The organism is Thioclava arctica, from assembly GCF_040892615.1.
Lineage (GTDB): Bacteria > Pseudomonadota > Alphaproteobacteria > Rhodobacterales > Rhodobacteraceae > Thioclava > Thioclava arctica.
The window spans coordinates 399,762-564,111 of sequence record NZ_JBFRYC010000002.1; the positions used below are offsets into that span (position 1 = coordinate 399,762).

Below are 164,350 nucleotides of genomic sequence, written 5' to 3' on the forward strand. Positions count from 1 at the left end.
CCCGGTTGGAAACACCCCTATGATTTGATGCCCGGCAATCCGTCTGACCGGGCGTGAGGAGGAACCATGACAGACGCCTATATTTATGACGCAGCACGCACCCCGCGTGGCAAGGGCCGCAAGGATGGATCGCTGCACGAGGTCACCTCGGTGGCGCTTTCGGCGCGGTTGCTGAACGCCATCAAAGAGCGCAACGGCCTTGAGGGCCACGCGGTCGAAGACGTGATCTGGGGCAATGCCACGCAGGTCATGGAACAGGGCGGTTGTCTTGCGCGCTCGGCAGTCTTGCTGAGCGATCTTGATGAACGCATCCCCGGCCTGTCGATCAACCGCTTTTGCGCTTCGGCGATGGAGGCCGTGAACCTCGCTGCCAACCAGATCAAGGGCGGCGCTGGCAATGGCTATATCGCGGGCGGCGTCGAGATGATGAGCCGCGTTGCGATGGGCTCGGACGGGGCGGCGATCGCCGTTGACCCGCAGCTGGCGATGAAAACCTATTTCGTCCCGCAGGGTATTTCGGCTGACATTATCGCCACCGAATACGGATTTAGCCGCGAAGACGTAGACGCGCTGGGTGTTGAAAGCCAGCGTCGCGCCATTGAGGCGATCAAGGACAACCGTTTTGCCAAATCGATCGTGCCAGTTCTCGATCAGAACGGCTTGGTCATTCTTGATCACGACGAATTCCCGCGTCCGGGCACCACGATGGAAACCTTGGGCGCGCTGAAACCGAGCTTCAAGGATATGGGCGAGGTAATGCCGGGCTTCGATAAAATCGCGATGCTGAAATACCCACATCTCGATCACATCAACCACGTCCACCATGCGGGCAACTCCTCGGGCATCGTGGATGGTGCCTCGGCGATCCTGATTGGCAACAAGGAATTCGGCGAGGCGCATGGCCTCAAGCCGCGCGCCCGCATCCGCGCCACCGCCAAGATCGGCACCGATCCCACGATCATGCTGACTGGCCCCGTGCCAGTCACCGAGAAGATCCTGAAAGACAGCGGCATGTCGATTTCCGACATCGACCTGTTCGAGGTCAACGAGGCCTTCGCCGCCGTCGTGCTGCGCTTCATGCAGTTCTTCAATGTCGATGCGAGCAAGGTGAACGTGAACGGCGGCGCGATCGCGCTGGGTCACCCGCTGGGCGCGACAGGCGCAATCATCATCGGCACGCTTCTGGATGAACTGGAACGGCGCGACCTGAGCACTGGTCTGGCAACGCTTTGCGTGGCCTCCGGCATGGGTGCGGCCACCATCATCGAGCGCGTGTGAGGGAGGGACAAATGGCTGATTTCAAATACGAACTGGGCAGCGACGGCGTTGCCATCATCACTTGGGACGTGCCCGAGAAATCGATGAACGTGATGAGCATGGAGGGGTTCAAACTCCTCGATAGCTTCATCGACACCGCGCTGGCCGATGACGCCTGCAAGGGCGTGGTCATCACCTCGGGCAAGCCCGATTTTGCGGGCGGGATGGATCTCAATGTCATCGCGCAGATGCGCGAAGGCGGCGCGCAGGCGATCTTTGATGGCGTGATGAGCATGCACCACGTCCTGCGTAAGATTGAGCGCGCCGGGATGGACCCGAAGACCAACAAAGGCGGCAAGCCGATTGCAGCCGCCCTACCCGGCACTGCGCTCGGGATCGGGCTGGAGCTGCCGCTCTCGACCCATCGCATCTTTGCCGCCGACAATCCCAAGGCCAAGATCGGCCTGCCCGAAATCATGGTCGGTATCTTCCCCGGCGGTGGCGGCACGACCCGTCTCGCGCGCAAGCTTGGTGCGATGGTCGCGGCCCCCTTCCTGCTGGAAGGCAAGCTGTCTGACCCGAAAAAGGCCAAAGCTGCTGGCCTGATCGACGAAGTGGTCGATGATCCGGTCGCGGCTGCGAAAGACTGGGTCTTGAATGCCAAGGACGCCGATCTGGTGAAACCTTGGGATGCCAAGGGCTACAAAATGCCCGGCGGCGCGCCCTATCACCCGGCGGGTTTCATGACCTTTGTCGGGGCTTCCGCGATGGTGCATGGCAAGACCGCAGGCGTCTACCCTGCCGCCAAGGCGCTGTTGTCCGCGGTTTACGAGGGCGCGCTGGTGCCCTTTGATCAGGCCATCAAGATTGAGGCGCGCTGGTTCACCAATGTGCTGCTTAACCCGTCCTCGACGGCGATGATCCGGTCGCTCTTCATCAACAAGGGCGCGCTGGAAAAAGGCGCGAACCGTCCTGACGCCCCCGATCAGACCGTGAAAAAGGTCGGCATTCTGGGTGCGGGCATGATGGGGGCAGGGATTGCCTATGTCAGCGCCGTGGCCGGTATCGAAGTCGTGCTGATCGACAACGCCCAAGAGGCCGCCGATCGCGGGAAATCCTATTCCGAGGGCATTCTCGACAAGGGGATTTCGCGCAAGAAGGTCACCGAAGAGAAGAAAGCCCAAGTGCTGGGCCGCATCACCGCGACCACGGATTACGCCGCCCTTGAGGGCTGCGATCTGATCGTCGAGGCGGTGTTCGAGGATATGGGCGTCAAGGCCGAGGTCACCAAGAAGACCGAAGCCGTGATCCCGTCGGATGCGATCTTCGCTACCAACACCTCGACCCTGCCGATCACCGAGCTGGCCAAGGCCAGCGCACGTCCCGAGCAGTTCATCGGCATTCACTTCTTCTCGCCGGTGGACAAAATGCTGCTGGTCGAGATCATCAAGGGGGCGAAAACCGGGCCGGTGGCCGTGGCCAAGGCGCTCGATTTCGTGCGCCAGATCCGCAAGACGCCGATCGTCGTGAACGATGCGCGCTTCTTCTATGCCAACCGCTGCATCATTCCCTATATCAACGAAGGTATTCGGATGCTGGCAGAGGGCGTGAACCCGACGCTGGTTGAACATGCCGCGACACAGGTGGGTCTGCCGCTGGGGCCGCTGCAACTGGTGGATGAGACCTCGATTGATCTGGGCGTCAAAATCGCCAAGGCGACCAAAGCAGCGATGGGCGATGCCTACCCGGATGGGGCCGTCGATGATGTGCTGTTCTGGATGGCCGATCAGGGCCGGATGGGGCGCAAATCCAATGCGGGCTTTTACGAGTATGACGACAAGGGCAAGCGTCAGGGCCTTTGGTCCGGGCTCGATGCCAAATTCCCGCGCGCCGATGAGCAGCCTGATGTGCATCACGTCCAGCACCGCTTGCTGATGGCGCAGGTTCTCGAGGCCGTGCGCGCGTTTGAACAAGGCGTGCTGGAAGATATCCGCGAGGGAGACGTGGGCGCGATCCTTGGCTGGGGCTTTGCGCCATGGTCGGGTGGCCCGTTCTCTTGGCTCGATATCCTTGGCGCGGGGAAAGCGGTCGAGATTTGCGACGCGCTGACCGCCCAATACGGTGCGCGCTTTGAGGCTCCGGCCCTGCTGCGCGACATCGCCGCCAAGGGCGACACGTTCTATGGCCGCTTTGGCAAAGGTCAGGCTGCGAAAGCCGCCTGATCGCGACACGACAGACCGGGGCAAGGCGCGGTTCCCTGCTATTGCCCGGGTCAATATGAAGCGCCGGGGTCTGCAAAGGCCCCGGCGTTTTCATGCCGCCAAACCCGCAAACGCAAACCGCCGCGCCCATTTCAGGGCGCGGCGGCTTTGACTATCGGAAAAGCGGAGCGTTTATTCAGCGGCGTAAGCGTAGCTTTGGGCAATCATATCTTCGGCGATCATCTCCGCCACGATCGAGCGCGCCATTTCCAACGGCAGAGCCTCATACATTGCGGGGGTCGGCGCGATCATCGCATTCAAGCTCCCCGCATCAACCGAGCTGCAATGGATCATGCTGGTGCCATTGGCGTAGATCACCTCGTCGCGGGCAAATTCCAGCACGACAATTTCAACCTTTTGGTGCGGCGTGATGCGGTCAATTCCGCGATAGCCCTCAAGGGCGGCCGCCTGGACTAGTGCAAAGGGGTCGCCAAACACCGCCTCGGCCATATCGCTTTCGACAAGAACGGTTTGCTCGGGCAGCAAAAGCATCGCGGAGGCATTGCCCAACGCGCCGACGGGAACGGCGAGCGGTTGCAAATGACGCGGGCAGGAATTCGAACCAAGCCAAAACTGCGTGCGCTTGACGGCCACCACCGGGCGCGCGCCGTGATCGAAGGTCATCACCATGTCGCCCGCCACGATCCCCTCGACCGGGCGCCAGCCCATCTCGGTCGCAATCCGCGTGCCCGCCACAATCCCCCCGCTCTGGTTCACACCCGAGGCATGGCCCGAGGCGTTCGAAAAAATCTCGTCGAATTCGACAGCGTCGTTCCAAGCACTAGCGGCAGATGCGAACATATCCGTCTTCCTTCTGAAAAACCCCGAAGGGGGCGTTTGCCGATGCGTTCAGTCCAAGCGATTCCCGAGATGTTTCGTGGGCGAGAAAACGGCGCAACAAAGGCATTGCGGCGAAGATCTGAACAGTTCAGGCAACATTCGCGTGATTGCTGCTTTAGAGGGTGCAATCAGCCACTTATTCGCTAACGGATTAAAAAGAATACCCAAAGCGCGCGATGTCAGGTGCGCAAAGCCGAGCGACGAGCGCATGATCGGCGTCGCTGTAATAGCGCCGCCAGTCGCGTACCCGGCTTGATTCATTGGCCCTTGCAAAGGGGGTAATGGCGAAACCCAGATGCGCCTCTAGGGGCGCGGCGTCTTGTTCGACATGCTCAAGGCGAAGGAACAGATCGCATCGCTCGGCCCCGTCCGGCCCGCGCATATAGCTACCATAGGGCGCCGCCGCGATCGACGTCTGCATCTGCGGAGCCGCCAAAAACCCCGAGAAATCCTGCGCCTTGGCCAGCGTCACCGCCGGGTGGTCAAAGCTTTGCACGCGCAGCCAGTGATAATAGCTCACCAACCGATCCCACGGATTGCGCACCAGCGTGAAGGTGAAATAGCTGTGTGCCTCAGACGCGTCATACAGCCCGATCCCATCCGCCAGCGTGCTGTGCTTCCACAACCGCCCCGCCGTTTGCGCCCCCGCCAGCCGCCCCTTGCGGCGGCGCGCCTTGGGCGTATCCCCGATCAGGATATCGTCGGCCATGGCGCGCGCCTCCAGCGCCAGCGCCAGCGCCGTGCCCCCCGTCTTGGGGATATGAACAAAGATATAGCGGCGGCCATGCGAGACGATCATAGGCGCAACTCTAGTGGCAAGTGTGATCGACGAAAAGCGCCACGCCCCCTTCACATTCCTGCGCGAGAGGCAATAAATGCGCAAGGATATTACCGGAGGAGGATTGCATGGGCTGGCTTGCCGACGAAACAGGGCTGGAGAAATGCGCGGCGAACTATGTTGCGCTGACGCCCTTGTCCCATCTGAACCGCGCCCTCGAGGTCTTTCCCGAACGCACCGCGCTGATCTACGGGACACGCCAGCTGTCTTACGTCGATTACCACGCGCGCGTCAGCCAGCTTGCCTCGGCGCTCAGGGCGCGCGGGATTGAGCCGGGCGATGTGGTGGCCACGCTGCTGCCAAACACCCTGCCCCAGGTCGAGGCCCATTTCGGCGTGCCCGCCTGCGGGGCGATCCTGAATGCGATCAACACCCGGCTCGATGTGGCAACCATCGCCTATATCTTTGAACATGGCGGCGCGAAAATCGTGCTGTGCGACACCGCGTTTTTGCCGCTTGCCGAAGAGGCGCTCAAGGCGATGTCCGGTCCCGCACCCCAGATCATTGAGGTCGCCGACCCCGAGCACGGATTCGAGCCGACCGACCATTATCTGGAATACGAGGATCTGCTGGCCAAAGGCGACCCGCTATTTGACTGGATCATGCCGCAGGATGAATGGGAGAGCATCGCGCTCAACTATACTTCAGGCACGACGGGGCGCCCCAAGGGCGTTGTCTATCACCATCGCGGCGCGCATCTGTCCACCATTGGCAATATGATCGCGTGGCGGATGCAGCTTTACCCGGTGCTGCTGACCATCGTGCCGCTGTTTCACTGCAATAGCTGGACCCATGCCTGGATGGTGCCGATGCTGGGGGGCACGGTGGTGTGCTGTCGCGATGTCACCGCAAAAGCGATCTATGACGCGATCGCCGATCATGGCGTGAGCCATTTCGGCGGCGCGCCGATCGTTCTCAACACCATCGTCAACGCCAAAGAATCCGACCGCCGCGCCTTTGATCATACCGTCGAGGTGTTCACCGCAGGCGCACCGCCCCCTGCCTCGACCCTCGCCGCGGTCGAACCGCTCGGCTTCAACGTCACGCAAACCTACGGGCTGACGGAAACCTACGGCCCCTCGGTCGAATGCACCTGGAAACCCGCATGGGAGAGCGCAGAGGCCGAGGAACGCGCCAGTCTCAAGGCGCGCACCGGCATGATGATGGCGATGATGGAGACGGTGACCGTGCATGATCACGGCAGTGAGGTGGCGCGCGATGCCTCGCATTTGGGCGAGATCGTGATGCGCGGCAATATGGTGATGAAGGGCTATTACAAAAATCCGCAAGCCACCCGCGAAGCGTTTGAGGGCGGCGTGTTCCATTCCGGCGATATCGCGTTTCTGCACGAAGACGGCTACATCAAGATCACGGATCGCGCGAAGGACATCATCATTTCGGGGGGCGAAAACGTCTCGTCGGTTGAGGTCGAGGGCGTGATCGCCGCCCATCCGGCCGTGTCGCTGGCCTCAGTCGTGGCCAAGCCGGACGAGAAATGGGGCGAGGTGCCCTGCGCGTTTGTCGAGCTCAAAGACGGGGCCGAGGCCACCGAGGCCGAGATCATCCAGTTCTGCCGCGAACGCCTTGCGGGTTTCAAGACACCCAAGCGCGTGATGTTTGCCGATCTGCCCAAGACATCGACCGGCAAGATTCAGAAATTCGAACTGCGCGCCGTGGCCAAATTGCTGGATCAGGACCAAGGCTGAGCTTGGGCGCGGCGCGGAGTGGTCTGCGCCGCCAAACCCGACATCTGGCCAAACCCGGCATCTGATTGACGCATCGGCAGGATCGGCTATCCTGCACGTTAACAAGAGCAGTAACAGGTCCCAATGACCGCCCTAAGCGAATATGACCGTCTTGAAGCCGTGGGGCTTTGGCGCGCCGATCCTGAGGCGCAGCGCCGCGAGGTGATTGTATCGCTGGGCGATGCAAGCCTCGTGATTTCTGAAACCAAGGCGGGCGCGGCCCTGGCCCATTGGTCACTGCCCGCGATGATCCGGCGCAACCCGGGCGCGCACCCTGCGATTTACGCGCCATCTGAGGAGCCGGGCGAAAGCTTGGAGCTTGAAGATGAGGTGATGATCGCCGCGATCGAAAAGGTCCATGTGATCATCGAGTCCCATCGCCCCCATCCGGGCCGTTTGCGCTCATTCCTGATCGGCGGCGTTGTGCTGTGCGTTGGCGCAGCGGCGCTGTTCTGGCTGCCCGGCGCGCTGGTCGATCATGCCGCGCGCATCACCCCAATGGCCAAGCGGATCGAGATCGGGCGCAAACTTTTGGCGGAGCTCTCCACGATGACGGGCCAGCCCTGCGCGAGCCCACCCGGCGAACAGGCCCTCGCTGTCCTGTCCAAGCGCCTGCCCGGCCATGACACAATCGTCGTGCTGCCCGAGGCATTAAAGGGCGCGCGGTTACTACCCGGCAAGCTGGCCGTGATCGGGCGCAATACCATCGAGGGCCCCGACACCCCCGAGGTCGTTGCTGGCTATCTGATCTCGACAGAAGACGGGGCTGCCGGGCAATCGCCGCTCAAACAGATGCTGGGCGCGCTGGGACCGGCGGCGGCGTTGCGCCTGCTGACCACGGGCAATCTGCCCGATAGCGGCATCACCTCTTACGCTGAACAATTGCTGCGCGAGCAACCGATGCCGCCTGCCACCGACGGCTTGTTGCGCGCCTTTCGTACGGCCGGAGTTAGCTCTACCCCGTATGCCTACGCGCTTGATCCGACAGGAGAAACCGTTCTGGGCCTGATCGAGGCTGACCCGTTCAAGGGGGAGCCCTCACCGCGTCCCGTTCTGCCTGATGCACAATGGGTCGCGTTGCAAGACATCTGCACGGGGCGCTAACCCACGCATCCCGGTTACAAAAAAGGCGGCCCGCTTGGACCGCCGTTTTCATTTGTGTTGATGCCTGAGCCTAGCGCAGCAGCGCATCCCGAAACCCAGCGCTGCGCGCCGAGTTTAGTGCGTTTTGCAGGGCAGAGGGCGCGCTGAAGGGGCCTGCGTAAACCACCGTCAAACGGCCCGCACGCCCTGTCGCCACCGGAAGCCCAAGCGCGCGCAGCCGTGCCTTTGCAGCCGCAGCATTGCTGGGCACGCCAAAGCTGCCCACCTGCACGAACCGCTTGCCAGACCCTGCCGGCTGGCGCGTCGCGCTGGACGCGGGGGCCACCGTTTCCGCGGACATCCGCGCGCTGGCCACGGGCACATAGATCACCCGCTGCTGGGGCACGGCAACCATGCCCATCGGCGTCTTGGTATTCCAACGCTGCGCCATTTGCGCATCGCCCGACTGCGTGCGCGGCCCGCGATATGGGTTCAGACGCCCGTCTTCGAATGCGGGTTTCCAGCCACCCGGAGGTTCAGGCGAGGTCGTCACGACAGGCGCCACGCCCCCGACGCTGACCTCACGCGGGATTTTTTGCACCACAGGTTGCACCATGGCGACCTGTATACGCGTCGCACGCGTTTGCCCCCGAGCCGAGGCGGGTTGCGCCACCGCGCGCGGGGCTAGCGTCTTCACCGGGGAATAGGGCGGGTTTGGCGAGCGCGCCTCGGGCACCATATTCGAGGCAATCGTAGCTATCGGTGCCTTCACGGAGCGCCGACTGACCGTATTGCTGCGCATCACGGGCGCCGCCATTTTCGGCGCCGGGGCTGCTTTTGCAATCACGGTTTTGGGGGCTACAACCTTCGCAGGGGCCGCAACAGCGACCTTTTCGGCAGGCAAGCTGGGTTTAAAGCCGCAAATCGCCGTGCGATCGCGGTTGATCCGCGGCACCCACTTAGTGGCATCGCCATAGCCCGCGCGCACGAATACGCAGCCCGCGCTATCGACATATTGACGCCCTTTGAACGAAGCGGGTGGCGTTTCTTCGGGCGCATAGCTTTGCGCCATTGCCCCGCTTGCGCCCATCACCGCCCCAAAAAGCGCAGCCGTCAAAACCCCACCAAACCGCATGCATGCCCCCATGTCTAATAAGGCTGGAGGATGGCGGAGTCTTGACGGTGAGTAAAGGAAAAATGGCTTATTTTGTGCCAAACATCCGGTCACCCGCATCCCCTAGACCGGGCACGATATAGGCCTGATCATTCAGCTTTTCGTCAAGCGAGGCGGTGACGATCGGCACATCGGGGTGGGCCTCACGCATCCGCGCAACACCTTCGGGGGCGGCCAGCAGGCACAGGAAGCGGATATTCTTGGCCCCCTTCGCCTTGATCAGATCAATCGCCGCGACAGAGCTATTGCCCGTCGCCAGCATCGGATCGACCACAATCGTCAGGCGGTTTTCCAACTCATTGGGCAGCTTGCAGTAATATTCGACCGGTTGCAGCGTCTCGGGGTCGCGATACAGCCCGACAAAGCCCACCCGCGCCGCCGGGATCAGCTCCAGCACACCATCGAGCAACCCGTTACCTGCGCGCAAGATCGACACCAGCGCCAACTTTTTGCCCTCAAGAATGGGGGCCTCCATTTCGCACAAAGGCGTCTGGATCGTGCGGGTCGTCATCTCCAGCTCGCGGGTGATCTCATAGGCCAGCAGCAGGCTGATTTCGCGCAGCAATTGGCGAAAGGAATTGGTCGAAGTATCCTTGTCGCGCATCAAGGTCAGCTTGTGTTGCACTAGCGGGTGGTTCACCACGGTCAGATGATCAGTCATGTCTTGTCCCTCACGAAAAACGATTTGCCCGGACCTTGAGCCGGGATGTTGAGATGATCCGCGATCGACGCGGCGATATCGGTGAAAGCGATCTGGCCAATGCCGCGCGCGTCCTGCCCGGGCGCGCAAGCCAGAACCGGGACGCGTTCACGGGTGTGATCGTTGCCAGTCCAGGTCGGGTCATTGCCATGATCGGCGGTAAAGATCGCCAGATCGCCGGGGCGTAGCCGCGCCATGAACGCGTCTGCCACACCATCGAACCACTCCAGCGCGCGCGCATAGCCCGCCACGTCACGGCGATGGCCGAAAAGGCTGTCGAATTCAACGAAATTGGCGAAGGTCAGGCTGCCCTCTTCGGCCGTTTCGGCCAAGGTAATCAGGTGCTTGGCCAGATCGGCATCGCCCTTGCCCTTGTGCAGGTGGGTGACGCCGCGATGGCTGAAAATATCGCCGATCTTGCCAATCGCATGGGTCACCCGGCCCGCGTCATAAGCCCAGTCCAGCAGCGTCGGCGCAGGCGCAGCCATGGCAAAATCGCGCCGGTTCGGCGTGCGCGTGAACACACCGTTTTCGCCGATAAAGGGGCGCGCGATTACGCGGCCCACCTTCATACCATGCAGCGTCGGCGCTAGCCCCTCGCACAGCGCCAGAAGCCGGTCGAGACCGAAATGCTCTTCATGGGCGGCGATCTGAAACACGCTATCGGCCGAGGTGTAGCAGATCGGCCAGCCCGTGCGGATATGTTCGTCACCGAGTTCTTCGATGATATTGGTGCCCGAGGCGTGGCAATTGCCCAAGACCCCCTTGGTTCCCGCAATCTCGCAGGCCTTGGCCACCAATTCGGGCGGAAAGCTGTTGGTCTTGTCAGGGAAATAATGCCAGTCCCATGGCACTGGAACGCCCGCCATTTCCCAATGCCCCGAGGGCGTATCCTTGCCCGACGAGACCTCGGTTGCCGCGCCCCAAAGCCCCTGCGGCGCAGCATCCAGACCGGGTGCCGCCACGCCAGATGCCAGCGTGATCGCAGCCCCCAGGCCCAGCGCATCCAGATGAGGCAGCTTCAGCGCCCCTTCTCGGCCCTGATCGGCGCGGCCCTGCGCGCAGGCCTGCGCGATGTGGCCCACGGTATTGGCACCGGTATCGGGCGTGCCGTCATTGAAAAATCGATCCGCATCGGGTGCGCCGCCAATGCCGACGCTGTCCATGACGATCAAAAACGCCCGGCTCATGCCCCGATCCTTTCGTGAATTAGCGGAGGCTCTTCTGGGGGCTCGTCGCTGAAGTGATAGGCGGCGCGCAGGGCGGCTTCGGCGGCATCGGCATGCGCAGCGTCGCTGGCATGGATCAGCATCAGCGGATCGCCCTTCCCCATCGCCTCGCCAATCATGCGGATCTCTGACAGCCCCACCGAGGGGTTGATCTTGTCGCCCCCGACCAGCCGTCCGCCGCCCAGATGCACCACTGCCTCGCCCAGCGCGCGGGTGTCGATGCGCGCGATAAACCCATCCCGCGGCGCGTCCAGCGCGCGCACAACCGGGGCAGAGGGCAACCGGTCGGGGTAGCGCTCCACGAAATCTACGGGGCCCCCAAGGGCGGCCACCATTTTGCCGAAGATTTCCGCCGCGCGCCCCGTCTCAAGCGCATCGTCGATCCGCTCCGATCCTTCCTCGGCATCTGCCGCCAAGCCCGCCAGCACCAACGCCTCACCGCCCAGCGCCGCCGTGACATCCCATAACGCGCCGCTGACAGCCGTGCCGGTCAGCGTCTCCATCACCTCGATCACCTCAAGCGCATTGCCCGCGCACAGGCCAAGCGGCTGATTCATATCGGTGATCAGCGCAGTGGTCTTGCAGCCCGCGCCATTGGCGGTCTCAACCAGACTTTTCGCCAAGGCGCGCGCCTCATCTGCCGTGGCCATGAACGCGCCAGAGCCGACTTTGACATCGAGGATCAGCCCCTCCAGCCCGGCGGCGAGTTTTTTCGACAGGATAGAGGCAGTGATCAGATCAATGCTTTCGACCGTGCCCGAGATATCGCGAATGCCGTAAAGGCGCTTGTCGGCGGGCGCGATTTCCTCGGTCGCGCCGACAATAGCGCAGCCGACTTCGCCCACCACTTTGCGCAAAACCTCGATGCCGGGCAGCGCGCGATAGCCGGGGATCGTTTCCATCTTGTCCAATGTGCCGCCGGTATGGCCCAGCCCGCGCCCCGAGATCATCGGAACGTAGCAGCCACACGCCGCCAGCGCCGGAGCGAGTAGCAGCGATACGCTATCGCCCACTCCGCCGGTCGAATGCTTGTCGATCACCGGGCCGGGCATGTCCCATTGCAGAACTGAACCGCTGTCGCGCATCGCTTGCGTCAGCGCCACGCGGCCGGACGACCCGATCCCCTTGAGCAGCACGGCCATCGCAAAGGCCCCCGCCTGCGCATCCGACACCGCACCATCCGCAAGCCCACGCGCGAACCATGCCGCGCCCTCAGCCGATAGCCCATTCCCATCGCGCACCGCGCGGATGACCGAACGCGCATCCATCAGACGTTATCCATATGGCTCATGTCGAAACGCCCCGGCAGCAGCGCGCCCACCGAGGTATCCAGCCGCTCACCCGCAGTTGTCGCCAGCGTCACCGGCGTGTCATGGCGCGCAAATTCCGCCAGTTTCTGGCGACACCCGCCACAGGGCGGCACTGGACTCGGGCAATCGGCAATCACGGCCACTTCGATAATCTCGGTTTCCCCCGCCGCAATCATCGCGGCAATCGCCCCCGCCTCGGCGCAGGTGCCCTCGGGATAGGCCACATTCTCAACATTGACGCCGCGATAGATCGTGCCCGAGGCGCCGCGCACAGCCGCCCCCACCTTGAATTTGGAATAGGGGGCATAGGCGTTTTCGCGCACCTGACGCGCGGCATCGAGAAGCGACATGGCCGTCTCCGGACTGGGCTGGACGGGCAAATTTGTCCAGCTGGTTGAGTTTTGCCGATCCTGCGCCGGGCGCGCGGATGATGCAAGCGGTGACGCCAGATCAGCCCCCGCTCTCGATCAGTTCATGCCCCTAGGTCAGCGAGAGGCTTGCATTTGTAGCCCTTGTGCTATCTAGAACGAAAGTATGAATCGCGATCAGACGAGATAGTTTAGCACTAAACCAGTTCCGGGAGAGGCACATGGAAGAGGTTCGTCAGGACAATCACCGGCAATCGGCATTGGACTATCACGCCTATCCAAAGCCCGGCAAACTGGAGATTCGCGCCACCAAGCCGCTGGCCAATGGCCGCGATTTGGCGCGCGCCTATTCACCCGGCGTGGCCGAGGCCAGCCTTGAGATAAAGGCCAACCCCGACACCGCACGCGACTACACCGCGCGGGGCAATCTGGTCGGCGTCGTAACCAATGGCACCGCCGTGCTGGGGCTGGGCAATATCGGCGCGCTTGCCGCCAAACCGGTGATGGAAGGCAAGGCGGTTCTGTTCAAGAAATTCGCCGATATCGACGCGTTCGATATCGAACTGAACGAAAGCGACCCCGAGAAACTGGCCGAGATCGTCTGCGCTCTAGAGCCGACCTTTGGCGCGATCAATCTTGAAGACATCAAGGCGCCTGAATGCTTCATCGTTGAGAAAATCTGTCGTGAGCGGATGAATATCCCGGTCTTTCATGACGATCAGCACGGCACCGCGATTGTCGTGGGGGCGGCTGCCACCAATGCGCTTCATCTGAGCCACAAGAAATTCGAAGACATCAAGATTGTGTCCACCGGCGGCGGGGCGGCGGGGATTGCCTGCCTTAACATGCTGCTCAAGCTTGGCGTGAAGCGTGAAAATGTGTGGCTGTGCGACATTGCCGGGCTGGTTTACAAGGGCCGAGAGGCCGAGATGACGCCGCAAAAGGCCAATTATGCACAAGACAGCGATCTGCGCAGCTTGGACGACGTTATCGACGGAGCGGATATGTTCCTTGGGCTCTCTGGCCCCGGCGTTCTGACGCCCGAAATGGTCGCCAAGATGGCCGATAAGCCGATCATTTTTGCGCTGGCCAACCCGACCCCAGAAATCCTGCCCGATCTGGCGCGCGCGGTCGCGCCTGGTGCAATCATCGCCACGGGGCGCAGCGATTTCCCCAATCAAGTCAATAACGTGCTATGTTTCCCCTTCATCTTTCGCGGCGCGCTGGATGTGGGGGCCACCACGATCAACGACGAGATGCAGATCGCCTGTATCGAAGGCATCGCCAAGCTCGCGCGTCAGACCACCAGCGCCGAGGCCGCCGCCGCCTATCGCGGCGAAAAGCTGACCTTTGGCACCGAATATCTGATCCCGAAACCGTTTGATCCGCGTTTGATGGGCGTCGTAGCCAGCGCCGTGGCCAAGGCCGCGATGGAGACCGGAGTGGCGACCCGTCCGCTGGAAGATCCCGCGGCTTATAAGCTCAAACTTGATGGTTCGGTGTTCAAATCGGCGCTGCTGATGCGCCCGGTCTTCGAGGCTGCCGCCACCGCCTCGCGCCGCATCGTGTTCGCCGAGGGCGAGGATGAACGCGTGCTGCGCGCCGCCAATGCGATGATCGAGGAAACCACCGATACGCCGATTCTGATCGGGCGCCCCGAGGTGATCGAGATGCGCTGCGAGCGCGCCGGTCTGCCGCTGCGCCTGTCAGATCTGGAAATCGTGAACCCGCAAGACGACCCGCGCTATCGCGATTACTGGGGCACCTATCACGAGCTGATGGCGCGCCGTGGCATCACGCCTGATCTGGCGCGCGCGATCATGCGCACCAACACCACCGCGATTGCCGCCATCATGGTGCATCGCGAAGAGGCGGATTCCATGATCTGCGGCACCTTCGGGCAGTATTTGTGGCACCTGAAATATGTTCGCGAGATTCTTGCGCGCGGCAAGTTGCGTCCCGTTGGCGCGTTGTCCCTGATGATCCTTGAGGATGAACCGCTGTTCGTCGCGGACACGCAGGTGCATCACACTCCGACCGCCGAGCAGCTTGTAGAAACCGTGATCGGGGCGGCGCGTCATGTTTGTCGCTTTGGGTTGCGACCCAAAATCGCACTATGCTCGCATAGTCAGTTCGGCAATCTCGACACCGATAGCGGCGAGCGGATGCGCGAGGCGATGAACCTGCTGTTGCTGCGCGAGGTCGATTTCGATTTCGAGGGCGAGATGCATGTCGATGCCGCCCTCGACTCCGAAACGCGCGCCCGCCTGATGCCCGAGAGCCGCTTTGAGGGGCCCGCCAATGTACTGGTCTTCGCCAATACCGATGCGGCCTCGGGGGTGCGCAACATCCTCAAGATGAAGGCTGGCGGGCTGGAAGTCGGGCCGATCCTGATGGGGATGGGCAACAAGGTGCATATCGTGACGCCCTCGATCACCTCGCGCGGCTTGCTCAATATGTCCGCGATCGCGGGCACTCCGGTTTCGCATTACAGCTGAGTCGCGCGCGGGTTTGCAAAGCCCGCCCGCCCGTCGCAAAGCATGAACAATCCCGCAGAGTTTGCAAAACTTTGCGGGGCCATTTCCGCAGATTCTGCAAAATCCCTCCCCCATCCCTGCAATGTGCGCGGTAACATTCTTGCGCCAATGCCCCCTGCGGCTTAACACAATCTTCATATTCCTGAGGAGGAGGCATTCGCATGGGCTATAAAGAGGTCTATTCCGCGTGGCAGGCAGATCCTGACAAATTTTGGATGCAGGCGGCTGAGAAAATCGATTGGGACAGCAAGCCTTCAAAGGCGCTGTTTGACGGCGATGCCCCTTTCTTTGAGTGGTTCTCGGACGGGATGGTCAACACCTGCTGGAACGCGGTGGACCGCCATGTCGAGGCGGGGCGCGGCGATCAGATCGCGATCATGCATGAAAGCCCGATCACCCATTCGACCAAGGGCATCACCTACCGCGAGTTGCAAACGCGCGTGGCCAGCCTCGCCGGGGCGCTGAAAATGCGCGGCGTCGAAAAGGGCGACCGCGTCATCATCTACATGCCGATGATCCCCGAAGCCTTGGAGGCGATGCTGGCCTGCGCGCGCATCGGTGCGATCCATTCGGTCGTGTTTGGCGGATTTGCCGCCAATGAGCTTGCCGTGCGGATCGATGATTGCACCCCCAAGGCGATCATCGCGGCGAGTTGCGGGCTCGAACCGGGGCGGGTGGTGCATTATAAGCCGCTGCTCGACGAGGCGATTGAACTGGCCACGAATAAGCCTGAATTCTGCGTTATCTTCCAACGCGAACAGGAAGTCGCCAAGCTGATCGAGGGGCGCGATTTCAGCTGGCACGGCTTCCAATATGGCGTGAAACCTGCGGAATGCGTGCCCGTTGAGGGCAACCACCCCGCCTATATATTGTATACCTCCGGCACGACCGGCCAGCCCAAGGGCGTGGTGCGCCATACCGGCGGCCATCTGGTCGCGCTGCAATGGTCGATGAACAATATTTACAAGATTGAGGAGGGCGACCGGTTCTGGGCGGCCTCGGATGTCGGCTGGGTCGTGGGCCACAGCTATATCTGTTACGGCCCGTTGATTGCCGGTGCCACCACCGTCGTGTTTGAGGGTAAGCCGATTGGCACGCCCCATCCCGGCGTGTTCTGGCGCATCATCCAGAACAACCGGATCAAGTCCTTCTTCACCGCCCCCACCGCCCTGCGCGCCATCAAGCGTGAGGATCCGACCGGCGAATGGATCAAGCGCTACAAGCTGCACGATCTACAGGCGCTGTTTCTGGCGGGTGAGAGGGCCGACCCCGACACCGTGGAATGGGCGCAAAAGCATCTGAACGTGCCAGTCGTCGATCACTGGTGGCAGACCGAAACCGGCTGGGCGATTGCCGCCAACCCGATCGGGATCGAGGAATTGCCAACCAAGGTGGGCAGCCCGTCCGTGCCGATGCCCGGCTATGATGTGCAAGTTCTGGATGAAGGCGGCCACCCGCTTCCCCCCGGCGAATTGGGCGCAATCACGATCAAGCTGCCGCTGCCTCCGGGCACCTTGCCGACGCTGTGGAATGCCGAAGACCGGTTCAAGAAAAGCTATCTCGAACATTTCCCCGGCTATTACGAAACAGGCGATGCGGGCTACATTGACGAGGACGGCTATCTTTACATCATGGCGCGCACCGATGACGTGATCAACGTCGCCGGCCACCGCCTGTCCACGGGCGCGATGGAAGAGGTCTTGGCGGGTCATCCAGATGTTGCGGAATGCGCTGTGATCGGGGTGGCAGATGACCTGAAGGGACAAAGCCCGATGGGATTCTTGTGCCTCAATTCCGGCTGCAACCGCCCCGAGGCCGAAATCGTCCAGGAATGCGTCAAGCGCGTGCGCGACAAGATCGGTCCGGTCGCGGCGTTCAAGCTGGCCTGCATTGTCGACCGCCTGCCCAAGACCCGCTCGGGCAAGATTTTGCGCGCAACGATGGTCAAGATCGCCGACGGGCAAGACTGGAAAATGCCCGCCACGATCGACGACCCGGCGATTCTGGATGAGATCGCGCAAGCGTTGAAAGCACTGGGCTATCCCAAAGCCTGACCCACAAACGTCAGGCGCGCCCTGCAAAAAGGCGCGCCTGCATCGAAATTGCGACAGTTTCTAAAGTTTTATTTGCCCTGTCACCTCGCTGATCCTGCTCTGACAAAAAGCGTTACTTGATTTACGTGCACGTCACGCCGATGATCCGTGCAGGGTATTAAACATGAAAACGCCGAGTATATTTCGGAATACAGATCAAGCCTCGTATGAGGACGCCGCCAGACTCGAGCGAATTTCGATGCACGGTCATGATGCGCGCACCGCACTTGCCGACACTCTCGGCAGGCTGAGTTTGATACCCGACACCTCACTTGATCCCCAAACAAGCCTGCAGCTTGATCGCATTCCAAAAGCCAGAAAGTATCTCGCGCAGTTCTTCCAACAGGGTTTAGAACGCACTATGCCCAACGTCGCGCCAGTTGCGGCGGCACGGCTGCAACCGATCGGATCGGGGCGCGAAGACAGCACTTCGTCCCATCACGTCACCACCGATCTGCGATTGATCGCAAGCGCGTTCGAGCAATTCGGCTACGCTCAGATCATGCGCCAATGTCACAAGCGCATCGCGGTGGCCGGGGCCATTGGTAAGAGCATGCCGGTCCGCCAGATCGGTTCCCAACAATGCGCCCTCAATCGTGGGAGCTATATTGAGATTCACGACCTCGCGCGCGAAGCTCTTGATAGAATGGACAGATTGTTCCATCAGATAATAGTCAATTTTCAATTAAAGAATTTTATCGCTCATGAATAATTCACAGCCCAACTCCGAGCGCAGCCTCGAAGCAGACATCCGCACAGGACGTGCAACCCCCGCTGGAAGCCCCCCGTCCGAGCGCATTCTGGTGGTTGAAAACGGGGCCTCGATATCCGCGAGTTATAAAACACATCTGGGCAATGTCGGGTTTAAGGTGCACACCGCCGCCACGGCAAGCGATGCCATGAGTTTGTTTCGCACCCACTCAATTGAAATCGTGCTGCTGGAACTGATGTTGCCCGACCGTGACGGCGATGATCTGATCCCAGAAATGCTGGCGTTGCGGGCGGGCACCGCGATTGTGGTGCTTACGGCAGACCGCTCGGTTGATCGCGCGGTCAATGCGATGCGCGCCGGAGCGAAGGACGTGCTGATCAAACCGGTGAACGAGCCACGCCTGAGCAGCGCAATCGAGAACGCACGCAGCAGCTATGCGCCGCAAGCCAAGCCACACTACATTGCAAGCGATGCCCTGCCCAGCGGCTCGTTTATTGGCCAATCGTCACGCATGCAAAAAGTCTATGCTCAGATCCGCTCGGCGGCGCTGTCCGTCGCCCCACTTTTCATCTGGGGTGAAAGCGGCACGGGCAAGGAACTGTGTGCGCAGGCGATTCACGCGATGGGCGCGCGTGCCAGTGCACCATTCGTCACCCTTGATTGCGGCGCCTTGCCGGCAGATCGCCTTGATAGCGAATTATTTGGCCATAAACGGGGCGCCTTCCCCGGTGCGCTTTCGGACAAACCCGGCGCCTTGATGAGCGCCAATGGCGGGTCCCTGCTGCTTGACAATGTGTGCGAACTGGCCCCTGCGGTGCAGACCAAATTGCTGCGGTTTCTGCAAAGCAGTCAGATCAGACCCGTTGGTGCGGAAGAGACAATGCATGTCGATGTGCGCGTCCTAAGTGCCGCGGCACTGCCCCCGATGGAGGCCGTAAAGCTAGGCCGAATACGCGAAGATCTGGTCTATCGCCTACATGTTTTGTCCATCGAAATGCCGCCATTGCGAGAGCATCCAGAAGACATCCCAATGATTGCGCGCGCGGTTCTCACGCGGTTCTCGTCTGAAGAGCAGCGCAGTTTCAAAGATATTAGCGCGGCAGCGCTGGACTGGCTCAAGGCGCATCATTGGCCCGGAAATGTGCGTCAGTTGATGAATGTATTGCGCGCTGCGGTGGTGATGCATGATGGTGCAGAATTGCACGTCGATATGCTGCCCAATGGGACCGGCCAATACGCCAAACACACTGAGACGGTGGCTCGCACACCGCGCGACAATGACCGTCCCGCGATGCGAACCCTTGCCGAAATCGAACGCAACGCAATCGAATCTGCCATCGCACGCCATGACGGCTCGATCCCGCGCGCGGCGCAGGAATTGGGCGTGGCCCCTTCAACGATTTATCGCAAGCGTGACAACTGGCTTAGCAAAAATACGCTTTAGGACAGTCAGGCGAACTGCTCGCGCATCAGGCGTTCTTCGAGCCCGTGCCCCGGGTCGAACAGAATGTGATGCGCGATCTCGGGCTCGGAGCGGATCTCGACCCATTTCACCGGCTTGACCGAGCGTGAGTCCGCATCCGCCATGACCGGGCGTTTGTCAGATTCCAGCACGTCAAAGCGCACCAAGGCAGACGAGGGCAGGATCGCACCTTGCCAGCGCCGGGGCCGGAAACTGGCGATGCCCGTCAACGCCAGCACATCCGAGCCAATCGGCAGGATCGGCCCGTGCGCCGAGAAATTATACGCGGTCGATCCTGCAGGCGTCGAGACGATCGCCCCGTCGCAAACCAGCTCCTCCAGCCGTACCTTGCCATTGATCGAGATCCGCAGCTTGGCCGCTTGCGGACCCGCGCGCAGCAGCGAGACCTCGTTGATCGCAAGCGCCTCGTGCAGCACGCCATCCTCAGTTTCGGCCTTCATCGAGAGCGGATTGATCACGGCCTCTTCGGCAGCGGCCAGCCGTTCAGGCAGGTCGCTGGGCACATAATCGTTCATCAAGAACCCGACCGTGCCGCGATTCATCCCGTAAACCGGCAGGCCCGTGCCCTCATGCAGGCATTGCAGCATGAACCCATCACCCCCAAGCGCCACGATCACATCGGCCGCATAGCGCGGCACTTGCCCGTAGCGATCGCTCAGATCAGCAAGCGCGGCTTGCGCCGACTCACTAGATGAAGCGGCAAAATGGATATGCGTCAAAGGGCTCACAGCGCACCGTTTCCTCTCAGTCTTACAAGGTGTTGCAAGCGTATGGGCGAAAGACAAGCACCAATCACCCGGCAAAAAAGCCGATTTGCGCGTTTGCCCGCTTCCGGCTCAACAAAAACTGCGTTAAACGAGCGCCAACACCGGATATTTGCGAGGAGTTCCCTATGACCGAGCAACGCGACGCTGGCTTTTTCACCGAAAGCCTCGCCACCCGTGACCCCGAGCTTTACGCTTCGATCACCGACGAGCTGGGTCGCCAGCGCGACGAGATCGAGCTGATCGCCTCTGAAAACATCGTCTCCGCGGCGGTGATGGAGGCCCAAGGTTCGGTGTTGACCAATAAATATGCCGAAGGCTATCCGGGTCGTCGTTATTACGGCGGCTGCCAATATGTCGACGTGGCGGAAAATCTGGCGATCGATCGGGCCAAGGCGCTGTTCGACTGTGAGTTCGCCAATGTGCAGCCCAATTCGGGATCGCAGGCCAACCAGGGCGTGTTCACCGCCCTTCTCAAACCCGGCGACACCATTTTGGGCATGAGCCTTGATGCAGGTGGTCACCTGACCCACGGTGCCAAGCCCAACCAATCGGGCAAATGGTTCAACGCGATCCAATACGGTGTGCGCAAGCAAGACAGCCTGCTCGATTACGAACAGGTGCGCGAGTTGGCGCTGGAACATAAGCCCAAGCTGATCATCGCTGGCGGCTCTGCCATCCCGCGCCAGATCGATTTCGCCAAATTCCGCGAAATCGCGGATGAGGTGGGCGCCTATCTGATGGTCGACATGGCGCATTTCGCAGGGCTCGTGGCGGGCGGTCAGCACCCCTCGCCCTTCCCCTATGCTGATGTCGCGACCACCACGACGCATAAAACCCTGCGCGGTCCGCGCGGCGGCATGATCCTGACCAATAACGAGGACATCGCCAAGAAAGTGAACTCGGCGATCTTCCCCGGCATTCAGGGCGGTCCCTTGATGCATGTGATCGCGGCCAAAGCCGTCGCCTTTGGCGAGGCGCAGCGCCCCGAGTTCAAGGTCTATGCCGATCAGGTCGTCAAAAACGCCAAGGCACTGGCCGATGAGCTGATGAAGGGCGGTCTTGATATCGTCACCGGCGGCACGGACACCCATGTGATGCTGGTCGATCTGCGCCCCAAAGGCGTCAAAGGCAACGCCACCGAAAAAGCCCTCGGGCGCGCCCATATCACCTGCAACAAGAACGGCATCCCGTTTGATCCCGAGAAGCCGATGGTCACCTCGGGCGTGCGGCTGGGCACCCCGGCAGGCACCACGCGCGGCTTTGCCGAAGACGAGTTCCGCGAAATCGGGCGTTTGATCGTTGAAGTGGTCGATGGTCTGGCTGCCAACGGTGAAGACGGCAACACCGAAGTCGAAGCCGAGGTGCGCGCCAAGGTCGCCACACTTTGCGCGCGCTTCCCGCTTTATCCCAATCTGTGATCTGATCCAGATCGCGCAGAAGGCCCCCGGTTTCGGGGGCCTTTTTGTTTGGCCCTAGCTGGCGAGCAACCACATCGCGCCAAAGATCATCCCGCCCACCACGATCACAATGAAGGCGACCGAACTACCAAAGGTCAGGGCGGCGGCGCGAAGCCGCTCGCCCGCGCCCAAGGGCTCCAGATAGCGGATGCAGGTCTCAAACGCCGCCTCAAGCGCGCGCGCATCCAGTTGACGCGCCTGCTTGGGGGATTGCGCCAAACGTTCCGCCTGCGCCAGCTCTAGCGCGGCACGGCGCACCTTACGCGGCAGCGCGCGGGCCCGATGCGCCACCCGCGCCTCAAGCCCCGCCCCCTTCGCGCCCAATCGCAGCGCCAGCAGGCGTGACACCTGCGCGGCCCTGTGGGTGATCTGCTCTGGCCCCATACCCATCCCTCACACTTGCCCGCGCACGCTATCCACGCAGAAAGCACCGCGCAAGCCACCCGCCGCGCAAGATTTTCACATTTCCGCACTGGTCGCCCGCCTCTGCGCGCCCTAGGTTAATCAGCATGTTGAACACTCTCATTCATGGCGCTCAAACCGATGCGCCCCCGCTGATCATCGCGCCCGGCCTCTTCGGATCGGCGCGCAACTGGACTGCAATTGCCAAACAGCTTGGCCGGCAGCGCCAAGTCATCGCGCTGGACATGCGCAATCATGGCGACAGCTTCTGGGATGACGATCACAGCTACCCGGCAATGGCTGACGATATTGCCGAGGTGATCAACGCCCATGGCGGGAAAGCCGATGTGCTGGGTCACTCGATGGGGGGCAAGACGGCGATGATGCTGGCGCTCAACCACCCTGATCGGGTGCGCCGCCTGATCGTGGCCGATATCGCCCCGAAATCCTACGAACATGGCGACAGCCATGGCGCGCTGATCGAGGCAATGCAGGCACTGCCTCTCGACGAGCTCGACACACGCTCCGAGGCGGACAGACAACTGGGCGTGCAAATCCAAGACCCTGGCACCCGGGCGTTTTTGCTGCAATCGCTAAGCCTGCGCGACGGCCCTGTGCATTGGAAATTCAACCTGCGCGCCCTGAAAGACAACCTGCCTGCAATCCTGAACTGGCCGGAGACAGCGCTTGGCGCTACGTTCGACGGCCCTGCGCTGTTCCTGTCTGGGGCGAACTCGCATTATGTTGCCCCAAGCGATCATGAACTGATCCGCGCGCTCTTTCCGCAAGCGGAGTTTGTGGAGCTTGAAAACGCGGGCCACTGGCTTCATGCCGAGCGCCCGCGCGAAGTTGAGGCAGAGGTGGCGCAGTTTCTGAGCTAAGCCGGAAACTGCGCCGCACACGCATCAGTCGACCGACTTCATCATCCGGCGCAGCAGGTGATCTTTCAGGTAATACTGGTGATACAGCGCCGCCACGACATGCAATCCCGCGATGATCAAAAGCCCGGTCGTCAGCGCCGAATGCACCTCTGCCATCCAGCGGAGTGTGTAGTAATACGCAATCCCCCCTGTGATCGGCAGCAAGAACAGCGTCGCATAAAGCAGCCAATGGATCGCCTTGGCCCCGAACCGCATCAGCTCAGGGTCGTCATGCGGCGGCTCGGGCGCACCATGCGTCGCGCGCAAGACCAGCCGCCACGCTGCGAGGATGAGAATCACGACCCCGATCACGATATGCAGATAGGTCAGGAAATCGGTGGAAACCGGCACCCCCTTCACTTGCGAATAGAACGTGTGCCCCATCCCGTCATTGAGTAAGAATTGCGGGATGAGCAACAAAACGACCAGCCAGTGCAGGCCGATTTGCGTTCTGGAGTAACCGGGTGCGTTGGACATAAAACCTCTCGCGGATGAGTCAGACAAAGCGCGGCGCGCTAAACGTTACAATGAACGAATAGCCGCTGCAGTTCCGTCTGTCACTTTCGCAAGTGAGCGATCACATGTTCTCGTCGATCTGTTTGGACACAAACCAAGCAATTGGCAGCGCTACGATAAAACCAATCACCGCCGAGGCAATAATGGCGCGCGATGTGAACATATTCATGGTCAGCGCGGCGATGATCAAGATCCCTGCAAGAGTCGGTCCAGCGAGCGAATAGATGATGGCGAACAGACGCATGTCGTTTCTCCGTGAGCGATACATTTCATCGCAGACATGACCACGTTCACAGAGTCGTTACCTTGATCCGAGTCAAGTTCCGGGTGCGTTTTCTGTGTCAGGGCGACGCATCAACAACTCAGCTGAAAGCGCGCCTCGCCGGTGTCGCCCGGCAAGGAAGGCGAGCGATGGAGCCCCCCTGCTGGCCCGGCCACCTTGCACCCCGATGCCGTTTCCGCCGCGCGGATCATCAGCGGCGGCACCCGGTCACGCTCGGAGCGCGACAGATAGCCCAGCCGGATCACCTCAGCCTTGTCGGCCTTGACGAAAACGGTGAAATCGATCCCGTCCAGCGTCAGATCGTGGCGGATCGCGCCGAAAAATTGCGGCGCAGGCGAGGCACCACAACCGATCAACAAGAGGCAGCTCAGAAGAAGATGTCTTGACATAAAAAGGCTCCGGGGAGGGACAACCCGGAGCCTTTCAGAGCTTGGTTAACATAGGGTTAACCTACTCGGGTAGTGTCGCGCGCTTCCCACGGGGACGACGCAGGATCACGCGGGGCTTCTGACATCCCTAAACGTGAGAGGGGGGCCAGAATGGATCGGATCTTTTGATGGCGCGCTCTGTCCACGTTCCCGCAGGACCGCCCAGAACCACACCGGCAAGCACCGCCAGCGCGAAACCCTGCCAAACAAAGATCCCAAAGCTCAGCGCCGCTATGATCACCACGCCGGCAATGCAAATCCCCCAGATCAGGGACAACAGAATGCGCAGCGGAGTCGTCATCACGTGCCTCTTGAGCTTGTGTTCACCCGCTAAACGTCGATTAATGAATTCGGTTCCGGGGAACCGTAATTTTTTTCGCACGTTCGGCTGTATAGCCTTCAAAGGAGAGCACTATGATGAGTTCGGTTAAACTGTCTGGCGTGATGCTGCTGGCGCTTCTGGGTCTTGCGGCCTGCAACACCGTGCAGGGCGCTGGTCAAGACCTGTCGGTCGCAGGCAATACCATTGCCAGCGAAGCACAGCAGGCGAAGTAACGCCCCAGAAGGCCCCGGGCATACCGGGGCCTTTTTCCATCTGCCGTTATTTCTTTTTGACGAATTCGGTCAGGATCACGATGCGCTGACCCTCGACCCGGCCCTCGATATGGCCCGCATTATCGGCCACCAACGAGATCCCCCGCACCGCCGTGCCGCGCTTGGCCGTAAAGCCCGCGCCCTTGACCGGCAGATCCTTGATCAGCACGACCGTATCGCCACGCGCCAGCAACGCCCCGTTGGAATCGCGATGCTCCAGCGTGGTTTCCACATTGTCGACCCAAGCGCGCGTCTCGTCATCGAGATACATCTGATCGGCAAGATCATTCGCCCAAACCTCATCAATCCGCCCCAGCATCCGTGCCGCGAGCACCTGCACGGCAGGCTCTTCTGACCAGATCGCCCCCGCCAAGCCCCGCCAATGGGCCGGATCGGGCGTGCCCTCGATCTGCTCGGCGCAGGTGGCGCAAATCGCCGCCGTTGCGCCCTCGGGGCCGCCGGAGACGGGATAGTCTTGGAGCGGGGCGTCAGAGGCGCAAAGCGGGCAGGTCATGGGCGGTCCTTTGGAGTTGGTTTGGGGCTTGGACCTGTCTTAACGGGTGGGGAGAAGGTTGAGCAATGGGGATGCGGCATCGCCAATGCAATTTTCGGATTCACGGCAGAAGCCAAATCGCAAACGGCTTTCCACTTTTGAATATTTGAGCTAAGGTTTTCGAAGATATCGACCTTTATGAGAAACAAATGGCATTTCCTGAACCTCCAGCATCAAAATCTGCCGTTCGACGAGCAGGCAAAGCCATTGCAGACAGAGCCGCAACTTCTGAAGATATTGAACTGGTGGATCAGTGGCGCGCTGCGCACGGTTATGTCCTGAATACTTTCAAGGTTTGGCTTAGAGATAAAATCAAGAAGCAGTCACCTACAGCCGAATTTGCGCAACGCTTAAAACGCCGAAACACAGTTATCGACAAGCTCCGTCGTTCTACACCAAGTGGGACGCCACTAATCAGGGACGTCACGTCCATGCAGGACTTTGCTGGCTGTCGTTTAATTTTTGACTCAGTGGCTGATCTCGAAGGATTCCAGAACTTTTTTCTATCGAAGGATAGTTTTATCAAACGTCACACATAGACCCAAGCATGAAGATCCAAACAAATATAATTACATGATCTCCCCGAAAGTATCTGGATACCGCGGCGTTCATCATGTCTTCCATCATGTGCCACGCTCCCACCGCGCAACGTCTGCTAACTCTGAACCATGGCATAATTTAATGGTTGAAATTCAACTGCGAACGCGGGCCCAACATGCGTGGGCAACTGCGCTTGAGATTGCAGACCTTGTTAGCGGAACCAGAACAAAATTTGAGTTTGGCGAAAATGACCGTGGAAAACTTTTTGCAGTTTCGAGTGAAATAATCGCTCGAGAAGAAGAAAATATGCGCAATGCATTTTGTGACATCGGAACGCCGGAACTAATCGAGGAATTCAAACACCTTGAGCAGCGCCTTGGTGTCATCAGCATGCTGAAAACTCTCAGAGAGTTTGATGGCTCGAATCGTCTAAAAAAACACAATGTTCTAAACATTTATGATGATAATGGGCATCCGACGCTGGAGGTAATACCATTCTCGAATGCTCAAGCGGCTTTGGAGCGCGCAAATGAACTAGAGGCAGATGATAAAAGTTATAACGCCGTATACGTAACTGCTGACAACCCAAACCAACTTCGAAGTGCCTATCGCAACTATTTCAACGACCCAGTGGCGTTCGTAGAACTTCTTGAAAGCAGTATTGAAAAGGCCGAAGGCTAAGGTCTAGCCCAGCCCTCGGCATAGCCTCGGGCGTTCGACACTCAATTCTTTCCACTGGAAAGAATTGACCCCGCCAGGGGCGGGGTCGTGTCTCACTCATCCATCTTCAACGCTGCAATAAACGCGGACTGCGGGATTTCCACTTTCCCGAACTGGCGCATCTTTTTCTTACCCGCTTTCTGCTTTTCCAGCAGCTTTTTCTTACGGGTCGCGTCGCCGCCGTAGCATTTGGCGGTCACGTCCTTGCGCATTGCAGACAGGGTCTCGCGTGCGATGACGCGGCCACCGATGGCGGCTTGGATCGGGATTTTGAACATGTGGCGCGGGATCAGGTCCTTAAGCTTTTCGACCATCGCGCGGCCGCGTGCATCGGCGCGGTCCCGGTGCACCATGATCGACAGCGCATCGACCGGCTCATCGTTCACAAGGATCGACATTTTCACAAGGAAATCCTCGCGATAGCCGGTGATCTGATAGTCAAAGCTGGCATAGCCCTTGGTCACTGATTTCAGGCGGTCGTAGAAATCAAACACCACTTCAGCCAGCGGCAGGTCATAGACCACCATCGCGCGCGAACCCGCATAGGTCAGGTCCATCTGGATGCCGCGCCGGTCTTGGCACAGTTTCAGAACATCGCCCAAGTATTCGTCAGGCACGAGGATCGTCGCCTTGATGCGCGGCTCTTCGATATGATCGACAAGGGTCAGGTCGGGCATGTCGGCGGGGTTGTGCAGGTCCAGCACCTCACCGCTTTTCATGTGCAGCTTGAACACCACGCTCGGTGCGGTGGTGATCAGATCAAGGTCATATTCGCGCTCCAGCCGGTCGCGGATCACCTCAAGGTGCAACAGCCCGAGGAAGCCGCAGCGAAAGCCAAAGCCCAGCGCCGCAGAGGTTTCCATTTCCGAACTGAACGATGCGTCGTTCAGTTGCAGCTTTTCAATGGCGTCGCGCAAAGCATCAAAGTCATTGGCATCGACCGGGAAGAGGCCGCAGAACACCACCGGAATCGAGGGTTTAAAGCCCGGCAAGGCGGTGGCGCAGGGCCGTTTCTCATGCGTGATCGTGTCGCCGACCTTGGTGTCGCGCACCTGCTTGATCGAGGCGGTGAACACCCCAATCTCGCCCGGCCCCAGTTCGGCAATCTCGACCATCTGCGGTTTCAGCACGGCCAGACGGTCCAGCTTATAGGCAGCCCCCGTCCGCATCATCTTGATCTGGTCGCCTTTCTTGATCACGCCATCCATGACGCGGATCAAAACGACAACACCGAGATAACTGTCATACCAGCTATCAACCAGCATCGCCTTGAGCGGCGCATCGCGATCACCCTTGGGCGCGGGCAGACGGGTGACGATGGCTTCCAGCACTTCGGGAATACCAAGCCCCGTCTTGGCCGAGATCATCACCGAGTTCGACGCGTCGATCCCGATCACATCTTCGATCTGCTCTTTCACCCGCTCGGGTTCGGCAGCGGGCAGGTCGATCTTGTTGAGAACCGGCACGATCTCATGATCGGCATCAATCGCCTGATAGACATTGGCGAGCGTCTGCGCCTCGACCCCTTGGGAGGCATCCACAACCAACAAAGACCCCTCGACCGCCTGCATCGAGCGGCTGACCTCATAGGCGAAGTCGACATGGCCGGGGGTGTCGATCAGGTTCAACACATAGGTGTTGCCGTCCTTGGCCGGATAATCGATGCGCACCGAGTTGGCCTTGATCGTGATGCCACGCTCGCGCTCGATATCCATCGCATCGAGCATTTGCGCCTTCATATCACGTTCGGCCACCGTCCCGGTCAGCTGGATCAGCCGGTCGGCAAGAGTGGATTTACCGTGGTCGATATGGGCCACGATGGAGAAGTTGCGGATGTGCTTGATATCGGTCATGGCGCGCGTATATCGCGGAAAATGGGGGCCGGGAAGAGGGATTGCACGCCCTTTAGGGTAAAGCCCGCCCGACAAGGCACACACCAGCCTTGACCTTCGCTCGCCCCCGCCCCACAGCAAGAGCAGGATAAGGAGAAACGCCATGATCTATTCCGTTCCCAATATGACCTGCGCGCACTGCAAAGCCGCGATCGAGGCTGCCATCGAAGAGGTGGGCGGGCGCGCCGATGTCTATCTTGAAGATCGCGAGGTCGAGGTGTCCGGCCTGCCGCCCGCCACGGTTCTCAGTGCGCTCAAAGCCGCAGGCTATGAGGCGACGCCGTCAGACTAGCCCCCTTTGGCTGCGTCCCAAGCGCTTGTACAGACCACATCTAGGGGCACAAACGAGCGCGCCCCCGACAGGTGGAAAACAGGGTCCATCGGATCGGCTAAATTGATGCAATTCGGCCATCTACATTGCCTTCGCTTTGATTTTCCGTTAGCTTCAAAGCCAATTAAAAAAAGAAGATCGAGCAAAAAATCAGCCGGTCAAAATATGAGGGCAGTGCAAATGAACATCAAAACGACGCTCGGACTCTGTGCATTCGGGGCCACTATCGGCTTTGCCTCAATCGCTGCGGCGGGGCCGATCGACAGCGCCTGCATGAAAGCCGGGCGCACCGATAGCGCGGCCACCTGTGGCTGCATCCAGCAAGTCGCAGACATGACGCTGAGCAACCGCGACCAGCGCCGTGCGGCCAGCTTCTTCAAAGATCCCGACCGCGCACAAAGCGTTCGGATGTCTGACAGCAAATCTGACAATGATTTCTGGGACCGCTACAAAAACTTCGCCTCGACTGCCGAGGGCTATTGCAGCCAGTGAACCGCCGGGCGGCTTACTTTGCCTGATCGGCCAGCAGGTCTGCCACCAACGCTTCGGCGCCCGCCTCGATCAGGTCGAGCGATGTTTCGAAATCGCGCGTAAAATAGGGATCTGGCACGTCTTGCGGGCCTGCCGGACCCTCTAGAAACATCTGCACCTGCGCTTGCATGTCGCGCGGCGCTTGATCGAGCACATCGCGCAAATTGTTTTCATCCATCGCCAGAATCAGATCAAAGCCCGCATAATCTTGTGGGCCGATTTGACGTGCGCGCAGCGTGCTGAGATCATAGCCGCGCGCGCTCGCCGCCTCGATCATCGGGGCGTAGGGCGGCTCTCCAAGATGCCAAGAGCCCGTTCCCGCGCTATCAAAGGTTACATCAAGCCCCGCAGCCACAGCTTTGGCACGGGTGATCGCCTCGGCGGCGGGTGAGCGGCAGATATTGCCAAGACAGAGAAACAGGATACGCATGAGGGCTGTTGTAACGAAAGGAGCGCACATGTCCAGAATCGTGATTTTGACCGGCGCCGGAATTTCAGCCGAAAGCGGGATTCGCACGTTTCGCGCCTCGGATGGGCTGTGGGAGGATCATCGCATCGAAGAGGTCGCCACGCCCGAAGGCTTCCTGCGCGACTCCGCCTTGGTGCATCAATTCTACAACGCCCGACGCGCCGCAGCACGCGCCGCCCAGCCCAATGCCGCCCACCTTGCCTTGGCCGAGCTGGAGGCCGATCCGCACCACACCGTGCTGATCGTCACCCAAAACGTCGACGACCTGCACGAACGGGCCGGATCGCAGAACGTGATCCACATGCACGGCACGCTGGTAGGCGCGCTGTGCCATGACTGCGGGCATCGCTGGCCCGCCCCCGAGGTGATGACACAAGGTGATCTGTGCCCCGCCTGCGCGCGCGCTGCGACCCGCCCCGATATCGTCTGGTTTGGCGAAATGCCCTATCAGATGGATCAAATCGTGCGCGCGCTTGAGGCCGCGGATCTGTTTGTCTCGATCGGCACCTCGGGCAATGTCTACCCGGCGGCAGGGTTCGTACGCGATGCCGCGATGGCGGGGGTGCAAACGCTGGAACTGAACCTGGAGCCGTCGGCAGGCACAGACATGTTTGATACCGCCCGTCACGGCCCCGCCACGCAAGTCGTGCCAGCCTGGGTGCGTGCGCAACTGGCCCAGAGGCGCTAAGGGCTGAAAAGATTCGTGCAAAGCGCGCCGAAATCCGGGCGAAAACCTGTCTCACCCGCTTGACGCGGCCCCCCATTCCTCGTATCTCCCGCCAACAGATTTCTGGGCGCTGCCTAACGCGGCGCCTTTCTATGTTGGGGCCAAAGCGCGATTCGTTGCGTGGGCCAGGTAAGAAACGAAGGATGAATGCCATGTCGCGCGTTTGCGAACTGACCGGCAAGGGGCCCATCACGGGCAACAAAGTGAGCCACGCGAAGAACAGAACGCGTCGTCGCTTCCTGCCGAACCTCAACGATGTCACCCTGATCTCGGATGCTCTGGGTCAGAGCTTCAAACTGCGCGTGTCGGCCGCTGGCCTGCGCTCGGTTGACCACCGTGGTGGCCTCGATACCTATCTCGCCAAGGCGAAGGACGTTGAACTGTCCACCAAGGCGCTGAAAATCAAAAAAGCGATTGCCAAGTCTCAGGCTGCTGTCTGAACTTTGCCGCGCTGATGCAGTTTAAACCCCGTGCCTTTGGTGCGGGGTTTTTGCACGTCGCCGCATCGGGTGATTGGCTTTTCATCACCCCCCGTGGGCGCTAGGATGCGCGAAACGCACCAGATACACGCTCCAAAGGAGACCGCATGTTTCGCCAGATCTTGATGGCCACCGCGCTGACCGCACTGGCCCTGCCCGCTTTCGCCGATGAGATCGAGATCGTGGATCCCTATATGCGCGTCTCGACCCCGATGTCGAAATCGGGGGCTGCCTTCATGCAAATCAAGAACGTAACCGATCGCGATGACCGTCTGGTCTCGGCCAGTTCGGATGTCGCGGTGCGGGTGGAGCTGCACACCCACAAGGATCTGGGCGGCGGCAAAATGCAGATGGCCAAGGTCGAGGGTGGTTTTGCGATCCCCGCCCATGGCGAGCATGATCTCAAACGTGGCGGCGATCATGTGATGTTCATGGGGCTCAATCACGGGCTCAACCAAGGCGATCTGGTGCGCGTGACCCTGCATTTTGAGAAGGCCGGCGATATGACCATCGAGATTCCCGTCGACCTCAAGCGCGGTCAGGGCATGGAGATGCCGGCGAACGCAGATCCGGTGACCCATGGCCAGATTGTTCATGGCACCATGAGCCACGGCACGATGACCCATGGCGAGCCCAAGCTGAACAAAACCGAAAGCGATATGTAAACCGGGGCGGCGCGCCTAGCTGCGCAGCCGCTTGAGCATCTCGCTCGCAGCGACGGAGGGGGGCGTTTCGCCCGCCGCGACCGCTGCCCCAAACTGCGCCATCATCGCGCGCATGTCCGGGTCTTCGCGCAGGCGTGCCAAAAGCCCCTCGCGCACCTCTGCCTCAAACCAATGGCGCGCCTGTTCCGCTCGGCGGCGTTCCAGATGGCCCGTCTCGCGACGCCAATCGGCGAGCGTGGTCATCTCCTCCCACGCTTTGATCAAGCCCTCATCCGCCAGCGCCGACACCGGCAGCGCCTTGGGAAAGCCCGGCGGGTCTTGGGGGCGCTTGCGCAGCAAATGCAACGCACCGGCATAATCGGCCACGGTGCGCATCGCGGCGGGTTTCAGGTCACCATCGGCCTTATTGACCAAAATCAGATCGGCCATCTCCATGATGCCGCGCTTCACGCCTTGCAACTCATCCCCGCCCGCCGGGGCCATCAGCAACACGAACAGATCGACCATTTCAGCCACCAGAGTTTCCGACTGGCCCACGCCCACGGTCTCGATCAGGACCACGTCGAAATTGGCCGCCTCGCACAGCGCCACCGCCTCGCGGGTGCGCCGGGCCACGCCACCAAGATGGGTTTGCGAGGGAGAGGGGCGAATGAACGCGTTAGGATCACGCGACAGCCGCTCCATCCGGGTTTTGTCGCCCAGAATCGAGCCCCCCGAACGCGACGAACTGGGATCGACCGCCAGCACCGCCACCTTGAGCCCCTGTGCCGTAAGCATCAGGCCGAACGCCTCGATAAAGGTCGATTTGCCCACACCGGGCGTGCCCGACAGCCCGATCCGCAACGCCTGCCGTCCCGATTTCGCCAGCACCTCAAGCAGCGCGCTTGCCTGTGCGCGATGATCGGCGCGCCCCGATTCCACCAACGTAATCGCGCGCGCCAAGGCACGGCGGTCGCCTTGCAAAAGGCGCGGGGCAAGTTTGGCGGGTGTTCTGTCAGTCATCGGCGGGCTTTCGCTGATTTTCGCGATCGTGTCAGGTTTGATACGAAAGGTGAAGGCTTTGCGGTTACTTGCCCGCTCTGCGCAGGCTATGTCCAGCCTCTAAAGAGTGTCTGCCCCATGAGGAGCGCTATGATCTCCACTTTCCTTCGCGCCCGCCGTGCGACCCTGTTCGCGCTGCTCGCATCACTTGGCGTATTGCAACCCACCCTGCCCGCGCGGGCCGATCAAAGCGATCAGATCGTGTTTGACGTCGTCCTCAAGGGGATTCGCGCCGGCGAATTGGTGATCAATGGCAAGATCGTCGGAACGTCTTACGGGGCAAACGGGGTGCTGCAAACCGCCGGGCTGATCGGGCTACTGCGCAAGATCCGTCACGATGCGACCGTCTCGGGCGGCTATCGCAATGGGCGCTTCACTCCGATGCGGTTTTCTGAGAAATCCGATACGCCCCGAGGCAAGTCCACCCATGAAATCGTGTATAAGAACGGCACGCCCATCGCGGTCAGCCAAGTCCCGCCGCGCAAGCCGCGTGACACCGATGTGGACCCAGCCAAACAAGGCGGCACAATCGACCCGCTCACAGCGCTTTATGCCGTGTTGCGCGATGTTGACCGCGATCAAGCCTGCCAGCTTGATGTGAAGATGTATGACGGCGCGAAACGCTCGCAGGTGCGCCTGTTTGATCCGCGACCGGAGGGCAAGGGCGTTGTCTGTTCGGGCGAATACCGCCGTCTCGCCGGGTTTTCCGCCAAGGATATGGCCGAAAAAAGTCGCTTTGCCTTTACGCTGCATTACGACCCGACCACGAATGGCCGCCTGCAAGTCGATGAGATCGAAACCGACACGATCTATGGCAAAGGCCGTTTGAAACGGCAATAAGGAGGGGTGAGCCCGCCGAATGCCCCTCTTCCAATTGACGCGGTGCTGCCCGATCTGCGGGCGGCCTTGAGCGCGCATGGCCGCGCTGTTCTGATGGCCCCGCCCGGTGCGGGCAAAACCACGCGGGTGCCGCTTGCGTTGCTCGACCAGATCAGCGGTCGCATCGTGATGCTGGAACCGCGTCGTCTGGCCGCGCGTGCCGCTGCCGAGCGCATGGCGCAAAGCCTTGGCGAGAGCGTCGGGCAGCGTGTGGGCTACCGAATCCGGGGCGAAACCAAGACTTCGAACGCCACCCGGATCGAGGTGGTGACCGAGGGCATTCTTACCCGCATGCTGCAATCTGATCCCGAATTGGCGGGCGTCGGTTGCGTGATTTTCGACGAGTTTCACGAACGTTCGCTGAATGCCGATCTGGGCCTTGCGCTGCTCTGGGAGATGCGCACCGCTTTGCGCCCCGATCTCGCGCTGGTGGTGATGTCGGCTACTTTGGATGCAGACCCCGTAGCCACCCTGCTTGATGATGCGCCTATCATCATCTCGCAGGGGCGCGCCTATCCGGTCGAGACCCGCTGGCTCGCACGCCCGGTGGATCGCACGATGCGCTTTGAGGGCGCGATGGCGGGGCTGATCGAACAGGCGGCGGCGGAAACCGAGGGCTCGCTGCTGGCCTTTTTGCCCGGCGAGGGCGAGATTCGCCGCGTCGAGGGGCTGCTCAAGGGGCGCTTGCCCGCTGACGTTGCGATTCGCCCGCTGTTTGGCGCGATGGAGTTTGCCGCCCAGCGCGCTGCGATTGCGCCCTGCACGTCGGGGCGCAAACTGGTGCTGGCGACCTCGATCGCGGAGACCTCGCTCACGATCGAAGATATCCGAGTGGTGATTGATGGCGGGCGCTCGCGCCGGGCGCGGTTTGATTCCGGCTCGGGCATGGCGCGTCTTGTCACCGAACCCGTCAGCCGCGCCGAGGCCGAGCAACGCCGGGGACGTGCGGGCCGTGTGGCCCAGGGCATTTGCTATCGGCTCTGGACCAAAGGGGCCGAGGGCGCGCTGCCCGCCTTTGCGCCCGCAGAGATCGAGGTGGCCGACCTGACGGGCTTGGCGCTGGAGCTTGCGCTTTGGGGCAGCGATGGCAGCGATCTGGCCTTTCTGACGCCGCCCCCCGCCCCTGCCTTGGCCGAAGCGCGCGCGCTACTCGCTGAGCTGGGCGCGATGGACGGGCTGGGGCTGACAGAACATGGTCGTGCCTTGGCCGCGCTGCCGCTGCATCCGCGCCTTGGCCATATGCTGCTGCGCGCCGGGCCCGAGGCCGCGCCGCTGGCCGCGTTGCTGGCAGAACGTGACCCGCTGCGCGGCGCCCCTGCCGACCTGAGCCTGCGATTGGCCGCGATCCGCAGCCCCGGCCCCGAGGCCCATCGCGCCACCATCGAACGCATCCGCACCGAGGCCAAACGTCTGGCGCGCCTTGCGCCCCCCACTCAGCAACGCCTTGCCCCCGAAGCGATGGCGGCGCTGGCCTATCCCGACCGCATCGGGCTGCGGCGCAAAGGCGATGCACCCCGCTATGTGCTGTCGGGCGGCAAAGGGGCCGTGGTGGCCGAGGGCGACCCGCTGGGTGCAGAGCGTCTGATCGTGGCAACCGATCTGGATGGCGACCCGCGTGAGGCCCGCGTGCGTCAGGGCATCGCGATATCCGAGGCGCAGATCCGCGCGCTATTCGCCGACCAGATCGGCTGGCACGATGTTTGCGAATGGTCGCGCCGCGAGGGCCGCGTGCTCGCGCGCAAGCAGGAACGCCTTGGCGCGCTGGTTCTGGACGACCGGATCTGGAAAGACGCCCCGCGTGAGGCGATCGCCTTGGGCGCGCTGGACGGGCTGCGCCAGATCGGGTTGCCGATGACGCCTGCGGCCCAGCGCCTGCAAGCGCGCGTCGAGCTGCTGCGCGGGCAAGGCGCGGATCTGCCCGACTTCACCGACGCGGCCCTTCTGGCGCGCGCCGAGCACTGGCTACTACCCTATCTGAAGGGCAAGCGATCCGAGGCCGACCTGCGCAAGCTCGACGTCACCGAGGCCCTGCGCGCCAGCCTTGATTGGGAGCAGATGCAGCTGATCGACCGTCTCGCGCCGGGCCATTTCGAAACGCCTTTGGGGCGACGCGTGCCGATTGATTACGCTGGCGACGCGCCCGGCATCGAGATTCGCCTGCAAGAAATGTTTGGCGTCACCACCCACCCCACGGTCGGCCCGAAACGCCTGCCGCTGCGCGTGACGCTGCTGTCGCCGGGGCACAAACCGATTCAGGTCACGATGGATCTGCCGGGGTTTTGGGACGGCTCCTATAGCGATGTGCGCAAGGACATGCGCGGGCGCTATCCCAGGCACCCTTGGCCCGAAGACCCACGCGAGGCCGACCCGACCCTGCGCGCCAAACCGCGCGGCACCTAGACGCCCGCCATCACCCGCGGATAGTCGATTTTCGGGCAGCGATTCATCACCACCCGGACCCCCTTGGCGCGCGCCTGCTCGGCCGCGCCCTCATGCACCACGCCCAACTGCATCCAGATCGTACGCAGCCCCGGCAAATGGGCCAAAGCGTCTTCGACCACCTCGGGCACCGCCTCGGAGTGGCGGAAGACATCCACCATATCAACGCTCAAATCGGCCGGAACCGCACCCAGATCGGCATAGACCGTCTCGCCCAGCAGCGTCTGGCCCGCCAAACCCGGATTGACCGGCACGATGCGATAGCCCTTGGTTTGCAAATACTGCGCAACCTCGTGCGATGGGCGTGTGGGTTTGTTCGATATGCCGACCACCGCAATCACGCGGGTCTCGCTAAGGATGTCACGCAGGTCAGAATCGGTCATCAAAGCCTCCGGGTCAGAAAAAAGCGCCCAAACCATAAATGGTCGGGGCGCTGAAGTGGCGGAACGAGGGACAGTGAACTTGAAGCGCGAAGGTTCCGAAATCGCGCTTCCGGTTAGAAACATGGGTATCAATCTGCGCCGTTAAAGAGGCACACCCGTCCGCTCGCATTTTTGTGATCACATCCGGCTTGCAGCGGCATAGAGCGACACCGCCGCCGCGTTGGAAACGTTGAGCGAGCCGAATTCGCCAGAAAACGGAATTCTGACGAGGCGGTCGCAGGTCTCTTGGGTCTTTTCGCGCATCCCCGGCCCTTCGGCCCCAAGCACCAGCGCAATCGGATCGGCCCCTGCCTCGGCCAGCCCATCGGCCAGAGTCATCTCGGCCTCACCGGCAAGGCCCAGCAGGCGGAAGCCCATGCCGCGCAACTCTTCCATCGCGTCCGACAGGTTTTTGACGCGCATATAGGGCTGACGCTCCAGCGCACCGCTCGCGGTTTTCGCCAAGGCCCCGGTTTCGGGCGCGGAATGACGATGGGGCGCGATCACAGCCGCCGCCCCGAACACCTCGGCCGAGCGTAGCACCGCGCCCACATTATGCGGGTCGGTGACGCGATCCAGCACCACCACAAGGCGCGCATGCGAGCACGCATCGCGCAGCTTGCCCCAATCCAGCGGCTTGACCTCGAGTGCGACGCCTTGATGCACAGAATCAGCCGCGATTGGCACGAGCGAGGCGAATTTGCGCACATCGACGATCTCGGGCTCCATGCCCGAAATCCCGATCGCCTCAGCCAGCTTATCGGCGGCATTCTTGCCACAGACCAGCCGCAGCCGCTCGCGCATCGGGTTTTGCAGCGCGTCGCGCACCGCATGCAGCCCGAAAAGCCACACCGTTTCCGAGGCAGACGCGCGCCGCGCACGTTCTTTATCAATCACCCAGGTCGGTTTTTTCATCGCAGCTCTCCTTTTGCCCTGCAATGGCCGCTCAAAGCCCGCTTTGCAAGCCCGGCGCGCCTTGCGTGGATGCAATCAGGGGATTTTTCGTCAATCTCTCTCTTGACGCCCCCGGCCCCCTTTTGTATCTCCCGCCCAGCGTCGGGTGACGTGCTGCAAGGTGCGGCAGCGGACTGTAACTCCGCCGGGGCGACCCACGCCTGGTTCGATTCCAGGGTCACCCACCATTCCCCCCCTCAGGATTGGTGATTACTGCATCAAGATGGCATCGCGCGCAAAGCGGGCTTCTTCGTGGCTGCCATCGTCATAAATCAGCTGCACCTCCACCTCGCTTACCGAACCTTTCGGCTGCGAAAGATACACGTCATCGCCCGAAAGCGCATTGGGCTGGGCGGTGCCCTCGTGGCAGGGCTCCATTTTGAATAGGATGTTGGGGGCGGCCCCGTTCAGGCCATAGCGAATTTCGCTCAAGCCACAGCGCCACGCCAAAAGATGCGTGAAATATATCAAATCTTTTCCACCATACTCGCGGATCGCCACCCAAGATCCCCGCGTCATATCCAGGATCGGGCGCACTTCTCCGGCGGTGGTAAAATTCTGCGCGCACACTGGGGTTGAGCAGGAAAACGCCAGTATCGTCAATAGTTTGCGTATCATACGCCCTCACCCACTTTCGCCCCTAAACATTCGCGCTATACTGCGTGAAATTAGAACCGGGGACAGGTCAATTATGGCCGCGAAACGCGCGCAACCACAACCCTTCAACGTCGTCTGTATCGCACAGAGCGGTCGGCTGGAATACGAGGCTATCCCCTTTATTCTAAGCTTTGTTGCCGCAAATCCCAAGTTCGAAGGCCGCTTGATGATTGCCGAGCCCCAACCCGGCCCGCTTTGGAAAGGCCAGACGCGAATTTCCGACCCGGTGCGCGCGATCCTCGAAGGCGCAGGCGCACAGATCGTGCCGTTCGAGAGCAAAGTGTTTGGCCAATCCTACCCCTATGGCAACAAGATCGAGGCGCTTGCCGCCCTGCCCGCAAGCGAGCCTTTCGTGTTTTTCGACACGGATACCCTGTTCACTGCGCCGCTCTCGCAGGTCGGGTTCGATTTTGATTGCCCCTCGGCCTCGATGCAGCGCGAAGGCACTTGGCCCATCCCGCCCCTTTACGGTCCCGGCTACACGGCGATCTGGAAATCGCTCTATGACAGGTTCGGGCTGAAAGGCTTCGAAGATACGCTCGATCTGAGCCAGCCCGATGAATACTGGCGTCGCTACATGTATTTCAACGCCGGTTGGTTCTTTGGGGCCGATCCGGCAGAATTCGGCGCGCGTTTCCTACGCTTTGCGCGTGAAATCCGCGACGATCCGCCCGATGAACTGGCCAGTCAGGTGTTCGATCCCTGGCTCGATCAGATTGCGCTGCCGCTGGTGATTCATTCCTTTGGCGGCGGGCGTCCGGGGCCAAAGCTGGAGGGGCTGGATGGCGATGTGTCATGCCATTACCGCGCCTTGCCGCTGCTTTATGCGCGCGAAAGCGATGCGGTGATCGACACGCTCGAGGCGTTGGTCGCCCCCAATCCGATCAAGAAGGTTCTGAAGGTTTACGAACCGGCGAAAAAGCTGATCTTTCAGGGCAAGGGGCGCAAGCTGCGCGCGATCTTCACCTCTGAAGGCCTGCCGCGCACCGAAAAAATGCTGCGCAACCGGATCCGGCGTGAAGGCATGTGGATGCGCTGAATATGCGCGTGAATGAATGTGTTTGAAGCCCTTTGAGCGTGGCGATAACGTCCGCGCAACGCATTCACCACGGAGACCATGATGTCCGATTACAAATTCGACACGCTGCAAATCCATGCCGGAGCGGCGCCCGATCCTGCGACCGGGGCGGTGCAGACGCCAATCTATCAAACCACCGGCTATGTCTTTAAAGATGCTGATCACGCCGCGCGTTTGTTCAACCTTGAAGAGGTCGGCTACATCTATTCGCGCCTGACCAACCCGACCGTGTCGAAACTGGCCGAGCGGGTGGCAGCCCTTGAGGGCGGCGCGGGCGCGGTATGCTGTTCTTCTGGCCATGCGGCGCAAATCATGGCGCTGTTCCCGCTGATGGGGCCGGGGCTGAACATCGTGGCCTCGACCCGGCTTTACGGCGGCTCGATCACCCAGTTTTCCCACACGATCAAACGCTTTGGCTGGTCCTGCACCTTCGTGGATTTCGATGATCTGGGCGCGTTGGAAGCCGCCATCGACGACAACACCCGCGCGATTTTCTGCGAGTCGATCTCAAACCCCGGCGGCTATATCACCGACATTCCCGCCATCGCGAAACTGGCCGATAAGGTCGGGCTGCCGCTGATCGTGGATAACACGCTGGCCACGCCTTACCTGTGCCGCCCTATTGAGATGGGTGCGACGTTGGTCGTGCATTCACTGACGAAATACATGACCGGGAATGGTACGGTCACGGGTGGGTGCGTCGTGGATAGCGGCAAGTTCGACTGGTCGGCCTCGGGCAAATTCCCTTCGCTCAGCGCCCCCGAACCCGCCTATCACGGGCTGAAATTCCACGAGGCGCTGGGGCCGATGGCCTTTACCTTCCACTCCATCGCGATCGGGCTGCGCGATCTTGGCATGACGATGAATCCGCAAGGCGCCCATTACACCCTGATGGGAATCGAAACCCTGAGTCTGCGCATGGAAAAACACGTCGCCAACGCCAAGGCCGTTGCTGAGTGGCTGGAAAATGACCCGCGGATTGAACTTGTGACCTATGCCGGGCTGCCAAGCTCGCCTTGGCACAAGCGGGTGAAGACCGTTTGCCCGAAAGGCGCAGGCGGGCTGTTCACCGTGGCGGTGAAGGGCGGCTATGAGGCCTGCGTGCAACTGGTGAACAACCTCCAGCTGTTCTCCAATGTCGCCAACCTCGGTGACACGCGCTCGCTGATCATCCACTCCGCCTCGACAACGCATCGCCAGCTTAGCGAAGCACAGCAAATTGCCGCAGGCGCCGCGCCCAATGTGGTACGCCTGTCGATCGGGATCGAGGATGCCAGCGATCTGATCGCCGATCTTGATCAGGCGCTGACGGCCGCAACAGCCTAAGCCTTGCAGCCCCGCGCGCATTCATGGGCGCGCGGGGCACGGCGCATCTACGCTGGGCAAAGACAGCCAGATCGCCGCCAAAGAAAAATAAACCCATCCCAAGAGCGGCAAGAGGTCGCCACCCCCATCCAGAGCGCTTTTCAGGGCGTGGAAAACCCTTTACGAAGATGTGACCACGGCCTCGGCCGCCAAATCGCATCTGTTTGAGTTGCCATGAAACCCGAATTCGCACTGATCCTTTCGCATGACGGCATTAGCCTGGCGCATCGCACGCGCACGGGCTGGGCGCGTCTTGGTGACGTCTCGCTTCAGGCTGCGAATATGGCGGACGACTTGGCAGCGCTGCGTCGGCGTGCGCAAAGCCTTTCCCCCAAAGGGATTTTGGCAAAGCTGGTGATCCCGGCCTCGCAAATTCTCTACACCGCGATCTATGCCCCCGGCCCCAGCCCTGCACAGCGCCGCGCCCAGATTGAAACCGCGCTGCAGGGCATGACACCCTATCAGGTGTCCGATCTGGTTTATGACTGGTCGGGCACGCGCCAGACGGTGCAGGTGGCGGTCGTCGCGCGCGAAACATTGCTCGAGGCCGAGGCATTCGCGCAATCGCATGGTTTTTCCCCGATTTGTTTCGTGGCGATCCCGGTGGAGGGAGATTTCACCGGTGAGCCTTGGTTCGGGCTAAGCGCTGGGGCGGCAAACGTCCTGCCCGAAGGCGCGCAAGTAGAGCGCGACACCATGGCGCTGCCCGATTTCGCGCAAGCCGTGCCGGAGTCTGCGCAGGCGGCCTCGCCCAGCGCGCCCGCGCAAGAACAAACGCCGCAGAGCACGCCTGAAATCGCGCCCGCCCCCTTGGAAACCGCACAAGACGACGGCCCGAGCGAGGCGACGCTAGACCCCTCTCAAGACGATACGCCCCCCGAGGTCGAGCTTGCCTCAGAACTCGCTCCTGCGCCGGAGCCAGAGGCGCTGGTTGAGATCGAGGCTAAGGCTGAGGTTAAACCTGAGGATGAGACGGCGGCTGAAGCGCCCGATGAGCCGGTGCTCCCAGCCTTGGCAGACGCCCGGCTTGACCGGCCCGTCCCAATTGAAGACACCCCAGCCGAGGCTCCCCCCGTTGCGCCCGCGCCGACGGACGTGGCTGCATCCGAAAATAGCCCCGAGCCCGATCTGAGCGATCCGCCCGAGGAAATCAGCCAAGAGGATCTGGCGGATTTGGCCGCACTCGACAGGCCCGCCCCCCCGAGCCAGGATGCCTCAGAGCCGACACCAGAGGCCCCCACCGATCCGGTTGGCGGACCCACCCCAGAGCCAGCCTCCGAAACGGACGCGACCAAGATCGCCGCTGAAGTAGCCCAGCCCGCGGTCAAAAACCTTTCCAGCGAGGCGATTGCCGCCCTCGCCGCTGTCAGTGCGTTTTCCAGCACGCGCGCAGCCAAGGCAAAAGACGCCCCGCCCCCCGACGCGCCTGAATTGGGCGGCGCACATGCGCCCAAACTTGGCGGCGTGGGCCGACTTAGCCCGCCACAACCCGAGCGCAAGAAAATCCTGACAGGTACGGCCGGGATCACGGCCCCGGGGCTTGATCTACCCGACCCAGACCCCGTGCCAGAGACGCCCGCGCTCAAAAAGACAGGCGCGAACGCGTTCAAGAAGGCCGCGAAGAAGGGGCTTATCGGGGGGGCTGCGATTGGCTCTACTGCGCTGTCCGCGACGGCGCGAGCGGCGAAAGCGGGTGCCAGCAGTGCCGCGAAAGCGCAGGCCAAACCGGTGACGCCCGTCGCAGATGAAGCCTCTGCCAAGACTGTTTTCGGGGCGCAAAAGCGGCCCGATATCGGTGGCAAGCCGCGCTATCTGGGCGCAAGTTTGGTCGTGGGGTTGGTGCTGTTTCTCACCATCGTCGGGCTATGGACAAGTTTCTTGGGCAATACCAACACACCTGCGCCCCAAGACCAGATCGCCTCTGCGCCCGAAGGGGCCGCTCCTGATGTCGCACCGCCGCGGGTTACGGCTGCGCCCGAAGCCTCGGCCGTGCTCGCACCGATGCCTGCGACACCGCCCGCCGAAAACACACCCAGTGCCCCATCGGTGACGAGCCAAGTCGCCCCCGACACCCTATCCGCGCCTGAGGCACCAGTCACGAATGAGGCGGTCCCGCCCGAAGCCGATACGCAGACAGCAGCAATTGCGCCGCTGGCACCCAGCAGCCTGCCGCCCTTCACCGCGACGCCTTTGGCACCCCCCAGCGCCCCCGCAGTGGGGAGCAATGTCGCGCCTAAACCAGAATCCGCGCCCTCTGCAACGGCAAGCGTCACCCCGACGCCAGAGGGCGTGCCAATGCCCGGCGGCTTCACGCTGTTTTCCGGCAAGCCAAATCTGGTTCCGGGCACGCGCCCCGAAAGCGTCACGCAAGCTTGGCGCACGACCCAGCCCCCCGCAGCGTTGCGCCCAGAAGACACGCTGGCCGCGTTGCCGGAATTGGCAGGCTTTCGTCCGGCCAATCGCCCCGCCTCGATCGCCTCCCCGATCACGCCAGCCGCGCCCGCATCAGCCCTGCCCACGACGGCCCCGGCCCCATTGCCAAGCGGAAATGACCCGACGCTGGCGGCAGCGCGCCCGGTGCTGCGCCCGGCAGCGATTTCTAGCAAGGTGCAAAACACACCCGCGCAGCCCGCCGCGCAAGATGATGGCGCCACGCTGACGCCCGCACCCGCCACGGCGCAAGACACCCGCCTTGCCGGATTGCGCCCCGAGGCGCGCCCAGCCAGCGTGCAATCCGCCGCCAAGGCCACGAGCCAAGCCCCCGCAGCGCCGCCCGCTAGCAACCCGTTTGCCGATGCCTCTGCGCTGGCGGTGGCCACCTCGGCCCGACCGCCGGGCAAGCCGCGCAACTTCTCCCGCTCGGTCGAAAGCGCATTGGCTGCGGCCATCGCGGCAGAACCCGCGCCCCGCCAAGCGGCTATCGCGCCTGCCCCAAAAGCGGTTGCAGCCGCCCCGAAACCCGAGGAAATTGACGAGCCCGAACCGGTCAAACCCGCGCCCAAACTGCCCACATCCGCCTCGGTTGCACGTCAAGCGACCGAAAAGAATGTGATCAACCTGCGTCAGATCAACTTGATCGGGCTCTATGGGTCGTCCTCAAACCGACGTGCCTTGGTACGACTGAAAAATGGCCGTTTCATCAAGGTCGGGGTTGGGGACAAGCTTGATGGTGGCCAGGTTTCGGCGATCGGCACGACGCAGCTAACCTATAAAAAGGGTGCGCGCAGCTACACGCTCAAGCTTTTGCAAGACGGTTAGTCGCTTCGCACACCGTTTCGCCTATTGCCCCTGTCGATGCGCGAGTTACCCTTGCAGCACGCGCATCAAACACCGCCCATCCCTCTTCCTACAGGGCGCCATACGCGCGCGCATGAAGGACCGCCAAGCCAATGGAAAGCTTTCTCTTTTACGCCACGCTCTATCTGATTGCGATGGTCGTGGCGGTGCCACTGGCGACTCGCGCGGGCTTGGGGTCTGTGCTGGGCTACCTGCTGGCGGGAATTTTGATCGGGCCCGTCACAGGACTGTCGGGAACCGAGATGACCGACCTGCAGCATTTCGCCGAATTTGGCGTTGTGATGATGCTGTTCCTGATCGGGCTGGAACTGGAACCCCGCGCGCTTTGGGCGATGCGCCACAAGCTGATCGGGCTGGGCGGTTTGCAGGTGACGATCACGATGGTGCTGGTCACCGGGATCGTGATGGCCTTGGGCGAAGATTTCCGCGTCGCGCTGGCGCTTGGCATGGTTATGTCGCTCAGCTCGACCGCAATCGTTTTGCAAACGCTCAATGAAAAGCGCCTGATGCAAACGGCGGGCGGGCGGTCCGCCTTTGCGGTGCTGCTGACCCAAGATATCGCGGTGATCCCGATGCTGGCGCTGATGCCGTTGCTGGCACTGCCGGGCGCGCGCGCGGTGGCCAAGGCCGATCACGGCGATCACGTCGTGGGGCGGCTGATCGAGTCGATGCCGGCTTGGGGCGTTACGCTGATCACCTTAGCCGCTGTCGTGCTGACGGTTCTGATGGGGCATTACCTGATCCGCCCTCTGTTCCGGTTCGTGCAAACCGCCAAGCTGCGCGAGATCAACACCGCGATGGCGCTTTTGATCGTCGTGGGCATCGCAAGTTTGATGAACCTCGTGGGGCTTTCGCCCGCTTTGGGCACGTTTTTGGCAGGCGTGGTTCTGGCCGATAGCGAGTTCAAGCATGAGCTTGAAAGCGACATCGAGCCGTTCAAGGGCCTGCTGATGGGGCTGTTTTTCATTACCGTGGGCGCGGGCATCAATTTCGATGTAATCGTCGCTCAGCCGTGGAATATCGCGGCTTTGGTGATCTTGCTCGTGGCGCTGAAATCGGGCGTGTTATATGGCCTGTCGCTGCTGTTCAAACTGCGCGGGCCCGATCGCTCGCTGTTCACGCTCAGCCTCGCACAAGCGGGCGAATTTGGCTTTGTGCTTGTCTCCTTCGCGGTGGTGCAGCGGATATTGCCAAATGCGCTGGCTGAGAAGGTGCTGGTCGTGGTCGCCCTTTCGATGCTGATCACGCCGCTTTTGTTCATCCTGCACGATCGCATCGCGAAATTTGCGCGCATTGATAAGGGCCCCGATCCAGACGACATCGAAGAGCGCCAGCCCGTGATTATTGCGGGCGTGGGCCGCTTTGGGCAGGTGGTCAACCGGATGGTGACGATGTCGGGCTTGAGCACGACGGTGATCGACAATGACCTGCGCACCATCCAGTTGATGCGCACCTTTGGCTTCAAGGGATATTTCGGCGACCCGACCCGGCCAGACCTGTTGGCCGCTGCCGGGATTGCCGATGCGCGGGTGTTGGTCGTGGCGCTGGATGGGCGGGACAAGACGACAGAACTGGTGCGCTATGCCCGCCGTATCCGCCCCGATTTGCACATCGTTGCGCGGGCGCGCGACCGCACCCATGTGTTTGATCTTTATAAGGCGGGGGCCAATGACATCGTGCGCGAGATGTTTGATTCAAGCCTGCGCGCGGGTCGCTATGTGCTGGAAAATTCCGGCCTGTCGGAATTCGAATCTTCGGCGCTGGAAAAGCTGTTCTTCAAGCTTGACCGCGCGGCTGTGCGCGATCTGGCGCAGGTCTGGAAACCCGGTGTTCCGGTCGAGCAAAACCCGGCCTATATTGCGCGCACAAAGGAACTCAACGCCGAGTTGGAAGCCGCGATGATGGAGCAATATCGCCGTCGCGACAAGAAAGACGAGAGCGATCAAGAGCCGCCGGGCACGCTTGAGGGGGGCCCGGATGCCTAAAGGCGCGCACCCCCTTGAGGCCCTGAACCGGGATGCGATTGACGCGCGAAAACGATGGCGGCTCGGGCTACAATAAAAAAACGCGAGGCTCGAAAGCCTCGCGTTTTTAAATTCTAGGATATGCCCAGATCAGGCGGCGCGGCCGACCAGAACCTCGTCAACGGTTCTTGCAGCACCAACCTCGTCAGTGCCCGAAACAGCCGCAACTTCGCGGGTCAGACGCTCAAGCGCGGCTTCATACAGCTGACGCTCGGAATAGGATTGCTCGCGCTGATCGTCGCTGCGGTGCAAATCGCGGACCACTTCGGCAATCGACAACAGGTCGCCAGAGTTGATCTTTTGCTCATATTCCTGAGCGCGGCGCGACCACATCGCGCGCTTGACCTTGGCTTTGCCTTTGAGAGTCTCAAGCGCCTTGGTCACGATATCGGGCGAGGACAGGCCGCGCATGCCCACTTCGGTCGCCTTGTGGGTCGGCACGCGAAGGGTCATCTTGTCCTTCTCGAACGAGATCACGAACAGCTCCAGCTTGAGCCCGGCGATTTCCTGTTCTTCGATGGACATGATTTTGCCCACCCCATGCGCCGGATATACGACGAAATCATCGGGGCGGAATTCAGACTTTTTGGTTTTGGTCATGCGGTTTCGCTTCCTTGCAGCGAGCCTCGAACCCCGGTATCAAGCGAGCATAACACGCCCTCAGCGCCAAAGGCCCTGTGAACGTTTCTGAACGGAGAGATCGGCTTCTACAGGCGAGCAGGCTGAAGTAGAAGTTGGGGTCGACGCTCTTTTCTGAACCTAATATAGCAAGAAAAGCATGCGTTTTAAAGCGTGATGCGCTCTCGCTTTTGTGAAGCCTCCGGATTTCAAAGGCTTACAGGCACAATCAGACCAAAGTGCCGTAGCGTAACAGTCATATGACAGGCCCCGAATCGGCCTGCGCAGACGCATTGTTACAGAATCAGTCGGCAGATCAATCGCCCTCGCCCGGCGCCTCGGAGAAATACTTATCCAGCTTGCCGGTTTCGCCGTCGTATTTCGCGGCTTCAGGCATTGCGTCTTTCTTTTGCGTAATCACGGGCCAGAGTTCCGAATACTTCCGGTTCAACTCCACCCAGCTATCCATGCCCGGCTCGGTATCGGGTCGAATCGCATCCGCGGGGCATTCCGGCTCGCAGACGCCGCAATCGATGCACTCGTCGGGATGGATCACCAAGGTGTTCTCGCCCTCGTAGAAACAGTCCACCGGGCAGACCTCGACGCAGTCGGTATATTTGCAGTTGATGCAGTTATCGATAACGACATAGGTCATGGCGAAACCCCGATTTTACAGCTTCCTGACCTGTCCTATCGGGGCTTGGCGCGCGTTTCAAGAGAGCGACGCGGGTTTTCGCCGCGGCAAGACGCGCGGGCTTCAGGCCTCGGGGGCCAGAGACTCATACAGCGTTTGCGCCTCGGGGGCGGGGCCGCGCCTTGTGCCGCAGTCTAACACCCGCACCAGCCGCACATCTGTCCCGATCCGCAAGGTCAGCACATCGCCCGGACCGACCGCACGGCCCGGTTTGTCCACGCGCAGCCCATTCACCCGCACCCGTTTGCCCTGCACCAGTTCTTGCGCCAGCACGCGGGTTTTACAAAACCGCGCGTGCCAGAGCCATTTATCTAGGCGGATGCGCTCGGGGGCGTCAGGCATGGCCGCGCGCGCTTACTTCTTGTCCTTGAGAGCGGCCAAGATGGCAAAGGGGTTATCCGGATCGATCGGCTTGTCCTTCTTGGGCGGACGCGCCTCAAAGTTGCGCGCTTGCTCGGGTTTGCCACCCTTCTTGCCGCCCTTTTTGTCAAAGGACTTGCCTTGCGGACGGCCGCCTTTGCGTTCACCACGCGGGGCGTCAGATTTCCCACCTTCGCGGCGCGGCGGACGGTTATTGGCCCGCGGGCGTGGCGCCCATGTGAAGGTGTAAAACACCTCAAGCTCATCGCTGGGCACATCCGCAGGCGCGATCATGTCGCCTCCCGCCTCAGCAGCCGCCTCGGCCTCGGGACGGGTCTCGGGGGCAGCCTCGCCGCCACCGGTTTCGGCCTCGGCCTCAACCGCCAGCTCTTCGCTCAACGCCTCGGCGCTCGCGGCCTCTTCGGCCTTTTCCAAAGCCGCAGGTTTGACCTTCGCGCGCTCACCTTTTTCGGCCTTATAGCCCAAGCCACCCATCAGATCGGCGAATTGCTCCAGCGTCATGCCGGTGATCGACAGCATGTCGGGATTGCCCTCAAACCCGCCGCGGCTATCCTTGGCGCGCAACAGATCGGCCAACCGCTCCAGCATATCGATGCGGATCGCGCGCGCACCTGCGGGACGATAGCCCGACAGACGATAGGCCTCGGGCTCAAAGCCTTCGATATTAGGAATCGTGACCAGACCGGGGGGCGGGCTTTCGGGAAACTCGTCGCGCCCATCCCAAAGCGAGGCCAGCACCAGCCGCAGCCGGGTCGGCGCAGGTTTCAGCAGCGCGGGCATGAAGATCGTGTATTGCCCAAAGCGCACGCCATGCTTGCGCAAGGTACCGCGCGAGTCTTGATCAAGCTCTTTGACTTCGGTTGCGACCTGTTCACGCGGCAAAATGCCCAGCGCCTCGACCAGACGGAACGCGAAACCACGCGCCAGACCTGCCAGCGCCTCATCGCGGCTCATCGCGAGAAGCGGCTCGAACAGGGCGGCCACCTTGCGGTCGATGAAGTGCTGCAGACGGCGCGTGACCTTTTCGGCCACATCAGCACCCGCCTCTTCGTCGACGAAAGCCTGCACGCTCGGGCGCATCACATCGCCACCCTTGACCAGCTTGCCCACCGCAGTGGTGCCCCACATCAGGCCCCCCTGCTCGGTGAAATCCATCTCGGTATCGGGCGCGTTGTAGAACCGATCCGCACGCAGATTGAATTCGGGTGCGAGCGCCTCATAGGCCGCACGGGCGAGCATTTTAGCCTCATCGGGTGATCCGGTGTCATCCTGACGGAACCGGAACCCTTCAAGACGGCCGGCGAATTCGCCCTCGACCGTCACTTCGCCCTTGTCGTTCACCTCGGCCACGAGGGTCTCCTTCTGCTTGAGCCGGCGCAGCAACACAGATGTGCGCCGATCCACAAATCGTTGGGTCAGCGCGCCGTGGAGCGCATCTGACAGGCGGTCTTCTACAGCGCGAGTCGCCTCGCGCCAATGGCTTTCGTCATCAACCCAGCCTTTGCGTTGCGCAACATAGGTCCAGGTGCGGATAAAGGCGAGCCTGCGCGAGAGCGTGTCGATATCGCCCCCCGTGCGGTCGATCCGCTCGATCTGGCGCGCGAGCCAGTCAGATGGCACCCCACGCCCAGAATGCAGAAAGCCAAAAATCCGCGTCAAGAGCGTCGCATGCTCGGCCTCGGAAATCGAGCGGAAATCGGGAATTCGGCACACATCCCACAGCAATTGCACATCTTTCGGGCTGGTAATGCGGTCGCGGGTCTCGAGGTCGTCGCCAAGCTGCTTGAGCGCGCGCAGATCATCCGCCTCGCGCCCCTTGGTCAGCCATTCGCCCTCGGGGCGGGCCTCAAGCGAGGAGATCAGGCGGTCCAGCGTGCCAAATTCCAGCCGGGAATTGCGCCATTGCAGCCGTTGCAGCGGGGCGAAACGATGGTTTTCAATTGCATCGACGATTTCAGGATCCAACGGGCGCGCCTCACCGGTCACGCCAAAGGTGCCATCCGTCGTGTGCCGCCCGGCGCGGCCCGCGATCTGCGCCAATTCGTAGGGAAACAGCGCCCGCATCCGGCGGCCGTCGAATTTCGCCGTGGCCGAAAACGCGACATGGTCGATATCAAGGTTCAGCCCCATCCCGATCGCATCGGTGGCCACCAGATAATCGACATCGCCGTTTTGATACATCTCGACCTGCGCGTTGCGGGTGCGCGGGCTAAGCGCCCCCATCACCACCGCGCAGCCGCCCTTTTGCCGCCGGATCAGTTCCGCCATCGCATAGGTATTTTCCACCGAGAACCCGACAATCGCCGAGCGCGGCTTCATCCGCGAGATCTTTTTCGATCCTGAATAGGTCAGCTCGGAAAACCGCTCGCGCTTGGCAAATTGCGCCTTGGGCACAAGCGCCGCAATCGCCCCGCGCATCGTTTCCGAGCCTAAGAATAGCGTCTCATGCAGGCCCCGCGCATTCAGCAAACGGTCGGTGAAGACATGGCCCCGCTCGGGGTCGCCGCAAAGCTGGATCTCGTCAATCGCCAGAAAATCCGCGCCGATATTGGTTGGCATCGCCTCGGTCGTGGCGACCCAATATTGCGTGCGATCGGGCACGATTCGCTCTTCGCCGGTGACCAGCGCCACCACGGACGGCCCGCGCTGCGCCACGATCCGATCATAGACCTCGCGCGCCAGCAGACGCAGCGGCAAGCCGATAACGCCTGTGCGATGCGCCAGCATCCGTTCAATCGCGTAATGGGTTTTACCAGTATTGGTCGGCCCCAAAACGGCCGTGATCCGCCCGGTTTGCATTGCAGCTTCCCTGTCGGCCTTAGAGCGCCGTTCCCCGATGCGCCTTGTCCAGACGCGCAATTGCGTCTTTCACATCCTGTTGATGCGGGTTCAAGGCGAAAGAGGCCTGATAGGCCTCAAGCGCGCGTTTCTCATCGCCCATTTCTTCGAGCATCGCGCCCAGACCCGCCAAGGCCCCCCAATGGCGCGGCTCAAGTTTGAGAACATGGGCGATATCGGATGCCGCAGGGCCGTACAGCCCGGCCATGAAATAGGCGGTCGCGCGCCCGTTCCAGCCTTCGGCGAAATCGGGCGCGTGATCGGTCAGGGCGGTGAAATGCTCGATTGCGGCATCGGTATCGCCCTCGTCCAGCGCGGACTCGCCACGTTTGAGCAGCAAATCCATCGTCGCCGAGCCAGAGCGCGACCACGCCCGGCGGATATCCGCCTCTGCGCGTGACCATCCTTGCTCACTTGGATCTGCCAATTCCTTGAAATAGGGATCAAGCCCCGCTGTTTCGGCCTTAGCGGGGAAAGCCGCCATTGCCCCAAGCGTAGCGCTCAAGCAAAATGCCGTGACGGCATATTTGTATCTGTAGATCGCGTGCCACATAACACTTAGATAATACAAATGCTGGAAAATGCGAGAGCCCGGCGATCAAATCTGGAGGACGATGATGAGCGAAGTTATCAACAAGGCCGTTGAGGCATTGAAAGTGAAGCTGCCCGATGGTTTTTCGTCGACTGCGAAATTCGTGATCGAGGATGAAGGCTCGATCATCGTGGATGAAAACGGCGTGCGCGAAGGCGATGACGACGCCGAAGTCGTGATGATCGCAGATCGCGAGACGTTTGAGGGAATGCTGGGCGGCGATGTAAACCCGACGGCAGCCTTCATGTCGGGCAAGCTGAAAGTGGACGGCTCGATGGGGCTGGCCATGCAACTCGGCGCGGCGCTCGCTTGATGGAACGCGCCCCCCTCAATGAGGCAATCGCACGTGGCCCCGAGGGGGGCGCGGCCTATTGGCTGCACACCGATGACGGTGTGCGCATCCGATTTGGCCATTGGCCCGGCCCCGCCAAACCGCGCGGGACCGTATTTTTGCTATGTGGTCGCACCGAATATATCGAGAAATACGGCCCCGCAGCGGCGGAACTGGCCGCGCGCGGCTATGCGATGCTGGCGGTGGATTGGCGGGGTCAGGGCCTTGCCGACCGTCTGCTGCCCAATGACCCGATGAAGGGACATGTCGGGGGCATCCTGGACTATCAAATCGATCTGAAGGCGGTGATCAAGGCAGCGCATGAGCTTGCTCTGCCCCGCCCGTTCTTTTTCATCGGCCATTCGATGGGCGGCGCGATCGGGCTGCGCGCAATACAGGGCAAGGACCACCCTTTTGCCGCCGCCGCGTTCTCGGCACCGATGTGGGGCATCAAGGTGAACGCCATGCTGCACCCGTTCCGCATCATCTTGGCGCAACTGTTCGGTGGATCCCCCTTTGCCGAGGGCTTCCCGCCGGGCATGAACGCGCAGACCTATGTCTATCGCGACAGCTTCAACGCCAATCGCCTTACCCGCGATCCTGCGATGTGGGCGTGGCTTCTGGACCAAGCGGCCCAAGAGCCTGCGCTGACACTGGGCGGCCCGACGATCCATTGGGTCGCGGAAAGCATTCTGGAATGCGAAGCGCTAAACGCCCTGCCCTCGCCCGATCTGCCCTGCTATTGCGCGCTGGGAGGGGTCGAAAAAATTGTTTACACCCCGTCAGTTCATGACCGGATGGGCCGCTGGCCGGGCGCCAAGTTTGACGTGATGCCCGGCGCCGAGCACGAGATCATGATGGAAGTGCCCGCCACGCGTGCGCGGTTTTACGATGCCTGCGCGGCGCTTTTTGACGCGGCAGGCGCGGCAGCGGCACCTATAGCTGAATCTGCGTGAAGCTGTCGCGCAGCGCAGTTGACCACGCCTCGGACATGCGCGCGAAATCGGGATCGCCCGCTTCAAGACGGCGCTGCATCGTGATTTTGCAGTCATTGTTGGCAATTACTGCCAAATCTAGCGGCATGCCCACCGACAGGTTTGACCGCAATGTCGAATCCATCGACAGCAGCACCGCCTTTTGTGCATCCTCAAGCGTGGTTTCCGAGCGCACCACCCGGTCGAGAATAGGCTTGCCGTATTTGTGCTCGCCGATTTGCAAGAACGGCGTGTCTTCGGTCGCCTCGATGAAATTGCCTTCGGGATAGATCAAAAACATCCGCATCTCGCCGCCCGCGCGCTGGCCCGCAACGATCATCGAGGCCGAGGTCGAGACTCGCTCCATCTCCATCCGGCTCACGATATCCTTGCGCACGCCAGCCATGGTATTGCCGATGATCTCGGCCACCTTCAGCATCGTCGGTGCAAGCATAATCGAGGTCTCGCCAGTGGCATCCGAAGAGTCGATTTCTTCGCGCAACCGCGCCAGCGTGGTTTGCGTCACCGACAGCGAGCCCGCCGTCATGATCGCAACCACCCGCTCACCGGGGTCTTCAAAGGTGAACATCTTGCGATAGGTCGCAATATTATCAAGCCCACCATTGGTGCGCGTATCCGACAGCAGAACCATGCCCGCATTCAAAAGCAAGCCGACACAATAGGTCATAATCTTTCCCTGATCCCCCTGATCAGCGCGACCTTATTGCTGGACTTGCTCAAGAGCAACTGTGACGTCTAGTCGCTCTTCGGAACCGCCTTGGGTGATGCCGCGAATTGGCGCGGCTTCGTGGGCATCCAAACCCGAGCCAAGCCGGATATAGCGATCATCGGGGCAGCAGCTATTGGCGGCATCAAAACCGATCCAGCCGATCCCCTCGATCCAGATTTCGGTCCAGGCATGTGCGGCTTCATGGGGGGCGCCGTCTTCTGTGGCAAATAAATAGCCCGAGACATAGCGTGCCGGCAGATCATGCGCGCGCGCCACGGCGATGAGGGCATGGGCATGATCCTGACACACGCCCTTGCCTTGGGCCAAAGCCTCGGCGGCGGTGGTATGGGCATCGGTGGTGCCGGGTTCGTAGGAAATTGCCTCGGCCACTGCAGCACTTAAGCGATGCGCGCAATCAAGCAACTCGCTGCAATCCGCGACCGCCTCAGAGGCCAGTTTCGCCAATCCGTCGTCGATCCATGTCGCGGTCGTTTCGCGCAGATACGCCATCGGATGCACCAACTCGCGATGGCCGCGCAGCACCCCTGCCGTATCGGTGGTCTCGATCTTGCCACGCACCGTCACGACGACCTCCTCGATGGGCGGGCGGATCGACCAGCTTTCCACCTTATCGCCCGCACCATCGCGAAACTCACCGCCGCGAATGCCGCCTTCGACCGCAACCTGCCATTCAATCTCGCGTTGGCCAGCGAAACGCGACGGGAACAGGCGCAAAGACTGCACCGATGAGCCCATCGGACTGTCGTAGGAATAGGTTGTTACATGATCGACCGTGAGAATCATCGCGCCTCTCCACTCAGGTAGTTGCGCTGCACAAGGCCCGTCAGCCCACCGATATCCTGAATGAAGCGGGTCAGGAATTCATGCAGCCCCTCGTCGAAAATCTCGGGAACACGGGTGGATGACAGCGCGGCGACGAGCGCTTGGGCGCTCTCTTGCGCGGGGCCTGCTGGCTGGTTGTAGAACCGCGCCAGGTTGTCGAGATGGCGCATCACCTTTTGCGTCGATGACAGCAACGAGCGCGGGCTGGCCGGGTTCAAGATCAAGAAATCCACGATTTTGGCCGAGGTGATCTCACCGCCATAGGCCCAGTGAAACGCACGATGGGCTTGCAGCGCGCGCAGCATTACCCGCCATTGGTGATTATCCAGCCCCGTGCCGACCATTTCGACCGAAGGCAGCAGCACGAAATACTTGACGTCAATCAGACGCGCGGTGTTGTCGGCCCGCTCGAGCGCATAACCGAGGTTCATAAAGAAGAACCCGTCATTGCGCAGCATCGTACCATCCATCGAGCCGCGCAGCAGCGCTGATTTGCTGTTCACCCAATCACACAGCTCGCCCAATTCCATCTCAGAGCGTGGCTGGCGTTCCAATTGGCGGATTTGCTGAAACGCGGTGTTGAGCGTGTCCCAGACCTGTCCGGTGATCGCGGTGCGCACGATGCGGGCGTTTTCACGCGCCCGTTCGATACAGGAAATCACCGATGAGGGGTTGTCGCGATCAAAGAACAGGTAGCTTTCGATATTGCGCTGCACCGGATCGCCGTATTTCGCAGCAAAGCCTTCGGCGGTGCCCGAGGCTTGCAGCAAACTCACCCAGTCAGAGCGATAGCCATGCCCCGCTGAGGGCGTCAAAGAGATACGCGCGCCGACCTCTAGCAGGCGCGCCATCGTTTCCGCGCGCTCCATATAGCGCGCGACCCAAAAGAGATTTTCCGCCGTCCGGCTTAGCATGTCATCACTCCGCCAGAACCCAGGTATCTTTTACGCCGCCGCCCTGGCTTGAATTGACCACGAGCGAGCCTTCGGTCAGCGCCACGCGCGTCAACCCGCCCGGCACCAGTTCGATTTTATCCCCGACAAGGCAGTAGGGGCGCAGATCGACATGGCGCGGCGCCACACCCTCTTCGACGAATGTCGGGGTAGTCGACAATGCCAAGGTCGGTTGGGCGATGTAATTGTCAGGATCTTCCATGATTTTGTGACGGAAAATCTCGATCTGTTCCTTGGTGGATTTCGGCCCCACCAACATGCCGTAACCGCCCGAACCGTGGACCTCTTTGACAACCAGATCCCCCAGCTTTTCGAGCACATATTTCAGCTCATCAGGCTTGGCGCATTGCCAAGTCGGCACGTTTTCCAGCAGCGGCTCTTCGCCAAGATAAAAGCGGATCATTTCCGGCACGAACGTATAAATCGCCTTGTCATCGGCCACGCCAGCACCGGGCGCCGAGCAGATCGACACGCCACCCGAGCGATAGACATCCATCAGCCCCGGCACGCCCAGCATGGAATCAGGGCGGAAACACAGCGGATCAAGATAGGCATCATCCAGCCTACGATAGATCACATCCAGCTTCTGCGGCCCCTCGGTCGTGCGCATCCAGCAGAACCCGCCCTCGACGAACAAATCCGCGCCCTCGACCAGATCGACCCCCATCAGATCGGCCAAGAAGGAATGTTCGTAATAGGCCGAGTTGAAATGGCCCGGCGTGAGGATCGCGATCGTGGGATCGCCATTGCATTTTGCCGGTGCGACCGAGGCCAGCGTGCGCCGCAGCGCCTCGGGATAGCCCTCAACGGGTTCAATCCGGTTCTCGCGAAACAGCTGCGGAAACATCCGCATCATGATCTCGCGGTTTTCCAACATATACGACACACCCGACGGCGTGCGGCAGTTGTCTTCAAGAACGTAAAACTGATCGCGCCCGGTGCGCACCAGATCAATGCCTACGATATGGCTGTAGATACCGCGCGGCGGTACAAAGCCGGTGACAGAGCGCTCATAGGCGTCGTTTTGATACACCAGACGGGCGGGGATGCGTCCGGCACGCACGATCTCGCCGCGACCGTAAACATCCAGAAGAAACGCGTTGAGCGCACGCGCGCGCTGCTTGATTCCGCGCTCGAGTTTGCGCCATTCCATCTGCGTGAACACGCGGGGGAACATATCGAACGGAATGAGTCGATCCGGGTCGCCGCCCTCGCCATAAACCGCGAAGGTGATGCCGATGCGGCGAAACATCGCCTCTGCCTCGGCCTGTTTCATGGCGCGGAAATCGGCGGGCATCTCGCGGGTCCAGCCATCCAGCGCGCTATAAGGCGCACGCACCTGATCGCCGTCGAACATCTCGTTGAAATATTCTATCATTTCGATCGCGGTCACTCCTGCTTCTCCCACTATTGCTAAGGCTAGAGTGTCGACAGGAAAAGGCAATCGCCAAGGTTGAGTGGCTGAATTGGCCAACCAACGCGTAATTTACCGCACAATGCCCAAATTTTACGCACCCCTTGCCATTCCCGCCCCAAGCCCCCTATCTCAAGACCAACATGCCAGACCAAGAGGACGCCATGACACCCACGCACCGCCGCCCCGTTTACGACGCCAACGCAAATTCGGGGGCCTTCGGCGCGCTTCCCGACTGGGATCTGAGCGATCTGTATCCAGCACCTGATGCACCCGAACTGGCAAGCGATATGAGCTGGCTTGAGAAAAACTGCGCCGCTTTTGCGCGCGATTATCAAGGCAAGCTGGCCGAGCTGGACGCCTCCGCCATGGCAGACTGCATCGCGCGCTATGAGGCGATCGAAGAAAAAGCGGGCCGCGTGATGTCCTATGTGGGGCTGCGCTATTACCAGAACACCGGCGATGTTGCGCGCGTCAAACAGATGGCGGATGCGCAGGATAAAATCACCACCTTCACTACGCCGCTGGTGTTTTTCAGCCTTGAATTCAACCGCATCGACGATGCCCGCTATGAAGCGGTGTTCGCCGATCCGCAGGTTGCGCGCTACAAGCCTGTCTTTGACCGGATGCGCGCGATGAAACCCTACCAGCTCTCTGATGAGATGGAGAAGTTTCTGCATGATCAATCGGTTGTCGGGGCCTCTGCGTGGAACCGGCTGTTTGACGAAACCACCGCCGCGCTGACATTTGAGGTGCAGGGCGAAACCCTGAGCCTTGAGGCCACGACGACGCTGCTCTCCGATCACGACCGCGCCAAGCGCGAGGCGGCGGCGCAGGCCTTGGCGAAAGTGTTCAGTGAGACGGTCCGCACCTTTTCGCGCATCCACAACACGCTGGCCAAGGAAAAGGAAATCGAGGATCGCTGGCGCAAGATGCCGACCCCCCAGACGGGCCGCCACCTATCCAACGACGTCGAACCCGAGGTCGTCGAGGCCCTGCGCAATGCCGTGGTCGCCGCTTATCCGCGCCTGTCGCATCGCTATTATGCGCTGAAAGCCAAATGGCTCGGCCTTGATAAGCTGCAAATCTGGGACCGCAACGCACCGCTGCCCAATGACGACCCGCGCGAAATCCAATGGGATGAGGCCAAAGCCACCGTGCTTGAGGCCTATGCGGGCTTTGATCCGCGCATGGCCGAGATCGCCCAGCCATTTTTCGAACGCAGCTGGATTGATGCAGGCGTGAAGCCGGGCAAGGCACCGGGCGCGTTTGCCCATCCGACGGTGACCACCGTGCACCCCTATGTGATGCTCAACTACCTTGGCAAGCCGCGCGATGTGATGACGCTGGCACATGAGCTGGGCCATGGCGTGCATCAGGTGCTGGCCGCCAAACAGGGCGAGATGCTGGCCTCAACCCCGCTGACATTGGCCGAAACCGCCAGCGTCTTTGGCGAGATGCTGACCTTCCGCAAGCTGCTGGCGGGTGCCAAAACGCAGGCGGAACGCAAAACCCTGCTGGCGGGCAAGGTCGAGGACATGATCAACACGGTCGTGCGCCAGATCGCGTTCTACGATTTCGAATGCAAACTGCACGCCGCGCGCGCTGAAGGGGAACTAACGCCGGAAGATATCAACGCGCTGTGGATGTCGGTGCAGGGGGAATCCTTGGGTCCGGTGTTTGAATTCATGCCCGGATATGAAACCTTCTGGTCCTACATCCCGCATTTCGTTCACTCGCCCTTCTACGTCTATGCCTATGCGTTTGGCGATGGTCTGGTGAACGCGCTTTATGCCGCTTACGAGGCCGAACCGCAGGGCTTTCAGGACAAGTATTTCGCGATGCTCGAAGCGGGCGGGTCGATGCATCACAAGGCGCTGCTGGCCCCGTTCGGCCTTGATGCGACCGACCCGGCATTCTGGGACAAGGGCCTGTCGATGATCGAAGGCTTCATCGACGAGCTGGAGGCAATGGAGGACTAATCCCTGCCCCTACAAATATGCAAAAGCCGCGCGAGCCCCCAACCCGCGCGGCTTTCTCATACCGGTCTGCTACCCACTCAAACCAGCATGTCTTCAACTTCGTATCGCGTCAGTCGCGGATGGCTCAGGCGACCGAAATCGCGCAGATGCGATATCTGCGGAAAGACACCCGTGAACAGTTCCAACATGCGCGAGTCGATCATCCGCTCGGCGCCCTCGCCGGGATGGTAGCTTTCCACCTCTAGCCCACCGACCTTCAGCGACCCCTGCGTCTCCAGCACCAGATGATAAACGCTGACCGGCGATATCGGCTGCACCTCGACCACGCTGACCCCGTCAATAAACCCCGAGATCGGCACATAGGCCTGCTCGATCCCCATGCGCCCGCGCATGCGCGCATCGCGCAGCCCGATACGCGCATGCGGACCCAGCACCAGATCGGGCATCGGGCGCGCATGACCAAAGGCCTCGGCAGCCACACGGATCAGCTTTGCCCCCGGCTCGCCCCCGGTCGGAAACATCGTCATCGAGCCAATCCAGGTGACCGTTTCGACGCGCCCCTCAGCGGTATGCACGCGCATTCCGGGCACGAGGTCTTCGATCGCCACGGGGCCTTCCTCGGTGGCCAGAACCGAACCGCGCGCCAGTGCCGAAAACGCCTCTTCGAACAGAGGAATCGCCGGAGCGATGCGCGATTCATCTTCAATCATCCCGTCTTCGCCCAGCCACATCGTAGAGTAGCGGCGCGTCAACCCCGACGCCTTGAGCGTGCGCTTGGGACTCGACGGAGTGGCCCGCAGAACCCGTGCGGGTGCCTGTGAGACATGCGTATCAAGAGTCGTGTGAACGGGTGACAGCCCCGCCACCGAACGGTGGGTATTCCTCATGCGAGCAGCCTTTCGGTCTGGTCACATCTGCGGCGGCCCCCACCGGGTGCAGAGAGACGAGATGACCATGACCACTCCGAACGCTCGCGTCAAATTTTTGCGTAAACTGTCGCCTCGGGGGCAGGCAATGCGCCCCTCGATATGCGCATCGTTTCAGACTTGGGGACGCGCCGCCACTGTCTCGACACAATCGGGAAACGAATCACCCCGCGCCCCGGAGCAGGCCGGAACGCGGGGATTTTCGGGGCGAAAGTGGCAGCCTTCACCCCCATTCCTCTCAACGGCGCACACGCGCATCTCTAAATGGCGTGCAGGCCGGAAAGGAAACGCGGGGCTCAGGACGCTGCGACGCGGCGTGCTGGGGCAATGCTATATTCGGCACGCCGATCCGTCAGCGATTTGCGGGCACCACGCGCGAAGGGCATCTGCACCTCAGCTTGGGCGGCTTGACGCAGCACGGATTTGATCCAGCGGTTTTGGGATGCTTTGCGGTTCATGGTTTGCTCCTACCTCAGAATGCGTTTCCGGTTTTCCCGGTTTCATCCTGTATGGCAGGGCTTTACGGCCAGCTTTGGGCGGTTACGAAAAACTTTCAGACAATTTCAGCGGGAAATATGGCAAAGTCGATTGTTTCAATATCCCGCGCAATAAGGGCGTTTTGCCGGGATTGCGCTGCACGCTGCCCCAAGTAAGGCCGATCCATGGCGCGCCATCCCCCATTCGTGCCGCAATCACAGACGAATCGCAGACAACAGCCGACCGTAATCGACCTCACCGGCATGGGTGGTGCGACGATATGAGAAAAACAAGTCGGGCTCGCTATAGGTGCAGCGGTGGATCCATTCTGCCTCCCCCACCCCGGCCGCACGCAAACGGCTTAGGCTAAAGCTGGGCAGGTCGAAATGCGGCTTGCCACCGGGACCACCGGAAAAGAAACGACTATAGGCCGGGTCCTCGATCATGAAGCGTTCCATGAACTCCTCACCCACCTCATAGGCTTGTAACGAGATACAGGGGCCGATCACGGCGGTGATATTGGCACGCTCTGCGCCAAGGCGCTCCATTGCATCCAGCGTGTTTTCCAACACCCCTTCAAGGGCACCGCGCCAGCCCGCATGGGCCGCGCCAATCACCCCCGCCTTGGGGTCGGCAAACAGAACCGGTTGGCAATCTGCCGTCAGGATCGAAATCGCGATGCCCGGCGTGGCGGTCACAAGCGCATCGGCCTCGACCGGGGTCTCAGCGGGCGCATCAATGGTCACGACATTGGGCGAGTGCACCTGATGAACCCTGACCAACGCCTCGGGGGCGACGCCAAGCGCGCTGGCCGCACGCGTACGATTGGTGCGCACCGCCCCGGCTTGATCCGTTGATCCGGGGCCGCAATTAAGCCCCGAGAAAATCCCTGATGACGCCCCGCCCTTGCGCGTAAAGAACCCGTGTTGAAGAGAACCAAGCGCAGGGGCGGTCAGGATTTCAAGCGTCGTTTCCATCGCATCTCCTTGCCTAGCCAATCAGGCCGCATCAAATCCGGGGGGCAGCGCCGCACCTTGTGGCACAATCGCCAGCATTTGGAATAGGTGACCCATTTCCGCGGGATGGGTCAAGCGGCGATGCGCGGCTATGTGGCTTGTAAGCGCGGCCCCTGTCATCTTGCCCGCCAAGGCCTGCGCGCGCGCGGTGATGCCCAACCGCTCCAGCAGCGTCCCCTGAGCCGTCATCGCACTGACCTGCGCCCCCGCTGCACGCGCGCCCTGTGCCAGCGGCTCAAAATCGACATGGGCGGTCAAATCGGCTTCGCCGGGGGTGGCGAAAGGATCGACCGGCTGATGCGCGCGCAAGGCTTGGAACGTATCGCCCAAGCTGTGCCAATTGCCGTAATCGATCAAAATCGCCGCTCCGCCTTGGGCTGCGATCCGCGCCGCCAGATCGCCCACGAACGCCACCGCAGGCGCGCAAGTTTCCACCACATCGCCGGGCTTGGTATCGCCGCGCCGCGTCTCTAGTGCGGCCAGCCATGTCGGCGGTGCAAGACCGGGGATCAGCGCGCCATCTGGCGCAAACCCGACTTGGCGTTCGCACCAGCCCGTATCGGCGCGCTGAAACTGCCGGATCGGCAGCGCATCGAGAAACTCGTTGGCGACCAGAAACACCGATTGATCGGGCAGCGAGACGAGGCTGTCATGCCAAATTACCTGATGCCCCGCCAAAGTCTCGCGCTGAATTTCGCGCAGGGTCGGCGAAGCCTCGATCAGATGGATCTGCGTCGCCGCGAGCAGCCCCGGCACGGCCCGCATCGCGCGCACCATATCGGCCATCAGCGTGCCCCGCCCCGGCCCCGCCTCGGCCAGAGTGAACGGCGTTGGGCGCCCCTGATCGACCCAAGTCTGCGCAAGCGCCAGACCGATCATCTCGCCAAACATCTGTGAAATTTCGGGCGCGGTGATGAAATCGCCGGCGGTGCCAAACGGGTCGCGCGTGGCGTAATAGCCATGCGCCGGGTGCAACAGGCACGTCGCCATATAGCGATCCAGCCGCATCGGCCCCTCAGCGGCGATCTGCGCGCCCAGAAGTCGCCCCAGCGGCGTCATGCTGCCTTGGGCGCCCGCAACGCGCGGATCACGAAAAACAGCCCCACAAGGATCATTGGGATCGACAGCACCTGCCCCATCGTCAGCCCCAGCCCATCGGTGAAGCGGATCACATGGCCATAAGGATTGCCGGGGGTGACAAATTGCGGATCGCCTTGGCGGAACAGCTCGACAAAAGCACGCGCGCAGCCATAGCCCGTCAGGAAGATGCCCAGGCTCAGACCGGGGCGTTTCAGCGAACGCGCAAAGCGCATCATCCCCCACAAGATCAGGCCCAGCACGATCCCCTCCAGCCCTGCCTCATAAAGTTGCGAGGGGTGGCGCGCGCAGATCCCATCCACCTGCCCTGCGATGCCCAGACAGGTTTGGGCGGCTTCACCCGGAAAGATCACCCCCCACGGCACATCGGTCGGACGGCCCCACAGCTCGGGTTTGATGAAGTTGGCGATCCGGCCCAGAAACAGCCCAATCGGCGCGACCAAGGCCATCGCATCAGCGAGTTGCAGCTTGGGCACGTCATGGCGGCGCGCGAACCACCAGCCCGCCACCAGCGTACCCAGAAACCCGCCGTGAAACGACATGCCGCCCTGCCAGACCTTAAGCACATCCAGCGGATGCGCCAGATACCAAGCCGGTTCGTAAAACAGCACGAACCCCAGACGCCCGCCCAGAACCACGCCCAAAATCACCGCCGTGAGCAGGTCTTCGACGCGGCCCGGCGCCATCGGCGCGCGATCGGCAGGCCACAATCCGGGGCGCTTCATCAGCGCCACGATGATGCGCCAGCCCAGCACCAGCCCGGTAATATAGGCCAGCGCATACCAGCGGATCGGCAGCCCCACGAACGGGATGGTCAACGCGACCGGGTCAAATTGCGGAAAGGGAATGGCAAGGGGCAGCAATGCGGTCTCCTCGGGATGATGCGCCGCGAGAAAGCCTTGCTAGGTGCGGGAAGTCAACCTTGCACCCCAGCGCCGCGCGGCCCATATAGTCCTCAACCGATTACGTTCACGCGAGGGGATGCCCATGCAACCGCCCAACAAAATTTTCGACGAAATGTCCAAGCTGATGACCAACGCCATGGGCGTGGCTCAAGGCGCGAAAGACGAGGCCGAAACCGCGATGAAATCGTGGATGGACCGCTGGCTGGCGGATCGTGATTTCGTCACCCGCGAAGAATTCGACGCGGTGCGCGCGATGGCGCAAAAGGCGCGCGAAGAAAACGACGCGCTCAAGGCACGCCTTGATGCGCTGGAAGGCGCCCAAAAGCCCGCCGCGAAAAAAGCCAAACCCGACGCGTGACGGGATCTTTGCGGATCGATTGCGAAAGACCGTCCTTTAATCTGGGCGGTCTTTTTCATGCCCAACCGCGTGCGCCGCGCCTTAGCAGCGCTGAACCGAGACCGTCTGGGTAATCAGATTGGCCGGGGCTTGGGACTCCATGAAGGCGATGTCATAGGCGTCGCGCCCGACGACAACCACCGCCATGCTGTCCGCACCACACATCCCCGTCGCATCGACCAGATGCCAAGCGCCCTCCAGCCAAACCTCGGCGACCGCGTGGAAATCCTGTGGTGCCACATCAGGCCCATAGGCCGAGACGGCACGGGCCGGAATTTGCGCCGCCCGCACCATCGTGCACAGTAGATGCGCATAGTCGCGGCACACGCCTTGCCGCCCTGCGAAGGTCTCAAGAACATTGGTGTCGGAATCCGAACTGCCCGGAACATAGGATAAATTCGACTCGATCCAGTCGCGAATGGCGGCGACCTTGCTGCCCCCTTCCAGATGACCAAACCGCTTGTTCACGAAAGAGATGAACTTGTCGGACTGGCAATAGCGCGAGGGGCGCAGATACGGGGCGGCTTCGGCGGAAATTTCGTGCAGGGGCATCGCGCGCAGATCATTCAGCGGTGCACCGGAGCGCGTAATCTCGACCTGCGCCTGATAATGCAGCCACATCTCATTTCCCGGAACGCGCGCCCAGATCCTGTCCCCGACATCGCTATCGGCTGCGATCCGAAACACCTCGGAGTGACCAAGGTTCAGATTGGCGCTACAGATCGTCTGCCCGCTGGTCTGGGCGACCTCCACTGCCAAGGCGACCGTATTGGGATACGGGAACCAGTAGTGCATCTGAACGTCGATCAAAAAGCGCATGTGATGTCCTGTTCCTTGTTTCGATTTGCGGCTCCGGGCCGAGGTTCCCACGGCTGACCTTGCCCAAGTGGACACAAACGGTGCGACCCGACAACGACGGACCGGATCAATCTGCGCAAACACAAAGACAATGCGGGCGCGAAGGCGCGTCTGGATAAGGTAAAGCTCTCAGGAGATATCAGCAGCCAAACTGTATTTGGGCGGCTACCACCCGTCGTTTCAGTCTCTGCAAGGGCCAGTTTTTCCAGCCCCCTGCCGAGTCGCGCCGTGCATAAACCAACAGCGCTGCAAGGTGCAACCCGATCATCTTGCAACGCATCGTCACACCAAGACGGGACGCGACGCCACTTTGGTCATGGCCTCGGATCGACCCGGTTCTGCAACGGGCAGCTCGGCCCCGCGATTTAGCCAATCACGCCGCGCACACCACCCGTTTGCCCGCGATCCATCAGGAATTGATCAAGGATCACGCAGGCCATCATCGCTTCGGCCACCGGCACGGCGCGGATGCCAACGCAGGGATCGTGGCGGCCCTTGGTGATCACCTCAACCTCTTCGCCGCGCGTGTTGACCGAGCGGCGCGGCGTCAGGATCGAGCTGGTCGGCTTGACCGCAAAGCGCACAGTAATCGGCTGGCCCGTGGTGATCCCGCCCAAGATTCCGCCCGCATGGTTGGACAGGTATTGCACGCCATCCGAGCCCATCACCATCTCATCGGCATTGTCCACGCCGGTCAGCGCGGCAGCGGCCATGCCTTCGCCGATTTCCACGCCTTTGACTGCGTTGATCGACATCATCGCGGCGGCCAGTTCGGTATCCATCTTGGCATAGATCGGCGCGCCAAGACCCGCCGGGCAGCCCTCGGCCACGACCTCGATCGCGGCGCCGACCGAATTTTGGCCCTTGCGGATCGCAGCCAGATAATCGGCCCATTCATCAACCGCGAGCGCATCGGGAATGAAGAACGGGTTTTGCAGGATCTGGTCGCGATCAAAGCGGGCGCGGTTGATGTGTTTGGCCCCCATCTGCACCATGTAGCCATAGATTTTCAGATCGGGCACCAGCTGCGCCAAAGCGGCCTGCGCCACGCCGCCCGCCGCCACCCGCGCTGCGGTTTCACGCGCGCTCGACCGCCCGCCGCCACGATAATCGCGCACGCCGTATTTCTGGTGATAGGTGATATCGGCATGACCGGGGCGGAACTGCTGCGCGATCTCGCCGTAATCCTTGGAACGCTGATTGGTGTTCTCAATCATCAACTGGATCGGCGTGCCGGTCGTGCGCCCCTCGAATGTGCCCGACAAGATACGCACCGCATCGGGCTCCTTGCGCTGGGTGGTTTCCTTGGACTGGCCCGGACGGCGACGATCCAGAAATTGCTGGATAAAGGCTTCGTCGATCGCGATGCCGGGTGGGCAGCCATCCACCGTCGCGCCAAGGGCAGGCCCATGGCTTTCGCCCCAAGTGGTGACGCGGAACAGATGACCGAAGGAATTGAACGACATGGGAACGCGGCCTTTACGGGTTTCACTCCCCCCACGCCTTAGCAAGTTGGCCGCTTTGAGGCAACGTGCGGACTCGATGACCGAAATAGCTTCGAATACGCCGCGCTTTGCACGTAAAGGTTGATCGATACCAAAACTGCGTCATGCTGACGGAAACAAACGGCAGCAGGGAGACGCGTCGATGACAACCACAACACCTCCGCACCCCTCGGGCGGGCGAAAGAAAATTTCACTTACCGCGCAGATCATGCTTGCGATGGTCGCGGGCATCATTGTGGGCGTCATTTTTAACGCCATCGATTCCAGTTTCATCAACACTCAGATCGTAGGCGGGCTGTTTGCGATGGTGGGCAAGATGTTTGTCAACGCGCTCAAGATGCTGGTGGTGCCGCTGGTGTTCTTCTCGCTGATTTGCGGGGTCACAGGGATTGGCGATATCCGCATTCTGGGCCGTGTCGGCGGCAAAAGCTTTGGGCTTTATATGCTGACCACGGCGGTCGCGATTGCGGTTGCCATTCTGATCGCCACGCTGATCGGGCCGGGCAAGGGCTTTGACATGGCGGGGGTCGATACCTCGGGCATCACGGGCAAAGAGGCCCCCTCGGTCTGGGATGTGTTTGCCGGGATTGTGCCGACCAACCCGGTCGCGGCATTCGCCAATGGCGAGATGCTGCAGATCATCTTTTACACGATCATTCTGGGCATTGCGGTGCTGATGCTGGGCCATCAGTCCAAGGGCTTTGTCGAAGCGTCCGAATATATGAACGAGGTGATGATGAAGATCGTCGCCATTGTCATGGCCGCGGCCCCGATCGGGGTATTTGCACTGATTGCCAAGACCTTTACCGAGCAGGGCATTGATCTGTTCGTGCCAGTGCTGGCCTATGTGCTAACGCTGGTTTTTGCGCTGATGCTGCACCTGTTTGGCACATTGATGATCTTTCTCAAGGTGTTCTCGGGCCTGAACCCGATTACCTTCATGCGCAAAATCCGCCCGGCGCAGATCTTTGCCTTCTCGACCGCCTCCTCCAATGCAACCATCCCCGTCACGCTGCGCTGTGTCACCGAAAGAATGGGCGCGAAGAACTCGGTTGCGTCCTTCTGCATCCCGTTCGGAGCGACGATCAACATGGATGGCACCGCGATCATGCAGGGCGTCGCCACCGTGTTTCTGGCCAATGTCTATGGCATCGACCTTGGTCTTGGCGGCTATCTGACGGTGATCGCGATGGCGGTACTGGCCTCTATCGGGACGGCGGGCGTGCCGGGTGTGGGGCTTGTAATGCTGACGATGGTGCTCAGCCAGGTCGGCCTACCGATTGAGGGGATCGCGCTGATCCTTGGCGTGGACCGGCTGATGGATATGATCCGCACCGCAGTCAACATTACAGGTGATGCGGTCGTCACGGCGATTGTCGCCAAGACCGAGGGGCAGTTGGACATGGATGTCTTCAACGACCCCAATGCCGGCACCGCCAGCGACGATCTGGATATCGACGAGGCCGCCGAAGAGGAACTCGCGCGCTATGCCAAGCCGCATTAAACGGCCCGACGGCACCGCGCATAGCGCGCCATAACACAGATCGCGCCGGGAAAGCCCTTGCACCCCGGCGCGGCGCTCTTTAGTTTGTGACCTACCTCGGGGTGCCGGTGCATATCCGGCTGAGATGCGACAATCGCGAACCCGTTGAACCTGAACCGGTTAAGACCGGCGGAGGGAAGGTAGTCGGATCTCCCGGCCCCACTCCGCCCGGCAAGCCCTTGGAGTGAGACATGAAATCCACCCTGATGCTTGCGGGAGCCCTAAGCCTGATCGCCACGATGGCGGTCGCGCAGGACAAGCCCGTACTCACAGTTTACGCACCTGATTATTTCACCAGCGAATGGGGCCCCGGCCCCGCAATCGAAAAGGGCTTTGAGGCGATCTGCGATTGCGACCTCAAATTCGTCGCAGGCGACGTGCTGCCCCGCGTGATGCTCGAAGGCGATAAGACCTCGGCCGATGTGGTGATCGGGCTCAACACCGATGTCACCGCCAAGGCGCGCGCCACCGGCCTGTTTGCGCCCCATAACGAGGACACCTCGAATCTGAGCATGCCGGTGAAATGGGATGATCCGATTTTTCTGCCCTTCGATTGGTCCGATCTGGCCTTTGTCTATGACAAGACCAAGCTGAAAAACCCGCCCCATAGTTTTGCCGAGCTGCTCGACGCTCCGAAAGACGCCTATAAAATCGTGATCGAAGACCCGCGCAGCTCTATCGCAGGGCTGTCGCTGCTGCTTTGGGTCAAGGCGATCTATGGCGATCAGGCCGAGGCCGCGTGGGAAAAGCTTGCGCCGAAAATCCTGACCGTGACGCCGGGCTGGTCCGAGGCTTACGGGATGTTCACCGATGGCGAGGCCGACATGGTGCTGAGCTACGTCACCTCGCCCGCCTATCACATCATGGCCGAAAACGACGACAGCAAACTCGCCGCGATCTTCCCCGAGGGGCATTATTTCACCCCCGAACTGGCCGCCCAGCTCAAATCCTCGAAGCACCCGGAACTGGCGCAGAAATTCATGGATTACATCCTGAGCCCCGCGTTCCAGAAGATGATCGTCACCGCCAACTGGTCATTCCCGGCCAAGCTGCCCCATGACCAACTGCCCAAGGTGTTCCAAGACCTGCCTATGCCCGACAAGACGCTGTATATCGGAGAGGCCGAGGCCGAAAAACTGCGCGGACCCGCGTTGGAAGAATGGCAGCGCGCGCTCGCGAAATAGCCCCGGCGGCGGTTGCGGGCGCGGTTCTGGCCGCGCTCGTGATCGGCACGCTGGCGGCGGTGGCAATCCGCGCGGGCGGGTTGAGCGGGTTGCGCGCCAGTGATCTGGCCGCGATCCGCTTCACGCTATGGCAGGCGGCGCTCTCGGCGCTGATCTCCTGCACGCTGGCGATCCCGGTAGCGCGCGCGCTGCATCGCCGCCGCTTTGCCGGGCGCGATCTGCTGATCTCGCTGATGGGCGCCCCCTTCATTCTGCCGGTGATCGTGGCCGTTTTCGGGTTGATCGCGGTGTTCGGGCGGCGCGGGTTCATCAACGCAGCCCTGGGATATTTCGGGATCGAGCCGCTCTCGATTTATGGCGCGCAAGGCGTGATCGTGGCGCATGTGTTCTTCAACCTGCCGCTGGCGACGCGGATGATCCTGCATGGCTGGCAGGCGATCCCGTCCGAGCGCTTCCGCCTTGCCGCCAGCCTTGGATTTGGTTCCGCCCAAACTGCGCGGCAGCTGGAACGCCCGATGCTGCGAGCGGTGCTGCCCGGAGCGTTTCTCGCAATTTTCCTCGTCTGCCTGACCTCTTTCGCCGTGGCGCTGACGCTGGGCGGCGGGCCGCGCGCGACCACGGTAGAGCTGGCGATTTATCAGGCGTTCCGCTTCGATTTTGACATGGGCCGGGCCGCCTGCCTTGCGCTGGTACAGGTCGCGATTTCGGTCACGGCCCTGCTGATCGCCGCGCGCGTGACGCTGCCCGCCAGCTTTGGCGCGGGCCATGACCGCAATCTCGCGCCGATTGCGCAACTCTCTGGCGGAGCGGCGCATACCGTTCTGGACGGGGCTGCAATCGTGCTGGCCGCCGCTTTTCTACTCATCCCGATTGGCGCCGTTTTCGCCCGAGGCCTGCCCGCGCTGACCAGCCTCCCACCGATGATCTGGGGTGCCACTGCGACCTCGCTCATCATCGCGCTCGCCTCAACATTTGCGACCCTGTGCGTCGCGCTGCCCCTCGCGTTGGCCGCGACCCGTCACCGTTGGGCCGAGATCACGGCGATGCTGCCAATGACCGCCTCGGCACTGGTGATGGGCACGGGGGCCTTCCTGATCGCGCGCCCCTTTGTGAACCCCACCAGCCTTGCCCTGCCGATGGTGCTGCTGACCAATGCCGCGCTGTCGGTGCCCTTCGCCACGCGCATCCTGCTGCCCGAGATCCGTACGCTTCAGGCCGATTACGACCGGCTCGCCGCTTCGCTGGGGCTGCGCGGGATTGCCCGACTGCGTTTGCTGACGCTGCCCCGCCTCGCCCGCCCCTTGGGATTTTCGGCCGGGCTGGCGGCAGCGTTTTCAATGGGTGATCTGGGCGTGATCACGCTGTTTTCCGATGGGCAGACCCGTACCCTGCCGTTGGCGCTGTTCCAACTGATGGGATCCTATCGCATGGATCAGGCAGCGGGCGCGGCAAGCTTGCTGCTGATCCTCACCTTCGCGCTGTTCTGGGCGTTTGACCGATTGGGACATTATGCTGACCCTCGATAAACTATTGATCAAACAAGGCGATTTCCACCTTAGCGCCGACCTGTCGATCCCGGCAGGGGCGCGGGTTGCCGTGATCGGCCCCTCGGGCGCAGGGAAATCCACGCTGCTTTCGGTGATCGCGGGGTTTCTTGCCCCCTCGCAGGGCCGCGTTTTGTGGCACGGCAAGGACATCACCCAAACCGATCCCGGTGCGCGCCCGCTGTCGATCCTGTTTCAAGATCAAAACCTGTTTCCCCATCTCAGCGTAACGCGCAATCTCGCATTGGGGCTGAACCCCGATGGCAAGGTCGATGCGCCCGATCACGCCCGCATTGAAACCGCGCTGATCCGAGCAGGCCTTGAGGGGATGGGCGCGCGCAAGCCCGGCCAACTGTCAGGCGGCCAACAAAGCCGCGCGGCGCTGGCGCGTGCCCTACTGCGCGCGCGTCCGATGCTGCTGCTGGATGAACCCTTCGCCGCGCTTGGCCCGGCACTAAAGGCGGAAATGCTGGCGCTGGTGGCGCAGATTGCGCGGGAACAAGGCACGACGGTTCTAATGGTCAGCCACGACCCCGAGGATGCCCGCGCGCTATGCCCACAAACTGTGCTGGTGGCCGATGGTGTGGCGCTTGCCCCCCAAGACACAGAGACGCTGCTGAACGCGCCGCCGCCTAGCCTGCGCGCGTATTTGGGCGCGTGATCGCGGCCCCAAACTGCGGCGCTTAGTCGGGTTTGTTCTCCAACAAGGCGCGCCGCGACTCCGAGGCGAATTCACGCCGCCACAACATCGCGGTAGTAAACAGGGTCGTCACAATCAGCGCGGCCGGGCCAAGCAACCAAGATAGCGTCGCCAGCGCAAAATACACCGAACGCAGCCCGCGATTGAAGCTTTTGGCGGCATTGATATTGATCTGCGCCGCTTGGGCCGCGCGCGGATACGCCAGCGGATCGTCGGGTTCATTGGGCACCGCCGCCATCGCAATCGCGGCATAGGAAAACAGCCGATGCGACCAGACGAATTTCAAGAACGCATTGGCCCCAAACAGCACCGCCGTGATAATGCGCGCCTCCCATAGCAACGCTGGACCCTGCGCAAACGCAAAATCGCTCGCGATATCGGTCAGCGGTTTGGGATTGGCGATCAGCGCCAGCCCGCCGCCAATCGCGATCAGGGCAGTCGAGGCGAAAAACGTCGTCGATTGCCGCAGCCCATCCACCATCGCACTATCAAAAATGCGCGGCTGGCGCGTCACCAATTGGCGCATCCATTCGCGGCGATAGCTCTCCATCAATTTCCCCATCGAGGGGCGATGTGCGGGCGGATGCTCGGTCAACCAGCCAATCGCAAGCCAGCAGATCACCAGCACGACAAGCGCGATCAAATCGAGCGGTGTAAGCGGGCCAAAGAGACTGTTTTCTGTCATGCTCTCTGTTAGCGTGAGAGGAGCGGGCTTGTCACGCGCCAGAATTGGTTATAATTTCTGACCAAACGGGAGGAGACGCCATGCAAATGCCGATACCCAACGCCGATTTGCTTGCCAATAAGGCGCAGATCGTGGCGCGCCTGCGCGAGGTTCTGCCCCGCGATGCCGTGATTGACGACCCCGCCGAGACGCGCGCCTATGAATGCGATGCGCTTTCGGCCTATCGCTGCCAGCCTCTTGCAGTGATTTTACCGCGCTCCACTGCTGAGGTTTCCGCCGCGCTGAAGCTGCTGCACGAACTTGGCGTGCCGGTGGTGCCGCGCGGAGCGGGCACCTCGCTGGCAGGAGGCTCGATGCCGCAAGCCGATTCGGTGGTGTTGGGGCTGGCGCGGATGAATGGCGTGCTAGAAACCGATTACGACAACCGCTTTATTCGCGTTCAGGCCGGGCGCACCAACCTGTCGGTCACCGGTGCCGTGGAAAGCGATGGCTGGTTTTACGCCCCTGACCCGTCCAGCCAGCTTGCCTGCGCGATCTCGGGCAATATCGCGATGAATTCGGGTGGCGCGCATTGCTTGAAATACGGCGTGACGACGAACAATCTGCTGGGCGTGACGATGGTCAGCATGGCGGGCGAAGTGATCCAGATTGGCGGTGCCTATCTGGATTCTGGCGGGCTTGATCTGCTGGGGTTGATCTGCGGCTCGGAGGGGCAATTGGGCGTCGTCACCGAGGCGACGCTGAAAATCCTGCCCAAGCCCGAGGGCGCGCGCCCCGTGCTGATCGGATTTTCCAGCAATGAAATCGCGGGCGCTTGCGTCGCCGATATCATCCGTGCCGGGATCTTGCCGGTCGCGATCGAATTCATGGACCGCCCCTGCATCCGCGCGACCGAGGCGTTTTGCCATGCCGGCTACCCCGATTGCGAGGCGCTCTTGATCGTGGAATGCGAAGGCTCGGGTGCTGAAATCGACGAGCAGATCGGCATGATCCGCCAGATCGCGACTCGCCATGACCCGGTGGAGTTCCGCGAAGCTGGCTCGGCGGACGAGGCCGCGCGCATTTGGTTGGGACGCAAATCGGCCTTTGGCGCGATGGGACAGATCAACGATTATATGTGTCTCGATGGCACGATTCCGGTCAATGAATTGCCCTTCGTGCTGCGCCGGATCGGGGAATTGTCGAAAGAGTTCGGTCTGGATGTGGCCAACGTGTTCCATGCGGGCGATGGCAATATGCACCCGCTGATCCTGTATAACGCCAACGAGGCAGGCCAGCAGGAGCTGTGCGAACAGTTGGGGGCCGAGATCCTGAAACTCTGCGTCGAGGTGGGCGGCTGTTTGACGGGCGAACATGGTGTCGGCATCGAAAAGCGCGATCTGATGACGGTACAATTCGCCCCTGCCGATCTAGAGGCACAGCTGCGCGTCAAGGATGTGTTCGATCCCAAATGGCTACTCAACCCGGCCAAGGTGTTTCCCCTAAGCGTGACTGAAAGCCGCCGCGTCAGCTAGGGGCGCTGCTCCCGCCAGACACGGCTGTGCCATGTCAGGCTCCCCCGGGATATTTCGAGAATTTGGAAGGCAGGATTTCATGAGAGTTGAGAGCGAGACGCAACTGGCCGAAGCGGTGCGCGATGCAAGCGGCGCGCTGGTGATCCGTGGCGGGGGAACGCGCCCGGTTGGGCGCTGTGTTGGCGAGGCGCTAGAGGTCGCGATTTCGGGGATTTCGCTCTATGAGCCAAGCGCTTTGACGATGGTGGTTGGCGCGGGCACGCCCTTGGCCGAGGTCGAAGCCGCCTTGGCCGCCGAAGGGCAGCGCCTGCCCTTTGAACCGGGCGATTGGGGCAAGGTTCTGGGCACGCCGGGGCATAGCACAATCGGCGGCGTGGTGGCGGCCAACGTGTCAGGACCGCGGCGGGTGCAGGCAGGAGCGTGCCGCGATTCCCTGATCGGTGTGCGGTTTGTCGATGGCCGGGGCGATGTCATCAAGAACGGTGGCCGCGTGATGAAAAACGTCACCGGCTATGATCTGGCCAAGCTGATGGCCGGATCTTGGGGAACTTTGGGGGTTCTCAGCGAAGTGGCGTTCAAGCTGCTGCCCGCAGCCCCGACGCAAGCGACCGTGATCGTGGACATGCCTGCGGGGGCCGCGCAAGTGGCGCTGGCCACGGCGCTTGGCTCGCCCTTTGATGTGTCAGGCGCAGGCTGGGTTCCGGGCGTAGGCGCGGTGGTGCGCGTCGAAGGGTTGGCGCAATCGGTGCAGTATCGTGCCGACAAGCTGGCTACCCTTCTTGCGCCCTTCGGAACAGTGCGGATTGAGCAAGATGGCTCGGGCGCGATCTGGGCGGAACTGCGCGATCTGACGCCGTTTGTGGGCAAGCCGGGCGATTTGTGGCGCTTGTCGGTCAAGCCTTCAGAAGCAGCCGATATCATCGCACGGCTGGGCGGTGAGGTGATGCTGGATTGGGGTGGCGGGCTGATCTGGGCGCTACTGGCCGAGGGGGTCGATGCCCGCGCGCTGGCCGCCCCCTATAGCGGGCACGCCACCTTGATGCGCGGCAGCCGTGCAGACATTTTTCAGCCCGAACCCGCCCCTGTTGCCAAAATTTCGGCGGGTCTGCGCGCGCAATTTGATCCGCGTGGCATTCTGAACCCTGGAAGGATGAGCTGATGCAGACCAATTTCACCGAAGAACAGCTCAAAGATCCGGGTATTGCGCACGCCAATGACATTCTGCGCGCCTGTGTGCATTGCGGCTTTTGCACCGCGACTTGCCCGTCCTATCAGGTGCTGGGCGATGAACTGGACAGCCCGCGCGGGCGCATTTATCTCATCAAGGATATGCTGGAAAGCGGGCGTGCGGCCGATGAAAAGACCGTCAAACATCTGGATCGCTGCCTGAGCTGCCTTGCCTGCATGACCACTTGCCCGTCGGGTGTGAATTACATGCATCTCATTGATCACGCCCGCGTCCATGTCGAGAAAACCTACAAGCGCCCGTTGATGGATCGGATGCTGCGCTGGACGCTGGCCAAGATCGTGCCCTATCCGGGTCGGTTCCGCCTTGCGATGGGCGGGGCAAAACTGGCGCGTCCGTTTGCGCGCTTTCTGCCGGACAAGCGCCTGCGCGCGATGGTGGCGATGGCGCCCAAATCGATCCCGCCAGTCTCGCGCAATGACGACCCACAGGTCTTCGCCCCGATCGGAGCCAAGAAATACCGTGTGGCGTTACAGATCGGCTGCGCGCAACGAGCGCTCAACACCGATATCAACGATGCCACGATCCGTCTGCTGCGCCGGCTTGGCTGCGAAGTGGTGGTGCCCAAGGGCTTGGGGTGTTGCGGCGCGCTGAGCCATCACATGGGCCGTGAAACCGAGGCCCATGCGCAAGCTGCGCGCAACATTCACGCCTATTTGGGCGAGGGCGATCTGGACGCGGTGATCATCAACACCTCGGGCTGCGGCACGACGGTCAAGGATTACGGCCATATGTTTCGCGATGATCCACTGGCCGACAAAGCCGCGAAGGTGGCGGGGCTGGCCTGCGATATTTCTGAATTTCTCGAACGTATCGGAATTCCGGAAGGCACTGGCAATATGCGTGTGGCCTATCATGCCGCCTGCTCGCTGCAACATGGGCAGCAGATCAAATCGGCCCCCAAGGATTTGCTGAAACGAGCCGGATTTCAGGTGGTTGAGCCCACTGACAGCCATCTGTGTTGCGGCTCGGCCGGCACCTATAACCTGCTGCAACCCGAGATTTCCGACGAGCTGAAGCGGCGCAAAGTTGCCACGCTCGAGGCGAAATCACCGCAGGTAATCGCGGCGGGAAATATCGGCTGCATGGTGCAAATTGGCGGCGGCACGGATGTGCCCGTGGTGCATACTGTCGAGCTGCTGGACTGGGCGCTTGGAGGGCCAAAACCCCCGGCACTGGCAGGGTAATTCGCGCCCCGGATGCCACAGTTCAGCCCCATTCGCGCGCTATCTGTGGAGCAAATCACCAGCGGAGCGCCCGATGCGGTTGATCGCCTTTCTCACTGTCCTGATCGCGCTGGCGCTGCCTGCGCTGGCCGATCAACCCTTGCAGAAACTCGACACCGGCGATGCCTCGCGCGGCTGGGAGGCCGTGGGCAAACTTGATCTGGGCCGCGGCAGTTTTTGCACCGGCACCCTGATCGCGCCCGATCTGGTGCTCACGGCGGCGCATTGCCTGTTTGACAAGCGCACAGGCACAATGATTAACGCCGACGGCATGGAATTTCGCGCAGGCTGGCGCAACGGGCGCGCGCTGGCCTACCGCAAGGTGAAGCGCGCGATTGCCCATTCCTCCTATCATTATGACGGGCCCAAACGGCTGTCGCGATCCTCCTTCGATCTGGCGCTGGTGGAACTGGCGCAGCCCGTGCGCCTGCCGCAACTGCGCCTGTTCGAATTGGATCACACCCCACCAACGCGCAACGAAGAGGTCGGCGTTCTCTCCTATGCCAAAGGCCGCTCCGAAGCGCCCTCACTACAACGCGTCTGCAGTGTCATTGCGCGCGAAAGCAGCACTGTGGTGCTGACCTGTTCGGTCGATTTCGGGGCGTCCGGCGCCCCTGTCTTTACTCTTCGCGACGGAGTGCCGCGCATCGTTTCCGTTATTTCGGCCAAGGCCGAGGTCGGGCACGAGCCGGTCTCGGTCGGCGCGTTGATCAGTGGCGTGGCGGATTTGCGCGCCGATCTGTCCTCACGCGAAGTGCCTGACGGTGCGAAAGAAATCCGCATCAAAGGCGCGAAATTCCTGCGCCCCTGACAGGTGACATCCCATGCCCCCGATGAAATGGCTGCGCAATGTTTTACCCTTGGTCCTTGGGGTGACGCTGATCGCGCCGCCGGTACTGGCGCAAAGTGGGCTGGATGCCCTGTCGCGCCGCTCGGATTTGTTTGGCTGGGAGGCGGTGGGCAAGGTCACCATCGACAACACCGGCTATTGCACCGGCGTGCTGATCGCACCCGATCTGGTGCTCACGGCAGGGCATTGCATCTTTGATCGAGACGCCAAGCGGCCGCGCGACCCATTAGAGCTGACATTCGTGGCCGGCCAAACCGGCGACAGCAGCATTGCGACGCGTCCGGTGGCACGTATGATTGCTGATCCGCAATATGCACCCTTTGCACCGCTTTCGGCGCAGACTGTGCGCCATGACGTTGCGCTGCTGCAGCTTGCCGCGCCGATCCCCAGTTCGACCGCAGCGTGGTTTCGCGTCGGCACTGCGGGGGTCAAAGGCGCGCAGGTCAGCGTGGTGTCTTACGCGCGCGGGCGCTCGAGCGAGCTGTCATGGCAGCGCGATTGCACGGTTTTCGGACATGCGCAGGGGGTGATCGGGTTTGATTGCGATGTCGATCACGGCTCTTCTGGCGCACCGGTCTTTGACCGCTCGGGCGTGTCGGCGGGCCAGCGCGCGCAAATCGTCTCACTCGTATCTTCGGGCGGGCGCAAGAATGGTCAGGTACAGGTCTATGGCATGGAGCTGCCTGTGATTGTGGCGCAGCTCAAGTCCAACCTGCGTTCGGGGCGCGGCGTGATTTCGGGGCCAGAAGCGCCCGCGAAAAGCGCTCGCATCCTTGCACCGGACGCGCGGCGCGCATCGGAACCGGGCAAACCACGCATCCTGCGCGGCGGTGGCTCGGGGGCGAAATTCCTGCGCCCCTAGCCAAACGCCCCCCTCTTGAATTGGCAAATCGCCACCCCCAAATCATGCTCATCGGGATGCCATAACGGGTCCCGAAATCGAAATAGTCCGGCCCGCAAGGGCGGGCGTTTTACATCGCTCAAGAGAGGATGATGATATGCGAAACTTTGATCTTTCACCGCTTTACCGCGCCACTGTCGGCTTTGACCGTGTGGCCGATCTGATGGACCGCGCATTGACCAGTGACGTCGCGCAGCCAACCTACCCGCCCTATAACATCGAAAAAATCGACGAGAATGCGTATCGCATTTCGATTGCCGTTGCCGGGTTCGGCTCGGATGAATTGGGCGTCGAAATGAAGGATGGCGGCTTGATCGTGACGGGCCGCAAGTCCGAAGATGACACGCGCAGCTACCTGCATCGTGGCATCGCGACCCGCGCGTTTGAACGCCGCTTTGCGCTGGCCGATCATGTCAAGGTCACCGGGGCCAGCCATGAAAACGGCATGCTGCATATTGATCTGGTGCGCGAGGTGCCCGAGGCACTGAAACCCCGCCGGATTGAGATTGCCGGTTCGGCCCCATCCAAACAGGTCGAAACCGTCGAGGCGTAAGCCCGAAGGACGACGCAGAACACGGGCGCGGGGGGCATCCTCCCGCGCCTTTTTCCTGCGGTGGAGGAGAGCAATAGAAAAACGCCCGAGGTTTCCCCCGGGCGTCTTCCAAACTCTCGACTGCAGGCGATCAGCCCTTTTTCAAACAGCGATTGCCCAGCGTTTCAGCGATCTGGACCGCGTTCAGCGCCGCACCCTTGCGCAGGTTATCAGACACGCACCAAATGTTCAGCCCGTTCTCAATCGTGGAATCCTGACGGATCCGCGAGATGAAGGTCGCATAATCGCCGACGCATTCGATCGGGGTGATATAGCCACCATCCTCGCGCTTATCGATCACCATGATGCCGGGCGCTTCACGCAGGATGTCGCGTGCTTCGTCCTCATCAAGGAACTCTTCGAACTCGATATTTATCGCCTCGGAGTGACCGACAAACACCGGCACACGCACGCAGGTCGCGGTGATCTTGATCGACTTGTCGATGATTTTCTTGGTCTCGGCGACCATTTTCCACTCTTCTTTGGTGGAGCCGTCGTCGAGGAATACATCGATATGCGGGATCACGTTAAACGCGATCTGTTTGGGGTAAACCTTGGGCGCGACCTCTTGGCCGGGCACATACATGCCCTTGGTTTGGTTCCACAATTCGTCAATCGCCTCTTTGCCCGAGCCCGACACCGACTGATAGGTCGACACTACAACGCGCTTGATCTTGGCACGATCATGCAGCGGTTTGAGGGCCACTACCATCTGCGCGGTCGAGCAGTTCGGGTTCGCGATGATGTTTTTCTTCGTGTAGCCGTCGACGGCCTGCGGATTCACTTCCGGCACGACCAGCGGCACGTCCGGGTCATAGCGGTACAGCGACGAGTTATCGATCACCACGCAGCCCGATTTCGCCGCGATCGGGGCATATTGTTTGGTCGCATCCGAACCGATCGCGAACAGCGCAATATCCCAACCGGTGAAATCGAACCCTTCGATATCCTTTGTCTTCAGGGTCTTGTCGCCAAAGCTGACCTCAGTCCCAATCGAGCGGCGCGACGCAAGCGCGACGATCTCATCAACCGGGAACTGGCGTTCGGCCAGAATATTCAGCATTTCGCGGCCCACATTACCCGTGGCGCCCGCAACGACGACTTTATAGCCCATAAGGACCTCCTTGCCCGAAAAGAACAAGGGCGCACATAGCGCCTCGGACGCGGAAATAAAAGGGTTTTGGCGAAGATCAGTTGCGAATGATGCGCGAATCCTGCGCGATCAGATTTCCCACCAGCGCCGCTTCGGCGGCAAAATCATGGGGCACCTTGTCGGCGCTGCGTGAGCCTGAAAGCGACAGCGAGGCGAAGAAATCAAACCCATAAAGATCAAGCCGTGCCAGGGTCGAGCGCGCCAGCATATCAATCAGCATCACCCCCGTTGTGGGCTGCGCGCCAAGGTGGGCCTTGAGCGCCTCATAATCAGCGAGCGGATGCAGATAAAACCCCGGACTTTGCGCGCTTTGCCAGTCAAGCCGCTTGCGTTTATGGCTCATCCACAGGATGCGACCCGGTGAAATCCGCGCCCGTTCCGCAGCCGGTAGCGAAGTCGCCAGCGCCAGCCAATCGGTACGCGTGCCGTGGCTGTGCGCGCTGGGCATCGGGGCGCGGTTGATGCGGATCACCACGTCATGCGCGTCGATCTCGGCCCCCGCTTCGCCTTGGGACAGCGCACGGGCATTGCCCACCAGCGCCACCGATTTTCCCGCCAAATCGCTCAGCAAATCCGATTGCGTGACAGACAGCGCCGCCAACGGGGCCTCACGACGCAAACTGCGCGCGATCAGAAAGCCAAGCCGCGTCATGCCAACATCTCGCGATATATCGCGACCAACGCGGCGGCCTCGCCCTCAATGCGAAAATCCGTCTCGGCGCGCAAACGCGCGGCTCGTTTTGCCGCGGCCAGACGCGCCGGATCATCCAGAAACGGAGCCTCAGCCGTGGCCAGCGCTGCCGGATCGCCGGGATCGACCAGCGCACCGGTCTCATCCGTCACGATTTCCTCAAAGGCGCCGACGCGGGTTGCCACCACGGGCACGCCGCAGGCCATCGCCTCGATCGGGGTCAGGCCAAAGCCTTCCCAGCGCTGCGGCGCGATATAAAGGTCAAGCACGCGATACCAATCGGCCATTTTGTCGACGCTGACCTCGGGCAGAAACAGGATGCGATCCGCTAACCCGGCCTTGGCCACCCGCGCCTTGAGGCCTTCGAGAAACGCGCCATGTTCACCCACCGCGCGCCCCATCACCAAACCCGTAACGCCGGGACGTGTGGGCAGCGCCGCGATCATCGCATCGACGAAGGCATCGGTGCCCTTTTGCGCACGAATACGCCCGTAACAGCCTACCAGCAGCCCCTTGACCGGCAGGTGCAGCTGCGCGCGCAGCGCAGCTTGATCCAGGGGTGGTGTGAAACTTTCGGTGTCGATGCCATGCAAGATCACGGTGCAGTCGCGCTCCAGATAAGACGCCGTGCGCGCCGAAGTCGCCACGACCCGGTCCATCTTGCCGATCAGCCATTTCGTGTAGCCACTGTGCTTGCGCTGGCTGGCCGAGGTGAACAACAGCTTGAGCCGCATCCGCACAACATCTCGCAGAAACAGCCCCAACAACATCTCGGTATTGCGCCGCGCATGCCAAACGCGCGTGCGGCGCGGCAGAAACGGCACCCGCCATAGCGCCACATGCGGCAGATGATCGGGCAGACCTGGCCCGGTTGCCACAATCGCGATTTTGCGCGCCTGCAAGGGGACCAGCCGCACGACGGTGGCGGTCACGCCCGACAGGCGGCGCTTGAGGTTGGGGGCGATAACATCAATCTCTGTCATGGGTCGGTTCTAATTCAGACCATCGCCAGTGTCGCGGGTGAAAACGTAAAAAACCAATCCCATCACCAGCGGCACCAAGAGAAACGCAAACAGCAGCCCATCGGCGGTCGGTGGCGCGAAATGCCCTGAAGCCAGGTCGAACACCGGGCGCGAGGCAAATTGCATCGCCGCCGCCCAGCGCCAGCGTCCGGCCCACCGTGCGACGCGGCCCGATCCGGCCCAGCGCCTCGCCCACCGGAAACTGCACCAGCGCAAAAGCCGCATACCAAAGCCCCAGCAACACCGCCAAATCGCCTACCGTGACGCCAATCTCATCATGCAGAACCGGGGCAACACAGCCAGACAGGTCCGGTAAAACTGGCTGAGCAGGTAGGCTACGACCAGACAGGCAATGGACAGGCGCATGCAGGCTCCGGGGGCGAAAACGCGCGCCAAGCTGCAAGATGGTGCGCATATGCGCAAGGGGCGCTCTTGCCAAGGCGCGCGCAGGCTTTCACGATAGCGCGGACCCACAAGACAGGAGCGATGCGCGATGGAGCTGACCCGATTGATGCTGCGTCTTTATTTCGGCGATGCGATGCTGGGGCCGGGCAAGGCGCGCCTGCTTGAAGCGATCGCCTCGGAGGGCTCGATCTCGGCAGCAGGGCGCGCAATGGGCATGAGCTACAAACGCGCCTGGTCGCTGGTCGAAACGATGAACGGAGCATTTCGCGCGCCCCTCGTGGAAAGCGTGCGCGGCGGCCCCCAAGGCGGCGGCGCGGCGCTGACCGAAACCGGCGAGGCCGTATTGACCGCCTATCGCGCCCTTGAGGCCAAAGTTACGCAAACCGGCGCGGCAGAAATCGCGACGCTGGGCGCGCTGGTGGCCCCGCCCCAGCCCTGATTTGGGCGATCAAACGCGCAAGCTGCCGGGGGCGCGCCAATCCGCCATTGCCTTCGCGCGCGCCCCGGCCCACCCTGATCCCGCTCAAACTGGAGGAAAGCCATGCGTATAACCCTCGTCGCAGCCTTGGTTTTGGGGGCTACCCCCGCCCTTGCCGATACCATCGAAGCCCCCGCCACGATTCGCGCCGTCACCCTGTTCCCCCAAGGGGCGCAGGTAGTGCGCGACATTGAGATTAAAGGCGCGGAGGGCAAGTCCACGCAGGGACCGCATGAGGTTCTGGTGCCGGGGCTGCCGAAAGGCACCGACATCTCGACCCTGCGCGTCAGTGGAGAGGGTGTGCAGATCGGCGCGGTGAGCCTGATCGACGGGCGCGCGCCCGCGCTGTCAGATCAAAGCAGCGCCCAGATCAAGGCCGCGCAGGCCCGTCTGCAACAGGCGCGCGAGGCGCTTGCCAACAGTCAGGATCAGGTCGCCACGATCCGCGCCAAAGCGCAGGCTGCAGAAGATCAGATCACCTTTCTCAAAGGCGCAGGCACGCAGCTCAGTGATCCGGCGCAATTGCAGGCCATGGCGCAGATGGTGGGCGATCAGATCCTTGCCGCCTCTGAACGTGTGATCGCGGCAAAAGCCGATGCGCGCCGCGCCGAAGACGCGCTCAAACCGCTGCAAGAGGCGGTAAAACAGGCGCAAGCAGCGCTGGATGCGCTGCAAAACCCTGCTCAGGATCATGACGTGTTGCGCGCGATGGTCTCGGGCACAGGCACGCTGACAATCACCTCTTTCGTCGGCAATGCGGGCTGGCAGCCAACCTATGATCTGCGCCTTGATCGCGCCGCTGGCCAGTTGGATATGGAGCGATTCGTATCGGTTCATCAGGCGACGGGCGAGGATTGGCGCGGCGTCGATCTGACGCTGTCGACTGCACGTCCGGGTGGGCAATCCGCGCCCACAGCGATTTACCCGCGCCTCGCGCGGATCGGCCCGCCGATGGTTGCCCAACCGCTGTCCAAATCGCTTTCGCGCGCAGCAGGCGCACCCGCGCCGATGAGGACCGAAGCGGCAATGACCGACACGGCTGCGCTGCAAATGCAGGGCGAAACGGTGACCTATCACTACCCGACAGCCGTTGATTTGCGCGATGGGGTGGATGATCTGCGCCTGAAACTGGATGCCAAGACGATCCCCGTCAACGTTCTCGCTGAGGCCGTCCCGCTGTCAGATCCGCAGGCCTATCGCGTCGCGGAGGGCAAGAACGAGACCGGTGAAATTCTGTTGCCCGGGCCTGCGAACCTGTTCGCCGACGGAGCCTTGGTGGGGCAAACGCATCTTCCGATGATCGCGGCGGGCGACAAGCTGCGCCTTGGGTTTGGCGCGATCGAAGGGATTCGCCTGACCCGCACCATGCCCGACACCAGCGAAGGCGATCGCGGGTTTATCTCCAAATCGAACGCGCGTCGTGAAGTGGTGCAGATCGAGGTGAAGAACCTTACCGCGCAGGATTGGCCGATGCGGGTGATTGATCAGGTGCCCTATTCCGAGCAGGACGATCTCAAGATCGAGACCACGGCGACCCCGCCCGCAACCGAGACCGATTACGACCAAAAACGTGGCGTTCTGGCCTGGCAGTTCGATCTGCCAGCAGGGGCGGACAAACAGTTGCGCACCGAAACCACGCTCAGCTGGCCGACGGATCAGGTGTTGCGCTAAGGGCGCTCAGGCGGCGGGGCGCAGCGGCGGCAGCATGAACCGGCGTGAGATCATTGGGGTCTGCGCCGACTCGCTGCGGGACGGGCTCGCGCCCTTCGCCTCGGGTGGTCGCCCCGGAAACGGTGCGCGATAGCGCAGCACCAATTCCCCAAGGCTCGGTCCGATTTCCTCAAGCGCAATCATGAACCGGTCCGAGGGCCATTCGTGCAACCCCAACCGCTGATCCGCGCCACCGGCGCGCAGCACCAACCCCGCGCTGCGTAACCGTATCTGCAAATCGATCCATCCCTGCGCCTGATCCAACGCCTCCTGCAGCGCCCGCATTTCGGGCAGCGCAACGGGGAGCGGATCATCCTCAGGCTCGGCCAGCGGGGTGAGCCCAACACGCAAAGCGTGGCGGATCACCTGCGCCGGAGAGGTGTCACGCGCATGCGCCTCGTGTTCGATCAAAGCGATCAAATCGACGGGCAGGCGAATGGAAACGAGTCGGGTCTGTGTCATGCGACCAATCTGGCCCGCGCCTGCTTAACACCCGGTGAACGCGCGCCAGATTCGCTAACAATCAGATCGTTTCAAACTGGTCTGTCGCTGAATCATACTGCTCCAGCGTGCCCTCGCTGATGTCATGGCGCAGCCCGTGCAGGGTCATGCGGTCATCATCCAGCGCCTCACGCACGAACGGAAACGTCATCAGGTTTTCCAGACTGACCTTGACGGCTTCACGCTCCAATTCGGTCAGCGGATCGGCAGGTTTGCGCTCGATCACGCGCTCATAGCCCGGACGCAACAAATTCAGCCACGCCCCGGTGAATGAGGTCTTCTCTTCCAACTCAGGCGCGTCGCCCGAACACATCGCGTGACAGCCGTGCACCCCCCCGCAATTGGAATGCCCCAGCACAATCATATGCGCGATCCGCAGGCTTTTGACGGCATATTCCACAGCCGCCGACGTGCCATGGTGATCGCCATCCGGGGTGAATTGAGGCACCAGATTCGCGATATTGCGGTGGATGAAAAACTCGCCCTGATCGGCGCCAAACATTGAGGTCACATGCACGCGCGAGTCACAGCACGCGATGATCATCGAACGCGGGCGTTGCCCCTCTTCGGCCAGCCGACGATACCAGGCGCGGTTTTCGGCATAGGCGGTGGCGTGCCAGCCCTGATAGCGGCCCACCAAATAGCTTGGCAGCGGTTTAACGTGTTCTCTCATCGGTCCCTCGCGTGGCTTGCTGTCTCTGTCTAAGCGTCAAATAGCCTGCCCGGCGCATGAATTCGAGTAATTTTCGATATCCCATAACCCTTTCTTGAGACCTCTTTGCCAAACTGCGCGAACTGGTGGGGGCCAGCTGGTCAATTGAGTGAAAGGGGTTTTCGGGGTGGCACAAGTATCGCGATTTACATGTGATGAGGCAAGCGCACTCGATCCGGCACGCATTGTCGTGCTTTATGCGCAGCTTGGGCAAGTGGCGGCAGAGCACGTGATTTCAACCACGATGGAGGATATCGCCCAACATCTTGTCGCGATCGAAAAGTCCGCCAAGGCGCATCAATGGGCCAAGATGATCGCAGACCTGGAGTTGATGATCGCGCTGGCCGAACAGATCGGGCTGAGCTCGATGGTGCTGGTCGCGCAGGATCTGCAAAGCTGTATTGACGCAAACGATCACATTGCGCAGGCCGCTGTTCTCGCGCGGCTGATGCGGCTGGCGGATCGCTCTCTCACCGAGGTGTGGGATCTGGGTGATCTGCGTCTGTGATCTCTTGCAGGCGCGGCTGAGGGCGCTAGGCTGCGCGCGTCAGCCAGCCGCAAGGAGCCACAATGCCTGCCGCCTTTTCCTTCTTCGCCGAGCGTCCCGCAATGCGCTTTGCGCAAAACGCCGAGGGCGCGCGCCCGTTGATAATGGTCGCGCCCGACGGGCTTGAGGCACATCTCGCCACGCTTCCCCCTGCGCAATCCGCATTCGTGCGCGCGCAAGGGTTTGGCGCAGCAGCAGGAACGGTGGCGCTTTTGCCCGGCGCTTTGGGCGTTGAGGGGGCTTTGCTGGGTCTGGGCGATCCGCAAGCCCGCGAGAAGACACGCTTTGCCCTTTCCAGTGCAGCCACGGCATTGCCCGAGGGCGCGTGGAAATTGCATGGCGACCTTGCACAGGATGCCTTGCACGAGGCCGCTTTGGGCTGGCTGCTTGCAGGCTATCGCTTTGCCCGCTACGCGCCCGATGCGCCGCCAAAGGCCCGGCTGGTCTGCCCCGACGGATTGGATCGCGCGCATCTTGAGGCGATGGCCGCGGGCGAAGCCTTCACGCGCGATTTGATCAACACGCCCGCCTCTGACATGGGCCCGGATGAGCTAGAGGGCGCCGCCCGCCTGCTGGCAGAACGCCATGCTGCGCGGGTGACAACCATCTCGGGTGAAGACCTGCTGACGCAGAACTTCCCGATGATCCATGCGGTGGGCCGTGCCTCGCCACGCACGCCGCGCCTGATTGATCTGCGCTGGGGTGACAGCGGGCCTGCGCTGACGCTGGTGGGCAAGGGCGTGTGTTTCGACACGGGCGGGCTGAACCTCAAACCCGGCGCGTCTATGGGGCTGATGAAAAAGGATATGGGCGGCGCGGCCACGGTGCTCGGGCTGGCCCATATGATCATGCAAACCGGGGCAAAGCTGCGCCTGCGCGTGCTGATCCCGGCGGTGGAAAATTCGGTGTCCGGCGACAGTTTCCGCCCCGGCGATATCCTGACTTCGCGCAAGGGGCTAAGCGTTGAGGTCAACAATACCGATGCCGAAGGGCGGCTGGTGCTCGCCGATGCCTTGGCCTTGGCCGATGAGGACCGTCCCGATCTGCTGCTCTGCATGGCCACGCTGACAGGCGCGGCCCGCGTGGCGTTGGGCCCCGATCTGCCACCGTTTTTCACTGATGACGAGGCGCTCGCGGCGGCCCTTTCCCAAGCGGCACATGACAGCGCCGACCCGCTTTGGCGCATGCCGTTCTGGGCCGCCTATGAATCCAAAATCGAACCGGGCATCGCCGATCTCGACAATGCCCCCTCGGGCGGCATGGCGGGCTCGATCACGGCGGCTCTGTTCCTGCGCCGCTTCGTCACGCAAACCCCGCGATTTGCGCATTTCGACATTTATGGCTGGCAACCTGCCTCCGCCCCAGCGCGCCCCAAAGGCGGCGTCGGCCAAGGCGCGCGCGCGATCTTTACCGCCCTGCCCGAGGTCTTGTCATGAGCGATCATCGCCGCCTGCCCTTTTCCGGCACAATCGCCCTTGAATCGCTGCGCGATCACGTTGCAGCGCAACACTACACCCAAGGCACCCCCGCCAGCCTCATCGCCCCGGTCGCGGACCTGTGCCCCGAACCAGACAGCCCGCGCGATCGCCAAGTGCTATTTGGCGCGACGCTCACCTTGATCGAGCAGTGTGAAACCCATGCCTTCGTGCAATCTGACTGGGACGGCTATTGCGGCTGGCTATCCCAATCCGCCCTAGGCGCGAAAACCACACCCAGCCATAGCGTCACCGCCCCGGCCACACATATTTACCGCGAGGCCTCGATCAAGCGCGGCGAGGTCATGGCGCTTTCCATGGGCTCCCGGCTAATGGTCATCGGAGAAACTCCGGACTTCCTGATCACCGCACAGGGCTTTGTGCCCCGCCAACACGCTACACCGCTCACGACACCACTCACCGACCCGGTCGCTGTGGCCGAGGCCCTCTTGGGCACGCCCTATCTGTGGGGGGGCAATTCGCGCAGCGGCATCGACTGTTCGGGGCTGGTGCAAATGGGCCACGCGCTATGCGCACGATCCGTGCCGGGCGATACTGACATGCAATGGCAGGAACTGGGCGAACCCCTGCCCGAAGCCGCCGCTTTACAACGCGGCGATCTGATGTTCTGGAAAGGCCATGTCGCGATGATCTGTGACGCCCAGACCCTGATTCATGCCAATGGCCACACCATGAGCGTCGCCTATGAACCAATCGACGCATCCCGGGATCGAATCGCGGCGTCCGGCGACAGCCCCTATCTGGGCTGCAAACGCCCCACCCCTTTCATCTAGCCTCTAAATACTCCCGCCGGAGGCACCCGCCCTCTCAACGCAGGCCCGCATCCGCTCAATCAATCGGGCGGATCAGCTTGCGTTCCAGAACCCGCAGCACGACCCGCAGATCACCGCCCCGTTTCAGCACCTGACCCTGAGGCCCGATCACCGCATAAATCCCTTGGCGATTGCGCAAAGCGGGGCGTTTCTCGATGCGGTATAGCGGCGTTTCCGCCGCACGGCGAAAAATCGAAAACACCGCCACCTCGCGCAGGAAACTCATCGCGTAGTCGCGCCATTCTCCCGCCGCGACCGCGCGCCCATAAAGCGACAAGATCACGTTCAGCTCGCCACGATCAAAGGCAACCTGCGGGTCGGCAGGGTGTTGCGGGAAGGGTGTGGGCGGTTGCACCGTCATATTGCGATGGTATCGCGTCACGCGCGCAAATCAAGACCATCGCAGTATCGTGCTAGGATCGCTTCACCCTGTCACGGCAGGGTCGCGAAAAGGCCTTGGATTTGCCGCAGATCCCACCCGTTCCCGCCGCCTTTGGGCGCGATACAAGGGATAGCGGAAAACGCTGAAAGTCTCGGCGGTGCGCTTAACAGCCCCCACCCAGTTCGCACCGTCGAGACGCTCCGCGCCGCATCCAAAGCTCCAACCCAAAAGGTTGGAGCTTTCATTTTCGTGATCGATCCGTGATTGCGCTTGGCGCTCGCACATTGCAGGTTGCCCCAAATCACCGGAGCACCCTGATGAACCGCCTCGTCCACACCACCTCTCTCAGCCTGTCGCTTGCGCTGGCGCTGGCCACTTTGACCACGACAGCCCTGGCCAAAGACATTGCCAAAGATCCAATCGCACGCGCGCGCATGGAGCTAATGGATCAGCTTGGCCAAAACCTGAAGATCATTGGCGATATGGCGACCAAGAAAACACCCTTTGATGCAACCGCCGCAGCCGCAGCCACCAGCACTTTGCGTGCCGATGCCGCGAAGGTCACCGATGCGTTTGAGCAAAACACCAGCGACCCGGCTTCCAAGGCGCTGCCCCGACTTTGGGACAATGAAGGCGAGTTCTGGCAAAAGACCCGTCGGCTGCAAAAGGCGGCAGATGCGCTCGATCCCTCCAGCGCGTCAGGGCTGGCCGATGGTCTCAACGCACTCGGCGCATCGTGCAAGGATTGCCACGGTCGTTTTAAGGCCGACTAACCCTCCGCCAGCGCAGAGGGCCGCGCCGCCTTAGCCGCAGTCGATATTGTAAACGTTCCCGCGCGAATCGAGGCGGAACACCACGCGCTGCGGGTTGTAGACCTGATCTTCCACGCCGCGCCATTCCACGATTCGCATCGGCTTGGAGATGCCAAGGCTCTGGATCTGCGCCGCTGGCTGGCCAAGCACCGAGACATAGTTAGCGGCGCCGCATGTGTCGGGCTCGCGCTCTTGCAAGCCGCCTGCGGTCACGGTGGTTTGCGGCGTCAGATAGGGCGTGGGTACCGCCACATCTTGATCTGGCGTTTGCTCAATCGGACCTGCGGGATCGCAAGCTGCAAGCGCCAGCACCGACAACAACACAGCAGGCAAAGCAGAAAATCTGGTCAACATATCGCACCCTTTATTGCATTCACCCGCGCATTCGCGCAGGTTCTTGGCAACTTTTATACCTTGAGGAGACGCCCATGAGAACCCGTGCCGCAGTCGCATTGGAAGCCGGAAAGCCGCTTGAAATCATGGAGGTGGAACTCGACCCACCGAAAGCAGGCGAAGTGCTGATCGAAATCAAGGCCACCGGCATTTGCCACACCGACGAATTCACCCGCTCGGGGGCCGATCCCGAGGGGCTGTTTCCCTGTATCCTCGGCCATGAGGGCGCGGGCGTCGTGCTCGAAGTCGGCGAGGGCGTGACCACGCTCAAGCCCGGCGATCACGTCATCCCGCTTTACACCCCCGAATGCCGCGAATGCCCGTCTTGCCTGTCGGGCAAAACCAACCTTTGCACCGCGATCCGGGGCACACAGGGCCAAGGGCTGATGCCCGATGGCACGACGCGCTTTCACATGCTCGATGGCACGCCGCTGTTTCACTACATGGGCTGCTCGACCTTCGCCAATCACACGGTCATGCCCGAAATCGCGCTGGCCAAAGTACGTGAAGACGCGCCCTTCGACAAAATCTGCTATATCGGCTGCGGCGTGACCACCGGGATCGGTGCGGTGATCAACACCGCAGGAGTCGAGATCGGCTCGACTGCGGCAGTGTTCGGCCTTGGCGGCATCGGGTTGAACGTCATCCAAGGCCTTCGCATGGCCGGGGCCGACATGATCATCGGCGTCGATCTGAACGACGACAAAGAGGAAATGGCGCGCAAATTCGGCCTGACCCATTTCGTGAACCCCACAAAGATCAAGGGCACGGTCGTCGAGGAAATCGTCAACCTGACCAAGAAGGGTGCCGATCAGATTGGTGGCGTCGATTACAGCTTTGACGCGACCGGCAACACCAAGGTGATGCGCGATGCTCTGGAATGCAGCCATCGCGGCTGGGGCGTTTCGGTGATAATCGGCGTCGCCTCGGCGGGCGCGGAAATCTCGACCCGGCCGTTCCAACTGGTGACCGGGCGCGTCTGGAAAGGCACGGCCTTTGGTGGCGCAAAGGGGCGCACCGATGTGCCGAAATTCGTTGACTGGTACATGGATGGCAAGATCGAGATCGACCCGATGATCACCCACACCATGCCGCTGGAGAAGATCAACGAGGCCTTCGATCTGATGCATAGCGGCGAATCGATCCGCTCGGTCGTAATCTACTGATATTGGCGGCGGGCGGCATGGACTTAGGCCATACGCCGCCCCCGCCCCTCGATCATCCAGGCCCCAAGCGTCAGCAGCGCTGCCAACAGCAACCACGCCCATGCGGGTAGAACGGGTTGCACGCGAATGTCTGTCGTGGCGCGCGCCCCGCGCGGCGTGATGCCAATCCAGCCCCGCCCCGATGTTGCACGCCCAACCGCTACTTCGCGGATGCGCGGAATGCCCTCCTCCAGCCGGGTCACAGCCCCACCCGAGGCCGCAATCGCCTTAGCCAATGGCTCACCACTGGCGATGGTTTGTTCAAACTCGCGCGGGCTGGCCGGACCCATCGCGACCACGCGCGCCAGATCACCATCCTTGAGCGTATAGAGACCCGGCCCCGGCGCAGTCCAACGCGCGGTGAACCGCCCCGGCGCGCTTTGGCTTAGCGGCACGTCCTGCACAGTGCCATCGGGCAGCGTCACGCTTGCAGGCGGCACATCATCCTTCATCGAGCGGCGCACGATCGTCATCGACAGCGCGCCCGGGTCGATCTCGGCATACAGCGCCTCTTCTTCCAGCTCAGGTTCCTTCATCTCCCAATGCGCGATCCGGCGCAGCAATTCGAGCTGCGGCCCACCGCCATCATAGCCGCGATCCCACAGCCATGCCTGATCCGAGGCCAGCAGCGCCACGCGCCCCTTGCCCTCGCGCGAGAGCACCAAAAGCGGCTTACCGTCGGCACCCGACATCACGACTTCGCCCTTGGGATCACTCAATTCGACCTGACGCAACCAATGCCCCCAATGGGGCGCTTTCGCGTCATCCTTGGCCTTGTCGGCAGGCGGCGGCGCGCCTTTCAGCCCCGCCGTGACGGGATGGCGCAGACCCAACTCGGTCGGGCGCGGCAGGAAGCTTTCCGACAGCACCCGCCCGGTGGGGCGCGCAGGCATGATCGAGCCAAGGCTGGTTTGATACAGGCTTTCAACGGTCGCATATTCCGGCCCGGCGGCCACCAAGATCGCCCCGCCCCGTTCGACATAATCGCGGATATTATCGAAATAGGACGACGGTAGGATGCCGCGCGCGCCGTAGCGGTCAAAGATGATCAGATCGAACTCGTCGATCTTGTCCACGAACAATTCCTGCGTCGGGAAAGCGATCAGCGACAGTTCCGACACCGGCACACCGTCTTGCTTTTCGGGCGGGCGCAGGATCGTGAAATGCACCAGATCGACGCCCGCATCCGATTTGAGCAGGTTGCGCCACGTACGCTCGCCCGCATGGGGCTGGCCCGAGACCAGCAACACGCGCAAGCGGTCGCGCACGCCGTTGATCTGCACGGTTGCGGTATTGTTGCGCGTGGTCAGCTCGCCCTCAACGGGGGTCAACGTGAACTGCACCACGTTCTGCCCGCCATGATCCAGCGTCAGCGGCAATTCCAGATCGCGCCCGACATTCACGTCATAGGTTTTTGGATTCTTGCCATCGATTGAGATCGTCAGCTTGGCCTTGGTGCCGATACTGGCGGGCACTTTGCCCTGATCCTCGACCTTGAGGCGGATCGAGCTTTCCTCGCCGATAATGCCAAAGGCCGGCGCGGTTTGAATCACCAAACGGCGATCCCAATCCGCCGCGCGCCCGGTCAGCAGCAGTTGCAGCGGCCCGGGCAGATCGGGCGCAAGGGCGGCGTCATGGGCCTGCCCGTCGCTGATCACCACGGCCCCGGCGACACGCGCGCGCGGCTCGCTGGCGAGCGCCTCGGACAGCGCCGCGCCCAACTCGGTCCCGGCATTTTCCGCGCCATCTTTCACCGTGACTCGGCGCGTCTCGACATTGGGCAACGCGTCAAGCTGGGCTTGCACATTGGCGAGTGCCGTATCGGTCTGCGCAGCGCGATCTGATAGCGTCTGCGAGGCAGAGCGGTCATCGATCAGCAGCACGATATCAGACAGCGGCGCGGTCTGTTCGCGTTGCAGCGAAGGCTGCGCAATCGCCGCCAGCAACACCAGCGCCGCCAGCGCCCGCAACGCCCAGCCGCGCAAGCCTCGCCACAGCGCCAGCGCCAGCAGCACCAAAGCCACCCCGCCTGCCGCCCAAATCGCGGGCCACGGCAGCAGCGGCGCAAAGATCACCGACATCCCGCTCATTGCCCCAACCTTTCCAGCAGTGCCGGCACATGGACCTGATCGGATTTATAATTGCCCGTCAGCACATGCATGATCAGATTGACGCCGAACCGATTGGCGATCTCGCGCTGGCGCTCTCCGGTGCGCCCCCGGCCAACCGGGAACATCGGGCGACCGCTGGCATCCACGGCCCACGCCTCGGCCCAATCATTGCCGCCAATCACCACCGGCGTCACCCCGTCATTGAGGTTGCGAAACGGCATCCCGTCGGCGCGCGCGGCGTCGGCGGGCGGGGCCTCGACCCAGATCGTGCCATCATAGCGTCCGGGGAAATCCTGCAACAAATAGAAGGTCCGCGTCAGAACGTGATCCTTGGGGATCGGCGCAAGCGGGGGAATGTCCAGCGGAGCCGCCAGCGCCTGCAGGCGTCGACCGGTCGGCGTAGCCTCACCAAAGCCCGCGACATCGGCATCACGCGTATCAAACAAGATCATCCCGCCGCCGCGCAGATAGCGGTTCAGCTTGGCATATTCCAGCGGGGTGGGGGCGGCTTGATCGGCAGTGATAGGCCAGTAAATAAAGGTGTAAACGGCCAGATCGTCATTTTTCAAATCAACCATCATCGGCGCCGAAGGCTCGACCGTCGTGCGTTGGTTCAACACCGCAGACAGCCCCGTCAGCCCCGCCAGCGAAACCCTGTCAACCTCGGGATCGCCCGAGGGCATCGCCGCCAGCACCACGTTTGACGCCGCCTCGATTGCGCGCGCTTCGCTCATTTCGGCGCGCGCTTGTGGCGGCGTGATACCCGCCAATACCAGCGCAGAAACCAGCGCAGCGGTCTTGATTGCACGCGGCCCCCGCAGTTTGCCCGACAGTGCAAGCGCCGCCAAAATATCAAGCAGCAACGCCCCAAGCGCCAGCGCCAAAAGCCCTCCCTTCAGCGGCGTTTCTTGCGTCTCCGTCGCGCCCTCGACCGCCACAGTGGCAGGCCATGTCGCAGGCGTCAGCACCGCGTCGCGGCCCAGCGCATTCAGCGCAACAGCGCGATCATCGGCGGTGTAAATCCCAGGTTGCAGCTTGGGCCCGGCCACGGCTTTGGCCAGCTCTGCGCCCGGTACACCTGCCGCCGCTCCCGCATCGCGCAGACGCCCAAAGCCATCAAGCAGCTTTTGGGGCACCCAAGTTTGCCCCGCCAAATCCGCCACCTCTGGCGCATTCGGGCGCGCCGAGACCGCCAGCCGCTCTAGCATCTGGGGAAACAGCACCGACAGCGGCAGCGTTGACCATTCGGCATTGGCGCTGACGTGAAACAGCACCAGTGCGCCCTGCCCCAGCTTCGCGCGTGTCACCAGCGGTGTGCCATCGACCAGCGAGGCAATCGTGTGCTTTGCCAGATCCGGAGCTGGCTCGGCCATGACCTGCGCCTTGACGGTTACGTCATCGGGTACCGCAAGACCGGCAAACGGAGAGTCCTCGGGAAAGGGCGCAAGTCCGCGCGGCGCGCCCCAACTCATCGCGCCGCCAATCGAGCGCCCACCCGCCCGCAAACGCACAGGCAACAGCGTATCCGCCGTCAGATCGGCATTGGCCATGCGCGGCCCGGCGAACCGGATCAGCAAACCGCCCTTTTCCACCCAGTCCCGCAGCTTGGATTGCTCGGGCAGATCGGCCATATCGGCAAGGATAATCACGTCGGGATCGGCGGTCAGCACATCATCAAGCGTGCCCTCAATCAGATCCGCCGTTGGCGCAAGCGCCTCGTGCAGGTAATGCGTCGGCGAAAGCAGTTGCAGGCCTTCGCGGTCGCGTGTGCCCGACAAGATCGCAACTTTGCGCCGCTTGACCGCATCATCTGTCAGGCTCACCGCCCCGGCTGACCGCAACCCGCTGATCTCAAACCGGGTGATCCGGTTGCGCAGCTCTGGCGGCAGATCAAAGCGCAGATCGGCGCTCGTTTTGCCCGCGAAATCCAGCGGCACCCGCGCCAATTCGCGCTCAATCCCGGCCGGATCGCGGCCAATCGCTGCGACCTCGCGTGGACTGGGCGGCGGGGCAGAGGCACGCGCGGGCACCACTAGCGCGCCATCCTCAATCCGTGCCGCGCCAAGCGCCAGAACCGGCACCTGCGACTGCCAGACCGTGACCGCCCCGCGCCCCTGCAGAGCACTTAAAATGGCGCTACGATCAGGGCGCGCCAGCCCATCGGACAGCCAAAGCGTATCGAAATTGCCCTGCGGCAGCATCGTGGCTGCATCAAAACTTTGCCCGATCCAAGGGTGCGGCAACACTCCCGGCAAAGCCTGCGTCACGCTTTTTGCGTCGCTAAAGGTGGGCTGCGCGACGGGCGGCTCTGCCAGCGAAATCAGCGCAACACGCCGCCCGGCCTGTTCCGCCGCACTCAGCACGCGTTCCATTCGCTCCGTGCGCACGCGCCAGTTGCCCGCCGAGGCCCAGCTTGCATCGGCGATGATCAACAACGGCCCCGAGCCCGGTTCGGCGCGCTGCGGATTCAGCACCGGGCCCGCAAAGCCGATGATCGCCGCCGCCAACGCCAGCAGGCGCAACGCCAGCAGCCACCACGGTGTGCGCGCGGCTTCGACCTCTGTGTCCTTCAACCCCAGCAGCAGCGCCACGCCCGGAAAACGACGTCGGATCGGCGCCGGCGGCACCGCGCGCAGCAGCAGCCACAGCAGCGGCAGCGCGACAAACCCCAGCAACAGCCAAGGCGCGGTAAAGCCGATCGGGCCAAGCACCATCATCCCTGCCCCCGTCCCAGCGCGCCATATAGCCATAACAACGCGCTTTGGGCCGGATCGCCCGTGTGATGGGTGGAAAACTGCCAACCCGCACTTTGGGCCAGTCGCATCAGCGCATCGCGCCGCTGCGCCAGCCGTTCTTGGTAGCGCCCGCGAAGATCGCTGGCCTTGCGGGTCTCATGCACCAACGCGCCCGACATCGACTGAAAAATCGTGCGCCCGTCATAGGGAAAGGCCTCTTCGTCGGGGTCGAGCACCTGCAACATCACGCCCGTCACACCGCGATCAGCAAGCTGGCCCAAGGCGCTTTCGATGGGCGCAAGATCGCCCAAAAAATCCGATAGGAACACCGCACGAGACTGCGCCGAAATCCCTGCTACCTGCGGCGTGCCGTAATCTTGCTGCCCGCTTGGCGCAGACAAAAGCGCCGCCAGTGCCATCAATTGCGCACGTCCCGGACGCGGCGGGGCGGCAACCCCGGTTAGACCCACGCGCTCTCCACCCCGGATCATCAGCACCGACAGCGCCAGCGCCAAGACCCGCGCGCGTTCCGATTTCGGGGCCCGCGCCGCGCGCCCGGTTTCCGCCCCAGTAAAGTTCATCGAGGCCGCGTCATCGACCCACAGATGCACCGATTGCGCCAATTGCCATTCGCGTTCGCGCACATATTGCGCATCCGAGCGCCCCGAGCGCCGCCAATCCACAAACCGCGCCTCATCGCCGGAATGGGCTGGGCGATATTGCCAGAACTCCTCGCCAGTGCCTGCACGCCTGCGCCCATGCGCGCCCATCTGAACGGTCGCGGCCAAATGCTCGGCGGCCACCAGCAAGGGCGGCAGCGCCGAGGCGGCGGTTTCGGCCTCACGGCGCAGCGCCAAAGCCTGCACGGATGTGTCAGGGGATGCGTTCAAGCCGCGGCCCCTCTGGACCCGGCGGCTACCCCTTCGGCCCCCGTCACCTCAACCAGAACGCGCCCGATCAGCGCATCCAGCGTTTCGCCACGCGCGCGCGCCGCAAAGCTCAGTGCCATGCGATGGATCAGCACCGGACGCGCCATCGCCTGCACATCCTCAAGCGAGGGCGCAAGCCGCCCGTTGATCAGCGCCCGCGCACGCACCGTCAGCATCAAGGCCTGCGCGGCGCGCGGCCCCGGCCCCCAAGCCAGCGCATCGCGTACCAAATCAGACGCCTCGGGCTCATTCGGGCGGCACGCGCGCACCAGATCAAGAATCGCATCGACGATTTTCTCGCCCACCGGCATTTGGCGCACGATGCCCTGCGCCTCGATCAACTCGACGGGCGTAAACACCGCGTGGGCGGCGTCGGCCAAGGTGCCGGTGGTCGCCAGCAAAATATTACGCTCGGTCTCACGGTCGGGATAGTCGACATTGACTTGCACCAAGAACCTGTCGAGCTGCGCCTCGGGCAGCGGATAGGTGCCCTCTTGTTCGATCGGGTTCTGCGTGGCCAGCACATGAAACGGCGGGCCAAGCGGGCGGTGTTGTCCGGCGATCGTGACTTCACGCTCTTGCATCGCCTGCAACAGCGCGGATTGCGTGCGCGGCGAGGCGCGGTTGATTTCATCTGCCATCAGAAGCTGACAAAACACCGGCCCTTCGAGAAAACGAAATGCCCGGCTGCCATCGGGCGCGGTTTCCAGCACCTCCGAGCCCAAAATATCGGCGGGCATCAGATCGGGCGTGAACTGGATGCGATTCGATCCCAGCCCCATCACGGTCGACAGGGTCTCCACCAGCAGCGTCTTGCCCAAGCCCGGCAAGCCCACAAGCAAGGCATGCCCGCCCGACAGCATCGCAGCCAGAACCAGCTCAACCACCTGGTCCTGCCCGATGAAGCGCCGGTCAATGGAGGCGCGCGCATCCGCAAGCTTCCCCCCAAGACGTTCGATATCCTTCATCAGCTGTTCAGGCTCGGCCATGACATTCTCCCTCGAGATCCGTATGCTTCCCAGCAAAGCAGATATCCTGGCCTCAAGGAACGGCAAAACTCACATGACGGATCACAAAGAGACAGATTCCGCCCATATCCCCTCTGCTGAGGGGCTGGCCAATGCCGCGCGAACGGCCTCAAAAAAAGGCCCGCCACCGGTGCATCTGTGGAACCCGCCCTTTTGCGGCGATCTCGACATGGAAATTCGCGCCGACGGGACTTGGTTTTATCTGGGCACGCCGATTGGGCGGGCACCGCTGGTGCGTTTATTTGCCTCGATTCTCAAGCTGGAGGACGGCAAATATTTCCTCGTCACCCCGGTCGAGAAAGTGGGCATTCGGGTGCAGGACGCACCATTTGTGGCGGTCGATTTTGAGGCAGAGGGCACGGGCGACGATCAGACCCTGCGCTTTGAAACCAATGTCGGCGACAGCGTTCTGGCCGATGGCGATCACAAAATCCGGGTGCAGCATAGCGCAGACGGCACGCCGCGCCCTTACCTGCATGTGCGCCGTGGCCTTGAGGCGCTGATCGACCGCAAAAGCTTTTATCGGCTGGTCGATCTGGCGGTGACGCGGCCCCATGAGGGGCAAGATTGGCTGGGCGTGATATCCTGCGGCCAGTTCTTTCCGATCCTGCCCGCCGCGGAGGTCTAAGTGCCAAAATTTGCCGCCAACCTGACCTTCCTGTTCACCGAACTGCCCTTCATGGAGCGCTTCGCCGCCGCCAAAGAGGCCGGGTTTGACGCTGTCGAAGTGCTGTTTCCCTATGAATTCTCGGCCCAGGAAATGCGCCACGAATTGGTGCGCCATGACCTGACCTTCGTACTGATGAACGTGCCGCCCCCCAATTGGACCGGCGGGGATCGCGGTTTCGCCGCCGTGCCGGGCTGCGAGGATCGGTTTCGCCGCGATTTCGACCGCGCGATGCGATTTGCCGATGTGCTGGGACCGCGCCACATTCACATCATGGCGGGCAAGGCGCGGGGCCTCGTCGCGCGTAAAACCTATATCGACAACCTGACATGGGCGGCGGCGCGCGCGCCCAAACGCTCACTGACGATCGAGCCGATCAACCCAATCGACATGCCGGGCTATTTTCTCAATGATTTCGATCAGGCAGCCGAGATACTGGACACAGTCGGCGCGCCAAATCTGAACCTGCAATTTGATGCCTATCACGCCCATGTCCTGACCGAAGACGTGGCCGCGACATGGGACAAGCACAAAGATCGCGCGGTGCATGTGCAATTTGCGAATGCGCCGGGACGTGGCGATCCGCGTAGCGGAGAGATCGACCTGAGCGCTTTTTTCAATCAGCTCGATCTCGGCGGCTATGCGGGGTTCGCCTCGGCCGAATATAGGCCTGTCGGGGAGACGCGCGATGGCTTGGGCTGGTTGCCCACCTAATGGGCAAGATGATCGGCACAGCCCGTTAGCACAGTCTCCGGTTCCAGCGTGGCGTGGTGAATGTCAAAGCGATGCGCGAGCATTTCCTTGGCGCGCGCAATCACCGGGGCGTAATCATCGCCCGCCCCCAGCACCAGATGCGCCTCAACCGAGACCCGCCGCTCGTCGATCTGCCACAGATGCACGTGATGGACGCTCTGCACGCCTGCAATCTCGGCCAGCGCACCGCTCACTTCGGCCGTGTTCGCCTCGGGGGGTGTGCCCAACATCAAGATGCGCAACACCGGCTTCAGATCGCCCACGACATGCCACAGAATGAAGACTGAAATCCCGATTGTCAGCAACGGATCGACCAGCCGCCAATCATAAAGCAGGATCAAAGCGCCTCCGACAATCACCGCCACCGAGGCCCCCGCATCGGCAAGATTGTGCAAGAACGCGGCGCGAATGTTGAGGCTATCCTTAGAGAGCGCATAGGTTAGCGCCGCCGTTGCTAGATCAATGATCAGCGCCAATCCGGCCAACCAAACCACGATCCAGCCATCGACCTGCGGCGGTGCAACAATCCGCCCCAACGCCTCGAAAACCAGCCAGATCGAAATCAGGATCAGCGCAATATAATTCACGAAAGCCGCAACCACCTCGGCGCGCGCCCATCCGAAACTCATCGCAGCATCCGCCCCGCGCCGCGCCAGCCGCCGCGCCCCAAAGGCCAACACCAGCGCTGCCGCATCCGAGAAATTATGTACCCCATCTGCCACCAGCGCCATCGAGCCCGCAATCACCCCGCCCGCAACCTGCGCCACGGTCAAGATCACATTGACCACCACGGCAAAAAGCACCCGATTATCGCCAGCGCCCTCGCTTAGATGATGATGTTGATGGTCATGTGGCATCGCGTTCCTGTCTCTTTCTGGCGGTGTTCTTTTGGTTCTGGCGGTGTTCCTTTGGCGCGCGTGGAACGCTCCGCGGGGAGTATTTAGGGCTAGATGAAACGTGGTGTGGCTTTCATCTAGCCCTAAATACTCCCGCCGGAGGCATCCGCACTATCACTCCACGCCCCGTGTGTCTCAATGCGCCTCAGCCCAGCTTGCCCCTTGCCCGGCATCAACGACCAGCGGCACCGAAAGTTTCATCACCGGTTCCGCCGCACCCACCATCGTGGCGCGCGCAGCAGCAATCAGATCATCAATCGCGCCGTTCTCGACTTCAAAGATCAATTCGTCATGAACCTGCAGCAGCATCGTCGCGGGCAGCCCCGCGATGGCGGCGGGCATTCGGATCATCGCTCGCCGGATAATATCAGCCGCCGCCCCTTGAATCGGCGCGTTGATCGCGGCGCGTTTGGCAAATCCCGCCGACGGGCCTTTAGAGGTGATTTCGGGGGTATGGATTTTGCGGCCAAACAGGGTTTGGACGAATTTATGCTCTTTCGCGAAGGCCACCGTGTCGTCCATGTATTGGCGAATACCCGGGAAGCGTTCGAAATAGCGGTCGATAAAGCCCTGCGCCTCGGCGCGCGGAATGCGCAAATTGCGCGCAAGACCAAAGCCGGAAATCCCATAGATCACGCCGAAATTGATTGCCTTGGCCTTACGGCGAATGTCAGAGGTCATCTGATCGAGCGGCACATCGAACATTTCCGAAGCCGTCATCGCGTGAATATCCAAACCCTCTTTGAAGGCCTGTTTCATCTCGGGCAGATCGGCGACATGGGCGAGGATACGCAGCTCGATCTGGCTATAATCGAGCGAGACGATCTTCATCCCCGGCCCCGCGACAAACGCCTCGCGGATACGGCGACCTTCCTCGGAGCGCACGGGAATATTCTGCAAGTTCGGATCGGTCGAGGCGAGACGACCGGTATTGGCCCCGGCGATGGAGTAGGACGTGTGCACGCGCCCCGTTTCCGGGTTCACATGGGTTTGCAGCGCATCCGTATAGGTCGATTTCAGCTTGGCGATCTGGCGCCAATCCAGCACCCGAGCCGCCAGTTTCGCTGCCTGCGGATTCACATCTTCCAGCGTGGTGACGTCTTCGAGCACGTCTGCGCCGGTACCATAAGCGCCCGTCTTGCCCTTCTTACCGCCCTCGACGCCCATTTTTTCGAACAGGATTTCGCCCAGCTGCTTGGGCGAGCCTACGTTAAACGGCGTGCCTGCGATCTGCGCGATCTCGTCTTCCAGCCCGGCCATTTTCTGCGCGAATGCGTTGGACATGCGCGATAGAACCTGCGCGTCCACCTTGACCCCCGCCATTTCCATATCGGCCAGAACCGGCACCATCGGGCGTTCCAGCGTTTCAAAGACCGTGGTGACCTGTTCGCGATGCAGGCGCGGCTTGAATTGCTGCCAGAGCCGCAAGGTGATATCAGCATCCTCGGCGGCGTAACGCGTGGCGGTGTCGATCGCGACCTTGTCAAAGGTGATCTGGGATTTGCCCGAGCCGATCAGATCCTTAATCGGGATCGGCTGGTGGTTGAGATAGCGATCTGAGAGCGCATCCATACCGTGATTGTGCAGCCCCGAGAACATCGCGTAGCTCATCAGCATCGTGTCATCGATCGGGGCGACGCGAATGCCGTGACGCGCGAAAATCTTGAAGTCATATTTCATGTTCTGCCCGATCTTGAGGATCGAGTCATCCTCCAGCACGGGTTTGAGCAGCGCCAGCGCCGCATCCATATCCATCTGCCCCTCGGCGCGAGCCGTTCCGCCAAACAGATCATCCTCGCCCATGGAGTGGCCCAGCGGAATATAGGCCGCCTGGCCCGCCTTGATGCACAGCGACACACCGACCAGATCAGCCTGCATTTCGTCCAGCGAGGTTGTCTCGGTATCGACCGCAACCCAACCGCGCGCGCGAGCTTGATCGAGCCATTTCTCTAACGTCTTGGCATCGCGGATACAGACGTAGCTTTCCGGCGTGATTGGGGGGGCGTCTTGCGCAGGTGTTGCCGCGTCCGTCGAGGCGGTGATCTCAATCGCGGGCGGTGGCTCGGCGTTGAATTTCTCAGCGACGCGGCGGGTGAGCGTGCGAAATTCCATCCGGTTCAGGAAATCGAGCAGCGTTTCCACCAGCGGTTCGCGGATCTCCAAGTCATCGAGCGTAAAGGTGATCGGCGTTTGCGGGTCCAGCGTTACCAACTGCTTGGACAGCCGGATCTGATCCGCATTATCGACCAGCGATTCACGGCGTTTGGGCTGTTTGATTTCGCTTGCGCGCGCCAACAGCGTTTCCAGATCACCATATTCATTGATCAGTAAGGCCGCCGTTTTCACCCCGATCCCCGGCGCGCCAGGGATGTTGTCGACCGAATCGCCCGCCAGCGCTTGCACGTCGACCACGCGATCCGGGCCCACGCCGAATTTCGCCTCGACCTCTTCGACACCGATGGCGCGATTCTTCATCGCATCGAACATCTCGACGCCGCCACCGACCAGTTGCATCAAATCCTTATCCGAAGAAATGATCGTCACCCGCCCGCCCGCTTCGCGCGCCTGACGCGCCAGCGTGGCGATGATGTCATCTGCCTCATAGCCCTCAAGTTCCTCGCAGGCGATATTGAAGGCGCGCGTGGCCTCTCGGGTCAGCGGCATTTGCGGGCGCAAATCTTGAGGCATCTCATCGCGATTGGCCTTGTATTTGTCATACATGTCGTTGCGAAACGTATGGCTGCCCTTGTCGAAAATCACTGCCGCATGGGTGGGCGCATCAGAGCCTTTGGCGTCCTCGATATATTTCCACAGCATGTTGCAAAACCCGGCCACAGCGCCAATCGGCAAGCCATCGGATTTACGCGTCAGCGGCGGCAGCGCGTGATAGGCGCGAAAGATAAAGGCCGATCCGTCGATCAGATGCAGGTGACAACCTTTGCCGAATGCCATGAAAACAGTTCTCCTTCGCGCGCTTTGGATAGGTTGTGCCACAGCGCGCCACGCAGTGCCAGCACTCGCCCGTCTTCGCGCGAGCCCTTGCGCAAAACCCCGTGATGGCCCATCTGTCTGCAAAGACTGCGTAAAAGGATCAGGTGATGGATTATTCCAAATCAGGAGGTGCCAATATGGCCAAACATGCCCCCGCCCATAGCGAACACAACGCCAAGGGTTCGAAAAAGAACCCCTATGGCAAAGCTGCCCCTAAGGCCGAATTGCTGGCGCGCATGAAGGCCGCCGCCGAAAAGAAAAAGGACGGCTAAACGCCGCCCTTCTGACATAAACACGAACTGCGTTCAGTGATCGTCATGCGCATGTTCGCGGTCGATCACATATTTCTTATCGCAATAACCACATTCCACGAACCCAGTGTCGCGCGGGATCGAAAGCCAGACGCGCGGATGGCCCAACGCGCCCTCGCCGCCATCGCAGGCGACTTTCCAATGCGTGACGATCTCGATCTCGGGGGCCTCAGGGGTCGGGTGCGAAGAGGTGGCAGTCATGGCGGCTCCATCTATATAAGGGCGCAAAGGGGCGCGCCCATCCGTTGGGCGCCATTCTAACTATCACGAAAGGCGGGGCAAGTTGGAACAGCAGGCAATTGAGGTCAAAGGTCTACGCAAGACCTATGCGGGCAGCAAAAAGCAAGAACCGAAAGAGGCGCTGAAAGGGCTGGATCTGTCAATCCCGGCGGGCACGATCTTTGGGCTTTTGGGCCCCAATGGCGCAGGCAAATCGACCCTGATCAATATTCTGGCGGGTCTGGTGAAAAAAACCGATGGGCAAGTTGTGATCTGGGGGTTTGACCAAGATGTGAACCCGCGCCAGTCGCGTGCCGCCATCGGCGTGATGCCGCAAGAAATCAACATGGACCCGTTTTTCACGCCGCGCGCGGCACTGGAAACACAGGCTGGGCTGTATGGTGTGCCTAAATCGGAACGCTGGACCGATGAGATTTTGGAGCTTGTGGGCCTAAGCGACAAGGCCGAGGCCTATGCTCGCGCCCTTTCGGGCGGGATGAAGCGGCGCTTGTTGCTGGCCAAGGCACTGGTGCATCGGCCGCAAATTCTGGTGCTCGATGAGCCCACCGCCGGCGTCGATATCGAATTGCGCGCGATGCTGTGGCGCAATGTGCGCAAGCTGAACGAACGGGGAATGACGATCATCCTGACCACCCATTACCTCGAAGAGGCCGAGGAAATGTGTGACGAAATCGCCATCATCAACCACGGCGAGTTGATCGTGCGCGACACCACCGCCAACCTGCTGGGCCGGATGGATCGCAAGGCGCTGGTTGTTGAACCGCGCAACCCCGCGCCCGATCACATTGCACTGCCCGACGGCGTCAAGATGGACAAGCGCCCCGGCGGGCGGCTCGCCTTTACCTATTCGCGCAGACAGACCGGACCCGAAGATATTCTTGACGCGATCCGCGCGGCAGGCATCGAAATTCGCGATGTGGCGACCGAACAGCCCGGGCTGGAAGAGGTTTTCGTCTCACTGACCTCAAGTCAGTGAGGCAGGACACCTCGCTTGGCGAATAGCGGGCAGCCGCATCGCGATAGCGCGGCCCCCTCTTACAGGTTGTCTTGAACGCCAAACCCTTCAGGAATTGTCGCCTGCCCGTCAAGCACCAGATCGATCATGACCTGCGCCACTTTCGGGGCCATGCCAAAGCCAATTTTGAACCCACCATTGGCGATGAAATGCCCCGGTCGATCGGGCCAAGCCCCCAGCATCGGTGCGCGCGATTTTGCACGCGGGCGCACCCCGGCCCATCGGTCGATCACGCGCGCTTGCGCCAGCGCAGGACACAGGCGGCGGGCGGTGTCGATCAGTGTCTCAAGCTGGGCATCGGTCGTGTCGGGGGTGTCAAATTCACGCTCGGAGGTCGAGCCAATTGCGACCGTGCCATCGGCGTGTGGCACGAGATGCAGGCTGTCGGCATAGATTTGCGGCGCAACGCCCGCGTCATGGCGCAACAACGCGGATTGCCCTTTGACACCGTTGCCCATTGGCCTGCCGAAAGCAGCACTCAGATCGGCCAAGCCGGGGGCACCGGTGGCGTGGATCACCGGGCCGATCTCGGCCCCCTCGCCAATCACGATCTCGACGCCCATCGCCTGCAAAGCCGCAACAAGGGCAGCACCAGCGGCACGCGGCGCGGCACGCGCGCTTAGTGTGTCATGGATCACCAGCCCCGTGGGTGAGGGCGGCGCGAAGGGGGCGAACTGCGCCGCCTCGACCACCTGCCACGTCGCGCGCCCCTGCCATAGATCGGCGGCGCTTGCCGCGCGTTCCTGCGCGCGAGCGATCTGCGCCTCGTCCATCAGCGGCTGGATGCGCCCGATGCGACCATAGCCCGGATCGCGCCCGCCGATCTGCGCGACCTCAGCCCAGAAGGACTCAGCCATCATCAGGCTTTCAAATTGAAATTGCTTCTTGGCGTTCCAGTTTTCGGGCACATGCGGGGCAAGCGCGCCGACATGCCCGCCCGAACTGCCCGCGCCAATCCGCTCGGCCTCGATCAGGCGGACCTTCGCGCCACGCCGCGCGCCTTGATAGGCGATGGCAAGGCCAAAGATACCGCCACCGCGCACTGTCAGATCGGGTCGCCCGCTTGTCATTCGCCGTTCCTTGCTCCAATGCTCGGATCAAAGCAACGGACTATCCCTGATGACCCTGCCTGACCAGAGCAAAGCCGATCTCGATTGGCGCGACGGCGTGTTGCCTGTGTCGCGCCGGTTTGATGACCCCTATTTCAGTCTTGGTGGCGGCTTGGACGAAACGCGCCATGTGTTCTTGGCGGGCAATGACTTGCCCGGGCGTTTGGCGGCGGGGTTTCAGGTGGCCGAGCTGGGCTTTGGCACCGGGTTGAACCTGCTGGCGCTGCGCCTGATCTGCCCGGACGATTGCGCGATCCGGTTCACCTCATTTGAGGCCTATCCGATGAGCGCTGAAGAGATTGCGCGCGCGCTGGACGCATTCCCGCAGGCGCAGGCGATTGCCGCGCCGTTTCTTGACGCGTGGGCGCAGGGCGCGCGGGCGTTTCAGCTCGGCCCGATCGCGGTTGAGGTGATCGAGGGCGATGCGCGTGAAAGTTTGCCGCGCTGGCAGGGGCAGGCGGATGCGTGGTTTCTCGATGGGTTTTCACCCGCCAAAAATCCCGAACTCTGGGGCGATGATTTGATGGCGCAGGTGGGCGCGCATACGGCCAAGGACGGCACCTTCGCCACTTATACCGCCGCCGGGTTCGTGCGCCGCGCCTTGGCGCAAGCCGGGTTCGAGGTCTCCCGCAGCCCCGGTTTCGGCCATAAGCGTCATATGTCGAAAGGGGTGTTTCATGGTTGAGCAGGATAACCGCCGGGGCATCCTGCTGATGGTCATGGTGACCTTCATCTTTGCGATGCAGGACGGGATCTCGCGCCATATCGCCGACACCTACAATGTCTATATGGCGCTGATGGTGCGGTTCTGGTTCTTCGCGGGGTTCGTGCTGGTGATAGCGGCGCGCAGCCCCGGAGGGTTGCGGCGCGCCAGCCGCTCGGGTCTGCCTTGGGCGCAGCTTTTCCGCTCGGTCGTGCTGATCGTCGAAGTAATCGTGATGGTGCAAAGCTTTGTCTATCTGGGGCTGGTGCATAGCCACGCGGTTTTTGCCTGCTATCCGCTTCTGGTGGCGGGGCTGTCCGGGCCTGTTCTGGGCGAGAAAGTCGGCTGGCGCAGGGTGGTGGCGATTGCGATCGGCTTTGTCGGGGTGCTGATCATCCTAGAGCCGGGCTTTGGCGTGTTTTCTCCCTATGCGCTGATCCCGCTGGCGGCGGCGACGCTGTTTGCGCTTTATTCGCTGATGACGCGCTATGTTGGGCGGGTCGATCCGGCCTCGGTGTCGTTTTTCTTTACTGGCGTTGTCGGGGCGCTGATTGTGACCGCTGTCGGCATCTGGCATTGGCAGAACATGACGCTTGCCGATTGGGGCTGGATGGCGGTGTTATGCGTCACTGCGGCGACCGGGCATTTCCTGCTGATCAAGGCCTATGAGGTGGCCGAGGCGTCAGCGATCCAGCCCTTCGCCTATCTGCAACTGGTCTTCGCCGCCACGCTGGGCGTGGTGGTGTTTCACGAACCGCTTGAGATCAACGTGGTGATCGGCGCGGGCGTGGTCGTCTGCGCGGGGCTGTTCACGCTGTGGCGCGCCCGGGTTGCGGCGGCGTCCTAGCGCGACTACCCCGCTGTGCCGCGCAGAATATCGGTAAATTTCAGCTCTGGCTCGCGCAGGCGCGCACGGTAGGGCGGGATCGCTTCGGCTACGCGCATCGTGTAATTGCGGGTCTCGGTGAACGGGATCATCTCGACCCAATCGACCACATCAACCGTGCCCACGCGCGGATCACCCTGCTCTTCGATCCAGCGGCGCGGACGGCCCGGCCCGGCATTATACCCGGTGGTCACCAGAACCGTTGAGGCCCCGAACTCATCGCGCAACTGCGCCAGATAGGCCCCGCCAAGGCGCAGGTTATAGGTGGCGTCACTGGTCAGGCGTGACAGCGAATAACTTAAGCCCGTTTTGGCCGCCATCATCTTGGCCGTGCCCGGCATCAGCTGCATCAAACCTTGCGCCCCCACGCCGCTGGCCACGCCCACCGCGAACTGGCTTTCACGACGCGCGACAGCCAGAACCAGCGCTTCGGGCACGCCCAGATCGTGACTGGTCAGCGCCGGGATCGGCCACAGCGCCTGCGGAATAATCTCACCCTTTGCAGCGGCGCGTTTGCCGACAATCAGCGCCAGATAGGCGTCTTGTTGTTCCAGTGCATATTGCGCCAGCGCACCGAAATTGCCGGGGCCAAGGCTTTCCTCAAGATGCAGAATAAAGCGTGCCGCCAGATCGGTTTCATCGGCCTGATACAGAAGCTGCGCGGCCTTAAAGATATCGCTGTGGCGAAACTTGTATTCGTTCCAATTGGGCAGCGTCGGGGTGGTTGCGAAACTGGCGGGCAGGGATTGCCCCAAGCGTTCCGCCGAGAGCAGCCCGTAATAAGCGCTTTGCTCGCTCGCCCCCTTTTGCCAAGCCGCTTTGGCCGCGTCGGTCTTGCCCATCACCTCCAGCGCGCGGCCCTGCCAGTAGTAAGCGCGTGCCGAGGAAATCGGCCCATCCACCGCGCTTTCTAACGCTGAGAAATGGCGTAGCGCGCTAGACACATCGCCCAGTTTCAGCGCAGCATATCCCGCCACCCATTCCAGATCGGCATAAGCCGATCCCCCCGGCTTGAGCCGATGGGACGCGGCCAGATCATAGGCGCGCTTGGTATTGCCATTGCGCAAGTCCCAGCGCGCCTGTGCGCCACGCAACTCGGCCCAAAGTGCGGGATCTTCCAGATCGCTGGCCGAGGTTGATCTCTCAAGAATCAGTTCGGCCGCGCCATCTTCAAGCCCCTCGCGCCAGCGCCACCACGCGCGATCACGCGCCAGCCCAGCCGAGCGTTTGACCATATACTCGGGCACCGCCGCGACCAGATCATCCACGCCGTTTTCGCGCGCTTGCAAGGCGATGCGGGCGCGAGCAACAGCCTGCGTGCCAGAGCCGACCAGATCCAGCATTCGGCGCGCCTGAGTCAACTCTCCGGCATCCAGCATGTTCTGCATCCGCCCGCCATGATGCGGCGCGATCAAGGCGGAGTATTGCGCCACAAACGCATCTTGTTCCTGCGAGGTCAAAGACAGGTGACGCCACGCCGCCTCGGCCTCATGCGCCGCAGCGGTTTTCTGCCCCAGCGCAAGATGCGCGCCAATCAGCGCCAATGCACCCGTGCCGGTTTGCGGCGCGCCTAGCTGGAAATACGCCAAGACCTGCGTCGGCGGGATCGCCTCAAGCGTTGCCTCGCCTTTTTCGCGCAACAGCGCCATGCCCGGCCAATCCGCGCGCCGGGATGCAAAGGCGAAATAATCCGCGAAAGTACCATCACCCGCGCGCAGCCGTTGCCATTGGATAAGATCACCGCCAAGCGAACCGTCACGGCGCGCCAAGGCCTCGGCGCGGCTCCAATCGCCGGATTTTGCAGCAGCCATTGCCTCGGCCAGCGCGCTGGTTGCAGCGCGCACAATGGCGGGTGCGAGAACGGCGGTCGATGCGGCAAGCGCCGCGAGGAACTGGCGTCGGATCATCATGGCTGCTCTTTTCTTGTGGGGTTTTCCCCTTTGTCCCCAACTCTCATAAATGGGGATGATTCACAAGTTGGCAACGGCGCGGCAAACGCATATAACCCGGCCGATTTCCGCCGCCACGACTCGCGTGAGCGGCACAGACCAAACCAAGTCCAAACCAAGGAGCGTGTCATGTTCAAAGGGTCCCTTCCCGCACTGGTCACGCCGTTTAAGAACGGCGCACTGGATCTGGACGCGCTGAAAAAGCTGGTTGAATGGCATATCGAACAGGGCAGCCACGGGCTGGTGCCTGTGGGCACGACGGGGGAAAGCCCGACGCTGAGCCATGACGAACACATGACCGTGATCACCGAGGTCGTCAAAGCCGCCAAGGGCCGCATTCCCGTAATCGCGGGTGCCGGGTCGAATTCGACCGCCGAAGGTGTGCGCCTGATCCAGCATGCCGCCAAAACCGGCGCGGATGCGGCGCTGGTGGTCACGCCCTATTACAACAAGCCCAGCCAGCGCGGCTTGATCGCGCATTACACCGCGCTGCACGAGGCCTGCGATCTGGCGATCATCATCTACAACATTCCGGGGCGTTCGGTGATCGACATGGCCCCCGAAACGATGGGCGAATTGGCCAAGCTGGAACGGATCGTCGGTGTGAAGGATGCGACCGGCAAGCTGGAACGCGTCTCGATGCAGCGTCTGACTTGCGGGCCAGATTTCATTCAGCTTTCGGGCGAGGATGCGACCGCGCTTGGCTTTAACGCGCATGGCGGGGTGGGCTGTATCTCGGTCACGGCGAACGTTGCGCCCCGGCTTTGTGCGCTGTTCCAAGAGGCGACGCTGGCGGGCGATTACGCCAAGGCGTTGAGCTATCAGGACAAGCTGATGCCACTGCATATGGCGATCTTCCTCGAGCCCGGCGTGGCGGGCGCGAAATACGCGATGTCGAAGCTGGGCCTGATTTCGCCCGAGGTGCGCTTGCCTTTGACCGAATTGCTGGATGACACGAAAGCGGCGATTGATGCTGCGATGGCCTATGCGGATCTGATCTAAGCTATCGCGGGTTTCGCACCGACATCTCTGCCGCGGTCCGATCGACGCGCGCGTTCTTGAACGCCGCGCGAGCGGCCTGCGCGCGCCGGGCGGGGGAATGCGCCCTCAGACCTCGCCCGCGCGCATGATCTCGGCTTGCGAGAGACCGAAGCGTTTGGCAAAGCGCGCCCGTGCGGCGATCAAACGCGGATCATCGGGGCGCAGACCCAAGGTGCGGATAAACTCGATCCGGCTTTGGGTCTTGAGAGCGTCGCGCGAAATCGCGGTGCCCATGATCCGGTCGATCACCTCGCCACCCGCCGTGACATGAAACCATTTCGAGAAATCGCGGAAATGGTGCTGATTGTGCAGGGTGCTGACGCGCCGCTCGACGGCGGTTTTCTTCACAGTCACATGCGCCGTGGTGTGAAACCACTCATAGGTAAGAAAGGTTACCGCCCCGCCCAGCGCCACCACCGCCACCGCGATGTCAAACGCATGGTTCAACCCGAACAGCGCCAGAACACCCCACAAAATAAGCGTATTGCCCAGCAAAACCGGCACGATCACCGAGAGCGGCGCAAACAGCAGCGGCCAGCAGGTAGGAAATTCGTGGTGCCCGTAATGCACGCGATAAAGCCAGTTGAACGCCCATTGGCGCTGCGGCGGGGCCATGTGGAACACATAGCGATGCAGCCCATATTCGTTGAGCATCTGCGCAGGCACACCCAGCAGCGCGACCGCCCAAAGCCATGCCGGCCCCTGCGCGGTCCAAACAGCCGCCATTACGACAACGCCAATCATCACCCAGATTGACAGATGAGACAGCATCAAGCGCGCCCGCATCACATATCCTCCCGCTTTCATTCAAGCAGGAGCCTGCCATGGGCGCGCGCAACCGCAAAGCGTTTCGCAGCGTCAGTCCTGCTGTGCGGCCTCGGTCTCTTTTTCAACAGCCAGCTCGCCCTTGGACGTGTCGGCATCGGCCTGATGCACCGCCCATTCGCCCTCGCCCGCTGGACGGGGCAGTTTCTCGGCTGGCCAATCGCGGAAAATATTCGCCTTCGAGATGAAATGCGCGGTGACCGGGGCGGTGAGAAAGATGAACACCGTCACCATCAACTCATGCAGGCTCAGGTGATCTTGCTTGACCGCGAACCAGATCATCGAGGCAATCAGGATCGAACCCACGCCCAAGGTCGCCGCCTTGGTCGGCGCATGCAATCGCGTCATCGGATCGGGCAGTTTCACCAGCCCCAACGAGCCCACGAAGCCAAAGAACCCGCCGATCACGAGCAAGGCTGAAATCACAATATCCCAGATCAGTTCCATGATGCCCTCACTCGATGATATCGCCACGCAGGATGAATTTCGCGAATGCCACGGTCGCCACGAAACCCGTCATCGCGTAAAGGATCGACGCCTCGAAAAACAGCGCCGTGCCCTCGTAAATGCCAAACAGCACGATCATCGCGATCGCATTGATCGCCATCGTATCAAGCGCAAGCACCCGGTCCGTCACGCCCGGCGCCTTGACCACGCGAAACAGGTTAAACAACAACGCCGCGCTATAGCAGGCGATGGCGAAGATCAGCGCGTAAGTGATCATTCGAAAATCTCCTTCAATCGGGCTTCGTAACGGGTCTTGATTTCATCGCGCACCGCATCGGCGTCGGGCGCATGCAGGCAATGCACCAGCAGCGAATGCCCATCCGCCGCCAGTTCCGCCGTCAGCGTGCCCGGCGTCATCGTGATCGTGCCTGCCAGCACGGTGATCGCCTCTGGCTCAATCAGATCCAACGGCACGGTAACCCAGGCCGGTTGCAGCTTGGAATTGGGCATGAACAGCACGATTTTCGCCACCGTGATATTGGCGATGATAATATCCCAGACCACCACCAGTATATATTCGATGATCTTAAGCGGATTGCCGATATGGGGGCGCGCAGGCCAATAGGGCGACGTGATCCACGGGATCACCAGCCCGACCAAGAGCCCGAAGACCAGCGAATTCAGCGTGTAGGCATTGGCCAATAGCAGCCACACCCCCGCGAGCACGATGGTCAAATAGGGGTGGGGCAGAAGCTTGCGGAACATGATGCGGCCCTCCCTCAATGTGACGCCGGGGCGTCATGCCCGGTCTGTGGCGTTGCGGTTTGAGGATCGACGGCAGGATCGCTTCCCGCATCCTCTTGGCGCATCTCGTCGATCACCGTCATATGGCCATGCGCGTGCAGACCAATCTGCGCGGCTTCTTGGGCGCGTGCCTCGGCCCCGCCCATCACCGCGTCGATATAATTCGCGGGCGCAAACAGCTGCGCCGCGGTGCCCTGCATCCAGCGGCTTACCGGGCCAGCCAGAACGGTCAGGGCCACAAGCCCCGCGATCAACCCGCCCGTTGCGGTGAAGGCCAGCGCCGGGGAGGTCATATCCTTGGGCAGGTCAGGGGCCTCTTCGTCGGAAAAACCGTAAGGGCGCCAGAACACTTGGCTGCCGACACGCGCAAACCCCACGATTGCAATCAGCGAGGTGATCAGCACCGTCGCCCAAAGCCCCCATTGCCCGCGCGTGGCATCCAAAATCATCAGCTTGCCAAGGAAACCAGACAGCGGCGGCATCCCCGCCATCGCCAGCGCTCCGATAAAGAAGAACGCCGCCAACAGCCCGTGATTGCGCAGCAGCGGCGCATCGACCAACGACAGGCCCCAACGCCCGCGCCGCTCGCGCACCAGATCGGCGATCAGGAACAGCGCCGCGGCCACCAGCGTCGAGTGGACCATATAATAAAGCCCCGCCGCCGTCGCGCCTTGGGTGAATTGTGCAAACGCCAGCATCATCGTGCCGACCGAGCCGATCACCGAATAGGTCACCGCGCGGCCCAGATCGCGCGCGCCCAGAATGCCCACCATGCCGATCACCAGCGTCACCAGCGCAGCAGGCAGCAGCAGATCATGCGCCAACGTACCGGTCGTGCCGGTGATCGGGAAAATCAGCGTGTAGACCCGCACGATGGCATAAACGCCCACCTTGGTCATGATCGCAAACAGTGCCGCCACCGGGCCGGGCGCGTTGGTATAGGTTGCAGGCAGCCAGAACTGGAACGGCACCAGCGCCGCCTTGACGGCAAAGACCAGCATCAGCAACGCCGCGCCAACCGCGATCAGCGCAGTATCATCGGCAGGCATCTGGCCCACCTTCTGCGCCAGATCGGCCATGTTCAGCGTGCCCGTCACCGAATATATCGTGCCCAGCGCGAACAAGAACAGCGTCGATCCGGCAAGGTTATAAACGACATATTGCACGCCCGATTTCAGCCGCGCCTTGCCGCCGCCATGGATCATCAACCCATATGAGGCGATCAGCAGCACCTCGAAGAACACGAACAGGTTGAACGCATCGCCCGTCAGGAATGCGCCATTGATCCCCATCATCTGGAACTGCATCAACGAGTGGAAATGCCAGCCGCGCCGATCCCAACCCGAGCCGATGGCATAGAGCACCACGGTCAGACCCAGCAAAGCGTTGAGCACGAGCATCAGCGCCGACAGCCGATCCAGCACCAACACGATGCCATAGGGCGGCTCCCAGTTGCCAAGGCGATACACCTCGGGCGGGCCATTCGAGGCAGACACCATCAGCACGATCGCCAAGATCAGCAGCGCCGACATCCCCAGAACCGAGGCCACACGCTGCGTCACCAGATCGTAGCGCATCCACAGCACGATCAGCGGCGCCAGCATCGCCGGCAGCACGACCGGGGCAATAATCCAATGCTCCATCATTGATCGCCCTCGCTCTCGTCAAGGTCGATGCGGTCGTCGCCCGCCTCAATAAAGGCCCCGAGTGCAAGCATCACCACCACCGCCGTCATCCCGAACGAGATCACGATAGCGGTCAGCACCAGCGCTTGCGGGATCGGGTCAGTGTAGCTGGTGACGCCCTCGCGCAGGATCGGCGGCTGGTTCACCACCAAGCGACCCGTGGCGAACAAAAACACGTTCACCGCGTAAGACAGCAGCGACATGCCGATGACGACCGGGAAGGTGCGCAGCCGCAAGATCATGTAGATACCGGCAGCCGTCAGCACGCCGATGGCAGAGGAGACAAGCACTTCCATCAGTGATCCTCCTCCTTATTCTTCATCTTGTTTTCATGGACTTGATCGCGTTCGGCCCTGGTGGCCTCTTGTGCGGCGCGCGCCGTGCTCCACCAACGCCGTGGCACTTTGGCCTCGGGGGGATAGGGCCCGGCGGCAAGCGGCGCCAGCACGCGGGCTTCGGGCTTTTCAGCAACGATATGCGCGCCTTCTTCGCCGTCTTGCTCTCCCATCGCGGCGCGGCGTGCCAAGCGGCTTAGACCGCCCAGCGCCAGCATCACCGAACCGACCACGCCAAGGAACACGCCAAGGTCAAACCCGGCCGCGGTGGCCAGTTCAAACTTCTCAAGGCCCGGCAATTTGAAATAGCCGAAATCCGAGGTCAGGAAGGGCATATCGTTGAAAAATGCCCCTGCCCCGGTCACCCCGGCAACCAGCACACCCGACGCGATCAACACGTGGTAGTAGACCTTCTGGCGCGCCTGCGTCCACGCAAAGCCACTGGCCATATATTGCGTCACCAAGGCAATCGCGACGACCAGACCAGCAATGAAACCGCCACCCGGTTCGTTATGGCCACGCAGGAAGATATAGAGCCCGACCACCAGCGCAATCGGCATCATCACCCGCGTCACGATCAGCAAGATCAGCGGGTGCTTGTCGCCACCACGCGCCACATCAGGCCGCCACGCGATCAGCTTGCGCGAGGACGCCCCCTGCAACAGCGTCTCGGTCAGCGCAAAGATCACCAGCGCGGCAATCCCCAGCACGGTGATCTCGCCATAGGTATCATAGCCCCGGAAATCGACGAGGATCACGTTGACCACGTTATCTCCGCCCGCAAGATTATAGCTGTTGGCCAGCATATATCCCGACATGCTCGGGAAGGCGAAATCGCGCATCATCAAAGCATAAATCAGCCCGGATACCGCGATACCGGCCACAACCGACAGCGCCACATCAAAGCTGATCTTGAAGCGGCTAGATTCCATCCGCGTGACCTTGGGCAAGAAGTTCAACGCCAGCAGCATCAGCACCGCCGTGACCACCTCGACCGAGATTTGCGTCAGCGCCAGATCGGGTGCCGAGAGGTAGATGAACGACATCGACACGGTCAAGCCGACGATCCCGATCAGCACCAGCGCCAGAATTCGATTGTGATGGAAAGCCACGATGCAGCCCGTCGCGGTCAGCAACAACAACCATGCCGTCACCGCCGCCCCATTCACCGGGGTCAGCGCGCGGGTTTGCGGCCCCATCGCCCCAGTCGTGAACGCGTAAATCCCCGCCCCCACCGATGCCACCGTAAACAGCATTAAATAACGCGCCATCGCGCCATTATTCAGACCCTGCGTGATCCAGTCCGAGAGGCCCTGCACCTGCGCCACGATCCAGTCAAAGATCACCTTGGCGTCGGGGCGCGGCATGCCATCCCAAAGCCGCTGCAACGGCGCATGCGCGGCAAGCAAGACAAGACCGCCTGTCACCGCAATTGCCGACATGATCAGCGCGGGCGTCACCCCATGCCAGATCTTGAGCGCGTGCATGTGATAGCCGCCCCCAACCACCGCATTGGTTGCCATCTGCACATAGGGCCCCACCACCGCCATCGGAAACACCCCGATCGCCAGCACCAGAACGACCAGAAAGGCCGGGCTGAACCACATACCAAAACTCGGATCATGGGGCGTTTTGGGTAGATCCTTACTGACCGGGCCAAAGAACCCGTGACTGATGAAACGAAACGCATAGGTGGCCGAAAAGAGCGCCGCCAAGGTCGCCAGAGCCGGCACGATCCAAGCGTTGCCCAGCCAGGCCGTATGCGCTGCTGCCTCAAGCATCATCTCTTTGGACAAGAACCCGTTGAAGAGCGGAATCCCCGCCATCGAGAGCGCGGCAATCGTGGCGATTGTAAAGGTTATCGGCATCAATTTGCGCAAGCCACTGACGCGGGTTAAATCGCGCGTCCCTGCCTCGTGATCGACAATCCCCGCGGACATGAACAGTGCCGCTTTGAAGGTCGCGTGGTTGATGATGTGAAACACCGCCGCCAGCGCGCCCGCCTGCGTTCCAAGCCCCAGCATGAAGGTGATCAGACCCAAATGCGAGACGGTGGAATAGGCGAGCAACGCCTTCATATCATGTTTGAAAATCGCGATTTTGGCGGCGATCAGCATGGTGATCAGCCCGACACCCGCGACGATATAGAACCACTCGGGCGTGCCCGCCAGAACCGGCCACATCCGGGCCATCAGGAACAGACCCGCCTTCACCATCGTTGCCGAATGCAGATAGGCCGAAACTGGCGTGGGCGCGGCCATCGCGCGGGGCAGCCAGAAATGGAACGGGAACTGCGCCGATTTGGTAAACGCCCCGCCCAGGATCAGCAGCAGCGCGGGCAGATAAAGCGGGCTGGCCTGAATCATGTCCTTATGTTTCAGGATTTCCGAGATGTCATAGCTGCCAACGATATTGCCAAGGATCAGCATCCCCGCGATCATCGACAGCCCGCCCAACCCCGTCACCGTCAGCGCCATGCGCGCGCCTTGGCGGCCTTCGGGCAGGTGCTTCCAATAGCCGATAAGCAGAAAGGAGGACAGCGAGGTCAGCTCCCAGAAAATCAGCAAAAGCAAGATGTTGTCGGACAGAACAATGCCCACCATCGCGCCCTGAAATAGCAACAGATAGGTGTAGAACTGCCCCACCGGATCCTTGTTGGACAGGTAGTAGCGCGCATAAAGAATGATCAGCAAACCGATCCCAAGGATCAGCGTCGCAAACAGCATTCCCAGACCGTCGATCCAGAAATTCACGTTCAGCCCGAGCCACGGCAGCCAGTCGATCCGGCTTTCCACCACGCCGCCCGCCAACACCGTCGGCAGATGCAACAGCAGACCCAACAGCGCGAGTCCCGTTATCAGGGCCGAGGCCGCAGCGGCATTGTTACGCCCGGTTCGGATCAGCAGGGCTGGCAGGGCTGCGCCCAGAAAGGGCAAGGCGGCGATCAGGGCAGGCGACATTCTCTCTCCGGTCCGTTCTTTGGCGGGCCTTGGGCGGAGGATCCGCGATTTGTGAGCCCTCCGCAAAAGCTCTCCATTACCTGAGCAAGCGGGTCCCCCCTGTCAAGCATAACGGGCGGAATCAGAGCGAGAATCGCCACCTCATCGGGCGATAAGCGCGGCGACAGGCGGGATCGCAACGCCTCGCGCACCTTTGCAGCCGCAGCATTTGCGATCGAGCCACGGCGAAAATCGGCAAGAAACCGCGCTTTTAGCGCCATATATGGGCGAGGTTGTGCGAATTTCGCATAGCTCACCCCCTTGGCCCCTGCCCGGCCGTGATGGCCTCTTGAAAGTTTTGTGACGCTGTGACTATGCAATCGGAAATCAGCGCTTATCTATCTGCGCGAAGCTTCTGTTTATGCAGGGAAACAAATGAACTATTCCCAGCCTGTTCCAATGTCCCGTCCGACCCGCCGTGCTCTGCTTGGCGCGGGGTCTGCGCTTGGCCTTTTGGCCGTCGCAGGACTGCCCGCACGCCCTGCTTTCGCCCAGGACGCGGCCCAGCCCGCTCCGGTGACCGCGCCTGCTGCACCCGCAGCCACTCCCGCTGCGCCGCAGCAAGTGCCGTTTTCCTTCGACACGCTCTCGGCGCAGATGCAAACCGAGGCCAAAGGTGACCCCGTTGCGCCCGCGAAGGCCAGCGATGCGTTCCTGAGCGAGTTGACCTATGACACCTATCGCTTGATCCGGTTTGACCCCGCCAAGGCGGTCTTTGCCACGATAAAAGACACCCAGTTCGAGTTGCAAGCCTTCCACCTGGGTTGGCTGTTCAAAGAGCCTGTGCAGATGTTCTCGGTCGCAGACGGGCAAGCGAGCCCGATGAATTTCTCAACCGACGATTTCATCTACGAGCGCGAGGCGCGCAAGATCGTTCCCGAGCATGCCCCCTTGCCCGGTGTGGCTGGCTTTCGGCTGCACAGCCCGATCAACCGCCCCGATGTGATGGATGAACTGGTGGCGTTTCAGGGCGCGTCCTATTTCCGCGCGCTTGGGCGTGGCTCGGCCTATGGGCTGTCGGCACGGGGTCTGGCGCTCAATACCGGGTTGTCCGTGGCCGAGGAATTCCCGCGCTTTACGCGCTTCTGGATCGAAACGCCGCAGCCCGGGGCCAATACGATCACCGTCTATGCCGCGATGAATTCGGCCTCGCTGACCGGGGCCTATCGCTTTGTCATCTCGCCCGGCGAGTCGACGTCGATGGAGGTCACCGCGCGGCTGTTCATCCGCGCCGACATCCCGCAACTGGGCGTCGCGCCGCTGACGTCGATGTTCCTTTACGGCCCGCGCAACCGCGCCGATTTCGACGATTACCGCCCCAAGGTGCATGACAGCGACGGGCTGGCGATTTCTCAGGCTGATGGCGATCAGATCTGGCGGCCTTTGCAAAACCCCGGCACGCTGGCCTCCTCTTATTTTGCAGAGACCGCGCCGCGCAGCTTTGGTCTGTATCAGCGTGATCGCGATTTCGATCACTACCAAGACCCCGCCGCCCATTACGAACGCCGCCCCTCGGCGCGCGTCAGCCCGATGGGCGATTGGGGCAAAGGCATGATCCGGCTTGTCGAGATTCCCTCGAAGCTGGAAGTGAACGACAATATCGTCGCCTTTTGGGTGCCCGAAGCCCCCGCCAAGGCTGGCGATGCGCTGGAATTCGCCTATCGGCTGGATTGGGGGGATCTGCCCCCTGACACGAGCGATGCGCGTGCCCATATCTCTGAAACCCGCGCCGGAACAGGTGGCGTCTCGGGCGTGGAGAATACCAAAGGCACCCGAAAATTCGTCATAGATTTCAAGGGTGGAGAGATCGCGAACCTTCCTGCAGATGCTGGCGACAAGATTGAAGTGGTCACCAATGCAGGCAAGGGAAAAATCGTGACACAGACCCTTTCCAAGGTCGAGCAAGACGGCGTGTGGCGGCTTGTGTTGGATGTTTCCGCCGATGGCACTTCGCCGGTGGAACTTTCTGCGCATCTTTCAGGTTATGGACGCAAGTTGTCTGAAACCTGGCTTTACCAGTGGAATCGATCATGACCTCATCTCATATGCTGCCCCTCGTGCCTGCGGTCTCGGACCCGTTTGTAGCGATGCGCCCCTCCCCCGAGGCGTTGATTGCCGGGCCTTGCGCACTGCCCGCAGCCCCCCTTGCGATGCCGCCCCAACAGATCGAACCCGATCTGCGATTCAGCACGCGCATTGCGCGTCTGCTGGGCCGTCGCGCAGACGGCTCGCTTGGGGGAACCACCTGACATGGACTGGCTGGCGCACCCGCGTGGCGCCGTCTTGATTGCCCTGCGCATCCTTGCGCTGGGGCTGTCAGCGATGGCGGGTCTTGGGGCTTTCGTGCTGTTTTTGCAATTCGGTCAGGCCGATGGCTTGCAGATCCTTGATGTCGTGCGCGCCGTTCTGATCCTGATCTCGACGCTTTGGCTGGCTTGGGGCGCGGTGCAGGCACTGATCGGGCTGACGACGTTGCCGCGCGCGCCGCGCCTTGAAGCCGGTGCCCCGATCAAAGGGGCCACCGTGGTGCTGGTGCCGGTCTATAATGAAGACCCCGTTTCGACCTTTTCACGCGTCGCGGCGATGGATGCTTCGCTGACCGCGACCGGAGAGAGTGCGCGCATCCATTTCGCAATCCTGTCGGACACGCGCAATGAAGAAATCGCGGCGCGCGAGGCGCTCGTATTCGCCCATCTCGTCGACGAGCGCGACGGGTTGGGCCGGTTCTTTTATCGCCGCCGGATCAATAATATCGGCAAGAAGGCGGGCAATATCGAGGATTTCATGACCCGCTCGGGCGCGGCTTATGATTATGCGCTGATTTTGGACGCCGACAGTTTGATGGAAGGCGAGACGATCTTGCAAATGATCCGCCGGATCGAGGCGGAACCGACCCTTGGCCTGCTGCAAACCCTGCCCCGCGTGATCCGGGCGCGCTCGCGCTTTGCCCGCGCGATGCAGTTTTCGGCCAGCTTCTTCTCGCCGGTTTTCGCGCGGGGTCTGGCGATGTTGCAAGGGCGCACCGGGCCGTTCTGGGGTCATAACGCCATCGTACGCACGCGCGCATTCGCGGAATCCTGCGGTCTGCCCGCGTTGCGTGGCACACCCCCTTTTGGCGGCCATGTGATGAGCCATGACTATGTCGAGGCCGCACTTTTGGCGCGCAAAGGCTGGCTGGTGCGGCTGGATGACGACCTTGAGGGATCGTTCGAAGAAGGCCCCGAGAATATCGTCGATCACGCCAAACGCGACCGCCGCTGGTGTCAGGGCAACCTGCAACATGCCCGCATCATCGGCGCGCCGGGGCTGCGCGGTTGGTCGCGCTTTGTCTTTGCGCAAGGCATCATGGCCTATATCGCGCCGCTGTTTTGGCTGGGTTTTCTGGCCGCCTCGGTTGCCGCGCCGCTATTCGTGCCGCCGCCGGATTACTTCCCAGAACCCTATTGGCCGTTCCCCTATTTCCCGCCCTCCGAAGCCTCGAAGGCGATCGGTCTGGCGATTGGCATCTTTGGCCTGCTGCTGGTGCCCAAGCTGTTGATCGCGGCCCGCGCGGCGCTGCTGGGTCATGCCCGCGACTTCGGAGGCTCGGCAACGGCCTTTGCCTCAACCGTTGCAGAGCTGGCGTTTTCCTCGCTGACCGCGCCGGTGCTGCTGGCCTATGCCACGCGCTCGGTGTTTCAGGTGGTTCTGGGGCGCGATGGCGGCTGGCCGACGAACAATCGCGGCGATGGCCAGCTAGGCCTGATTGAGGGCTTTGTTGCCTCGTGGTGGATCGTGGCGATTGGGGCAAGCGGGCTGGTGCTGACCTATTTCCTCGCGCCGGGACTGCTGTTCTGGCTGCTGCCGGTGGGGCTGCCGATGCTGGCAGCACCGTGGCTCATTTCCTGGTCGTCAAAGCCCACACAATCGCACTTGATGCGCGTGCCTTCTGAAACCTCCCTGCCCCCAGTCGTGGCGCTGCACGACCGCATCCTGACGCGCTGGGACAACGCTTTCCCTGCACCCGATAATGCCCGCACCGAGCCTGCCTCGGCCGCGGGCCGGAGCCCTGCCCATGCGTGATATCACGGTCCTTAAATCTGTGCGTGACCTGCGGATTGATCTGTTCCGCGGACTCGCTTTGGTGATGATCTTTGCCGATCATATTCCGGGCAATTTCTATGAACATCTCACCACCCGAAATCTGGGCTTTTCCGATGCGGCGGAGGGGTTTGTCTTTATGTCCGGTATCGCTGCCGCGCTGGCCTATGGTCCGGCCTTGGCGCGCGGGCTGAACTGGGAAGGCACGTCGCGGCTATGGGGCCGGGCATGGCTGCTATATCTCGTGCATATGATGACTGCGATCTGGGCGATTGCGATTGTCTCGGCGGCGGTGCAGTTCTGGGGCGCGGATGTGATGCTGACCAAGAACGCGTTCAAGAGCTTTACCACCGATCCGTTCGGCTTTCTGATCGGCATCGCAAGCCTTGGGCATCAGCTGGGCTATGTGAACATCCTGCCGATGTATATGGTGCTGTTGCTGATGGCGCCGGGGTTGATCCGGCTGGGGCAGCGCGCGCCGATGGGTCTGCTTGCGACCTCGGTCGGGCTTTGGGCGGTGGCGGGGCTGTTGCGGTTGAACCTGCCGAACTATCCGATGCCGGGAGGGTGGTTTTTCAACCCCTTCGCTTGGCAGTTGGTGTTTTCCCTCGGCCTGCTGACCGGGCTTGCGCTGCGACAGGGGCACCGGCTGGTGGCAGTGCGCGGCTGGCTGGTCGCGCTGGCGGCGGGCTGGTTGGTTCTGACGGCGGTTTGGGTGAATTCAGATTGGATGCTGGCGAATTTCGGTCATGGCACATGGCAGTTGCGTCAATGGGGCGTGCCGTTCTTTGTCGCGGGTTTTGACAAGACCTTTGAATCGCTGCCGCGCCTGCTTCATCTGTTATCGCTGGCCTATATTCTATCGCTGCCCGGCATCATCCCACGGATCGCTGCGGCGCGTGTGCTGGAACCGATCCGCATGTTGGGGCGTCATTCGCTGCCGGTTTTTGCCACTGGCACGGTGTTGGCTATCGCGGGACAGGCCGTGAAAACGGTCCATCCCGGCGGCTTTGTCCAAGATAGCGCGCTGATCTTTGGCGGGTTGGCTTTGCAATTCGTACTGGCCTATCTGCGCGACCGCTACGGCCCCAAAGCGCGCCGGTCTGCGAAAAAACTGGCCGAGGCACATCACGCAGCCAGCGTCGCTCCCGCAGCGCCTACGCAAATGCTGATCCGCGCCGCCGAATAGGCGCGGATCAATCCGAGATCAGCCCCTCGGATTTCAGCGCCTGCTCTCTGATCGCTTTGACGGCGGCCTGCACCTTGGGCGTGCGGTGCAAATCCACATGGGTCACCAGCCAGATATTGGAATCCCAACTGTCATAGGGTTTCACCACCTCTTCCAGCGTCGGATCGGAGCGCCCCATCGGCACGGTCAAAAAGCCCATGCCCAAACCCTGTTTGATCGCATCAACCTGCGCCTCGTGCTCATTGGCGCGAAACACGACATTCTCATCGGGCACGTTTTCGGAAATCCAGCGAAAGAAAGGCGCGCGACTATCGCGATTATCCGTCGAGACGAAACGATGCTTTGACATGTCTTCCTTGCTGCGCGGAATGCCGTAGCGCTCAACATAGGAGTGGCTGGCATAGAGCGTGTTTTGCATCCGCCCCAGCGATTGCACCACATTGTCAGGCTCGGTCGGGCGGTTGCCAGCGCGGATCGCGACATGAGCCTCGCCATATTCCAGCCGGAACACCCGCAGATCGGTCAAATATCGCAGCCGCAATTCGGGGTAGTCGAGCAGCAATTTATGCATCGCCGGCAGCACCAGAACCGAGGCCGGAGTGATCGAGGTCACGATCAATTCGCCCGACACCTCTTCGCCCGCCCCGGCAATCCGCGCTGCCAACTGGCTGAACTGATCCTCGGTCGCCTGCCCCACCGACAGCAATTGCTGGCCCGCCTCGGTCGGGGTGTAGCCGCGCGGATGGCGCTGAAACAGCTTGGTGTGCAGCTTCTCTTCAAGCGAATCCACATGTCGAATGACCGTCGCATGATGCACGCCAAGCACCTCGGCTGCGCCCGAAACGGTGCCCACCCGTGCCACCTGAAAAGCGGTCCGAATTTCGTCCCAGCTATCTAAACCCATCTCAAAGCGCCCACCTGTGCATTTACGAACGTATCCTGATCGATCATGCCAGTTGCGTTCTTTTGTGCAAGCGCCATTTTCAACCCACCTGATAAAAATATGGAGACCTCCCATGACAAGCATCCTGCGCATCGACAGTTCCATCAAGGGCGACGCGTCAATCACCCGCCGCCTGACCGCCAAGATCACCGACCATCTGGGCGGCGATGTCAGCGTGCGCGACACCACCAAGCTGCCGCTGATTGATGGCAACTGGATCGGTGCGGCCTATACCCCCGCCGATCAGCGCAGCGAGGCGCAAAAAGAACAGCTGGCCCTGTCTGATGCCTTGATTGCCGAATTGAAAGCCGCCGACACGCTGGTGATCGGCATGCCGCTGTATAACTTCGGTGTGACAGGTCCGCTGAAAGCGTGGATCGACATGATCTGCCGCGTGGGCGAGACCTTCCGCTACACTGAGAGCGGGCCCGAGGGCCTTGTGGCTCCCAAGCGTGTGTTTATCGCCTACGCTGCGGGCGGTGTCCCCCACGGGTCAGGCTTTGATCACGCCTCGGGCTATCTGCGTCAGGTTCTGGGCTTTATCGGCCTGACCGATCTGACCTTTGTTGCCGCCGAAGGTGTCGCGGTCGATGAAGCCGTCGCGATCGCCAAAGCCGAAGAACAGATCGCAGGCCTCGCCGCCTGATCCCAAAGGTTCCTCCCCGATAAGGCCCCGTGGTTGACCTGTGGTTGACTCTGCGGGGCCTTTGTCCTATCCACGCCCAGATTCCCCGGAGGACTATTCCCTCCGGTCCCGGCATTCGGTCGGGATCGCCACCAGTCAGCGCGTTGCGCCCACTGGTGTGCTTGTCGTTTGCTTGGCTCTGCCACTGGAGGGTGACCCATGTTCGAAAGTCTTTCAGAACGCCTTGGCGGCGTATTCGACCGGCTCACCAAACAAGGCGCACTGTCCGCCGATGACGTAAAAACCGCGCTGCGCGAAGTGCGCGTGGCCCTGCTTGAGGCGGATGTTTCGCTGCCGGTCGCACAGCAATTCGTGAAATCGGTTGAGGGCAAGGCGACCGGCGCTTCCGTGACCAAATCGGTCACGCCCGGTCAGCAGGTCGTCAAGATTGTGCATGACGAGCTGATCGCGATGCTCGCGGGCGAGGGTCCCGCCGATACGCTGAAAATCGACAACCCGCCCGCGCCGATCCTGATGGTCGGCCTGCAAGGCTCGGGGAAAACGACCACTACCGCGAAGCTCGCCAAACGGCTGAAGGATCGCGAAGGCAAGCGGGTGCTGATGGCCTCGCTGGACACCAACCGCCCCGCCGCAATGGAGCAGTTGCAAATTCTCGGCACCCAGATCGGCGTTGACACGCTGCCGATCATCAAAGGCGAAACCGCCGTGCAGATCGCCAAGCGCGCCAAGCAACAGGCGACACTGGGCGGCTATGACGTTTACATGCTCGACACCGCCGGGCGCTTGCATATCGACGAAGTCCTGATGGACGAAGTGCAGGCGGTTCGTGACGTGGCGAACCCGCGCGAGACCCTGCTGGTGGTCGATGGTCTGACCGGTCAGGACGCTGTGAATGTGGCCACCGAGTTTGACGAAAAAGTCGGCGTCACCGGCGTCGTGCTGACGCGGATGGATGGCGACGGGCGCGGCGGTGCGGCACTGTCGATGCGTGCCGTCACCGGCAAACCGATCCGCTTTGTCGGTCTTGGCGAAAAGATGGATGCGCTTGAGACCTTTGAGGCCGAACGTGTCGCGGGCCGTATCCTTGGCATGGGCGATATTGTCGCGCTGGTCGAGCGCGCGCAAGAAACGCTGGAACAGGAACAAGCCGAGCGCATGGCCAAGCGCTTTCAAAAGGGCCTGTTCAACATGAACGACATGAAGGGCCAGCTTGATCAGATGCTCAAGATGGGCGGCATGCAGGGCGTGATGGGCATGATGCCGGGCATGGCGAAATACGCCAAGCAAGCCGAAGATGCGGGCCTGAACGACAAAACGATCACGCATCAGATCGCGCTGATCAATTCGATGACCAAGAAAGAGCGCGCCAATCCACAGATCCTGCAAGCAAGCCGCAAAAAGCGGATCGCGGCAGGTTCGGGCTTGGAGGTGTCTGACCTCAACAAGCTGCTCAAGATGCACCGCCAGATGTCGGACCAGATGAAAAAGCTGTCCAAGATGGGCAAGGGCGGGATGCTCAAGCAGGCGATGAAACTGATGGGCGGCAAGGGCGGCACGCCCGATCTGGCCAATATGGACCCCGCCGAACTGGAAGCCGCCGCCAAAGCGATGGGCGGCAAGCTGCCCAAGGGCGGCTTGGGTGGATTGGGCGGCGCACTGCCGCCGGGCCTGTCGGGCTTTGGAAAGAAGAACTGAGCCGATGAGTGACGCAACCACCCGCGCCGCCGATCTGCTGGCCGAGCATCGCGACAGCATCGACCGGCTCGATGCCGTACTGATCTACACCCTGGCCGAGCGGTTCGCTCAGACCAAGGCCGTGGGCAAGCTCAAGGCCGAGCACCAGCTTCCGCCCTCTGACCCCGCACGCGAGGCCACGCAGATTGCACGCCTTGAAACGCTGGCGCTGCAATCCGGGCTCGACCCGGAATTCGCCAAGAAATTCCTGAATTTCGTGATTTCGGAAGTGATCCGCCACCACGAACGATTCCAGAAATAACACCAGAAATGACGGGCTAGTTTCGCCCATCACCAGCCATCCAAAGGAGATAACGCAATGGCTATGAAGATCCGTCTCGCCCGTGGGGGCTCCAAGAAGCGCCCGTTCTACTCGATCGTCGCTACCGACTCGCGCATGCCGCGCGACGGTCGCTTCCTCGAAAAGCTGGGCACCTATAACCCGCTGCTCGCCAAAGACAGCGAAGAGCGCGTGAAAATGGACGTCGAGCGCGTCAAGCATTGGCTTGAAAAGGGCGCACAGCCCACCGACCGTATCGCACGCTTCCTCGAAGCTTCGGGCGTCGTTGCCAAGACCGAGCGCAAGAACCTAAAGAAAGCTGTTCCCGGCAAGAAAGCCACCGAGCGCGCCGAACAGAAAGCCGCCAAAGAAGCCGCGGCCAACGCTCCGGCCGAAGAGCCTGCAGCCGAAGCCTCGGCGGAATAATCCGCGTCGTTTAGGATGGATGGTGGGCCGGGCAGGTTTTGCTCGGCCCCTGCCCGTTTTCGGGATTTAGGAGCGCAGTCATGTCCACTCTCGAGCGTATCTGTGTGGGCGCCATCGCCGGCGCCTTTGGCGTGCAAGGCGAGGTCCGCATCAAAAGCTTTTGCGCCGAACCCGAAGACATCGCCCATTACGCGCCGCTTTATAGCGAAGACGGCGCACAGACATATGAGATCAAACTCACCCGCCCGCTCAAGAACGGGTTGGGCGCGCGCATCAAGGGCGTTGCGACCAAAGAACAGGCCGATGCGCTGCGGGGTACAACGCTTTGGACCGATCGCGCGCAGCTACCCTCGCTGCCCGATGATGAATTTTACCACGCCGATCTGATCGGGCTTGAGGTTGTCGATACCGGCGGCGCGAAAGTCGGATCGGTGCGCGCGGTGCACAATCACGGCGCGGGCGACATTCTGGAAATCAACGCGCCGGGGCGCAAGACCCCGCTGCTGTTGCCCTTCACCAAGGCTATCGTGCCCACGGTCGATCTGGCCGCCGCACGCATCGTGATCGACCCGCCCGAGGATCTGTAGCGGATGCGCGTGATCGTTCATGCGGGCTTTCACAAGACCGGCAGTTCGACGATTCAAGCGATCTTGCGCGAGGCCCGCGACCGCCTGCCCGATTGGGTTTTCGGACTGCGCTATGACATTGCGGGGATTTCGCGCGCCGCGCGCCATGTCTCGCTCAATGGTGATCCGCTGGAACTGGGTCTGTTCAAGGCCGCGCTGGCCGATTGGCTGGGCGAACAACGCCGTGACGCGCGCGGCATCGTCATCTCGAACGAGCGGATCATGGGCGCGATGCCGGGCGATCCGAACGTATCCAGCTACGCGGTCGCGCCGATCCTGCTGGCCGCGATGCGCGATGTGATCCACAAGCAGCTCGGCAAATCGGTCGATCTGCAATTCTACCTTTCGACCCGCGATCCCGCCGCCTGGATCGACAGCCTGCATTGGCAACAGGTGCGCACCAGCACTCTGGCCGAAACGCAGGCAAGTTTTCGCGCCCGGATCACGCCGCAGTTTCAAATCGAGTCTGTGCTGGCGCAGACCCGCGCCGCATTGGGGGGCACGCTGCTGATCACGCATCCGCTTGAACACAGCAAAACCCGCCCCGAAGGTCCGATAGCGCCGCTGCTTGACCTGATGAATCTCAGCCCGGCGGAGCGCGCGCAGATCAAACCGGCGCCTCCCCAGAACGCGCGGCCACGCGGGGTTGATTTGACGGCTTTGGCCGATGCCTTGGCCGCGATCAACGCGCAGCGATTGCCTACGGATGCGGCAGAACAGGCCAAGCGCGATGTCATGCGCGAGGCATGGCGCGAGGACGCAAAATTGAGGGCGAATAATGACTGACACTCCCCCCCCGATGGGCCGCAAATCGCATGGCCGCCTCAGCATATCGGCCAATCGCCAGCCGCGCTCGTTGATGGACGAGCCGCCGCGCATCAAAGGCGCATGGACCGCGAAAATCGTGACGCTGTTCCCCGATGCGTTTCCTGGCACGCTTGGGCTTAGCCTGTTGGGCAAGGCGCGGGAATTGGGGCTTTGGGCGCTGGAAACCATCGACCTGCGCCCGTTCGGGATCGGCAAGCATCACAATGTCGATGACACCCCCGCAGGAGGCGGCGCGGGCATGGTGCTGCGCGCCGATGTGGTGGGTGCGGCGCTGGCGCAGGCGCGCATCGGGACGCCGCAAGACCGCGCGCTTTGGCCGGTGGTTTACCTGTCGCCGCGCGGTGCCCCGCTGACGCAGGCGATGGCGCAACGCTTTGCGCAAGCCGAGGGGATGACCCTGTTATGCGGGCGATTCGAGGGCGTGGACGAGCGGGTGCTCGAACAGTTCGGCATCGAAGAGGTCAGCATCGGGGATTTCGTTCTGACTGGCGGCGAGGTGGCTGCGCAAGTGCTGATCGACGCGACCGTGCGGCTTATCCCCGGCGTGTTGGGCAATGCGGACTCGGCCGTAGAAGAAAGCCATTCCAATGGCTTGCTGGAACATCCCCAATATACCAAGCCCGCCGAATGGGAAGGCCGCGCGATCCCCGAAGTGCTGATGTCGGGCCATCACGGCAAGATCGAAAAATGGCGCCATGAGATGTCACAAGCGCTGACCCGTGCGCGCCGCCCCGATCTTTGGGCACAATACCTGCAAAAACAGGGCAAAACGGATGCGGGCGAGGCTTGATTTAGCCGCGCTTTGGCCGTATCACGCGCAGGTCCGGACCGGAATCGGCCCTCGGACCCTTTATTTGTGGCGTGCGGGAATTTTCTTCAACCGCGAGACGACCGCAAATCAAGGACCAAAGCGAAAGACGACCTGAACCCTCCCGGCGGGCGTGACCCTTGCGATCAAGGCCACGAACCCGATGAAGACCCGGAGCTCTGAGGCGGCGACAAACCTTCACGGGAAAAACCGTGAGCTTATGAAAGGACTTGCGATGAACCTGATCGCGCAGATCGAGGCGGAACAAATCGCCGCACTCGACAAAACTATCCCCGATTTCAAAGCCGGCGACACCGTTCGCGTGGGCTACAAAGTGACCGAGGGCACCCGCTCGCGCGTCCAGATGTACGAAGGCGTGTGCATCGCGCGCAAAGGCGGCGCAACGCTGGCCGCTTCGTTCACCGTGCGCAAGATCTCGTTCGGCGAAGGCGTGGAACGTGTGTTCCCGCTGTATTCGACCAACATCGACTCGATCGAAGTTGTTCGCCGCGGTCGCGTGCGTCGTGCCAAGCTGTATTACCTGCGCACCCGTCGCGGTAAATCGGCCCGTATCGCCGAAGACACCAATTACAAAGCCAAAGCGTAAGGAGCGGGACAATGAAAGCCGAAACCCATCCCGACTACCACCAGATCACCGTCAAGATGACCGACGGGACCGAGTACCAGACGCGCACCACCTGGGGTGCCGAGGGTGCAACCATGACGCTCGACATCGACCCGACCTCGCACCCGGCGTGGAACGGCGGCAGCTCGCGCCTGTTGGATACCGGCGGTCGCGTGTCGAAGTTCAAAAACAAATATGCTGGTCTGGGCTTCTAAGCCGACCCATATGTTTCGAACCAAGGGCGCCTTTCGGGGCGCCCTTTTTCATGGCTCGCGCCGACGGCCCTGTTATCTTCTGGGGGCTGCGACATGTGCGCGGAGATGCATGCACTGACGCACCGCGCCCCCTAGCCCTCACGCCAAAACCCTTGTAAACCCTCGCCAAACACATCCGATCAAGGGGCTTTCATGGCGCGTCATCTGATTACCTCCGCTATTCCCTATATCAACGGGATCAAGCATCTGGGCAATCTCGTGGGCAGTCAGTTGCCCGCCGATCTGTTCGCCCGCTATCAGCGCGCGCGTGGCCATGAGGTGATGTTCATCTGCGCTACGGACGAACACGGCACGCCTGCCGAACTGGCCGCCGCCAAAGCAGGCAAGCCGGTGGCCGAATATTGCACCGAGATGCACGAGGTGCAGGCCGAGATCGCGCGCGGCTTCAAGCTGAGCTTTGATCACTTCGGGCGTTCTTCCAGTGCGCAAAACCGCAAGCTGACACAACATTTCGCCGTGCAACTTGCCAAGGCCGGGTTGCTGCGTGAAGTGACCGAAAAGCAGATGTATTCCAAGGCCGATGGCCGCTTTCTGCCGGACCGCTATATCGAGGGCACCTGCCCCAATTGCGGCTTTGAAAGCGCGCGCGGCGATCAATGTGACAATTGCACCAAGCAGCTTGATCCGGTCGATCTGATCAACCCGCATTCGGTGATTTCCGGCTCGACCGATCTGGAACTGCGCGAGACCAAGCACCTGTTCCTGCGCCAATCGGCGATGAAGGATCAACTGGATGCGTGGATCGATAGCAAGACCGATTGGCCGATCCTGACCACCTCGATTGCCAAGAAATGGCTGCATGATGGCGACGGCTTGCAAGATCGCGGCATCACGCGCGACCTGAGCTGGGGCGTGCCTGCGCAATTTGAGGGCGCGCCGTGGTCAGGCATGGAAGGCAAGGTTTTCTACGTCTGGTTCGACGCGCCAATCGAATATCTGGCGGCGACGCAGGAATGGGCCGACAAGACCGGCGGCGATTGGGAGCGCTGGTGGCGCACCGACAAGGGCGCCGATGACGTGACCTACACGGAATTCATGGGCAAGGATAACGTGCCCTTCCACACGCTGTCTTTCCCGGCGACGATTTTGGGCTCGAACGAGCCGTGGAAGCTGGTCGATTACATCAAATCGTTCAACTACCTGAACTATGATGGCGGCCAATTCTCGACCTCGCGTGGGCGCGGCGTGTTCATGGATCAGGCGCTGGAAATCCTGCCCGCCGATTACTGGCGCTGGTGGCTGCTAAGCCATGCGCCCGAAAGCGCGGATAGCGAGTTCACTTGGGAGAACTTCCAGACTTCGGTGAACAAGGATCTGGCTGATGTGCTGGGCAATTTCGTCAGCCGCATCACCAAGTTCACCCGCTCCAAATTCGGCGAAGCGTTGCCCGAAGGTGGCGCATGGGGCGAGCAGGAAGACACGCTGATCGACGAATTGACCACCCGCATCCGGGCCTATGAAACCCATATGGAAGCGATGGACATTCGCAAATCCGCCGCTGAATTGCGCGCGATCTGGGTGGCCGGGAACGAGTATCTGCAAGCCTCGGCCCCTTGGTCGGCGTTCAAAACCGATCCCGACCGGGCTGCAGCGATTGCGCGCCTCGCGCTGAATTTGATCCCGCTTTATGCGGTGCTGTCTGCGCCGTTCATCCCGGATGCTGCAGATAGCATGCTGGGCGCGATGCAGACCGAGGATCGCAGCTGGCCTCAGGATGTGAAGGCTGCGCTGGCCGCCCTACCCGCAGGTCATGCCTTCACCACGCCCGAGGTTCTGTTTCGCAAGATCGCAGATGAGGAGCGCGAAGACTGGCAAAAACGCTTTGCCGGAACGCGCGACTGAGAACGCCAAACGCAGACCGCGCTGCGTAAACGCTTTGCAAAAGGCGCGATTTGCGGCACTCTCGTGCAAAAAGCAGGAGCAGGCCATGATCGTTTCACACACGCAAAGTCCTAGCTGATGGGACCGTTTTTTGGCGTTCTGACCATGGCGGGATCGCGACTGGTCTTCACAAGCCTCGCCCTCGTGATCTGGCTGATCTCGCGGCCCGGCGGCTGGGCCGTTTTGGTGGTATTGGTGTTGCTCGCGCTCAGGGTCCTCCCCAATGCGTCACATTAAGGCTATACTCGCGCTCAATAGGCAAATCAGCAAATAATCCACGGGATAAGAATGAACATTATCGAATTACTGGGCGGCGGCGACATCGTGATGATTGCCATCGCAGTCTTCCTGATCATTTGCGTCTTTCTGGGCGTGCGGATCGTGCCGCAATCTGAAAAATATGTCGTTGAACGCTTTGGGCGACTGCGCTCGGTGCTGGGGCCGGGGCTCAACTTTATCGTGCCGTTTCTGGACCGCGTTCCGCATAAAATCTCGATCCTTGAACGCCAGTTACCCAATGCGATGCAAGACGGGATCACCGCCGATAACGTGCTGGTCAAGGTCGAAACCTCGGTCTTTTATCGCATCATCGAGCCGGAAAAGACTGTCTATCGTATCCGCGATGTTGATGCAGCGATTGCCACGACTGTAGCGGGGATCGTGCGCTCGGAAATCGGCGTTCTGGAACTCGACGAGGTGCAATCGAACCGCGCGCAACTGATCTCCAAAGTGCGCGAGCAGGTCGCCGCGATGGTCGATGATTGGGGGATCGAGGTGACGCGCGCCGAGGTGCTCGACGTAAATCTCGACGAGGCGACACGCGCCGCGATGATGCAGCAGCTCAACGCTGAGCGTGCACGCCGCGCCACCGTGACCGAGGCCGAAGGGCGCAAGCGCGCGGTCGAGCTGGACGCCGAAGCAAAATTGTTTCAGGCGCAAAAAGAGGCGGAGGCCCGTCGCATCACCGCCGATGCCGAAGCCTATGCAACCGAAGTCGTCGCAGTGGCCATCGCCAAAAATGGGCTCGCGGCTGCGCAATATCAGGTGGCTTTGAAGCAGGTCGATGCGATTGCGCAGGTCGCCAAGGGTGAGGGCAAGCAGACCATTATTCTGCCCGCCGCCGCCCTCGAGGCCTTTACGGACGCCTTCCACTTGTTAGGGAAAAAGTGATGGAATACTGGCAGCAAGGTTGGGTATGGGTCGTCGCGGGCGTGGTGCTGGGCGTGTTGGAAATGCTCATCCCCGGCTTTGTGTTTTTAGGCTTTGCAATTGGGGCGGTGGTCGTGGGGGCGCTGATCTGGATCGGAGTTCTGGGCCATTATGTGCCGCTGACCTTGCTGATTTTCGCCGCGATTTCTGTTTTGAGCTGGCTGGTGCTGCGCCGGATCATGGGCGTGCGCCATGGTCAGACCAAGGTCTGGGATCGCGACATCAACGATAACTGAGCCGCTGTGATGGAACGTGCGCGAACAGGGTAGCGTTTCTGTGTCAGTTGTAGCGGTCGAGATTGGCTCAAAGGCATAGGCACAGCTGGCCCATTCTGGCCAGTTTCGCAAAATGGAAGCGGCGCTCATTGGAGCGTCGTTTTGCCATCAGCCGATGCCCGCCTATCTGCAAGACGCATAGGGAACGCGGCGCGCGTCTCGGCGTTCATACCACGACACAACTCGGGAACTGGCATGATGCGGACATCTTCACGACAGACCAATATTGGTGGGCTTATCCTGACGTTCATAGCGCTTATTTTGGCGCTGGGCGTGGTCATCTGGCTGATCGCCGACACGCCGCTGGATGGCGGGGCGCAGGTGGCCACCGATCCCCCCGCCTATAAGCAGATCACGGATAAAACCGATGCGACTGTGACCGTGTCGCCCAATCCGAAAGGTGGGGTGACGGCGGATAGGACGAAAACTCAGTAGATGCTTGATCAGCGCGCGCGCAGTTCGGCCACGATCGCCTCGGCAGCGGCGCGCGGATCGCCGGCGCGATGAATGGGGCGGCCAACCACGATGTGATCTGCGCCCGCGGCCACGGCTGATGCGGGCGTTGCGATGCGCTTCTGATCCCCCAGATCAGCCCCGGCCGGACGCACGCCGGGTGTCACGATCAGCTTGCCTGCCGCCTCGGGCAAGGCGCGGATCAGCGCCGCTTCCTGAGGGCTGGCGATAACGCCATCGGCGCCCGCCTCAAAAGCGCGCCCCGCCCGTTCGACCACCAGATCGGCAATATCACCCGGCTTGATCAGCGCGCCATCCAGATCGGCGCGATCCAGCGAGGTCAGAATCGTCACCGCGAGAATTTTCATATCCTTGCCAGCGGCGCCTTGCTTGGCCGCGTTCACGACATAGGGGTCGCCATGCACGGTCAGGAAATCCAGATCGAACTGCGCCAAGCCGCGCACCGCAGCCTCCACCGTTGCGCCAATGTCAAACAGCTTCATATCAAGGAAAATACGTTTGCCCTGATCGAGTTTCAGTTCGGTCGCGAGCGCAAGCCCGCCCCCCGTCAGCATTCCCAACCCGATCTTGTAAAACGACACCGCATCACCCAGCCGATTGGCCAGCAAAAGCCCCTCATGGGCATTGGGCACGTCAAGCGCCACGATCAAGCGGTCATCTGCGGGCAAGGTTTGATCGGTCATCAGGGCGCTCCTTTCGCGGGTCGCCCCCCTGATGGGGGGCAATCGCGCCTAGGTCAAGCGCAGCATCAGCGTTTACAGCCCACCGATGCCGCGACGCTGCGCCTCGCGCGTCAGCGCGCGGGCGAGTTGGCCGTAACTGATGCGTTCGTTTGCTTCAACAAGAACGGGAATGCGCAGCGGTTGCGCCAGTCCGGGGGTGAAAAATTCCACCACCGCTTCAAATTGGCGCTGCGCGGCGTTATAGATAAGGTGGGCAATATGGGCGGCGCTGGCATGGTGCATGTGACCTATCTCCAAGCGGGTGATCATGGTTGTCCCAAGGTAAACGCCAATGCTTACCAATTGGTTTCCAACTGCGACGAAATTTCCGGGTCCGCCGCGCGATATCCTCTTGAAGCGCCCCTGCCCCGAGCCCATTTCTTGTTCGAGACCCGGCCAGTGGGTGCCTTTTCAGGGCCCGAAATTTTCCGGGGGCTTTATCAAAAAGGAGAGACCGATGAACATGGAGAAGTTCACGGAACGGTCGCGCGGCTTCCTTCAGGCCGCCCAGACCATCGCAATGCGCGAGGGCCATCAACGTGTGGTGCCAGAGCATCTTTTGAAGGCATTGATGGATGACGATCAGGGCCTTTCGTCCAATTTGATCGCCCGCGCAGGCGGCGAGCCAAAACGCGTTGCCGAAGCCGTTGATCTGGCCGTGAACAAGCTGCCCAAAGTGTCGGGCGGCGACGGGCAGGTTTATGTCGAGCAAAGCCTCGTGCGTGTACTGGATGAGGCCGAAAAGATCGCCAAGAAAGCCGGTGACAGCTTTGTTCCGGTTGAGCGGGTGCTGATGGCACTGGCCCTTGTGAACACGCGCGCGAAAGACGCGCTAGAGGCTGGGGCGGTCACGGCGCAATCGCTGAACACCGCGATCAACGATCTGCGCAAGGGGCGCACTGCTGACAGTGCTTCAGCTGAGGAAGGCTATGACGCGCTCAAGAAATATGCGCGCGATCTGACCGAGGCCGCCGAGCAGGGCAAGATTGACCCGATCATCGGGCGCGATGATGAGATCCGGCGCACCATGCAGGTGCTCAGCCGGCGCACCAAGAATAACCCGGTGCTGATCGGGGAACCGGGCGTGGGTAAAACCGCGATTGCCGAGGGCCTTGCGCTGCGCATCATCGACGGTGACGTGCCCGAAAGCCTGCAGAACAAAAAGCTGCTCGCGCTGGATATGGGCGCGCTGATTGCCGGTGCGAAATATCGCGGCGAATTTGAAGAGCGGTTGAAATCCGTTCTTAAGGAAATTGAATCGGCAGCGGGTGAAATCATCCTGTTCATCGACGAGATGCACACGCTTGTGGGCGCGGGCAAATCCGATGGCGCGATGGATGCGGCCAACCTGATCAAACCGGCGCTTGCGCGCGGTGAGTTGCACTGCGTGGGTGCCACGACGCTCGACGAGTATCGCAAATATGTCGAGAAAGACGCAGCTTTGGCGCGGCGTTTCCAGCCCGTGATGGTCGAAGAGCCGACCGTCGAAGACACGATCTCTATCCTGCGCGGCATCAAGGACAAATACGAGATGCACCACGGCGTGCGGATCTCGGATTCGGCGCTGGTTGCGGCGGCCCAGTTGAGCCATCGCTACATCACCGACCGCTTCCTGCCCGACAAGGCGATCGACCTTATGGATGAGGCCGCGTCGCGTCTGCGTATGGAAGTCGACAGCAAGCCCGAGGAACTCGACGCGCTGGATCGCCAGATCCTGCAAATGCAGATCGAGGCAGAGGCGCTCAAGAAAGAGGATGACGTCGCCTCCAAGGACCGGCTCGAAAAGATCGAGAAGGAACTGGCCGAGGTGCAGGAACGGGCCTCGGAGATGACCGCCAAATGGCAGGCCGAGCGCGACAAACTGGAATCGGGACGCACCCTGAAAGAGCAACTCGACAAGGCGCGCGCCGAGCTGGATCAGGCCAAGCGCGAGGGCAATCTGGCGCGCGCGGGGGAACTGTCTTACGGCATCATTCCGTCGCTGGAAAAACAGCTGGTCGAGGCCGATGCCGCCGAAGGCGACGACCTTTTGGTCGAGGAATCGGTGCGCCCCGAGCAGATCGCGGAAGTGGTCGAGCGTTGGACAGGTATCCCGACCTCGAAAATGCTGGAAGGCGAGCGTGAGAAGCTGCTCAAGATGGAAGAAGAGCTGCACAAGCGCGTCATTGGTCAGGACACCGCAATCACCGCAGTGGCCAATGCCGTACGCCGTGCCCGCGCGGGTCTGAACGACGAAAACCGTCCGCTGGGCAGCTTCCTGTTCCTCGGGCCGACCGGCGTGGGGAAAACCGAGCTGACCAAGGCCGTCGCGAATTATCTGTTCGACGATGATCAGGCGATGGTGCGTATCGACATGTCCGAGTTCATGGAAAAGCATTCCGTGTCGCGGCTGATCGGCGCCCCTCCTGGTTATGTCGGTTATGATGAGGGCGGTGTGCTGACCGAAGCGGTTCGTCGGCGCCCCTATCAGGTCGTGCTGTTCGATGAGGTCGAAAAGGCCCACCCCGACGTGTTCAACGTGCTGTTGCAAGTGCTTGACGACGGTGTGCTGACCGATGGTCAGGGGCGTCGCGTGGACTTCAAGCAAACGCTGATCGTGTTGACCTCGAACCTCGGATCTCAGGCGCTAAGCCAATTACCCGAGGGCAGCGATGGTGAACAGGCCAAGGCGCAGGTCATGGAAGCCGTTCGGGCGCATTTCCGCCCCGAATTCCTCAACCGTCTGGATGAGATGGTGATCTTTGACCGGCTCAACCGCGCGGATATGACTGGCATCGTGACCATTCAGCTCAAGCTGCTCGAAAAACGGCTGGCGCAACGCAAGATCTCGCTGGATCTGGATGCGGCGGCGCGCAAATGGCTAGCAGATGCAGGCTATGATCCGGTTTACGGGGCACGCCCGTTGAAACGGGTGATCCAGCGCTCGCTGCAAGACCCGCTCGCCGAGGCGATCTTGGGTGGCAAGGTGATGGATGGCGCTACCGTTACGGTCTCTGCAGGCCCCGATGGGCTTGTGATCAACGGCCACGCGGCCACGCCCAAGGGCAAGCCGAAGGGCGAAGGCGTGCCCTTGCACTAATTGAAACCAGCCGGGGGGCTCTGCCCCCCGGACCCCTCGGGATATTTGCGTCAAGAGGAAGATGACGTAAAAGATCGGCTTGGAGAATGTCTGAGTCATGCCCGCACTTTGCCGAGATTGCCTAGCCACTTTCGAGCACGCGCCCCCGCGCTGCCCGCACTGTGCGCGCACACGCATCCTGTCCCATCCCGAACTGTTCGAGCTGTCGATCGCGCATATTGACTGCGACAGTTTTTATGCGTCGGTCGAAAAGCGCGATGATCCCTCGCTGAGCGCGAAGCCAGTGATCGTGGGGGGCGGCACGCGGGGTGTGGTCACCACCTGCTGCTATATCGCGCGGATTTCGGGTGTACGCTCGGCAATGCCGATGTTTCAGGCGCGCAAGCTGTGCCCCGATGCGGTGATCATCAAGCCGCGCATGGATCATTACGTTGCCGTCTCGCGCCAGATTCGCGCCCGGATGGCGGCGCTTACCCCACAGATTGAACCGCTCTCGCTGGATGAGGCCTTTCTTGATCTGACCGGCACCACCAAGCTGCACAACGCCCCCCCGGCGCTGCAAATGGCCCGGCTGGCGCGCGCGATTGAAACCGAGGTGGGCGTCAGTGCATCGGTTGGACTGTCGCATAACAAGTTTCTCGCCAAGATCGCCTCGGATCTTGATAAGCCGCGCGGGTTTTCGGTGATCGGACGGGCCGATACCGAGACTTTTCTGCGCGACAAGCCAGTGGGGATTTTATGGGGGGTCGGGGCGGCAACGCGTGCGGCTTTGGGGCGCGCTGGCATCCGCACGCTGGCCGATATTCGCCGCGCGGGTCAGGATCGGCTGGTTGCGCGGTTTGGCGCAACCGGGGCGCGGCTATTTGAGTTGGCACATGGGCGTGACAGCCGTCAAATCACCCCCGATGCGCCCATCAAATCGGTGTCCAACGAGACCACTTTCGCCACGGATATGACCGAACGCGCAGAGCTTTTGGCGCAGCTTTGGCATATGTCGCAAAAGGTCTCTGCACGTATGAAAGCGCGCGAAATTGCCGGGCGCACCGTTACGCTCAAACTCAAGCGCGCCGATTTTTCCTCGCTCACGCGGCAAACCCAGCTTGAAGAGCCAAGCCAGTTGGCCGACACGCTGTATCGCGCGGGCGAGCGCCTGTTTAATGCGCTGCCGCCCGCCATGGCCTATCGCTTGATCGGGATCGGATTTTCAGACCTTTGCGCCGCGGATGGGCGTGATCCGGTGGGCGATCTGCTTGATCCGCAGGCTAGCAAACGCGCGGGCGCTGAACGCGCCGCAGATGCGATTCGCGCGCGCTTTGGCGACACGGCGATCAACACCGGGCGCGGACTAACTGCGAAAGATAAAAATTCGGGCTGATCTGGCAATCTTTACGCGATCTTCACCCCCCGATACGCACCATCGCCAGACGACATGCGAAGGGCGGATTGATGAGCAAACCTCTTGACCATGCGCTGCGCACCGCGATTGGTGCGCATGCCCCTTGGAAGATTGAGCTAAAGGCGAGGGTGGCTTTGGGATTTCCTCAGGCACCCGTGAAGACGCGAAATTTTGTTAAATCAATCGCTTGCACCATGCGTTCCATCAAACTGTCGGGAAGAAAATCAGTGCGGTTGAGCAGCGCAACGACAGTTTGGCCGGCAGCTTCTCGCGGCGGATTTCATGCCATAATCTGGCCATCTGATGTCGCAGCTGAAAAACTGGCTCGCGAGGTCAAGGCGCTTTACGCAGCCTAGAACCACCTATTCAGCGGCCATACGCATGGGTTGCGCGCCGATGGCACAGATTTGTGCGATGGCGCGCTCCATCAAGGCGCTAAAGGCGCGGAAATCTTCACTGGGCTCGACGCGCTCCTCGTCCATATAGAGAGCGCGGTCGATCTCGATCTGCACGACATGGATATTGTCGCGTGGCCGCCCGTATCGCTGCGTAATATACGCCCCCGCAAAGGGGGTGTTGCGCGACACGGCCAAGCCCTCTGCGGCAAAGACCGACTCGATTTGCGCCACCAAGGGGCGCGCCGCCGAGGCCCCATAGCGATCACCCAGAACGATTCTGGGGCGGCGTGCGCCCAAACTGTCCAACGCCTCTGAGGGCATCGAATGCACATCAATCAAAATCGCCTGACCTTGGCGCTGATGGGTCTGCGTCAACAGATTGCCCAAGGCCGCATGATAGGGCCGCCAGACATGGTTGAGACGCGCAGCCACCTCGATCTGGGCAATCTTGCCGCGATAGATCGCCCGGCCGCCCGAGACTACCCGCGGAATCACCCCTAGCCCTGCTGCGACACGCGGACCGGGATGCGAGCGCTCCAGCCCTGCGATCAACGCCGAATCAAGTTCATCTTCGGCTCGGTTCAGATCCACCCATGCGCGCGGATATTGCGCCGCAATCACCGCCGCACCATAGCGAGGTGCTGATGCCAGCAAGCGATCCACAAACGCATCTTCAGAAGACCGCAACTGCATCATATTCAACACAGACCGCCGTTGCAGGCTCTCGGGGTAATGCGCGCCGGAATGCGGTGAGGCAAAGATCACCGCAGTCTGCGCGCTCTGAGGGGGCAAAAGCGTGAAGGCCGATACAGAATGTGGGTCTGAGTGATGTGGTTTTTCGGTCATGGAGCCTCGCGATGATGCGCCAGAGCTTACACCGGATCGCTTTGTAGCCAAATCCCCCTTGAAAGCCGTTTCGACTCCTTTTATAGACCCCCAGACCGACGCGATCCCGCGCCCTTCGGTTTGTTCAATTACCCTTCGGGATATTGACATGATTGGGGCGATGAAACGGGGTCGAACGGCTGTGGGCGGTTAGCTCAGCGGTAGAGCACTACGTTGACATCGTAGTGGCCACTGGTTCGATCCCAGTACCGCCCACCATCGATTCACCGCCCCCGGTGTTCGGGGGCTTCGTTTTTCAAGGCGCACGCGCGCCGCGAATAGGAGAAGACCAATGAAGGTCCGTAACTCGCTCCGCTCGCTCAAGCAGCGTCATCGCGATTGCCAGGTCGTGCGCCGTAAGGGCCGCGTCTATGTGATCAACAAGACGCAGCGTCGCTTCAAAGCCCGTCAGGGCTGAAGCAGACCGAGCCTAACGTATAAAGCCGCGCCGTGGGTCACCCCGGCGCGGCTTTGTCATATGTGGCGCTCACAGGAAGCGGGCGTGCCTAGCCTGCCCCTCCCGCGCGCCATGCTGACAGCGCGGCGTTATCTTCGGGCGCAGCGGCCGCCTTGAGCGCAGAGGGCGGCGCCACGCTTTTGTTCATGCGGAAGTAAAACGCCTCGCGCGCCCCGAAATAAAAGCTCACCACAGCGCCCAACAGCCACCACAGCGGTTCGGGGACATAGTTCAGCCCGACCATACGCTGCGCAAATCCGACGGGATCAATCATCGCATAGACGAATAGCCCGACAATCCCAAAGGCCAGTACCGGGCGCGGCAACCGGTTGATCCCGTTTACGATTCGGTCAAACACGCCGGGGCGGACATATTCGAATTCCGCCCCATGTTCTTGCAGCGCCGCAATATAGGCAGCCTGCGCTGCTTCTAGTTTTTTCGTGGCGTTGGGCACGAACACCTCAGCCACCGAGGTCGCGGCATCCCCCACAGCCTTGGCCGCCCCTGCCCCACCAATCAGCTTGTCGATCACGCCCATTGCGCCACCCGCTTGCGATGCTCGCTCTCGGTCAGTCGAAAGCGTGGCGAGACAAATTCCTCGGCGCGCAGGATCCAGCCACCCTTGGTGCCCGCGCGCGTGGTGGCATATTTGCGGCTGGCAGGGCGCGCATCAGCGACGCGGTAGTAGTAATTGCGCCGCGCGATCCCGTAGGCATCCACCAAATAGCCCGGCGCTGCGGCCTGTGCGAGCTCAGCCGCGGCAATCGTTTGCGGGCCGATCACGCCATCCACCACCACGCGCTGGCCCATATCGTTCAAGAGCCGCTGCAATACCACAATCGCATTGCCACCCGCGTTCACATACATATCGAACACCGAGGGTTGGAGCGCACCGGGCAGCTTTTTGATCAGCGGTTCTTCGAAGTAATGTTTGATGAAAATCTCGACGGCCTGTTCGCGGCTGAGCGCGCGCACATCCATCTCATCGACGCGCCCATCACCCGTCTGATCAAGCTTGAGCCGCTGCAACGTGGCCAGCGTGACCCCGAATTTCGTCGCCCCGCCCGGATCATCCGGATCATCCGGATCATTGACGTAACCGCCTTCGCGCGCAACGATATCTTGCGCAATCTGCGTGACAGATTTCATGGCCTATCCCCGTTTTGACAACGGCGACAGGCTTGCAATTATGGGTTAAAAGGCGCGCAAGGCAGCGCGCGCTGGGCATGCAATCAGCGTAAGATTACGACGTCGGCGCCTCGTAGACACCTTGCTCTTTGAGCGCGTCGATCACTTCCTTGGGCATGTAATTCTCATCATGCTTGGCCAAAATTTCAGAGGCGACAAAGGTGCCCCCTTCCATTTGGCCGGTGCCGATCATGCCCTGACCTTCTTTGAACAGGTCTGGCAGAACGCCCGCAAATTTCACCGGAACGGTCGCGCCGCCATCGGTGACGGAAAAGGTGATGACCTCGCCCTGACCGCGCTTGAGAGTGCCCTTCTCGACCAGCCCGCCCAAGCGGAACACCTCACCCGGTTTGGGCGGCTCGGTCGCAAGCTGTGAGGGGGCGCGGAAGAAGTTGATGCCATTGCGCATCGAATACCCGATCGTCCCGGTTGCGACGACCAAGGCCAGTGCGGCCACGGCCAGCACCTGAATACGGCGTTTCTTCTTAAGGCTCTTCATCGTCTCTCCTCCTCGCCCCGATCTTACGGGAAAACCGGCGCCAGCATAAGCCCCTCGGCCTCATCCATCCCTAGCATCAGATTGGCATTCTGCATCGCTTGGCCCGAAGACCCTTTGCAAAGATTGTCCAATGCGACCACGACCGTTGCGCGGCCGGGGATACGATCCCCTGATACACCAATATGAACAAAATTGGACCCCGTAACCGACCGTGTCGAGGGGAGTGCGCCGAAAGGTAGCACCTCTAGGAAACGTTCAGTGGCGTAGCGATCACTCAAAGCCTGATAGATTGCCTCTACATTACCGCGCACATAGGCGGTCGCCAGAATACCGCGATTGAACGGCGCGAGATGCGGGGTGAATTGCACCATCACAGAGCGCCCGGCCAAGGCACTGAATTCCTGATCGAATTCGCCGATATGACGGTGAGTGCCGCCTGCGGAATAGGGGTGGGTTCCGCCCGATAGTTCAGCATGAAGCAGGTTTTCCTTAAGCGCACGCCCCGCGCCCGACACCCCGTTTTTCAGATCGAGAATGATTTCATCAAGGTCGATGACGCCGGCCTCGATCAAAGGGCGGATCGCATATTGGCCCGCCGCCGCATTACAGCCCGTGCCCGCCACCAGCCGCGCGTCGCGAATCGCCTCACGATAGAATTCGGTCAGCCCGTAAACCGCCTCTTTCTGCATCTCGAGCGCGGCATGGGGTTTGCCATACCATTTCTCATAAGCCGCCGGATCGCGCAGCCGGAAATCGGCGCTCAGATCAACGATCTTGAGGTCGCGCGGCAAGTCTTTGATCACCGCCTGCGAGGTCGCATGAGGCAACGCACAAAACGCCAGATCGACACCGGAGAAATCGATCTCTTCGATCTTGACCAGATCGGGCAGATCGAGATGGCGCAGATGGGGGAACACATCGCCCATGCTCATGCCTGCTTTTCGCTCGCCCGACAGGGCCACAATCTCCATCCCGGGATGGGTGGCGATCAGACGAACCAGCTCAGCCCCGGTGTAGCCGGATGCTCCGAGGATGGCGATCTTGTGGGTCATGGATAAACCTTCGCATCAAGGACGGGCGGTCAACGCCGCTTTGCGCTCTATTTCGGCGCTCCACCTTGCTGCGTCAAGATTTATCCCGCGCGATGCTGACGCCGACGTATCAGCAAAAGCCCTGCCAAACCGGTCAGCAAAAGCGGCGCTGTCGCGGGAAGCGGCACCGCCGAGGGGCTCTCGACGAGCGGATCAGACGGCAAAAGCGCCGATGACAGATCGAGGCCATAGCTGAGCGGCGCGTTGCCGTAGGTAAAGATCATCGCCAGATACAGCGTGCCGCCAAAGCTGCTGTCCAGTGTGATGCTGCGATTGTCGGTCAAGCTGTTAGAAGCACTGACCGGCTGATAGGGATCGTATGCGATCCCGAAATCGCCGGGATTCAGACCGTCCCAGTTATAGGAAAAGGGGTTGGAACTGTAGCGAATCGACCCGCCGCCGTTCAGATAGCTACCGGTGAACGCATCCGCGCCCGACAGAGACAGCGTCAAAACCTGCGCGCCGCTGGCCAGACCGCCTACCCTGAAGATATCAGTGTCGCCTGCAGCCCCAACGCCGATAATCATCGAGGTGCCGCTGGCGATCAACGTCGGGCTGGACCAGTTCGAGGAATACTCGCCAACATCCAACTCGGACACACTCAGTGCCGACGCCGGGCCGGCCACAAGGGCCAGCAGACTGACAAGAATACGCAGAGTCGCCATCACAGGCCTCGCTTAGGGGTTCGCTCGCAATAAAGTTAACAATCGATTGCGGCCGAATTAAGCGTCCTATGCGGCAACAAAACGGATTGGATGGCGCAGGAATTGCGTCGCGTGACTGGAAACCGAGGACGGATCGCCCGTCGTCAGAAACTTCGACTCGGTCCCGGCACCCATAAAATCGGGATGGCGCGTCAAGTAATCAGCCAGGCTTTCAGCCACCAAGTTCGCCTGGCTATATACCGCGACATCGGCCCCCAAAGCCTCTTGAAAGGTCTTTTGCATCAATGGGTAATGGGTGCAGCCCAAAATCGCGGCCTCGGGGCGCGGCATCCGCCGCTTGAGCGCCTCGACATGCGATTTCACCAAGGCTTCGGCCAAAATCTCATCACCATCCTCAATCGCATCGACAACACCGCCGCAGGGCTGGGCCTCTACATCGACACCAATCGCACGGAACGCCAATTCGCGCTGAAACGCGCGCGAGGCCACCGTCGCGGGCGTCGCGAACAGCGCCACATGTTTCACCGCCACTTCGCGCGGTGGGGAATTGTCGCCCCATTTGCGTTCGGTCAGTGCCTCAATCATCGGCACGAACACCCCCAGAACGCGCTTGCCCTCGGGGATCCAGCTTTCCTGCATCCGGCGCAAAGCGGCAGCCGAGGCGGTATTGCAGGCCAAAATGACCAGATCGCAGCCCTCGTCCCACAGCCGTTCGACCCCTGCGCAAGTCAGGTTGAAAATGTCATCGGCATCGCGCACGCCATAGGGCGCATGGGCATTGTCACCGTAATAGCAAAACGCCACATCGGGCAGACGCTTGGCGCAGGCATCGTAAACTGTCAGCCCACCCAGACCTGAATCGAAGACACCAACGGCCATTGCACTCTCCCGCGCGAAACCCCGGCGCGGGAACTGCGCCGGGTGGGCCTCATTTAAGCCCAAGTCTTCGCGAAAGAAACGTCTTTATGCTCACTCAGCGGCCATCGGTTGGGGATGCCCACCCGCGCGAAACGCTGCCAACAGCGCTTCGCGGCGTTTGGACGCCATCACCTCGGCCTGTGCTTTGACCGGGCCATAGCCGCGAATACTGAGCGGCAACTCGGCCAGTTCCCGCGCGATCTCCATCGTGTCAGGCGTGACCTTGGGCAGGATATCGGCCATGTCGGCCTCATATTGCGCGATCAGAGCTCGTTCCATCTTGCGCTCGGCAGCGCGCCCAAAGGGATCAAACGGCGTGCCGCGCAGCCCCTTGAGCTTGGCCAGAACCTTGAAGCCACGTTCCATCCACGGACCGAATTCGCGCTTGAGCGGTCGCCCATTCGCGCCTTCCTTCGACAGGATCGGCGGAGCGAGGTGGAAGCGCATCTCGAAATCGCCATCGAACTCGGCGCGTGCCTTGGCCGCTGTGGCCAGATGCAGCCGCGCGACCTCGTATTCGTCCTTATAGGCCAGCAGCTTGTGATAGCCCTTCGCGACTGAAACGCGCAGATCGTCAGGCGCGCTGTCCACCAGCTTGCGGAAACGTTTGGCAAGCCGGTTATTTTGATAAGCCACCAGTTGATCAGCGCGGAAATCGACGGGATCAACCGGGGCTTTGACCACCTCGGACACCATCGCGCGCGCCGCCTGTTCAGGATGCACCATCGCCCAGCGCCCCAGTTCGAAGGCACGCTTGTTTTCTTCGGGCTTGGCGCCGTTCAGCTCAATCGCGCGGGTGATCGCCTCAAGGCTCAGCGGCACATAGCCCTGCTGCCATGCCGCGCCCAACACGACCATGTTGGAGTAAATCGAATCCCCCAGCATGTGGCGCGACAATTCCGACGTATCGACAAAGGCCACCCGATCTTTGAGCCGTGCCTCAAGGCTGAGGCGCAGCTGATCGCCGGGCAGGCGGAAATCGCGGTTGCGGGTGAATTCGCCCGTCACGATCTCATGGCTATTGACCACCGCCCCGGTGCGCCCCGTCGTCATCAGACCCAACGTTTTCGAGCCCGCCGAGACCACCAGATCGCCACCGATCACGCAATCCGCCTCGCCCACGGCCACGCGGATCGCGCTGATATCGTCGGGCTTTTCAGCGATGCGCAGATGGATATGCACCGCGCCACCCTTTTGCGCGAGACCCGCCATCTCCATCATGCCCGCGCCCTTGTCATCCAGATGCGCCGCCATCGCGAGCACTGCGCCGATGGTCACGACGCCAGTGCCCCCGACCCCGGTAATCACAATATTATGCGTGCCATGGATTGTCGGCAGCGTGGGCATCGGCAAATCGGGAAGGTCCAGTTCCTTGGCCTGCGCTTTCTTGATTTTCGCGCCCTTGAGCGTGACAAAGCTGGGGCAGAACCCGTCGAGACAGCGGAAATCTTTGTTGCAGGACGACTGGTCAATCGCACGTTTCGTGCCGAGTTCCGTTTCCACCGGCACGATCGAGACGCAGTTGGATTGCACGCCGCAATCGCCGCAGCCCTCGCAGACATCGGTATTGATGAACACGCGCTTGTCCGGGTCGGGGAATTTACCACGCTTACGGCGGCGGCGTTTTTCAGCCGCGCAGGTCTGCACATAGATCAGCGCCGAGACGCCCTTTTCCTTGGCCAGCCGCTTTTGCACTGCCATCAGCTCGGCGCGCTCGAATTTCTCGACCGTCGACGGGAAGGTGCTGAGATCGACTTCTTCCTTCTCGTCATAGACCACCACGACCGGCTTCACGCCCATTGCGGTGATCTCGGCGGCGATCTGTTGCGCGCTCAGATTGCCCTCGTTTTCCTGCCCCCCGGTCATCGCGACCGCATCGTTGAACAGGATCTTGTAGGTGATGTTGGTGCCCGCCGCCAAAGCCGCGCGGATCGCCTGAACGCCGGAATGGTTATAGGTGCCATCGCCGAGGTTCTGGAACATATGCTCGCGCTTTGAGAACGGAGCCTCGCCGACCCAGTTCACGCCCTCTCCGCCCATATGGGTGAAGCCTTCGGTATCGCGGCCCATCCATTGCACCATGTAGTGACAGCCGATCCCGGCATAGCCGCGCGTGCCCTCGGGCAGCTTGGTCGAGGTGTTGTGCGGGCAGCCCGAGCAATACCACGGTGTGCGCGAGGCGATTTCAGGAGCGTTATCGGCACGCTGCGCGGCCTCGATCTTGGTGATGCCAGCCTTGATGGCATCGGTATCGCGCCCCTCTTCGATGAAAATATCGCCCAGCTTTTGCGCGATCATCACCGGGTCCAGCGCGTAGCGCGTCGGGAACAGTTCTACCCGGCGGCCATTCTCCCAGCTATCGCCTTTGTGCCAGCCATAGACGCGCCGCCCCCCGCGATCGTCGAACAGCGCTTCTTTAACCTGCACCTCGATCAGCTTGCGCTTTTCCTCGACCACGATCACCAGATCGAGCCCCTCGGCCCATTCATGGAAACTATCCATATCCAGCGGGAAGGTTTGCGCGATCTTATAGGTGGTGATGCCAAGGCGCTCGGCCTCGGCGGCGTCGATGCCCAGCAGCGACAGCGCATGGCTTAGATCAAGCCAGTTCTTGCCCGCAGCCACCAGACCGATCTTTGCGCCGGGCTGTCCCCAGACGCGTTTGTCGATGCGGTTGGCACGCGCGAACGCCTCGGCGGCGAAACGTTTATAGTCGATCATCCGGGCTTCTTGCGCGACCGGGGTATCGTTGAGGCGAATGTTCAAGCCGCCCTCGGGCATCTTGAAATCGGGCGTGACGAATTGCATCCGTTGCGGGTCGCCATCGACCACCGCCGTCGCCTCAACCGTGTCCTTCATGGTCTTCAGACCTACCCAGACACCGGCAAAGCGGCTTAGCGCATAGCCGTAATGGCCCAGATCAAGGATTTCCTGCACCCCGGCGGGGGACAGCACGGGCATATAGGCATCCACCATCGCCCAGTCCGATTGATGCAACACGGTCGAGGATTCACCCGTGTGATCATCGCCCATCGCCATGATCACGCCGCCACGGCGCGAACTGCCCGCCATATTAGCGTGGCGCATCACGTCGCCCGAGCGGTCGACCCCCGGCCCCTTGCCATACCAAAGACCAAACACGCCGTCCTGCTTGCCATCGCCACGCAGCTCGGCCTGCTGGCTGCCCCAAAGGGCGGTCGCGGCGAGGTCTTCGTTCAGCCCCGGCTCAAAGCGCACATTGGACGCCTCGAGCACGGTTTTCGCTCGCGCCATCTGCAAATCGACTGCGCCCAGCGGGCTGCCACGATAGCCGGTGACATAGCCTGCCGTGTGCAGCCCTGCCGCCTTGTCGCGTGCCGCTTGCGCCAGAACAAGGCGCACCAGCGCCTGCGTTCCATTCAGCAAAACCGGCGATTTCGTCAGGTCAAACCGGTCCGACAGAGTTATTTCTTGCCTTCCCATTGAGCACCTCCCCTTGCTATTTGGGCATTTGCGTCATGATAGGTCACAAATTCTGACCTAGAAAGGGAAAATATGTTACAAAGCGGTTTCTTAAATGTTCGAGAGTAATGTAAAGGAACTTGCGCATCCTGGCGCACGACCGAACCGAAAGTGACCGGAATGGATTGGGACAAGCTTAGAATATTTCACGCAGTGGCCGATGCGGGGTCTTTGACCCATGCTGGTGACGCCCTGCATCTTTCTCAATCTGCCGTGAGCAGACAGATCCGTGCGCTTGAAGACGTGCTTGGAACGACTCTGTTTCACCGCCATGCACGGGGACTGATTCTCACCGAGCAGGGCGAATTGCTGTTTGATGCGACCTCGTCGATGGCGAAAAAGCTTGAAAGCGCCTCGGCACGCATTCGCGATTCCGAGGAAGAGGTGTTGGGCGAACTGCGCGTGACGACGCCAACGGGCTTTGGCACGCTGTGGCTGGCGCCGCGGTTGATCAAGCTTTACGAAAAATACCCCGACCTCAAAATCAATCTGATGCTGGAAGAGCGCGTGCTGGATTTGCCGATGCGCGAGGCCGATGTGGCGATCCGCATGAAGGAACCCGCGCAGGCCGATCTGATCCGTAAGCGTTTGCTTAACATTCGGATGCGCCTTTATGCGACGCCGCAATATTTGGAGCAGGCCGGGATGCCCCAAAAGATTGAGGATCTGGCGCATCATCGGATGATCTGCCAGACGCCCTCGACGCCTCAGGTTCAGGCAGGTGCGCAACTCGGGCAGCAGGTGCTGGCCTATGATCAAGCCTCAACCTTGATGGTGAACAACTATTTCGGGGTGCTACAAGGAGTGCTCAATCATATCGGGATTGGCATTTTGCCCGATTATCTGACCGCCGACTTCCCCAACCTTCAGTTGGTGCTACCCGAGCTTGAGTCGGTCGAGGTGCCCGTCTTTCTAGCTTATCCCGAAGAACTCCGCTCATCGCGCCGCGTCACCGTGTTTCGCGACTTTATTCAAGAAGAAATTCTTGCCTACCGGCGCCAGAAAAGCAGTGAAACAACCGAGGGTTGAGCCGAGGCATAACCGCAACGCATAGCAGGCATGACGTGGATGTGTCCTGTTTTCCCTTGATGCGTTCACATCCTGCCCATAAATGAGGCTCAGAAGGCGAAACATGTCTAGGCATGCATCACCTTCTACCTCCCTGTTGGACTTTGGCCGAGCTTTGTCTCGGCCTTTTTTTTTGCGCGGCGTATTTTCGCGACTTTCGGCGCGGCAATTCAGCTACCTATGCAGCAATGACATGGTGGCCCTAAATCAGCCCCTCTCGCCGCCTTTGACCAAGCTGGAAAAGCAAGTCGACATGCGCAACTGATCGGCTGAAATCCCCAAAACCAGACGCTGGGCCCTCGGGCCATGCGGTTTTTGTGCGTTTGCTGCCCCCTCAACCCCCGCCAACCCCTTCCCCCCTTGGCCGGATTGGCCTATGAAAACCGCAAAACGCACAGCCCCCGGAGAATGCAGATGGACGAGCCGCAGATCACGCCGGAACTCATCGAGGCCCATGGTCTAAAGCCCGACGAATACGAAAGCATCCTCGAGATCATCGGGCGTGCGCCGAATTTCACGGAACTCGGCATCTTCTCGGCGATGTGGAACGAGCATTGTTCGTATAAGTCTTCGAAGAAATGGCTGCGCACGCTGTATACCGAAGGCGCGCAAGTGATCTGTGGCCCCGGCGAAAACGCGGGCATCGTCGATATCGGCGACAATCAGGCCGTGGTTTTCAAGATGGAGAGTCATAACCACCCGTCCTACATCGAGCCCCATCAAGGCGCGGCCACCGGCGTCGGCGGCATCCTGCGTGATGTGTTCACGATGGGCGCGCGCCCGATTGCGGCGATGGACAGCCTGTCTTTCGGCATGCCCGATCATCCCAAGACCGCCCATGTCGTCAAAGGCGTGGTTGAAGGTGTGGGATCTTACGGCAACTGCTTTGGCGTGCCCAATGTCGGGGGCGAGGTGCGCTTTCACCCCTCGTATAATGGCAACTGTCTGGTGAACGCCTTTGCAGCCGGGCTGATCGACAGCGACAAGATCTTCTACTCTGCCGCCTCGGGCATCGGCATGCCGGTGGTGTATCTGGGCGCAAAAACCGGGCGCGATGGCGTGGGCGGCGCAACGATGGCCAGCGCCGAGTTCGACGACACGATCGAGGACAAGCGCCCCACCGTGCAAGTCGGCGACCCCTTCACCGAGAAATGCCTGCTTGAAGCCTGTCTCGAACTGATGGCCTCGGATTCGGTGATCTCGATTCAGGATATGGGCGCGGCGGGTCTGACCTGTTCGGCCGTGGAAATGGGCGACAAGGGCGGTTTGGGCATCAAGCTGCATCTTGATAAGGTGCCCCAGCGCGAAGCCAATATGACCGCCTATGAGATGATGCTCAGCGAGTCGCAAGAACGCATGTTGATGGTGCTCAAGCCCGAGAAAGAGGCCGAAGCCCGCGCGATCTTTGAAAAATGGGATCTCGATTTCGCCATTGTCGGCGAGACGGTGGCCGAGGATCGCTTTCTTATCCTGCACCACAATGAGGTGAAGGCCGATCTGCCGCTCTCGAAGCTTGCGTCGAGCGCGCCGGAATATGACCGCCCTTGGGTGGAAACGCCCCCCGCAGGTGCCGCCGAGGCCCTGCCCGCGATCGGCCCGATTGCCGCGCTTGAGGCGCTGATCGGCTCGCCCAATTACGCGGCCAAGAACTGGGTATTCGAGCAATATGACACGCAGGTCATGGGTGACACCGTGCGCCGCCCCGGCATGGGCGCGGGCGTGGTGCGTGTGCACGGCACGCCCAAGGCGCTGGCCTTTACCGCCGATGTGACCCCGCGCTACGTCAAGGCCAACCCGTTCGAGGGCGGCAAACAAGCCGTGGCCGAAGCCTATCGCAACCTCTGTGCGGTGGGTGCGAAACCGCTGGCTACGACTGACAACCTCAATTTCGGCAACCCCGAAAAGCCCGAGATCATGGGCCAGTTCGTCGGCGCAATCAAAGGCATCGACGCGGCTGTGCGCGCGCTGGATGTTCCAATCGTGTCGGGCAATGTGTCACTGTATAATGAAACCGATGGCGCCGGCATTCTGCCCACGCCAACGATTGGCGCGGTGGGGCTGCTGGACAGCCTTGACGATCTGATCGCGGGCCTGCCCTCTGCGGGCGACGTCGCGATGGTGATTGGAGAGACCAAAGGCCATTTGGGGCAATCCGCCCTGGCCTTCGAGGCGTTTGGGGTGGAAAGCGGCGATGCGCCGCCCGTCGATCTGGGCGCCGAGCGTCGGCATGGCGAATTCCTGCGCGACAACCGCAACCTTGTGAAATCGGCCAGCGATCTGTCCGATGGCGGGCTGGCGCTGGCGCTGTTTGAAATGGCCGAGGCGGCGGGTATCGGTGCGACCGTCGAGACAGACGACATCGCTCAGCTTTTCGGTGAAGATCAGGCGCGCTATCTTGTCGCCTGTTCCTTCGATCAGGCCGAGGCGCTGATGGCCGCAGCCCGGCGCGCCGAGGTGCCTTTGGCGACCGTTGGCCGCTTTGGCGGCGAAAGCATCACCTTCGGGGCCGAAACCGCTCCGATGGCCGAGCTGTCGACACTCTATCGCAGCGCGTTCAAAGCCGCGATCGAGCGCTGAGGCGCCTTTCGCACTCTGACCCCAAGATGCGTACGCGCGGCAGCGCCCCCCTTGCGGCGGCCTGCCCGCGCGCTTAGATTTGCCTCAAAGGACGAGGAGCCCTATTTATGGCGATGCAAGCGCATGACATCGAAGCCCTGATCCGGGTGGACTTTCCCGATGCCAAGATCACGATCACCGATCTGGCCGGCGACGGGAACCACTGGGCGGCCGAGGTCATTGACGAAAAATTTCGCGGCATGAACCGGGTGCAACAGCAACGCGCCGTTTATGCCGCACTCAAAGGGGCGATGGACGGGCCCAACGGGGCGCTGCATGCGCTGGCCCTGACGACGAAGGCGCCCGACTGACGATGAATGAGGCGCGTTCGGCGCTTTGAATTATAGTTCGGGAATTTTCCCGGCTTTTCTCACACGGGCTTCGCGGGTTGCGCGAAGACAACGCAAAGGATCATAGCGATGAGCGCGCAAGATCAGATCAAGAAAACAGTGACCGAGAATGAGGTCGTTCTCTTCATGAAGGGCACCAGAGACATGCCGCAATGCGGGTTTTCCTCGCGCGTGGCCGGGGTGCTGAACTTCATGGGCGTCAACTATGCCGACGTGAACGTGCTGGCCGATGCCGACATTCGCCAAGGTATCAAGGATTACTCCGATTGGCCGACGATCCCGCAGCTTTACGTCAAGGGCGAGTTCGTGGGCGGCTGCGACATCATCACCGAGATGACGCTTTCGGGCGAGTTGGACCAGCTATTTGAGACCAAAGGCGTGACCTATAACAAAGAAGCCGCCGAGCAGATCCGCGCCGCCAACGCCTGATCTGTCGCGACATGCACCCAAACGCCCCGCCCCAATCGGCGGGGCTTTTTCATGCGCTCACAGTTGCTCAAAAAACGGATCTATCTGCCAATAGGCGTGAAAATCACGCGCGGTGTTGCGCGCCATTCCCGCCAATTCCATCGCGTAGATATCCATACTCAGCAGCGCCGCCAGCTTATAGCCCCGCTCCGCCGCTTCCGAGGCCACGCCCTTGCCGCGAAAATTGTCCTCAATCGCGGCAGCGGCGGCGACCAGCGCGTAGGGTAGATCAAAGACCGCCGCATCGGGCCATTGCATGACCAGATCGCGCACGAGCGCGCGCCACTCCTCACCAGAGCTCAACAGCCGCTCAATGGCGAACGCCACGAGCGCATCCTCATTACCATACGTCATTACCCCAGCCAGATCGGCTTCACCCAAGCCAACTCTCGCTTAAATCTCTTTTTCTGCAATAGGGGAGATCGAACCGTCTGCTAACTCTTATTGCTTAGACAGCCTCGTCGCTTTGACCAAATTGTTGAGTTCCGCCCGGCCCGTCGCTAGCGTTTCGCCCAGAGTTATAGCCGTTATAGCCGGACATCATCATGCCCCCACCGATACGCACCACTCCCATCCGCGCAATTCCGGCACGCCGCTTGACCTCGCGTGGTTTGACAAGATCGCGGTGAACACACCCGCCGCGACGGCGCGCGCCGCCACGCTGGCCACGCGCCGCTCCGTCAAGAAAGAGTGGCAAGTGCTGATGAAAGAAGAACTGGGCCGCGACTGGCTGCGCCCGGATCTCTTCCGCATCGGCGCCTCATCGCTTTTGGGCGACATCGAACGCCCACTCGAACACCATGTGACCGGGCGCTATGCGTCCTCCAGCCGCCATGCCTTAGCCTGAGGGACAGATGCCGACAGTGAAAGATATCCTCGACAGCATGGAATATGGCCCAGCCCCGGAAGCGGCAGGCGAAGTCACCGCATGGATTAGCGACCGCGCCCCCTTTGGTCATTTTATTGACGGCAGTTTCACCGCCCCTGCCGACACATTCACAACCGATAACCCCGCCACCGGCGCGCCCTTGGCCCAAGTCAGCCAAGGCTCGGCCCAAGATGTTGCGAGGGCCGTGAAAGCCGCGCGCAAAGCCGCACCGAAATGGGCCGGTCTGGCGGGCCATGAGCGCGCGAAATACCTATATGCCATCGCGCGCCACCTGCAAAAACGCGCGCTTTCTGGCGGTGCTAGAGGTGCTCGATAACGGCAAACCGATCCGCGAGGCGCGCGACATCGACATCCCGCTCGCGATCCGCCACTTCTATCACCACGCGGGCTGGGCCGAGTTGCTGGCCGACGAATTTCCTGGCCATACCCCGCATGGCGTGTGCGGTCAGATCATCCCGTGGAACTTCCCGCTGCTGATGCTGGCTTGGAAAGTCGCGCCTGCCTTGGCGGCGAGCAATACAGTGGTGCTCAAACCCGCCGAATATACCCCGCTTACCGCGCTGGCCTTTGCCGAGATCTGCGCCGAAGTCGGGCTGCCCAAAGGTGTGCTCAATATCGTGACAGGCGATGGCGCGACCGGGGCGGCGCTGGTGGTTTCGGATGTCGATAAGATCGCCTTTACCGGCTCCACCGATGTCGGGCGCACCATTCGACGCGCCACTGCGGGCACACCCAAGGCGCTCACCCTCGAATTGGGGGGCAAATCGCCCTTCATCGTCTTCCCCGATGCCGATCTGGATGCGGCGGTTGAGGGCGTGGTCGATGCGATCTGGTTCAATCAGGGGCAAGTGTGCTGTGCTGGATATCGCGGCGCAGGTCAAGGCGGGCGTGGTCTGGGTCAATTGCACCAACCAATTCGACGCCGCCACAGGTATTGGCGGCATGCGCGAAAGCGGGTTGGGGCGCGAAGGCGGGCGCGAGGGCATGGCGGCCTATTTGCGCGGCCCCGATATCAAGTCCAAACTCGAGACCCCCGCCCCCGATTTCAAGACAATGCCCAGCCCCACGACGCCCGCGTCGGGCGGCATCGACCGCACGCCGAAACTCTATATCGGCGGCAAGCAAACCCGCCCCGATAGCGGCCATAGCTACACGATCTCGGCCAAGGGCCGCGAACTGGGTCTTGCCCCCCTAGGCAGCCGCAAGGACATCCGCAACGCGGTGGAAGCAGCACATAAAGCGGGCGCTTGGGGCAAGCAGACCAGCCATAACCGCGCACAGGTTCTGTATTACATCGCCGAGAACCGCGCCGCACGGCAGACAGAGTTCGAAGCACGGCTGAAACACGCGGGCCACGACCCCAAAGAGGCCGCAGCCACTGTTGCGCGCGCCTTCTACTACGCCGCTTGGGCGGATAAGTTCGACGGCGCAGTGAAATCGACGCAATCAGCCAAAGTGACGCTGGCGATGCATGAGCCTTGGGGCGTGATGGGCGTGGCTTGCCCCGATGCCAGCCCGCTGCTGGGCTTTGCCTCACTGGTGCTGCCCGCCATCGCGATGGGCAACCGGGTGGTCGCGATCCCTTCGCAATCCATGCCGCTGCTGGCAACCGATCTGTATCAGGTGTTTGACACCTCAGATCTGCCCGGCGGCGTGGTCAATATCGTCACTGGCCCGCGCAACGATCTGGCCAAGACCTTGGCTCAGCATGATGATGTCGCAGCGATGTGGTATTGTGGGGACGCCGAGGGGCGCGCAATGGTGAAGGCTGAAAGTGCGGGCAATCTCAAAGCGACTTGAGCGTTTGAAAACCGTGACTGGACGACCGCACAGGGCCGCGATTTCCTCAACCACGCGACCCAGATCAAAACGATCTGGGTTGCCCTACGGCGAATAGGGGCAGCGCGTCCCTGCCCCGATTTAGCCCAGTGTCACGTCGAGAAACATCATCAGGATCAACCCAAACAACAGCCCTGTTGTTGCGCGGTTTTGATGTCCGTTGCGATGAGTTTCGGGCAGGATCTCGTGACTGATGATATAGAGCATCGCGCCAGCGGCAAAGGTCAGCCCCCATGGCAGCAGGGCCCCCGAGACCGACACTGCGGCCGCCCCGATCAGCGCCCCGATTGGCTCTACCGCGCCAGTTAGCGCCGTGACAACGAAGGCGCGTGTGCGCGAATAGCCCTGACCGATCAGCGCGACGGCAACTGCCAACCCTTCGGGAATGTCTTGCAGCGAAATCCCGGTCATCACCGATAGACCAGTGTCAGTGCCCGCCCCAAAAGCCACGCCAATCGACAGACCTTCGGGGAAATTATGAATGGTGATGGCGATCACAAACAGCCAGATCCGCGCCAATCGGGCCGCATCGGCATGTCCTTCGGGGCCGGTGATGAAATGTTCATGGGGCAGGCTGGCATTGAGCCAGGCGACAAAACCCGCCCCCAGCGCAATCCCGACACCCGCGACACTTGCCGCAATCCAAAGCGAGTTGAACATCTCTTCGGCGACGTCAATTCCGGGCAGGATCAACGAGAAATAGGCAGCTGAAAGCATCACACCCGCGGCAAAGCCCAGCATCGTATCCGCCGTGCGTTGGCTCATTGAGCGCCCCAAAAGCGCCGGGACCGCCCCCAATGCCGTGGCAACAGCCGCCACCGTACCACCCAACAACCCCAGCCAAATCTCGTTCACGCCCTGCTCCCAAAATTGTGTTCACCCCTGCACAAAGCCTGCAAGCGGTGGCAAATGCAAGAGAGCAAGGCGATTGCGAAGCTTGCGTATCATTGGTAAATAAAATTGACCGGACCGGGGGAGGATACCATGACCGTCATCACCTGCATCGACGATCTCAAGCGGCTGCACAAACGCCGCACGCCCAAGATGTTTTACGATTACGCCGAAAGCGGGTCGTACACGGAACAGACCTTCCGCGAGAACACGACCGATTTCGCGCAGATCCGGCTTAATCAGAAGGTCGCGGTGGATATGACCGGGCGCTCGACCCAAGGGTCTCTGCTGGGCAAGAGCCACGCAATGCCTCTGGCCCTCGCACCGGTCGGCTTGACGGGGATGCAGCGTGCGGACGGCGAGATCAAGGCAGCGAAAGCGGCCGAGAAATTCGGTGTGCCCTTTACGCTGTCGACGATGTCGATCTGCTCGATCGAGGATGTGGCCGAAAACACCAACGCGCCGTTCTGGTTCCAGATCTACACGCTTACCGATGACGACTATAACCGCAAAGTGCTGGAGCGCGCGCGGGCCGCTGGCTGTTCGGCGCTGGTGATCACGGTCGATCTGCAACTGCTGGGGCAGCGCCACAAGGACCTCAAGAACGGGCTGACCGCGCCGCCGAAACTCACGCTGCCGGTGATGCTGGATCTGGCGACGAAATGGCGCTGGGGCCTTGAGATGCTGGGCACCAAGCGGCGCTTTTTTGGCAATATCGTCGGCCATGTCGAAAGCGCGGCGGATCCGTCCTCGCTGGCCTCATGGACGGCTGAAAAGTTCGATCAGGCGTTGAACTGGGACCGCATCAAGCGGCTGATGGATATGTGGGGCGGCAAGGTGATCCTGAAGGGCATTCTTAGCCCCGAAGATGCTGAACTGGCTGCAGCCACCGGCGCAGATGCGATCATCGTCTCCAATCATGGCGGGCGGCAATTGGATGGCGCGCTCAGCTCGATCCGCGTTTTGCCCTCGATTGTTTCGGCGGTGGGCGACAAGACCGAAGTTTGGCTCGATAGCGGCATTCGCAGCGGTCAGGACGTGCTCAAGGCGCTGGCTTTGGGCGCCAAGGGCGTGATGATCGGGCGGGCCTATATCCACGGGCTTGGCGCGATGGGCGAGCCGGGCGTAACGCGCGCACTTGAGGTGATTCAGAAAGAGTTGGACATCTCGATGGCGCTAACCGGAGAGAAGCGGATCGAGGATTTGGGCCGTCACAACCTGCTGATTCCGAACGGTTTTTTTGACACCTACAACTAAGGTGTGCGCATCAGCCGTGCAAGGGCGGGCAAGATCGCCGCAAGCATCAGCGCAATGGCTGCAAAGGCCCAGCGCAGCCCTACCCCTTGCGCGATCAGGCCCATCACGACTGGCCCGATAAAAAAGCCGGCAAAGCCAATCAGCCATGCGCGCGACAGTGCCAACACGCGCATGTCGCGCGCAACCTTTTGCCCCAGCAACGAGTTGGCCGAGGGCACGACAACCGCCGCCCCGATCCCGATCAACGCGATCCCGGCCACGGCAATCCCCTGCACCGGTGCAAGCGCGGTCACCCCCGCCCCGAGCGCCGCGATCACCGCCGAAAGCGCGACCAGACGCGCCTCGCCCAGCCGGGCGGCCACCACCTGCCCTGAGACCCGTCCCAGCCCCATCGTCAGCCCCAGCATCATAGGCCCGAATGCCCCTGTCCCCGTCGCGGCATGAAAATTGCGCTCAAGATGCAGGGCAGACCAGCTTTCAGTGCCATTCTCAGCCACAAACGCAAAGAACAAGATTGCCCCCGCGGGGACCACGACGCGCCACGGCAGGCTGAGCGGGATCGTCTTATCCGTTATCGGGCGCACGGACGCGGCACGCTCTCGCGTGGCAAATGCCGCGATCATCACTGCGATGCCGATGACGGCCATGATCGCGCCGGGTTCCGCCCCGAACCGACGCGCCAGCCCCGCCAGCCCCGCCGCCAAGGCAAAGCCGAACGAAAACAACGCGTGGTTCCAGTTCATCAACGGCAGACCCGTTTCGGCTTCGCGATGCGAAATTTCGACATTGCTTGCTATATCAAGGCCAGCCATCGACCAGCCAAGCCACACCAACACCAGCCCTAGTTCAAGCGGCGAGCCGATGATCCAGGCAACCAGCCCGACGCAGCCAAGTTGCGCAGCCAACACCGGCATGCTGCGCGCACCCAGCCGCCTCTGCACCCACGGCCCCGCCGCCATTGCGCTCATCCCGCCGACCGCAGATAGCACCAGCAGCGTCCCGAGCACGGCATCCGAGACGCCCGCGCGCGCCTGCCAATCAGGCATGAGGGCCGCAAATCCGCCCCAGAAGAAGCCAAGCGCACCTAACCCGAACCCGGTGGCGCGGCTTTCCCTGATAACCCTCTGCAACGCCATATCGCGCCCCTTTTCGTCCCTCGCAAGCCAGCGCTATCACCGCGATTGCGTCGCGCCAAGCACCTGCGCGCCACGATTATCCTTGCCTTTTGGCCCCAGCCCCAGTATCCGCGCGGTTTCATGGGCCCGACACCCTTGGAGGCAGCCCATCACTTTGACAAATTGGAGACCAGCAATGGCAAAAGAGATCGAAACTCTCGACGCCGTGGCGCGCACGGGGACAGGCAAGGGGGCCGCCCGTAAAGCTCGCCGCGAGGGCTTTGTGCCCGGTATCGTTTATGGGGATGGCAGCGACCCGGTCGCGATCAATCTCGATTACAACAAACTGCTGACCCGTCTGCGCCGGGGCCGTTTCATGTCCACCCTCTTCAATCTGAAGATGGAAGGCCAGGAAGACGTCCGCGTGATCTGCCGCGGTGTGCAAAAAGATGTGGTCAAGGATCTGCCGACCCATATCGACTTCATGCGCACCCACCGCAACTCGCGCATCTCGCTGTTCGTGCATGTCGAGTTCATCAACCACGAGAAATCCCCGGGCCTCAAGCGCGGCGGCACCCTTGTGGCCGTGCGTCCCGAAGTCGAACTGAACGTTCTGGCTGGTGACATCCCCGATCAGATCGTTGTTGACCTGTCGGGCACCGAAATCGGCGACACCATTCACATCTCGAACGTGGAGCTGCCCAAAGGCGCCAAAGCCACGATCGACCGTGACTTCGTGATTGCCAACGTCGCACAGCCCAAAGGCTTCGGCGGCGGCTCGAGCGATGACACCGAAGAAGAGACCGAAGCCGCAGAAGAGTAATCTTCTCTCTTCCGGCGAAACTCCTGAAACGCGGGGCCTGTCAGGGCTTCGCGTTTTTTCATGTCTCGGCCTGCCTTCCGCCGCCGTTAAGCGCCTCATAAACAAGTAGGCATTTCGCCATAGAACAATACAAAACTCGGCGGACAAAAAGAGAAAAAACTACCATGTACCGAGCAAAATGGCACAGTTAACGACTTTGGAGTTATTGACCCATTTCGCGTTTCAGAGCCGCGAAATCTTCCACCTTGGACAAAATCGCATTCCGCAACGCTTGCGCAGAGCAGTTCAACCGAACACGGGGCGCACGCGCCCCACGCGATGGGCAACGCCTGACACGTCACCACCCCCAACCGAACTTGTATCGCATTCTGGCACAGACCGAGCTTCGCTTACATAACAACGCCACCCGCCAAAAACATACCGCCATTTCCGCGCGAGATGCCAAGCGCCGCAGCGTCCCGAACAACATGCTTCTACCGTAAGCGCGCCCTCCCGCGCCCCCATCCTGAAGATCAAGGCCCACCCAAGAAGAACGCCCCCTTTCCTCTTCCCCTTGGTTGAAATATCCCGGGGGTGAGGGCAAAGCCCGAGGGGGCAGCGCCCCCAAGGCAGCCAAAAGCATCAGGAGCAGGCGATGCATCTCTGGGTAGGACTGGGCAATCCGGGCGCGAAATATGCGGGCAACCGCCATAATATCGGGTTCATGGCACTGGACCGGATTGCCGCCGATCATGGCTTTGGTCCTTGGCGGTCGAAATTTCAGGGACAGGTCAGCGAGGGGCGCTTTGGCGCGCAGCGCGTGGTGCTGCTCAAGCCCGAAACCTTCATGAATCTCTCGGGCCAATCGGTGCGCGCGGCGGCCGATTTCTACAAATGCACGACCGACGAGATCACGGTCTTTCACGACGAACTGGATCTGGCGCTCGGCAAATGTCGGCTCAAGCAGGGCGGCGGGCATGCGGGACATAATGGGCTGCGCTCAATCCATCAGCATTTCGGACCGGATTACGCGCGCGTGCGCCTTGGCATCGAGCATCCCGGCCATAAAGATCGTGTCGTCGCCCATGTGCTGGGCGATTTCGCCAAAGCCGAAGGCGACACGCTAGACGACGTGTTGCGCGGGGTGTCTGATGGCGCGCCGGCGCTGGCTGCCGGGGATGGGGCGAAATTTCTAAACGCGGTGGCCCTGCGCGTCGCCCCGGCACGCGCCTCGACCGGCACCGCCCCACCCGCCAAACAAACCGTAAGCAAATCCGTCACGCCCGAGCCGCAAGCGCCCAACAAAAAAGAGGCCACGCCCGCGCGCAGCCCCTTTGATCGCCTCAAGGATCACTTCAAAAAGTAATCACCAATTGCCAGAGTTCTCCATGCTCGCCCAAGGCTCTTGCACTGGCAGCGACTCCCCCATTTGCAACAGCTCGACCGAGATATTGTCGGGCGAGCGCACAAACGCCATGTGACCGTCGCGCGGCGGGCGGTTGATCGTCACGCCATTGTCCATCAGATGCTGGCACATCTCGTAGATATTCTCGACGCGATAGGCGAGATGGCCGAAATGGCGACTATCCGAGGGCAGCCCGCTATCGCCATCCCAATTCCAGGTCAGCTCGACATCCGCGCGCCCGTCTTCCTGGCCCGGCGGGCACAGATAAACCAACGTGAAACGGCCCTTCTCGCTCTCCATGCGTTTGCGCTCTTTGAGCCCAAGCAACTCATAAAACGCGATTGATTTCTCAAGATCAAGCACGCGTACCATCGTGTGCAGATATTCGATTTTCATCTGTGTCTCCTGTCTGAACGCCCTGATCAGTTAGCGCGCCAAGTGAGGCTTGCAAGCGATCAGAAGGTGGATCTCAACCTGAGAGAAACCCCGAAATCGGTGCTGTCATACAAAGTCGAGTTCGACCGATTGCGCGTATAGGTAAGGCCAACCTCGGGGGCAAACCCCATATAAGACTGCTCTGACAAAACCGCGCTAAGGCCTATTGTCGTTCGATGATCGTGGCGGTCAAAGGTATCAAAGGGCATGACGCCATATTTGCGCGCCTCATAGCCAGCACTGAGGGACAACTCGGTTCCCAGTATCGGCTTGGAAAATTCGAACCCCAAAGAGACCCCGACCCGATCGTGATCAATCATCACAGCGTCGGAATTGACCTGTCCCGCCACAACGCCAAGCGACCAAATTCCGGCGGCTATTCTCTGGCGATAGTCAAGCGAGACCGAACCAAGCTCGGCCGAGTTCGCGGCGCTATCGAGGCGCCACTGGGTCTCGATACTCGCACCAATCCGAAGCGATCGCGCGCCCTCAAAATCGAACCGTCTTCCGCCATTGAATTGCAGATAATTCGAGAGCGCCGCGCCGCCATATTCATTGTGCCCCGCAGTTGCGCGCAAATCCCATTCGCCCGGAGACGCGGTGCTCTTCCAACGATTGCTCAAATAGGCTTCAAGCGCCCAAAACGCATAATCCGAACCGCGCGCAGTCGGGGCTTTGCTAAGGGCATCTTCTGACAGGCGATAGGTTCGCCCACCAAGGTTAAACCCAAGCCGCGTCAGGTGGCCTTTTGTTTCTGCAATCGTGCGCTCGACATTGACTGACGCATGGAATTCGGTGCCCGAGAGGCGCTGCGCATCCCCCGAAAGCGCAAACGGAAACCCATAAATCCAGATGGTATCGGCATTCGATCCGCCATTCACATTCGATGACGGCGACACACCAATATCGAAATTCACGCTCCAAGGATTGCGCGCGCGCACATAGCGAAAATCACGGATCGCCACGGCTTTGGATTGAGGGGTTTGAGCGACTTGTGCCGCACGGCGCAGCCAGAATTGCGCCCGTGTGCGCGCGCCGCGAGACGACAGCGCCTGCGCGATCGTGCGCGCTGCTGAACTTTTCTGCTCACCATTTGCGGCCAAATCCCATGCACGGCGCGCCGCTGCCTCGGCCTGATCGAACCGCGCCAAATCGCGCGCCGCGTAAGACAACAAAAGCTGTGCGCCGAAATCGTCGGGATGGGCCGCAACCAGTGCCTCAGCCAGCGGCAGCGCGTTTTGGGGGCGTCCTGCCATCAGTTCGCGCGATGCAAGAGCGTGCATTTGCTTGGCATTCAACGTGACATCACGCGACGACGCGATCTGGCCAAATCCCAAACTCAGCATCATTGCCAAAGCAAAAGACAGGGCGACATTGCGCCGCCCCGCCCCGGTCGCACCAAGACCGATCACACGCATCACATCAGTTCCGGTAAAGCAGGAAGCCGCCCGTTTCGCGCTGTGTCACGGTATTGCCGGTACCCGGCTTTTTACTTGTGACGACGATGACGCCAACAACTTCATCATTGCCCGTGGTGCTGTCACCGGCAAGCACACCATAATACTGACCCGATTCATGCGTTGTAACTGCGCCACTCGTCCCATCCACAACGGTGCTGCTAAGCGTTCCGGCAATCTCGCCCTGCGCGTTATTCGTCCCGGGGCCAACATTGAACACGAGCGAGGGCAACTCCGTATAGGTCGCACCGTTCAGATCAGAGTTAAGAGCAGTCAGGTAGGCACCCGTCACATTCGCGCCAGACATATCGTAATACTGGCGGTTGCTGACGGTAGCAGCAACACCGTCACCCGCATTAAAATCTTTAAAGTCGATTTGCATCGCCATATCGCCGGAAGAGTAATTAATGCCAGTATCGCCATTATAGTCGACGAGACCGGCATACTGCCCCTTATAATTGGCTTGTCCAGTTGTCGGCAGGGTAACCGAACCGTTGCGTTGATAGACGAAGCCGCCAAAGCCATAATCACGGTAGCTGCCAGTGCGCACGATCGCGAACTGGGTGTTTCCGCTGGTGGATTTCCCATAAATAGCGCGGTGCAAGAACTGTGGGATCGGGGTGCCAGTCACGCTATCGGGCGTGCTTGCCGGGCCTTCATAGACTTGGAAAGGTCCGGCCGCAGGCGGATTGCCACCAATATTGGGCATTGCCGCCGAGCGCGTGTAAGTATTGTCCCCGTCAAAGGCGAGGTTATCGACGCTGAACGTGTCGGTCGCGCTATCATATGAGATCGACTTGGCGTAGCCACTGCCCGCGCCATCAGCTGCCTCGTAATGGGTGATCGAGCCATCGCCCGCAGTATCGCCCGGCAAGTCTACCAAGGCGTCGCCTGCGGTTGCGCCACCCGAGCTATCGGCTGGCTTCACTATCGCTGAACCACTGCAAGCACTAATCGAAAGCACTACCGCGAGCGGCAAAACAAGCTTAAACATTAATTTTCTTTCTATAATCCTGCCTCACCCTGCAGGCCGACGAAGCTGAGATTAAAAGTCAATTCTGGCACACGGCAATGAGAGCAGCGCGTTACTGATCGTGCCCGATCTGCGACACATCTCTTGCGTACCACTTCATCTCGCGGTTCCCGCAGGACGACTTCGCAGATATAGTCGGTGCGATTCGACATGGAGGACAGACAGATGGCGCTTACCCCCGAACAAACGGCCGAGATCGAGGCGCAACGCGCCAACACCGCGCAAACCCTGCGGGCGGTCTCGCCGGGGATGGAGGGGCGGCTTTACACGGCCCATCCGGTGCTGGATCACGGGCTGATCCGGGTCATCGACTATATGGGCGATGACGAGGCGATCTGTCAGGCGGCGCGCGTGTCATATGGGCGCGGCACCAAGGCGGTCAGCGATGATCGCGGGCTGATCCGCTACCTGATGCGGCACTGGCACTCGACCCCGTTCGAGATGTGCGAAGTCAAGTTTCACGTCAAACTGCCGGTCTTTGTCGCGCGCCAGTGGATCCGTCACCGCACCGCGAACGTCAACGAATACTCCGCGCGCTACTCGATTTTGGATCGCGAGTTCTACATCCCCTCGCCTGACCAACTGGCCGCGCAGTCCAAGCAGAACAATCAGGGCCGCGGCGAGGTGCTGGAAGGGGCCGAGGCCGCCCGCGTGCTTGATCTTCTGCGCGAGGACGCGATGCGCAGCTATGACCATTACGAAGACATGCTGACGCCCGACGCCGATACCGGCAAGCTGGGCCTCGCACGTGAGTTGGCGCGGATGAACCTGCCCGCCAATATCTATACGCAATGGTATTGGAAGATCGACCTGCACAACCTGTTCCACTTCCTGCGCCTGCGCGCCGACAGCCACGCCCAATACGAGATCCGGGTTTACGCCGAGGTGATGTGCGACATCGTCAAGGATTGGGTGCCGAGCGCCTATGAAGCGTTTGAGGACTACCGTCTGGGCGGGGTGAATTTGAGCGGCAAAGCCGTTGAGGTTCTGAAACGCCGTCTGGCGGGGGAAGATGTGACGCAGGAGAGCTCTGGGATGAGCAAGGGAGAATGGCGGGAGTTTTGCGGGGTTTGGGGGTGAGCGATGGATCGCGGAGGCATTGCAACATTAATGTTTTCTGCCGCCTGTTTTATTTTAATTGGATTTCTTTTGAGAGTGTCCGATCTTCTGTGTAACTGCGCTTTGGTCCATGCTTCCTGAGAGGAGCAAGGACGATGACGATTTCCAAGGAACTTTTGGACGAACTTCTGAAGGGCTGCGAGCGGCCTGAAG

At 61.4% G+C, this 164,350-nt stretch carries 161 protein-coding genes, 2 tRNA genes, 2 pseudogenes and 1 riboswitch (1 of these 166 running past the window's edge); of the genes and pseudogenes, 87 read left to right on the plus strand and 78 right to left on the minus strand.

The genetic code is table 11. From position 1 onward, the window contains the following. The 3 genes in view from AB4874_RS04695 to AB4874_RS04705 are tightly spaced (at most 11 nt apart) and all read left to right on the plus strand, a layout consistent with a single transcriptional unit that may run on beyond the window. On the plus strand, positions 1–57 hold the final stretch of the coding sequence (locus AB4874_RS04695; RefSeq protein ID WP_368391124.1) for a glutathione S-transferase family protein. It extends 570 nt beyond the left edge of the window; the window shows 57 of its 627 coding nt (coding positions 571–627); its start codon lies off the left edge, out of view; the stop codon is at positions 55–57. Positions 58–66: 9 nt separating this feature from the next. Then, positions 67–1,278 carry an acetyl-CoA C-acetyltransferase gene (locus tag AB4874_RS04700; RefSeq protein WP_368391125.1) on the plus strand — a complete coding sequence of 404 codons (1,212 nt, stop codon included), beginning with the start codon at positions 67–69 and terminating at the stop codon, positions 1,276–1,278. An 11-nt stretch (positions 1,279–1,289) separates the two neighbouring features. Then, positions 1,290–3,479: a 3-hydroxyacyl-CoA dehydrogenase NAD-binding domain-containing protein gene (locus tag AB4874_RS04705; RefSeq protein ID WP_368391126.1), complete on the plus strand. Its 2,190-nt coding sequence runs from the start codon at positions 1,290–1,292 to the stop codon at positions 3,477–3,479. Between the two features lie 171 nt (positions 3,480–3,650). On the opposite strand, the gene AB4874_RS04710 is transcribed toward AB4874_RS04705, so the two are convergent. After that, positions 3,651–4,319 (minus strand): Hint domain-containing protein, encoded by a 669-nt coding sequence (locus tag AB4874_RS04710; RefSeq protein ID WP_368391127.1) that lies wholly within the window; start codon positions 4,317–4,319, stop codon positions 3,651–3,653. A 190-nt stretch (positions 4,320–4,509) separates the two neighbouring features. After that, positions 4,510–5,157 carry a sulfotransferase family 2 domain-containing protein gene (locus AB4874_RS04715; protein ID WP_368391128.1) on the minus strand — a complete coding sequence of 216 codons (648 nt, stop codon included), beginning with the start codon at positions 5,155–5,157 and terminating at the stop codon, positions 4,510–4,512. Between the two features lie 107 nt (positions 5,158–5,264). On the opposite strand from AB4874_RS04715, the gene AB4874_RS04720 reads away from it, so the two are divergent. Further along, entirely contained in the window at positions 5,265–6,902 is a 1,638-nt protein-coding gene (locus tag AB4874_RS04720; protein ID WP_368391129.1) for an AMP-binding protein, read from the plus strand. A gap of 123 nt (positions 6,903–7,025) precedes the next feature. Continuing rightward, positions 7,026–8,045 (plus strand): hypothetical protein, encoded by a 1,020-nt coding sequence (locus AB4874_RS04725; RefSeq protein WP_368391130.1) that lies wholly within the window; start codon positions 7,026–7,028, stop codon positions 8,043–8,045. Between the two features lie 70 nt (positions 8,046–8,115). On the opposite strand, the gene AB4874_RS04730 is transcribed toward AB4874_RS04725, so the two are convergent. The 5 genes from AB4874_RS04730 to AB4874_RS04750 form a co-directional block, all read right to left on the minus strand. After that, positions 8,116–9,159: an SPOR domain-containing protein gene (locus AB4874_RS04730; protein ID WP_368391131.1), complete on the minus strand. Its 1,044-nt coding sequence runs from the start codon at positions 9,157–9,159 to the stop codon at positions 8,116–8,118. A 67-nt stretch (positions 9,160–9,226) separates the two neighbouring features. Continuing rightward, positions 9,227–9,859, minus strand: coding sequence for a uracil phosphoribosyltransferase (gene upp, locus AB4874_RS04735; protein WP_295532847.1), 633 nt, complete (start codon positions 9,857–9,859; stop codon positions 9,227–9,229). Next, complete coding sequence (locus tag AB4874_RS04740; RefSeq protein ID WP_368391132.1) at positions 9,856–11,088, minus strand: phosphopentomutase; 1,233 nt, start codon at positions 11,086–11,088, stop codon at positions 9,856–9,858. The genes upp and AB4874_RS04740 overlap by 4 nt, the downstream gene beginning before the upstream one ends. Then, on the minus strand, positions 11,085–12,395 hold the full coding sequence (locus tag AB4874_RS04745) for a thymidine phosphorylase (protein ID WP_368391133.1): 1,311 nt from the start codon (positions 12,393–12,395) through the stop codon (positions 11,085–11,087). The genes AB4874_RS04740 and AB4874_RS04745 overlap by 4 nt, the downstream gene beginning before the upstream one ends. Continuing rightward, positions 12,395–12,787: a cytidine deaminase gene (locus AB4874_RS04750; RefSeq protein WP_295532850.1), complete on the minus strand. Its 393-nt coding sequence runs from the start codon at positions 12,785–12,787 to the stop codon at positions 12,395–12,397. Before AB4874_RS04750 ends, AB4874_RS04745 begins: the two co-directional genes overlap by 1 nt. A 239-nt stretch (positions 12,788–13,026) precedes the next feature. On the opposite strand from AB4874_RS04750, the gene AB4874_RS04755 reads away from it, so the two are divergent. The 4 genes from AB4874_RS04755 (at position 13,027) to AB4874_RS04770 (ending at position 19,591) form a co-directional block, all read left to right on the plus strand. Then, positions 13,027–15,303, plus strand: coding sequence for an NADP-dependent malic enzyme (locus AB4874_RS04755; protein WP_295532851.1), 2,277 nt, complete (start codon positions 13,027–13,029; stop codon positions 15,301–15,303). 200 nt (positions 15,304–15,503) lie between these two features. Further along, positions 15,504–17,396: a propionyl-CoA synthetase gene (locus AB4874_RS04760; RefSeq protein ID WP_368391134.1), complete on the plus strand. Its 1,893-nt coding sequence runs from the start codon at positions 15,504–15,506 to the stop codon at positions 17,394–17,396. A gap of 163 nt (positions 17,397–17,559) precedes the next feature. Next, the gene (locus AB4874_RS04765; RefSeq protein WP_368391135.1) at positions 17,560–18,147 is read left to right on the plus strand and encodes a hypothetical protein; all 588 of its coding nucleotides are present in this window, start codon (positions 17,560–17,562) and stop codon (positions 18,145–18,147) included. After that, a complete protein-coding gene (locus tag AB4874_RS04770; protein ID WP_368391136.1) occupies positions 18,140–19,591 on the plus strand; it encodes a sigma-54-dependent transcriptional regulator in 1,452 nt (483 codons plus the stop codon). Before AB4874_RS04765 ends, AB4874_RS04770 begins: the two co-directional genes overlap by 8 nt. A 5-nt stretch (positions 19,592–19,596) precedes the next feature. On the opposite strand, the gene AB4874_RS04775 is transcribed toward AB4874_RS04770, so the two are convergent. Continuing rightward, the gene (locus AB4874_RS04775; protein WP_295532855.1) at positions 19,597–20,358 is read right to left on the minus strand and encodes an NAD kinase; all 762 of its coding nucleotides are present in this window, start codon (positions 20,356–20,358) and stop codon (positions 19,597–19,599) included. Between the two features lie 164 nt (positions 20,359–20,522). Here AB4874_RS04775 and glyA point away from each other — a divergent pair, with 164 nt between their 5' ends. Continuing rightward, positions 20,523–21,815, plus strand: coding sequence for a serine hydroxymethyltransferase (gene glyA / locus AB4874_RS04780; RefSeq protein ID WP_368391137.1), 1,293 nt, complete (start codon positions 20,523–20,525; stop codon positions 21,813–21,815). 54 nt (positions 21,816–21,869) lie between these two features. On the opposite strand, the gene AB4874_RS04785 is transcribed toward glyA, so the two are convergent. Continuing rightward, complete coding sequence (locus AB4874_RS04785; RefSeq protein WP_368391138.1) at positions 21,870–22,244, minus strand: hypothetical protein; 375 nt, start codon at positions 22,242–22,244, stop codon at positions 21,870–21,872. A gap of 119 nt (positions 22,245–22,363) precedes the next feature. On the opposite strand from AB4874_RS04785, the gene AB4874_RS04790 reads away from it, so the two are divergent. Beyond that, complete coding sequence (locus AB4874_RS04790) at positions 22,364–23,137, plus strand: alpha/beta fold hydrolase (protein WP_368391139.1); 774 nt, start codon at positions 22,364–22,366, stop codon at positions 23,135–23,137. A gap of 24 nt (positions 23,138–23,161) precedes the next feature. On the opposite strand, the gene AB4874_RS04795 is transcribed toward AB4874_RS04790, so the two are convergent. From AB4874_RS04795 to AB4874_RS04810, 4 genes are all read right to left on the minus strand, one after another. After that, positions 23,162–23,653: a cytochrome b gene (locus tag AB4874_RS04795; protein WP_368391140.1), complete on the minus strand. Its 492-nt coding sequence runs from the start codon at positions 23,651–23,653 to the stop codon at positions 23,162–23,164. A gap of 100 nt (positions 23,654–23,753) precedes the next feature. Then, positions 23,754–23,936, minus strand: coding sequence for a hypothetical protein (locus AB4874_RS04800; RefSeq protein ID WP_368391141.1), 183 nt, complete (start codon positions 23,934–23,936; stop codon positions 23,754–23,756). A 110-nt stretch (positions 23,937–24,046) separates the two neighbouring features. Continuing rightward, positions 24,047–24,364: a hypothetical protein gene (locus tag AB4874_RS04805; protein WP_295532861.1), complete on the minus strand. Its 318-nt coding sequence runs from the start codon at positions 24,362–24,364 to the stop codon at positions 24,047–24,049. A gap of 127 nt (positions 24,365–24,491) precedes the next feature. After that, positions 24,492–24,704: a hypothetical protein gene (locus AB4874_RS04810; protein WP_368391142.1), complete on the minus strand. Its 213-nt coding sequence runs from the start codon at positions 24,702–24,704 to the stop codon at positions 24,492–24,494. A 113-nt stretch (positions 24,705–24,817) separates the two neighbouring features. Here AB4874_RS04810 and AB4874_RS04815 point away from each other — a divergent pair, with 113 nt between their 5' ends. After that, on the plus strand, positions 24,818–24,958 hold the full coding sequence (locus tag AB4874_RS04815) for an entericidin A/B family lipoprotein (RefSeq protein WP_438273439.1): 141 nt from the start codon (positions 24,818–24,820) through the stop codon (positions 24,956–24,958). 46 nt (positions 24,959–25,004) lie between these two features. Here AB4874_RS04815 and AB4874_RS04820 read toward each other — a convergent pair whose 3' ends face one another. Beyond that, positions 25,005–25,511 carry an alkylphosphonate utilization protein gene (locus tag AB4874_RS04820; protein ID WP_295532863.1) on the minus strand — a complete coding sequence of 169 codons (507 nt, stop codon included), beginning with the start codon at positions 25,509–25,511 and terminating at the stop codon, positions 25,005–25,007. A 188-nt stretch (positions 25,512–25,699) separates the two neighbouring features. Here AB4874_RS04820 and AB4874_RS04825 point away from each other — a divergent pair, with 188 nt between their 5' ends. Next, positions 25,700–26,089 carry a nucleotidyltransferase family protein gene (locus AB4874_RS04825; protein WP_368391143.1) on the plus strand — a complete coding sequence of 130 codons (390 nt, stop codon included), beginning with the start codon at positions 25,700–25,702 and terminating at the stop codon, positions 26,087–26,089. A gap of 34 nt (positions 26,090–26,123) precedes the next feature. Next, positions 26,124–26,771 carry a nucleotidyltransferase family protein gene (locus AB4874_RS04830; protein WP_368391144.1) on the plus strand — a complete coding sequence of 216 codons (648 nt, stop codon included), beginning with the start codon at positions 26,124–26,126 and terminating at the stop codon, positions 26,769–26,771. A gap of 92 nt (positions 26,772–26,863) precedes the next feature. Here the strand turns inward: AB4874_RS04830 and lepA are convergent, their stop codons facing one another. After that, positions 26,864–28,663 (minus strand): translation elongation factor 4, encoded by a 1,800-nt coding sequence (lepA, locus tag AB4874_RS04835; protein WP_295532865.1) that lies wholly within the window; start codon positions 28,661–28,663, stop codon positions 26,864–26,866. A gap of 142 nt (positions 28,664–28,805) precedes the next feature. On the opposite strand from lepA, the gene AB4874_RS04840 reads away from it, so the two are divergent. Both AB4874_RS04840 and AB4874_RS04845 read left to right on the plus strand, forming a co-directional pair. Further along, positions 28,806–28,994, plus strand: coding sequence for a heavy-metal-associated domain-containing protein (locus AB4874_RS04840; protein ID WP_295532866.1), 189 nt, complete (start codon positions 28,806–28,808; stop codon positions 28,992–28,994). A gap of 219 nt (positions 28,995–29,213) precedes the next feature. After that, entirely contained in the window at positions 29,214–29,525 is a 312-nt protein-coding gene (locus tag AB4874_RS04845) for a hypothetical protein (RefSeq protein WP_295532867.1), read from the plus strand. A 13-nt stretch (positions 29,526–29,538) separates the two neighbouring features. Here the strand turns inward: AB4874_RS04845 and AB4874_RS04850 are convergent, their stop codons facing one another. After that, a complete protein-coding gene (locus tag AB4874_RS04850) occupies positions 29,539–29,994 on the minus strand; it encodes a low molecular weight protein-tyrosine-phosphatase (protein WP_295532868.1) in 456 nt (151 codons plus the stop codon). 28 nt (positions 29,995–30,022) lie between these two features. Here AB4874_RS04850 and AB4874_RS04855 point away from each other — a divergent pair, with 28 nt between their 5' ends. The 3 genes from AB4874_RS04855 (at position 30,023) to AB4874_RS04865 (ending at position 31,904) form a co-directional block, all read left to right on the plus strand. Further along, the gene (locus AB4874_RS04855; RefSeq protein ID WP_368391145.1) at positions 30,023–30,721 is read left to right on the plus strand and encodes an NAD-dependent deacylase; all 699 of its coding nucleotides are present in this window, start codon (positions 30,023–30,025) and stop codon (positions 30,719–30,721) included. Positions 30,722–30,912: 191 nt separating this feature from the next. Continuing rightward, on the plus strand, positions 30,913–31,200 hold the full coding sequence (gene rpmB, locus AB4874_RS04860) for a 50S ribosomal protein L28 (protein WP_295532870.1): 288 nt from the start codon (positions 30,913–30,915) through the stop codon (positions 31,198–31,200). A 146-nt stretch (positions 31,201–31,346) separates the two neighbouring features. Then, the gene (locus AB4874_RS04865) at positions 31,347–31,904 is read left to right on the plus strand and encodes a copper chaperone PCu(A)C (protein WP_368391146.1); all 558 of its coding nucleotides are present in this window, start codon (positions 31,347–31,349) and stop codon (positions 31,902–31,904) included. A 15-nt stretch (positions 31,905–31,919) separates the two neighbouring features. On the opposite strand, the gene meaB is transcribed toward AB4874_RS04865, so the two are convergent. Beyond that, positions 31,920–32,906 carry a methylmalonyl Co-A mutase-associated GTPase MeaB gene (gene meaB / locus AB4874_RS04870; RefSeq protein ID WP_368391147.1) on the minus strand — a complete coding sequence of 329 codons (987 nt, stop codon included), beginning with the start codon at positions 32,904–32,906 and terminating at the stop codon, positions 31,920–31,922. Positions 32,907–33,035: 129 nt separating this feature from the next. Between meaB and AB4874_RS04875 the strand changes: the two genes are divergently transcribed. Together AB4874_RS04875 and hrpB are read left to right on the plus strand one after the other, a co-directional pair. Beyond that, positions 33,036–33,785, plus strand: coding sequence for a DUF3108 domain-containing protein (locus AB4874_RS04875; protein ID WP_295532873.1), 750 nt, complete (start codon positions 33,036–33,038; stop codon positions 33,783–33,785). A 6-nt stretch (positions 33,786–33,791) separates the two neighbouring features. Next, entirely contained in the window at positions 33,792–36,224 is a 2,433-nt protein-coding gene (gene hrpB, locus AB4874_RS04880) for an ATP-dependent helicase HrpB (RefSeq protein ID WP_368391148.1), read from the plus strand. On the opposite strand, the gene AB4874_RS04885 is transcribed toward hrpB, so the two are convergent. Further along, positions 36,221–36,646 (minus strand): CoA-binding protein, encoded by a 426-nt coding sequence (locus tag AB4874_RS04885; RefSeq protein WP_368391149.1) that lies wholly within the window; start codon positions 36,644–36,646, stop codon positions 36,221–36,223. The two genes, hrpB and AB4874_RS04885, sit on opposite strands and share 4 nt — an antisense overlap. A gap of 177 nt (positions 36,647–36,823) precedes the next feature. Beyond that, positions 36,824–37,600, minus strand: coding sequence for a 23S rRNA (guanosine(2251)-2'-O)-methyltransferase RlmB (gene rlmB / locus AB4874_RS04890; protein WP_295532876.1), 777 nt, complete (start codon positions 37,598–37,600; stop codon positions 36,824–36,826). Positions 37,601–37,743: 143 nt separating this feature from the next. Here rlmB and AB4874_RS04895 point away from each other — a divergent pair. Further along, a tRNA-Tyr gene (locus AB4874_RS04895) sits at positions 37,744–37,827 on the plus strand. A gap of 22 nt (positions 37,828–37,849) precedes the next feature. Here the strand turns inward: AB4874_RS04895 and AB4874_RS04900 are convergent. Then, entirely contained in the window at positions 37,850–38,257 is a 408-nt protein-coding gene (locus tag AB4874_RS04900; protein WP_368391150.1) for a hypothetical protein, read from the minus strand. Positions 38,258–38,330: 73 nt separating this feature from the next. Here AB4874_RS04900 and AB4874_RS04905 point away from each other — a divergent pair, with 73 nt between their 5' ends. From AB4874_RS04905 to AB4874_RS04920, 4 genes are all read left to right on the plus strand, one after another. Further along, positions 38,331–39,335 (plus strand): GT-B fold glycosyltransferase domain-containing protein, encoded by a 1,005-nt coding sequence (locus tag AB4874_RS04905; RefSeq protein WP_368391151.1) that lies wholly within the window; start codon positions 38,331–38,333, stop codon positions 39,333–39,335. Between the two features lie 78 nt (positions 39,336–39,413). After that, complete coding sequence (locus AB4874_RS04910) at positions 39,414–40,700, plus strand: O-acetylhomoserine aminocarboxypropyltransferase/cysteine synthase family protein (protein ID WP_295532664.1); 1,287 nt, start codon at positions 39,414–39,416, stop codon at positions 40,698–40,700. Positions 40,701–40,913: 213 nt separating this feature from the next. After that, the gene (locus AB4874_RS04915) at positions 40,914–43,997 is read left to right on the plus strand and encodes a hypothetical protein (RefSeq protein ID WP_368391152.1); all 3,084 of its coding nucleotides are present in this window, start codon (positions 40,914–40,916) and stop codon (positions 43,995–43,997) included. Positions 43,998–44,128: 131 nt separating this feature from the next. After that, positions 44,129–46,021, plus strand: coding sequence for a monovalent cation:proton antiporter-2 (CPA2) family protein (locus tag AB4874_RS04920; RefSeq protein ID WP_295532657.1), 1,893 nt, complete (start codon positions 44,129–44,131; stop codon positions 46,019–46,021). A gap of 129 nt (positions 46,022–46,150) precedes the next feature. Here the strand turns inward: AB4874_RS04920 and AB4874_RS04925 are convergent, their stop codons facing one another. The 5 genes from AB4874_RS04925 to AB4874_RS04945 all read right to left on the minus strand — a co-directional run bounded on the left by AB4874_RS04925 (position 46,151) and on the right by AB4874_RS04945 (position 51,096). Continuing rightward, on the minus strand, positions 46,151–46,660 hold the full coding sequence (locus AB4874_RS04925) for a CarD family transcriptional regulator (protein ID WP_295532655.1): 510 nt from the start codon (positions 46,658–46,660) through the stop codon (positions 46,151–46,153). A 334-nt stretch (positions 46,661–46,994) separates the two neighbouring features. Then, complete coding sequence (gene fdxA / locus AB4874_RS04930; RefSeq protein WP_295532653.1) at positions 46,995–47,333, minus strand: ferredoxin FdxA; 339 nt, start codon at positions 47,331–47,333, stop codon at positions 46,995–46,997. Between the two features lie 102 nt (positions 47,334–47,435). After that, the gene (locus tag AB4874_RS04935; RefSeq protein WP_368391153.1) at positions 47,436–47,714 is read right to left on the minus strand and encodes an RNA-binding S4 domain-containing protein; all 279 of its coding nucleotides are present in this window, start codon (positions 47,712–47,714) and stop codon (positions 47,436–47,438) included. A gap of 12 nt (positions 47,715–47,726) precedes the next feature. After that, complete coding sequence (locus AB4874_RS04940; RefSeq protein WP_368391154.1) at positions 47,727–50,552, minus strand: helicase-related protein; 2,826 nt, start codon at positions 50,550–50,552, stop codon at positions 47,727–47,729. Positions 50,553–50,571: 19 nt separating this feature from the next. Then, entirely contained in the window at positions 50,572–51,096 is a 525-nt protein-coding gene (locus AB4874_RS04945) for a tetratricopeptide repeat protein (protein ID WP_295532647.1), read from the minus strand. A 112-nt stretch (positions 51,097–51,208) separates the two neighbouring features. Here AB4874_RS04945 and AB4874_RS04950 point away from each other — a divergent pair, with 112 nt between their 5' ends. Together AB4874_RS04950 and AB4874_RS04955 are read left to right on the plus strand one after the other, a co-directional pair. After that, positions 51,209–51,496 (plus strand): SCP2 sterol-binding domain-containing protein, encoded by a 288-nt coding sequence (locus AB4874_RS04950; protein ID WP_295532645.1) that lies wholly within the window; start codon positions 51,209–51,211, stop codon positions 51,494–51,496. After that, on the plus strand, positions 51,496–52,470 hold the full coding sequence (locus AB4874_RS04955) for an alpha/beta hydrolase (protein ID WP_295532643.1): 975 nt from the start codon (positions 51,496–51,498) through the stop codon (positions 52,468–52,470). Before AB4874_RS04950 ends, AB4874_RS04955 begins: the two co-directional genes overlap by 1 nt. Here the strand turns inward: AB4874_RS04955 and AB4874_RS04960 are convergent. Genes AB4874_RS04960 through AB4874_RS04975 form a run of 4 tightly spaced genes read right to left on the minus strand, consistent with a single transcriptional unit; the run spans position 52,451 to position 56,392 of the window. Then, positions 52,451–53,176 (minus strand): Ntn hydrolase family protein, encoded by a 726-nt coding sequence (locus AB4874_RS04960; protein ID WP_368391155.1) that lies wholly within the window; start codon positions 53,174–53,176, stop codon positions 52,451–52,453. The genes AB4874_RS04955 and AB4874_RS04960 overlap by 20 nt on opposite strands. A 33-nt stretch (positions 53,177–53,209) precedes the next feature. Further along, positions 53,210–54,022 (minus strand): transglutaminase family protein, encoded by an 813-nt coding sequence (locus tag AB4874_RS04965; RefSeq protein WP_368391156.1) that lies wholly within the window; start codon positions 54,020–54,022, stop codon positions 53,210–53,212. Continuing rightward, on the minus strand, positions 54,019–54,975 hold the full coding sequence (locus AB4874_RS04970; protein WP_368391157.1) for an alpha-E domain-containing protein: 957 nt from the start codon (positions 54,973–54,975) through the stop codon (positions 54,019–54,021). The genes AB4874_RS04965 and AB4874_RS04970 overlap by 4 nt, the downstream gene beginning before the upstream one ends. 4 nt (positions 54,976–54,979) lie before the next feature. Continuing rightward, the gene (locus AB4874_RS04975; protein ID WP_295532673.1) at positions 54,980–56,392 is read right to left on the minus strand and encodes a circularly permuted type 2 ATP-grasp protein; all 1,413 of its coding nucleotides are present in this window, start codon (positions 56,390–56,392) and stop codon (positions 54,980–54,982) included. A 200-nt stretch (positions 56,393–56,592) separates the two neighbouring features. Between AB4874_RS04975 and AB4874_RS04980 the strand changes: the two genes are divergently transcribed. Next, the gene (locus AB4874_RS04980) at positions 56,593–58,410 is read left to right on the plus strand and encodes a M3 family oligoendopeptidase (protein WP_368391158.1); all 1,818 of its coding nucleotides are present in this window, start codon (positions 56,593–56,595) and stop codon (positions 58,408–58,410) included. 77 nt (positions 58,411–58,487) lie between these two features. Here AB4874_RS04980 and AB4874_RS04985 read toward each other — a convergent pair whose 3' ends face one another. The 5 genes from AB4874_RS04985 to lgt all read right to left on the minus strand — a co-directional run bounded on the left by AB4874_RS04985 (position 58,488) and on the right by lgt (position 62,787). Next, positions 58,488–59,297 (minus strand): Hint domain-containing protein, encoded by an 810-nt coding sequence (locus AB4874_RS04985; protein WP_368391159.1) that lies wholly within the window; start codon positions 59,295–59,297, stop codon positions 58,488–58,490. Positions 59,298–59,632: 335 nt separating this feature from the next. Continuing rightward, the gene (locus tag AB4874_RS04990) at positions 59,633–59,794 is read right to left on the minus strand and encodes a hypothetical protein (protein ID WP_368391160.1); all 162 of its coding nucleotides are present in this window, start codon (positions 59,792–59,794) and stop codon (positions 59,633–59,635) included. A gap of 234 nt (positions 59,795–60,028) precedes the next feature. After that, positions 60,029–60,790 (minus strand): peptidoglycan editing factor PgeF, encoded by a 762-nt coding sequence (gene pgeF, locus AB4874_RS04995; RefSeq protein ID WP_368391161.1) that lies wholly within the window; start codon positions 60,788–60,790, stop codon positions 60,029–60,031. 21 nt (positions 60,791–60,811) lie between these two features. Beyond that, the gene (locus AB4874_RS05000; protein WP_368391162.1) at positions 60,812–61,888 is read right to left on the minus strand and encodes a class I SAM-dependent methyltransferase; all 1,077 of its coding nucleotides are present in this window, start codon (positions 61,886–61,888) and stop codon (positions 60,812–60,814) included. Continuing rightward, entirely contained in the window at positions 61,885–62,787 is a 903-nt protein-coding gene (lgt, locus tag AB4874_RS05005) for a prolipoprotein diacylglyceryl transferase (protein WP_438273444.1), read from the minus strand. Before lgt ends, AB4874_RS05000 begins: the two co-directional genes overlap by 4 nt. A gap of 127 nt (positions 62,788–62,914) precedes the next feature. Between lgt and AB4874_RS05010 the strand changes: the two genes are divergently transcribed. Continuing rightward, positions 62,915–63,190, plus strand: a complete 276-nt coding sequence (locus AB4874_RS05010) for an accessory factor UbiK family protein (protein ID WP_295532626.1) — start codon at positions 62,915–62,917, stop codon at positions 63,188–63,190. A gap of 81 nt (positions 63,191–63,271) precedes the next feature. Here AB4874_RS05010 and AB4874_RS05015 read toward each other — a convergent pair whose 3' ends face one another. Both AB4874_RS05015 and aroC read right to left on the minus strand, forming a co-directional pair. Next, positions 63,272–64,048 carry a transglutaminase-like domain-containing protein gene (locus AB4874_RS05015; protein WP_368391163.1) on the minus strand — a complete coding sequence of 259 codons (777 nt, stop codon included), beginning with the start codon at positions 64,046–64,048 and terminating at the stop codon, positions 63,272–63,274. A 404-nt stretch (positions 64,049–64,452) separates the two neighbouring features. Next, on the minus strand, positions 64,453–65,553 hold the full coding sequence (aroC, locus tag AB4874_RS05020; RefSeq protein WP_368391164.1) for a chorismate synthase: 1,101 nt from the start codon (positions 65,551–65,553) through the stop codon (positions 64,453–64,455). 181 nt (positions 65,554–65,734) lie between these two features. Here aroC and AB4874_RS05025 point away from each other — a divergent pair, with 181 nt between their 5' ends. From AB4874_RS05025 to AB4874_RS05040, 4 genes are all read left to right on the plus strand, one after another. After that, on the plus strand, positions 65,735–67,096 hold the full coding sequence (locus AB4874_RS05025; RefSeq protein ID WP_368391165.1) for a dicarboxylate/amino acid:cation symporter: 1,362 nt from the start codon (positions 65,735–65,737) through the stop codon (positions 67,094–67,096). 87 nt (positions 67,097–67,183) lie between these two features. Continuing rightward, positions 67,184–67,290, plus strand: a riboswitch (TPP riboswitch). A gap of 36 nt (positions 67,291–67,326) precedes the next feature. Next, positions 67,327–68,319, plus strand: a complete 993-nt coding sequence (gene thiB / locus AB4874_RS05030; protein ID WP_295532618.1) for a thiamine ABC transporter substrate binding subunit — start codon at positions 67,327–67,329, stop codon at positions 68,317–68,319. Then, positions 68,295–69,845, plus strand: a complete 1,551-nt coding sequence (locus tag AB4874_RS05035; RefSeq protein ID WP_368391166.1) for a thiamine/thiamine pyrophosphate ABC transporter permease ThiP — start codon at positions 68,295–68,297, stop codon at positions 69,843–69,845. Before thiB ends, AB4874_RS05035 begins: the two co-directional genes overlap by 25 nt. Then, complete coding sequence (locus tag AB4874_RS05040; protein ID WP_368391167.1) at positions 69,829–70,524, plus strand: thiamine ABC transporter ATP-binding protein; 696 nt, start codon at positions 69,829–69,831, stop codon at positions 70,522–70,524. The genes AB4874_RS05035 and AB4874_RS05040 overlap by 17 nt, the downstream gene beginning before the upstream one ends. A gap of 22 nt (positions 70,525–70,546) precedes the next feature. Here AB4874_RS05040 and AB4874_RS05045 read toward each other — a convergent pair whose 3' ends face one another. Then, positions 70,547–71,248 (minus strand): DUF599 domain-containing protein, encoded by a 702-nt coding sequence (locus AB4874_RS05045; protein ID WP_295532612.1) that lies wholly within the window; start codon positions 71,246–71,248, stop codon positions 70,547–70,549. A gap of 80 nt (positions 71,249–71,328) precedes the next feature. Between AB4874_RS05045 and AB4874_RS05050 the strand changes: the two genes are divergently transcribed. The 6 genes from AB4874_RS05050 to AB4874_RS05075 all read left to right on the plus strand — a co-directional run bounded on the left by AB4874_RS05050 (position 71,329) and on the right by AB4874_RS05075 (position 77,538). Next, a complete protein-coding gene (locus tag AB4874_RS05050) occupies positions 71,329–72,762 on the plus strand; it encodes an FAD-linked oxidase C-terminal domain-containing protein (RefSeq protein WP_368391168.1) in 1,434 nt (477 codons plus the stop codon). A 79-nt stretch (positions 72,763–72,841) separates the two neighbouring features. Then, entirely contained in the window at positions 72,842–73,921 is a 1,080-nt protein-coding gene (locus tag AB4874_RS05055) for an FAD-binding protein (RefSeq protein WP_368391169.1), read from the plus strand. After that, positions 73,921–75,195 (plus strand): glycolate oxidase subunit GlcF, encoded by a 1,275-nt coding sequence (gene glcF / locus AB4874_RS05060; RefSeq protein WP_368391170.1) that lies wholly within the window; start codon positions 73,921–73,923, stop codon positions 75,193–75,195. The genes AB4874_RS05055 and glcF overlap by 1 nt, the downstream gene beginning before the upstream one ends. Before the next feature lie 73 nt (positions 75,196–75,268). Further along, entirely contained in the window at positions 75,269–76,045 is a 777-nt protein-coding gene (locus AB4874_RS05065; RefSeq protein ID WP_368391171.1) for a trypsin-like serine peptidase, read from the plus strand. 13 nt (positions 76,046–76,058) lie between these two features. Then, a complete protein-coding gene (locus AB4874_RS05070; protein WP_368391172.1) occupies positions 76,059–76,946 on the plus strand; it encodes a trypsin-like serine peptidase in 888 nt (295 codons plus the stop codon). A 136-nt stretch (positions 76,947–77,082) separates the two neighbouring features. Continuing rightward, positions 77,083–77,538 carry an Hsp20 family protein gene (locus AB4874_RS05075; RefSeq protein ID WP_295532600.1) on the plus strand — a complete coding sequence of 152 codons (456 nt, stop codon included), beginning with the start codon at positions 77,083–77,085 and terminating at the stop codon, positions 77,536–77,538. A 130-nt stretch (positions 77,539–77,668) separates the two neighbouring features. Here AB4874_RS05075 and AB4874_RS05080 read toward each other — a convergent pair whose 3' ends face one another. The 4 genes from AB4874_RS05080 to AB4874_RS05095 all read right to left on the minus strand — a co-directional run bounded on the left by AB4874_RS05080 (position 77,669) and on the right by AB4874_RS05095 (position 80,569). Further along, complete coding sequence (locus tag AB4874_RS05080) at positions 77,669–78,691, minus strand: aspartate-semialdehyde dehydrogenase (protein WP_295532598.1); 1,023 nt, start codon at positions 78,689–78,691, stop codon at positions 77,669–77,671. Positions 78,692–78,767: 76 nt separating this feature from the next. Next, positions 78,768–79,382, minus strand: a complete 615-nt coding sequence (locus tag AB4874_RS05085) for a glycosyltransferase family 29 protein (RefSeq protein ID WP_368391173.1) — start codon at positions 79,380–79,382, stop codon at positions 78,768–78,770. After that, complete coding sequence (locus tag AB4874_RS05090; RefSeq protein WP_368391174.1) at positions 79,379–80,404, minus strand: glycosyltransferase family 4 protein; 1,026 nt, start codon at positions 80,402–80,404, stop codon at positions 79,379–79,381. The genes AB4874_RS05085 and AB4874_RS05090 overlap by 4 nt, the downstream gene beginning before the upstream one ends. A gap of 9 nt (positions 80,405–80,413) precedes the next feature. Further along, positions 80,414–80,569, minus strand: a complete 156-nt coding sequence (locus tag AB4874_RS05095) for a hypothetical protein (protein ID WP_368391236.1) — start codon at positions 80,567–80,569, stop codon at positions 80,414–80,416. Between the two features lie 367 nt (positions 80,570–80,936). On the opposite strand from AB4874_RS05095, the gene AB4874_RS05105 reads away from it, so the two are divergent. Continuing rightward, positions 80,937–81,287, plus strand: coding sequence for a winged helix-turn-helix domain-containing protein (locus tag AB4874_RS05105; protein ID WP_368391175.1), 351 nt, complete (start codon positions 80,937–80,939; stop codon positions 81,285–81,287). A 102-nt stretch (positions 81,288–81,389) separates the two neighbouring features. Further along, positions 81,390–82,997 carry a mucoidy inhibitor MuiA family protein gene (locus AB4874_RS05110; protein ID WP_368391176.1) on the plus strand — a complete coding sequence of 536 codons (1,608 nt, stop codon included), beginning with the start codon at positions 81,390–81,392 and terminating at the stop codon, positions 82,995–82,997. 6 nt (positions 82,998–83,003) lie between these two features. Here the strand turns inward: AB4874_RS05110 and AB4874_RS05115 are convergent, their stop codons facing one another. Together AB4874_RS05115 and AB4874_RS05120 are read right to left on the minus strand one after the other, a co-directional pair. Further along, positions 83,004–83,498, minus strand: a complete 495-nt coding sequence (locus AB4874_RS05115) for a ribbon-helix-helix domain-containing protein (RefSeq protein WP_368391177.1) — start codon at positions 83,496–83,498, stop codon at positions 83,004–83,006. Positions 83,499–83,559: 61 nt separating this feature from the next. Then, positions 83,560–84,210 carry a carbonic anhydrase gene (locus tag AB4874_RS05120; RefSeq protein WP_295532586.1) on the minus strand — a complete coding sequence of 217 codons (651 nt, stop codon included), beginning with the start codon at positions 84,208–84,210 and terminating at the stop codon, positions 83,560–83,562. Between the two features lie 166 nt (positions 84,211–84,376). Between AB4874_RS05120 and AB4874_RS05125 the strand changes: the two genes are divergently transcribed. From AB4874_RS05125 to AB4874_RS05135, 3 genes are all read left to right on the plus strand, one after another. Then, entirely contained in the window at positions 84,377–84,757 is a 381-nt protein-coding gene (locus tag AB4874_RS05125) for a hypothetical protein (RefSeq protein WP_295532584.1), read from the plus strand. A 62-nt stretch (positions 84,758–84,819) separates the two neighbouring features. Continuing rightward, positions 84,820–86,232, plus strand: a complete 1,413-nt coding sequence (locus tag AB4874_RS05130; RefSeq protein WP_368391178.1) for a leucyl aminopeptidase family protein — start codon at positions 84,820–84,822, stop codon at positions 86,230–86,232. Further along, positions 86,229–87,065 carry a C40 family peptidase gene (locus AB4874_RS05135; protein WP_368391179.1) on the plus strand — a complete coding sequence of 279 codons (837 nt, stop codon included), beginning with the start codon at positions 86,229–86,231 and terminating at the stop codon, positions 87,063–87,065. Before AB4874_RS05130 ends, AB4874_RS05135 begins: the two co-directional genes overlap by 4 nt. Before the next feature lie 55 nt (positions 87,066–87,120). Here the strand turns inward: AB4874_RS05135 and AB4874_RS05140 are convergent, their stop codons facing one another. Then, entirely contained in the window at positions 87,121–87,465 is a 345-nt protein-coding gene (locus tag AB4874_RS05140) for a DUF2794 domain-containing protein (protein WP_368391234.1), read from the minus strand. 338 nt (positions 87,466–87,803) lie between these two features. On the opposite strand from AB4874_RS05140, the gene AB4874_RS05145 reads away from it, so the two are divergent. Further along, positions 87,804–88,259 carry a c-type cytochrome gene (locus AB4874_RS05145; RefSeq protein ID WP_368391180.1) on the plus strand — a complete coding sequence of 152 codons (456 nt, stop codon included), beginning with the start codon at positions 87,804–87,806 and terminating at the stop codon, positions 88,257–88,259. Positions 88,260–88,289: 30 nt separating this feature from the next. On the opposite strand, the gene AB4874_RS05150 is transcribed toward AB4874_RS05145, so the two are convergent. Beyond that, positions 88,290–88,652 carry an I78 family peptidase inhibitor gene (locus AB4874_RS05150; protein WP_368391181.1) on the minus strand — a complete coding sequence of 121 codons (363 nt, stop codon included), beginning with the start codon at positions 88,650–88,652 and terminating at the stop codon, positions 88,290–88,292. 74 nt (positions 88,653–88,726) lie between these two features. Here AB4874_RS05150 and AB4874_RS05155 point away from each other — a divergent pair, with 74 nt between their 5' ends. Further along, a complete protein-coding gene (locus AB4874_RS05155; RefSeq protein WP_295532572.1) occupies positions 88,727–89,857 on the plus strand; it encodes an S-(hydroxymethyl)glutathione dehydrogenase/class III alcohol dehydrogenase in 1,131 nt (376 codons plus the stop codon). A 23-nt stretch (positions 89,858–89,880) separates the two neighbouring features. Here the strand turns inward: AB4874_RS05155 and AB4874_RS05160 are convergent, their stop codons facing one another. The 4 genes from AB4874_RS05160 to AB4874_RS05175 are packed head-to-tail and all read right to left on the minus strand — an operon-like array spanning position 89,881 to position 96,660. Further along, positions 89,881–91,986 (minus strand): hypothetical protein, encoded by a 2,106-nt coding sequence (locus AB4874_RS05160; protein WP_368391182.1) that lies wholly within the window; start codon positions 91,984–91,986, stop codon positions 89,881–89,883. Further along, positions 91,983–94,724, minus strand: a complete 2,742-nt coding sequence (locus tag AB4874_RS05165) for a DUF4159 domain-containing protein (protein WP_368391183.1) — start codon at positions 94,722–94,724, stop codon at positions 91,983–91,985. The genes AB4874_RS05160 and AB4874_RS05165 overlap by 4 nt, the downstream gene beginning before the upstream one ends. Beyond that, positions 94,721–95,632, minus strand: coding sequence for a DUF58 domain-containing protein (locus tag AB4874_RS05170; RefSeq protein WP_368391184.1), 912 nt, complete (start codon positions 95,630–95,632; stop codon positions 94,721–94,723). Before AB4874_RS05170 ends, AB4874_RS05165 begins: the two co-directional genes overlap by 4 nt. Further along, positions 95,629–96,660 carry an AAA family ATPase gene (locus AB4874_RS05175; protein WP_295532564.1) on the minus strand — a complete coding sequence of 344 codons (1,032 nt, stop codon included), beginning with the start codon at positions 96,658–96,660 and terminating at the stop codon, positions 95,629–95,631. The genes AB4874_RS05170 and AB4874_RS05175 overlap by 4 nt, the downstream gene beginning before the upstream one ends. A gap of 73 nt (positions 96,661–96,733) precedes the next feature. Here AB4874_RS05175 and AB4874_RS05180 point away from each other — a divergent pair, with 73 nt between their 5' ends. Next, the gene (locus AB4874_RS05180) at positions 96,734–97,327 is read left to right on the plus strand and encodes a DUF1285 domain-containing protein (RefSeq protein ID WP_368391185.1); all 594 of its coding nucleotides are present in this window, start codon (positions 96,734–96,736) and stop codon (positions 97,325–97,327) included. Further along, a complete protein-coding gene (locus AB4874_RS05185) occupies positions 97,328–98,080 on the plus strand; it encodes a hydroxypyruvate isomerase family protein (protein WP_368391186.1) in 753 nt (250 codons plus the stop codon). Here AB4874_RS05185 and AB4874_RS05190 read toward each other — a convergent pair. Both AB4874_RS05190 and polA read right to left on the minus strand, forming a co-directional pair. After that, complete coding sequence (locus AB4874_RS05190; RefSeq protein WP_368391187.1) at positions 98,077–98,976, minus strand: cation diffusion facilitator family transporter; 900 nt, start codon at positions 98,974–98,976, stop codon at positions 98,077–98,079. The genes AB4874_RS05185 and AB4874_RS05190 overlap by 4 nt on opposite strands. 174 nt (positions 98,977–99,150) lie before the next feature. Then, complete coding sequence (gene polA, locus AB4874_RS05195; RefSeq protein WP_368391188.1) at positions 99,151–101,967, minus strand: DNA polymerase I; 2,817 nt, start codon at positions 101,965–101,967, stop codon at positions 99,151–99,153. A 146-nt stretch (positions 101,968–102,113) separates the two neighbouring features. On the opposite strand from polA, the gene AB4874_RS05200 reads away from it, so the two are divergent. Further along, positions 102,114–102,278: a hypothetical protein gene (locus tag AB4874_RS05200; protein WP_295532553.1), complete on the plus strand. Its 165-nt coding sequence runs from the start codon at positions 102,114–102,116 to the stop codon at positions 102,276–102,278. Between the two features lie 33 nt (positions 102,279–102,311). Here the strand turns inward: AB4874_RS05200 and AB4874_RS05205 are convergent, their stop codons facing one another. Next, on the minus strand, positions 102,312–102,518 hold the full coding sequence (locus AB4874_RS05205) for a zinc-finger domain-containing protein (RefSeq protein ID WP_295532551.1): 207 nt from the start codon (positions 102,516–102,518) through the stop codon (positions 102,312–102,314). An 82-nt stretch (positions 102,519–102,600) separates the two neighbouring features. Here AB4874_RS05205 and AB4874_RS05210 point away from each other — a divergent pair, with 82 nt between their 5' ends. After that, a complete protein-coding gene (locus AB4874_RS05210; RefSeq protein ID WP_368391189.1) occupies positions 102,601–103,533 on the plus strand; it encodes an ABC transporter ATP-binding protein in 933 nt (310 codons plus the stop codon). Between the two features lie 59 nt (positions 103,534–103,592). Here the strand turns inward: AB4874_RS05210 and AB4874_RS05215 are convergent, their stop codons facing one another. Next, positions 103,593–104,642 (minus strand): NAD(P)/FAD-dependent oxidoreductase, encoded by a 1,050-nt coding sequence (locus AB4874_RS05215; protein WP_368391190.1) that lies wholly within the window; start codon positions 104,640–104,642, stop codon positions 103,593–103,595. Between the two features lie 49 nt (positions 104,643–104,691). On the opposite strand from AB4874_RS05215, the gene mnmC2 reads away from it, so the two are divergent. After that, complete coding sequence (gene mnmC2 / locus AB4874_RS05220; RefSeq protein ID WP_368391191.1) at positions 104,692–105,366, plus strand: tRNA (5-methylaminomethyl-2-thiouridine)(34)-methyltransferase MnmC2; 675 nt, start codon at positions 104,692–104,694, stop codon at positions 105,364–105,366. Beyond that, positions 105,359–106,231: a DMT family transporter gene (locus AB4874_RS05225; RefSeq protein ID WP_368391192.1), complete on the plus strand. Its 873-nt coding sequence runs from the start codon at positions 105,359–105,361 to the stop codon at positions 106,229–106,231. Before mnmC2 ends, AB4874_RS05225 begins: the two co-directional genes overlap by 8 nt. A gap of 5 nt (positions 106,232–106,236) precedes the next feature. On the opposite strand, the gene AB4874_RS05230 is transcribed toward AB4874_RS05225, so the two are convergent. Beyond that, positions 106,237–108,177 (minus strand): lytic transglycosylase domain-containing protein, encoded by a 1,941-nt coding sequence (locus tag AB4874_RS05230; RefSeq protein ID WP_368391193.1) that lies wholly within the window; start codon positions 108,175–108,177, stop codon positions 106,237–106,239. A gap of 171 nt (positions 108,178–108,348) precedes the next feature. On the opposite strand from AB4874_RS05230, the gene dapA reads away from it, so the two are divergent. Then, entirely contained in the window at positions 108,349–109,221 is an 873-nt protein-coding gene (gene dapA / locus AB4874_RS05235; protein WP_368391194.1) for a 4-hydroxy-tetrahydrodipicolinate synthase, read from the plus strand. 105 nt (positions 109,222–109,326) lie between these two features. Here dapA and AB4874_RS05240 read toward each other — a convergent pair whose 3' ends face one another. From AB4874_RS05240 to AB4874_RS05270, 7 genes are all read right to left on the minus strand, one after another. Next, positions 109,327–110,046, minus strand: a complete 720-nt coding sequence (locus AB4874_RS05240; protein ID WP_368391195.1) for a sterol desaturase family protein — start codon at positions 110,044–110,046, stop codon at positions 109,327–109,329. A 72-nt stretch (positions 110,047–110,118) separates the two neighbouring features. Continuing rightward, the gene (locus tag AB4874_RS05245; protein WP_295532535.1) at positions 110,119–110,532 is read right to left on the minus strand and encodes a Na+/H+ antiporter subunit G; all 414 of its coding nucleotides are present in this window, start codon (positions 110,530–110,532) and stop codon (positions 110,119–110,121) included. Positions 110,533–110,539: 7 nt separating this feature from the next. Beyond that, positions 110,540–110,809, minus strand: a complete 270-nt coding sequence (locus AB4874_RS05250; protein WP_295532533.1) for a K+/H+ antiporter subunit F — start codon at positions 110,807–110,809, stop codon at positions 110,540–110,542. Next, positions 110,806–111,297 (minus strand): Na+/H+ antiporter subunit E, encoded by a 492-nt coding sequence (locus AB4874_RS05255; RefSeq protein ID WP_368391196.1) that lies wholly within the window; start codon positions 111,295–111,297, stop codon positions 110,806–110,808. Before AB4874_RS05255 ends, AB4874_RS05250 begins: the two co-directional genes overlap by 4 nt. A 14-nt stretch (positions 111,298–111,311) precedes the next feature. After that, positions 111,312–112,979, minus strand: a complete 1,668-nt coding sequence (locus AB4874_RS05260; RefSeq protein WP_368391197.1) for a monovalent cation/H+ antiporter subunit D — start codon at positions 112,977–112,979, stop codon at positions 111,312–111,314. Further along, a complete protein-coding gene (locus tag AB4874_RS05265; RefSeq protein WP_368391198.1) occupies positions 112,979–113,317 on the minus strand; it encodes a Na+/H+ antiporter subunit C in 339 nt (112 codons plus the stop codon). Before AB4874_RS05265 ends, AB4874_RS05260 begins: the two co-directional genes overlap by 1 nt. Further along, positions 113,317–116,316: a monovalent cation/H+ antiporter subunit A gene (locus AB4874_RS05270; protein WP_368391199.1), complete on the minus strand. Its 3,000-nt coding sequence runs from the start codon at positions 116,314–116,316 to the stop codon at positions 113,317–113,319. Before AB4874_RS05270 ends, AB4874_RS05265 begins: the two co-directional genes overlap by 1 nt. Positions 116,317–116,754: 438 nt before the next feature. On the opposite strand from AB4874_RS05270, the gene AB4874_RS05275 reads away from it, so the two are divergent. Genes AB4874_RS05275 through AB4874_RS05290 form a run of 4 tightly spaced genes read left to right on the plus strand, consistent with a single transcriptional unit; the run spans position 116,755 to position 121,624 of the window. Beyond that, a complete protein-coding gene (locus AB4874_RS05275) occupies positions 116,755–118,389 on the plus strand; it encodes an OpgD/OpgG family glucan biosynthesis protein (RefSeq protein ID WP_368391200.1) in 1,635 nt (544 codons plus the stop codon). Then, positions 118,386–118,604 (plus strand): hypothetical protein, encoded by a 219-nt coding sequence (locus tag AB4874_RS05280; protein WP_368391201.1) that lies wholly within the window; start codon positions 118,386–118,388, stop codon positions 118,602–118,604. Before AB4874_RS05275 ends, AB4874_RS05280 begins: the two co-directional genes overlap by 4 nt. 1 nt (position 118,605) lies before the next feature. After that, complete coding sequence (mdoH, locus tag AB4874_RS05285) at positions 118,606–120,417, plus strand: glucans biosynthesis glucosyltransferase MdoH (RefSeq protein ID WP_368391202.1); 1,812 nt, start codon at positions 118,606–118,608, stop codon at positions 120,415–120,417. After that, entirely contained in the window at positions 120,410–121,624 is a 1,215-nt protein-coding gene (locus AB4874_RS05290) for an OpgC family protein (protein ID WP_368391203.1), read from the plus strand. Before mdoH ends, AB4874_RS05290 begins: the two co-directional genes overlap by 8 nt. Positions 121,625–121,631: 7 nt before the next feature. Here the strand turns inward: AB4874_RS05290 and AB4874_RS05295 are convergent, their stop codons facing one another. Next, entirely contained in the window at positions 121,632–122,528 is an 897-nt protein-coding gene (locus AB4874_RS05295) for a LysR family transcriptional regulator (protein ID WP_295532515.1), read from the minus strand. 112 nt (positions 122,529–122,640) lie between these two features. Between AB4874_RS05295 and AB4874_RS05300 the strand changes: the two genes are divergently transcribed. The 14 genes from AB4874_RS05300 (at position 122,641) to AB4874_RS05365 (ending at position 132,615) form a co-directional block, all read left to right on the plus strand. Then, complete coding sequence (locus AB4874_RS05300; RefSeq protein ID WP_368391204.1) at positions 122,641–123,213, plus strand: FMN-dependent NADH-azoreductase; 573 nt, start codon at positions 122,641–122,643, stop codon at positions 123,211–123,213. 198 nt (positions 123,214–123,411) lie between these two features. Further along, on the plus strand, positions 123,412–124,908 hold the full coding sequence (ffh, locus tag AB4874_RS05305) for a signal recognition particle protein (RefSeq protein ID WP_295532510.1): 1,497 nt from the start codon (positions 123,412–123,414) through the stop codon (positions 124,906–124,908). Between the two features lie 4 nt (positions 124,909–124,912). Further along, the gene (locus AB4874_RS05310) at positions 124,913–125,209 is read left to right on the plus strand and encodes a chorismate mutase (RefSeq protein WP_295532509.1); all 297 of its coding nucleotides are present in this window, start codon (positions 124,913–124,915) and stop codon (positions 125,207–125,209) included. A gap of 57 nt (positions 125,210–125,266) precedes the next feature. Next, the gene (rpsP, locus tag AB4874_RS05315) at positions 125,267–125,653 is read left to right on the plus strand and encodes a 30S ribosomal protein S16 (protein ID WP_295532507.1); all 387 of its coding nucleotides are present in this window, start codon (positions 125,267–125,269) and stop codon (positions 125,651–125,653) included. An 80-nt stretch (positions 125,654–125,733) separates the two neighbouring features. Next, entirely contained in the window at positions 125,734–126,240 is a 507-nt protein-coding gene (gene rimM / locus AB4874_RS05320) for a ribosome maturation factor RimM (RefSeq protein WP_295532505.1), read from the plus strand. Positions 126,241–126,243: 3 nt separating this feature from the next. After that, the gene (locus AB4874_RS05325; RefSeq protein WP_368391205.1) at positions 126,244–127,065 is read left to right on the plus strand and encodes a hypothetical protein; all 822 of its coding nucleotides are present in this window, start codon (positions 126,244–126,246) and stop codon (positions 127,063–127,065) included. Next, positions 127,058–127,897 carry a tRNA (guanosine(37)-N1)-methyltransferase TrmD gene (gene trmD, locus AB4874_RS05330; RefSeq protein ID WP_368391206.1) on the plus strand — a complete coding sequence of 280 codons (840 nt, stop codon included), beginning with the start codon at positions 127,058–127,060 and terminating at the stop codon, positions 127,895–127,897. The genes AB4874_RS05325 and trmD overlap by 8 nt, the downstream gene beginning before the upstream one ends. A gap of 253 nt (positions 127,898–128,150) precedes the next feature. After that, positions 128,151–128,522 (plus strand): 50S ribosomal protein L19, encoded by a 372-nt coding sequence (rplS, locus tag AB4874_RS05335; protein WP_295532499.1) that lies wholly within the window; start codon positions 128,151–128,153, stop codon positions 128,520–128,522. 11 nt (positions 128,523–128,533) lie between these two features. Continuing rightward, on the plus strand, positions 128,534–128,755 hold the full coding sequence (rpmE, locus tag AB4874_RS05340) for a 50S ribosomal protein L31 (protein WP_295532497.1): 222 nt from the start codon (positions 128,534–128,536) through the stop codon (positions 128,753–128,755). 192 nt (positions 128,756–128,947) lie between these two features. Next, positions 128,948–130,657 carry a methionine--tRNA ligase gene (metG, locus tag AB4874_RS05345; RefSeq protein ID WP_368391207.1) on the plus strand — a complete coding sequence of 570 codons (1,710 nt, stop codon included), beginning with the start codon at positions 128,948–128,950 and terminating at the stop codon, positions 130,655–130,657. Between the two features lie 117 nt (positions 130,658–130,774). Further along, the gene (locus tag AB4874_RS05350) at positions 130,775–130,933 is read left to right on the plus strand and encodes a hypothetical protein (protein WP_368391208.1); all 159 of its coding nucleotides are present in this window, start codon (positions 130,775–130,777) and stop codon (positions 130,931–130,933) included. A gap of 51 nt (positions 130,934–130,984) precedes the next feature. Further along, on the plus strand, positions 130,985–131,866 hold the full coding sequence (locus tag AB4874_RS05355) for an SPFH domain-containing protein (protein WP_295532493.1): 882 nt from the start codon (positions 130,985–130,987) through the stop codon (positions 131,864–131,866). Further along, positions 131,866–132,141, plus strand: coding sequence for an NfeD family protein (locus AB4874_RS05360; RefSeq protein ID WP_368391209.1), 276 nt, complete (start codon positions 131,866–131,868; stop codon positions 132,139–132,141). Before AB4874_RS05355 ends, AB4874_RS05360 begins: the two co-directional genes overlap by 1 nt. Before the next feature lie 234 nt (positions 132,142–132,375). Beyond that, entirely contained in the window at positions 132,376–132,615 is a 240-nt protein-coding gene (locus AB4874_RS05365) for a hypothetical protein (protein ID WP_368391210.1), read from the plus strand. 8 nt (positions 132,616–132,623) lie between these two features. On the opposite strand, the gene pyrF is transcribed toward AB4874_RS05365, so the two are convergent. Next, positions 132,624–133,337 carry an orotidine-5'-phosphate decarboxylase gene (gene pyrF, locus AB4874_RS05370; RefSeq protein WP_368391211.1) on the minus strand — a complete coding sequence of 238 codons (714 nt, stop codon included), beginning with the start codon at positions 133,335–133,337 and terminating at the stop codon, positions 132,624–132,626. 72 nt (positions 133,338–133,409) lie between these two features. Next, positions 133,410–133,619 carry a hypothetical protein gene (locus AB4874_RS05375; RefSeq protein ID WP_295532485.1) on the minus strand — a complete coding sequence of 70 codons (210 nt, stop codon included), beginning with the start codon at positions 133,617–133,619 and terminating at the stop codon, positions 133,410–133,412. 214 nt (positions 133,620–133,833) lie between these two features. Between AB4874_RS05375 and clpB the strand changes: the two genes are divergently transcribed. From clpB to AB4874_RS05390, 3 genes are all read left to right on the plus strand, one after another. Then, positions 133,834–136,455 carry an ATP-dependent chaperone ClpB gene (gene clpB, locus AB4874_RS05380; protein ID WP_295532483.1) on the plus strand — a complete coding sequence of 874 codons (2,622 nt, stop codon included), beginning with the start codon at positions 133,834–133,836 and terminating at the stop codon, positions 136,453–136,455. 97 nt (positions 136,456–136,552) lie between these two features. Continuing rightward, the gene (locus AB4874_RS05385; RefSeq protein WP_368391212.1) at positions 136,553–137,830 is read left to right on the plus strand and encodes a DNA polymerase IV; all 1,278 of its coding nucleotides are present in this window, start codon (positions 136,553–136,555) and stop codon (positions 137,828–137,830) included. A gap of 71 nt (positions 137,831–137,901) precedes the next feature. Beyond that, positions 137,902–138,207: a hypothetical protein gene (locus tag AB4874_RS05390; RefSeq protein WP_368391213.1), complete on the plus strand. Its 306-nt coding sequence runs from the start codon at positions 137,902–137,904 to the stop codon at positions 138,205–138,207. A 6-nt stretch (positions 138,208–138,213) separates the two neighbouring features. On the opposite strand, the gene AB4874_RS05395 is transcribed toward AB4874_RS05390, so the two are convergent. After that, a complete protein-coding gene (locus AB4874_RS05395) occupies positions 138,214–139,095 on the minus strand; it encodes an N-formylglutamate amidohydrolase (RefSeq protein WP_368391214.1) in 882 nt (293 codons plus the stop codon). Positions 139,096–139,278: 183 nt separating this feature from the next. Here AB4874_RS05395 and AB4874_RS05400 point away from each other — a divergent pair. Continuing rightward, positions 139,279–139,353 (plus strand) — tRNA-Val (locus AB4874_RS05400). Between the two features lie 73 nt (positions 139,354–139,426). After that, positions 139,427–139,552 carry a type B 50S ribosomal protein L36 gene (ykgO, locus tag AB4874_RS05405; RefSeq protein WP_038065693.1) on the plus strand — a complete coding sequence of 42 codons (126 nt, stop codon included), beginning with the start codon at positions 139,427–139,429 and terminating at the stop codon, positions 139,550–139,552. Positions 139,553–139,640: 88 nt separating this feature from the next. Here the strand turns inward: ykgO and AB4874_RS05410 are convergent, their stop codons facing one another. The 7 genes from AB4874_RS05410 to AB4874_RS05440 form a co-directional block, all read right to left on the minus strand. Beyond that, positions 139,641–140,129, minus strand: coding sequence for a holin family protein (locus AB4874_RS05410; RefSeq protein WP_295532475.1), 489 nt, complete (start codon positions 140,127–140,129; stop codon positions 139,641–139,643). Continuing rightward, positions 140,120–140,740 carry a holin-associated N-acetylmuramidase gene (locus AB4874_RS05415; protein ID WP_368391215.1) on the minus strand — a complete coding sequence of 207 codons (621 nt, stop codon included), beginning with the start codon at positions 140,738–140,740 and terminating at the stop codon, positions 140,120–140,122. Before AB4874_RS05415 ends, AB4874_RS05410 begins: the two co-directional genes overlap by 10 nt. Before the next feature lie 94 nt (positions 140,741–140,834). Continuing rightward, positions 140,835–141,278, minus strand: coding sequence for a cytochrome c maturation protein CcmE (ccmE, locus tag AB4874_RS05420; RefSeq protein ID WP_295532471.1), 444 nt, complete (start codon positions 141,276–141,278; stop codon positions 140,835–140,837). A 23-nt stretch (positions 141,279–141,301) separates the two neighbouring features. Next, the gene (gene argC / locus AB4874_RS05425) at positions 141,302–142,330 is read right to left on the minus strand and encodes an N-acetyl-gamma-glutamyl-phosphate reductase (protein WP_295532469.1); all 1,029 of its coding nucleotides are present in this window, start codon (positions 142,328–142,330) and stop codon (positions 141,302–141,304) included. An 80-nt stretch (positions 142,331–142,410) separates the two neighbouring features. Next, on the minus strand, positions 142,411–143,034 hold the full coding sequence (locus AB4874_RS05430) for a VPLPA-CTERM sorting domain-containing protein (protein WP_368391216.1): 624 nt from the start codon (positions 143,032–143,034) through the stop codon (positions 142,411–142,413). Positions 143,035–143,100: 66 nt separating this feature from the next. Then, positions 143,101–143,913 (minus strand): glutamate racemase, encoded by an 813-nt coding sequence (locus tag AB4874_RS05435; RefSeq protein ID WP_368391217.1) that lies wholly within the window; start codon positions 143,911–143,913, stop codon positions 143,101–143,103. Positions 143,914–144,003: 90 nt separating this feature from the next. Beyond that, a complete protein-coding gene (locus tag AB4874_RS05440; protein WP_368391218.1) occupies positions 144,004–147,414 on the minus strand; it encodes an indolepyruvate ferredoxin oxidoreductase family protein in 3,411 nt (1,136 codons plus the stop codon). Between the two features lie 159 nt (positions 147,415–147,573). On the opposite strand from AB4874_RS05440, the gene AB4874_RS05445 reads away from it, so the two are divergent. From AB4874_RS05445 to grxD, 4 genes are all read left to right on the plus strand, one after another. Further along, positions 147,574–148,482 carry a LysR family transcriptional regulator gene (locus tag AB4874_RS05445; RefSeq protein ID WP_295532461.1) on the plus strand — a complete coding sequence of 303 codons (909 nt, stop codon included), beginning with the start codon at positions 147,574–147,576 and terminating at the stop codon, positions 148,480–148,482. A gap of 453 nt (positions 148,483–148,935) precedes the next feature. Then, complete coding sequence (purL, locus tag AB4874_RS05450; RefSeq protein ID WP_368391219.1) at positions 148,936–151,098, plus strand: phosphoribosylformylglycinamidine synthase subunit PurL; 2,163 nt, start codon at positions 148,936–148,938, stop codon at positions 151,096–151,098. A gap of 107 nt (positions 151,099–151,205) precedes the next feature. After that, a complete protein-coding gene (locus AB4874_RS05455) occupies positions 151,206–151,448 on the plus strand; it encodes a BolA/IbaG family iron-sulfur metabolism protein (RefSeq protein WP_038128291.1) in 243 nt (80 codons plus the stop codon). A gap of 108 nt (positions 151,449–151,556) precedes the next feature. Then, positions 151,557–151,916 carry a Grx4 family monothiol glutaredoxin gene (gene grxD, locus AB4874_RS05460; protein WP_295532454.1) on the plus strand — a complete coding sequence of 120 codons (360 nt, stop codon included), beginning with the start codon at positions 151,557–151,559 and terminating at the stop codon, positions 151,914–151,916. A 57-nt stretch (positions 151,917–151,973) separates the two neighbouring features. Here the strand turns inward: grxD and AB4874_RS05465 are convergent, their stop codons facing one another. Further along, entirely contained in the window at positions 151,974–152,309 is a 336-nt protein-coding gene (locus tag AB4874_RS05465) for a hypothetical protein (protein ID WP_295532452.1), read from the minus strand. A 337-nt stretch (positions 152,310–152,646) separates the two neighbouring features. On the opposite strand from AB4874_RS05465, the pseudogene AB4874_RS05470 reads away from it, so the two are divergent. Together AB4874_RS05470 and AB4874_RS05475 are read left to right on the plus strand one after the other, a co-directional pair. Beyond that, positions 152,647–152,802, plus strand: a pseudogene (locus AB4874_RS05470) (deoxyribose-phosphate aldolase); the annotation flags it as partial. Between the two features lie 7 nt (positions 152,803–152,809). Continuing rightward, a pseudogene (locus tag AB4874_RS05475) lies at positions 152,810–154,644 on the plus strand (aldehyde dehydrogenase family protein). A 120-nt stretch (positions 154,645–154,764) separates the two neighbouring features. On the opposite strand, the gene AB4874_RS05480 reads toward AB4874_RS05475, so the two are convergent. Next, positions 154,765–155,538: a ZIP family metal transporter gene (locus tag AB4874_RS05480; protein ID WP_438273440.1), complete on the minus strand. Its 774-nt coding sequence runs from the start codon at positions 155,536–155,538 to the stop codon at positions 154,765–154,767. A gap of 129 nt (positions 155,539–155,667) precedes the next feature. Between AB4874_RS05480 and AB4874_RS05485 the strand changes: the two genes are divergently transcribed. Beyond that, positions 155,668–156,831, plus strand: coding sequence for an alpha-hydroxy acid oxidase (locus tag AB4874_RS05485; protein ID WP_295537391.1), 1,164 nt, complete (start codon positions 155,668–155,670; stop codon positions 156,829–156,831). On the opposite strand, the gene AB4874_RS05490 is transcribed toward AB4874_RS05485, so the two are convergent. Further along, positions 156,828–157,967, minus strand: a complete 1,140-nt coding sequence (locus AB4874_RS05490; protein ID WP_368391220.1) for an MFS transporter — start codon at positions 157,965–157,967, stop codon at positions 156,828–156,830. The genes AB4874_RS05485 and AB4874_RS05490 overlap by 4 nt on opposite strands. Positions 157,968–158,142: 175 nt before the next feature. On the opposite strand from AB4874_RS05490, the gene AB4874_RS05495 reads away from it, so the two are divergent. Beyond that, the gene (locus AB4874_RS05495) at positions 158,143–158,769 is read left to right on the plus strand and encodes a 50S ribosomal protein L25/general stress protein Ctc (protein WP_295537388.1); all 627 of its coding nucleotides are present in this window, start codon (positions 158,143–158,145) and stop codon (positions 158,767–158,769) included. Positions 158,770–159,403: 634 nt separating this feature from the next. Then, on the plus strand, positions 159,404–160,114 hold the full coding sequence (gene pth / locus AB4874_RS05500) for an aminoacyl-tRNA hydrolase (RefSeq protein ID WP_368391221.1): 711 nt from the start codon (positions 159,404–159,406) through the stop codon (positions 160,112–160,114). Here pth and AB4874_RS05505 read toward each other — a convergent pair whose 3' ends face one another. Genes AB4874_RS05505 through AB4874_RS05515 form a run of 3 tightly spaced genes read right to left on the minus strand, consistent with a single transcriptional unit; the run spans position 160,115 to position 162,973 of the window. Then, a complete protein-coding gene (locus AB4874_RS05505; protein ID WP_368391222.1) occupies positions 160,115–160,549 on the minus strand; it encodes a VOC family protein in 435 nt (144 codons plus the stop codon). Between the two features lie 59 nt (positions 160,550–160,608). Continuing rightward, a complete protein-coding gene (locus tag AB4874_RS05510) occupies positions 160,609–162,006 on the minus strand; it encodes a tetratricopeptide repeat protein (RefSeq protein ID WP_368391223.1) in 1,398 nt (465 codons plus the stop codon). A gap of 4 nt (positions 162,007–162,010) precedes the next feature. After that, entirely contained in the window at positions 162,011–162,973 is a 963-nt protein-coding gene (locus tag AB4874_RS05515) for a hypothetical protein (RefSeq protein WP_368391224.1), read from the minus strand. Between the two features lie 270 nt (positions 162,974–163,243). Between AB4874_RS05515 and thyX the strand changes: the two genes are divergently transcribed. Further along, on the plus strand, positions 163,244–164,158 hold the full coding sequence (thyX, locus tag AB4874_RS05520) for an FAD-dependent thymidylate synthase (RefSeq protein WP_368391225.1): 915 nt from the start codon (positions 163,244–163,246) through the stop codon (positions 164,156–164,158). Positions 164,159–164,350 lie beyond the last annotated feature (192 nt).

Coding starts and splice junctions, on each gene's coding strand:
- AB4874_RS05205 (WP_295532551.1), bottom strand. CDS start 102,518: ATGACTGCCACCTCTTCGCACCCGACCCCTGAGGCCCCCGAGATCGAG.
- AB4874_RS04990 (WP_368391160.1), bottom strand. CDS start 59,794: ATGAACCGCAAAGCATCCCAAAACCGCTGGATCAAATCCGTGCTGCGT.
- AB4874_RS05075 (WP_295532600.1), top strand. CDS start 77,083: ATGCGAAACTTTGATCTTTCACCGCTTTACCGCGCCACTGTCGGCTTT.
- AB4874_RS04965 (WP_368391156.1), bottom strand. CDS start 54,022: ATGATTCTCACGGTCGATCATGTAACAACCTATTCCTACGACAGTCCG.
- AB4874_RS04800 (WP_368391141.1), bottom strand. CDS start 23,936: ATGCGTCTGTTCGCCATCATCTATTCGCTCGCTGGACCGACTCTTGCA.
- AB4874_RS05395 (WP_368391214.1), bottom strand. CDS start 139,095: ATGACCGAAAAACCACATCACTCAGACCCACATTCTGTATCGGCCTTC.
- AB4874_RS04885 (WP_368391149.1), bottom strand. CDS start 36,646: ATGACCGATTCTGACCTGCGTGACATCCTTAGCGAGACCCGCGTGATT.
- AB4874_RS04850 (WP_295532868.1), bottom strand. CDS start 29,994: ATGCGTATCCTGTTTCTCTGTCTTGGCAATATCTGCCGCTCACCCGCC.
- AB4874_RS05455 (WP_038128291.1), top strand. CDS start 151,206: ATGGCGATGCAAGCGCATGACATCGAAGCCCTGATCCGGGTGGACTTT.
- rimM (WP_295532505.1), top strand. CDS start 125,734: ATGTCCACTCTCGAGCGTATCTGTGTGGGCGCCATCGCCGGCGCCTTT.
- AB4874_RS05130 (WP_368391178.1), top strand. CDS start 84,820: ATGCCTGCCGCCTTTTCCTTCTTCGCCGAGCGTCCCGCAATGCGCTTT.
- AB4874_RS05280 (WP_368391201.1), top strand. CDS start 118,386: ATGACCTCATCTCATATGCTGCCCCTCGTGCCTGCGGTCTCGGACCCG.
- AB4874_RS04715 (WP_368391128.1), bottom strand. CDS start 5,157: ATGATCGTCTCGCATGGCCGCCGCTATATCTTTGTTCATATCCCCAAG.
- thyX (WP_368391225.1), top strand. CDS start 163,244: ATGGCGCTTACCCCCGAACAAACGGCCGAGATCGAGGCGCAACGCGCC.
- AB4874_RS05255 (WP_368391196.1), bottom strand. CDS start 111,297: ATGTTCCGCAAGCTTCTGCCCCACCCCTATTTGACCATCGTGCTCGCG.
- AB4874_RS04970 (WP_368391157.1), bottom strand. CDS start 54,975: ATGCTAAGCCGGACGGCGGAAAATCTCTTTTGGGTCGCGCGCTATATG.
- AB4874_RS04960 (WP_368391155.1), bottom strand. CDS start 53,176: ATGACCTATTGTGTCGGCTTGCTTTTGAATGCGGGCATGGTTCTGCTG.
- clpB (WP_295532483.1), top strand. CDS start 133,834: ATGAACATGGAGAAGTTCACGGAACGGTCGCGCGGCTTCCTTCAGGCC.
- trmD (WP_368391206.1), top strand. CDS start 127,058: ATGACTGACACTCCCCCCCCGATGGGCCGCAAATCGCATGGCCGCCTC.
- AB4874_RS05290 (WP_368391203.1), top strand. CDS start 120,410: ATGCGTGATATCACGGTCCTTAAATCTGTGCGTGACCTGCGGATTGAT.
- AB4874_RS05300 (WP_368391204.1), top strand. CDS start 122,641: ATGACAAGCATCCTGCGCATCGACAGTTCCATCAAGGGCGACGCGTCA.
- AB4874_RS04840 (WP_295532866.1), top strand. CDS start 28,806: ATGATCTATTCCGTTCCCAATATGACCTGCGCGCACTGCAAAGCCGCG.
- AB4874_RS04820 (WP_295532863.1), bottom strand. CDS start 25,511: ATGACCTGCCCGCTTTGCGCCTCTGACGCCCCGCTCCAAGACTATCCC.
- AB4874_RS04745 (WP_368391133.1), bottom strand. CDS start 12,395: ATGGATGCGCGTTCGGTCATCCGCGCGGTGCGCGATGGGAATGGGCTA.
- glyA (WP_368391137.1), top strand. CDS start 20,523: ATGACCGAGCAACGCGACGCTGGCTTTTTCACCGAAAGCCTCGCCACC.
- AB4874_RS05055 (WP_368391169.1), top strand. CDS start 72,842: ATGAGAGTTGAGAGCGAGACGCAACTGGCCGAAGCGGTGCGCGATGCA.
- AB4874_RS05150 (WP_368391181.1), bottom strand. CDS start 88,652: ATGTTGACCAGATTTTCTGCTTTGCCTGCTGTGTTGTTGTCGGTGCTG.
- AB4874_RS05190 (WP_368391187.1), bottom strand. CDS start 98,976: ATGCCACATGACCATCAACATCATCATCTAAGCGAGGGCGCTGGCGAT.
- AB4874_RS05415 (WP_368391215.1), bottom strand. CDS start 140,740: ATGAAATCTGTCACGCAGATTGCGCAAGATATCGTTGCGCGCGAAGGC.
- AB4874_RS05070 (WP_368391172.1), top strand. CDS start 76,059: ATGCCCCCGATGAAATGGCTGCGCAATGTTTTACCCTTGGTCCTTGGG.
- AB4874_RS04925 (WP_295532655.1), bottom strand. CDS start 46,660: ATGACCAAAACCAAAAAGTCTGAATTCCGCCCCGATGATTTCGTCGTA.
- rlmB (WP_295532876.1), bottom strand. CDS start 37,600: ATGAAAAAACCGACCTGGGTGATTGATAAAGAACGTGCGCGGCGCGCG.
- aroC (WP_368391164.1), bottom strand. CDS start 65,553: ATGTCGTTCAATTCCTTCGGTCATCTGTTCCGCGTCACCACTTGGGGC.
- AB4874_RS05435 (WP_368391217.1), bottom strand. CDS start 143,913: ATGGCCGTTGGTGTCTTCGATTCAGGTCTGGGTGGGCTGACAGTTTAC.
- AB4874_RS05090 (WP_368391174.1), bottom strand. CDS start 80,404: ATGACAGAGATTGATGTTATCGCCCCCAACCTCAAGCGCCGCCTGTCG.
- AB4874_RS05225 (WP_368391192.1), top strand. CDS start 105,359: ATGGTTGAGCAGGATAACCGCCGGGGCATCCTGCTGATGGTCATGGTG.
- AB4874_RS04915 (WP_368391152.1), top strand. CDS start 40,914: ATGAAACCCGAATTCGCACTGATCCTTTCGCATGACGGCATTAGCCTG.
- AB4874_RS05050 (WP_368391168.1), top strand. CDS start 71,329: ATGCAAATGCCGATACCCAACGCCGATTTGCTTGCCAATAAGGCGCAG.
- pgeF (WP_368391161.1), bottom strand. CDS start 60,790: ATGGAAACGACGCTTGAAATCCTGACCGCCCCTGCGCTTGGTTCTCTT.
- AB4874_RS05360 (WP_368391209.1), top strand. CDS start 131,866: ATGGAATACTGGCAGCAAGGTTGGGTATGGGTCGTCGCGGGCGTGGTG.
- AB4874_RS04825 (WP_368391143.1), top strand. CDS start 25,700: ATGGCATTTCCTGAACCTCCAGCATCAAAATCTGCCGTTCGACGAGCA.
- mdoH (WP_368391202.1), top strand. CDS start 118,606: ATGGACTGGCTGGCGCACCCGCGTGGCGCCGTCTTGATTGCCCTGCGC.
- AB4874_RS05040 (WP_368391167.1), top strand. CDS start 69,829: ATGCTGACCCTCGATAAACTATTGATCAAACAAGGCGATTTCCACCTT.
- AB4874_RS04910 (WP_295532664.1), top strand. CDS start 39,414: ATGATGTCCGATTACAAATTCGACACGCTGCAAATCCATGCCGGAGCG.
- AB4874_RS05270 (WP_368391199.1), bottom strand. CDS start 116,316: ATGTCGCCTGCCCTGATCGCCGCCTTGCCCTTTCTGGGCGCAGCCCTG.
- rpmE (WP_295532497.1), top strand. CDS start 128,534: ATGAAAGCCGAAACCCATCCCGACTACCACCAGATCACCGTCAAGATG.
- AB4874_RS05180 (WP_368391185.1), top strand. CDS start 96,734: ATGACGGATCACAAAGAGACAGATTCCGCCCATATCCCCTCTGCTGAG.
- AB4874_RS05120 (WP_295532586.1), bottom strand. CDS start 84,210: ATGAGAGAACACGTTAAACCGCTGCCAAGCTATTTGGTGGGCCGCTAT.
- AB4874_RS05155 (WP_295532572.1), top strand. CDS start 88,727: ATGAGAACCCGTGCCGCAGTCGCATTGGAAGCCGGAAAGCCGCTTGAA.
- AB4874_RS05065 (WP_368391171.1), top strand. CDS start 75,269: ATGCGGTTGATCGCCTTTCTCACTGTCCTGATCGCGCTGGCGCTGCCT.
- AB4874_RS05430 (WP_368391216.1), bottom strand. CDS start 143,034: ATGGCGACTCTGCGTATTCTTGTCAGTCTGCTGGCCCTTGTGGCCGGC.
- AB4874_RS04750 (WP_295532850.1), bottom strand. CDS start 12,787: ATGTCGCTTCTCGATGCCGCGCGTCAGGTGCGCGAAAACGCCTATGCC.
- AB4874_RS04940 (WP_368391154.1), bottom strand. CDS start 50,552: ATGCAAACCGGGCGGATCACGGCCGTTTTGGGGCCGACCAATACTGGT.
- AB4874_RS04790 (WP_368391139.1), top strand. CDS start 22,364: ATGTTGAACACTCTCATTCATGGCGCTCAAACCGATGCGCCCCCGCTG.
- AB4874_RS04770 (WP_368391136.1), top strand. CDS start 18,140: ATGAATAATTCACAGCCCAACTCCGAGCGCAGCCTCGAAGCAGACATC.
- ffh (WP_295532510.1), top strand. CDS start 123,412: ATGTTCGAAAGTCTTTCAGAACGCCTTGGCGGCGTATTCGACCGGCTC.
- AB4874_RS04830 (WP_368391144.1), top strand. CDS start 26,124: ATGATCTCCCCGAAAGTATCTGGATACCGCGGCGTTCATCATGTCTTC.
- AB4874_RS05085 (WP_368391173.1), bottom strand. CDS start 79,382: ATGACGCGGCTTGGCTTTCTGATCGCGCGCAGTTTGCGTCGTGAGGCC.
- AB4874_RS05350 (WP_368391208.1), top strand. CDS start 130,775: ATGGGACCGTTTTTTGGCGTTCTGACCATGGCGGGATCGCGACTGGTC.
- AB4874_RS05230 (WP_368391193.1), bottom strand. CDS start 108,177: ATGATCCGACGCCAGTTCCTCGCGGCGCTTGCCGCATCGACCGCCGTT.
- AB4874_RS05505 (WP_368391222.1), bottom strand. CDS start 160,549: ATGAAAATCGAATATCTGCACACGATGGTACGCGTGCTTGATCTTGAG.
- AB4874_RS05240 (WP_368391195.1), bottom strand. CDS start 110,046: ATGCGGGCGCGCTTGATGCTGTCTCATCTGTCAATCTGGGTGATGATT.
- AB4874_RS05025 (WP_368391165.1), top strand. CDS start 65,735: ATGACAACCACAACACCTCCGCACCCCTCGGGCGGGCGAAAGAAAATT.
- AB4874_RS05175 (WP_295532564.1), bottom strand. CDS start 96,660: ATGGCCGAGCCTGAACAGCTGATGAAGGATATCGAACGTCTTGGGGGG.
- AB4874_RS05200 (WP_295532553.1), top strand. CDS start 102,114: ATGGATTATTCCAAATCAGGAGGTGCCAATATGGCCAAACATGCCCCC.
- AB4874_RS04730 (WP_368391131.1), bottom strand. CDS start 9,159: ATGCGGTTTGGTGGGGTTTTGACGGCTGCGCTTTTTGGGGCGGTGATG.
- AB4874_RS04815 (WP_438273439.1), top strand. CDS start 24,818: ATGATGAGTTCGGTTAAACTGTCTGGCGTGATGCTGCTGGCGCTTCTG.
- AB4874_RS04720 (WP_368391129.1), top strand. CDS start 5,265: ATGGGCTGGCTTGCCGACGAAACAGGGCTGGAGAAATGCGCGGCGAAC.
- AB4874_RS05440 (WP_368391218.1), bottom strand. CDS start 147,414: ATGGGAAGGCAAGAAATAACTCTGTCGGACCGGTTTGACCTGACGAAA.
- AB4874_RS04705 (WP_368391126.1), top strand. CDS start 1,290: ATGGCTGATTTCAAATACGAACTGGGCAGCGACGGCGTTGCCATCATC.
- AB4874_RS05095 (WP_368391236.1), bottom strand. CDS start 80,569: ATGCAATTTGCCTCGCGCCCGGTGTTCGACCTGGCTTCAGGGCATTTC.
- AB4874_RS05490 (WP_368391220.1), bottom strand. CDS start 157,967: ATGGCGTTGCAGAGGGTTATCAGGGAAAGCCGCGCCACCGGGTTCGGG.
- AB4874_RS04700 (WP_368391125.1), top strand. CDS start 67: ATGACAGACGCCTATATTTATGACGCAGCACGCACCCCGCGTGGCAAG.
- AB4874_RS04785 (WP_368391138.1), bottom strand. CDS start 22,244: ATGGGTATGGGGCCAGAGCAGATCACCCACAGGGCCGCGCAGGTGTCA.
- AB4874_RS05445 (WP_295532461.1), top strand. CDS start 147,574: ATGGATTGGGACAAGCTTAGAATATTTCACGCAGTGGCCGATGCGGGG.
- grxD (WP_295532454.1), top strand. CDS start 151,557: ATGAGCGCGCAAGATCAGATCAAGAAAACAGTGACCGAGAATGAGGTC.
- AB4874_RS05160 (WP_368391182.1), bottom strand. CDS start 91,986: ATGAGCGGGATGTCGGTGATCTTTGCGCCGCTGCTGCCGTGGCCCGCG.
- AB4874_RS05015 (WP_368391163.1), bottom strand. CDS start 64,048: ATGCGCTTTTTGATCGACGTTCAGATGCACTACTGGTTCCCGTATCCC.
- AB4874_RS05275 (WP_368391200.1), top strand. CDS start 116,755: ATGTCCCGTCCGACCCGCCGTGCTCTGCTTGGCGCGGGGTCTGCGCTT.
- AB4874_RS04900 (WP_368391150.1), bottom strand. CDS start 38,257: ATGATACGCAAACTATTGACGATACTGGCGTTTTCCTGCTCAACCCCA.
- AB4874_RS05080 (WP_295532598.1), bottom strand. CDS start 78,691: ATGGGCTATAAAGTCGTCGTTGCGGGCGCCACGGGTAATGTGGGCCGC.
- AB4874_RS05390 (WP_368391213.1), top strand. CDS start 137,902: ATGAGCAAACCTCTTGACCATGCGCTGCGCACCGCGATTGGTGCGCAT.
- rplS (WP_295532499.1), top strand. CDS start 128,151: ATGAACCTGATCGCGCAGATCGAGGCGGAACAAATCGCCGCACTCGAC.
- AB4874_RS04980 (WP_368391158.1), top strand. CDS start 56,593: ATGACACCCACGCACCGCCGCCCCGTTTACGACGCCAACGCAAATTCG.
- AB4874_RS05140 (WP_368391234.1), bottom strand. CDS start 87,465: ATGACGGTGCAACCGCCCACACCCTTCCCGCAACACCCTGCCGACCCG.
- dapA (WP_368391194.1), top strand. CDS start 108,349: ATGTTCAAAGGGTCCCTTCCCGCACTGGTCACGCCGTTTAAGAACGGC.
- AB4874_RS05010 (WP_295532626.1), top strand. CDS start 62,915: ATGCAACCGCCCAACAAAATTTTCGACGAAATGTCCAAGCTGATGACC.
- AB4874_RS04875 (WP_295532873.1), top strand. CDS start 33,036: ATGATCTCCACTTTCCTTCGCGCCCGCCGTGCGACCCTGTTCGCGCTG.
- AB4874_RS04920 (WP_295532657.1), top strand. CDS start 44,129: ATGGAAAGCTTTCTCTTTTACGCCACGCTCTATCTGATTGCGATGGTC.
- purL (WP_368391219.1), top strand. CDS start 148,936: ATGGACGAGCCGCAGATCACGCCGGAACTCATCGAGGCCCATGGTCTA.
- argC (WP_295532469.1), bottom strand. CDS start 142,330: ATGACCCACAAGATCGCCATCCTCGGAGCATCCGGCTACACCGGGGCT.
- AB4874_RS05215 (WP_368391190.1), bottom strand. CDS start 104,642: ATGACAAGCGGGCGACCCGATCTGACAGTGCGCGGTGGCGGTATCTTT.
- AB4874_RS05035 (WP_368391166.1), top strand. CDS start 68,295: ATGGCAGCGCGCGCTCGCGAAATAGCCCCGGCGGCGGTTGCGGGCGCG.
- AB4874_RS05245 (WP_295532535.1), bottom strand. CDS start 110,532: ATGGAACTGATCTGGGATATTGTGATTTCAGCCTTGCTCGTGATCGGC.
- pyrF (WP_368391211.1), bottom strand. CDS start 133,337: ATGACCGATCAAACCTTGCCCGCAGATGACCGCTTGATCGTGGCGCTT.
- AB4874_RS05145 (WP_368391180.1), top strand. CDS start 87,804: ATGAACCGCCTCGTCCACACCACCTCTCTCAGCCTGTCGCTTGCGCTG.
- ccmE (WP_295532471.1), bottom strand. CDS start 141,278: ATGAAGAGCCTTAAGAAGAAACGCCGTATTCAGGTGCTGGCCGTGGCC.
- AB4874_RS05110 (WP_368391176.1), top strand. CDS start 81,390: ATGCGTATAACCCTCGTCGCAGCCTTGGTTTTGGGGGCTACCCCCGCC.
- upp (WP_295532847.1), bottom strand. CDS start 9,859: ATGACTGATCATCTGACCGTGGTGAACCACCCGCTAGTGCAACACAAG.
- AB4874_RS05250 (WP_295532533.1), bottom strand. CDS start 110,809: ATGATCACTTACGCGCTGATCTTCGCCATCGCCTGCTATAGCGCGGCG.
- rpmB (WP_295532870.1), top strand. CDS start 30,913: ATGTCGCGCGTTTGCGAACTGACCGGCAAGGGGCCCATCACGGGCAAC.
- AB4874_RS05365 (WP_368391210.1), top strand. CDS start 132,376: ATGATGCGGACATCTTCACGACAGACCAATATTGGTGGGCTTATCCTG.
- mnmC2 (WP_368391191.1), top strand. CDS start 104,692: ATGACCCTGCCTGACCAGAGCAAAGCCGATCTCGATTGGCGCGACGGC.
- AB4874_RS05045 (WP_295532612.1), bottom strand. CDS start 71,248: ATGACAGAAAACAGTCTCTTTGGCCCGCTTACACCGCTCGATTTGATC.
- AB4874_RS04725 (WP_368391130.1), top strand. CDS start 7,026: ATGACCGCCCTAAGCGAATATGACCGTCTTGAAGCCGTGGGGCTTTGG.
- AB4874_RS04845 (WP_295532867.1), top strand. CDS start 29,214: ATGAACATCAAAACGACGCTCGGACTCTGTGCATTCGGGGCCACTATC.
- AB4874_RS04740 (WP_368391132.1), bottom strand. CDS start 11,088: ATGAGCCGGGCGTTTTTGATCGTCATGGACAGCGTCGGCATTGGCGGC.
- AB4874_RS05495 (WP_295537388.1), top strand. CDS start 158,143: ATGGCAAAAGAGATCGAAACTCTCGACGCCGTGGCGCGCACGGGGACA.
- AB4874_RS04985 (WP_368391159.1), bottom strand. CDS start 59,297: ATGAGGAATACCCACCGTTCGGTGGCGGGGCTGTCACCCGTTCACACG.
- pth (WP_368391221.1), top strand. CDS start 159,404: ATGCATCTCTGGGTAGGACTGGGCAATCCGGGCGCGAAATATGCGGGC.
- AB4874_RS04810 (WP_368391142.1), bottom strand. CDS start 24,704: ATGACGACTCCGCTGCGCATTCTGTTGTCCCTGATCTGGGGGATTTGC.
- metG (WP_368391207.1), top strand. CDS start 128,948: ATGGCGCGTCATCTGATTACCTCCGCTATTCCCTATATCAACGGGATC.
- AB4874_RS05105 (WP_368391175.1), top strand. CDS start 80,937: ATGGAGCTGACCCGATTGATGCTGCGTCTTTATTTCGGCGATGCGATG.
- glcF (WP_368391170.1), top strand. CDS start 73,921: ATGCAGACCAATTTCACCGAAGAACAGCTCAAAGATCCGGGTATTGCG.
- AB4874_RS05295 (WP_295532515.1), bottom strand. CDS start 122,528: ATGGGTTTAGATAGCTGGGACGAAATTCGGACCGCTTTTCAGGTGGCA.
- fdxA (WP_295532653.1), bottom strand. CDS start 47,333: ATGACCTATGTCGTTATCGATAACTGCATCAACTGCAAATATACCGAC.
- AB4874_RS04795 (WP_368391140.1), bottom strand. CDS start 23,653: ATGTCCAACGCACCCGGTTACTCCAGAACGCAAATCGGCCTGCACTGG.
- AB4874_RS05385 (WP_368391212.1), top strand. CDS start 136,553: ATGCCCGCACTTTGCCGAGATTGCCTAGCCACTTTCGAGCACGCGCCC.
- thiB (WP_295532618.1), top strand. CDS start 67,327: ATGAAATCCACCCTGATGCTTGCGGGAGCCCTAAGCCTGATCGCCACG.
- meaB (WP_368391147.1), bottom strand. CDS start 32,906: ATGACTGACAGAACACCCGCCAAACTTGCCCCGCGCCTTTTGCAAGGC.
- AB4874_RS05410 (WP_295532475.1), bottom strand. CDS start 140,129: ATGGGCGTGATCGACAAGCTGATTGGTGGGGCAGGGGCGGCCAAGGCT.
- AB4874_RS04805 (WP_295532861.1), bottom strand. CDS start 24,364: ATGTCAAGACATCTTCTTCTGAGCTGCCTCTTGTTGATCGGTTGTGGT.
- AB4874_RS04975 (WP_295532673.1), bottom strand. CDS start 56,392: ATGATAGAATATTTCAACGAGATGTTCGACGGCGATCAGGTGCGTGCG.
- AB4874_RS05355 (WP_295532493.1), top strand. CDS start 130,985: ATGAACATTATCGAATTACTGGGCGGCGGCGACATCGTGATGATTGCC.
- AB4874_RS05325 (WP_368391205.1), top strand. CDS start 126,244: ATGCGCGTGATCGTTCATGCGGGCTTTCACAAGACCGGCAGTTCGACG.
- AB4874_RS05510 (WP_368391223.1), bottom strand. CDS start 162,006: ATGCGTGTGATCGGTCTTGGTGCGACCGGGGCGGGGCGGCGCAATGTC.
- AB4874_RS04760 (WP_368391134.1), top strand. CDS start 15,504: ATGGGCTATAAAGAGGTCTATTCCGCGTGGCAGGCAGATCCTGACAAA.
- AB4874_RS04855 (WP_368391145.1), top strand. CDS start 30,023: ATGTCCAGAATCGTGATTTTGACCGGCGCCGGAATTTCAGCCGAAAGC.
- lepA (WP_295532865.1), bottom strand. CDS start 28,663: ATGACCGATATCAAGCACATCCGCAACTTCTCCATCGTGGCCCATATC.
- AB4874_RS05265 (WP_368391198.1), bottom strand. CDS start 113,317: ATGGAAGTGCTTGTCTCCTCTGCCATCGGCGTGCTGACGGCTGCCGGT.
- AB4874_RS04755 (WP_295532851.1), top strand. CDS start 13,027: ATGGAAGAGGTTCGTCAGGACAATCACCGGCAATCGGCATTGGACTAT.
- polA (WP_368391188.1), bottom strand. CDS start 101,967: ATGGCATTCGGCAAAGGTTGTCACCTGCATCTGATCGACGGATCGGCC.
- AB4874_RS04765 (WP_368391135.1), top strand. CDS start 17,560: ATGAAAACGCCGAGTATATTTCGGAATACAGATCAAGCCTCGTATGAG.
- AB4874_RS04905 (WP_368391151.1), top strand. CDS start 38,331: ATGGCCGCGAAACGCGCGCAACCACAACCCTTCAACGTCGTCTGTATC.
- ykgO (WP_038065693.1), top strand. CDS start 139,427: ATGAAGGTCCGTAACTCGCTCCGCTCGCTCAAGCAGCGTCATCGCGAT.
- AB4874_RS04710 (WP_368391127.1), bottom strand. CDS start 4,319: ATGTTCGCATCTGCCGCTAGTGCTTGGAACGACGCTGTCGAATTCGAC.
- AB4874_RS04865 (WP_368391146.1), top strand. CDS start 31,347: ATGTTTCGCCAGATCTTGATGGCCACCGCGCTGACCGCACTGGCCCTG.
- AB4874_RS05000 (WP_368391162.1), bottom strand. CDS start 61,888: ATGACGCCGCTGGGGCGACTTCTGGGCGCGCAGATCGCCGCTGAGGGG.
- AB4874_RS04950 (WP_295532645.1), top strand. CDS start 51,209: ATGAGCGAAGTTATCAACAAGGCCGTTGAGGCATTGAAAGTGAAGCTG.
- AB4874_RS05260 (WP_368391197.1), bottom strand. CDS start 112,979: ATGGAGCATTGGATTATTGCCCCGGTCGTGCTGCCGGCGATGCTGGCG.
- rpsP (WP_295532507.1), top strand. CDS start 125,267: ATGGCTATGAAGATCCGTCTCGCCCGTGGGGGCTCCAAGAAGCGCCCG.
- AB4874_RS05165 (WP_368391183.1), bottom strand. CDS start 94,724: ATGATGGTGCTTGGCCCGATCGGCTTTACCGCGCCTTGGCTGTTGCTG.
- AB4874_RS05485 (WP_295537391.1), top strand. CDS start 155,668: ATGACCGTCATCACCTGCATCGACGATCTCAAGCGGCTGCACAAACGC.
- AB4874_RS04955 (WP_295532643.1), top strand. CDS start 51,496: ATGGAACGCGCCCCCCTCAATGAGGCAATCGCACGTGGCCCCGAGGGG.
- AB4874_RS05115 (WP_368391177.1), bottom strand. CDS start 83,498: ATGACACAGACCCGACTCGTTTCCATTCGCCTGCCCGTCGATTTGATC.
- AB4874_RS05465 (WP_295532452.1), bottom strand. CDS start 152,309: ATGACGTATGGTAATGAGGATGCGCTCGTGGCGTTCGCCATTGAGCGG.
- AB4874_RS05310 (WP_295532509.1), top strand. CDS start 124,913: ATGAGTGACGCAACCACCCGCGCCGCCGATCTGCTGGCCGAGCATCGC.
- AB4874_RS05375 (WP_295532485.1), bottom strand. CDS start 133,619: ATGCACCATGCCAGCGCCGCCCATATTGCCCACCTTATCTATAACGCC.
- AB4874_RS04935 (WP_368391153.1), bottom strand. CDS start 47,714: ATGCCTGACGCCCCCGAGCGCATCCGCCTAGATAAATGGCTCTGGCAC.
- AB4874_RS05135 (WP_368391179.1), top strand. CDS start 86,229: ATGAGCGATCATCGCCGCCTGCCCTTTTCCGGCACAATCGCCCTTGAA.